Annotated in this window: 221 protein-coding genes, 1 tRNA gene, 3 rRNA genes and 6 pseudogenes (2 of these 231 running past the window's edge); 128 read left to right on the forward strand and 103 right to left on the reverse strand. The window is 68.2% G+C overall.

Annotated elements, in window-relative coordinates:
• Positions 1-966 carry the 5' portion of an alpha/beta hydrolase gene (locus ORV05_RS07185; protein ID WP_268757656.1) on the reverse strand. 276 nt of this gene lie to the left of the window's left edge, so 966 of the gene's 1,242 nt are visible here — the first part of the coding sequence; the start codon lies at positions 964-966; its stop codon lies beyond the left edge, outside the window.
• A gap of 92 nt (positions 967-1,058) precedes the next feature.
• Here ORV05_RS07185 and ORV05_RS07190 point away from each other — a divergent pair, with 92 nt between their 5' ends.
• From ORV05_RS07190 to ORV05_RS07220, 7 genes are all read left to right on the forward strand, one after another.
• A complete protein-coding gene (locus ORV05_RS07190) occupies positions 1,059-2,453 on the forward strand; it encodes a WS/DGAT/MGAT family O-acyltransferase (protein ID WP_268757657.1) in 1,395 nt (464 codons plus the stop codon).
• Positions 2,454-2,508: 55 nt separating this feature from the next.
• Complete coding sequence (locus tag ORV05_RS07195) at positions 2,509-3,564, forward strand: acyl-CoA dehydrogenase family protein (protein ID WP_268757658.1); 1,056 nt, start codon at positions 2,509-2,511, stop codon at positions 3,562-3,564.
• Between the two features lie 2 nt (positions 3,565-3,566).
• Positions 3,567-4,721 (forward strand): acyl-CoA dehydrogenase family protein, encoded by a 1,155-nt coding sequence (locus ORV05_RS07200; protein ID WP_268757659.1) that lies wholly within the window; start codon positions 3,567-3,569, stop codon positions 4,719-4,721.
• Positions 4,718-5,650 (forward strand): bifunctional MaoC family dehydratase N-terminal/OB-fold nucleic acid binding domain-containing protein, encoded by a 933-nt coding sequence (locus ORV05_RS07205; protein ID WP_268757660.1) that lies wholly within the window; start codon positions 4,718-4,720, stop codon positions 5,648-5,650. Before ORV05_RS07200 ends, ORV05_RS07205 begins: the two co-directional genes overlap by 4 nt.
• A complete protein-coding gene (locus ORV05_RS07210) occupies positions 5,647-6,036 on the forward strand; it encodes a MaoC family dehydratase (RefSeq protein ID WP_268757661.1) in 390 nt (129 codons plus the stop codon). The genes ORV05_RS07205 and ORV05_RS07210 overlap by 4 nt, the downstream gene beginning before the upstream one ends.
• Positions 6,033-7,205, forward strand: a complete 1,173-nt coding sequence (locus tag ORV05_RS07215) for a lipid-transfer protein (RefSeq protein ID WP_268757662.1) — start codon at positions 6,033-6,035, stop codon at positions 7,203-7,205. The genes ORV05_RS07210 and ORV05_RS07215 overlap by 4 nt, the downstream gene beginning before the upstream one ends.
• Before the next feature lie 167 nt (positions 7,206-7,372).
• Positions 7,373-7,936, forward strand: coding sequence for a DUF5134 domain-containing protein (locus ORV05_RS07220; protein ID WP_268757663.1), 564 nt, complete (start codon positions 7,373-7,375; stop codon positions 7,934-7,936).
• 34 nt (positions 7,937-7,970) lie between these two features.
• Here the strand turns inward: ORV05_RS07220 and ORV05_RS07225 are convergent, their stop codons facing one another.
• From ORV05_RS07225 to kstD, 5 genes are read right to left on the reverse strand one after another with little or no spacing between them, the layout of a single operon-like run.
• Positions 7,971-8,834 (reverse strand): MaoC/PaaZ C-terminal domain-containing protein, encoded by an 864-nt coding sequence (locus ORV05_RS07225; protein ID WP_268757664.1) that lies wholly within the window; start codon positions 8,832-8,834, stop codon positions 7,971-7,973.
• A 10-nt stretch (positions 8,835-8,844) separates the two neighbouring features.
• A complete protein-coding gene (locus ORV05_RS07230; protein ID WP_268757665.1) occupies positions 8,845-9,855 on the reverse strand; it encodes a ferredoxin--NADP reductase in 1,011 nt (336 codons plus the stop codon).
• On the reverse strand, positions 9,848-10,126 hold the full coding sequence (locus ORV05_RS07235) for a hypothetical protein (RefSeq protein ID WP_144587026.1): 279 nt from the start codon (positions 10,124-10,126) through the stop codon (positions 9,848-9,850). The genes ORV05_RS07230 and ORV05_RS07235 overlap by 8 nt, the downstream gene beginning before the upstream one ends.
• Positions 10,123-11,247: a Rieske 2Fe-2S domain-containing protein gene (locus tag ORV05_RS07240; protein WP_268757666.1), complete on the reverse strand. Its 1,125-nt coding sequence runs from the start codon at positions 11,245-11,247 to the stop codon at positions 10,123-10,125. The genes ORV05_RS07235 and ORV05_RS07240 overlap by 4 nt, the downstream gene beginning before the upstream one ends.
• Positions 11,244-12,941 (reverse strand): 3-oxosteroid 1-dehydrogenase, encoded by a 1,698-nt coding sequence (kstD, locus tag ORV05_RS07245; RefSeq protein ID WP_268757667.1) that lies wholly within the window; start codon positions 12,939-12,941, stop codon positions 11,244-11,246. The genes ORV05_RS07240 and kstD overlap by 4 nt, the downstream gene beginning before the upstream one ends.
• A gap of 314 nt (positions 12,942-13,255) precedes the next feature.
• Between kstD and hsaA the strand changes: the two genes are divergently transcribed.
• Genes hsaA through hsaB form a run of 4 tightly spaced genes read left to right on the forward strand, consistent with a single transcriptional unit; the run spans position 13,256 to position 16,722 of the window.
• Positions 13,256-14,431 carry a 3-hydroxy-9,10-secoandrosta-1,3,5(10)-triene-9,17-dione monooxygenase oxygenase subunit gene (hsaA, locus tag ORV05_RS07250; RefSeq protein ID WP_268757668.1) on the forward strand — a complete coding sequence of 392 codons (1,176 nt, stop codon included), beginning with the start codon at positions 13,256-13,258 and terminating at the stop codon, positions 14,429-14,431.
• Position 14,432: 1 nt separating this feature from the next.
• Entirely contained in the window at positions 14,433-15,281 is an 849-nt protein-coding gene (gene hsaD / locus ORV05_RS07255; protein ID WP_268757669.1) for a 4,5:9,10-diseco-3-hydroxy-5,9,17-trioxoandrosta-1(10),2-diene-4-oate hydrolase, read from the forward strand.
• Positions 15,281-16,180, forward strand: coding sequence for an iron-dependent extradiol dioxygenase HsaC (gene hsaC / locus ORV05_RS07260; RefSeq protein WP_268757670.1), 900 nt, complete (start codon positions 15,281-15,283; stop codon positions 16,178-16,180). The genes hsaD and hsaC overlap by 1 nt, the downstream gene beginning before the upstream one ends.
• 8 nt (positions 16,181-16,188) lie before the next feature.
• The gene (gene hsaB / locus ORV05_RS07265) at positions 16,189-16,722 is read left to right on the forward strand and encodes a 3-hydroxy-9,10-secoandrosta-1,3,5(10)-triene-9,17-dione monooxygenase reductase subunit (RefSeq protein ID WP_268757671.1); all 534 of its coding nucleotides are present in this window, start codon (positions 16,189-16,191) and stop codon (positions 16,720-16,722) included.
• A gap of 60 nt (positions 16,723-16,782) precedes the next feature.
• On the opposite strand, the gene ORV05_RS07270 is transcribed toward hsaB, so the two are convergent.
• Positions 16,783-16,917 carry a hypothetical protein gene (locus tag ORV05_RS07270; RefSeq protein ID WP_268757672.1) on the reverse strand — a complete coding sequence of 45 codons (135 nt, stop codon included), beginning with the start codon at positions 16,915-16,917 and terminating at the stop codon, positions 16,783-16,785.
• Between the two features lie 204 nt (positions 16,918-17,121).
• On the opposite strand from ORV05_RS07270, the gene ORV05_RS07275 reads away from it, so the two are divergent.
• Positions 17,122-17,532, forward strand: a complete 411-nt coding sequence (locus ORV05_RS07275) for a hypothetical protein (protein WP_268757673.1) — start codon at positions 17,122-17,124, stop codon at positions 17,530-17,532.
• Between the two features lie 87 nt (positions 17,533-17,619).
• Positions 17,620-18,117, forward strand: a complete 498-nt coding sequence (locus ORV05_RS07280) for a hypothetical protein (RefSeq protein ID WP_268757674.1) — start codon at positions 17,620-17,622, stop codon at positions 18,115-18,117.
• 664 nt (positions 18,118-18,781) lie between these two features.
• Here ORV05_RS07280 and ORV05_RS07285 read toward each other — a convergent pair.
• The 5 genes from ORV05_RS07285 to ORV05_RS07305 are packed head-to-tail and all read right to left on the reverse strand — an operon-like array spanning position 18,782 to position 24,206.
• A complete protein-coding gene (locus ORV05_RS07285; protein WP_268757675.1) occupies positions 18,782-19,801 on the reverse strand; it encodes an acyl-CoA dehydrogenase family protein in 1,020 nt (339 codons plus the stop codon).
• Positions 19,798-20,748, reverse strand: coding sequence for an acyl-CoA dehydrogenase family protein (locus ORV05_RS07290; RefSeq protein ID WP_268757676.1), 951 nt, complete (start codon positions 20,746-20,748; stop codon positions 19,798-19,800). Before ORV05_RS07290 ends, ORV05_RS07285 begins: the two co-directional genes overlap by 4 nt.
• A complete protein-coding gene (locus ORV05_RS07295; protein WP_268757677.1) occupies positions 20,745-21,878 on the reverse strand; it encodes an acyl-CoA dehydrogenase family protein in 1,134 nt (377 codons plus the stop codon). Before ORV05_RS07295 ends, ORV05_RS07290 begins: the two co-directional genes overlap by 4 nt.
• Position 21,879: 1 nt before the next feature.
• Positions 21,880-22,722, reverse strand: a complete 843-nt coding sequence (locus ORV05_RS07300; RefSeq protein WP_268757678.1) for an enoyl-CoA hydratase — start codon at positions 22,720-22,722, stop codon at positions 21,880-21,882.
• On the reverse strand, positions 22,722-24,206 hold the full coding sequence (locus tag ORV05_RS07305; RefSeq protein WP_268757679.1) for a FadD3 family acyl-CoA ligase: 1,485 nt from the start codon (positions 24,204-24,206) through the stop codon (positions 22,722-22,724). The genes ORV05_RS07300 and ORV05_RS07305 overlap by 1 nt, the downstream gene beginning before the upstream one ends.
• A gap of 89 nt (positions 24,207-24,295) precedes the next feature.
• Between ORV05_RS07305 and ORV05_RS07310 the strand changes: the two genes are divergently transcribed.
• From ORV05_RS07310 to ORV05_RS07320, 3 genes are read left to right on the forward strand one after another with little or no spacing between them, the layout of a single operon-like run.
• The gene (locus ORV05_RS07310) at positions 24,296-25,435 is read left to right on the forward strand and encodes an acyl-CoA dehydrogenase family protein (protein ID WP_268757680.1); all 1,140 of its coding nucleotides are present in this window, start codon (positions 24,296-24,298) and stop codon (positions 25,433-25,435) included.
• Complete coding sequence (locus tag ORV05_RS07315; RefSeq protein ID WP_268757681.1) at positions 25,432-26,208, forward strand: SDR family oxidoreductase; 777 nt, start codon at positions 25,432-25,434, stop codon at positions 26,206-26,208. Before ORV05_RS07310 ends, ORV05_RS07315 begins: the two co-directional genes overlap by 4 nt.
• Positions 26,201-26,821, forward strand: a complete 621-nt coding sequence (locus tag ORV05_RS07320; RefSeq protein WP_268757682.1) for a TetR/AcrR family transcriptional regulator — start codon at positions 26,201-26,203, stop codon at positions 26,819-26,821. Before ORV05_RS07315 ends, ORV05_RS07320 begins: the two co-directional genes overlap by 8 nt.
• A 78-nt stretch (positions 26,822-26,899) precedes the next feature.
• Here ORV05_RS07320 and ORV05_RS07325 read toward each other — a convergent pair whose 3' ends face one another.
• Positions 26,900-27,934 carry an Lrp/AsnC family transcriptional regulator gene (locus ORV05_RS07325; protein ID WP_268757683.1) on the reverse strand — a complete coding sequence of 345 codons (1,035 nt, stop codon included), beginning with the start codon at positions 27,932-27,934 and terminating at the stop codon, positions 26,900-26,902.
• A gap of 121 nt (positions 27,935-28,055) precedes the next feature.
• On the opposite strand from ORV05_RS07325, the gene ORV05_RS07330 reads away from it, so the two are divergent.
• From ORV05_RS07330 to ORV05_RS07340, 3 genes are read left to right on the forward strand one after another with little or no spacing between them, the layout of a single operon-like run.
• Positions 28,056-29,246, forward strand: a complete 1,191-nt coding sequence (locus tag ORV05_RS07330) for a M20 metallopeptidase family protein (protein WP_268757684.1) — start codon at positions 28,056-28,058, stop codon at positions 29,244-29,246.
• A 17-nt stretch (positions 29,247-29,263) separates the two neighbouring features.
• Positions 29,264-29,461 carry a hypothetical protein gene (locus ORV05_RS07335; protein WP_268757685.1) on the forward strand — a complete coding sequence of 66 codons (198 nt, stop codon included), beginning with the start codon at positions 29,264-29,266 and terminating at the stop codon, positions 29,459-29,461.
• On the forward strand, positions 29,458-30,918 hold the full coding sequence (locus ORV05_RS07340; protein ID WP_268757686.1) for a sodium:solute symporter family protein: 1,461 nt from the start codon (positions 29,458-29,460) through the stop codon (positions 30,916-30,918). The genes ORV05_RS07335 and ORV05_RS07340 overlap by 4 nt, the downstream gene beginning before the upstream one ends.
• Before the next feature lie 223 nt (positions 30,919-31,141).
• Here the strand turns inward: ORV05_RS07340 and ORV05_RS07345 are convergent, their stop codons facing one another.
• On the reverse strand, positions 31,142-31,945 hold the full coding sequence (locus ORV05_RS07345) for an alpha/beta fold hydrolase (protein WP_268757687.1): 804 nt from the start codon (positions 31,943-31,945) through the stop codon (positions 31,142-31,144).
• 127 nt (positions 31,946-32,072) lie between these two features.
• Here ORV05_RS07345 and ORV05_RS07350 point away from each other — a divergent pair, with 127 nt between their 5' ends.
• Both ORV05_RS07350 and ORV05_RS07355 read left to right on the forward strand, forming a co-directional pair.
• Entirely contained in the window at positions 32,073-32,828 is a 756-nt protein-coding gene (locus tag ORV05_RS07350) for an SDR family oxidoreductase (RefSeq protein WP_268757688.1), read from the forward strand.
• The gene (locus ORV05_RS07355) at positions 32,825-33,733 is read left to right on the forward strand and encodes an SDR family oxidoreductase (RefSeq protein WP_268757689.1); all 909 of its coding nucleotides are present in this window, start codon (positions 32,825-32,827) and stop codon (positions 33,731-33,733) included. The genes ORV05_RS07350 and ORV05_RS07355 overlap by 4 nt, the downstream gene beginning before the upstream one ends.
• Before the next feature lie 13 nt (positions 33,734-33,746).
• Here the strand turns inward: ORV05_RS07355 and ORV05_RS07360 are convergent, their stop codons facing one another.
• Complete coding sequence (locus ORV05_RS07360; protein ID WP_268757690.1) at positions 33,747-34,595, reverse strand: SDR family oxidoreductase; 849 nt, start codon at positions 34,593-34,595, stop codon at positions 33,747-33,749.
• Between the two features lie 125 nt (positions 34,596-34,720).
• Here ORV05_RS07360 and ORV05_RS07365 point away from each other — a divergent pair, with 125 nt between their 5' ends.
• Positions 34,721-35,134 (forward strand): winged helix-turn-helix transcriptional regulator, encoded by a 414-nt coding sequence (locus tag ORV05_RS07365; RefSeq protein ID WP_268757691.1) that lies wholly within the window; start codon positions 34,721-34,723, stop codon positions 35,132-35,134.
• A 96-nt stretch (positions 35,135-35,230) separates the two neighbouring features.
• Here ORV05_RS07365 and ORV05_RS07370 read toward each other — a convergent pair whose 3' ends face one another.
• On the reverse strand, positions 35,231-36,394 hold the full coding sequence (locus ORV05_RS07370; protein WP_268757692.1) for a steroid 3-ketoacyl-CoA thiolase: 1,164 nt from the start codon (positions 36,392-36,394) through the stop codon (positions 35,231-35,233).
• Positions 36,395-36,653: 259 nt separating this feature from the next.
• Between ORV05_RS07370 and ORV05_RS07375 the strand changes: the two genes are divergently transcribed.
• Entirely contained in the window at positions 36,654-37,880 is a 1,227-nt protein-coding gene (locus tag ORV05_RS07375; RefSeq protein WP_268757693.1) for a cytochrome P450, read from the forward strand.
• A 77-nt stretch (positions 37,881-37,957) separates the two neighbouring features.
• Positions 37,958-38,611, forward strand: a complete 654-nt coding sequence (locus ORV05_RS07380; protein WP_268757694.1) for a maleylpyruvate isomerase N-terminal domain-containing protein — start codon at positions 37,958-37,960, stop codon at positions 38,609-38,611.
• A 98-nt stretch (positions 38,612-38,709) separates the two neighbouring features.
• On the opposite strand, the gene ORV05_RS07385 is transcribed toward ORV05_RS07380, so the two are convergent.
• The 4 genes from ORV05_RS07385 to ORV05_RS07400 all read right to left on the reverse strand — a co-directional run bounded on the left by ORV05_RS07385 (position 38,710) and on the right by ORV05_RS07400 (position 42,708).
• Entirely contained in the window at positions 38,710-39,876 is a 1,167-nt protein-coding gene (locus tag ORV05_RS07385) for a thiolase domain-containing protein (RefSeq protein WP_268757695.1), read from the reverse strand.
• On the reverse strand, positions 39,876-40,910 hold the full coding sequence (locus ORV05_RS07390; RefSeq protein ID WP_268757696.1) for a thiolase domain-containing protein: 1,035 nt from the start codon (positions 40,908-40,910) through the stop codon (positions 39,876-39,878). Before ORV05_RS07390 ends, ORV05_RS07385 begins: the two co-directional genes overlap by 1 nt.
• Before the next feature lie 11 nt (positions 40,911-40,921).
• A complete protein-coding gene (locus ORV05_RS07395) occupies positions 40,922-41,893 on the reverse strand; it encodes a Zn-ribbon domain-containing OB-fold protein (protein ID WP_268757697.1) in 972 nt (323 codons plus the stop codon).
• Between the two features lie 80 nt (positions 41,894-41,973).
• Positions 41,974-42,708, reverse strand: coding sequence for a TioE family transcriptional regulator (locus tag ORV05_RS07400; protein WP_268757698.1), 735 nt, complete (start codon positions 42,706-42,708; stop codon positions 41,974-41,976).
• 81 nt (positions 42,709-42,789) lie between these two features.
• Between ORV05_RS07400 and ORV05_RS07405 the strand changes: the two genes are divergently transcribed.
• Complete coding sequence (locus ORV05_RS07405; protein WP_268757699.1) at positions 42,790-43,944, forward strand: erythromycin esterase family protein; 1,155 nt, start codon at positions 42,790-42,792, stop codon at positions 43,942-43,944.
• 388 nt (positions 43,945-44,332) lie between these two features.
• Positions 44,333-45,379: an HNH endonuclease gene (locus tag ORV05_RS07410; protein ID WP_268757700.1), complete on the forward strand. Its 1,047-nt coding sequence runs from the start codon at positions 44,333-44,335 to the stop codon at positions 45,377-45,379.
• A gap of 95 nt (positions 45,380-45,474) precedes the next feature.
• On the opposite strand, the gene ORV05_RS07415 is transcribed toward ORV05_RS07410, so the two are convergent.
• Complete coding sequence (locus ORV05_RS07415) at positions 45,475-46,263, reverse strand: crotonase/enoyl-CoA hydratase family protein (protein WP_268757701.1); 789 nt, start codon at positions 46,261-46,263, stop codon at positions 45,475-45,477.
• A gap of 64 nt (positions 46,264-46,327) precedes the next feature.
• Here ORV05_RS07415 and ORV05_RS07420 point away from each other — a divergent pair, with 64 nt between their 5' ends.
• Positions 46,328-47,929 (forward strand): acyl-CoA synthetase, encoded by a 1,602-nt coding sequence (locus ORV05_RS07420; protein WP_268757702.1) that lies wholly within the window; start codon positions 46,328-46,330, stop codon positions 47,927-47,929.
• A 12-nt stretch (positions 47,930-47,941) separates the two neighbouring features.
• Complete coding sequence (locus ORV05_RS07425) at positions 47,942-49,048, forward strand: NAD(P)H-dependent flavin oxidoreductase (protein ID WP_268757703.1); 1,107 nt, start codon at positions 47,942-47,944, stop codon at positions 49,046-49,048.
• 46 nt (positions 49,049-49,094) lie between these two features.
• On the opposite strand, the gene ORV05_RS07430 is transcribed toward ORV05_RS07425, so the two are convergent.
• The gene (locus tag ORV05_RS07430) at positions 49,095-50,258 is read right to left on the reverse strand and encodes an APC family permease (protein WP_268759728.1); all 1,164 of its coding nucleotides are present in this window, start codon (positions 50,256-50,258) and stop codon (positions 49,095-49,097) included.
• Between the two features lie 191 nt (positions 50,259-50,449).
• Between ORV05_RS07430 and ORV05_RS07435 the strand changes: the two genes are divergently transcribed.
• A complete protein-coding gene (locus tag ORV05_RS07435; RefSeq protein WP_268757704.1) occupies positions 50,450-50,914 on the forward strand; it encodes a hypothetical protein in 465 nt (154 codons plus the stop codon).
• 53 nt (positions 50,915-50,967) lie between these two features.
• Here ORV05_RS07435 and ORV05_RS07440 read toward each other — a convergent pair whose 3' ends face one another.
• The 4 genes from ORV05_RS07440 to ORV05_RS07455 all read right to left on the reverse strand — a co-directional run bounded on the left by ORV05_RS07440 (position 50,968) and on the right by ORV05_RS07455 (position 56,182).
• On the reverse strand, positions 50,968-52,629 hold the full coding sequence (locus tag ORV05_RS07440) for a fumarate hydratase (RefSeq protein ID WP_144588999.1): 1,662 nt from the start codon (positions 52,627-52,629) through the stop codon (positions 50,968-50,970).
• A 352-nt stretch (positions 52,630-52,981) separates the two neighbouring features.
• On the reverse strand, positions 52,982-54,025 hold the full coding sequence (locus tag ORV05_RS07445) for a sigma-70 family RNA polymerase sigma factor (protein WP_268757705.1): 1,044 nt from the start codon (positions 54,023-54,025) through the stop codon (positions 52,982-52,984).
• Positions 54,026-54,278: 253 nt separating this feature from the next.
• A complete protein-coding gene (gene dtd / locus ORV05_RS07450; protein ID WP_268757706.1) occupies positions 54,279-54,704 on the reverse strand; it encodes a D-aminoacyl-tRNA deacylase in 426 nt (141 codons plus the stop codon).
• On the reverse strand, positions 54,701-56,182 hold the full coding sequence (locus ORV05_RS07455) for a class I SAM-dependent methyltransferase (RefSeq protein WP_268757707.1): 1,482 nt from the start codon (positions 56,180-56,182) through the stop codon (positions 54,701-54,703). Before ORV05_RS07455 ends, dtd begins: the two co-directional genes overlap by 4 nt.
• 38 nt (positions 56,183-56,220) lie before the next feature.
• Here ORV05_RS07455 and ORV05_RS07460 point away from each other — a divergent pair, with 38 nt between their 5' ends.
• From ORV05_RS07460 to ORV05_RS07475, 4 genes are read left to right on the forward strand one after another with little or no spacing between them, the layout of a single operon-like run.
• Entirely contained in the window at positions 56,221-57,477 is a 1,257-nt protein-coding gene (locus tag ORV05_RS07460; RefSeq protein WP_268757708.1) for an amidohydrolase, read from the forward strand.
• Between the two features lie 14 nt (positions 57,478-57,491).
• Positions 57,492-58,034, forward strand: coding sequence for a DinB family protein (locus tag ORV05_RS07465; RefSeq protein ID WP_268757709.1), 543 nt, complete (start codon positions 57,492-57,494; stop codon positions 58,032-58,034).
• A gap of 41 nt (positions 58,035-58,075) precedes the next feature.
• The gene (locus ORV05_RS07470) at positions 58,076-59,185 is read left to right on the forward strand and encodes a M20 family metallopeptidase (protein WP_268757710.1); all 1,110 of its coding nucleotides are present in this window, start codon (positions 58,076-58,078) and stop codon (positions 59,183-59,185) included.
• A 52-nt stretch (positions 59,186-59,237) separates the two neighbouring features.
• Complete coding sequence (locus tag ORV05_RS07475) at positions 59,238-59,573, forward strand: DUF3099 domain-containing protein (protein WP_268759729.1); 336 nt, start codon at positions 59,238-59,240, stop codon at positions 59,571-59,573.
• Here the strand turns inward: ORV05_RS07475 and ORV05_RS07480 are convergent.
• From ORV05_RS07480 to ORV05_RS07490, 3 genes are read right to left on the reverse strand one after another with little or no spacing between them, the layout of a single operon-like run.
• Entirely contained in the window at positions 59,560-60,441 is an 882-nt protein-coding gene (locus ORV05_RS07480; RefSeq protein WP_268757711.1) for a carbohydrate kinase family protein, read from the reverse strand. The genes ORV05_RS07475 and ORV05_RS07480 overlap by 14 nt on opposite strands.
• Positions 60,438-61,349 (reverse strand): pseudouridine-5'-phosphate glycosidase, encoded by a 912-nt coding sequence (locus tag ORV05_RS07485; protein WP_268757712.1) that lies wholly within the window; start codon positions 61,347-61,349, stop codon positions 60,438-60,440. The genes ORV05_RS07480 and ORV05_RS07485 overlap by 4 nt, the downstream gene beginning before the upstream one ends.
• 40 nt (positions 61,350-61,389) lie before the next feature.
• Positions 61,390-61,773 carry a tautomerase family protein gene (locus ORV05_RS07490; RefSeq protein ID WP_268757713.1) on the reverse strand — a complete coding sequence of 128 codons (384 nt, stop codon included), beginning with the start codon at positions 61,771-61,773 and terminating at the stop codon, positions 61,390-61,392.
• Between the two features lie 74 nt (positions 61,774-61,847).
• Between ORV05_RS07490 and ORV05_RS07495 the strand changes: the two genes are divergently transcribed.
• Positions 61,848-62,099: a DUF3039 domain-containing protein gene (locus tag ORV05_RS07495; RefSeq protein WP_268757714.1), complete on the forward strand. Its 252-nt coding sequence runs from the start codon at positions 61,848-61,850 to the stop codon at positions 62,097-62,099.
• A gap of 96 nt (positions 62,100-62,195) precedes the next feature.
• Here ORV05_RS07495 and ORV05_RS07500 read toward each other — a convergent pair whose 3' ends face one another.
• Positions 62,196-63,245, reverse strand: coding sequence for a YihY/virulence factor BrkB family protein (locus tag ORV05_RS07500; RefSeq protein WP_268757715.1), 1,050 nt, complete (start codon positions 63,243-63,245; stop codon positions 62,196-62,198).
• A 206-nt stretch (positions 63,246-63,451) separates the two neighbouring features.
• On the opposite strand from ORV05_RS07500, the gene ORV05_RS07505 reads away from it, so the two are divergent.
• Positions 63,452-65,233 (forward strand): DEAD/DEAH box helicase, encoded by a 1,782-nt coding sequence (locus ORV05_RS07505; protein WP_407652710.1) that lies wholly within the window; start codon positions 63,452-63,454, stop codon positions 65,231-65,233.
• Positions 65,234-65,310: 77 nt separating this feature from the next.
• On the opposite strand, the gene ORV05_RS07510 is transcribed toward ORV05_RS07505, so the two are convergent.
• Positions 65,311-65,490, reverse strand: coding sequence for a DUF7455 domain-containing protein (locus tag ORV05_RS07510; RefSeq protein WP_268757716.1), 180 nt, complete (start codon positions 65,488-65,490; stop codon positions 65,311-65,313).
• Positions 65,491-65,921: 431 nt separating this feature from the next.
• Between ORV05_RS07510 and ORV05_RS07515 the strand changes: the two genes are divergently transcribed.
• A complete protein-coding gene (locus ORV05_RS07515) occupies positions 65,922-67,268 on the forward strand; it encodes a type I glutamate--ammonia ligase (RefSeq protein ID WP_268757717.1) in 1,347 nt (448 codons plus the stop codon).
• Complete coding sequence (locus ORV05_RS07520) at positions 67,268-68,047, forward strand: DUF6885 family protein (RefSeq protein WP_268757718.1); 780 nt, start codon at positions 67,268-67,270, stop codon at positions 68,045-68,047. Before ORV05_RS07515 ends, ORV05_RS07520 begins: the two co-directional genes overlap by 1 nt.
• Here the strand turns inward: ORV05_RS07520 and ORV05_RS07525 are convergent.
• From ORV05_RS07525 to ppgK, 3 genes are all read right to left on the reverse strand, one after another.
• Positions 68,010-69,482, reverse strand: a complete 1,473-nt coding sequence (locus tag ORV05_RS07525) for an amino acid permease (RefSeq protein WP_268757719.1) — start codon at positions 69,480-69,482, stop codon at positions 68,010-68,012. The genes ORV05_RS07520 and ORV05_RS07525 overlap by 38 nt on opposite strands.
• 135 nt (positions 69,483-69,617) lie before the next feature.
• Positions 69,618-70,991: an RNA polymerase sigma factor gene (locus ORV05_RS07530; RefSeq protein WP_268757720.1), complete on the reverse strand. Its 1,374-nt coding sequence runs from the start codon at positions 70,989-70,991 to the stop codon at positions 69,618-69,620.
• Positions 70,992-71,183: 192 nt separating this feature from the next.
• Entirely contained in the window at positions 71,184-71,945 is a 762-nt protein-coding gene (gene ppgK / locus ORV05_RS07535) for a polyphosphate--glucose phosphotransferase (protein WP_268757721.1), read from the reverse strand.
• 54 nt (positions 71,946-71,999) lie between these two features.
• On the opposite strand from ppgK, the gene ORV05_RS07540 reads away from it, so the two are divergent.
• The gene (locus tag ORV05_RS07540) at positions 72,000-72,827 is read left to right on the forward strand and encodes an inositol monophosphatase family protein (protein ID WP_268757722.1); all 828 of its coding nucleotides are present in this window, start codon (positions 72,000-72,002) and stop codon (positions 72,825-72,827) included.
• A 54-nt stretch (positions 72,828-72,881) separates the two neighbouring features.
• Here the strand turns inward: ORV05_RS07540 and cei are convergent, their stop codons facing one another.
• The gene (gene cei, locus ORV05_RS07545; RefSeq protein ID WP_268757723.1) at positions 72,882-73,559 is read right to left on the reverse strand and encodes an envelope integrity protein Cei; all 678 of its coding nucleotides are present in this window, start codon (positions 73,557-73,559) and stop codon (positions 72,882-72,884) included.
• A 401-nt stretch (positions 73,560-73,960) separates the two neighbouring features.
• Here cei and ORV05_RS07550 point away from each other — a divergent pair, with 401 nt between their 5' ends.
• Positions 73,961-74,269 (forward strand): DUF4193 domain-containing protein, encoded by a 309-nt coding sequence (locus ORV05_RS07550; protein ID WP_268757724.1) that lies wholly within the window; start codon positions 73,961-73,963, stop codon positions 74,267-74,269.
• Between the two features lie 70 nt (positions 74,270-74,339).
• Here ORV05_RS07550 and ORV05_RS07555 read toward each other — a convergent pair whose 3' ends face one another.
• Entirely contained in the window at positions 74,340-74,837 is a 498-nt protein-coding gene (locus tag ORV05_RS07555) for a DUF3093 domain-containing protein (protein ID WP_407652711.1), read from the reverse strand.
• A 24-nt stretch (positions 74,838-74,861) separates the two neighbouring features.
• Here ORV05_RS07555 and dut point away from each other — a divergent pair, with 24 nt between their 5' ends.
• Genes dut through ORV05_RS07570 form a run of 3 tightly spaced genes read left to right on the forward strand, consistent with a single transcriptional unit; the run spans position 74,862 to position 76,675 of the window.
• A complete protein-coding gene (gene dut / locus ORV05_RS07560) occupies positions 74,862-75,344 on the forward strand; it encodes a dUTP diphosphatase (RefSeq protein ID WP_268757725.1) in 483 nt (160 codons plus the stop codon).
• Entirely contained in the window at positions 75,344-75,997 is a 654-nt protein-coding gene (locus tag ORV05_RS07565; RefSeq protein ID WP_268757726.1) for a DUF3710 domain-containing protein, read from the forward strand. Before dut ends, ORV05_RS07565 begins: the two co-directional genes overlap by 1 nt.
• 45 nt (positions 75,998-76,042) lie before the next feature.
• Entirely contained in the window at positions 76,043-76,675 is a 633-nt protein-coding gene (locus tag ORV05_RS07570) for a LysE family translocator (protein WP_268757727.1), read from the forward strand.
• Here ORV05_RS07570 and ORV05_RS07575 read toward each other — a convergent pair.
• Positions 76,662-77,384, reverse strand: coding sequence for an alpha/beta fold hydrolase (locus tag ORV05_RS07575; protein ID WP_268757728.1), 723 nt, complete (start codon positions 77,382-77,384; stop codon positions 76,662-76,664). The two genes, ORV05_RS07570 and ORV05_RS07575, sit on opposite strands and share 14 nt — an antisense overlap.
• A gap of 115 nt (positions 77,385-77,499) precedes the next feature.
• On the opposite strand from ORV05_RS07575, the gene ORV05_RS07580 reads away from it, so the two are divergent.
• Both ORV05_RS07580 and ORV05_RS07585 read left to right on the forward strand, forming a co-directional pair.
• Positions 77,500-77,877 (forward strand): OB-fold nucleic acid binding domain-containing protein, encoded by a 378-nt coding sequence (locus tag ORV05_RS07580; protein ID WP_144590890.1) that lies wholly within the window; start codon positions 77,500-77,502, stop codon positions 77,875-77,877.
• Between the two features lie 14 nt (positions 77,878-77,891).
• Positions 77,892-78,608 (forward strand): DUF3159 domain-containing protein, encoded by a 717-nt coding sequence (locus ORV05_RS07585; RefSeq protein ID WP_268757729.1) that lies wholly within the window; start codon positions 77,892-77,894, stop codon positions 78,606-78,608.
• A gap of 67 nt (positions 78,609-78,675) precedes the next feature.
• Here ORV05_RS07585 and ORV05_RS07590 read toward each other — a convergent pair whose 3' ends face one another.
• Positions 78,676-79,335 carry a potassium channel family protein gene (locus ORV05_RS07590; RefSeq protein ID WP_268757730.1) on the reverse strand — a complete coding sequence of 220 codons (660 nt, stop codon included), beginning with the start codon at positions 79,333-79,335 and terminating at the stop codon, positions 78,676-78,678.
• Positions 79,336-79,384: 49 nt separating this feature from the next.
• Positions 79,385-80,044 carry a potassium channel family protein gene (locus ORV05_RS07595; RefSeq protein WP_268757731.1) on the reverse strand — a complete coding sequence of 220 codons (660 nt, stop codon included), beginning with the start codon at positions 80,042-80,044 and terminating at the stop codon, positions 79,385-79,387.
• A gap of 127 nt (positions 80,045-80,171) precedes the next feature.
• Between ORV05_RS07595 and ORV05_RS07600 the strand changes: the two genes are divergently transcribed.
• The 7 genes from ORV05_RS07600 (at position 80,172) to ORV05_RS07630 (ending at position 89,392) form a co-directional block, all read left to right on the forward strand.
• Entirely contained in the window at positions 80,172-82,187 is a 2,016-nt protein-coding gene (locus ORV05_RS07600) for an APC family permease (RefSeq protein WP_268757732.1), read from the forward strand.
• Positions 82,184-83,392: a class I SAM-dependent RNA methyltransferase gene (locus ORV05_RS07605; protein WP_268757733.1), complete on the forward strand. Its 1,209-nt coding sequence runs from the start codon at positions 82,184-82,186 to the stop codon at positions 83,390-83,392. The genes ORV05_RS07600 and ORV05_RS07605 overlap by 4 nt, the downstream gene beginning before the upstream one ends.
• Complete coding sequence (locus ORV05_RS07610) at positions 83,392-84,096, forward strand: GNAT family N-acetyltransferase (protein ID WP_268757734.1); 705 nt, start codon at positions 83,392-83,394, stop codon at positions 84,094-84,096. The genes ORV05_RS07605 and ORV05_RS07610 overlap by 1 nt, the downstream gene beginning before the upstream one ends.
• A gap of 133 nt (positions 84,097-84,229) precedes the next feature.
• Positions 84,230-85,411 (forward strand): DUF2786 domain-containing protein, encoded by a 1,182-nt coding sequence (locus ORV05_RS07615; RefSeq protein ID WP_268757735.1) that lies wholly within the window; start codon positions 84,230-84,232, stop codon positions 85,409-85,411.
• Positions 85,412-85,614: 203 nt separating this feature from the next.
• Positions 85,615-87,519: a 1-deoxy-D-xylulose-5-phosphate synthase gene (dxs, locus tag ORV05_RS07620; RefSeq protein ID WP_268757736.1), complete on the forward strand. Its 1,905-nt coding sequence runs from the start codon at positions 85,615-85,617 to the stop codon at positions 87,517-87,519.
• Between the two features lie 62 nt (positions 87,520-87,581).
• The gene (locus ORV05_RS07625) at positions 87,582-88,259 is read left to right on the forward strand and encodes a response regulator transcription factor (RefSeq protein ID WP_186382847.1); all 678 of its coding nucleotides are present in this window, start codon (positions 87,582-87,584) and stop codon (positions 88,257-88,259) included.
• Positions 88,256-89,392, forward strand: a complete 1,137-nt coding sequence (locus tag ORV05_RS07630) for a sensor histidine kinase (protein ID WP_268757737.1) — start codon at positions 88,256-88,258, stop codon at positions 89,390-89,392. Before ORV05_RS07625 ends, ORV05_RS07630 begins: the two co-directional genes overlap by 4 nt.
• 163 nt (positions 89,393-89,555) lie before the next feature.
• On the opposite strand, the gene ORV05_RS07635 is transcribed toward ORV05_RS07630, so the two are convergent.
• From ORV05_RS07635 to ORV05_RS07660, 6 genes are all read right to left on the reverse strand, one after another.
• Positions 89,556-91,664, reverse strand: coding sequence for a 3-hydroxyacyl-CoA dehydrogenase NAD-binding domain-containing protein (locus tag ORV05_RS07635; protein WP_268757738.1), 2,109 nt, complete (start codon positions 91,662-91,664; stop codon positions 89,556-89,558).
• Positions 91,661-92,854 (reverse strand): thiolase family protein, encoded by a 1,194-nt coding sequence (locus ORV05_RS07640; protein ID WP_268759732.1) that lies wholly within the window; start codon positions 92,852-92,854, stop codon positions 91,661-91,663. The genes ORV05_RS07635 and ORV05_RS07640 overlap by 4 nt, the downstream gene beginning before the upstream one ends.
• 296 nt (positions 92,855-93,150) lie before the next feature.
• Positions 93,151-94,404, reverse strand: coding sequence for a ribonuclease D (locus tag ORV05_RS07645; RefSeq protein ID WP_268757739.1), 1,254 nt, complete (start codon positions 94,402-94,404; stop codon positions 93,151-93,153).
• A 68-nt stretch (positions 94,405-94,472) separates the two neighbouring features.
• A complete protein-coding gene (locus tag ORV05_RS07650; RefSeq protein WP_144590010.1) occupies positions 94,473-95,189 on the reverse strand; it encodes a response regulator in 717 nt (238 codons plus the stop codon).
• Positions 95,190-95,492: 303 nt separating this feature from the next.
• Positions 95,493-95,684: a hypothetical protein gene (locus tag ORV05_RS07655; protein ID WP_268757740.1), complete on the reverse strand. Its 192-nt coding sequence runs from the start codon at positions 95,682-95,684 to the stop codon at positions 95,493-95,495.
• Between the two features lie 212 nt (positions 95,685-95,896).
• On the reverse strand, positions 95,897-96,460 hold the full coding sequence (locus tag ORV05_RS07660; RefSeq protein ID WP_268757741.1) for a DUF3000 domain-containing protein: 564 nt from the start codon (positions 96,458-96,460) through the stop codon (positions 95,897-95,899).
• Between the two features lie 87 nt (positions 96,461-96,547).
• Here ORV05_RS07660 and hemE point away from each other — a divergent pair, with 87 nt between their 5' ends.
• From hemE to ORV05_RS07680, 4 genes are read left to right on the forward strand one after another with little or no spacing between them, the layout of a single operon-like run.
• Positions 96,548-97,639: a uroporphyrinogen decarboxylase gene (gene hemE / locus ORV05_RS07665; protein WP_268757742.1), complete on the forward strand. Its 1,092-nt coding sequence runs from the start codon at positions 96,548-96,550 to the stop codon at positions 97,637-97,639.
• The gene (gene hemG, locus ORV05_RS07670; protein ID WP_268757743.1) at positions 97,636-99,069 is read left to right on the forward strand and encodes a protoporphyrinogen oxidase; all 1,434 of its coding nucleotides are present in this window, start codon (positions 97,636-97,638) and stop codon (positions 99,067-99,069) included. Before hemE ends, hemG begins: the two co-directional genes overlap by 4 nt.
• Positions 99,070-99,088: 19 nt before the next feature.
• Positions 99,089-99,781 (forward strand): hydrogen peroxide-dependent heme synthase, encoded by a 693-nt coding sequence (hemQ, locus tag ORV05_RS07675; RefSeq protein ID WP_268757744.1) that lies wholly within the window; start codon positions 99,089-99,091, stop codon positions 99,779-99,781.
• Between the two features lie 4 nt (positions 99,782-99,785).
• The gene (locus ORV05_RS07680; RefSeq protein ID WP_268757745.1) at positions 99,786-101,159 is read left to right on the forward strand and encodes a CoA transferase; all 1,374 of its coding nucleotides are present in this window, start codon (positions 99,786-99,788) and stop codon (positions 101,157-101,159) included.
• Here ORV05_RS07680 and msrB read toward each other — a convergent pair.
• The 4 genes from msrB to ORV05_RS07700 all read right to left on the reverse strand — a co-directional run bounded on the left by msrB (position 101,137) and on the right by ORV05_RS07700 (position 104,207).
• Entirely contained in the window at positions 101,137-101,559 is a 423-nt protein-coding gene (msrB, locus tag ORV05_RS07685) for a peptide-methionine (R)-S-oxide reductase MsrB (protein WP_268757746.1), read from the reverse strand. The two genes, ORV05_RS07680 and msrB, sit on opposite strands and share 23 nt — an antisense overlap.
• Before the next feature lie 22 nt (positions 101,560-101,581).
• Positions 101,582-101,890, reverse strand: coding sequence for a hypothetical protein (locus ORV05_RS07690; RefSeq protein WP_407652714.1), 309 nt, complete (start codon positions 101,888-101,890; stop codon positions 101,582-101,584).
• Complete coding sequence (locus ORV05_RS07695) at positions 101,890-103,413, reverse strand: serine/threonine-protein kinase (protein WP_268757748.1); 1,524 nt, start codon at positions 103,411-103,413, stop codon at positions 101,890-101,892. The genes ORV05_RS07690 and ORV05_RS07695 overlap by 1 nt, the downstream gene beginning before the upstream one ends.
• 68 nt (positions 103,414-103,481) lie before the next feature.
• The gene (locus tag ORV05_RS07700; RefSeq protein ID WP_268757749.1) at positions 103,482-104,207 is read right to left on the reverse strand and encodes a TVP38/TMEM64 family protein; all 726 of its coding nucleotides are present in this window, start codon (positions 104,205-104,207) and stop codon (positions 103,482-103,484) included.
• Positions 104,208-104,320: 113 nt separating this feature from the next.
• Here ORV05_RS07700 and ligD point away from each other — a divergent pair, with 113 nt between their 5' ends.
• Positions 104,321-105,349: a non-homologous end-joining DNA ligase gene (gene ligD, locus ORV05_RS07705; RefSeq protein ID WP_268757750.1), complete on the forward strand. Its 1,029-nt coding sequence runs from the start codon at positions 104,321-104,323 to the stop codon at positions 105,347-105,349.
• On the opposite strand, the gene ORV05_RS07710 is transcribed toward ligD, so the two are convergent.
• A complete protein-coding gene (locus ORV05_RS07710; protein WP_268757751.1) occupies positions 105,337-106,242 on the reverse strand; it encodes an LLM class flavin-dependent oxidoreductase in 906 nt (301 codons plus the stop codon). The genes ligD and ORV05_RS07710 overlap by 13 nt on opposite strands.
• Before the next feature lie 165 nt (positions 106,243-106,407).
• Between ORV05_RS07710 and ORV05_RS07715 the strand changes: the two genes are divergently transcribed.
• Entirely contained in the window at positions 106,408-106,884 is a 477-nt protein-coding gene (locus tag ORV05_RS07715) for a DUF6194 family protein (RefSeq protein ID WP_268757752.1), read from the forward strand.
• Here ORV05_RS07715 and ORV05_RS07720 read toward each other — a convergent pair.
• Positions 106,860-108,056: a glycosyltransferase 87 family protein gene (locus ORV05_RS07720; RefSeq protein WP_268757753.1), complete on the reverse strand. Its 1,197-nt coding sequence runs from the start codon at positions 108,054-108,056 to the stop codon at positions 106,860-106,862. The two genes, ORV05_RS07715 and ORV05_RS07720, sit on opposite strands and share 25 nt — an antisense overlap.
• A 213-nt stretch (positions 108,057-108,269) precedes the next feature.
• Positions 108,270-109,817, reverse strand: coding sequence for an alpha/beta hydrolase (locus tag ORV05_RS07725; protein ID WP_268757754.1), 1,548 nt, complete (start codon positions 109,815-109,817; stop codon positions 108,270-108,272).
• 133 nt (positions 109,818-109,950) lie between these two features.
• Between ORV05_RS07725 and ORV05_RS07730 the strand changes: the two genes are divergently transcribed.
• Entirely contained in the window at positions 109,951-110,520 is a 570-nt protein-coding gene (locus ORV05_RS07730; protein WP_268757755.1) for a GNAT family N-acetyltransferase, read from the forward strand.
• 76 nt (positions 110,521-110,596) lie between these two features.
• Here the strand turns inward: ORV05_RS07730 and ORV05_RS07735 are convergent, their stop codons facing one another.
• Complete coding sequence (locus tag ORV05_RS07735; protein ID WP_268757756.1) at positions 110,597-111,187, reverse strand: TetR/AcrR family transcriptional regulator; 591 nt, start codon at positions 111,185-111,187, stop codon at positions 110,597-110,599.
• Between the two features lie 426 nt (positions 111,188-111,613).
• Between ORV05_RS07735 and ORV05_RS07740 the strand changes: the two genes are divergently transcribed.
• Both ORV05_RS07740 and ORV05_RS07745 read left to right on the forward strand, forming a co-directional pair.
• Positions 111,614-112,099, forward strand: coding sequence for a nitroreductase/quinone reductase family protein (locus tag ORV05_RS07740; RefSeq protein ID WP_268757757.1), 486 nt, complete (start codon positions 111,614-111,616; stop codon positions 112,097-112,099).
• Positions 112,100-112,119: 20 nt separating this feature from the next.
• The gene (locus ORV05_RS07745; protein WP_268757758.1) at positions 112,120-112,977 is read left to right on the forward strand and encodes a PhzF family phenazine biosynthesis protein; all 858 of its coding nucleotides are present in this window, start codon (positions 112,120-112,122) and stop codon (positions 112,975-112,977) included.
• A gap of 17 nt (positions 112,978-112,994) precedes the next feature.
• Here ORV05_RS07745 and ORV05_RS07750 read toward each other — a convergent pair whose 3' ends face one another.
• A complete protein-coding gene (locus tag ORV05_RS07750) occupies positions 112,995-113,741 on the reverse strand; it encodes a pyrimidine reductase family protein (RefSeq protein WP_268757759.1) in 747 nt (248 codons plus the stop codon).
• 110 nt (positions 113,742-113,851) lie between these two features.
• Between ORV05_RS07750 and zapE the strand changes: the two genes are divergently transcribed.
• Entirely contained in the window at positions 113,852-114,892 is a 1,041-nt protein-coding gene (zapE, locus tag ORV05_RS07755) for a cell division protein ZapE (protein ID WP_268757760.1), read from the forward strand.
• Here zapE and ORV05_RS07760 read toward each other — a convergent pair.
• Both ORV05_RS07760 and rocD read right to left on the reverse strand, forming a co-directional pair.
• A complete protein-coding gene (locus ORV05_RS07760; RefSeq protein ID WP_268757761.1) occupies positions 114,786-115,436 on the reverse strand; it encodes a phosphatase PAP2 family protein in 651 nt (216 codons plus the stop codon). The genes zapE and ORV05_RS07760 overlap by 107 nt on opposite strands.
• 25 nt (positions 115,437-115,461) lie before the next feature.
• Positions 115,462-116,679, reverse strand: a complete 1,218-nt coding sequence (gene rocD / locus ORV05_RS07765) for an ornithine--oxo-acid transaminase (protein WP_268757762.1) — start codon at positions 116,677-116,679, stop codon at positions 115,462-115,464.
• 151 nt (positions 116,680-116,830) lie between these two features.
• Here rocD and ORV05_RS07770 point away from each other — a divergent pair, with 151 nt between their 5' ends.
• Together ORV05_RS07770 and ORV05_RS07775 are read left to right on the forward strand one after the other, a co-directional pair.
• Positions 116,831-118,909 carry a S9 family peptidase gene (locus tag ORV05_RS07770; RefSeq protein WP_268757764.1) on the forward strand — a complete coding sequence of 693 codons (2,079 nt, stop codon included), beginning with the start codon at positions 116,831-116,833 and terminating at the stop codon, positions 118,907-118,909.
• Complete coding sequence (locus ORV05_RS07775; protein ID WP_268757765.1) at positions 118,906-119,856, forward strand: LLM class F420-dependent oxidoreductase; 951 nt, start codon at positions 118,906-118,908, stop codon at positions 119,854-119,856. The genes ORV05_RS07770 and ORV05_RS07775 overlap by 4 nt, the downstream gene beginning before the upstream one ends.
• A 4-nt stretch (positions 119,857-119,860) precedes the next feature.
• Here ORV05_RS07775 and ORV05_RS07780 read toward each other — a convergent pair whose 3' ends face one another.
• Positions 119,861-121,093: a glycosyltransferase family 87 protein gene (locus tag ORV05_RS07780; protein WP_268757766.1), complete on the reverse strand. Its 1,233-nt coding sequence runs from the start codon at positions 121,091-121,093 to the stop codon at positions 119,861-119,863.
• A 164-nt stretch (positions 121,094-121,257) separates the two neighbouring features.
• Here ORV05_RS07780 and ORV05_RS07785 point away from each other — a divergent pair.
• Together ORV05_RS07785 and ORV05_RS07790 are read left to right on the forward strand one after the other, a co-directional pair.
• Positions 121,258-121,331, forward strand: a tRNA-Pro gene (locus ORV05_RS07785).
• 780 nt (positions 121,332-122,111) lie between these two features.
• Positions 122,112-122,423, forward strand: coding sequence for a hypothetical protein (locus ORV05_RS07790; RefSeq protein ID WP_268757767.1), 312 nt, complete (start codon positions 122,112-122,114; stop codon positions 122,421-122,423).
• Here ORV05_RS07790 and ORV05_RS07795 read toward each other — a convergent pair.
• Together ORV05_RS07795 and ORV05_RS07800 are read right to left on the reverse strand one after the other, a co-directional pair.
• Entirely contained in the window at positions 122,406-124,544 is a 2,139-nt protein-coding gene (locus ORV05_RS07795) for an AIPR family protein (protein ID WP_268757768.1), read from the reverse strand. The two genes, ORV05_RS07790 and ORV05_RS07795, sit on opposite strands and share 18 nt — an antisense overlap.
• A 110-nt stretch (positions 124,545-124,654) precedes the next feature.
• Positions 124,655-125,878 (reverse strand): hypothetical protein, encoded by a 1,224-nt coding sequence (locus ORV05_RS07800; RefSeq protein WP_268757769.1) that lies wholly within the window; start codon positions 125,876-125,878, stop codon positions 124,655-124,657.
• 468 nt (positions 125,879-126,346) lie between these two features.
• Here ORV05_RS07800 and ORV05_RS36575 point away from each other — a divergent pair.
• Positions 126,347-126,590, forward strand: a pseudogene (locus ORV05_RS36575) (IS256 family transposase); the annotation flags it as partial.
• Between the two features lie 303 nt (positions 126,591-126,893).
• Positions 126,894-127,724, forward strand: a complete 831-nt coding sequence (locus tag ORV05_RS07805) for a transposase family protein (protein WP_268757770.1) — start codon at positions 126,894-126,896, stop codon at positions 127,722-127,724.
• Positions 127,725-127,789: 65 nt separating this feature from the next.
• On the opposite strand, the gene ORV05_RS07810 is transcribed toward ORV05_RS07805, so the two are convergent.
• Positions 127,790-128,224 (reverse strand): IS66 family transposase, encoded by a 435-nt coding sequence (locus ORV05_RS07810; RefSeq protein ID WP_268757771.1) that lies wholly within the window; start codon positions 128,222-128,224, stop codon positions 127,790-127,792.
• 74 nt (positions 128,225-128,298) lie between these two features.
• Between ORV05_RS07810 and ORV05_RS07815 the strand changes: the two genes are divergently transcribed.
• The 3 genes from ORV05_RS07815 to ORV05_RS07825 all read left to right on the forward strand — a co-directional run bounded on the left by ORV05_RS07815 (position 128,299) and on the right by ORV05_RS07825 (position 130,075).
• On the forward strand, positions 128,299-129,240 hold the full coding sequence (locus tag ORV05_RS07815; RefSeq protein ID WP_268757772.1) for a hypothetical protein: 942 nt from the start codon (positions 128,299-128,301) through the stop codon (positions 129,238-129,240).
• Positions 129,241-129,345: 105 nt separating this feature from the next.
• Entirely contained in the window at positions 129,346-129,570 is a 225-nt protein-coding gene (locus tag ORV05_RS07820) for a CdiA C-terminal domain-containing protein (protein WP_268759733.1), read from the forward strand.
• A 22-nt stretch (positions 129,571-129,592) separates the two neighbouring features.
• The gene (locus ORV05_RS07825) at positions 129,593-130,075 is read left to right on the forward strand and encodes a SitI3 family protein (RefSeq protein WP_268757773.1); all 483 of its coding nucleotides are present in this window, start codon (positions 129,593-129,595) and stop codon (positions 130,073-130,075) included.
• A 69-nt stretch (positions 130,076-130,144) separates the two neighbouring features.
• On the opposite strand, the gene ORV05_RS07830 is transcribed toward ORV05_RS07825, so the two are convergent.
• The 4 genes from ORV05_RS07830 to shbA form a co-directional block, all read right to left on the reverse strand.
• Positions 130,145-131,419 (reverse strand): pentapeptide repeat-containing protein, encoded by a 1,275-nt coding sequence (locus ORV05_RS07830; RefSeq protein ID WP_268757774.1) that lies wholly within the window; start codon positions 131,417-131,419, stop codon positions 130,145-130,147.
• Between the two features lie 238 nt (positions 131,420-131,657).
• Positions 131,658-132,602 (reverse strand): ankyrin repeat domain-containing protein, encoded by a 945-nt coding sequence (locus ORV05_RS07835; RefSeq protein WP_268757775.1) that lies wholly within the window; start codon positions 132,600-132,602, stop codon positions 131,658-131,660.
• Positions 132,603-132,688: 86 nt separating this feature from the next.
• Positions 132,689-133,927, reverse strand: coding sequence for a DNA sulfur modification protein DndB (locus tag ORV05_RS07840; protein WP_268757776.1), 1,239 nt, complete (start codon positions 133,925-133,927; stop codon positions 132,689-132,691).
• A 12-nt stretch (positions 133,928-133,939) separates the two neighbouring features.
• Complete coding sequence (shbA, locus tag ORV05_RS07845; protein WP_268757777.1) at positions 133,940-134,521, reverse strand: RNA polymerase sigma factor ShbA; 582 nt, start codon at positions 134,519-134,521, stop codon at positions 133,940-133,942.
• A gap of 131 nt (positions 134,522-134,652) precedes the next feature.
• Here shbA and ORV05_RS07850 point away from each other — a divergent pair, with 131 nt between their 5' ends.
• The 8 genes from ORV05_RS07850 (at position 134,653) to ORV05_RS07885 (ending at position 149,515) form a co-directional block, all read left to right on the forward strand.
• Entirely contained in the window at positions 134,653-136,551 is a 1,899-nt protein-coding gene (locus tag ORV05_RS07850; RefSeq protein ID WP_268757778.1) for an N-6 DNA methylase, read from the forward strand.
• Positions 136,552-136,656: 105 nt separating this feature from the next.
• The gene (locus ORV05_RS07855) at positions 136,657-138,591 is read left to right on the forward strand and encodes a type I restriction-modification system subunit M (protein ID WP_268757779.1); all 1,935 of its coding nucleotides are present in this window, start codon (positions 136,657-136,659) and stop codon (positions 138,589-138,591) included.
• Complete coding sequence (locus ORV05_RS07860) at positions 138,588-139,787, forward strand: restriction endonuclease subunit S (RefSeq protein ID WP_268757781.1); 1,200 nt, start codon at positions 138,588-138,590, stop codon at positions 139,785-139,787. Before ORV05_RS07855 ends, ORV05_RS07860 begins: the two co-directional genes overlap by 4 nt.
• 22 nt (positions 139,788-139,809) lie before the next feature.
• A complete protein-coding gene (locus ORV05_RS07865) occupies positions 139,810-140,673 on the forward strand; it encodes a hypothetical protein (protein ID WP_268757782.1) in 864 nt (287 codons plus the stop codon).
• Between the two features lie 77 nt (positions 140,674-140,750).
• Positions 140,751-143,243, forward strand: a complete 2,493-nt coding sequence (locus ORV05_RS07870) for a GmrSD restriction endonuclease domain-containing protein (protein WP_268757783.1) — start codon at positions 140,751-140,753, stop codon at positions 143,241-143,243.
• A gap of 46 nt (positions 143,244-143,289) precedes the next feature.
• On the forward strand, positions 143,290-144,888 hold the full coding sequence (locus ORV05_RS07875; RefSeq protein ID WP_268757784.1) for a hypothetical protein: 1,599 nt from the start codon (positions 143,290-143,292) through the stop codon (positions 144,886-144,888).
• 85 nt (positions 144,889-144,973) lie between these two features.
• Complete coding sequence (locus ORV05_RS07880) at positions 144,974-148,024, forward strand: type I restriction endonuclease subunit R (protein ID WP_268757785.1); 3,051 nt, start codon at positions 144,974-144,976, stop codon at positions 148,022-148,024.
• 3 nt (positions 148,025-148,027) lie between these two features.
• A complete protein-coding gene (locus ORV05_RS07885; RefSeq protein WP_268757786.1) occupies positions 148,028-149,515 on the forward strand; it encodes a serine/threonine-protein kinase in 1,488 nt (495 codons plus the stop codon).
• Positions 149,516-149,729: 214 nt separating this feature from the next.
• Here the strand turns inward: ORV05_RS07885 and ORV05_RS07890 are convergent, their stop codons facing one another.
• A complete protein-coding gene (locus tag ORV05_RS07890; protein WP_268757787.1) occupies positions 149,730-151,211 on the reverse strand; it encodes a hypothetical protein in 1,482 nt (493 codons plus the stop codon).
• 74 nt (positions 151,212-151,285) lie between these two features.
• Here ORV05_RS07890 and ORV05_RS07895 point away from each other — a divergent pair, with 74 nt between their 5' ends.
• The 5 genes from ORV05_RS07895 (at position 151,286) to ORV05_RS07910 (ending at position 154,437) form a co-directional block, all read left to right on the forward strand.
• Entirely contained in the window at positions 151,286-151,609 is a 324-nt protein-coding gene (locus ORV05_RS07895) for a transposase (protein WP_268757317.1), read from the forward strand.
• Positions 151,610-151,692: 83 nt separating this feature from the next.
• Complete coding sequence (locus ORV05_RS07900; RefSeq protein ID WP_268756100.1) at positions 151,693-152,523, forward strand: IS3 family transposase; 831 nt, start codon at positions 151,693-151,695, stop codon at positions 152,521-152,523.
• Between the two features lie 232 nt (positions 152,524-152,755).
• Positions 152,756-153,100 (forward strand): hypothetical protein, encoded by a 345-nt coding sequence (locus tag ORV05_RS07905; protein ID WP_268757788.1) that lies wholly within the window; start codon positions 152,756-152,758, stop codon positions 153,098-153,100.
• Positions 153,046-153,573, forward strand: a complete 528-nt coding sequence (locus ORV05_RS36440; RefSeq protein WP_407652715.1) for an SUKH-3 domain-containing protein — start codon at positions 153,046-153,048, stop codon at positions 153,571-153,573. Before ORV05_RS07905 ends, ORV05_RS36440 begins: the two co-directional genes overlap by 55 nt.
• A 67-nt stretch (positions 153,574-153,640) precedes the next feature.
• A protein-coding gene (locus ORV05_RS07910; RefSeq protein ID WP_268759734.1) for an IS5 family transposase occupies positions 153,641-154,437 on the forward strand; the annotation gives its coding sequence in 2 pieces (ribosomal slippage) (positions 153,641-153,977 and positions 153,977-154,437; 798 coding nt in all).
• A gap of 108 nt (positions 154,438-154,545) precedes the next feature.
• Here the strand turns inward: ORV05_RS07910 and ORV05_RS07915 are convergent.
• The 4 genes and pseudogenes from ORV05_RS07915 to ORV05_RS07930 all read right to left on the reverse strand — a co-directional run.
• Positions 154,546-155,220, reverse strand: a complete 675-nt coding sequence (locus ORV05_RS07915) for a hypothetical protein (protein ID WP_268757789.1) — start codon at positions 155,218-155,220, stop codon at positions 154,546-154,548.
• 100 nt (positions 155,221-155,320) lie between these two features.
• Positions 155,321-155,434: a thymidylate synthase gene (locus ORV05_RS07920; RefSeq protein WP_407652717.1), complete on the reverse strand. Its 114-nt coding sequence runs from the start codon at positions 155,432-155,434 to the stop codon at positions 155,321-155,323.
• A 42-nt stretch (positions 155,435-155,476) separates the two neighbouring features.
• Entirely contained in the window at positions 155,477-156,736 is a 1,260-nt protein-coding gene (locus tag ORV05_RS07925) for an IS701 family transposase (protein WP_268757790.1), read from the reverse strand.
• Between the two features lie 230 nt (positions 156,737-156,966).
• Positions 156,967-157,175 (reverse strand): annotated as a pseudogene (locus ORV05_RS07930) (IS5/IS1182 family transposase); the annotation flags it as partial.
• A gap of 282 nt (positions 157,176-157,457) precedes the next feature.
• On the opposite strand from ORV05_RS07930, the pseudogene ORV05_RS07935 reads away from it, so the two are divergent.
• The 6 genes and pseudogenes from ORV05_RS07935 to ORV05_RS07960 all read left to right on the forward strand — a co-directional run.
• Positions 157,458-157,598: pseudogene (locus tag ORV05_RS07935) on the forward strand (IS5/IS1182 family transposase); the annotation flags it as partial.
• A gap of 27 nt (positions 157,599-157,625) precedes the next feature.
• Positions 157,626-159,167, forward strand: coding sequence for an ALF repeat-containing protein (locus ORV05_RS07940; RefSeq protein ID WP_268757791.1), 1,542 nt, complete (start codon positions 157,626-157,628; stop codon positions 159,165-159,167).
• Positions 159,167-159,964 carry a polymorphic toxin-type HINT domain-containing protein gene (locus ORV05_RS07945; protein WP_268757792.1) on the forward strand — a complete coding sequence of 266 codons (798 nt, stop codon included), beginning with the start codon at positions 159,167-159,169 and terminating at the stop codon, positions 159,962-159,964. The genes ORV05_RS07940 and ORV05_RS07945 overlap by 1 nt, the downstream gene beginning before the upstream one ends.
• Positions 159,965-159,995: 31 nt before the next feature.
• Positions 159,996-160,601, forward strand: coding sequence for a hypothetical protein (locus ORV05_RS07950; protein ID WP_268757793.1), 606 nt, complete (start codon positions 159,996-159,998; stop codon positions 160,599-160,601).
• Between the two features lie 66 nt (positions 160,602-160,667).
• Positions 160,668-160,850 (forward strand): hypothetical protein, encoded by a 183-nt coding sequence (locus ORV05_RS07955; RefSeq protein WP_268757794.1) that lies wholly within the window; start codon positions 160,668-160,670, stop codon positions 160,848-160,850.
• 145 nt (positions 160,851-160,995) lie between these two features.
• Positions 160,996-161,801 (forward strand): IS5 family transposase gene (locus ORV05_RS07960; protein WP_268759735.1). Its coding sequence is split into 2 segments (ribosomal slippage): positions 160,996-161,326 and positions 161,326-161,801, totalling 807 coding nucleotides; the frame shifts between segments, so codons are not numbered across the junction.
• Positions 161,802-162,154: 353 nt separating this feature from the next.
• On the opposite strand, the gene ORV05_RS07965 is transcribed toward ORV05_RS07960, so the two are convergent.
• From ORV05_RS07965 to ORV05_RS36455, 4 genes are all read right to left on the reverse strand, one after another.
• Complete coding sequence (locus ORV05_RS07965; protein ID WP_268757795.1) at positions 162,155-162,673, reverse strand: GtrA family protein; 519 nt, start codon at positions 162,671-162,673, stop codon at positions 162,155-162,157.
• A 32-nt stretch (positions 162,674-162,705) separates the two neighbouring features.
• Positions 162,706-162,945, reverse strand: coding sequence for a PqqD family peptide modification chaperone (locus tag ORV05_RS36445; protein ID WP_407652718.1), 240 nt, complete (start codon positions 162,943-162,945; stop codon positions 162,706-162,708).
• A 15-nt stretch (positions 162,946-162,960) separates the two neighbouring features.
• Complete coding sequence (locus ORV05_RS36450; RefSeq protein ID WP_407652720.1) at positions 162,961-163,176, reverse strand: lasso peptide biosynthesis B2 protein; 216 nt, start codon at positions 163,174-163,176, stop codon at positions 162,961-162,963.
• A 239-nt stretch (positions 163,177-163,415) separates the two neighbouring features.
• Positions 163,416-163,799 carry an asparagine synthase-related protein gene (locus tag ORV05_RS36455; protein WP_407652721.1) on the reverse strand — a complete coding sequence of 128 codons (384 nt, stop codon included), beginning with the start codon at positions 163,797-163,799 and terminating at the stop codon, positions 163,416-163,418.
• Between ORV05_RS36455 and ORV05_RS07970 the strand changes: the two genes are divergently transcribed.
• Positions 163,766-164,089 carry a hypothetical protein gene (locus ORV05_RS07970; protein WP_268757796.1) on the forward strand — a complete coding sequence of 108 codons (324 nt, stop codon included), beginning with the start codon at positions 163,766-163,768 and terminating at the stop codon, positions 164,087-164,089. The genes ORV05_RS36455 and ORV05_RS07970 overlap by 34 nt on opposite strands.
• A gap of 251 nt (positions 164,090-164,340) precedes the next feature.
• Here the strand turns inward: ORV05_RS07970 and ORV05_RS07975 are convergent, their stop codons facing one another.
• Positions 164,341-165,219: a tyrosine-type recombinase/integrase gene (locus ORV05_RS07975; protein ID WP_268757797.1), complete on the reverse strand. Its 879-nt coding sequence runs from the start codon at positions 165,217-165,219 to the stop codon at positions 164,341-164,343.
• A 147-nt stretch (positions 165,220-165,366) separates the two neighbouring features.
• On the opposite strand from ORV05_RS07975, the gene ORV05_RS07980 reads away from it, so the two are divergent.
• Entirely contained in the window at positions 165,367-166,290 is a 924-nt protein-coding gene (locus tag ORV05_RS07980; protein WP_268757798.1) for a hypothetical protein, read from the forward strand.
• A 24-nt stretch (positions 166,291-166,314) separates the two neighbouring features.
• Here ORV05_RS07980 and ORV05_RS07985 read toward each other — a convergent pair whose 3' ends face one another.
• The 6 genes from ORV05_RS07985 to ORV05_RS08010 all read right to left on the reverse strand — a co-directional run bounded on the left by ORV05_RS07985 (position 166,315) and on the right by ORV05_RS08010 (position 168,931).
• On the reverse strand, positions 166,315-166,692 hold the full coding sequence (locus tag ORV05_RS07985; RefSeq protein ID WP_268757799.1) for a hypothetical protein: 378 nt from the start codon (positions 166,690-166,692) through the stop codon (positions 166,315-166,317).
• Positions 166,689-167,291, reverse strand: a complete 603-nt coding sequence (locus tag ORV05_RS07990) for a hypothetical protein (protein ID WP_268757800.1) — start codon at positions 167,289-167,291, stop codon at positions 166,689-166,691. The genes ORV05_RS07985 and ORV05_RS07990 overlap by 4 nt, the downstream gene beginning before the upstream one ends.
• A 1-nt stretch (position 167,292) precedes the next feature.
• Positions 167,293-167,862: a putative T7SS-secreted protein gene (locus ORV05_RS07995; protein ID WP_268757801.1), complete on the reverse strand. Its 570-nt coding sequence runs from the start codon at positions 167,860-167,862 to the stop codon at positions 167,293-167,295.
• Complete coding sequence (locus ORV05_RS08000) at positions 167,855-168,199, reverse strand: hypothetical protein (protein ID WP_268757802.1); 345 nt, start codon at positions 168,197-168,199, stop codon at positions 167,855-167,857. Before ORV05_RS08000 ends, ORV05_RS07995 begins: the two co-directional genes overlap by 8 nt.
• Entirely contained in the window at positions 168,196-168,516 is a 321-nt protein-coding gene (locus ORV05_RS08005) for a recombinase family protein (RefSeq protein ID WP_268757803.1), read from the reverse strand. The genes ORV05_RS08000 and ORV05_RS08005 overlap by 4 nt, the downstream gene beginning before the upstream one ends.
• A gap of 79 nt (positions 168,517-168,595) precedes the next feature.
• A complete protein-coding gene (locus tag ORV05_RS08010) occupies positions 168,596-168,931 on the reverse strand; it encodes an ArsR/SmtB family transcription factor (RefSeq protein WP_268757804.1) in 336 nt (111 codons plus the stop codon).
• A gap of 119 nt (positions 168,932-169,050) precedes the next feature.
• On the opposite strand from ORV05_RS08010, the gene ORV05_RS08015 reads away from it, so the two are divergent.
• Positions 169,051-170,193 (forward strand): FAD-dependent monooxygenase, encoded by a 1,143-nt coding sequence (locus ORV05_RS08015; protein ID WP_268757805.1) that lies wholly within the window; start codon positions 169,051-169,053, stop codon positions 170,191-170,193.
• 133 nt (positions 170,194-170,326) lie between these two features.
• Positions 170,327-170,551, forward strand: coding sequence for a hypothetical protein (locus ORV05_RS08020; protein WP_268757806.1), 225 nt, complete (start codon positions 170,327-170,329; stop codon positions 170,549-170,551).
• 60 nt (positions 170,552-170,611) lie between these two features.
• Here the strand turns inward: ORV05_RS08020 and ORV05_RS08025 are convergent, their stop codons facing one another.
• The 3 genes from ORV05_RS08025 to ORV05_RS08035 are packed head-to-tail and all read right to left on the reverse strand — an operon-like array spanning position 170,612 to position 172,547.
• The gene (locus ORV05_RS08025; RefSeq protein WP_268757807.1) at positions 170,612-171,973 is read right to left on the reverse strand and encodes a transposase; all 1,362 of its coding nucleotides are present in this window, start codon (positions 171,971-171,973) and stop codon (positions 170,612-170,614) included.
• Positions 171,974-172,002: 29 nt separating this feature from the next.
• A complete protein-coding gene (locus ORV05_RS08030; protein ID WP_268757808.1) occupies positions 172,003-172,206 on the reverse strand; it encodes a hypothetical protein in 204 nt (67 codons plus the stop codon).
• Entirely contained in the window at positions 172,203-172,547 is a 345-nt protein-coding gene (locus ORV05_RS08035) for an Ig-like domain-containing protein (RefSeq protein WP_268757809.1), read from the reverse strand. The genes ORV05_RS08030 and ORV05_RS08035 overlap by 4 nt, the downstream gene beginning before the upstream one ends.
• A 144-nt stretch (positions 172,548-172,691) precedes the next feature.
• On the opposite strand from ORV05_RS08035, the pseudogene ORV05_RS08040 reads away from it, so the two are divergent.
• A pseudogene (locus ORV05_RS08040) lies at positions 172,692-173,246 on the forward strand (transposase); the annotation flags it as partial.
• A gap of 28 nt (positions 173,247-173,274) precedes the next feature.
• Here the strand turns inward: ORV05_RS08040 and ORV05_RS08045 are convergent.
• Together ORV05_RS08045 and ORV05_RS08050 are read right to left on the reverse strand one after the other, a co-directional pair.
• Positions 173,275-173,835 carry a TetR/AcrR family transcriptional regulator gene (locus ORV05_RS08045; RefSeq protein ID WP_268757810.1) on the reverse strand — a complete coding sequence of 187 codons (561 nt, stop codon included), beginning with the start codon at positions 173,833-173,835 and terminating at the stop codon, positions 173,275-173,277.
• A 57-nt stretch (positions 173,836-173,892) separates the two neighbouring features.
• A complete protein-coding gene (locus ORV05_RS08050) occupies positions 173,893-175,311 on the reverse strand; it encodes an aldehyde dehydrogenase family protein (protein ID WP_268757811.1) in 1,419 nt (472 codons plus the stop codon).
• 302 nt (positions 175,312-175,613) lie between these two features.
• Here ORV05_RS08050 and ORV05_RS08055 point away from each other — a divergent pair, with 302 nt between their 5' ends.
• The 9 genes and pseudogenes from ORV05_RS08055 to ORV05_RS36460 all read left to right on the forward strand — a co-directional run.
• Complete coding sequence (locus tag ORV05_RS08055; RefSeq protein ID WP_268757812.1) at positions 175,614-176,015, forward strand: SCP2 sterol-binding domain-containing protein; 402 nt, start codon at positions 175,614-175,616, stop codon at positions 176,013-176,015.
• A gap of 10 nt (positions 176,016-176,025) precedes the next feature.
• Positions 176,026-177,288, forward strand: coding sequence for a cytochrome P450 (locus ORV05_RS08060; protein WP_268757813.1), 1,263 nt, complete (start codon positions 176,026-176,028; stop codon positions 177,286-177,288).
• 21 nt (positions 177,289-177,309) lie between these two features.
• The gene (locus ORV05_RS08065; protein WP_268757814.1) at positions 177,310-178,101 is read left to right on the forward strand and encodes a coniferyl-alcohol dehydrogenase; all 792 of its coding nucleotides are present in this window, start codon (positions 177,310-177,312) and stop codon (positions 178,099-178,101) included.
• A 26-nt stretch (positions 178,102-178,127) separates the two neighbouring features.
• The gene (locus tag ORV05_RS08070; protein ID WP_268759736.1) at positions 178,128-179,693 is read left to right on the forward strand and encodes an acyl-CoA synthetase; all 1,566 of its coding nucleotides are present in this window, start codon (positions 178,128-178,130) and stop codon (positions 179,691-179,693) included.
• Positions 179,690-179,881, forward strand: a complete 192-nt coding sequence (locus ORV05_RS08075) for a ferredoxin (protein ID WP_268757815.1) — start codon at positions 179,690-179,692, stop codon at positions 179,879-179,881. The genes ORV05_RS08070 and ORV05_RS08075 overlap by 4 nt, the downstream gene beginning before the upstream one ends.
• On the forward strand, positions 179,878-181,071 hold the full coding sequence (locus ORV05_RS08080) for an NAD(P)/FAD-dependent oxidoreductase (protein ID WP_268757816.1): 1,194 nt from the start codon (positions 179,878-179,880) through the stop codon (positions 181,069-181,071). Before ORV05_RS08075 ends, ORV05_RS08080 begins: the two co-directional genes overlap by 4 nt.
• Before the next feature lie 66 nt (positions 181,072-181,137).
• Positions 181,138-182,109: an NAD(P)H-dependent flavin oxidoreductase gene (locus ORV05_RS08085; RefSeq protein ID WP_268757817.1), complete on the forward strand. Its 972-nt coding sequence runs from the start codon at positions 181,138-181,140 to the stop codon at positions 182,107-182,109.
• A gap of 135 nt (positions 182,110-182,244) precedes the next feature.
• Complete coding sequence (locus tag ORV05_RS08090) at positions 182,245-182,397, forward strand: hypothetical protein (RefSeq protein WP_268757818.1); 153 nt, start codon at positions 182,245-182,247, stop codon at positions 182,395-182,397.
• A gap of 239 nt (positions 182,398-182,636) precedes the next feature.
• Positions 182,637-183,215, forward strand: a pseudogene (locus tag ORV05_RS36460) (GntR family transcriptional regulator); the annotation flags it as partial.
• Positions 183,216-183,317: 102 nt separating this feature from the next.
• Here ORV05_RS36460 and ORV05_RS08100 read toward each other — a convergent pair.
• The gene (locus ORV05_RS08100) at positions 183,318-184,391 is read right to left on the reverse strand and encodes an amidohydrolase family protein (protein WP_268757820.1); all 1,074 of its coding nucleotides are present in this window, start codon (positions 184,389-184,391) and stop codon (positions 183,318-183,320) included.
• Positions 184,392-184,468: 77 nt separating this feature from the next.
• Here ORV05_RS08100 and ORV05_RS08105 point away from each other — a divergent pair, with 77 nt between their 5' ends.
• Positions 184,469-184,918: a MarR family winged helix-turn-helix transcriptional regulator gene (locus ORV05_RS08105; protein ID WP_268757821.1), complete on the forward strand. Its 450-nt coding sequence runs from the start codon at positions 184,469-184,471 to the stop codon at positions 184,916-184,918.
• A gap of 383 nt (positions 184,919-185,301) precedes the next feature.
• The gene (locus tag ORV05_RS08110; RefSeq protein ID WP_268757822.1) at positions 185,302-185,997 is read left to right on the forward strand and encodes an alpha/beta hydrolase; all 696 of its coding nucleotides are present in this window, start codon (positions 185,302-185,304) and stop codon (positions 185,995-185,997) included.
• A 151-nt stretch (positions 185,998-186,148) separates the two neighbouring features.
• Here ORV05_RS08110 and ORV05_RS08115 read toward each other — a convergent pair whose 3' ends face one another.
• Together ORV05_RS08115 and ORV05_RS08120 are read right to left on the reverse strand one after the other, a co-directional pair.
• Entirely contained in the window at positions 186,149-186,397 is a 249-nt protein-coding gene (locus tag ORV05_RS08115; RefSeq protein ID WP_268757823.1) for a hypothetical protein, read from the reverse strand.
• Between the two features lie 152 nt (positions 186,398-186,549).
• Positions 186,550-186,975, reverse strand: coding sequence for a winged helix-turn-helix transcriptional regulator (locus tag ORV05_RS08120; protein WP_268757824.1), 426 nt, complete (start codon positions 186,973-186,975; stop codon positions 186,550-186,552).
• Positions 186,976-187,049: 74 nt separating this feature from the next.
• Here ORV05_RS08120 and ORV05_RS08125 point away from each other — a divergent pair, with 74 nt between their 5' ends.
• Complete coding sequence (locus ORV05_RS08125; protein ID WP_268757825.1) at positions 187,050-187,922, forward strand: alpha/beta fold hydrolase; 873 nt, start codon at positions 187,050-187,052, stop codon at positions 187,920-187,922.
• A gap of 28 nt (positions 187,923-187,950) precedes the next feature.
• Positions 187,951-188,844, forward strand: a complete 894-nt coding sequence (locus ORV05_RS08130) for an alpha/beta hydrolase (RefSeq protein ID WP_268757826.1) — start codon at positions 187,951-187,953, stop codon at positions 188,842-188,844.
• A gap of 366 nt (positions 188,845-189,210) precedes the next feature.
• On the opposite strand, the pseudogene ORV05_RS08140 reads toward ORV05_RS08130, so the two are convergent.
• A pseudogene (locus ORV05_RS08140) lies at positions 189,211-189,636 on the reverse strand (transposase); the annotation flags it as partial.
• Positions 189,637-189,969: 333 nt separating this feature from the next.
• Here ORV05_RS08140 and ORV05_RS36465 point away from each other — a divergent pair.
• The 3 genes from ORV05_RS36465 (at position 189,970) to ORV05_RS36470 (ending at position 191,184) form a co-directional block, all read left to right on the forward strand.
• On the forward strand, positions 189,970-190,068 hold the full coding sequence (locus ORV05_RS36465) for a hypothetical protein (protein WP_407652722.1): 99 nt from the start codon (positions 189,970-189,972) through the stop codon (positions 190,066-190,068).
• Positions 190,069-190,077: 9 nt separating this feature from the next.
• Positions 190,078-190,485 carry an Imm10 family immunity protein gene (locus ORV05_RS08145; RefSeq protein ID WP_268757827.1) on the forward strand — a complete coding sequence of 136 codons (408 nt, stop codon included), beginning with the start codon at positions 190,078-190,080 and terminating at the stop codon, positions 190,483-190,485.
• A gap of 228 nt (positions 190,486-190,713) precedes the next feature.
• Positions 190,714-191,184, forward strand: a complete 471-nt coding sequence (locus ORV05_RS36470) for a DUF1963 domain-containing protein (RefSeq protein WP_407652723.1) — start codon at positions 190,714-190,716, stop codon at positions 191,182-191,184.
• Between the two features lie 1,528 nt (positions 191,185-192,712).
• On the opposite strand, the gene ORV05_RS08155 is transcribed toward ORV05_RS36470, so the two are convergent.
• Complete coding sequence (locus ORV05_RS08155) at positions 192,713-193,039, reverse strand: ArsR/SmtB family transcription factor (protein ID WP_268757828.1); 327 nt, start codon at positions 193,037-193,039, stop codon at positions 192,713-192,715.
• 244 nt (positions 193,040-193,283) lie between these two features.
• Between ORV05_RS08155 and ORV05_RS08160 the strand changes: the two genes are divergently transcribed.
• Entirely contained in the window at positions 193,284-194,123 is an 840-nt protein-coding gene (locus ORV05_RS08160) for a Rossmann-fold NAD(P)-binding domain-containing protein (RefSeq protein WP_268757829.1), read from the forward strand.
• A gap of 91 nt (positions 194,124-194,214) precedes the next feature.
• On the forward strand, positions 194,215-194,595 hold the full coding sequence (locus ORV05_RS08165; protein WP_268757830.1) for a nuclear transport factor 2 family protein: 381 nt from the start codon (positions 194,215-194,217) through the stop codon (positions 194,593-194,595).
• Positions 194,596-194,811: 216 nt separating this feature from the next.
• Here the strand turns inward: ORV05_RS08165 and ORV05_RS08170 are convergent, their stop codons facing one another.
• Entirely contained in the window at positions 194,812-195,669 is an 858-nt protein-coding gene (locus ORV05_RS08170; protein WP_268757831.1) for a LysR family transcriptional regulator, read from the reverse strand.
• A 99-nt stretch (positions 195,670-195,768) separates the two neighbouring features.
• Here ORV05_RS08170 and ORV05_RS08175 point away from each other — a divergent pair, with 99 nt between their 5' ends.
• Positions 195,769-196,599, forward strand: coding sequence for a TIGR03620 family F420-dependent LLM class oxidoreductase (locus ORV05_RS08175; RefSeq protein WP_268757832.1), 831 nt, complete (start codon positions 195,769-195,771; stop codon positions 196,597-196,599).
• Between the two features lie 113 nt (positions 196,600-196,712).
• Positions 196,713-197,015 (forward strand): SDR family NAD(P)-dependent oxidoreductase, encoded by a 303-nt coding sequence (locus ORV05_RS08180; RefSeq protein WP_268757833.1) that lies wholly within the window; start codon positions 196,713-196,715, stop codon positions 197,013-197,015.
• Between the two features lie 190 nt (positions 197,016-197,205).
• Here the strand turns inward: ORV05_RS08180 and ORV05_RS08185 are convergent, their stop codons facing one another.
• The 3 genes from ORV05_RS08185 to ORV05_RS08195 all read right to left on the reverse strand — a co-directional run bounded on the left by ORV05_RS08185 (position 197,206) and on the right by ORV05_RS08195 (position 200,728).
• A complete protein-coding gene (locus ORV05_RS08185; RefSeq protein WP_268757834.1) occupies positions 197,206-198,198 on the reverse strand; it encodes an LLM class flavin-dependent oxidoreductase in 993 nt (330 codons plus the stop codon).
• A gap of 46 nt (positions 198,199-198,244) precedes the next feature.
• Entirely contained in the window at positions 198,245-199,810 is a 1,566-nt protein-coding gene (locus ORV05_RS08190) for an AMP-binding protein (protein ID WP_268757835.1), read from the reverse strand.
• A 141-nt stretch (positions 199,811-199,951) separates the two neighbouring features.
• Positions 199,952-200,728, reverse strand: a complete 777-nt coding sequence (locus ORV05_RS08195; RefSeq protein ID WP_268757836.1) for a glucose 1-dehydrogenase — start codon at positions 200,726-200,728, stop codon at positions 199,952-199,954.
• 166 nt (positions 200,729-200,894) lie between these two features.
• Here ORV05_RS08195 and ORV05_RS08200 point away from each other — a divergent pair, with 166 nt between their 5' ends.
• Complete coding sequence (locus ORV05_RS08200) at positions 200,895-201,287, forward strand: response regulator (RefSeq protein ID WP_268757837.1); 393 nt, start codon at positions 200,895-200,897, stop codon at positions 201,285-201,287.
• On the opposite strand, the gene ORV05_RS08205 is transcribed toward ORV05_RS08200, so the two are convergent.
• Positions 201,253-204,213 carry an ATP-binding protein gene (locus tag ORV05_RS08205; protein ID WP_268757838.1) on the reverse strand — a complete coding sequence of 987 codons (2,961 nt, stop codon included), beginning with the start codon at positions 204,211-204,213 and terminating at the stop codon, positions 201,253-201,255. The two genes, ORV05_RS08200 and ORV05_RS08205, sit on opposite strands and share 35 nt — an antisense overlap.
• A gap of 108 nt (positions 204,214-204,321) precedes the next feature.
• Here ORV05_RS08205 and ORV05_RS08210 point away from each other — a divergent pair, with 108 nt between their 5' ends.
• The 10 genes from ORV05_RS08210 to rrf all read left to right on the forward strand — a co-directional run bounded on the left by ORV05_RS08210 (position 204,322) and on the right by rrf (position 216,465).
• Entirely contained in the window at positions 204,322-204,951 is a 630-nt protein-coding gene (locus ORV05_RS08210; RefSeq protein WP_268757839.1) for a response regulator transcription factor, read from the forward strand.
• A gap of 249 nt (positions 204,952-205,200) precedes the next feature.
• On the forward strand, positions 205,201-205,380 hold the full coding sequence (locus tag ORV05_RS08215) for a hypothetical protein (RefSeq protein WP_268757840.1): 180 nt from the start codon (positions 205,201-205,203) through the stop codon (positions 205,378-205,380).
• A 277-nt stretch (positions 205,381-205,657) separates the two neighbouring features.
• On the forward strand, positions 205,658-206,098 hold the full coding sequence (locus ORV05_RS08220; RefSeq protein WP_268757841.1) for a hypothetical protein: 441 nt from the start codon (positions 205,658-205,660) through the stop codon (positions 206,096-206,098).
• 320 nt (positions 206,099-206,418) lie between these two features.
• Complete coding sequence (locus ORV05_RS08225) at positions 206,419-206,670, forward strand: hypothetical protein (RefSeq protein WP_268757842.1); 252 nt, start codon at positions 206,419-206,421, stop codon at positions 206,668-206,670.
• Between the two features lie 108 nt (positions 206,671-206,778).
• Positions 206,779-207,831 (forward strand): medium chain dehydrogenase/reductase family protein, encoded by a 1,053-nt coding sequence (locus ORV05_RS08230; protein WP_268757843.1) that lies wholly within the window; start codon positions 206,779-206,781, stop codon positions 207,829-207,831.
• Positions 207,832-207,865: 34 nt separating this feature from the next.
• On the forward strand, positions 207,866-209,734 hold the full coding sequence (locus ORV05_RS08235; protein WP_268757844.1) for a glycoside hydrolase family 15 protein: 1,869 nt from the start codon (positions 207,866-207,868) through the stop codon (positions 209,732-209,734).
• Between the two features lie 140 nt (positions 209,735-209,874).
• The gene (locus tag ORV05_RS08240; protein WP_268757845.1) at positions 209,875-210,294 is read left to right on the forward strand and encodes a hypothetical protein; all 420 of its coding nucleotides are present in this window, start codon (positions 209,875-209,877) and stop codon (positions 210,292-210,294) included.
• Positions 210,295-211,309: 1,015 nt separating this feature from the next.
• Positions 211,310-212,828, forward strand: a 16S ribosomal RNA gene (locus tag ORV05_RS08245).
• A 326-nt stretch (positions 212,829-213,154) separates the two neighbouring features.
• Positions 213,155-216,265 (forward strand): 23S ribosomal RNA (locus ORV05_RS08250).
• An 83-nt stretch (positions 216,266-216,348) separates the two neighbouring features.
• A 5S ribosomal RNA gene (gene rrf / locus ORV05_RS08255) occupies positions 216,349-216,465 on the forward strand.
• Together the 16S, 23S and 5S rRNA genes form the textbook arrangement of a ribosomal RNA operon.
• A gap of 132 nt (positions 216,466-216,597) precedes the next feature.
• Here rrf and ORV05_RS08260 read toward each other — a convergent pair.
• Positions 216,598-217,008: a nuclear transport factor 2 family protein gene (locus ORV05_RS08260; RefSeq protein ID WP_268757846.1), complete on the reverse strand. Its 411-nt coding sequence runs from the start codon at positions 217,006-217,008 to the stop codon at positions 216,598-216,600.
• A 104-nt stretch (positions 217,009-217,112) separates the two neighbouring features.
• Here ORV05_RS08260 and ORV05_RS08265 point away from each other — a divergent pair, with 104 nt between their 5' ends.
• The gene (locus tag ORV05_RS08265) at positions 217,113-217,664 is read left to right on the forward strand and encodes a TetR/AcrR family transcriptional regulator (RefSeq protein WP_268757847.1); all 552 of its coding nucleotides are present in this window, start codon (positions 217,113-217,115) and stop codon (positions 217,662-217,664) included.
• Between the two features lie 105 nt (positions 217,665-217,769).
• On the opposite strand, the gene ORV05_RS36475 is transcribed toward ORV05_RS08265, so the two are convergent.
• From ORV05_RS36475 to ORV05_RS08295, 7 genes are all read right to left on the reverse strand, one after another.
• A complete protein-coding gene (locus ORV05_RS36475; protein ID WP_407652728.1) occupies positions 217,770-217,925 on the reverse strand; it encodes an FAD-dependent monooxygenase in 156 nt (51 codons plus the stop codon).
• A complete protein-coding gene (locus ORV05_RS08270; protein WP_268757848.1) occupies positions 217,856-218,560 on the reverse strand; it encodes a TetR/AcrR family transcriptional regulator in 705 nt (234 codons plus the stop codon). The genes ORV05_RS36475 and ORV05_RS08270 overlap by 70 nt, the downstream gene beginning before the upstream one ends.
• 26 nt (positions 218,561-218,586) lie before the next feature.
• The gene (locus ORV05_RS08275; RefSeq protein ID WP_268757849.1) at positions 218,587-219,582 is read right to left on the reverse strand and encodes a VOC family protein; all 996 of its coding nucleotides are present in this window, start codon (positions 219,580-219,582) and stop codon (positions 218,587-218,589) included.
• Positions 219,579-220,421: an alpha/beta fold hydrolase gene (locus tag ORV05_RS08280; RefSeq protein WP_268757850.1), complete on the reverse strand. Its 843-nt coding sequence runs from the start codon at positions 220,419-220,421 to the stop codon at positions 219,579-219,581. The genes ORV05_RS08275 and ORV05_RS08280 overlap by 4 nt, the downstream gene beginning before the upstream one ends.
• Positions 220,418-221,995 carry a bifunctional 3-(3-hydroxy-phenyl)propionate/3-hydroxycinnamic acid hydroxylase gene (locus ORV05_RS08285; protein WP_268757851.1) on the reverse strand — a complete coding sequence of 526 codons (1,578 nt, stop codon included), beginning with the start codon at positions 221,993-221,995 and terminating at the stop codon, positions 220,418-220,420. Before ORV05_RS08285 ends, ORV05_RS08280 begins: the two co-directional genes overlap by 4 nt.
• 169 nt (positions 221,996-222,164) lie before the next feature.
• Positions 222,165-223,031 (reverse strand): class I SAM-dependent methyltransferase, encoded by an 867-nt coding sequence (locus ORV05_RS08290; protein ID WP_268757852.1) that lies wholly within the window; start codon positions 223,029-223,031, stop codon positions 222,165-222,167.
• A 97-nt stretch (positions 223,032-223,128) separates the two neighbouring features.
• Positions 223,129-223,719, reverse strand: a complete 591-nt coding sequence (locus ORV05_RS08295) for a helix-turn-helix domain-containing protein (protein ID WP_268757853.1) — start codon at positions 223,717-223,719, stop codon at positions 223,129-223,131.
• Positions 223,720-223,818: 99 nt separating this feature from the next.
• On the opposite strand from ORV05_RS08295, the gene ORV05_RS08300 reads away from it, so the two are divergent.
• Together ORV05_RS08300 and ORV05_RS08305 are read left to right on the forward strand one after the other, a co-directional pair.
• Positions 223,819-224,820, forward strand: a complete 1,002-nt coding sequence (locus tag ORV05_RS08300) for an NAD(P)/FAD-dependent oxidoreductase (RefSeq protein WP_268757854.1) — start codon at positions 223,819-223,821, stop codon at positions 224,818-224,820.
• A gap of 78 nt (positions 224,821-224,898) precedes the next feature.
• Positions 224,899-226,467, forward strand: partial view of an MFS transporter gene (locus ORV05_RS08305; RefSeq protein ID WP_268757855.1) — the 5' portion only. It continues 21 nt past the right edge of the window; 1,569 of the gene's 1,590 nt are visible here — the first part of the coding sequence; it begins with the start codon at positions 224,899-224,901; its stop codon lies off the right edge, out of view.

Raw genomic sequence — 226,467 nt, forward strand, 5'->3', positions numbered from 1 at the left:
CTCGTCGAGGAACTCCACCGGATCCTTCCCGACGACATAGCGGGCGAGCAGCCCCTTGAGCCGGTACTCGCTGGCAGACGAGCCGCTGGTGGCGGCGAAGTCGTACACGCCGTAGTGCGGCACGCAGGCTTGGATGGTGGTGTCGGCCTCGGTGAACCCGGGCTGGAGGGTGGCGTCGTTGGGGGTGAGCGCGAGGAGGGCCGCGAGGTGGCCGCCCGCCGAACCGCCGGTCGCGGCGAGGAACGACGGGTCGCCGCCGTAGCGGCCGATGTTCTCGCGGATCCAGGCGACCGCCCGCTTGACCGCGACGATGTGCGCGGGCCAGCGCGCGGCAGGCGAGAGCGGGTAGTTGATCGCGACGCACACCCAGCCCCGCTGGGCCATGTGCAGCATCAACGGGATGCCCTGGTGGTTCTTGTTGTCCACCATCCACGCGCCGCCGTGGATCTGCAGCAGCACCGGCCTGCCCTCGACGGGTTCCTTCGGCCGGTAGACGTCCAGCAGGTACCGCCTGCCGCCAGGGGCGTAGGCGATGTCGCGGTCGCGCCGGACCTCGGGGTGGGCCATCCGGAACGGCAGCAGCAACTGGCCCCACGGGGTGGCGAGGTCCTTCGGGCTGGGCGGTCGCCGCAGGCCTTCGACGTAGCGCGGCCCGAGCGCTTCGGCCAGCGCCTGCTCGACCTCGCCCCGGGCACGCTGGGCGTCCACGATCAGCTTGGTCAGCCCCGCCGCCGACGCCGCCGACAGCCCGAGCGCGATCCGGTCCGTCCGGGAGCGGGCGCCGTCGCGGGCGAGGTGCGCGGCGGTGTCCGCCGCGGTCACCGCCAGCAGATGCGGTGCGAGTTCCCCGGTGAGCCAGCCGGCGAAGAAGGCCGGGATGGCGGCCCGGTTGCCGGGAAGTGGCCGCAGCGCGTTCGCGGTCAGGGCCAGCTGGATCGCCCGTCGGGTGAGAAAGCGCGGTCGCATGTCCCGAGCATAGTGACACCGGCGGGCACACCGCCCGGCCGGAAGAATCGCGCACCCGGGCCGCCCACCCTCGCCTGGCCTACCCTGGAAGGGTGCAACCGCTGAGTGGCCTGGACGCGAGTTTTCTGTACCTGGAAACACCTTCACAGGTGCTGCACGTCTGCGCGCTGCTCACATTGGACGGCTCCACAATGCCGGGCGGTTACCGGTTCGACGAGTTCAAGGCCAAGCTCTCCGAGCGGGTGGCCGCGATTCCGCAGTTCCGGCGGAAACTGCACGATTCACCCTTCAACCTGCTGCATCCGGTGTGGGTGGAAGACACCGGGTTCGACCTGGACCGGCATCTGCACCGGGTGGCGGTGCCGAGTCCGGGCGACCGGGAGGCGCTGGCGGAGCTGTGCGCGTATTTCGCCGGGCAGCCGCTGGACCGTTCCCGTCCGCTGTGGGAGTTCTACGTCATCGAGGGGGTGGAGGGCGACGGGGTCGCCGTGCTGCTGAAGTTGCACCACGCCTCGGTCGACGGGGTGAGTGGCGCGATGCTGATCGCCTACCTGTGCGGGCTGGACCCGCATTCGCTGGTGCCCCTGCCGGAGGCGCAGGAGAATCCGGCGCCGCCGAGTCATTTCGATCTGCTCCGCTCCAGCCTGGCGGGGCTGGCGCGACGGCCGGTCGAGATGGCTAGGCTGCTGCCCGATCTGCTGGGCATGGCGCCGCGCTGGGTGGGCCGCGCGCTCACCCGCACCGGCATGCCGGCGCCGTTCACCGCGCCGCGGACCTCGTTCAACCGCACGATCACCGGCCTGCGGAAGGTCGCCTACACCAGTCTCGATCTCCAGGATGTGAAGAAGGTCAGGCGCGCCTTCAAGGTCACGGTGAACGACGTGGTGCTCGCGCTGTGTGCGGGGGCGTTGCGGCGTTACCTCGACGGGCGCGGTGAGCTGCCGAGGGAGCCGCTGGTCGCGACGGTGCCGGTGTCGGTCCAGGGCAGGACGGCGCGCGACGGCGGGGCGAACCAGGTGTCGGCGTTCTTCGCGGCGCTGCCGACCCAGCTCGCCGATCCCGCGGCCCGGATCTATGCGATCGCGGAAAGCAACCGGGTGGCCAAGGAGCACCACTTCAGCATCAAACCGGACATGCTGCAGGACTGGGCGCAGTTCGCCCCGGCCCGGCTGTCCGGCCTGGCGATGCGGGCCTATTCGGCCCTGCGCCTGGCGGAGAAGCATCCGGTGGTGCACAACCTGATCATCTCCAACGTGCCGGGCCCGCGGGAGCCGATGTACCTGCTGGGTGCCCGCGTGACGGGGCTGTACCCGCTGGGGCCGGTCTTCCACGGCGCGGGGCTGAACGTCACCGTGATGTCGAACGCGGGCCGGGTCGACGTCGGCCTGCTCGCCGCACGAGAACTCGTTCCAGAACTGTGGTCGCTGGCGGATGCGGTCCAGGACGAGATGGAAGAGCTTCTTCGGACAGCGCCCGGTCTTGCCTAGGAGCGCTCACTCGACTAAGACTAGAACAGGTTTCAGTCTTAGCTGAGGAGCCGGTGTGGACTTCACCCTCGACGACACCCAGCGGGAGATCGCCGGCCTGGCCGCCGATGTCCTTCGCCGGGAGGTCGACCTCGCGCGCCCCGCGGGCCCGCTCGGGTACGACGAACAGGTGTGGCGGGCGCTGGGAAAGGCCGGGCTGCTCTCGCTCGCGCTGCCGCCCGAACTGGGCGGCGCCGGGCTGGGCATCGCCGAGGTGGCCGTCCTGCTGACCGAGCTGGGCCGTGCCGCCGCGCCGGTCCCGGCACTGACGCTCACGCTGGGCGTGCTGCCGCTGGAGCTGCTCGGCACCCCGGACCAGCGGGCCGCGCTCCTGCCCGAAGTGGCCACCGGGGACGCATTGGTCACCGCGGCCCTGCACGAGCCGTCGTCGCCGCTGGTCACGGAGCCTGCCACGCGGGCGGTGGCCGAGGACGGGGCGTGGACGCTGACCGGCACGAAGATCGGAGTGCCCTTCGCCGCCGCCGCGACCCGCATCCTGGTTCCCGCCGCCATGCCCGGCGGCACGGGCGTGTTCCTGGTCGATCCGGCCGCGCCGGGCGTGACGGTGGCCGGCGGCTCAGTGCGGCTCGAGCGCGTCAGCGTCGAGGAGGCGGGCTTGCTGCGGGATCGCGAACCCGGCGAGGCGATCGCGACCCTGCGGCGGCTGGCGGTGGCCGGTGCGGTCGCGCTCGGTGACGGCGTGCTGGCCGGAGCGCTCACGCTCACCAAGGAGCACGTCGGGCGACGGGAACAGTTCGGACGGCCCCTGGCCGCCTTCCAGGCCGTGGCGCAGCAGATCGCCGACGTCTACATCGCTTCGCGGACCGTGCACCTCGCGGCGCAGTCCGCGGTGTGGCGGCTGGCGTCCGGGCTCGATCCGCAACCGGACCTCGAGGTGGCCGGGTACTGGCTGGCCGAGGAGGGGCCGAAGGCGCTCGCCGTCTGCCACCACCTGCACGGCGGGCTCGGCGTGGACATCACCTACCCGCTGCACCGGTACTACGCGCTGGGCAAAGAGCTGAGCCAGTTCCTGGGCGGCGCGCAGGACCGGCTGGGCGAGTTGGTGAGGTGAGGATGCACATCGAACTGACGGCGGAGCAGCGCGCGCTGCGGACCGAACTGCGGGCGTACTTCGCCGGGCTGATCAGTCCCGAAGAGCGCAAGGCGCTGCTGCGGGAACGCCACGGGGAGACCTACCGGCGGATCGTGCGCCGGATGGGCAGCGACGGCTGGCTCGGCGTGGGCTGGCCGAAGGAGTACGGCGGGCGCGGGTTCGGCGAGATCGAGCAGCACATCTTCGTCGACGAGGCGGCACGGGCCGACGTGCAGCTCCCGTCGGTCACCCTCCAGACGGTGGGGCCGACGCTGCAGGCCTTCGGCACCGAGGAACAGAAGGCGTTCTTCCTGCCGAAGATCCTCGCCGGTGAGGTGCACTTCGCGATCGGCTACAGCGAGCCCGACGCGGGTACCGACCTGGCCGCGCTGCGCACGTCGGCGGTCCGCGACGGCGACACCTACGTGGTGAACGGGCAGAAGATGTTCACCACGGGCGGGCACGACGCGGACTACATCTGGCTCGCGGTGCGGACCGATCCGGCGGCGCCGAGGCACAAGGGCATCTCGATCCTCATCGCCGACACCCGCGACCCCGGCTACTCGTGGACCCCGATCATCACCTGCGACGGCGCCCACCACGTCAACGCCACCTACTACTCCGATGTGCGGGTGCCGTCGAACATGCTGGTGGGCAAGGAGAACGAGGGCTGGAAGCTGATCACCACCCAGCTCAACCACGAACGGGTCATGCTGGGCCCGGCCGGGCGCATCGGCGGGCTGTACGACCGGGTGCGGGACTGGGCCGCCGCGCGCGGACTGCTGGAGTGCCCGGACGTGCGCGGCGCACTGGCCGAGACGCTGGCCACCATGCGCGTCAACGAACTGCTCAACTGGCAGGTCGCCGCCGCGCCACCGGGTTCCCCGGTGGACATCGCGGACGCTTCGGCGACCAAGGTGCTGGGGTCCGAGCGCATGCAGCGGGTGGCGCGCCTGCTGGAGGAGGTCCTGGCCCGGCACGGGGACCTGACCGATCCACCGACCGCGGAGCTGGCCGAATGGCTGGACGTGCTGGCCCGCCGCAACCTGGTGCTGACCTTCGGAGGTGGGGTGAACGAGATCCAGCGGGAGCTGATCGCGATGTTCGGGCTCGGACTGCCGAGGGTGCCGCGATGACGATCGAAGAGGAAGCGGCCCGCATCGCCGCGCAGGGGGAGTCCCGGCCGCGCCTGGCCCGGGATCCCGTGAACCAGGCCATGGTCAACAACTGGGTGGAGGCGCTGGGGGACGCCAATCCCGTGTACACCGACCCCGCCTTCGCCGCCGCGTCCGTGCACGGCGAACTGGTCGCGCCCCCGGCGATGGCGCAGGTGTGGACGATGAACGGCCTGCACGGGCACCGGGCCGAGGACGATCCGCTCGGCGCGATGATGGCCGTCCTGGACGAAGCCGGCTACACCTCGGTGGTGGCCACGAACTCCGAGCAGACCTACCACCGGTATCTGCGCCACGGGGAACACGTTTCCACGTCCACGAAACTGGAGGGTGTCGTCGGTCCGAAAAGGACTGCCCTGGGCGAAGGCTGGTTCGTCACCACGAAGACCACCTGGTACGTGGGTGACGAACCCGTCGCGGAGATGCTGTTCCGGGTGCTCAAGTTCGCACCGGAAAAGACACCGAAGGCGGCACGGAAGACGACGCAGGCCACCGAACCGGCCACCCCGGTGCTGCGCCCGGTGATCAGCCGGGACACGGAGTTCTTCTGGGAAGGCACCAGGGCGGGCGAGCTGCGGATCCAGCGGTGGGGCGACACCCTGCGCCATCCGCCCGGGCCCATGCCGCCCGACGGCGACCTCGGCCTCAAGCCCGATTACGTGGTGGCGACTGGCCGCGGCACTGTCTACAGCTTCGTGGTGCACCACAAGCCCGAGGTGCCCGGAAAGAAGCTGCCGTTCGCCATCGCCCTCGTCGAACTCGAAGAGGGGGTGCGGATGCTCGGCGAGGTGATCGGCACCACAGACGTCCACATCGGACAGAAGGTGGAGGCGGTCTTCGTGCGGGTGGACGACGAGCTGACCCTGCCCGCCTGGAAGGTGGTCGAATGATCGGCACGCAACTTCCGCCGCTGACCGTCGAGGTCACCCCGACCTTCGTGATCAGCACCGCGCTGGCCACCCGGGACTTCCAGGACGTGCACCACGACCGGGACGCCGCCATCGCCCGCGGTTCGAAGGACATCTTCGTCAACATCCTCACCGACACCGGCCTGGTCCAGCGGTTCGTCACCGACTGGGCGGGCCCGGAGGCACTCGTGCGGTCCATCAAGATCAGGCTCGGGGTGCCGTGCTACGCCTACGACACACTGGTACTTACCGGTGAGGTGACCGAGCAGCACGGGAACGAGGTCACCGTGGCCGTCACCGGCACCGGAGCGCTCGGGGAACACGTGAAGGGGACCGTGTCGGTTCTTCTCGGGCAGGGGGCGAAATGAGCGGGCTTTCCGGCAAGGCGGCGATCGCCGGCATCGGCGCCACCGAGTTCTCCAAGGACTCCGGCCGCAGCGAACTCCGGCTGGCCGCCGAGGCGGTCCGCCACGCCCTGGCCGACGCCGGGCTGACACCCTCCGATGTGGACGGTCTCGTCTCGTTCACCATGGACGGCAACAGCGAGATCGCGGTGGCCAGGGAACTCGGCATCGAGGAACTGACCTTCTTCAGCCGGATCCACTACGGGGGAGGCGCGGCCGCGGCCACCGTGCAGCAGGCCGCGATGGCGGTGGCCACCGGGGTGGCCGACGTGGTGGTCGCCTACCGGGCGTTCAACGAACGCTCCGGACACCGGTTCGGGCAGGTGTCGGCCGCCGCGGCGCAGCAGGTGAACTCCTCGGGCGTGGACAACAGCTTCCACTACCCCATGGGGCTGGGCACCCCGGCGGCGACGGTGGCCATGGTGGCGCGCCGCTACCTGCACGACTACGGCGCGACCAGCGAGGACTTCGGCCGGATCGCGGTGGTGGACCGCAAGCACGCGGCGACCAACCCGAAGGCCTGGTTCTACGGCAAGCCGATCACTCTCGAGGAGCATCAGGCCTCGCGGTGGATCGCCGAACCCCTGCACCTGCTGGACTGCTGCCAGGAGACCGACGGCGGGGTGGCCCTGGTGATCACCAGCGCGGAGCGGGCGGCCGACCTGCCGCACCCGCCCGCGTTGATCACCGCGGCGGCGCAGGGCAGCGGCCCCGATCAGTACATCATGACCAGCTACTACCGGGACGAGCTCGCCGCGCTGCCGGAGATGGGGGTCGTGGGGCGGCAGCTGTGGTCCCAGTCGGGACTGGGGCCCGCCGACGTGGACGTGGCGGTGCTCTACGACCACTTCACCCCTTACGTGCTGATGCAGCTCGAGGAGCTCGGCTTCTGCGGGCGCGGCGAGGCCAAGGACTTCATCGCCGACGGCAGGCTCGAACTCGACGGCGAGCTGCCGCTCAACCCGCACGGCGGCCAGCTCGGCGAGGCGTACGTGCACGGGATGAACGGCATCGCCGAGGCCGTGCGGCAGGTGCGGGGAAACGCGGTGAACCAGGTCGCCGGGGCGGGCACCGTCCTGGTGACCGCGGGCACCGGTGTCCCCACCAGCGGCCTCGTCCTCACCCGCGCCTGACACCCTGCCACTTCGCGCGGCTGTTAGCCGTGAAGGGTCCCTTCACAGTCGTATCGACCGTGAAGGGAACCTTCACGGCAACCCGTGTCGCTCCGTGTCGGAGACATCACCGGCTATCACCGGTTTGACCTCTAGCCCGGTGCGGGGGCGGCCGGTGACCCTGAGGCATGCAGATTCCGGCCCCGCTCGCGTGGAGCCTGACCGTGCTCTTCGCCCTGTTCGCCCTGCCGAGCCTGTACCGCCTGGTGCGCTCGGACGCCGCCCGTTCCGATCCCGACATCCGGCAGATGGATCTCGCCGAACTCCTCATGGTGGCGGCGATGGTGGCCATGGTCTCGCCGCTGGGCGGGCCGATCCCCGCGGCGGGCTGGCAGGCCGTGCTCGTGCTGATGGCGGGCTGGTTCTTCGTCGCCGTGCTGCGCGGCCGCCGCTGCTGCGCGGTGCACCACCTGGTGTCGGCCGCGGCGATGCTCTACATGATCACCGCCATGCCCGGGCACGAGGCCGCGCACGGGCCGTGGCTGGTGATGTCGGAGATGCCGGGGCGGCTTTCCTGGCCGGTGCTCGCCGTGCTGGCGGTCGCCTACTTCGCCTTCGACGCCGGGCGCTCCGGGGTCACCGCCCTGCGGATGGTGCGGGGAGCGCCCGTCCGCGAGGCCCTGATCGCGCGGCCGGTCTACCGCGCCGCGATGGGCGCGGGCATGACCTACCTGCTGGTCGCCGCCGTCTGACCGGAGGACGGCCGAGGGCTCGCGGCCCCGGTGCTCAGCCTGCGATGGTGAGCACGGTGTCCGAAAGCACCGGGGCCTCGTCGCGGTCGAGGGCGGTCGTGGTGATGAGCAGCCGGTCGCCGTCGCGCCAGACCCGGGTGCGCAGCGTCTCTCCGGGCAGCACGACACCGGCGAACCGGGCCGAGAACCCCTTCACGCGCGTGGTGTCGGCGTCGAGGAAGGCGTCCGTGACCGCCTTCGCGACCACACCGTAGGTGCACAGCCCGTGCAGGATGGGCACGTCGTACCCGGCGCTCCGGGCGAACCCGGGGTCGGCGTGCAGCGGGTTGCGGTCGCCGCACAGCCGGTACAGCAGGGCCTGCTGCGGCAGTGTCGGCGTGTCGAGCACCGCCTCCGGCTCGCGGTCGGGCAGGACGACCTTCTCCGATTCCCCGCGATGCCCGCCGAATCCGCCTTCGCCCCGGGCGAAGATGCTCGACCTTGCTGTCCACAGCGGACCGCCGTCCGGCTCGGTCACGGTGGTCTCGTTGACGATGACCGCGGCCTTGCCCTTGTCCTGCAGATCGACGATGCGCGTGCGCGCGACCGCGTTGCCCTCCACCGGGATCGGCCGGTGCACCGTGACGGCCTGCGTGCCGTGTACCACCTTGGCGAGGTCGATCTCCACGCCGGGGAAGGAGACCGCGGGGGGCTCGAAGGTGCGCAGATCGGCCGCCACGGTCGCGAACGTCGGCAGAACCTGGAGGTCGCGCTCGTAGGCGTAGCGCAGTTCCTTCTCGTCCGTGGGCTTCGCGCCCGCGCCGAGCGCAAGGTGGTACAGCAGGACGTCGGAGGACGTCCAGCCGAAGGTCACCTCGTCGAGTTCGGCGCCGAGGGCACGCTCGGGATCGATGGGCACGGGTCGACTCCTACTCGTAGGTCACGGAGACTTCGTCGGTCAGCGGGAGCGACTGGCAGGCCAGCACGATGCCCTCCGCGATGTCCTCGGAATCCAGGATCTCGTTGTTCAGCATCTTGACCTCGCCCGAGACGATGCGGCAGGCACAGGCGCTGCACTGCCCCTCCCGGCACGAGTACGGCGCGTCCAAACCCTTGTCCAGCAGGAAATCGAGCAGCTTCTGCCGTCGCGGCCAGGTGAAGGAGTGTCGCTCGCCGTCCAGTTCGACGTGCAGGTCGCTCGTCTCGTCCGTGCCGGTCTCCGGTGCCGGGCCGGTGTCGAACGGGTTCCCGCCGAGGGAAACGAACTTCTCCCGGTGGACCCGGCTTCGCGGCACGTCGAGTTCCTTCAGCGCCTGGCGGGCGGCGTCCATGAACGGCGCGGGCCCGCACAGGAAGGCTTCGAAGGCGGCGAAGGGTTTCGCCAGCGCCTTCAGCCGCGCGGCGTCCGGAAGCCCCTGCACGGTCTCCAGCCAGTGGATCAGCACCAGCCGTTCCGGGAATTCGGCGGCCAGTCCGGCCAGCTCCCGGGCGAAGATCACCGAGCGCTCGTTGCGGTTCGCGTAGATCAGCACGACCTGGCCCGTGCCGCGGTGCAGCGCCGTCTTGAGGATCGACATGACCGGCGTGATCCCGCTGCCCGCGGCGAACAGGAGCAGATCCTCGTCGAACGAGGCGGGGGTGAACACCCCCGCCGGGGGCAGGACTTCGAGGGTCGAACCGGCCACGACGTTGTCGCAGACCCAGTTCGACCCGTAGCCGCCTTCGGTCCGCTTGACGGTGACCTTCAGCCGGGAACCCTCGTGCGGTGCACTCGACAGCGAATAGCAGCGCGCGGCGGACCCGACCCGGAGGGTGAGGAACTGCCCCGGCCGGTACCGGAACGCCTCGACCTGCTCCGGGCCGAGTTCGAACACCACGGAGCGCGCGTCCGCGGTCTCCGCGATCACCTCGGCCACGGTCAGGGTGTGCGCCTCAGCCATCCAGCACTCCGAACGCCCCTCCTCGCACCGACTCCGCGATGCTTTCCTTCAACCGCTCACACGTGTCCAGCAGCGCGGTGTTCCCGCCGGCGGCGACCCGCTCGGCGAACACCGGGCAACTGCTCGCCGCGTCCGTCGTCCACTGGATGCTGGTGTGCTTCCAGCTGTTCTTCTTCACCAGCACCCGGGTGCCGCAGGTCGCGCAGGTGTGCGGCCGCATCCCCCCGGAGAGGAACTCGGCACGCTCGCCGGTCGGCGCCCCCACGGTCATACCCCCGCCTGCTGCCGCGCGAGGTTCTCCGCGACCTCCTTGGCCCAGGCTTCGTTGGCCTTCGTGGTGTCCACTTCGAACTCGAAGCGGCGCGTCATGTCCTCGGTGACGTCCGCGGCGTCCACATAGAACTGTTCGTACCACCGGCGGAGCTGGTAGACGGGCCCGTCCTCCTCGCACAGCAGCGGGTTGTCGATCCGGGTCTTGTTCTTCCAGATCTCGACGTCCTGCAGGAAGCCGACGCCGAAGCTTTTGGCGATCTTCCCGGCGATCTTGTCGGCCTGCTCGTCGGAGACGCCGGGGAGCTTCGACACGCTGACTCCCCACTGCAGCACGAACGAGGTCGGGGTGACCGGGTAGTGGCAGTTGACGAGCACGTTGTCGAACTCGAAGCCCTTGTAGTTGTTGTGCAGGTAGTTGATCATGTAGGAGGGGCCGTAGTAGGAGGCCTCCGAGCGCAGCACGTTGTCCTCGCCGGCGTAGTTGCCCGCCGATCCGACATCCGGGCGGCCCTTGGTGTTGAGGTACTGCGTCGCCACATGGCCTTCGAAGACGTTCTTGAAGTACGTCGGGTAGGCGTAGTGGATGTAGAAGAAGTGCGCCATGTCGACGACGTTGTCCACGATCTCCCGGCAGTTGGCGCCCTCGATGAGGATCGAGTCCCAGGTCCAGTTGCTCCACCCGCCGCTCATCACGCCCTCGATGCGGGGAATCGCCACCTCCGGCGGCGGCGGATTGCCCTCCGGGTCGTGCCAGACGAACAGCTGCTTGTTCTCCTCCATCGTGAGCCACGAGCGGGTGCGGGCCCGCAGCGGGACGCGCTTGGCGTAGGGAATCGAGACGCACTTGCCGCTGCCGCTCCAGCGCCAGTCGTGGAACGGGCAGGCCACCTCGTTGCCCTTGACGGTGCCCTGGCTGAGATCGCCGCCCATGTGCCTGCAGTAGGCGTCGAGCACGTTGAGCCTGCCGTCCTGGCTCTGGAACACCACGAGTTTCGTGCCGAAGGCGTTGATGGCGTGCGGCTTGCCGTCCTTGAACGAGTCGGCCAGGCCGAGGCAGTGCCAGCCGCGCGCGAACCGCTGCGGGGGAGCGCCCGCGTCGATGGTGCGAACCTCTGTCATCGTTGACCTCCCTGGGGATGCCCCTCATTGTCCTTGCCCGCGGCCAGGTGTTCGGCGGCGAGGTAGCCGAAGACCATGGCGGGGCCGATCGTCGCGCCGGGACCGGCGTAGGTGTGGCCCATCACGGCGGCGCTGGTGTTCCCGGCCGCGTACAGTCCTTCGATCACCGAGCCGTCCTCCCGCAGCACCCGGGCGTGGGCGTCGGTGCGCAGCCCGCCCTTGGTGCCCAGGTCACCCGGCACGATCTTGATCGCGTAGTACGGCGCGGTCTCGAGTGCGCCCAGGCTCGGATTGGGCTTGTTGCGCGGGTCGCCGTAGTAGTGGTCGTAGGCGCTCTTTCCGCGCTCGAAGTCCTCGTCGGCACCGGCGCGGGCAAAGCCGTTGAACCGCTCCACCGTCTCGGTGAGCGCGTCCGCGGGGACGCCCATCCGTTCGGCGAGACCGGCCACCGTGCCCGATTTGACCGCGATACCCGCCTTGAACCAGCGGCCCGGCATCTTCTGGCGCGGCCCGATCCCGGTGAACATGTAGCGGTTGCGGTAGCGCTGGTCGAACACCAGCCAGGTCGGGATGTGCCTGCCCGGGCCCTCGCCCGGTCCGTACATCGCGTGCACCGCCTCCACGTACGGCGCGGATTCGTTGACGAACCGCTTACCGCGCATGTCGACCATCAGGCTGCCGGGACGCGACCGCTCGGCGAGGGCGAACCAGGGGCCGCCGGGGAGCGGGAGCGAGGGGCCCCACCAGGCGTCGTCCATGAGTGCCACCGCCGCGCCGAGCTTGAGTCCGGCGTTGATCCCGTCGCCGGTGTTGGCCTTCGCGCCCACGGTCCATTCGGTGCCGATCGGCTGGCGCTGGTACTTCGCGCGCATCTCCTCGTTGTGTTCGAAGCCGCCGGACGCGAGGATCACGCCGCGCCGGGCCCGCAGCTGCGTGGTTTCGCCGTCGCGCTCGACGACGACGCCGGTCACCCGGTCCTGTTCGGTGACCAGGTCGAGCACGGGGGTGTTCAGCCAGACGCCGACGCCGGCGTCGGCCAGGCCGACCCGGAGTCCGGCGGCCAGCGCCTGGCCCATGGACAGCAGGTGGCGGCCTCGCAGCCGGCCCGCCAGCCAGCGGGCGCCGAGGCTGAGCAGGGTGAGCGTGCCCTTCGGGTGCCGGGCGATGAGGCTCAGCCAGCGGTAGTCGGCCTGTGTGAGCGGCACCCCGAGCGGGGGAGCGCTGTAGGGCGGCTCCAGGTTGGCGAGTTCTTCGCCCAGCAGGCCGGCGTTGAAGGCCTTCGGTTCGACCGAGCGGCCGCCGGCGCGGCCACCGGGTGCCTCCGGGTGGTAGTCGGAGTAGTCGCGCACCCATTGGAACCGCAGCGGCGTGTGCCGGTGGACGAAGGAGACCACCTCCGGGCCGCGATCGAGGAAGGTGTTGCGGAGCTCGGCGGGGACGACGTCGCCGACGATCGCCTCCAGATAGCGGCGCGCCTCCTCCGGTGGGTCGACGATGCCCGCGGCCTTCAGCGCCTCGTTGCCCGGGATCCAGACGCCGCCCCCGGAACGCGCGGTGGAGCCGCCGAACTTCCCGGCCTTCTCCAGGACGAGGACGGCCAGACCCTGGTGGGCGGCGTGGAGTGCGGCCGTCATCCCGGCGGCACCGCTGCCCGCCACGATGACGTCGTACTCGCCTACCGGTCCTGCACTCATGCCACCTCCGGGTGAAACGTGTTACAGAAAGTTCGGCTTCTGGTCGTAGCCTTGGTGGTAACCATAGACGAGAACATGTTCCAGTTCTAGGGTTGGCCAAGCGGACAGGGCCGCGGTCGTCTCCGTTCGTGGCCTCCGCGACAGGGAATCTGTTCTAGGCCCTGGTCTGGCGTCCTGTCGCCGGCCGAAGACGTGTTCTCCGGTCCGGCGCCGTTGATTGGGTGGTGAAGCGCACACGTGGTGATGACAAAAACGAGAACGTGTTCTACTCTTGGTGCAGAGAGTGCAGGTCTGAGTAGGACGGGGCATCGCCGATGAGTGAGCAGGACGCGCGTGGGGTGATCGCCGGAGTCTCCGAGCTGTTGCCCGTCCTCCGGGAACGGGCGCAGGAAACCGAAGACGCCCGGCGGATTCCGGACGAGTCGATCAAGTCTTTGCAGGAGACGGGCTTCTTCAAGCTGCTGCAGCCGAAGATCTACGGCGGCTACGAGGCCGATCCCGTCACCTTCTACACCGCGGTCAAGATGATCGCCGGTGCGTGCGGATCCACCGGATGGGTCGCCTCGATCCTGGGGGTCCACCCCTGGCATCTGGGGCTGTTCGAGGCCCAGGCGCAGGAAGACGTGTGGGGTGAGAACGTGGACACCCGCATCTCGTCCTCCTACGCCCCGATGGGCAAGGCGACCGTGGTCGACGGCGGGTACCGGCTCTCCGGCCGGTGGAGCTTCTCCTCCGGATGCGACCACGCCACCTGGGTGATGCTGGGCGCTCCCGCCTTCGCCGACGGCAAGCCGGTGGACTTCTGCACCTACCTGGTGCCCATAGCGGACTACACCATCGTCGACGTCTGGGACACCGTGGGCCTGCGAGGGACCGGCAGCAACGACATCGTGGTCGAGGACGTGTTCGTGCCCGGGCACCGGGCGCTGAGCTTCATGGCCACCTCCAAGTGCAAGACACCGGGCCAGGAGGTCAACCCGGGGCCGCTGTACAAGCTTCCCTACGGGTCCGTGCATCCCTCCACCATCACCGCACCCATCATCGGGATGGCACAGGGCGCCTACGACGCCCATATCGAGCACCAGCGGACGCGGGTGCGTGCCGCCTACGCGGGGGAGCAGGCCAAGGAGGACCCGTTCGCCAAGGTCCGCGTCGCCGAGGCGGCGAGTGAGATCGACGCCGCGTGGCTGCAGCTCACCCGCAACATCGACGAGCTCTACCAGTTGGCCTGCCGCGGTGAGAAGTTGCCGTTTTCGACGCGGCTTCGGGTGCGGCGGGACCAGGTGCGCGGCACCGAGCGGGCGATCGCGGCGATCGACCGGCTCTTCGAAAACTCCGGCGGTCGCGCGCTGAAGATGGGCACCCCGATCCAGCGGTTCTGGCGGGACGCCCACGCGGGCCGGGTGCACGCGGCGAACGACCCCGAGCGTGCTTACACGATGTTCGGTACCGGCGAATTCGGTTTGCCGGTGGAAAACGCGATGGTGTGAGATGACCGAAGGCAAGTACGTCGAGGTACGCGAGGGACTGCGGCTGCACTACCACGAGGCCGGTGCCGAGCACGAGGAAACACTGATCCTGCTGCACGGCGGCGGGCCGGGCGCCTCCGCCTGGAGCAACTTCGCCCGCAACATCCCGGTGTTCGCGAAGTCCTACCGTGTGATCGCGGTCGACCAGCCGGGCTTCGGCCGTTCCGACAAGCCGACCGAGCATCCGCAGTACTTCACCCACAGCTCGCAGGCCGTGATCGGGCTGATGGACGAACTCGGCATCGAGAAGGCCCACCTGGTGGGCAACTCGCTCGGCGGCGGGACGGCGGTCCGCCTCGCGCTCGACCACCCGCGACGGGCCGGCCGCCTGGTCCTGATGGGCCCGGGAGGGTTGAGTGTCAACGTGTTCGCGCCCGACCCCACCGAGGGGGTGAAGAACCTCGGTCGCTTCGCCGCTCCGCCGGGCCCCAGCAAGGAAAAGCTCGAAGCCTTCCTGCGGGTGATGGTGCACGACCAGTCCCTGATCACCGAGGAACTGGTGGCGGAACGGTTCGAGGCGGCGAGTACCCCCGAGTCGCTGGCGGCGATGCGGGCGATGGGCGCGTCCTTCATGCGCCCCGACAGCTACGAGCAGGGCATGCTGTGGCGCGATGCGCACCGCCTGCGGCAGCGGGTGCTGCTCGTCTGGGGCCGTGAGGACCGGGTGAACCCGCTTGACGGCGCGCTGCTGGCGTTGAAGATGATCCCGCGTGCCCAGCTGCACGTCTTCGGCGGTTGCGGGCACTGGGCGCAACTGGAGAAGTTCGACGAGTTCAACCGGTTGACCCTGGACTTCCTGGGAGGCTCGTGATGGGAATCCGATCGCTCGGCTATCTCCGCATCGAGGCCACGGACATGGCGAAGTGGCGCGAGTACGGTCTCAAGGTCCTCGGCATGGTGGAGGGCAAGGGCACCGATCCGGAAGCGCTCTACCTGCGCATGGACGACTTTCCGGCCCGCCTGGTGATTTCACCGGGCGAATCGGACCGGCTGGTGGTGGCCGGCTGGGAGGTCGCCAACGCCGCCGAACTGGCCGAGGTGCGGTCGAGCCTCGACGCGCACGAGGTGCCCTACAAGGAGGGCACGCCGGAGCAGCTCGCGGACCGGCGGGTCTGCGAGCTGATCACCTTCGAAGACCCCTCCGGCAACACCCTCGAGGTCTTCCACGGTGCGGCCCTGGAGCACCGCCGGGTGGTGAGCCCGTACGGGCACCGGTTCGTCACCGGGGAGCAGGGGCTCGGCCATGTGGTGCTGTCCACCCATGATGACGAAGCCGCCTTGCGCTTCTACCGGGACGTACTCGGCTTCCGGCTTCGCGACTCGATGCGGCTGCCCCCGCAGATGGTCGGGCGGCCCGCCGACGGCGCCCCGGCCTGGCTGCGGTTCTTCGGCTGCAACCCACGCCACCACAGCCTGGCCTTCCTGCCCATGCCGACGCCGAGCGGGATCGTCCACCTGATGGTCGAGGTGGAGAACACCGACGACGTGGGCCTGTGCCTGGACCGGGCGAAGCGCCGGAACGTGCCGATGTCGGCCACTCTGGGCCGGCACGTCAACGATCTGATGTTGTCGTTCTACATGAAGACTCCCGGCGGGTTCGATGTCGAATTCGGCTGTGAGGGACGTCAGGTCGACGACGAGGTCTGGATCGCGCGCGAGAGCACGGCGGTCAGCCTCTGGGGCCACGACTTCAGTGTGGGCGCACGGTGACTACCGGGGTGACCGAGATCGATCCGGCCCGGTTCCGTGCGGTTTTGGGTCATTTCTGCACGGGCGTGACCGTGGTGACGGCGCACGACGGGGTGGAACCGGTCGGCTTCGCCTGCCAGTCCTTCGCGGCCCTGTCCCTCGACCCCCCGCTGATCCTGTTCTGCCCCGGCAAGAACTCCCGGACCTGGCCGGTGGTCGAGCGCACCGGCCGGTTCGCGGTGAACGTGCTCGGCGAGCAGCAGCGCGAGGTGAGTGCGATCTTCGGTTCGCGTGGTGCGGACAAGTTCGGCGCGGTCGAGTGGGCCCCGGCCCCATCGGGTGCCCCTGTCCTGGCGGGCGCTCTCACCTGGATGGACTGCACGCTCGACGCGGTGCACGAGGCCGGTGACCACTATGTCGTGGTGGGCCGGGTGACCACGCTCGGCGAGCCGACGGGCGGACGGCCGTTGTTGTTCTACCGCGGTCACTACACCGGAACCGAACCCTTGCGACCCGAGTTCGGCGACCTGCTCACCTGGCCCGGTCCCGACGACTGGCTCTGAATCGCCGTCGTCCGGTGCCCGGCCCCGGCCCGGTCCGCGGCGATCGGGCCGGGACCGGGGCTACCGGGTCTGCCCGGACGGCAGGTCGCCCACCTCCGGGGTCTCGCCGGGGAAGTAGCTGCCGATGATCTCCCGCCGGCTGCGGCGGCCGAGTTCCTCCAGACGGCGGCGCCCGCCTTCGGTCCGGCCGAGCACCCGGTACCGCCAGGTGTCGAGCGGCAGCAGGTAGGCCAGTGCCCACGGCGGCCACCGGCAGGCCCAGTTCGCGCATCGCGGCGGGACCGTGAAAGGCGGTCAGCATGCTGAGCATGCGCTCCTGTTCCCACCGGGCGCGCAGCCCGGACAACGCGGCGGGCACGCCGGGGTAGCGCCGGTCGGACGGCGATTCTGGACAACGTCGTGGACCGGTACTGGGAGCAGGTCGCCGATCGCGTGGTGGCCTCGCTCGGCGACCGGCTCGGCGAGATCGGCCCGGCGCGCATCCGTGACGTGGTGGACGCGCTCGTCGCGGCACTGGAAGCCGACCGCGCACTGCTGCGGGTCATCCACGAGGAACTGCCCCCTCGCAGGCTGCGGCACCAGCGCCGGGCGCTGGAGCAGCGAGTACGGGAGCTGGCGACCGCGGCGATGGCCGTCCAGGTTCCCGAGCACGAGCGGCCGGGCGTGGCGGTCAAGGCGTGGGTGGTCGTGTTGGCGATCGAGAATCTCACCATGCGCTGGGTGCTCGACGAGCCGGACCTCGAGCGCGACCGGCTGCTCGACGAGGTCACCGCGATGATCGCCGGTTACCTCCCGGTCTCGGCCGTCTGAAACCGTGGTACCACTGTCCGGTTCTGATCAAATTGGGGGTTTTACACTGGCGGGGCGTCGGGGCGGGAACAAGCGGAGGTGGTCAGGATGGGCAGGGTGGCCTTTTCCTTCGCCGTGCCGCCCGAGCAGCGCGGGCTGGTCGAGGCGCTGCTGGCACGGCTGTCCGAACTGGCCGGCCGGCTCACCGACCGGCTCGTCGCCGAGGACCTCCACTACCGCCGGGTGGCGCTCGACCGCCGCGCCGAGCTGTGCAAGGTGTGCGAGGTCAACCTGGACCGTGCCCTGCGGGCCGTGCTGGACGGCGAGGAGCTCGCGGTCGACGCCGCGCAGGAGACCGGGCGGGTGCAGGCCCGCCTGGGCATCCCGCTCGCCTCGGTGCTGCGGTCGTTCCGGATCGCGGGGGCGTTCGTCTTCGAGGCCCTGCTGGAACAGGCGGGTTCGGCCTGGATGGAGACGGTTCCGCTCCCGGCAACCCGCCGTCCCCCCGGCGGTGCCGTGCGGGTCGCCCGGGTTCCGTTACGGCGCACCCGGGCGCAGGCGAGAGGCAAGGGTCTGCCCGGCGAACGGCCGAGACGTCGATCGTGACGAGCGTGAACCCGCGTACTGACTGCCCGTGGCGAGATTCGAAGATTCCACTGTGCTCATGGCGGAGAAAGCTAGCGGCCGCGATCCGGAACCGTAAATACGTAATTCGGTAGATGTCGCGCGAACCCGTGTTCGATTACCGTGGTTCGCGGCAGGTGGGAGACAACACCCGGCACGCACTCGCCATGACGGCCGTCGATGTCGTACCGAGCGGAAGGAGTGCGGAATGGGCGAACAACCACGTCCGGGTCGTCCTTGGACAGGCCACCCCATCAGGCGAGCGGCGCGCTCGCCGGGGGCTGTCCGGGGACGGTGGCCAACGGTGCACGGGGCGGTCGGCGGACAGCCGATCCTGCCCTTGAAGAGCTGCGATGCGGTCGGATCCGCCGCCGTCGCGTCCTGAAGACGAGCACGCGTGGCCCGGCGCGTTCTCGGGAAACCTGCTCCATCGGGTCCGGCAGGACAACGTGTCTCGTCTGCGCGCGCGAGGCCGTTTCTTCGGACTGGCCGAGTGCGGGGCGGCCTGCGTGCCGGCCGCTCCGCACCCGGGCCGCGCCCGATGTCCGATCTGCTGGCCCTGGCCGGAATCGGAGCAGGACTGATGCGGGGCCCGGCGGGTGCTGCGGCGAGCCGAGCGCCGAGGCACCTGCCCGGAACCCCCGAGCTAATCAAGAGTGGGGACGACCCTGGGAAGGTGGTGATGCGGCTGCCCGAAGAGCTGGCCGGCGCCATGCGCGCGTTTGAAGAATCGATGGGCCTCGTGCTCCCAGGTGATCGCGATCCCGCCGTGGAGTTGGATCATCTCCGCGGCGACCCGGGAGAACACCTCGGAGCAGTAGGTCTTGGCGACCGCAGCCAGATGCGCGACGTCCGCGTCCGGCTCGGTCACCGCATAGGCGGCGGACCGTGCCGTCTCCACCAGGACGTACAGGTCCGCCATCCGGTGCTTGAGCGCCTGGAAACCGCCGATGGGACGGCCGAACTGCTCCCGCTGCCGCGAGTAGGCGACCGTGATGTCCAGTGCCCGTGCGGCCGCCCCCACCTGCTCGGCGGCTAGGACGGCACAGGCCGTGTCCCGGAGGCGGTGCAGCGCCGGACGGAAATCACCGGTGCCGACCCGGGTGGCCTCGGCGCCGGTGACTTCGATCTCGGCCAGGCGGCGGGACTCGTCCATCGTGGGCGTGTGGACGCGCCGCGCCTGGGCGGGATCGACTTCGAACAGGCCCAGCTCGCCGTCGGTCTCGGCGACCACCAGCAGCACCTCGGCGAGGTCTCCCTCGAGGACGTAATGCGCGTGACCGTCCACAAGGGAGCCTCGGGCGGAGAAGGCGGCGCGGACGGGATCCCAGCTGCCGTCTTCGGTCGTCCACCCCAGTGCTGCGAGGGTCCCTTCGGCGAGCCTGGGCAGCAGCCGTTTCGCCGCCTCCTCGTCCGCCGTTTCGAGGATCGCGTGCGTAGCCAGCACAGCGGAGCCGAGGAACGGGGCCGGGCTCAGCACCCGGCCCAGTTCCTCGGCGACGATCTGAACCTCGCGCAGGCCCGCGCCCAGGCCGCCGTGGCGTTCCGGCACGGCCAGCGCGGCCACGCCCACCTGCGCGCAGAGCACCGGCCAGGGATCCGGGTGCCGGTCCAGGACATTCCGGACGGTGTCCCGGAGGGCGAGTTGCTCGTCGGTGAAGGTCATACCAGGGCTCCCAGAACGCGCGACCGATGGAAAGCCTGGGTGCCCCAGGCGCCGACCAGCGCCCGCACCTTGGTCAGCCAGAGGCCGAGGGCGTGTTCGGAGGTGTAGCCGATCGCGCCGTGGACCTGCAGGCCCGTGCGCGCCGCAAGGTAGGCGGCGTCGGCGGCCGCCACCTTGGCGGCGGACACGTCGCGGGACCGGGTGGCGGTGCGCTCGGCGACCGCCGCGCCATACAGCAGTGGGCGGGCCAGTTCCAGCTTCGTCGCCACGTCCGCGAGCAGGTGCTTGATCGCCTGGTACTGCCCGATCGCCCGGCCGTACTGGTGTCGCTGTCCGGCATAGGCGACGCTCGTGTCGAGCAGCCACTGCCCGGCACCGAGCAGTTGGGCCGCGGTGGCGAGCACGCCCAGGTCGAAGGCGCGGGCCGGATCGTGCGCGACCCCGATCTGGTCGCCGGGCTTCACCTCGAACAGACGGCGTGCGACATCCACACCGGGCAGGCGGCGGCCGCGGGAGAACACGGCCACCTCGTCGTCCCGGACGAACACGCGGAGATGCGCCATATCGGCATCGAGGGCGTAGGGCACTTCGGGGGGTGCGGCCACCGAGGCGATCGTCTCACCCGCGGCGGTTCCGGCCAGGACCTCGTCCTCGAGCAGGGCGGGGAGGACCGCCGCCGTGTCCACCCACGGACCGGGCACACCGTGGTAGCCGAGACGCTCGAACGCGACCACGAGGTCGACGGCGGTCGCGCCCAGCCCGTCGAACCGTTCGGGAACGGTCAGCGCGGTCACGCCGAGCTCGGCCAGATCGCGCCACACCTTCAGCCCCGGTTCGTGCTCCCCGGCGGCCCAGGTGCGGATCACCGAGGGAGTGTCCACACCGGACAGTAGCTGGTCCATGCTGGCGGCGAAGTCGTGTTGTTCCTGGGACAGGGCGAATCTCATCGGTCCCCCCTCGGCAGGCCGAGCAGTCGCTCCGCGACCGTGTTGCGCTGGATCTGGTCCGTGCCGCCGTAGATGGGACCGGCGAGGGAGAACAGCCACCCGTCCAGCCAGTCCTCGCGTACCTCGGCCTCCGGGCCGAGCAGGTCCAGTGCCGTCTCGTGCAGTGCGACGTCCAGATGCGACCAGAACAGCTTGTTCACACTGGACTCCGGTCCGAGCTCGCCGCCTTCGGCGAGCCTGGTGACGGTGCCGAAGGTGTAGAGCTGATAGGCGCGGGCGCCGATCCAGGCGTCGGCCACGCGCTCACCCAGAGCGGCGGGGCCGCCCTGGCTGCCCCACAGGGCCACCAGGCGGTCGGCGGCGGCAAGGAAGCGGCCGGGGCTCCGCAGCGACAGTCCACGCTCGTTGTTCGCCGTGGTCATCGCGACACGCCAGCCCTCCCCGGGTTCGCCGATGACATCGGCGTCGGGGACGAACACCTCGTCGAGGAAGATTTCGGCGAAACCGGGTTCACCGTCCAACTGCCGGATCGGGCGCACCTGCACACCCGGCGCGCGCAGGTCGACCATGAAGTAGGTCAGCCCCTTGTGCCGCTTGCTTTCCGGATCGCTGCGGAACAACCCGAACGCACGGTCGGCGAAGGCGGCGCGGGAACTCCAGGTCTTCTGCCCCGACAGCAGCCAGCCGCCCTCGGCGCGCACCGCCGTGCTCCGCAGCGCGGCGATGTCGCTGCCCGCTTCCGGTTCCGACCAGGCCTGGGCCCAGATTTCCTCGCCTCGGGCCATCTTGGGCAGCACGCGGTGCCGCTGCTCGTCGGTTCCGTGGGAAAACAGGGTGGGCGCGAGCATGAAGATGCCGTTCTGGCTCACCCGGCCGGGCGCCCCGGCCCGGTAGTACTCCTCTTCGAAGACGACCCATTCCAGCAGGCTCGCGTCACGCCCGCCGAACTCGGCAGGCCACGAGACCACCGACCAGCGTGCCTCGGCGAGTTCGGCCTCCCAGGCACGGTGCTGTTCGAAGCCCTCGGCCGTGTCGAAGGACGCCAGCGGTTCCTTGGGGACGTTGGCGGCGAGCCATGCGCGGGCCTCGTCCCGGAAGGCGAGCGTCCGCTCGTCGAGATCGAGATCCATCTCAGGAGGTCCTGTTCGCGTCGCGCATCGACCGGGCATCCTGACCGGCGAGTGAGTCGCCCCCGACTTCGGCGTTGTGGGCGTGGGCGAGGTGGTGCAGGCCGAACACCGAGTCCATGCCCGTGCGCAGTCCCATCAGATCCTCCGCCTGGTTGACCGCCTTCTTGGTCAGCGCGAGGCCGAAGGCGGGCATCTCGGCGATCTTCTCGGCCAGGGCGAAGGTCTCCGCTTCCAGATCGGCGCGGGGCACCACCCGGTTGAGCATTCCCCACTCCTTGGCCTGCTGGGCGCTGAACCGCTGACCGGTGAACAACACTTCCTTCGCGGCCCGGGGCCCGAGCACCCACGGGTGGGCGAAGTACTCCACCCCCGGAATCCCCATGCGGACCACGGGATCGGCGAAGAAGGCGTCGTCCGAGGCGACGATGAGATCGCAGACCCAGGCCAGCATCAGCGCACCCGCGATACAGGCACCCTGCACACTGGCGATGGTCGGTTTCGGGATTTCCCGCCACCGGCGGCACATGCCGAGGTAGACCTCGGACTCGCGCGCGAAACGCTGGTCCGCACCCTCCTTGCCGACGTGGTCCCACCAGAGGACGGCCTTGCGCTCGAACGAAACGTCGACGTCGCGGCCGGGGGTGCCGATGTCGTGCCCGGCGGAAAAGTGCTTGCCTTCCCCGGCCAGCACGATCACCTTCACCGCGGGATCGTCCACGGCCCGGGTGAACGCGGCGTCGAGGGCGTAGGTCATCGCCGAGTTCTGCGCATTGCGGTACTCGGGCCGGTTCATCGTCACCACGGCGACCGGACCGCGCCGCTCGTAACGGACGACTTCGCTCATCAGGTCTCCCTCAACACTCGTTTGAGCACCTTCCCGGCGGCGTTGCGGGGCAGTTGCTCCCGGAACTCCACGTGCCTTGGCACCTTGTAGTTCGCCAGGTTTCGCTTGCAGTACGCGATGATGTCCTCTGTGGACAAAGCGGATCCTGCCTGTCGCACCACGAAGACCTTGCCCACCTCGCCGAGCCGGGGGTCGGGCACTCCGACGACGGCCGACTCGGCCACGCCGGGCAGTCGGGCGAGTGACTGCTCGACCTCGGCGGGGTAGACGTTGAAACCCCCGCAGATGTACATGTCCTTGATGCGGTCGGTGATGGTGAGGTAGCCGCGTTCGTCGAGGCGCCCCACGTCGCCGGTGTGCAGCCAGCCTTCGCTGTCCACCGCCTCGGCGGTGGCTTCCGGGTCGTCGAGATAGCCGAGCATCACGTTCGGTCCGCGCAGCAGGATCTCGCCGTTGTCCGGATCGACGCGCACTTCCATCGCGGCGGCGGCGCGCCCCGCCGTGCGGGCGACGGTTTCGTCGTCGTCTTCTTGGCGGCACATCGTGGCCACCACCGCTTCCGAAAGCCCATAGGCGGTGAGCACGGTGTCGAAGCTGAGTTCGGACTGCATGCGCTCGACCAGCGCCACGGGAACGGTGGCGGCCCCGGTCACCGCGAGCCGCAGGCTCGACAGGTCGTGATCCGGGCGCGCCGGGGAATCCAGCAGCATCTGGTAGATCGTCGGCGCGCCGGGCAGCACGGTGATGTGCTCCTCCGTGATCAGGCGCAGGGTCTGCTCCACGTCGAAGGTGAGCTGGGGAACGAGAGTGGCGCCTCGCAGCAGCGCGGCGAGGATTCCCGCCTTGTAACCGAAACTGTGGAAGAACGGGTTGATGACCAGATAGCGGTCGGAGGACTCCAGACGCCCGCACTCCGCCCACGAGGCGGCGACTCCGAGGGCCTGCCGGTGCGCGCTCATGGCGCCCTTGCTGCGTCCCGTGGTGCCCGAGGTGAACAGGATGTCGCTGACGTCGTCCGGCCGCACCGCGGCCGCCCGCGCGTCCACCGAGGCCGTGTCGCCGCCCCAGTCGACGCTTCCTGCCACGGGCACGGTCAGCACGGTTCCCGGCAGTTTGGTCCCGGCTTCCTTCAACTGGGCGAGCCGGTCGGTACCGAGGAAGTTTTCCACGATCACCAGTGCCCGCGTATCCGTGCGCTCGATGAGTTCGCGCATTTCCGGTCCGGTGAACCGGGTGCTTATCGGCACCAGGGTCGCGCCCGCGTGCAGTGCGCCGAGCGCGGCCACGATCCAGTGGTGACTGTTGGGGGCGCAGATCGCGATGCGGTCGCCCGGCTGGATTCCTTCGGACAGGAACAGGCCCGCGCAGCGGCGGATCCGTTCGTACAACTGTGCATAGGTCAGCCGCACCGGACCGTCGACGACGGCTTCGTGGTCGCCGAACCGTTCCGCCGCCCGGACGACCGCGGCCGGGATGGTTTCCATGACGAACTCCCTAGCAAGTGCTTGGTAGGGTACCCTACGCAGGTGTCGCGGATTTGAACAGACCCGCGGCCGCCGAAGGAGGAGAGGCCGTGTCCGATTTCCGGGAACGCGTGCGAACCTGGCTCGAGGAGAACCTCAGTGGCGAGTTCGCCGGCCTGCGCGGGCTCGGCGGGCCCGGCCGGGAGCACGAAGCCTTCGAGGAGCGCGTCGCCTGGGAACGGCACCTGGCCGCGGCGGGCTGGAACTGCCTGGGCTGGCCGGTGGAGCACGGTGGTGCCGGTGCCACCCTGGAAGAGCAGGTCGTCTTCCACGAGGAGTACGCGCGTTCCGGGGCGCCGGCGAAGGTCAGCCACCTCGGGCAGGAACTGCTCGGGCCGACCCTGATCGCGTTCGGCTCACCGGAGCAGCAGCGCCGGTTCCTGCCGAAGATCGTGGCGGTCGAGGAACTGTGGTGCCAGGGCTATTCCGAGCCCGGTGCCGGTTCCGACCTGGCGGCGGTGTCCACCAGCGCCCGGCTCGACGGCGACGAGTGGGTGATCACCGGGCAGAAGATCTGGACCTCGCTGGCCCACGTCGCCGACTGGTGCTTCGTACTGGCCCGCACCGAACCGGGCTCGCGGCGGCATCACGGCCTGTCGTACCTGCTGGTTCCGCTGCGCCAGCCCGGTGTCGAGGTGCGTCCGATCCAGCAGTTGACCGGAACCAGCGAATTCAACGAAGTGTTCTTCGACGGCGCGCGGACCGCGAAGGATCTGGTGGTGGGCGAACCGGGTGAGGGCTGGCGGGTCGCCATGGGCACGCTCGCCTTCGAACGCGGGGTGGCCACGCTGGGCCAGCAGGTGGGTTTCCGGCGCGAGCTCACCGAGCTGACCCGGCTCGCCGAGGTGAACGGGGCGGCGAAGGAACCGGTGATCGCCGAACGGCTGGCCCGGGCGTGGATGGGGCTGTCGGTGATGCGCTCCCACGCGCTGCGCACGCTCGGCTCATCGGCCCCCGGGGTGGCGGAGGTGTCCAAACTGGTCTGGGCGAACTGGCATCGTGAGCTGGGTGAGCTGGCGATGGCCGTCCGGGGGCCTCGTTCGATGCTCGGCGCGGGCGCCGATCTCGACTCCTGGCAGCGCCTCTACCTGTTCAGCAGGGCCGACACGATCTACGGCGGCTCCAATGAGATCCAGCGCAACATCATCGCCGAGCGTGTGCTCGGGCTACCTCGGGAGGCTCGACCTTGATCCCCATTCCCCAGTACCCCAAGGGCGCAGACCTGTTGCGGGACAAGGTGGTCGTGGTGACCGCCGCGGCCGGCACGGGGATCGGTTCGGCGGTCGCCCGGCGCAGCCTGGAGGAGGGCGCCCGGGTGGTGCTCAGCGACTGGCACGAACGCCGCCTCGGGGAAAAGGCCGAGGAGCTGACCGGGCTCGGCGAGGTGCACTCGATTCCCTGCGACGTCACCAAGGAGGAGCAGATCGGTGCGCTGATCGACGGTGCCAGGCAGCGGTTCGGCCGGATCGATGTGCTGATCAACAATGCCGGTCTGGGCGGCAGCAGGTCCATAGTGGACATGACCGACGAGGAATGGTCCCGGGTACTGGACGTCACGCTCAACGGCACGTTCCGCGCCACTCGGGCGGCGGTGCGCGCGTTCCTCGCGCAGGGCGGCGGCGGCGCCATCGTGAACAACGCTTCCGTGATCGGCTGGCGCGCCCAGGCCGAGCAGGCGCATTACGCGGCGGCGAAGGCCGGCGTGATGGCGCTGACCCGCTGCGCCGCGGTGGACGTGGCCCCGCACGGCATCCGGGTCAACGCGGTGGCGCCGAGCCTGGCGATGCACCCGTTCCTGGCCAAGGTCACCACCGAGGAACTGCTCGAAGAGCTCACCGCGCGGGAGGTGTCGGGCCGGGCCGCCGAGCCCTGGGAGGTGGCGAACGTGATGGTGTTCCTCGCCAGCGACTACGCCTCCTACCTCACCGGCGAGGTCGTCTCCGTGAGCAGCCAGCATGCTTAACCAGCAGGGCTCGGGACGGCGGGCGGAGCTGCTGGGCATGGCGGCGAAGCTGTTCGCCGAGCGCGGGTACGTGTCCACGACGGTGCGCGATATCGCCGATGCGGCGGGAATCCTCTCCGGGAGTCTGTACCACCACTTCGACTCGAAGGAGTCGATGGCGGACGAGATCCTGAGCGGCTTCCTGGACCGGCTGTTCGGCACCTACGCGGAGATCGTCGCCGCGGGACTCGGGCCGCGCAAGACCCTCGAAGCCATCGTGATCGCCTCGTTCGAGGCGATCGAGTCCCATCCGTCCGAAGTGGCCATCTACCAGAACGAGACCAAGCAGCTGCTCAGGCTGCCCCGGTTCGCCTACCTGGAGCAGCGCAACACCGAGTTTCGGACACTGTGGACGGACCTGCTCGCCGAGGGCGTGCGGGAGGGTGTGTTCCGTGCCGATCTCGACGTCGAGTTGGTGTACCGCTTCGTCCGCGACACGGTGTGGATGGCGGTGCACTGGTACAACCCGAAGGGCTCGCTGTCCGCGGAAGAGGTTGCGCGGCAGTACCTGTCCATCGTGCTCGACGGCATCGCGACCGGACGCAGGCCGGTGAAGCGCAGGACCGGTGCCTGAGGCGTTGCCGGGGGTTCCGCCACGACGAGGGGCCGGGGCGGGACGACGGGCTGGGGCGGATGGCCGTGAGGGGATGCTTCACGGCCTCTCCGGAGACGGGGCCGCCTTCGTGCCGGTCGCGGCCCAGAAGTCCAGCGGTACCTGGCTCCGGGCGCGGCCGGTCTCGTCCAGGACGCGGCCCATGAGCTTGACGCTGCGCAGCGTCACCGCTCGGTCGACGATGTCCAGCCAGGGCAGTCTGGTCACGAGCGAGCTTTCCAGGGGCACGGCATCGGCGGGCACACGCAGCCAGGCGACCACCAGGAGGTTCGCCGCACCGCTGATCGCCGCGCACATCCGCACCTCGGGCAGGCTCGCCAGCGAGCGGGCGGTGGATTCCAGCCGGTCCGGTGGAACACGGACCCAGAGCATCATGGTGACCGGGGCGGGCGACATCGAACGCGCGATTTCGCAGCGGAGCCGGATCGATCCGCTGCCCAGCGCGATCTCGACGCGGCGACGGGCGGTGCTCGCGCTGACGCCGAGACGGGTACCGATGGCCGAATAGGAGGCCCGGCCGTCTTCGCCCAGCGCGAGCATGAGTTGCCGGTCGAGCTCGTCGAACCGGGGAGCGCCGATCGCCTGCTTGGCCCGGGTGGCCAGTGCGTCGCGCTGCTCCGGTGAGATCGCCCGCACCTGCCACCGGCTGCCTTCGCTGAACAGTTTCGCGGAGACCAGCGTGCGGGTGCTCGCCACGCCGGGCAGGCGCGACAGCCGGTGTGCGATGTACTCGGTGACGGAGGCGAGATCGGCGGCCACGACGTGGACGAGAAGATCGCACGGTCCCGCGACGTACTCGATGGTCGGCACGTGCGGATCGCCGGCCAGCGCGGCGGCCACGGCGAGTGGTTCGCCCGGGGCGCAGTCGATCTGCACGAAGGCCAGTGCCAGCCGCCCGGCCAGTGCCCCGGCGGGGTAGGCGGACATCCACGCCCGGCCGTCTCCGGTCAGTTGCTGCCATCGTCGTGCGGCGGTGACCGCGCCGATGCCGATCGTCCGGCCGATGAGCGACCACGGCGCGCGGGGGTCGACCTGGAGGGCGTTCACCAAAGTGAGGTCGGTTTCGCTCAGCACGGTGGATTCCTTGTTCAGGGAGCCCGATGGTGACGGATTCTTCCGATGACCCGGCCGACGGTGCCCGGTTGTCGCAATATCGATCATCAAAGTACAGATGGGTTCGCCTGGGAGGGAAGCGATGAACCTGCTCGAGGACGCGGCGGCGCTCAGTGACGATCTGGTGGCCCTGCGACGGGACCTGCACCGGATTCCGGAGGTGGGCCTGGCCCTGCCGAAGACTCAGGAGAAGGTGCTGGCGGCGCTGGACGGCCTGCCGTTGGAGATCTCCACCGGGGCCGGGTTGTCCTCGGTGACGGCGGTCCTGCGGGGCGGAGCCGGTGATGGCGAGGTCGTGCTGCTGCGCGGGGACATGGACGCCCTCCCGGTCGCCGAGAAGACCGGGGTGGACTACACCTCCCGCCACGACGGCACGATGCACGCCTGCGGCCACGACCTGCACACCGCGGGCCTGGTCGGTGCGGCGCGGTTGCTTTCGGCGCACCGGGACCGGCTGGCCGGGGACGTGGTGTTCATGTTCCAGCCGGGCGAGGAGGGATTCGACGGTGCCGGCCACATGATCGCCGAAGGGGTCCTGGAGGCGGCCGGGCGGCCCGCCGACGCCGCCTTCGGGCTGCACGTGACGTCCTCGGCGATTCCCCGCGGCCTGTTCACCTCCCGTCCCGGGCCGCTGATGGCGGCCTCGGACGGCCTTTTCGTCCGGGTGGTGGGTGAAGGCGGGCACGGCTCGCGGCCGTCGCAGGCGTTGGACCCGGTCCCGGTGGCCTGCGAAATGGTGACCGCGCTGCAGACGATGGTGACGCGGCGGTTCGACGTGTTCGATCCGGTGGTGCTCACGGTCGGGACCTTCCACGCCGGGACGAAACGCAACATCATCCCCGACGACGTGACGTTCGAGGCCACGGTCCGCAGCTTCTCCCGCGAGGCCCGGCAGCGGATCGCGGAGCTGTCCGTGAAGCTGTGCGAGGAGATCGCCGCCTCGCACGGCCTGCGCGCCGAGGTCCGTTACGAGGAGGAGTATCCGGTCACCGCCAATCACGAGTCCGGGCACGAGTTCGTCGCCGAGACCGTCCGCGAGGTCTTCGGTGAGGAACGCTTCGCGTTCCTGCCCAATCCCATGACCGGCTCGGAGGACTTCTCGCGCGTGCTGGAACGCGTGCCCGGCGCGTTCGCCTTCCTCGGGGCCACCGTCGGCGACAACCCGGAGGAGGCGCCCTACAACCACTCTCCCCGTGCGGCATTCGACGACAGCGTCGTCGCCGACGGTGCGGCACTGCTCGCGGAACTCGCGGCGCGGCGGCTCAGGCCCTGACTGAAAAGGAGACAGACTTGCGCGCGTACTACCTGGTCCCCCTGATCCCCGCGCTGGCGTTGGCGATCATGCCGTTTCTCCCGTTCGTGAACAGTGCCGGGCTGTGGTTCGGCCTGCCGAAGATGATGGTCTGGGGCGCGGTGTGGTGTGTGCTGTGCACCCCCGCCCTCCTCATCACCGAGCGCATGATGGCGCGGCGCGGGGAGGATCGATGACGACCATACTGATCTTCACCTTCGCCGGGATCGTGCTCATCGGCGTGCTCGGTTTCCTCGGCCGCCGCACCCCGGCGGCGGATCTGGCCGAATGGGCGGTCGGCGGCCGCCGCTTCGGCGCGATCACCATGTGGTTCCTGCAGGCGGGGGAGGTCTTCACCACCTTCACCTTCCTCGGCATGGCGGGGCTGGCCTTCAGTGGCGGGGTCGCGGCGATGTATTCGCTGCCGTACGTGCCGATCGGCTACATGGTGCTGTTCTTCCTCGCCAAGCGCTTGTGGTCGCTCGGCAAGGAGCGCGGGTACCTCACCCAGGGCGATTTCCTGGCCGACCGCTTCGGCAGCCGCGCCCTGGGCACGCTTTCGGCCGTGCTGGGCGTGCTGTTCGTGCTGCCCTATCTGCAACTTCAGATCACCGGCCTCGGTCTGATCGTCAAGCTGGTGACCGGGGACGCGGCCTCCTCCACGCTGTCGATGGTGGTCGGCTGCCTGCTGGTGGTGGGGTTCGTGCTGTGGGCGGGACTGCGCGGGGTCGCGGCGACCTCGTACTTCAAGGACGTGATCATGCTGATCGTCCTGGTGGTGCTGCTGATCGCGGTGCCGACGCATTTCGCGGGCGGGATCTCGGGGGTCTTCCACCGGATCGACCAGCTGCACCCGCAGGTGCTGACGGTGCACGCCGGGGCGAACGACCACGTGTGGTTCATCACGAGCATGCTGGTCAGCGCGATCGGGGTCGGCCTGATGTGCCTGCCGCACTCGTGGCCCGCGGTGATGTCGGCGCGGGATCCGAAGGTGCTGCGCCGCAACTACACCTGGATGCCGCTGTACGAGCTGTGCCTGCTGCTGCCGATGATCATCGGTTTCGCCGCGATCCTCGTGCTGCCCAAGGGCAGCAACTCCAACGGGGTGCTGCTGAGCCTGAGCAAGGACGTGCTGCCGGGCTGGGCCACCGGGCTGGTGGTGGTGGCCGCGATCGCCACCGCGATGGTGCCCGCCGCGGGCATTCTCATCGGCATTTCCTCGTTGGTGGCTCGCAACATCGTCCGGGTCAGGGGCGCCAGGACCCAGTTCTGGGTCAACCACGGCACGGTGGTGGTGGCGTGCGCGCTGGCCCTGCTGCTCGGGATCTTCCGGCCCGACCTGCTGGCGAACCTGCTGCTGCTCACCTACAGTGGTTCGGTCCAATTGGCCCCGGCGAACGTCCTGGGCTTCACCCGGCGCGTCGCGGTGGGCAAGGTCCCGGTGCTGGCCGGGCTGATCGTCGGTGAACTGGTGGTGGTCTGGCTCACCTTCGTCAGTCCGGGGCTGGTCGGGCATGTGAACGTGGGGCTGGTGGGTCTCGCGGCGAACCTGGTCGTACTGCTGGGCGCGGCCGCGGCCGAACGGGTGGCCGGGCGCGGCGGGCAGCCGGCGGAGCAGGCGGTCGTGGCTCCCATGCGGTCCACAGTGGAGTAAGGGGGTCCCCGGGCGCGCCGAGCTGGGGGAGGAGGGCGCGACCCGGGGCCGTTGTCCCCGGCGCCCGAGGGGGAGGAGTGCGCCGGGGCCGCGACCGGCGGGTGAACCCCCGGCCGCTTTTCACAGGGTACCTCCCGGCGATGAGGATTGGTGGCGTTTCGCCAATTACGTCCGGGATTCCGTCTTGTACGGCGTTCGGCCGGGCGCCGGAAGTCCCCGTCGCCTAGAGCACCAGGTCCGTGAGCAGGTCGGTCAGCGCGTCACCGAAGTCGGTGGCGTGCCGCTGCGGGGCGAGATGCGCGCCCGGCGTCTCGACGAAGGGCAGGCCCAGTTCGAGGGCGAGCAGACGGGCCGGGCGGTAGTGGTAGTAGCCGCGGCTTGCCTCTCCGGCGGCGAGCACGATCGGCAGCCGTGCGCGGCGCAGCGTGGCCACGTCCGGCAGGTACCCGTAGAACCCGGCCAGTTCGCGGGTGAAAAGCGCTTTCCATTCCGCCTCGTGGGGGATCCGGATCGTCTTCAGATCGGGCAGCCCGGCTCCCGCGATCGAGCCGAGGAATTCCTTGAACGCGGTCATCACATCGCCGGAGGCGGCATGAGCGACCTGTTCGGCGGCGAAGTCCAGCCAGTCCTCGGCATCGGGCAGCACGCGGACGGCGGGTGGTTCGTGCGCGACCAGGCCGGTGACGGCGCCGGGATGGCGCGTCGCCAGTGCCAGCCCGATCTGCGCCCCGGCACTGCTGCCGAAGACGAGCGCCTTGCCGTAGCCGAAGTGTTCGATCACGGCGCGGGCGTCGTCGGCGTGCCGCTCGACGGTGAGGGGCCCGTCGCTCCGGTCGGCGCTGCGGAAGTGGCCGCGGCGGGCGTAGGTCAGCACCGTGTAGGTCTCGCCGAGCCGCGCCGCCAGTGCCCGGTAGGTGTCGATGGCGCCGATTCCCCCGGCGATCATCAGCAGCGGGGGACCGTCCCCGAGGCGCCGGACGTGCAGGTCGGCGTCCTCGACGGGACAGGTGCCGTCCTCGGAGGTCATGGCGGCAGTCAAGCACAGGCCGCGGCCGCCCGGACACCGCGCCCGTCCCTTCCCCGCTTCCCGACCTAGCGATTGCTTGGTAGGTTGGCGGGGAACCGGAAACGCGGCAGGGACGGGAGGTTCGCCGGTGACGTTGGACCTGCGACTGGCGGATGCGGTCGTGCTGATCACCGGCGGTATGCGCGGGGTCGGCGCCGGGATCACGCATGCCTTCCTCGCCGCCGGGGCAAAGGTGGTGACCTGCGGCCGGACCGAACCGGAGAACTCGTTGCCCGGCGCCGAGTTCCTCCGCTGCGACGTGCGCGAGCCCGAGCAGGTGGCGCACCTGGTGGCCGAGGTGGCCGCCCGGCACGGCAGGCTCGACGTCCTGGTCAACAACGCGGGCGGGGCCCCGTACGCGGAGGCCGCGAAGGCCTCGGCGCGCTTCCACAGCAAGATCGTCGAGTTGAACCTGCTCGCGCCGCTGATCGTCGCCTGCGAGGCGAACGCCGTGATGCAGGGCCAGGAATCCGGCGGCGCGATCGTCAACATCAGCAGTGTGAGCGCCACCCGGCCGTCGCCGGGGACCGCCTCCTACGGCGCGGCGAAGGCGGGGGTGGACAACCTCACCGCGAGCCTCGCGGTGGAGTGGGCCCCGAAGGTCCGGGTGAACGCACTGGACGTGGGCATGGTGCGGACCGAGCAGTCCCACCTGCACTATCCGGATCTGGCGGCGGTCGGCCGCACGGTTCCGCTCGGGCGGCTGGCCGAACCCCGCGAGATCGGGGCGTGCGCGGTGTTTCTGGCTTCCCCGCTGGCTTCCTACGTCAGCGGGGCGACGTTGAAGGTCCACGGCGGGGGCGAGGTACCGGCCTTTCTCGCCGCGTCGAAGGAGGAGAAGTGAGCGGAATCGCCGACGGCCGTGTCGTGATCGTCACCGGCGCGGGGCGGGGGATCGGCCGCGCGCACGCGCTCGCGTTCGCCCGCGAGGGTGCGCGCGTGGTGGTCAACGACATCGGTGCCGCACTGGATGGCAGCGGCAACTCGTCGGGACCGGCGCAGCAGGTCGTCGACGAGATCGAGGCGCTGGGCGGGACCGCGGTCGCCAGCACCGACGACATCGCGGACTGGGCGGGGGCGCGCACTCTCGTCCGGACCGCCATCGAGCGGTTCGGACGGCTGGACGTGCTGGTGAACAACGCGGGGTTCCTGCGGGACCGGATGCTGGTCAACCTCGGTGAGGACGAGTGGGACGCGGTGATCCGCGTGCACCTCAAGGGGCATTTCGCCCCGATGCGGCACGCGGCCGAGTACTGGCGTGCCGAGGCCAAGGCCGGCCGCACGCCGGATGCCCGTGTGATCAACACGAGCTCCGGCGCGGGTCTGCTGGGCAGCGTCGGGCAGGGCAACTACTCGGCCGCCAAGGCCGGGATCGCCGGCCTCACGCTCGTGGCGGCGGCCGAGTTCGAGCGCTACGGGGTCACCGTGAACGCGATCGCGCCCGCCGCCCGCACCCGGATGACCGAACAGGCCTTCGCCGAGGACATGGCCGCGCCCGAGTCCGGTTTCGATGCCATGGCTCCGGAAAACGTCTCACCCCTGGTGGTCTGGCTCGGCAGCGCCGAATCCGCGGAGGTCACCGGCCGGGTGTTCGAAGTGGACGGTGGGCGGGTTTCGCTGGCCCAGGGCTGGCGGCACGGTCCAGTGATCGACAAGGGGGCCCGGTGGGAACCGGCCGAGCTCGGGCCGGTGGTGACGAAGCTGATCGCCGAGTCCCCCGAACCCGAGCCCGTCTACGGCTCGCAGTGACGAGCGGGCCGATTCAGAGGGAGCGCACCGTCTCTCCGACGAACACGGCGAGCGGAGTGGCGGGCCGCCCGGTCAGGGTGCGCAGGTCCGCGCTGGTCTCGCCCAGCAGGCCCTGCTTGATGTCGGCGTCGAGCGCGACGACGAACCCGGCGGTGCCCTCGGGCAGTCCGGCCCCGGTCAGCGCGGTTCGGTGCTGTTCCGGGTCCAGATCCGTGTAGGTCACGGGCTTTCCGGCGGCCTTGGCGATTTCCGCGGCGAGCTCTTCGTAGGTCCACGCGGTGTCACCGGTGAGTTCGTAGACCTTGTTCTCGTGCCCCTCCCCGGTGAGCACGGCGGCCGCGGCGGCCGCGTAGTCGGCCCGGGTCGCACTGGCGACGCGCCCGTCTCCCGCGCTGCCGGCGAAGGAGCCGTTCCGCACCGCCTGCTCGATCGTCGCGACGTAGTTCTCGTGGTACCAGTTGTTGCGCAGGACGGTGAAGGGCAGCCCGGACGCGCGGATCAGGGCCTCGGTCGCCTTGTGCTCCGGGTTGACGGTGAGCGGGCTGCTGTCGGCCTTCGGTGCGCTGGTGTAGACCAGATGTGCGACCCCGGCCTTCTGCGCGGCTTCGAGAACGGCCTGGTGCTGCGGTACCCGCTTGCCGACCTCACTGCCCGAGATCAACAGGACCTTGTCCGCTCCCTCCAGCGCGGAGGCGAGCGTTTCCGGCTGGTCGTAGTCGGCCTTGCGCACCGCGACGCCCAGGTCGGCCGCCTTCTCGGGGGAGCGGACCGCGGCGACGACCTGTTCGGCGGGCAGCCGGTCCAGCAAGGCCTTCACGACGTGGCGGCCGAGCTGTCCGGTGGCCCCGGTGATGACGATCATGGTGGTACTTCCTCTCGACGGGGTTCCTGCCGCACAGTTTGTACTAACTATCAGTAAGTGCAAACTAGAGGTAAGTATGGTCACATCCGATCGTTCCCGGAATGCGGGACCGGTACCTTGGCAGCATGAGCAGCCGTGTGACCGAGAGCGCCGACCGCGCGCACGACCGGCTGGTCGCGGACGTCTTCGCCCGGGCCTGCGAGTCGCGCGGGATCCTGGAGCACATCACCGGCCGCTGGGGCACGCTCGCGCTCGCCGCGCTCGCCGAAGCGCCGCTGCGCTTCAACGCACTGCGCCGGCGCGTGGACGGCGTGAGCGAAAAGATGCTGGCGCAGACGCTGCAGGCGCTGGAACGCGACGGGTTCGTGCACCGCGAGGCGCAGCAGGCGATCCCGCCGCGCGTCGAATACAGCCTGACGCCCATGGGGCGGGCGGCGGCCGAGAAGCTGCTCGACCTGATCGCCTTCGTCGAGGCCCGAGTGCCCGACGTCGACGCCGCCCGCACTCGCTACGACGAGGCCAAGGCAGCTCAGCGGTAGCCGCAGCACTCCGGCCCCGGACAGCAGTGAAGGCGACCCGCACCGGCCCGTGGTGGTCGCCTTCACTGTCCAGGGGCGCTCGGGCCCCGGTCCCGATCAGATCCGTTCGATGATGGTGGCGGTGGACAGCGCCCCACCGCAGCACATCGCGATCAGCGCGCTGTTCCCGTCGCGCCGTTCGAGTTCGTGGAGGGCGGTGGTGATCAGCCGGGTGCCGGTGTTGCCGACCGGGTGGCCGAGCGCGATCGCCCCGCCGTTGACATTGACCTTTTCCGGGTCGGGCCGGTGCACCTGCTGCCAGGACAGCACCACCGAAGCGAACGCCTCGTTGACCTCGAACAGGTCCAGGTCGCCGATCTGCATCCCGGCGCGCCGGAGCACCCGCTCGGTGGACTGGACCGGACCGTCGAGGTGGTAGTACGGCTCTGCGCCGACGAGGGCCTGCGCGCGGATCCGGGCCCGGGGCCTGAGTCCGAGTGCGCGGGCGCGGGTTTCGTCCATGATCAGAACGGCGGAGGCGCCGTCGGAGATCTGGGACGAGGTGCCGGCCGTGTGCACGCCGCCTTCGAGGACGGGCTTGAGCCTGGCCAGCCCTTCCATCGTGGTCTCTCGCAGCCCCTGGTCCCGGTTGACCAGGCGGGTTTCTCCGGTGGGTGCGCCGTTCTCGTCGAGCACCGGTGCCTTGACCGGGACGACCTCGCGGTCGAAGCGGCCCTGAGCCCAGGCGGTCGCGGCCTTGGTCTGGGAGGCGACGCCGAAGCGGTCCACGTCCTCGCGGGTCAGGCTCCGCCGCACGGCGATGCGCTCCGCGGCGCCGTACTGGTTGGGCATGTCGACCGACCACGAATCCGGTTTGGGCTGCCCGGCGTCGGTGCCCCGGTTCGCGCCGAGCGGGATCCGGCTCATCGCCTCCACGCCGCACGAGATGCCGATGTCGATCGCCCCGGCCGCGATCAGGCCTGCCACCAGGTGGGTGGCCTGCTGCGCCGAGCCGCACTGGGCGTCGATCGTGGTCGCGCCGGTCGCCTCCGGGAGACCGGCGTGCAGCCAGGCCGTGCGGGTCACGTTCCCGGCCTGCTCGCCTGCCTGGGTGACGCAGCCGCCGATCACCTGTTCCACCAGTGCCGGATCGAGCCCGGCGCGTTCGAGCAGGGCGGACTGGGCGGCGCCGAGCAGCTCGGCGGCGTGCAGGCCGGACAGCCAGCCGCGCCGCTTGCCGATCGGGGTCCGCACGGCCTCGACGATGACGGGGTCGCCCACCGTGGTCTCCTTTGTCCGTTGTGCTGTCCACTGCCGCTGTCTGCGCTCAAAAGTAGAACAAGTTTCAATAATGGGCAAGTGTGATGCAGGTCAACCGGCATTTGGCTACCGCTGGTGATGCTCGGTTCCACCTGGAGTTTCAAGATCCTAATCGAAAAAGTAAACGGGTATCACTCAAGGTCTTTCCCTAGTTAACACCGTATGCTTCAATCGGGGTTAGAACGTGTTCCACGAAGTTGTGGCACCCACGGAGGTAGGCGTGGCAACACCGATGATCCCCGCCGGTTTCGACTTCACAGACCCCGATCTGTACGCGAAACGGCTCCCCCTCGAAGAGTTCGCCGAGCTGCGGCGCACCGCGCCCGTGTGGTGGAACGCGCAGCCGCACAACCGCGCGGGCTTCGGCGACGACGGCTTCTGGGTGGTGACGCGGCTGGAGGACGTCAAGGCGGTTTCCCGGGACAGCACGCTGTTCTCCTCCCAGGAGAAGCTCGCGATCATCCGGTTCGACGAGACGATGACGCCGGAGGCCATGGACGCCAACCGGCTGGTGCTGCTCAACATGGACGCGCCGCAGCACACCAAGCTGCGCCGCATCGTTTCGAAGGGCTTCACCCCGCGCGCCATCGCCAAGCTCGAGGACACGCTGCGCGAGCGCGCCGCGCGCATCGTGCACGACGCGCGGAAGAAGGGCTCGGGCGACTTCGTCGAGGACGTCGCGTGCGAACTCCCGCTGCAGGCCATCGCCGAGCTGATCGGCATCCCGCAGGAGGACCGCGGCAAGATCTTCGAGTGGTCCAACCAGATGATCGGCTACGACGACCCCGAGTACGAAGTCGACCCGCTGGCGGCCTCCGCCCAGCTCGTGGGCTACGCGTGGAACATGGCCGAGGAGCGCCGCAAGTGCCCGATGGACGACATCGTCACCAAGCTCATCAACGCCGACCTCGACGGTGAGTCCCTGAACTCCGAGGAGTTCGGATTCTTCGTCATCCTGCTGTCCGTGGCGGGCAACGAGACCACACGCAATGCCATCACCCACGGCATGAAGGCCTTCCTCGACCACCCGGACCAGTGGGAGCTGTACAAGGAGCAGCGGCCCAAGACCGCGGCCGACGAGATCGTCCGCTGGGCCACCCCGGTGGTGGCGTTCCAGCGCACCGCGACGGCCGACACCGAACTCGGCGGCAGGCAGATCCGCAAGGGCGACCGGGTGGGCATGTTCTACAGCTCCGCCAACTTCGACCCGGAGTGGTTCGAGGAGCCCGAGAAGTTCAACGTCCTGCGGGACCCGAACCCGCACGTCGGCTTCGGCGGCACCGGTTCGCACTACTGCATCGGAGCGAACCTCGCCCGCCTGGAAATCGACCTGATCTTCAACGCGATCGCCGACGAGATGCCCGGCATCCGCGAGGTGTCCCCGCCGGACCGGTTGCGGTCCGGCTGGCTCAACGGGATCAAGCACTACCAGGTCGCCTACGAATAAGAGCGCCATCTTCCGCGAAAGCGCCCTCTCCCCAAAGGGAGGGCGCTTTCGCGTGGTAATGGCTAGGGTGGCGGGGCATGACACTGTTTACCCGCTCATGGGAGGCGTTGCGGTCGGTCGTGGACATGCTGGACGGCGGGCAGTGGGTCCAGCCGTCCGGTTGTGTCGGCTGGCGGGTCCAGGACCTGGTGTTCCACCTGATCATCGACGCCCAGGACGTGCTCATCACGCTGGCGAGCACCACCGACGCGGAGGCGACGGTGGACGCGGTGGGGTACTGGGACCTGGGGGAGCCGACGACCGGGGATGAGCCGGAATCGGTGTTCGTCCGCCGGTCGGCCCTCGCCTACCGCGACTACGGCGGGCTGCGGCACCACTTCACCGATCTCGCGGTGGCGGCGGCGCGGGCGGCGGCCGCGGCGGATCTTCAGCGGCGCGTGGAGACCCGTGACCGGGTGCTGACGGTGGCCGACTACCTCGACTCCTACGTCGTCGAGTGGACGCTGCACCATCTCGACCTGGTGGCGCACCTGCCGGACCTGCCCGGACCGCCTGCCGAAGCGCTCGCGGAGACCCGCCGGGTACTGGAAACGCTGGGCCGGGCCCCGATCCCGGACACACTGGACGATCGCGACGCCGCTCTCGTCGTCACGGGCCGCCGGGCCCCGGCCACCGCGGAAACCGCCGCACTCGGCGCACTGGCCGACCGCCTCCCCCTCGTCCTGGCCTGAGCCGAGAACCACGCAGCCGTGAAGGGTCCCTTCACAGCCGTTTCGACGGTGAAGGGACCCTTCACGGCCCCGGCCGGGCACCCCGGGGTACGGTCGCGTCAGCGGGTGGGTTTGGCGGCGCCCACGACCCACATCGAGAAGTACTGCGAGCCGCCGCCGTAGGCGTGGCCGAGCGCGATGCGCGCCCCGTCGACCTGGTAGTCGCCCGCCCGGCCCATCACCTGCTTGGCCGCCTCCGAGAACCGCAGCATGCCCGAGGCACCGATGGGGTTCGACGAGAGCACGCCGCCGGACGGGTTCACCGGCAGCCTGCCGCCGATCGCGGTCTCGCCGGCCTCGGTGAGCTTCCAGCCCTCGCCCTCGGGCATGAACCCGAGGTTTTCCAGCCACATCGGCTCGAACCACGAGAACGGCACGTAGATCTCCGCGCAGTCCACTTGCGACAGCGGGTCGGTGATCCCGGCCTCCTTCCACAGCGCGGCCGCCGCGTCGCGGCCCGCCTGCGGGTTGACCTGGTCCCGCCCGGCGAAGGTGGTCGGCTCGGTGCGCATCGCGGTGGCGTGGATCCAGGCGGCCCCTCCGGCCACCGCGTCGCCCGCGGCCTCGTCGCCGATCACCATCGCGCACGCCCCGTCGGAGGACGGGCAGGTCTCGTCGTAGCGGATCGGGTCCCACAGCATCTGCGAAGCCTGCACCGATTCCAGCGTGATGCCGGCCTGGCGCAGGTGGGCGTACGGGTTGAGCGCGCCGTTGCGCCGGTCCTTGACCGCGACCATCGCGCCGACGTGCTCGGGTGCGCCCGAGCGGCGGATGTAGGAGCGCACGTGCGGCGCGAAGTAGCCGCCCGCACCGGCCCCGACCGGCATGGAGAACGGCGGCATGATCGACAGCGCCCACATCGCGTTCGACTCGGACTGCTTTTCGTAGGCCACGGTCAGCACGCGCCGGTGCACCCCGGACTGCACGAGGCTCGCCGCGACCAGCGCCGTCGATCCCCCGACGGAACCGGCGGTGTGGACGCGCAGCATCGGCTTCCCGGTGGCGCCGATCGCGTCGGCGAGGAACAGTTCGGGCATCATGACGCCCTCGAACAGGTCCGGGGCCTTGCCCAGCACGACCGCGTCGATGTCGGCCCACTCCACCGCGGCATCGGCCATCGCCCGGTCGATCGCTTCGCGGACCATACCCGGCATCGACACGTCGGTGCGCTTGGCCCGGTGGTGGGTCTGCCCGGTCCCGAGCACGGCGGCGAGTTGCTTGGCCATCAGTCGAGTCCTTCCATGACCGCGACGAGGTTCTGTTGCAGGGCGGGACCGCTGGTGGCGTGGGCCAGCACCCGGTTCGCGCTGCCGGTGAAGATCTGCTTCGCCGCCTCGCCGATGCGGGCGAGCCCGGCCGCGAACATCGGGTTGCCCGCCAGTGGGCCGCCCGAGGGGTTGACGCGCACCCGTTCGTCCAGACCGAGTGCGGCGCGCAGGATGAGTTCCTGGTGGGAGAACGGGGCGTGCAGTTCGGCGACCTCCACGCCTTCAACGACTCCGCCGACCCCGGCGCCCATGGCCTTGGCGGCCGCCTCGGCGGACGGGGCCCGGGTGAGGTCCCGCGCGCCGAGCACCGGGGTGTCCACGCGATGCTCGATCCCCCGGATCACGGCGGGCCGTTCGGCGAATTCCTTCGCGCGTTCCGCGGACGAGAGGATGATCACGGCGGCGCCGTCGGTGACGGGGGCGATGTCGTGGGCACGCAGCGGGTCGGCGACGTAGGGAGTGTCGAGCAGTCCCGCCGGATCCAGGCCCCGGCTGCGCGCGGCGACCTCGGCGAGGTCCTTTTCGCTCCACAGCCCGCCTTCCAGGCCCAACCGCGCCTGCAGGGCGGCGATGCTGATCGAATCCGGCCACAGCGGCGCGACGGTGTACGGGTCGAGCTGCATCGCGAGCACGCGGCGAAGCTGCCCAGCGGAGGACTTGCCGAAGCCGTACACCAGCGCGGTGTCCACCTCGCCGGTGCGGATCTTCAGCCACGCCTCGTACAGCGCCCACGCGGCGTCCATCTCCACATGGGACTCGTGGATCGGGGGAAAGGCGCCGATCGCGTCCACCGCGGAGATGAACGAAAACGCCCGGCCCGCCAGGTAGTCCGACGAACCCGAGCACCAGAACCCGATGTCCTTTTTGGAAAGCCCGGTCTGCCCGAACACCTCGGCGAAGATGGGCACGAGCATCTCCACCCCGTTGGTGGTGCCCGAAGTGCGGCGGACGTTCGGCGCCTGCGCGAACCCGACCACGGCGACGTCTTGCATGAATGCACCCCTCACAGGTGGTGGGCGAACGACTCGTACGGCGCGTCGGGCTCGCCGGTCGGTTCGAAATGGCTGATGTTCTCGAGGCTGGTCCACCACTGCTCGCGGGGCTTCCAGGCCGCGCGGACCCGCATGCCCATCCGGACCTCGGAGGCCTCGCAGCCCAGCACGAGGTGGAGGAACGGGATGTCGGCACCGTCGAGCAGGATGTAGGCGGCGACGTAGGGCGGCTTGATGCGCTGGCCGAGGAACGGGACGTTGACGATGCAGAACGTGGTGACGATCCCGGTGTCGGGCAGTTCGACCTCTTCGGCGGTGGGCACCCCGTCGGTCGGGCAGGCGCCGCGCGGCGGGATGTAGACCTTCTCGCAGGCGGGGCAGCGTTGGCCGATCAGCTTGCCCTCGGCCAGTCCCTGCAGGTACCGGCTTTCCTCCGGCGAGGCGGAATGCTGGTAGTGCAGGTGCACCGGGGTGATCATGATGCTGACCGGGGCACCCTCCTCCCGGGGAGCGGCGGGCGGGGGTTCGGGGGCCTCGCCGTCGGGCGCGCCGAGCGGGACGAAGTAGGCGATGTCGCGGATGTGCCCGACCGGGTTGTCGGCCCACCGGACGCGGACCCGGTCTCCGGTGCGGATACCGCCGGGGCTGCCGGCGTCGACCGCGTGCAGCATCGGGGTGTCGGCGCCGTCGAGTTTGATCAGCGCCCAGGCGAAGGGGCGGGACAGGGGCTGGCCTTCGAGCGGTTCGGCCATCCAGGACCACGAAACGACGGTGCCTTCGTCGCTCACCGGGACGAAGTCGGTGAGCGGGGCCGCGGTGACGGGGTCGTACTCGACCGGCGGCACGTGGACGCGGCCGTCGGAACCGCGGACACCCTCGATCCGCCGCTCGCGCAGGCCGTTCACGAACCGCCCGAACACCGGCCCGAGTGAGCGTGTGTAGTCGAAGCCGACCTCGAGTGGGGCAGACAGCGGTGTAGTCACAGCAGAAGTGAAACACGTTCTCGAAATCGCGGCAAGATGCCCAGGGTGATACTTGTCCGCATGTGAAACGAGTTCTAGATTTACCGGGAGGTCTGCCGGGTCGCACCACCGTCGCGCAGGCTCAGGTAACGGTCGAGCTCGGTGGCCGAGCGGAGCATGGCCAGCCCCCGTGCGGTGAGTTTCCGCCGCCAGTCGGCCAGCGCGTGGGACAGGGCTTCGGTGCCGCCCGCCGTCCGGATCTGCCGGACCACGACCGCTATCCGGTCCAGCGGGTAGCCCCCGCGCCGGAGGAGGTGGGCGAGCTCGGCATCGCGGATGTCGGCGGCGCGGAAGACGCGGAAACCGGTGGCCGGGTCGCGTGCCGGGACGAGGATCCCGGTCTCTTCCCAGTTGCGCAGGGTGGCCGGGGTGACGCCGAGCCGGCGTGCGAGCTCGCCGATGGTCCGGACATCGGCCACCGGGCGGTCCGGTCCGGCCTCCGGTGCCGCGGTCAGATGATCCACCGCCTCCCGTACCGCGTCGAGAGTTTCCCGGTCGCGGAGCAACTGGCTGTGGCCGCGATCGATGACCGCAAGGACGTCGTCGAACTCGTCACGGTGGACCGCGCTCATGATCCGCCCGGCGGCCGAGTGGCCGTACGCCAGGACGAGCGCGAGGTACGCGTCCAGCGCCGCCGCATGCACTTCCGTGTAGATCCGGTATCCGCTGGCCGTGCGTTCCGCGGGCGGGATGAACCCGTCGCGCTCGTAGTTGCGGACCGCCTGGGTCGAGATGCCGTGCCCGCGCGCGAGGTCGGCTGGTCGCAGGGTTATCACCGCTTTGAGACTTTACTCCCTTGAGCGGTGGTGAACGCAGGCGAAGTCTCAACCGTTTTCTCAACGATACGATTGAGGCTCATGAGTCAGGACATTCGACACTTCGTAACGGCGTCAGGCGGGCTGCTGGCGCTGGGTGAGCCGACGCATTGGGAGCCCGCCTTCGGGCGGGTCCGAAACGAACTTTTCGCTCAGCTGGCCGGCCGCGGCTTCCGGTCGATCGCGCTGGAGACCGATCGCGTGGCCGCGCTCGCCGTGGACGACTTCGTCCGGGAGGGGGTGGGCACGCTCGACACCGTGATGCGCGAGGGCTTCTCGCACGACTTCGGAGACCTGGACGCCAACCGGCAACTGGTCGCCTGGATGCGTGAATACAACGAAAACCGGGCGCCGGGAGACCGAGTGGCCTTCCACGGCTTCGACGCTCCGATGGAGACGATGAGTGCTCCGAGCCCGCGGCGCTACCTCGAACACGCCCGCGACTACCTGGAGCTCGACCTCGATCTCGCGAGCCTTCTCGGGGAGGACGAGCGGTGGAGTTGCCAGGAGGCGGTCATCGACCCGGCCCAGTCGCCCGGCGCCACGGCCGAGGCCGAGCGGCTGCGGTCGATCGCCGACGACATGCTCCTCATGCTCTACGTGCGTGCACCGGGACTGATCGCGGCGACTTCACGTGCCCGCTGGTTCAGGGCCAGGACACACCTCACCGCCGGTCTCGGCCTGCTGCGCTACCACAAGCAGGCGGCGCAGCATCTCGAACAGAACGCCCGGATATCCCGCCTGTCCGCCACCAGGGACGCGCTCATGGCCCAGAACCTCCTCGACATCCGAAGCGCCGAAAGCGGGCGCGGTGCGACTCTGGTCTCCGCGCACAACCGTCACCTGCAAAGGAACCTGAGCACCATCCGGGTGCCGGGGCTGGACCTCGAATGGGTCTCCGCCGGTGCCATCACGGCGGCTCTGTCCCGCGAGCGGTACACCTTCGTCGCCGGCAGTCTGGGGCGCAGCGAGGTACTCGGGGTCCCGGAGCCCGAGCCGGATACCTATGAGGGCTTGCTCCAGCGCCGGATCGCCACGTGGGGATTCGCCGCGCCCACCACCGGCGCGTCCGCTCGCCCGCGAACCGACGTCACTCACCAGCCGAGGTACCTCCCGCTCGACCAGGAAACCCTCGACGCGGCCGACGCGGTACTGCACATCAGCGTCGGCGCCCTGGCCGTGGAAGCCGGCCGCTGATTCCATTTACGCGCCTGAGTTCCACATTTCGCGGGTGAGTTCCCGTCCGGCGTCTTGAGGGCGATGAACGCCCTCAAGACGCCCCTCACCTGACGCAGGTCCACCGGTTCCCCACGGCCGCCGGGCGAGTCCCACGCTCGTGCGCGTGTGTCCCACGCTGGTGCGCTTGTGTCCCACGCACAGGCGGGCGAATTGCACGCTCAGGCGGGAATGGGCGCCGTGAGGGGATCCCTCACGGCACCCGCGGCCCCGTGGCGAGTTCAAGAGCCACCGCAATCTCCCGCAGAAGATCAACAACCGACTATTGTCATCTCGGGTCAGTTTTCTGTTCGAAATTATGCCTGATCGTGTGACTCTGTTGGCGTTGTGTCGTCGATAGCATCGTTGTGTGACCGAAAACTGGGGATTTACCGGGCCCAAGCCAGAACTGTACGACAGCATCGCCGACCTAGACCGGGATGACGTGTTGTCGCTGATCGCGGCGGCCGAGGCATGTTCGAATGCCTGTCAGGCGGTGAAGCTGGCTGCTATTTCGGCGTTGGGTGATGCGGATTCGGTGGCCAAAGAGGTCGCTCTCGAATTGCATTACGGGGCGCGCCAGGCGGAGGGCCAGGTGTCACTGGCGCGGGATCTGGCGCAGCGGTTACCCGGAACGTTCGAGGCGATGCGGCGGGGTGAGGTGGATCCGTATCGGGCGTCGAAGGTGGCCGACCAGACCTCGGTCCTCGCCGACGACCAGGCCCGGGAGGTTGATGCCCAGGTTGCCGGGAAGATCACCACGCGGGATGCGACGTCGGTGCGGAGGCTGGTGAACAGGACGGTCGCCCGGGTCGATCCCGACGGGCATGCGCGGCGGTGTGAGGAGCGTAAGCGGTCCCGCAAGGTTCAGCTGTGCCACGAGGACGATGGGATGGCCACCCTGTACGCCTATCTCCCCGCGGAGATCGCCGCGACGATCTACACCCGGGTGGATCGGGTGGCCAGACGACTACGCAGCAGGAGCGAGGAGCGCACCCTGGACGAACTGGCCGGACACGGACCCATCCCCGCGGAATTGGCGCGCGAGATCGCTCAGAATGCCACGATCCGGCGAGTCATCACCGACCCGATGACCGGCACCCCCATCGAAGTCGGACGCCACCATTACCGGCCACCCGCCGCCACCAAAGAACTGGTCCAGGTACGAGACCGAGAATGCCGGGTGCCCGGGTGTCACCGACCGGTTCAGGCCTGCGACCTCGACCACGTCCAACCCTGGGCCCACGGCGGCGACACCCACCACGCCAACCTCTGCGGCCTGTGCCGGAGAGACCATCGCCTCAAGGACGAACCCGGCTGGCAGCACCGCATGACCGACACCGGGGTCCTGGAGATCACCACACCGGCCGGTCGCACCTACCGCAGCGAACCCGAACCCCTCACCACCGCCGCCTGAGTCCACTCGCCCGAGATCGAACCCGGCACGATCCATGGCTATGGTTCGTGCCCGCAGTCGGCGCGGTTGTGGGTACCCCGGCCCACCTCTTTCCGTCAGCGGCCCTGGAAGTTCGGCGGCCGCTTTTCCGTGAAGGCGCGGGGACCTTCCTTGGCGTCGTCGGACTGGAAGACCTTGAGTCCGTACTGGGCTTCGAGCTTGAACGCCTCTTCCTCGTGCATGCCCTCCGTGTCGCGGATGGTGCGCAGGATCGCCTGCACCGCCAGCGGTCCGTTCGCGGCGATCCGTTCGGCCACCTCCAGTGCGTGGTCCAGCGCGGTGCCGTCGGGGACGACGCGGCCGATGAGGCCGATCTCCTTCGCCTCGGCCGCGGTGATGTGCCTGCCGGTCAGCAGGATCTCGGCGGCGACGGTGTAGGGGATCTGGCGCGGCAGGCGGACCGCGGAGCCGCCCATCGGGAACAGGCCCCAGCGCGCCTCGGAAACCCCGAACTTCGCGCTCTCACCGGCGATGCGGATGTCGGTGCCCTGCAGGATCTCGGTCCCGCCCGCGATCGCGGGCCCCTCGACCGCTGCGATCAATGGTTTGGTCAGCCGCCTGCCCTTGAGCAGTCCCTCGATCCTGCCCGGATCGAAGGTGCCGCGTTCGTAGGAGTCGGCGGGGGAGTTGGCCGACATCGACTTGAGGTCGGCCCCGGCGCAGAACGCGCCGCCGGCCCCGGTGAGCACGCAGCTCCGGATTTCCGGATCGGAGTCGACCCGGTTCCAGGCCTCGACCATGATCGCCATCATCTCGCCGCTGATCGCGTTCCTGACCTTCGGCCGGTTCATCGTCACCACGAGCGTGTGCCCGCGTTGTTCCACCAGAGCGTGCGGCTCGGTCATGCATACCTCCGTCGGGCCCGATGAGACCATTGCCCAGAACAGTAACATGTTCTACTTTGGCTGGGTGGCATACAACATCGCGGATCTGCTGGAGCACGCCGTCGACGCCGTGCCGGATCGCACTGCGGTCGTCTGCGGCGGTCGAAGCGTCACCTACGCACAACTGGAAGAACGCGCCAACCGCCTCGCCCACCACCTTGCCGCGCAGGGTATCGGCCAGGGTGATCACATCGGCGTGTACTCGCGAAACTCCATCGAGATGGTCGAGACGATGTTCGCGGCGTTCAAGCTGCGTGCCATCGCGATCAACGTGAACTACCGGTACGTCCACGGTGAGCTGAAGTACTTGTTCACCAATGCCGACCTGGTCGCGCTGGTGCACGAACGGCAGTACTCGGACAAGGTCGCCGCGGTGCTGCCGGAGGTGCCAAAACTGAAACACGTTGTAGTTGTCGAAGACGGGAGCGGGCTGCCCTACGAAGGGGTCGCCTACGCCGACGCGATCGCGGAGGGCTCGCCGAACCGCGACTTCGGCGAGCGCAGCGGCGACGACATCTACATGCTCTACACCGGGGGCACCACCGGCTTCCCCAAGGGCGTGATCTGGCGCCACGAAGACGTGTTCCGCGCGCTCGGCGGCGGGATCGACTTCGTCACCGGCGAGTACGTGCCCGACGAGTGGACCCTGGCCGAGCAGGGCAAGCAGGGCGGACTGGTCCGCCTGCCGGTCGCCCCGCTGATCCACGGTGCCGCGCAGTGGGCCGCCTTCGGCGGCCTGTTCGCCGGCGGCACCGTCGTGTTCGTGCCGCAGTTCGACCCGGACGACGTCTGGCGCCACATCGTCGACCACAAGGTCCAGGTCCTCACGGTCGTCGGCGACGCCATGGCCCGCCCGCTGATCGAGGCCTACCACCGCGGCGGCTACGACGCCTCGTCGCTGGTCGCGGTCTCCAGCCACGCCGCGCTGTTTTCCCAGTCGGTCAAACAGCAGTATCTCGAGGCCTTCCCCAACGTGCTGCTCACCGACGCCATCGGCTCCACCGAAAGCGGCTTCACCGGCATCGGCATGGTGGCCAAGGACGCCGACCATTCGCAGGGCCCGCGGGTCAACTTCAGCAAGCACTCCATCCTGCTGGACGAGGACGACAACCTCGTCGAGCGCAAGCCGGGCGCGATCGGCCGGATCGCGCGGCGCGGCCACGTGCCGCTGGGCTACTACAAGGACCCGGAGAAGAGCCGGACCATCTTCGCCGAGATCGACGGGGTCCGGTACGTCATCCCCGGCGACTGGGCGCGCTACGAGGAGGACGGCACCGTCACCCTGCTCGGCCGCGGCTCCCAGTGCGTCAACACCGGTGGCGAGAAGGTCTTCCCGGAAGAGGTCGAGGGCGCGCTCAAATCGCATCCGGACGTGTTCGACGCACTCGTCATCGGCGTGCCGGACGAGCGGCTGGGGCAGCGGGTCGCCGCGGTCATCCAGACCCGTCCCGGCCAGACGCCCGACTTCGCCGGGATCGAAGCGCACGTGCGGAAGGAGATCGCGGGGTACAAGGTGCCGCGCTCGATCTGGGTGGTCGACAAGATCGGCCGTTCGCCCAGCGGCAAGGCCGACTACCCGTGGGCGCAGAAATACGCGGCGGAGCACACCCCCGCCGTCCAGGTCTAGGAAGGAACCCTCATGCGTACCGCGCTGTGCGACACGCTCGGCATCCAGTACCCGATCTTCGGCTTCACGCCGTCACAGCATGTCGCGGCGGCGATCAGCAGGGCCGGTGGGCTCGGCGTGCTCGGCTGCGTCCGGTTCAACGATCCGGAAGAGCTCGACGAGGTGCTCGACTGGATGGACGCCAACACGGACGGCAAACCGTACGGGGTCGACATCGTGATGCCGGCGAAGATCCCCACCGAGGGCACCCAGGTCGACCTCGCCAAGCTGATCCCCGACGAGCACCGGGCGTTCGTGGAGCGCACCCTGCGCGAGCTGGGGGTGCCGGAGCTGCCGGAGGACACCGAGGAACGCGCGGGTGTGCTGGGCTGGCTGCACTCGGTGGCCCGCTCGCACGTGGAGGTCGCGCTCAAACACCCGATCAAGCTGATCGCCAACGCGCTCGGCTCCCCGCCGAAGGACGTGATCGACCAGGCGCATGCGCACGGGGTGCCGGTGGCGGCGCTCGCGGGCAAGGCCGAGCACGCCGTGCGGCACGTCGACAACGGGGTCGACTTCGTGGTGGCGCAGGGGTACGAGGCCGGTGGTCACACCGGTGAGATCGGTTCCATGGTGCTGCTGCCGGAGATCGTCGACGCGGTCGGCGACCGCGCACCGGTGCTCGCCGCGGGCGGGATCGGCTCCGGGCGCCAGGCGGCGGCGGCCCTCGCGCTCGGTGCTTCCGGGGTGTGGATGGGTTCGTACTGGCTGGCCACCGAGGAGTACCTCAACACCATGCCCGCCTCGGCCGCGATGCAGACCGCGCTGGTCCGCGCGAGCTCGTCGGACACCGTGCGGACGCGGATCTACACCGGGAAACCGGCCCGGCTGCTCAAGACGAAGTGGACCGAGGCGTGGGCGAAGCCGGACGCACCGCAGCCGCTGCCGATGCCCCTGCAGAACCTGCTGGTCACCCCGGCGCACAACCGGCTGCACGAGACGAACGACCCGGACCTGGTGTCCATGCCCGCCGGGCAGATCATCGGGCGCATCAAGGGGATCCGTCCCGTCGCCGAGATCATGGCCGAGCTGGTCGAGGGCTACGAGCAGACGCTGGCGAGGCTCGACAAGACGCGCTGATCCCGCGGTGCGAAGCGGCCCTGCCGGTGAGGTGGGCGGGGCCGCTTCACCGGGTCCGCGGGGAGAAGCGGATGGGCCAGGTGGCCGCACCGACGGCGAGGACCACGATCCCGGAGATCACCGAGACGGCGGGCAGGCTGAAGGCGAGCACGACACAGCCGGCCAGGCCCACCGCGGGCACGATCCGCCACCGGCGCAGTGTCCAGGCGCTGGCGTTGGCGATCGCGTAGTAGGCCAGCACGGCGAACGAGGAGAACCCGATCGCGCCGCGCAGATCGGTGAAGGCGACCAGGATCGCGACCACCACACCGACGGTGACCTCCGCGCGATGCGGCACCCCGAACCGCGGGTGCACGGCGGCGAGCGCGGCCGGAAGGTGGCCGTCCCTGGCCATCGCGAAGGTCGTGCGGGACACGCCCAGCACGAGCGCCAGCAGCGAACCCAGTGCGGCCAGTGCCGCACCGGCCCGCACCACCGGGGCGAGCCACGACGGGACCGCCTGCGCCAGTGGGTCCGCGGCGGTGGCCAGGTCGGCCGGTCCGAGTTCGAGCAGCAGGGCGATCGCGACCGCCGCGTACACCACGAGCGTCAACCCGAGCGCGATCGGGATGGCACGCGGGATCGTCCGGGCGGGGTCGCGCACCTCCTCGCCCAGCGTGGCGATGCGCGCGTACCCGGCGAAGGCGAAGAACAGCAGCCCGGCCGCCTCCAGGATGCCACCGGCCCCCGAACCGGGGAACCCGGAAAGCGCTTGCGTGCCCGGGTGGCCGACGACCGCGATGGCCACCACCGAGGCGGTGAGCACCAGCAGCGTCACCGAGACGATGATCCGGGTGACCAGGGCCGACCGCTGCACACCCCGGTAGTTCAGGGCGGTCAGGGCGAGCACCGCACCGGCCGCGACGGCCGATTGCCAGGGCCGCGAGAGCCCCGGGGCGGCGTAGGCGGCCACGGTGAGCGCCATCGCCGCGCAGCTCGCGGTCTTCCCGACGACGAATCCCCAGCCCGCCAGGTAGCCCCAGAACGGGCCGAGCCGTTCCCGCCCGTACACGTAGGTTCCGCCGGAGGCGGGGTAGCGTGCGGCGAGCCAGGCGGAGGACATCGCGTTGCAGTAGGCGACGACGGCGGCCACGGCGAGCCCGAGGAGCAGGCCCGGCCCGGCGGCGCGGGCCGCGGGCGCGAAGGCCGCGAACACCCCGGCGCCGATCATCGAACCCAGGCCGATGACCACCGCGTCACCGGTGCCCAGGCGCCGCTTCAGCTGATCGGACAAGTGCTGGCTCCTCACTCGGGGCACCCTGGCGGACCCATTCAACCCCAGCGTCCCCCGCGCGCCCGCGCGAGTCCCGATGCAACCGTCCGGGGTGCCCGTACCGTCTTGGCGGCATGAGGTGGAAAGGAATGCTTGCCGGAACAGGAATCGTCCTGCTCGCCGCGACCGCCTGCGGGCAACGCCCGGCCGCGCATGTGGGGGCACCGCCGCCGACGAAGGCGCCGGTGTCAAGCTCGCCGACCGTGGCGATGCCCACCCGGCCCGGTTCCCCGCAGAACCCGCCCCCGGGCAGCACGGCCGTGCCCGGCGACCGGGTGGACGTCACGAACCTGCCCGCCGACTTCCCGCACGAGGTCTACGTCAGCGCCGACGGCAGGCTGCTCTACGTGCGGGGACAGGAGGGCGGCTGCAACCACGCCTCGGCGGAGGTCCGGTCCGAGACCGCGCAGCAGGTGACGGTGGACGTCGTGGAGGCGAAGTCGACCGTGCAGAACCAGATGTGCACGATGGAGATCCGCTACCCGCTGCTGTCGGTCGCGCTGGCCGCCCCGCTCGGTCAGCGGCACGTGGTGCTGCTCGCCCAGAAGCGCTGAACGCACGGGAGCCGCCCGGACGAGGTCTGGGCGGCTCCCGGTGGCGGGTCGACTCAGCTGCGGAAGCTGATCTGCAGGACGGGCTCGGAGGTCTCGGCGAAGAAGTCGTTGCCCTTGTCGTCGATCACGATGAACGCGGGGAAGTCTTCGACCTCGATCTTCCACACCGCTTCCATGCCGAGCTCGGGGTACTCGAGCACCTCGACCTTCTTGATGCAGTCCTGGGCGAGCCGGGCCGCGGGACCGCCGATCGAGCCGAGGTAGAACCCGCCGTGCTGGCGGCAGGACTCGGTGACCTGCTTCGACCGGTTGCCCTTGGCCAGCATCACCATCGAGCCGCCCGCCGCCTGGAACTGCGCGACGTAGGAGTCCATGCGGCCCGCGGTGGTGGGGCCGAACGAGCCGGAGGCATAGCCCTCGGGGGTTTTGGCCGGACCGGCGTAGTACACCGGGTGGTCCCGCAGGTACTGCGGCATCTCCTCACCGGCTTCGAGTCGCTCGGCGATCTTGGCGTGGGCGATGTCGCGCGCCACCACGAGCGGACCGGTCAGCGAGAGCCGGGTCTTCACCGGCAGCGCCGACAACTGCGCGCGGATCTCGTCCATCGGCCGGTTCAGGTCGACGCTGACGACCTCGTCGGACAGGTCGTCCTCGGTCACGTCGGGCAGGAAGCGGGCGGGGTCGCGCTCGAGCTGTTCGATGAACACGCCGTCGGCGGTGATCTTCGCCTTCGCCTGCCGGTCGGCGGAGCAGGACACCGCGATGCCGACCGGGCACGAGGCACCGTGCCGGGGGAGCCGGATCACGCGCACGTCGTGGCAGAAGTACTTGCCGCCGAACTGCGCGCCGATGCCGAACTGCCGCGTCATCTCCAGCACCTGCTGCTCAAGGTCGGTGTCGCGGAACGCGTGGCCCAGCGGGGAACCCTCGGTGGGCAGGTCGTCCAGGTAGCGGGCCGAGGCCAGCTTCGCGACCTTGAGGTTGAACTCCGCGGACATGCCGCCGACCACGATCGCGAGGTGGTAGGGCGGGCAGGCCGCGGTGCCGAGGCTGCGCAGCTTCTCGTCCAGGAACCGGGCCAGGCGCTTGGGGTTCAGCACCGCCTTCGTCTCCTGGTAGAGGAAGGTCTTGTTCGCGCTGCCGCCGCCCTTGGCCATGAACAGGAACTCGTAGCTCGGGTCGCCGTGGCCGGGCTTGTGGTACAGCTCGATCTGCGCGGGCAGGTTCGTCCCGGTGTTGCGCTCCTCCCAGAAGGTCAGCGGGGCCATCTGGGAGTAGCGGAGGTTGAGCTCCTGGTAGGCGTCGAAGATGCCGCGTGCGAGCGCTTCCTCGTCGTCGCCACCGGTCAGCACGCCTTCGCTGCGCTTGCCGATCACGATCGCCGTGCCGGTGTCCTGGCACATCGGCAGCACACCGCCGGCGGAGATCGCCGCGTTGCGGAGCAGGTCCATGGCGACGAACCGGTCGTTGCCGCTGGCCTCCGGGTCGTCGACGATCGCGCGCAGCTGCGCCAGGTGCGAGGAGCGCAGCAGGTGCTGGATGTCGGTGATGGCGGTGCGGGCGAGCCGGGTCAGTGCGGCGGGCTCGATCTCCAGGAACTTGCGCCCCCCGGCGTCCACCACCCGCACGCCCTCCTCGGTGACGAGGCGGTATTCGGTGTGGGTGTCGGGGGCCAGCGGCAGCACATCGGTGTACTGGAACGAGGTGGTGGTCACGCACTGCTCCTTGACGCGGTTCGGGGCCTTCGACGTTACCGCGCGCTCGGCCTCGCCCACGCTGAGGTGTGGGGAAGAACTACCCGGAAAAGTCGGAAGGCCGGGCCCACCCCGACGGACCCGACCTTCCGGGGTAAGCGATCCGGTGCGCCGCGCACCGGTCGCCAAGCCGGCACCCTTGAAGACGCCGTTGTCCCGGGTGCGTTGCTTCGACTGTTTCGTGATCTACGTCATATGTCAACGCCGCTGTTCGGGTTACTCCGGTTGCGCGGAAGGTGACCGCCCCCGGACGCAGTGAAGGGAGTCCCGGTCCGCGATATGCGGAATGGAACTCCCTTCGGCGGAAGGTGGTTCAGCTGGCGTAGGCGCGGAGCCGTTCGGCGCGCTCGCCCTGGCGCAGCTTGGACATGACCTCGCGCTCGATCTGGCGGACGCGCTCCCGGGAGAGCCCGAAGTGCTTGCCGATCTGGTCGAGCGTGCGCGGCTGCCCGTCGTCGAGGCCGTAGCGCAGCCGGATGACCGACTGCTCGCGCTCGTCCAGGGTGGCCAGCACGCGGCGCAGGTCGTCCTGCAGCAGGCCGGAGATCACCGCGCTTTCGGCGTCGGTGGCCTCGGAGTCCTCGATGAAGTCGCCCAGGGGTGCGTCCTCCTCCGCGCCGACGGGCATGTCGAGGCTCACCGGGTCACGGGCGTGGTCGAGCAGGTCGGCGACCTTGTCCACCGGGATTCCCGACTCCGAGGCCAGTTCCTCGTGCGTGGCTTCCCGGCCCAGCTGCTGGTGCAGGTCACGCTTGATCCGCGCCAGCTTGTTGACCTGCTCCACCAGGTGCACCGGGAGCCGGATGGTACGGCCCTGGTCGGCCATGCCGCGCGTGATGGCCTGGCGGATCCACCACGTCGCGTAGGTCGAGAACTTGAACCCCTTGGAGTAGTCGAACTTCTCCACCGCGCGGATCAGACCCAGGTTCCCCTCCTGGATCAGGTCCAGCAGCGGCATCCCGCGACCGGTGTAACGCTTGGCCAGCGACACCACGAGGCGCAGGTTGGCCTCGAGGAGGTGGTTCTTGGCCTGGTGTCCGTCGCGGATCAGGGCCCTGAGCTCGCTGCGGCGCTGCGCGCTGAGGTTCTCGGCGGTCTCGAGCATGTGCTGTGCGAACACCCCGGCCTCGATCCGCTTGGCGAGCTCGACCTCGTCGGCCGCCGACAGCAGCGCGGTCTTGCCGATCCCGTTGAGGTACACGCGAACCAGGTCGGCGGCGGGGCCCTGGGCGTCCAGGTCGGCGTCGAGGTTCGGTTGTTCGGGTACCCTGGTGGCAAAGGCCGGCTCAGCGGCGGGCTCGGGGATGTTTCGTTCGCGGGCGCGACGAGGCGTCCGCTCGAGAGTCTGTACTGACATTTCTGCCTCCCCGGTCACGGGCTGACACCTGGGTGTCACACCGGTTGTGCTTCGGCGCCGAGCCTGTGGAACCCGGTGCGCGAATCTGGCTTGGTGGGCCGGACATTGTGGTCAACGCCGCGGGCTGTTAAAACGTTCCCGCTTGCCCGAAGAAGAGACGGCGTCACGGGCCGTCCGGTTGCTCGACCAAGCCTGAACTTTTCCTGAGAGACCGGGGAAGGCTCGGCGGTGGGGCTGTGGTCTAGACCTCTGGCTAGACCTCCACCAGCACCGTGAAGGGGCCGTCGTTGACGCTGTGCACGGCCATTTTCGCGCCGAAAACGCCGGTGGCGACCCGTGCCCCGCGGCCGCGCAGATCGGCGACCACCGCATCGAACATCTCGGTGGCGAGCGGCGGCGGGGCGGCCGCGCTCCAGGATGGACGGCGCCCCTTGCGGGTGTCGCCGTACAACGTGAATTGGCTCACCACGAGCAGTGGTGCCCCCGCGGTGGCACAGGATTCCTCCCCTTCGAGGATCCGGAGTTCGTGCAGTTTCCTGGCCATCACGGGCGCTTTGTCCGGTGTGTCCTCGCGGTGCACCCCGAGCAGGACGAGCAGACCCGGTTCGCCGATCGCCCCGACGACGTCCCCGTCCACCGTCACGCTCGCCTCCGTGACGCGCGCGGCGACGGCTCTCATACCGGCTCGACCATCCCGTGGCGGACCAGTTCCCGGATCATCGGCAGCGCGGCGGCGGCGAGTTCCTCCGCCGAACCGCCGTGCGCGACGGCGAGCAGTTCGAGCAGATCCGACAGCGGAAGCACACCCCGGCAGCCGGCGAGCAGCGCGGCGGCCGCCTCGTCGATCTCGTGCTGCCAGCCCGGGCCGTCGGTGCGGTGCAGGCGGCGGATCGTGGTCTGCCAGCCTTCGTCGCCCGGAGCGTCGACCCGCTCCAGCAGTACCGTGTCGGGCACGCGGAACCGGGTTTCGAGCAGCTCGGTGCCGTGTTCGCGTAGCCATGTCACGCGGTCCAGCCAGGCACCGGCCTCGGGGCCCAGCGGATCGTCGTAGGCCTGCCTGAGGTCTTCACACACGATGGTCGGCTGCTCACCCCCGGTGCGCCGCAGGGTCACGAATCCGAAGCCGACCCCCTGCACCTTCGTCTCGGCGAACCAGTCGAGCCAGGCCGCCGCCTTGGCGCGCCCTTCCGGCGAGCGCGGGTCGATCCCGGCATCCCGCAGCCAGGTGCCGACGTAGAGACCGGGATCGGCGACGTCACGCTGGACGAACCAGGCGTCGGTATTCGCGGGCAGCCAGCGGCTCACCCGGTCGGCCCAGTCCTCGCCCTCGACGTGCAGCCAGGAGGCCAGCAGCTGCCCGACCCCGCCCTCGTTGAGGAAGGCGGGCAGCTGGCGGACCACCAGCGCGGAGGCGTCGTCCCCGCCCAGACCGGAATCGCGGTACGTGTAGTCGACGCGGGCGGGCCCGACCACGAACGGCGGGTTGCACACGATCTGGTCGAAGCGGCGCCGGGCGACGGGGGCGAACCATTCCCCGCGCAGCAGTTCCACATCGAGTTCGTTGAGCAGGAAGGTGGCCTGGGCCAGTGCCAGCGCCCGGGGCGAGACATCGGTCGCGGTGACGCGCCGGGCGTGCCGCGTGGCGTGGAGGGCCTGGACGCCGTTGCCGGTGCCGAGGTCGAGCAGCGTGTCGACCGGGCGGCGGAGGGTGGCGCGGAGGAGGCTCAGCGAGGCATGCCCCACGCCGAGCACGTGCTCCGGCGGGACCTGGTGCCCCAGTGCGTCGGCGTCGAGGTCGGACACCACCCACCAGTCGCCTTCTTCGTCCCCGTGCGGCCGCACGTCCAGGCCCGCGCGCAGCGCGTCACCCTCGCCACGGAGCAGGCCGGTGCCGAGCGCGTCCTCCAGCGGGAGCGGCGCCAGCGCGGCACGCACCGCCGCTTCGGACTCGGCCCCGCCGAGCAGGAACAGGCGGATCAGCGTGCCGAGTTCGCCGGCGTCGGCGCTGGCGCGGAAGGCGAGTTCGGGTTCTCCCCGGCCCAGGGCGGTGTGGGCCATCGGGCCCAGTGCGGCCATCACGCCGCCGGTGTCGTATCCGGTGCGGCGGAACGCTTCGCGGAGCCGGGCACAGAACTCAGGGGAAAACTCGGGGTTCACGGGGCGTAATCCTTCCACGCCTGTGCTGAGATGGCGGGATGAGTGTCGACGGTGTGCTCGCTGGGGTTCAGGAGATGCTGCCCGGGCTGGAAAAGCTTTATGTGGACCTGCACCGGCATCCGGAGCTGTCCTTCGCCGAGCACCGGACGGCCGCCGAGCTGGCGGGTCGCCTGGAGACGGCCGGTTACGAGGTGCATACGGGCCTCGGCGGCACCGGGGTGCTCGGCGTGCTGCGCAACGGTCCGGGCCCGGCGGTGATGGTGCGGGCCGACATCGATGCCCTCCCGGTGGAGGAGAAGACCGGCCTGGACTACGCGAGCCGCGCCCGCGGGCGCGACGGCGACGGCAAGGACGTGCCGGTGATGCACGCGTGCGGCCACGACATGCACGCGACCTGGCTGGCCGGGGCGGCGGAGCTGCTGGCGCGGGGGCGCGCGCACTGGCGCGGCACCCTCCAGGTGGTCTTCCAGCCGGGGGAGGAGCACGGCTCGGGCGCGGCGGCCATGGTGCGTGACGGCGTGTTCGACATCGCGGGACGCCCGTCGGTGGTGCTCGGCCAGCACGTGGTGCCCGGACCGGCGGGCTGGGTGCTGACCCGGCCGGGCGTGCTGATGGCCGCGACCGACGCGCTGCGGATCGTGCTGCACGGCCGGGGCGGGCACGGCTCGAGGCCGGAGACCACGGTCGATCCCGCGGTGCTCGCCGCGTCGGTGGTCCTGCGGCTGCAGACCATCGTTTCGCGGGAGATCGCCGCGACCGAGTCCGCCGTGGTCACCGTCGGCTCGCTGCACGTGGGCACCACCCACAACGTGATCGCCGACCACGCGGTGCTCGAGGTCAACGTGCGCACCTTCGACGATCAGGTGCGCCGGAAGGTGCTGGCGGCCATCGAACGGATCGTGCAGGGCGAGGCGGTCGTGGCGGGTTCGCCGCTGCCGCCGGAGATCACCAGGCTGGCGAGCTTTCCGGTCACCGAGAACGACGGCGGCACCACGGCGGAGCTGACCGAGGCGTTCCGCGCGCATTTCGGCCCCGACCGGGTGTTCGAGGCCCCCCTCGTGACCGGCAGCGAGGATTTCGGCGAGTTCGCCCGTGTCGCCGGGGTGCCCTCGGTGTTCTGGCTGGTGGGCGGGCTGGAGGCGGGACCGGTGCTGGCCGCGATGGCGGAGGGCCGGTTCGAACGCGACGTCCCGTCGAACCATTCGCCCCTGTTCGCGCCCGTACCACACCCGACGCTGCGGACCGGCGTGGAGACGCTCGTGGTCGGCGCGCTCAGGTTTTTGTCGGTGCCCTGAGGCAGGGTGCGGCCATGACCGCGATCCCGGAAGAGAACCACTCGCCGCGCTGGACCGGTGGAGAACGTCCCGACCCGCCGCTGACCGGGGACGAACGTGAGATCCTCACCGCCTACCTGGACTGGCACCGGCGCACCTTCGAACTGAAATGCCTGGGGGTGCCGCCCCACCGGCTGTCGGAGAAGGCCATCCCGCCGTCGGGCCTGAGCCTGCACGGACTCCTGCGCCACCTGGCTGGCGTCGAGCGCTGGTGGTTCCGCATGCAGTTCGCGGGCGAGCAGGTGCCCCACCTCTACTACTCGGACGAAGATCCGGACCAGGATTTCGACGATCTCGACGGCGATGTCGAGGAGGCCTTCGCGGTGTGGCGGGCCGAATGCGCCCGTTCCCGCGAGATCGTGGCCGCCGCTTCGCTGGACGACACCGGCACCTCGTTCGCGACCGGACGGCCGGTTTCGCTGCGCCGGATCGTGGTGAACACGCTCGCCGAGTACGCGCGGCACAACGGCCACGCCGATCTGCTGCGCGAGCGCATCGACGGCGCCACGGGGATGTGACCGGGAGACTGGAGGCAGTACCGCGGAACTCTGGAGGGACCATGACCGATGTGATCGCGCTGACCCGTGGCCTGCTCGCACTGGACACGGTGGGCCAGGCGGAGAGCACTGCCTGGAAACTGCTCGCTCCTCCGCTGGAGGAAGCCGGTTTCGTGGTGGCCGTCGCCGAGCACGAACCCGGCCGGGGCACCCTCGTCGCCGACTGGCGCCCCGAGCTCGAGGTGCCGCCGCTGTGCCTGTCCGGTCACGTGGACACCGTGCCGCTGGGGGCCGAGCCGTGGCGGCACGACCCGTCCGGCGAGATCGACGGTGACCGGCTCTACGGGCGGGGCAGCAGCGATATGAAGGGCGGGGTCGCGGCGATCGTCACCGCGGCGGTCGCGCTCGCCGCCGGGACGCCGAAGCGGGCCGGACTGCGCCTGGTGCTCACCGCCGCTGAAGAGACCGGTTCCCACGGCGCCCGGTACGCGGCGGCGTCGCTGCTGGACGAGCCGAGCGGCCCGCTGGTGATCGCGGAACCCACCGGGAACGCGGTCTTCCACGGGCACAAGGGGGCACTGTGGCTCCAGGCACTCGCCACCGGTGTGACCGCACACGGCTCGATGCCTTCCTTGGGGGACAACGCGATCTACAAACTGGCCCGTGCGGTGTCGCGTTTCGAGGAGTACCGGTTCGGTATCGCACCGCATCCGGTGATGGGGGAGCCGACCCTCAACGTCGGCACCTTCAGCGGTGGCCTCAACACCAATTCGGTGCCGGACCGGGCGGTGGCGACGATCGACGTGCGCACCGTGCCGGGGCAGGACCACGCCGAGCTCACCGCCGCGCTGGCCGCCGTCGCCGGTGCCGGGGTGCGGCTGGAGCCGCTGGTGGATCTCCCTCCCGTGTGGACCGATCCGGAGGACGAGTGGGCGCGCTCGGCCGCCCGGATCGCCGGCGAGGTGACCGGGCACCCCCGCGAGTCCCGCGCGGCGCCCTATTTCACCGACGCTTCGGTGCTCACCCCGGCACTCGGTTCGGTGCCGACGCTGATCTGCGGGCCGGGGGAGCCGGAGCAGGCCCACGTCACCGACGAATGGTGCTCGTTGGACCGGCTACGGGAATCCGTGGAGATCTTCGAACGTCTCGGCGCGCACTGGTGCGGTCTTTGACGTGCCCCGGACTGTCGCCGGGGCACGCCGAGTGGCAGCATGGACGGCGGAGGTGGTCGTAGTGAGCAGGTCCCCCCGGTCGTCCGGGAAAGAGGCCGAGCCGGTTCTCATCACCGAGGCCGCCCCCTCCTTCGAGGACGAGCACGCCGCCCGCAAGCGCAAGTACGCGCTGATGATGGGCCTGCGTTTCCCGTGCCTGGTGCTCGCCGGTGTCTTCTACCACACCTGGTGGCTGGCACTGCTGTTCGTGGTGCTGTCGGTGCCGTTGCCGTGGGTCGCGGTGCTGATCGCCAACGACCGCCCGCCCCGCAAGGCGGAAAAGGTCAACCACTTCCAGCGTGAGGTCAAGGCGATCGAGCACCGCGAACACCGCGTCATCGACGGCTGAGCCGCTCCGGCTGCGCCCCCGGCACGCTGACCGCCCTCGCACCGAGCCGCACCCCGGCCCGCAGTGCCTCGAGGGGGGATTCCCCGCGCAACCAGGCCGAAAGCAGGCCCGCGTCGAAGGCGTCGCCCGCGCCCGTCGAATCGACGCAGGTCACCGCTTCGGACGGCACGCTCGTGACGCCCTCGCCGTCCACCCAGGCGGCTCCGTCCAGACCCGCCGTCACGGCCACCGCACCGACCGTGTCCAGCAGCCGCCCGGCGCCCGCCGGTTCGGCCGAACCGGTCAGCGCCAGCAACTCGTCGGTGTTGGGTAGCAGGAGGTCGACGCCCCGCACGTCCTCGAGGAAGGCGGCGGGGTCGGTGAGCAGCGCGGCGGCCTGGGGGTCGACCGAGGTGGTCAGGCCCGCCGCGCGGGCGGCGGAGAGAGCGGCGAGCCCGCCCGCCCGCGAGGACGGGTCGAGCAGCACGTAGCCGGACAGGTGCAGGTGCCGCGCCCCGGCAAGGAGAGCGGGGTCGAGGTCACCGGGCGCGAACCGTGCGTTGGCTCCCCGGGCGGCGAGCATGCTGCGCTGCCCCTCGCCATCGACGAGCACCACGACACAGCAGGTGGCGGCCTCGGCATCGACGGTGAAGGCACACCGCACGCCCGCCGCTTCCAGATCCTGCCGCACCCAGTGGCCGCCGGCGTCGTCTCCGATGCGCGTGACGAGGGTGGTGTCCACGCCGGCTTCGGTCAGCCAGCGGGCGGTGTTGGCGCCCGCGCCGCCGCCGGTGAGGCGGACCTCGGCCCGCGAGTCGCCGCCGTGCACCACCTCGTCGTGGCGAGCGACCACGTCGAGCCCGGCGTCGCCGACCACGATCACCCTCATGCCGAGGCCGCCAGAGCCACCGCGATCTCGGCGGCCAGCCGGGCGTTGGACAGCACCAGCGCCTCGTTGGCGTCCAGGCTCGCGCCGCCGCTGGCGGTGTGGAAGTGCTCCAGCAGCACCGGCGTCACGTCCTGCCCGTGCACGCCGCCGGCACGCAGCTTTTCGAGCCCCTCGGCCAGCAGCCGATCGTGCAGCTCCCTGTCCATTTCGGACTCCGCGGGGATCGGGTTGGCCAGCAGCACGCCGGAATCCGCATACCGGCGGTGGGCCGCGACCACGGCGGCCGCCTGGGCCGGATCGTCCACTCGCCACGGCACGGAGTGCCCGGAACCGCGCCGGTAGAAGGCCGGGAACTCGTCGGTCCGATAACCCAGTACCGGCACCGAGTTCGTCTCCAGGACCTCCAGGGTCGCGGCGATGTCGAGCACCGACTTGACACCCGAACACACCACGAGGGTGGGAATCCGGGCCAGCACGCCCAGATCGGCGGAGACGTCCCAGGACTCGCTCGCCCCGAGGTGCACCCCGCCGAGTCCGCCGGTGGCGAACACCCCGATTCCCGCCGCGTGTGCCAGCGCCGAGGTGCTCGCCACCGTGGTGGCGCCGGAGCGGCCAAGGCCGATCGCCGGGCCGAGATCGCGCAGCGACAGCTTGTCCAGGTCCGCACCGGGGGCGCACACGCGCTCCAGCTGGGCGGGGGACAGCCCGACGACGGCCTCGCCGTCGAGCACCGCGATGGTGGCGGGCACCGCGCCCGCGGCGCGGACGGTCTCCTCCAGGCGGCGTGCCACGTCGAGGTTGCGGCCGGGCGGCAGCCCGTGGGAGAGGATGGTGCTTTCGAGCGCGACGACGGGCCTGCCGCTGTTGACGGCGTCGGCGACCTCGCCGGAAGGGGAAACTGGGGTCACAAACGATCATTGTCCCCCAGTCCGGCCCCCTCCGGCGTCCTCAGGGCAGGTACTGGGCCTTCCCCTCACCGAAGGACCAGTCGACCGGCTGGTTCTCGGTGAGCGCGATGAAGACGTCGGCCGGGTCGATGCCGGCACGGTCGCGGGCGAGTTCGGTGATGCGGCGGTAGAGCGCGGTCTTCTGCTGGTAGAGCCGTCCGGCACGCAGGGTGATGGCCACCACGACGAACCCGTCACCGCGCGTGATGCCGAGGTAACCGCGGTCGTACCGCACCTGGCCGGGCTCGTGCCGGGTGATGACCTGGAAGAAGTCGTCCCCGGGCACGTCGATGGTCTCGGTCATCGCCTGGTGCACGGCGTCGCCGAGGGCGGTGAGGGTGTCCTGGTCGTAGCTGTCCGGAGCGTCGATGCGAACGAGAGGCATGCGCACACTGTACATACCAGTAGGTACAACGACCAAGCCTTCGTGTCCGGAGGGTGCTGCGGCATCATGGAGACATGAGCACCATGACGCTGCCCGAGGTCGACACCCGGCCGGAGACCACGGACCAGACCGACAGCGACGAACCGAAGATGTTCCACTACGTGCGCAAGAACAAGATCGCCGAAAGTGCGGTCATGGGCACGCACGTGGTGGCGCTGTGCGGCGAGGTCTTCCCGGTGACGCGCTCGCCCAAGCCCGGCTCGCCGGTCTGCCCGGCCTGCAAGGAGATCTACGAGAGCCTGCAGCCCGGCCCCGGCGCGGAATAGTCCCGGCACTTGCCGGTGGTGCCGTGAGGGGCCCCTCACCGTCGAAACGACCGTGAGGAGTCCCCTCACAGCACCGCGTAACCGGAGGCGACCCGGCTAGGGGGAGTCGTCTGCCGGGGTCTCGTCCTCGCCCTTGCCGCGTGGCCGCCGCAGCGGCGTCGTGGTGCGCTCCCACAGGCTCCGGCCCGCCCCGGCGGCCTCCTCGCGCATCCGCTCCTTCAGCCGTTCCATCTCCAGCCGGCGCCACTTCCGCCGCTGCCGCCGCGTCATCTTCGCCGGCCACAACTCCTGGATCGCGGAGTTGAAGTAGGCGCCGCCCACCACGGCCAGCCCGATGAAGAAGGTGAACAGCAGGAACGCGATCGGGGTGGCCAGCGCGCCATAGGTGTAGCCCGTGCTGGTGATCCAGGTCAGGTAGATGCGCAGGCCCACGCTGGCGAGCAGGAAGATCACCATGGCCAGTGCGGCGCCGGGCAGGCCGCGGTGCCACGGCAGGCGCCGCGGCAGTGCCAGCTTGTACAGCGTGGCCAGCGCCAGCATCAGCAGAAGCGCCACCACCGGGTAGTAGCCGATGCCGATCCAGGTGGACAGCGTCGGACGCCAGGACTGGGGGAAGAAGTCGATCAGCAGGTCCGGGCCGATCGCGATCACCGGCAGGCCGATCACCAGCAGGATCAGGCTGGCCAGGTAGAGCAGCAGCGCGAAGATCCGCTGCCACACCTCGTTGCGCACGCCGTACTGGTCGTGGGCCACGGTGATCGCGTCCACGAACGACGACATCGCCGACGAGCCGGCCCACAGTGAGATCAGGAAGCCGACGGAGACGATCTCGCCCTTCCCGATGTGCAGGATGTCGTCGACGGTCGGTTCGATGATCTGCTTCACCACGTTGCCGGTGAACACCTGACGGCAGAAGCCGATGATCTTGTCGTGGACATCGGCCACGAACCCGGGCCCGAACCAGTCGCCCATGAAACCGAGGCTGCCCAGCAGGCCCAGCAGCAGCGGGGGCAGGGACAGCGTCTGCCAGAACGCCGCTTCCGCCGCCTCCGAGAAGATGTTGCCGTCCCACGCCTTGTCGAGCGTCCGGGCGATCAGGCGCCGTGCCCCCTTGCGGGGCGGCTCGGGCTCGGTCTGGTTGCTCATCGCGAGTTCCAGAATGGTCGATTTTCGCGGATTTGGCCCGTTACACCTGTGGCGTGTTCCACTTGCCCGTGGCGTTGGCGGCCCCGCCGCGAGCCGCCCGGTACTCTTCTCGCTGCACCCTCACCCGCGTCCGGCGTCGCGGCCGGACCACACCGTGGGGGTTTTCGCATGTGGCGTTCCTGTCGGCGAGAGGAGGGGGACCATCCTTGTCGGACACGGCCCAGCGTAGTGGGAATGGACACCGCGTCCGTGAAGTCGGCGAAATCACCGCACCGGAGCCGCAGCACGACGCGACCGCGCGCCCGCTGCGCGCCTGGCAGCGGCGCGCGCTGACGAAGTACCTGACCACCAGGCCTCAGGACTTCCTCGCGGTGGCGACGCCGGGCGCCGGGAAGACCGTGTTCGGCCTGCGCATCGCGGCCGAACTGCTCTCCGACCGCACCATCGAGTCGATCACCATCGTCACGCCCACCGAACACCTCAAGCACCAGTGGGCCGCCTCGGCCGCCACGCAGGGCATCGCGATCGACTCGAACTACCGCAACGGCCAGGGGGCCACCTCCTCGGACTACCAGGGCGTGGCGCTGACCTACGCGCAGGTCGCGGCCCATCCCACGTTGCACAGGGTCCGGACCGAGACCCGCAAGACGCTGGTGATCCTGGACGAGATCCACCACGGCGGGGACGCCAAGTCCTGGGGCGACGCGGTGCGGGAGGCGTTCACCCCGGCGGTCCGCAGGCTCGCGCTGACCGGGACCCCGTTCCGCAGCGACGATTCGCCCATCCCGTTCATCACCTACGAGCCCGACGGTGACGGCGCCCTGCGCAGCAAGCCGGACCACTCCTACGGCTACGCCGACGCGCTCGCCGACGGGGTCGTGCGGCCGGTGGTCTTCCTCGCCTACTCGGGTGAGGCCTCCTGGCGCACCAGCGCGGGTGAGGAGTTCACCGCCCGCCTGGGGGAACCGCTCACGGCCGAGCAGACCGCCCGCGCGTGGCGTACCGCGCTGGACCCGGGCGGCGAGTGGATGCCCGCGGTCCTGCAGGCCGCGGACACCCGGTTGCAGCAGTTGCGCGGCAGCGGCATGCCCGATGCCGGGGGCCTGGTGATCGCCACCGACCAGGAGTCGGCGCGGGCCTACGCGAAGCTGCTGCAGGGGATCACCGGGGAGAACCCGGTGGTCGTGCTCTCCGACGACCCGAAGGCCACCCAGCGCATCGGCGAGTTCGCCGAGTCCGGAGACCGCTGGCTGGTCGCGGTGCGGATGGTGTCGGAGGGGGTGGACGTTCCGCGCCTTGCCGTGGGCGTCTACGCCACCAGTGCCTCCACCCCGCTGTTCTTCGCGCAGGCCATCGGCCGGTTCGTGCGGGCCCGGCGCAAGGGTGAGACCGCGAGCGTGTTCCTGCCCAGCGTGCCGGTGCTGCTGGAGCTGGCCAGCGAGCTGGAGGCCCAGCGCGATCACGTGCTCGGCAAGCCGCACCGGGAAAAGGACGGCTGGGACGACGAACTGCTGGCGCAGGCCAACCGCACCGAGGATGAGCCGGGCGAGGAGGAGAAGTCGTTCACCTCGCTGGGCGCCTCGGCCGAGCTGGACCAGGTGATCTTCGACGGCAACTCGTTCGGGACCGCGGTGTTCTCCGGCAGCGAGGAGGAACAGGAGTACCTGGGCCTGCCGGGGCTGCTCGAACCCGACCAGGTGCGGGCGCTGCTGCGCAAGCGGCAGGAAGAGCAGCTGGCCGACGCGAAGCGCCGCAAACCGGCCAAGGAGGAGCCGGCGCAGGCGCCCCGGCGGCCGCAGTCGGTGTCCGAACGCATCGCCTCCCTGCGCAAGGAGCTCAACGCCCTGGTCGGGGTGTACCACCACCGGACGAAGAAGCCCCACGGCGCGATCCACAGCGAACTGCGGCGGGTCTGCGGTGGCCCGCCGACCGCGATGGCCTCGGTGGAGCAGTTGGAGGAGCGGATCGTCACCCTGCGTTCCTGGTAGCCGACCTGGAACCGGCCGGGAACACGGAAAGGGCGGGCGCCCCGTGAGCGCCCGCCCTCTCGCTGGTCTTGGAGTCCCTAGCGCTGGATCTCCGCCGCCATCTCCTTGAGCTTCGGCTCGTACTCGCGGGCGTGGTGGCCGCAGAAGAGCAACTCACCGCCGTTGGCGAGAATCGCTCGTACCTGAGCTGCGGCGCCGCAGCGGTCGCAACGGTCGGCAGCGGTCAGTTCGGGGCGGGTGAGCGTGGGTGATGTCATGGGGGTCTCCCTCCGTCCCGGCATCGGTGCCCCGATGCCTATCCAGCGCGATCACTTCGGCACTGATGCCGGGGCGGGTGCCACCGGCTCCGGGGTGGTCGTTGCTTCCACTCTTGCAGACGCTGAGCAGGTCGCAAGTGTTCCCGTCATGGTGGGACCTCCGTCACGCCGAATTACCCCGGATGTCGTAGAGCCTTTCCCGCCATCCGGACAGTGAAACCTTCACGAAACGTCCAGACCATGCGTTTTTCCTGGTCAGATGCGGGTTTTGGGGAAGCGTCCCGCGGCTCAAACCACCGGAACGGGCCTTTGCCGACGGCGGTCGCGCCGCCCCCTGTTCGTTCTGAGCGTAATCGCCCGATTGCCGAAAACGGCTGAGATCGGCTCCGGAGGGGATTTCAACCCCTGTGACTCGTGAGACACTTCACACCATGACCAAGGCAGCGTCGGCGGCCGCGAAGGATCTGGCTGTGGCCGGGATCACCGGCGTCCAGCTCGCCTGGGCGGACAACAACGGCATCCCGCGCTCCCGCGTCGTGCCGATCGCGGGACTGGCCGACGCCGCCGCGCGAGGGGTCGGCGCCACAGCGCTGTTCGCCGTCTTCGACACCCACGACGAGATCACCTTCGCCCACCCGGATCTCGGCACCCCCTCCGGTGACATCCGGGTGGTACCTGTGCTCGAACGACTGAGGCGGCTGTCACGACAGCCCTCGCTCGCCTGGGCACCCGGGCGCCAGATCACCGCGGACGGGCGGCCGTGGCCGTATTGCCAGCGCACAGTGCTGCAGCGACAGGTCGAGACCGCCAAGGCGCGGGGTTTCACGCTGAAGGCCGGATACGAGCTGGAGTTCGCGGTCGCGCCGGCGGGCAGCCCGGACATCGTTTCCGCGCCCGGGCACCCCGGCCCCGCCTACAGCCCGCACGGCCTGCTCGAACTCGACGAGTTCGTCGCGGCTCTCCTGCACGACTTCGACGCCAACGGGCTGCCGCTGAACCAGCTGCACGCCGAGTACGGCCCGGCCCAGCTCGAACTGTCGCTGCGGGCCACCGATCCGCTCTCGGCCGCCGACGACCAGCTGCTGGCCCGGCAGACCATCCACGCCGCGGCCAGGGCACACGGGCTGAAGGTCAGTTTCGCGCCGGTCATCAGCGAGGGTGCGGTGGGGAACGGCTGGCACCTGCACACCTCTCTGTGGCGCGGCGACCGGAACCTCCTCGCCGGGGTGCCGGACTCCGAAGGGGCGGGCTACCTCGCCGGGCTCCTGCGGGATCTGCCCGCACTCACCGCGATCACCGCGCCGAGCGTGCCCTCGACGATGCGGCTGCGGCCCGGTTTCTTCGCCAGCGCCTACGGATTCTGGGGCGTGGAGAACCGCGAGGCACCGCTGCGGTACGTGCCCGCGACCGAGCTGCTGGGTGAGAGCAACGCCAACGTCGAGCTCAAACCCTCGGACGCGTCCGCCAACCCCTACCTGGCGCTGGCGGCGGTGCTCGCCGCGGGCGTCGCCGGGATGGTCGACGGGCTGCGGCTGCCCGAACCCATCGCGGCGGACCCGGGCACGTGGACCGAGGAGCAGCGCGCGGCGCGGGGGGTGGTCCGCCTGCCCAGCACACCCGCCGAGCAGGACGCGGCCCTGGTCGCGTCGCCCCGGATTCGCGAGGTGCTGGGTGAGGAGCTGCTCGGCGCTTTCCGGGCGGTGCGCAAGGCCGACCTCGACTGGGCGGCCGAACGCGAACCGGACGAAATCGTCGCGGCACACCTTTGGCGGTACTAGTGCTCCTGCTGCGACGGTCCCGCTGGTTTCCCGGCGCCGAAGCGCTGGTCGCCGAGGCGCGTGCGGAGATGCCCCAGAAGAACGATCTCTGCGGGGCCTTCGCCGCGCTGGTTTCCGTGCGAGCGTACGGAATTCCGGTGCTGGATCAGGACGAGGCCGCGGTGGCGGCCGGGGTGCGGCTGGCGGCCGATCCGGCGGCCGGGCTGCCACCGGGGGAGAAGGGCCGCGACGACTACCGCGTCGCGCTTCCCCGAGCCGGTGAGGCCGCCGAGGCCGGGGCCTCGGCAGGCGGGGTCGCCCGCGCCGTGGAGATCCTCTCCTCGGGCCGGCTGAAGGCGGTCCCGGCCTCGGGGGACTGGAAGGTCCCCGGGCTGCACCGGCTGCTCCAGGGATGCCACCAGCTGCCGTGGGTGGCTTTGGTGGCCAATGTGGACACCGGCGAGTTCGGCGCGCACGACACACCCGAGCGCGCGTTGACGGACTACCTCGAAGGCGGCCTGCCGCCGATGTGGAATTCCCGTTGGCGCACCGGGCATTTCGTGCTGCTGGCCGGCACCCTGCACGGCCCCGGCGGCACTTTGGTGTCCGTTGTGGACACTTATCCCGGACTGGGGGACCGCGGAGTGCACTTCCAGCCGCTGGGCAGGCTCGCCGAGGCGCTGCGCCGGGAACGGCTGTCCACCCCCGGCGGCCTGCTGCTCGTGGTCCGGGAGGCCGACGAACCGGCCGCGGCGGAACTGGTCACCGCGGCCGGCCTGTCCGTCGCGTACTGGCCGTGACCCGCTCGGCCAGACGGGAGTGCCGGCGGCCGTAGGCGAAGTAGATCACCAGGCCGAGGACGAGCCAGACGGCGAACCGGATCCAGGTCAGCACGCTCAGGTTGAGTGTGAGGTAGAAACAGGCCAGCGCGGCCAGGATCGGGACCACCGGGGAGAACGGCACCCTGAACGGCCGGTGCAGGTCGGGGCGCCGCTTCCGCAGCACCGGGACCGCCACCGCCACGATGATCATCGCCGACAGCGCGCCGATGCTGACCATGTCGGACAGTTCGGTGATCGGAACGAACGCGGCCAGCACGGCGATCAGCACCGCCCCGCCGATCGTCATCAGATGCGGGGTGCCCCAGCGTGGATGTGTGCGGCCCAGCGCGTCGGGCAGCAGCCCGTCCCGGCCCATCGCGAACCCGATGCGCCCGATGGTGACCAGTTCGACCAGCATGACCGAGGTCAGGCCGGTGACCGCGCCGAGCGAGATCAGCGCGCCGATCCAGTGCATGCCCACCGACTCGAAGGCCGAGGCCAGCGGCGCCCCGGTGTCGATCCGGGTGTAGGGCACCATGCCGGTCAGCACGAACGAGACCCCGATGTAGAGCAGCGCGCACACGCCCAGCGCGCCCAGGAGGCCGACCCGCAGGTCCTTCTGGGGGTTGCGGGTTTCCTCGCCGAGGTTGGCCAGCGCTTCGAAACCGGTGTAGGCGAAGAAGACGATCGCCGCGGCGCTGAGCACCCCGGCCATTCCGTAGACCGACTGGGCCAGCCCCAGCCCGGCCTGCGCCACCGGCTGGTGCAGCACACCGCCGGCGCCGGGCGCGGGCTGTGCGGGCGGGATGAACGGGGTCAGGTTCGCGCCCCTGACGAAGAAGACGCCGACCACCAGGATCAGCACGCAGACCGCGACCTTCACGATGACCAGCACGTTCGTCGCCCAGGCCGATTCCCGGATGCCGGCCACCGCGACCGCCGTGAGCACCGCGATGATCAGCACCGCGCCCACGTTCACCGTCGCTTCCTCCCCGAACCAGGAGGAGGGCAGGCCCAGCAGGTTCGCCAGATACCCCGACCAGCCGCGTGACACCACCGCCGTGCCGAGGGCGAACTCCAGCAGCAGATCCCAGCCGATGATCCAGGCGAAGGGTTCGCCCAGGGTCGCGAAGGCATAGGTGTAGGCACTGCCCGCGGTCGGCACGCTGGAGGCGAGTTCGGCATAGCACACGGCCGCGAGCCCGGCGACGATCGCGCCGATCACGAACGACAGGGTGACCGCCGGACCGGCGTGCGTCTTCGCCTCCACCCCGGCCAGGGTGAAGATCCCGGTGCCGATGATGACGCCGACGCCGAACCCGATCAGGTCCCGGCCCCGCAGATGGCGTCGCAGTTCCCCGGATTCCTGACGCGCGAGGATGTCGTCGACGTCAAGGGTGCGCCTTTTTCCCATTCACCTCACGGTAGAAGAGCGCCCCGGGGTCCGCACGGTAGCGGGCGGCGAAGCGGTGACGGCGAGGGAGGAGCGAAAAGGCCGCCACGCGGGAGGCATGGCGGCCTTTTCCGTCTCTGGGACGTGCCGGACTGCTCAGTCCAGGTAGTCGCGCAGCACCTGCGAACGCGACGGGTGACGCAGCTTGGACATCGTCTTCGACTCGATCTGGCGGATCCGTTCGCGGGTCACGCCGTAGACCTGGCCGATCTCGTCCAGGGTGCGCGGCTGGCCGTCGGTGAGGCCGAAGCGCAGCCGCACCACCCCCGCCTCCCGTTCGGACAGCGTCTGCAGCACGGACTGCAACTGGTCCTGCAGGAGCGTGAACGAGACGGCGTCGACCGCTACCACGGCTTCGCTGTCCTCGATGAAGTCACCGAGCTGCGAGTCGCCCTCGTCGCCGATGGTCTGGTCGAGCGAGATGGGCTCCCGGGCGTACTGCTGGATCTCCAGCACCTTCTCCGGCGATATGTCCATCTCCTTGGCCAGCTCTTCCGGGGTGGGCTCGCGCCCGAGGTCCTGGAGCAGCTCGCGCTGGATCCGGCCCAGCTTGTTGATCACTTCGACCATGTGCACCGGGATACGGATGGTGCGGGCCTGGTCGGCCATCGCCCTGGTGATGGCCTGCCGGATCCACCACGTGGCATACGTGGAGAACTTGTAGCCCTTGGTGTAGTCGAACTTCTCGACGGCGCGGATCAGACCGAGGTTGCCCTCCTGGATGAGGTCCAGGAACGCCATCCCGCGGCCGGTGTAGCGCTTGGCGAGCGAGACGACCAGCCGGAGGTTCGCCTCCAGCAGGTGGTTCTTGGCACGCTCGCCGTCGCGCACGATCCATTTCAGGTCACGGCGCATCTGGGTGGGGAGCTTCTCGCCCTCCTCCTCGGCGATGCGGACGCGTTCGGCGGCGTAGAGCCCGGCCTCGATGCGCTTGGCGAGCTCCACCTCCTCCTCGGCGTTGAGCAGCGCGACCTTGCCGATCTGCTTCAGGTAGGCCCGGACCGAGTCGGCCGAGGCGGTCAGCTCGGCATCCTTGCGGGCCTGCCGCAGCGCCTCCGACTCCTCTTCGTCCCAGACGAAGTCGGGGTCGTTCGAGGACTTCGCCCGCGAACTGCGTTCGCTGCGCGGGGCCTCCGCCTCTTCTTCGTCGTCGTCTTCGTCGTCGGACTCTTCGCCGGCGCTGGAGTCGTCGACGTCGACCTCGACCTCTTCCAGGTCGGCGAGGTCGGCGTCCAGATCGACGTCTTCCAGGTCCTCGCCGCCGGGACCGTCAGGCTCGCCGTCTTCGGTCTTGGGTGCAGCCTTGCTCCGGGTACGGGGCTTGGCCGGACCCTTCTTTGCGGTCGTCTTGCGGGCGGCCGGCTTCTTGGCGGCGCTCTTTTGCTCGGTGGCGGCGGCCTCAACGCCTGCGTCGGGTTCCGCGCTCGTTGTCTTCGTGCCGCTTCGGGTAGCGGTTTTTGCGGCTGCCACGTACGCCCTTTCGCAGCGGTCGATCACGGCGAGCCGGGTCGGTGGAACCCGGTTGCCTCAGATTCGGGGAACGTCCCGCGGCCTGCGGTTTTGCTTTCCGCGACCGTGGGCCGTGTTCCATTGTAACGACGATACGCCGAAGCGTTGCGGGCGATCATCGATCCCCTGCCGGAACCGGCCGGTACTTCAAGATCAATGATGGAGGCCTTCCGCCGCGGCAGCCGCCACTCCGACGATCCCGGCGTTGTTCTGCAGGGACGCCACCGTGACCGGCGTGCGGATGTCGAGCAGGGGAACCCACTTGTCCGCCTTCTTGCTGACCCCGCCGCCGACGATGAACAGATCCGGCCAGATCAGGTTCTCCAACACGGTCAGGTAACGGTTTACCCGCTTCGCCCAATGTGGGTAGGAAAGCCCCTCGTTGTCCTTCACCGAAGCGGCCGCGCGCTTCTCGGCGTCGTGGCCGTCGACCTCGACGTGGCCGAACTCGGTGTTGGGGACCAGCTTGCCGTCCTGGAACAGCGCGCTGCCGATCCCGGTGCCGAAGGTGAGCAGGGTGGTCACGCCCCGGCCGGCGGCGGGGTCGCCGTAGCGGATCTCGGCCAGGCCGGCGGCATCGGCGTCGTTGAGCATGACGACGTCCTCGACGCGCAGGCCGAGGCGCTTGGCGAACAGCGCGTCCGCGTCGGTGCCGATCCAGCTGGGGTCGATGTTGGCCGCGGTGAGGGCGACGCCCTTCTTGATGACCGAGGGCAGTGTGATGCCCACCGGCCCGTCCCAGCCGAAGTGGGCGACCACCTGGGCCACCACCTCGGCGATCGCCTCAGGGGTGGCGGGCCGGGGCGTGTCGATGCGGAGGCGGTCGCCAATGAGCGCGCCCTTTTCCAGGTCGACAAGGGCGCCCTTGATACCGCTGCCGCCGATGTCGATACCGAAACCGCGGGTCGCCGTCATTGGCGTGATCCCTTCCTTCTCGATTCAGAAGCCTGTCCACGAGACTTTATCCGCATGTGGTCACATGGTGGAGTGGGAGCCTTCGAGACTGAGTTGAAAGACACCGCCGTGGCGGTCGCCGGGGAGGCGGCCGCCCTCGTGCGCCAGGCCCGTACCGCCATGTTGGCAGGTGAAACGGTGTCGTTCGACACCAAGTCCACCGACACGGACGTGGTGACCGCCGTGGACCGCGCCTCCGAGCGGCTGATCCGCGAGCGGCTGGCCGTCCTGCGGCCCGGGGAGGAGATCCTCGGCGAGGAGGAGGGCGGTGCCGCGGGGGAGGGGGTGACGTGGGTGGTCGACCCGATCGACGGCACGGTCAACTTCCTTTACGGCTCACCGGCTTTCGCGGTGTCGGTGGCCGCGCAGATCGACGGGGTCTCGGTCGCCGGGGCGGTCGTGGAGCCGGTCGACGGCCGCTGCTGGAGCGCGGTGCGCGGTCAGGGCGCGTGGCTCGACGGGCACCCGCTGCGCGTCTCGTCGGCGGACCGGCTCGGCCTCACCCTCGTCGCCACGGGTTTCTCCTATGGGGCCGAGCGCCGCGAACGCCAGGCCCGGATGGTCGCGAACCTGCTCGGGCACGTCCGGGACATCCGGCGGCCGGGCGCGGCGTCGCTGGACCTGTGCGCCGTCGCGGCGGGCTGGACGGACGCGTACTTCGAGCACGGGCTGCACCGCTGGGACTGGGCCGCCGGTGCGCTGGTCGCGGCCGAGGCCGGTGCCACGGTCAGCCTGCCCGGGGAGGACCCCGGCCTGGGCACCGACGCGACCTTCGCCGCCGCACCCGGCATCGCGGGCCCGCTGCGCGACGTCCTCGTCGCCTCCGGCGCCCAGGACGTCTAGCTGCCCGCCACGCCCGCGAAGGACTTCGGCCCCGTCACAGCCGTGTCGCGGAGCTCAGCAGGCGACGTTGCGGGCGGCGGCGAGCAGGGCCGGGTCCAGCACCGGCGAGCCCGGGGCGGACTGCTCGTTGCCGTTGGAATGCTGCGTGGACCAGGTCTGCAACTGCTGCAGGATCTGGCGCGCCTGCTGGGTGGGCCGGATGTCGCCGAAGGTGCCGCCGATGGACAGGTCCACCGAGGCGTCGGCCCGGGTGTCCTTGACCAGTTCGACGCACGGCAGCACGAGGCTGAGCGTGCGGGCCGCGGACACGCCGTTGTCGCCGAAGCGGATCTGGCCGCGGCACTTGGCCGCGGTGTCCTTCGGGTAGTACGGGTCGTTCTCCGGCTGTGCGATCTGTGTGAAGCCGAGCTCGCGCAGACCCTCCGTGGTGATCGCGGCCTGGCCGCGCAACTGGCTCGCGTTGAGCACCTTGACCGCGACCTTGTCCGGCGGGACCGGCGCGATGTCGTCGAGCGCGGAGTGGCTCAGTGAGGTGAAGGTCATGCCCTGGGCGGGGGTCGGTCCCGGATCGCAGCGCAGCACCGCGTCGATGTCCGCCCGGCTGGTGATCGCCCGCACCCAGATCACCATCGCGACCAGGCCGAGTACCCCGATGAAGATCACTGCGGGTAGTGGACGACGTCTGCGATAGCCCCGCTTCTTGCGGTTGCCCAGCCCGATCCCCGACGCCACCAGCCCGACATCCTTCCCGACTCCGCCGACCGTCCCCGCTGCCTGGACCGTCGCACCTGATCAGCGTAAGCGTTACAGTGCACCAACGCCGAAACCGCCTCTCGAGTGGGTCTGACTAGGCGGTTCACCTGGGATTTTCCCCCTCGGATCTCCCCCTCGGGGGTGAGGTCGGCGCGCCGTGGTCTAACCCGTTGCAGCTCCGGGTATGAGGTGAGCTACCCTCTGCGGGCTCCAGCCGTAGATCAGGGTCCCCACACCACTCGCCGAAGAGAGACCCGCCTCACTACGGCGCCGGGCACAAACAGGGGCGCTGGAACGTTGTCCAGCGGCACGAAGGGCGCGCGGAGGTGTATCGCGAGCCTGGAGAATCAACATCGAAGCTATCGCAGGGGTGAAGGACAATGGCGACCGACTACGACGCTCCGCGCCGCAGCGAGGCCGACGAGCTGGCCGAAGACTCGTTGGAGGAGCTGAAGGCCAGGCGGAACGAGAACCAGTCCGGGGTTGTGGACGTCGACGAGGACGCGTCCGCGGAGAACTTCGAACTCCCAGGTGCGGATCTGTCGGGACTCTCGGGTGAAGACCTGACCGTCAAGGTGGTGCCGAAGCAGGCGGACGAGTTCACCTGCTCCGTGTGCTTCCTGGTGCATCACCGCAGTCGTCTGGCCGAGGAGAACAACGGCCAGATGATCTGCCGCGACTGTGCGTGAACCAGGCCGAAGTCCGGTACGAGGAACGTCGCGAGGGCGCGCTCACGGGCGACCGTGAGTGCGGCCTGGGCTAGGCCTTCCGCAGCAGGGCGGCCACGGCCTCGGGCTTGCGGGTGCTGAACACCCAGTACGGGGTCGGATCGTCCGGGTCGGTGAGGTGCACCCGCACCACCGGGCCGACCCAGCCGCGGTGGACGACGAAGGCGGCAGGGTCGAGTTCGGGTCCGAGCGCCTTGCGCTTGCGGTCGCGGCCGATGACCTCGGCCTCGCCCGCGAACCGCAGCGGCAGGCGGGCCTTGCCCACGCGCAACTCGGTCTCGGTGACCTCGACCTTGGTCCGGCTCATCGAGATCAGCCAGGCGATCATCAGGGGGAGCAGCACCACATAGGGCAGCCAGGCCCGCACGCCCGGGTATCCCATGTGGACTTCGGCGGCCAGCAGCACCGCCGCGAGCAGCGGCAGCGGCCAGCCCCACCAAGGTACGTAAAGCCGCTCCGCGTGCAGCGTGCGGTCGGCACCGCGGTCCTGGTTCACCGGCGCACCGGCCGTACTTGCGCTCTCACCCACGCCTTCAGGGTAGTCTCGCCGCCCGTGCCCTCCGTGCAGGTCCTGCTTACCCGTCTCGATCCGGATGTTCCCGTGCCCGGTTACGCCCGGCCCGGCGACGCCGGTGCCGATCTCGTGACCACCAGCGACGTGGAACTCGCGCCGGGGGAGCGGGCCGTGGTCGGCACGGGGATCGCGATCGCGTTGCCGGAGGGGTACGCGGGTTTCGTGCATCCGCGGTCCGGGCTGGCGGCGCGGGTGGGCCTGTCGGTGGTCAACACGCCGGGCACGATCGACTCCGGCTATCGCGGGGAGATCCGGATCTGCCTGATCAACCACGATCCCCGTACGCCGATCCGGTTGTCGCGGGGCGACCGGATCGCGCAGCTGATCGTGCAGCGGGTGGAGACCGCCGAGTTCGTGGAGGTGGCCGGCCTCGCGCCATCCGAGCGCGGGGAGGGCGGTTACGGGTCCACGGGCGGTCATGCCACGCTGGACGGTGTGACGGGGGAAGGAGCGAGGAAGTAGTGGGCATTTTCGGACGCAAGCGGCGGTCGGGTGGCCGGCACGCGATGCCGGAGCGGGCCGCGGTCGCCGAGGCGGAGGACGACTACGAGGAGCCGGCACCGGCGGTGACCGAGGGGCCGTTCGACGTCGCCGACGCGCCCGAGGACGGGATCCCGCGCATCGATCTGGGCTCGGTGCGGGTCCCGGTTCCGGATGGTTCGCAGGTGCAGGTCGAGATGGACCCGGCGGCGGGCGGTGTCCGTGCCGTGCACGTGGTGACCCCGCACGGTCAGGTCACGGTGAGCGCCTATGCCGCGCCGAAGTCCGGTGGGCTGTGGGCCGAGGTCGGCGACGAGCTGACCGCACAGCTGCGCGCCGACGGCGCGAAGGTCTCGCCCGGAGAAGGGGAATGGGGTTTCGAGCTGTCGGCCCTCATCGGTGATGTGGCGCTGCGCTTCGTCGGGGTGGACGGTCCCCGCTGGATGCTGCGCGGGGTGATCGCGGGTCCGCAATCGCTGGCCGCGGACGCGCCCGCGACCCTGCGGGAGATCGTGCGGGGCACCGTGGTGGTGCGCGGGGACGCGCCGATGCCGGTGCGCACGCCGTTGCCGATCACGCTGCCCGAGGCGGTCGCGCAGCACATCGCGGAGCAGCAGGCCCAGCAGCAGGCCTGAATTATTCGCTGGGGAGGGGCATGCGGGGATCCCTAGGATCACCGCATGCCGAACTCCACCGAATGGCTGATCTTTCTGGGGACGGCGGCCGTCTTCGCGTTCACCCCGGGCCCGGGGATGCTGTACGTGCTGGCCCGCGGGCTGCGCGGCGGGCGCCGCGAGGGCGTGCTGTCGGCCTTGGGCAATGCCATCGGCTGCTCGGCGCACGTACTCGCCGCGGCACTCGGGCTTTCCGCCCTGCTGGCCGCCTCGACGACGGCCTTCACCGTGGTGAGGTTCGCCGGGGCGGCCTATCTGGTCTATCTCGGCGTGCAGGCGATCCGGCACCGGCACGACGACGGTGAACCGGAGACGGCGGAAGGGAATGCCCGCAAACTCGTGCGTTCCCCGCTCGCCCAGGGCATCCTCACCGAACTGCTGAATCCCAAGACGGCGCTGTACTTCATGGCGCTGCTGCCGCACTTCGTGCATCCCGGTACCACGCCCGCCCCCGTGGCGTTCGGCCTGCTGGGGATGATCGCGCTGGTACTGGCGATGATCGCCGACCTGGTGGTCGGGGTGTTCGCCGGGAACATCGCGCAGCGTTTCCTCGCCGACCGGCGGCGGCGGATCCGGCAGCGGGTGGCCGGTGGCGCGGTGATGATCGGGCTGGGGGCCTTCGTGGCTAGCGCCGACTGAGCCGGCTGACCTGCCACGCTTCCACGGCGGCCCGGCCGAGCGATTCGCGGTCGGCACCGAGCCGGTCGAGAGTGGTTTCGCGGACCGTCGCGCGGGGCAGCGCCCCAGCCCAGGCATGGGCGATCTCGGCGGGGTGCACCGGATCGTCGACACAGGCGGCGATACCGACTGGAATGTCCAGTTCCTTCAAGGCTTCCAGGGTCGGTGCGGCCCGGTTCGCGGCCACCCGCAGGCTCGCCGCCAGCCCCGCGCCGTGCCGTCGCCAGGCCCGGGTGAGTTCTCCGGCCAGCCAGGGCGCGACACCGGCCACGGACAACCGGAGCGCCTTCTCGAGTCCTTCCCGCTCCACCAGGTCGGCGGACGCCTTGGCGGCGAGCGAGGCCGGTGCCGCGTCCGGTTCTCCGGCCCAGGCGGGCAGGGCCAGCAGCAGGCCGTCGCACCGGCCGGGGTTGCGTACCGCCCATTCCGCCGCGAGGTGGGCCCCGAAGGAGATCCCGCCCAGCAGCAGCCGTCCCTGCCGGGCGTTAGCAACCGAATCGATCATGGTGAGAAAGCCCACTGCCAGTTGCGCTCCGGGCGGTGGTTCCGGCGCGTCCAGCTCGATCCCGGACGCGGCGAGCGGACCTGCGAAAACGGAGCGGACGAAGATTTCGTCGGAGCCGGTGCCGGGCAGCATCAGGGCCATCGGCTTCGGCATAGCGGAGGTCACGTTGCGATCTTGCCCCAAAGCCCGTTTCCCTTGCCTGGAACACCTTCAACAAGGTTAGCCTTGACCACGTACGGGCCGTTCAAGTCGGGGGCCCCGGAGTACAGGAGCACCGCCTATGTCCGCCAAAGACGGCGGCTACTTCAGCCGGTTGGTTCGCAAACTGACCAGCGACGTCGAGGAACTCGACGCCGACGATCTGTCCGAAAAATCCGAGGCGGTCGGGGCGCGGCGCGCCTGCGACTGCCGCTCGGGTGAGGAAGTGACCGTGCTCGGACGGTTGCGCAGCGTGCAGCTGTGCCCGACCACCGAAGCGGCGACACTGCAGGCTGAACTGTTCGACGGAACCGAAGGCGTGACGCTAGTCTGGCTCGGGAGGCGCCGGATCCCCGGGATCGAACCCGGGCGGACGATCAAGGTGCGCGGCCGGCTGGCCGAGCGCGATGGTCACAAGGTGCTGTACAACCCGTTCTACGAGCTCCAGACGACCTCATGAGTTGGTAACCACACGTGACTGAACCCGCCGGCACCGACAAGCAGCAGACCGAGGACGAGCAGCCGACCGTGCTGGAACAGCTGGGCGGCGTGTCCGGGCTGATCTACTCGTCGGTGCCGATCGCGGTGTTCGTCCTCGCCAACGCGTTCCTCGGGCTGTTCCCCGCGATCTGGTGCGCGCTGGGCAGCGCGGTGGCGATCACCGTGCTGCGCCTGGTGCGCAAGGAACCGCTGCAGCCCGCCGTTTCCGGTTTCTTCGGTGTCGCGATCGCGGCGTTCATCGCCTACCGCACGGGATCGGCCAAGGGGTTCTTCCTGTTCGGGATCTGGGCGAGCCTGGTCTACGGCGGCGTGTTCGTGCTGTCGGTGCTGGTGCGCCGTCCGCTGGCCGGCGTGGTGTGGAACCTGCTCAACGGCACCGGCAGCGAGTGGCGCAAGGACAAGCGCTCCCGGTTCGGCTACGACCTCGCGACGCTGGCGCTGGCGGCGGTGTTCCTCGCCCGGTTCATCGTGCAGCGCTGGCTGTACAACGCGGACTACACCGGCTGGCTCGCGTTCGCGAAGATCGCGATGGGCTACCCGTTGTACGCGCTGGCGCTGCTGGTCGTGGTGTGGGCCGTGCGCCGGTCCGACCAGCGGATCAAGGAACTCGAACTGGACAGGGCCGCCACCGAGGAAGCCGCCGAGGAGGCGCTGCGCCTCAAGTACGGCGGCCGTCCCAACGAGGCCTGAAACCCGGCCCGACCCCGCTTTGGGGGCCCTGCCTCCGCGCCGTTTCCCCCCGGGCCGTTCCGGTGCTTCAGCCCTCGAGAAGTGCCTTGCGGATGTCCGGTTCGACCTCGGCCGGAGCCACGAACAGCAACTCGTCCCCCGCCTCCAGCGGGTCCTCCGGCTGCGGCACGATGACCCGCTCGCCCCGCAGGATGGTGACCAGCGCCGCATCCCGCGGCAGCGCGATCTCCCGCACCGGGCGGCCCGCCAGCGGGGTTTCGTCCGGCAGGGTGAGTTCGACGAGGTTGGCCTGCCCGTGGCGGAAGGTCATCAGCCGCACCAGGTCACCGACGCTGACGGCCTCTTCCACCATCGCGGCGAGGATCCGGGGCGTGGACACCGCCACGTCCACCCCCCAGGCTTCGGTGAACAGCCACTCGTTGGCGGGATTGTTCACCCTGGCCACCACCCGCCGCACCGCGAACTCGGTCTTGGCCAGCAGCGACACCACGACGTTCACCTTGTCGTCGCCGGTGGCCGCGATCACCACGTCGCACCGCTCGATCCCCGATTCCTCCAGGGTGGAGACCTCGCAGGCGTCACCGAGCACCCAGTCCGCCTGCTCGACGGTCTCCGGTTCGAACTGGTGCGCCTGCCGCTCGATGAGCATCACCTGATGCCCGCCATCGATCAGTTCGGCGGCGATCGACCGGCCCACGGCGCCCGCTCCCGCGATCGCGACCCGCATGAGTCCTCCTAGAAGTCGTGCGGGGCACCCGCACCGAAGTAGGTGTTGGTCAGTCCTCGGGTGCCTTGGCCGCCACGCTGGTGACGTCGCCGAGGGTGCCCGAGCGGGCGGCGACGTAGACCAGGTCGTCGGCCTGCAGCACCGTCTTGCTGTCGGGCAGCACCGGCGTGCCGAACCGCATCACGAACGCGACCCTGGCGCCGGTGGCCTCCTGCAGCTCGCGAACGGAGTGGCCGACCCACGCCTCGTGCAGCGGAAGTTGCAGCACCGCCACGTTGCCCGTCGGGTCCCGCCACGCCGACGACACGCCTTCGGGCAGCAGCGTACGCAGGAAGCGGTCGGTGGTCCACGGCACGGTCGCCACGGTCGGGATGCCGAGCCGTTCGTACACCGCGGCCCGCTTGGGGTCGTAGATGCGGGCGACGACGTGCTCGACACCGAAGTTCTCGCGCGCCAGCCGGGCGGAGATGATGTTCGAGTTGTCGCCGCTGGACACCGCCGCGAACGCCCCGGCCCGCTCGATGCCCGCGTCGATCAGGACCTGGCGGTCGAAACCGATGCCGAGGATCTGCCTGCCGTGGAAGTCGCTGCCCAGGCGGCGGAACGATTCCTGGTTCTTGTCGATGACCGCGACCTCGTGCCCCAGGCGCTCCAGCGCCGCGGCCAGGGACGCGCCGACCCGGCCGCATCCCATGATCACCACGTGCACGCGCTTGCCTCCTCTTAGCCTGCGATCCGTACGCCGGCGGCCACCGCGGGCCTTCACCCACACGGCGGCTACCCGCGTTTCGCCAGCGGAGAACCTACCCTGTCCCGGGGAACGTTAGGCTGCTGCCGTGCCGAAGTTTGCGTCCGTGGCCAAAAGGCTGCTGCTTGGCCGTCCGTTCCGCAGCGACCGGCTGTCCCACACCCTGCTGCCCAAGCGCATTGCGCTGCCGATTTTCGCCTCCGACGCGCTGTCCAGCGTGGCCTACGCGCCCGAGGAAATCTTCCTCACGCTGAGCGTGGCGGGCCTGTCGGCCTATGCCCTCGCGCCGTGGATCGGCATCGCCGTCGCGCTGGTGATGCTGGTCGTGGTGGCCTCCTACCGGCAGAACGTGCACGCCTATCCCAGCGGGGGAGGTGACTACGAGGTCGCGACCACCAACCTGGGGGGCAAGTTCGGGCTGACCGTGGCCAGTGCCCTGCTGGTGGACTACGTGCTCACGGTGGCGGTGTCGACCTCGTCGGGGGTGGCCAACATCGGGTCCGCGATCCCGTTCGTCGCCGAGCACAAGGTGCTGTGCGCGGTGCTGATCGTGGCCGTCCTCACCGCGCTCAACCTGAGAGGGGTGCGGGAATCGGGAAAGGCCTTCGCGATTCCGACATACGGCTTCATCGCCGGCATTCTGGTCATGGTGGTCTGGGGGCTGATCGAGGCGGTGGCCGGCACGCCGATGCGGGCCGAAAGCGCCGGGTTCGAACTGCACGAAGAGAGTTCGCTGGCCGGTTTCGCCTACGGATTCCTGATCCTGCGTGCCTTCTCTTCCGGTGCCGCCGCGCTGACCGGGGTCGAGGCCATCAGCAACGGCGTGCCCGCCTTCCGTAAGCCGAAGTCGCGCAACGCGGCGACCACCCTGTTGATGATGGGCCTGCTCGCGGTGACCATGCTGATCGGCATCATCGCGCTGGCGCGGATCACCGGCGTCAAGTTCGCCGAAGACCCGGCACGGCAGTTGTTCGGCGCGCCCGCGGGCTACCAGCAGAAGACGATCGTCACGCAGATCGCGCAGGCGGTGTTCGCCGGGTTCCCGCCCGCCTTCTACTACATCTCCTTCGCCACCGGGATCATCCTGCTGCTGGCCGCCAACACGGCGTTCAACGGCTTCCCGGTGCTGGGCTCGATCCTCGCGCAGGACCGGTACCTGCCCCGCCAGTTGCACACCCGGGGCGACCGGCTGGCCTTCTCCAACGGGATCCTGTTCCTGGCGGCCTTCGCGCTGGTGCTGATCTTCGCGTTCAACGCCGAGGTCACCAAGCTGATCCAGCTCTACATCGTCGGCGTGTTCGTGTCCTTCACGGTCAGCCAGGCCGGCATGATCCGGCACTGGAACCGGCTGCTGGCCCGCGAGACCGATCCTCAGGCACGACGGCGGATGCGCCGTTCGCAGACGGTCAACGCGATCGGCCTGACCATGACCGGCCTCGTGCTGGTGATCGTGCTGGTCACCAAGTTCCTGCTGGGCGCGTGGATCGCGATCGCCGCCATGGTGGCGATCTTCCTGCTGATGACGGCGATCCGGCGGCACTACGACCGGGTGGCCACGGAACTGGCCGAGACCGACGGGTACCAGCCCGACGTGCTGCCTTCGCGCAACCACGCGATCGTGCTGGTGTCCAAGCTGCACCTGCCGACGCTGCGGGCGCTCGCCTACGCGAAGGCGGTGCGGCCCGACGTGATCGAGGCGGTCACGGTCAACGTCGACGACGAGGAAACCCGTGGCCTCACCAAGGAGTGGGACGAGCACGGCTTCAAGGTGCCGCTGAAGGTGCTGGAGTCGCCGTACCGGGAGATCACCAGGCCGGTCGTGGACTACGTGAAGCGGGTGCGTGGCGACAATCCGCGTAACGTGGTCACCGTGTTCATCCCCGAGTACGTGGTGGGGCGCTGGTGGGAGCAGTTGCTGCACAACCAGAGCGCGCTGCGGCTCAAGGGCCGCCTGCTGTTCCAGCCGGGCGTGATGGTGACGAGCGTGCCGTGGCAGCTGGCGTCGTCGGTCAAGGCGGTCAACCGGGCCCGGTTGCGTCCGGCAGCCGGCGACGTGCGGCGCGGTCTCTACCGAGCGCCCGCGGGGCGTAAGGACGGCTCGTGACGGGCGAGAGCTGGCTGGGCCGGACCTTCGAGGTCGAGGTGGGTCCGGTGGCCCACGGCGGGCACTGCGTGTCCCGGTTCGAGGGACGGGTGGTGTTCGTCCGCCACGCGTTGCCGGGCGAGCTCGTGCTGGCCGAGGTCACCGAGGACAAGGGCGGGTCGTTCTGCCGGGCGGACGCGGTCCGCGTGCTGCGGCCGGTGCCGCAGCGGGTCGAGCCGCCGTGCCCGCTGGCCGCGCCGGGGGGCTGCGGCGGATGCGACTGGCAGCACGCGGCCCCGGAGTTCCAGCGCGAGCTGAAGGCCCGGGTGGTCGAGGAGCAGCTGCGCCGGCTGGCGGGCATCGAGCGTGCGGTCGAGGTGGAGGCGCTGCCCGGCGGGCCGCTGGGCTGGCGCAGCCGGGTCCGGCTGGTGGCGGGCCGTGACGGCCGTGCCGGGTTGCGGGCGCACCGCAGCCACCGGGTGGTGCCGCTCGAGGACTGCCCGATTTCGGTGCCGGGCGCGCTGGAACCGGTGCTGTCCCGGCGGTGGCGGCCGGGGAGCGAACTCGAGGTCACCCGGGATGCCGAGGGGCATACCCACGTCCGTGAGCTGAGCATGGTGCGGGGCAAGCGGCGCGCCCGGCAGATCAGCGGCGGTGTCGCGGTGCAGCATGCCGCCGGCCGGGACTGGAAGCTCGACGCGCACGGCTTCTGGCAGGTGCATCCGGCCGCCGCCGACACGCTCGCCGCCGTGGCCGGTGAGTGGGCGCGTGCGCCACACGGCGGGCTGGCGTGGGACCTCTACGCCGGGGTCGGGTTGTTCGCCTCCGTGCTGGCCGCTCAGGTCGGTCTCCAGGGGGAGGTCGTCGCGGTCGAGTCGGGCCGCCGTGCCGTCACCGACGGCGAAGCGGCGCTCGCGGACCTGCCGCAGGTGCGCTGGCTGCCGGGCCAGGTGGAGCGGGTGCTGCCCGGGCTCGAGGGCCGCCCGTCGGTGGTGGTGCTGGATCCGCCGCGGGCCGGGGCCGGGCGCGCCGTGGTCGAGGCCGTGGCCGGGCGCGGCCCCGAGCGGGTGGTGTACGTGGCCTGCGATCCGGCGGCGCTGGCCCGGGATCTGGCGACCTTCGGCGCTCATGGCTACCGGCTGACCGCGCTGCGGGCGTTCGACGCGTTCCCGATGACCCACCATGTGGAGTGCGTGGCCCTCCTCGAGCCCGCCGGAAACGGTTGATGGCGGACCGCGACGCCCTGGTGCTCGACGACCCGGTGGGTTGGTCACTCCGTGGCCACCACGCGCGGTTCGCCCGCTGCTCGGGCCGGGCTGCCGGTTACGTGCCGGGAGTCGCCACCTTCTCCGCGGTGCCCGCCGACCCGGACGCGGCGGAATGGGCGGACCTGGCCCGGCTGCTCGGCCCGGGTGAGCTCGCCGACCTGTTCACCTGCCCGGCCACTCCGCCCCCGGACTGGGAGCCGGTCTTCGCCGTCGAGGGCCGCCAGATGATCTGGCCCGGCAGCGGCCGGCCCGATCACCCTCGGTCCGGGAACGGCACCGAGGTGGTCGTACTGGGCGGGGACAGCGTGCCCGAGATGCTCGACCTCGTCGCGCGGACCCGGCCGGGGCCGTTCTGGCCGCGCACCCACGAACTGGGCACCTATCTCGGCATCCGCGAGCGAGGCGCGCTGGTGGCGATGGCGGGGGAACGGCTGCGACCCGCGGGCTGGACCGAGATCAGCGCCGTGTGCACCGCTCCCGAGACACGGGGGCGAGGCCACGCCGCCCGCCTGGTCGGTGCGCTCATCGCGCGTGTCCTGGCCCGCGGTGAACGTCCCTTCCTGCACGTCGCCGAGGCGAACACCGGAGCCATCGCCCTCTACGAGCGGCTCGGCTTCAAGGCGCGCAAGGACGTCACCTTCCGGGGGTTCCGCACTCCGTGACCGGACGAAGCGGGCGAAAGTGTCGGTGCCCCGGGGCAGGATGCCCGGTATGAGCCTGGAGAGCTTCGACCGCGCGGCCGCGGCGGTCACCGGAACACGGCTGTCCGCCTTCGGCGGCGGGCGGTAGCGGCCCATGTGGGAACTGAGGGAGATCACGGCTGCCCTGAAGTCCGGCGGTTTCGGGGATCCAGCGCGGGCGAGGGTGGCCGACGTGCTGGCCGGTCCCGGTTCCGCCGGGGAGCCGCGCCGGGTGGACCTCGCGGCCGACGTGGCGCTGGCCGAAGCCGTGGCCGACCCGCTCGGCCGGGGCTGGCGGCCCTGCGACCTGCACCGGATGGCACTGCGCCGGGAGGACGCGCGGGTGGCCGGGCTGGTGGCGGACGCGATCGCGGCCGAGCTGGCTTCACGGCCGTCGGCGGCCGTACCGCCATCGTGGCGGGACCAGCTCGACCGGCTCGGCTCCTCCGTCTGGTGGCGGCCGGAGGAGCCGCGAGTGAGCCAGTGGGCGGCCCGGGAGGGGGTCGGCAGGCGGGACACCCTGGTGCAGGTGATGCGGGCGCTGGGGTCGGTCGCGCTGTTGCCCGCGCTGCCCGATCCGCCCGCGCCCGCGCGGCCGGGGACGGGAGTGAACGAGAAGATGCTGGCCCGTGTTCGCGCCCTGCTGGCCAAGGCGGAGTCGACATCGTTCCCGGAGGAGGCCGAGGCGCTTTCGGCCAAGGCGCAGGAACTGATGAGCCGCTACTCCTTCGAGCGGGCCCTGGTCGATTCCGGCCCGGGGCGGACGGGCTCGGCGCGGCGGTTGTGGCTGGAGGATCCGTACCTGACGGCGAAGTCGGCCCTGGTCATGGCGGTGGCGTCGGCGAACCGGTGCCGTTCGGTGGTCTACCCGGGGCTGGGTTTCGTCGTGGTGGTGGGGCACGAGACCGACCTGGACATCGTCGAGTTGCTGGCGACCTCGCTGCTGGTGCAGGCGACGGAGGCGATGCTGGCGGCAGGCAGGCACACGCACCGGGACGGGCGCTCGCGCACCCGCTCGTTCCGGCATTCGTTCCTGCTGGCCTACGCCGAACGCATCCGGGAGCGCCTGACCGAGACCGACCGGCGGTGCCTGGAGCAGGTGGCCGACGAGCGCCTGCTGCCGGTGCTCGCCCGGCGCGAGGAGGAGGTCGACGAGCTGTTCCGCGAGCTGTTCCCCGAGGTTCGCACGCGCCGGTATGCCGCGGGCAGCGACGCCGGCGGATGGCAGGCCGGGCGTGCGGCCGCCGAGCGGGCCAGGCTGACCGTCGAACGGCGCGCGGTGGGGCCGCGGCCGTGACCCTCCGTTGTGGACGGTCCGCGGAACAGGGCGTGCGGGTCCGTGCCCCTGCCGGGCGCACCTGCCGCCGCCCACTGGCGCTACGGTGGGTGAACGAGCGGACCGTTTTCGCTCCAGTGACGCACACCGCGCGGAGCGGCGAGCCCGTTTCGCTTCTCCGTAGACTGAGCGGACGGTCCCGGATCGACAGGGTGAGGTGGAAAGTGACTTTGCTGGAGTCCGTGCACGGGCCGGCCGATCTCAAGCGCATGAGGCTGAGCCAGCTCGAGCAGCTGGCGGGGGAGATCCGCGACTTTCTCATCGACAAGGTCCGGCGCGCCGGCGGGCACCTCGGGCCGAACCTGGGTGTGGTCGAGCTGACCATCGCGCTGCACCGCGTGTTCGACTCGCCGCGGGACGCGATCGTCTTCGACGTCGGTCACCAGAGCTACGTGCACAAGATCGTCACCGGTCGCCGTGAGGGCTTCGACCTCCTGCGGCAGACCGGCGGGGTCGCGGGCTACCCGATCCGGGCCGAGAGCGAGCACGACTTCGTCGAGAACAGCCACGCCTCCACCGCGCTGTCCTATGTGGACGGCCTGTCCAAGGCGTTCGAGCTGGCCGGGGGCGGCAGGCACACCGTGGCCGTGGTCGGCGACGGTGCGCTCACCGGCGGCATGTGCTGGGAGGCGCTCAACAACATCGCGGCCGAACCGGGCCGTCCCGTGGTGATCGTGGTCAACGACAACGGCCGGTCCTACTCGCCGACCATCGGCGGTTTCGCCGAGCACCTGGCGTCGCTGCGACTGCAGCCCGGGTACGAGCGCGTGCTCGACGGCGGCCGCGAGCTGCTGCTGCACACCCCCGTGGTGGGCAAGCCGATCTACGCCGCGCTGCACGCGGCGAAGGCGGGCATCAAGGACGCGCTCAGCCCGCAGATGATGTTCTCCGACCTCGGCCTGAAGTACCTCGGCCCGGTCGACGGGCACGACCTGGTCGCGCTGGAACGGGCCCTGCAGTCGGCGAAGGCCTTCGGCGGTCCGGTCGTGGTGCACGCGGTCACCGAGAAGGGCCACGGCTATCCGCCCGCGGTCAACCACGAAGCCGACCAGATGCACCAGACCGATCCCATCGATCCGGACACCGGGCTGCCCAGGCCCAAGGGCCGCAGCTGGACCGACGTCTTCGGCGACGAGCTGGCCGAGATCGGTGCCGAGCGGCCCGACGTGGTCGCGATCACCGCCGCCATGCTGCGTTCCACGGGCCTCGGCAAGTTCGCCGACCGTTTCCCGGACCGCTGGTTCGACGTGGGCATCGCCGAGCAGCACGCGGTGACGTCGGCCGCCGGACTGGCCATGGGCGGGCTGCACCCGGTCGTCGCGGTCTACTCCACCTTCCTCAACCGGGCCTTCGACCAGGTGCTGATGGACGTGGCGCTGCACCGGCAGCCGGTCACGCTGGTGCTCGACCGAGCGGGCATCACCGGTCCGGACGGGCCCAGCCACCACGGCATGTGGGATCTGTCGCTGCTGGGCATGGTGCCCGGGATGCGCGTGGCGGCCCCGCGGGACGCGGCCACCCTGCGGGAGGAACTGCGCGAGGCGCTGGCGGTGTCCGACGGCCCGACGGCGCTGCGCTACTCGAAGGGCAGCGTGGTCGAGTCGGTGCCCGCCGTCGAGCGGATCGGTGTGGTCGACGTGCTGGCCAAGCCCGCGGAGGAGGCCGAGCAGGACGTGCTGCTCGTCGTGGTCGGCGCGTTCGCCGGGCTCGGGCTCGCGGCCGCGGAACGCCTGGCCGACCAGGGCATCGGGGTCACCGTGGTGGACCCGCGCTGGGTGGTGCCGGTTCCGGCCGAGTTGGTCGCGCTGGCGCGCCGGCACAGTCTGGTGGTGACCGTGGAGGACAGCGGCCGTCACGGTGGCTTCGGCTCCGCCTTGAGTGCACTGCTGCGCGACGCCGAGTGCGATGTGCCGCTGCGGGATCTGGCGGTGCCGCAGCAGTTCCACGAGCACGGTTCCCGCGAGGAGGTGCTGGGACGTGTCGGGCTGACCGCCCAGGACGTGGCGCGCAAGGTCACCGAATGGACGGCGAACCTGCTGCGGGAGCGTCAGCCGGAGGCGGCCGAATAGGGGACATGCCCCGGCGCGTGGCGTACAGGTGCTTCTCAGGAAACTGTGGCACGGTGGTTGACGTGCGGATTCTGGTAGTCGAGGACGAAGAACCCCTCGCGGAAGCGATCGCCCGTGGCCTGCGCCGGGAGGGCATGGCCGTCGATATCGCGCTCAACGGGGACGAGGGGCACGAGAAGGCCAGCATCACCCGGTACGACGTGGTGCTGCTGGACCGAGACCTGCCCGGTATGTCCGGCGACGACCTGTGCAAGCAGATCGTGGCCTCCGGCGAGCTCACCAGGGTCCTGATGCTCACCGCCAGTGGCACCGTGTCCGACCGCGTCGAGGGGCTTTCCCTGGGCGCCGACGATTACCTGGCCAAGCCCTTCGCCTTCCCCGAACTGGTCGCGCGGGTGCGGGCGCTCGGCCGCCGGGCCACCCCGGCCGCGCCGCCGCTGCTGACCGCGGGTGACGTCGAGCTCGACCCGGCACGCCGGACGGTGCGGCGGGCCGGTGGCCCGATCGAGCTGACCCGCAAGGAGTTCGGCGTGCTCGAGGTGCTGCTCGCCGCGAAGGGCGCGGTGGTGAGCAGCGAGGAGTTGCTGGAGCGGGTGTGGGACGAGAACGCGGACCCGTTCACCACGACGGTCCGGGTGACGGTGATGACCCTGCGCAAGAAGCTCGGCGAGCCTGGAATCATTGAGACCGTGGTGGGATCGGGATACCGGGTACCGAACGCCGGTCCTGTGGACGGGTGAGGCGGGCCGCCGGACTGCTGCCGGCGAACAGCCTGCGCGCGCGGATCACGCTGCTGTCGACGGGCCTGGCCGCCGGGGTGAGCCTCGTGCTGCTCTGGCTGGCCTGGATGCTGGTCGGGGACGCGGTCGCGGCCTTCCCGCAGCTGCCGCCGGGGACGACGGTCCGTGCCGACGGGGTGGACGTGGACGCCGCGGCGCTGGCGGCGCACCTGCGGGAGCACGCGCGGGACAAGGTGCTGCTGGCGGGGTCGATCGCGTTCTGCTGCGTCGTGCTGGCCACCGCGATCCTGGCGTGGACGTTCACCTCGCGCGTGCTGCGGCCGCTGCGGGAGATCACCGGCACCGCCCGGCGGTTGTCGGTGGAGTCGCTGGGCGAGCGCATCGGCGAGGTGAAGTCCAGGGGCGAGCTGGCCGAGCTCGCGCACACCTTCGACGCGATGCTCGACCGGTTGCAGGCGGCGTTCGAGGCGCAGCGCCATTTCGTCGCCAATGCCAGTCATGAGCTGCGGACCCCGCTGTCGGTGATCCGCACCGAGCTGGATGTGACACTGTCGGACCCCGATGCCGATGTGGCGGAGCTGCGCCGGATGGCCGCCGTGGTGCGCGATGCGACCGAGCGGGCGGGCAATCTCGTCGGTTCGCTGCTGCTGCTCGCCCGCACCGACGGTGCCGGGCTGATGGTGAACGAGCCGACGGATCTGGCGGTGCTGGTGTCCAGTGCGTGGCGGGCCGCACGGGGCGAGGCCGAGCAGCGGGGGATCCGGACGAAGTTCGACACCGCGCCGACGCCGGTGCGGGGGGATCCGGCGCTGCTGGAGCGCATCGCGGGCAACTTGCTGGAGAACGCGGTCCGGCACAACGTGGACTCGGGCTGGATCGAGGTGGTGACGCAGCCGGGCGAAGGCTGGTCGATGCTGCGCGTGCGCTCGTCCGGCGGGCTGATCGATCCGGCGACCGTGGCCGAGCTGTTCGAACCGTTCCGCCGGGCCGGAGTGGCCCGGACGGCCCGGTCCGGGGCCGGGCTCGGCCTGTCCATCGTGCGGGCCGCGGTGGAGGCCCACGGCGGCAGGGTCACCGCGGAACCCGTGGTCGGCGGCGGCCTCTCCGTCACCGTCGTCCTCCCCGCCGCCTGACCGCCCGAGTCCCACCTTCACGCGCTTGTGTCCCACCTTCAGGCGCCCGAGTCCCACGCTCGCGGCGCTGAGGGTGGGACACAAGCGCACGAGCGTGAGACACAGCGAGACGGGAAGGGGCCCCTCACCGGGTGTGGTGAGGGGCCCCGTCGGCTGAGCCGGGTTACGCCGGGACGGAGGCGACACCCGGGGCCAGGAACGCCTTGCCGTTGACCCTGGCCGACACGCCCTCACGGTCGAGGTAGGGCGTGATGCCGCCGAGCCAGAACGGCCAGCCGGCACCGAGGAGCATGCACAGGTCGATGTCCTGCGCCTCGGCGACCACGCCCTCGTCGAGCATGATCCTGATCTCCTGGGCGATCGCGGCGAGCGCCCGCTCGCGCACCTCTTCCTCGGTGGACGGCCGGTCACCCAGCTGCCACAGCGCGGCGACCTCGGGGTCGACCACCTGGTTGCCCGCCGAGTCCCACTGCCAGACGGCGCGCTTGCCCGCCTCGACGAACTTCTTGAGGTTCCCGCTCACCTTGAAGCGGTCCGGGAAGGCCCCGTGCAGGGTCTCGCCGACGTGCAGCGCGATGGCCGGGCCGACCAGCTGCATGAGCACCAGCGGCGACATCGGCAGGCCGAGCGGCTCCAGCGCGCGGTCGGCCACCTCGAACGGCGTGCCCTCGTCGACCGCGTTGAGCACCTCGCCGAGGAAGCGCAGCAGCAGCCGGTTCACCACGAACGCGGGCGCGTCCTTGACCAGCACGCAGGACTTCTTCAGCTGCTTGCCGAGCGCGAACGCGGTCGCCAGCGCGGCGTCGTCGGTCTGCTCGCCGCGCACGATCTCCAGCAGCGGCAGCACGGCCACCGGGTTGAAGAAGTGGAAGCCGACCACGCGTTCCGGGTGCTGCAGCTTCGACGCCATCTCCGACACCGACAGCGACGAGGTGTTCGTGGCGAGGATGGCTTCGGGCGAGACGTACTGCTCGAGGTCGCCGAAGACCTGCTGCTTGACGCCCATCTCCTCGAACACGGCCTCGATCACGAAGTCGGCGTCGGCGAAGGCGGCCTTGTCGAGCGAACCGGTGACCAGCGCCTTGAGCCGGTTCGCCGCGTCGGGCGAGAGCCTGCCCTTGCTCAGCAGCTTGTCGATCTCGGCGTGCACATAGGACACACCCTTGTCGATGCGCTCCTGGTCCACGTCGGTGAGGACCACCGGAACCTTGAGCCGCCGCACGAACAGCAGCGCCAGCTGGCTGGCCATCAGCCCGGCGCCGACGACGCCGACCTTGGTGACCTTGCGGGCCAGCGACCTGTCCGGCGCGCCCGCGGGGCGCTTGGCGCGCTTGTTCACCAGGTTGAACGAGTACAGGCCCGCGCGCAGCGTGTCGCTCATCAGCAGTTCCGCGAGCGCCTCGGTCTCGGCCGCGTAGCCGGTGGTGAGGTCGGCGGTGCGCGCCAGCTCCAGCAGTTCGACGGCCTTGGTCGCGCCCGGGGACGCGCCGTGCGTCTTGCCATCCACAATGGACCGGGCGCGGGCGATGGCGGCGTCCCACGCCTCGCCGCGGTCGATCTCGCGGCGGGCCGGGGTGAGCTCGCCGCGGACGACCTTGGCCAGCCACAGCAGCGACTGCTCGAGGAAGTCCGCCGACCCGAAGACCGCGTCGACGATGCCGAGCTCGGCCGTCTTGGCCACGTTCAGCATCTTGTTCTGGTTCAACGCGTTTTCCACGATCACCGTGACCGCGGCGTCCGGGCCGATCAGGTTCGGCAGCAGCTGCGTGCCGCCCCAGCCCGGGAACAGACCGAGGAAGACCTCGGGGAACGCGATGGCCGCGGTGTTCTCCGAAAGCGTGCGGTAGTGGCAGGACAGCGCGAGTTCGAGCCCGCCGCCCATGACCGCGCCGTTGACGAAGGCGAAGGTCGGGATCTCCGAGTCGGTCAGACGGCGGAACACCGCGTGCCCGGTCTCGGCGATCTCACGTGCCAGCGCCGGGTCGGAGACCGCCTCGACCCCGGAGAGATCGGCGCCCACGGCGAAGATGAACGGCTTGCCGGTCACCGCGATCGCGGCGGGCCCGGCGGCGAACGCCTCGTCCAGCGCGGAGCCGAGGCTGACCAGCCCCTGCGGGCCGAAGGTGGAGGGCCGGGTGTGGTCGTGCCCGTTGTCGAGCGTGATCAGCGCGACGGGCTTGTCGAGCCCGGGAACGTTCACCAGCCGGGTGACCGCCCTGGTCACCACCTCGTTCGGGAACGCGGCCTTGGCCTGTTCAGCTGTGAAGGTCACTTCTTGCTCCCGTCGTAGGCAGGGTTCTCCCAGATCACGGTGCCGCCCATGCCGAGTCCGATGCACATGGTGGTGAGGCCGTAGCGGACGTCGGGCCGCTCGGCGAACTGGCGCGACAGCTGGGTCATCAGCCGCACACCGGACGAGGCGAGCGGGTGACCGCAGGCGATGGCGCCGCCCCACGGGTTGACCCGCGGGTCCGCGGCGTCGATGCCGAAGTGGTCGAGGAAGGCCAGCACCTGGACCGCGAAGGCCTCGTTGATCTCGAACAGGCCGATGTCCGAAATGGACAGACCGGTGCGGGCGAGCAGCTTCTCGGTCGCGGGCACCGGGCCCACGCCCATGATCTCGGGGTCGACACCGGCGAAGGAGTAGCCGACCAGCCGCATGCCGACGGGCAGGCCCAGCTCGCGAGCGGTGTCCTCGTCGGCGAGGATCGCGCCGGTCGCGCCGTCGTTGAGGCCGGCCGCGTTGCCCGCGGTGACCCGGCCGTGCGGGCGGAACGGGGTCTTGAGCTTGGCCAGCTGCTCGACCGTGGTGCCCGGCCGCGGCGGCTCGTCCTCGGTGGCCAGGCCCCAGCCCAGCTCGGCGTTGCGGATGGCGACCGGCACCAGTTCGGGGCCGATCTTGCCGGTCTTGACGGCCTCGGCGTAGCGCTCCTGGCTCTGCGCCGCGTAGGCGTCCGCGCGCTCCTTGGTGATCGCCGGGAACCGGTCGTGCAGGTTCTCCGCGGTCTGACCCATGACCAGGGCGGTCGGGTCGACCAGCTTGTCGGCGACGATGCGCGGGTTCGGGTCGACGCCCTCGCCCATCGGGTGCCTGCCCATGTGCTCGACACCGCCGGCGATGGCGATGTCGTAGGCGCCGATGCCGATGCCACCGGCGACCGAGGTCACCGCGGTCATCGCGCCGGCGCACATGCGGTCGATCGCGAAACCGGGCACGGACCGGGGGAGGCCGGCCAGCAGCGCGGCGGTCCGGCCGATGGTCAGGCCCTGGTCGCCGATCTGCGTGGTGGCGGCGATGGCGACCTCGTCGATGCGCTCGGGCGGCAGCTCAGGGTGCCTGCGCAGCAGTTCCCTGATCACCTTGACCACGAGATCGTCGGCGCGGGTGCCGGCGTAGATGCCCTTGTCGCCTGCCTTGCCGAACGGGGTCCGGACCCCGTCGACGAAGGCCACGGTGCGCACCGCCCGCGCGGTCGGCGCTAGGGGTGTTGCGGCCACGGTTGCTCCACTCTGTTGTCGCGCGGGCGGCCCCGCGCTCCGCACGGTGCGAGATCCGGCCGGAAGGGTGGCCGGTGACGGCCACGGGCGGCCGGGCGACGTCGCACCGACGTGAACGATGTACGAGCGCACCATAGCCCTTGTTACCCGCGGGTAACCAGGGGTGTGGCCTTGTCGAGTGGGTTACGCCACCTTTCCGGGCGTCCGGGCACTCGAAGGGGTCGCACTCCGACGGAAAGTGCGACGCCCGGGCGGAAAGGTCAGGAGCTGGAAGCGGTGGTGCGCAGTGCCTTGGCGAGTTCGGCGGCGGTGAGTTCCACCTGCCACGGACGCGCGCCCCCGGCACGCAGAACCTCGGCGACGCTCTCCGTACCGCGGTCCTCCGGGGGGCGCCAGCAGGTGCGCCGCAGCAGATCGGGCAGCAGCAGGTTCTCCACCGGCAGCCGGTGGTGCTCGGCGATGGCGTTCAGCGCGGACCTCGCCGCCGCCAGCCGGGCCGCGGCGTCGGGATCCTTGTCCGCCCAGCGGTTCGGCGGGGGCGGCCCGTCGTTCGGCTGTGAGGGGTTCGGCAGCTCTTCGCGCGGCAGGGCGCGCGCGGCCTGGAGATGGCGGAACCAGTTCGCGGTGTAGCGCCGCTGGACACGCCCGCCGAAGACGGGCAGCGCCTGCAGTTCGGCGATGGTGCGGGGTTCGGCCAGGACGGCGTTGACGATCGCGCTGTCCGGCAGGACGCGGCTCGGTGCCCGGTCCCGTTTGCGCGCGAGTTCGTCACGGGCCTCCCACAGGGCACGGACGGCGGCCAGGCCGCGCGCGGTGCGGACCTTGTGGATCCCCGAGGTCCGTCGCCACGGCTCGGCGCGCGGCGCGGGCGGACCCGCGTTGCGGACCGCCTCGAACTCCTGGCGGGCCCAGTCGAGCTTGCCCTGGACGGCGAGTTCCGCCTCGAGCTTCTCCCGCAGCGGAACCAGCAGTTCCACGTCGAGCGCGGCGTAGTTCAGCCAGTCCACCGGCAGGGGCCGTTTCGACCAGTCGGCCGCGCTGTGCCCCTTTTCGAGCTGGTACCCGAGCAGGAGTTCGACGAGCGTGCCGAGGGCGACGCGCTCGTAACCGGCCAGCCTGCCCGCCAGTTCGGTGTCGAACAGGCTGCCCGGGGCGAGTTCGAGCTCGGCCAGGCACGGCAGGTCCTGTGAGGCGGCGTGCAGCACCCACTCCTGGCCGTTGACGGCCTGCCGCAGCGGGTCGAGTTCCCCGGCCAGTGCGATCGGATCGATCAGCACCGTGCCCGCACCCTCCCGGCGCAGCTGGACCAGGTACGCCTTGGGCCAGTAGCGGTATCCCGACGCCCGTTCGGTGTCGACCGCGATCGCCCCCGTCCCCGCCGCGAGCCGTTCACAGGCGCGCTCGAGTTCGAGGGGGTCGGCCACCACCGGTGGCGTACCGTCGGCCGGTTCCTTCAGCAGGATGGGGCCGACCGGCTGCTCCGCGGCGTCAAGGCCGTGATCTGCGGTTTCCACGGAGACAAACCCTACGGGACGGGCGGACCGATGTGGGTACGCCCGTCCCACCGGGTTCTCTGTGTCGGTCAGCGGATGACGCCCGCGCGCATCGCCAGCGCCACCATCTGCGCCCGGTCGCCGGTGCCGAGCTTGCGCCCGATCCGGGACAGGTGCGACTTGACGGTGAGCGCGGAGAGGCTGAGCTCCTCGCCGATTTCCTTGTTGGACTGGCCGTCCGCCACGAGCTGGAGCACCTCCACCTCGCGCGCGGACAGTTCCCGCGGCGTGTTGTCCGTGCCCGGCACTCGCGTGCCGGTCGCCAGCACCGGTGCCACGCTCGGGTCGGCGTACACGCCGCCCTCGAGCACTCTGCGCACGCCGTCCGTCACCACCATGGGCGAGGCCGACTTGAGCAGATATGCCTGGGCACCGGCCTGGAAGGCCGAGCGCACGGCGTACGGGTCGTCCGACGCGGCCAGCACGACGATCCGGGGCCAGCCCTGGCTACGGAGTTCCGTGACCAGTTCGATGCCCGAACCGTCCGGCAGACCGAGGTCGAGGATCGCCAGGTCACAGGGACCCGTCGCGGTCGCTCGTGCTCTCGCCTCGGCTACCGATGCAGCCTCGTGAACGGTGCCCGCTCCCATCTGAGCGAGCCGTGCGGCAATAGCCTCCCTCAGTAACGGGTGGTCATCGACCACCAGCACGGAAAACAGCTCTTCCCGCGGGTGCGGAACCATGCTCGCCGGCAACGCGCCGGCTGGCGTGGATCTGACGGCCTGAGATAAGCCGACGGCAGCCACGTCACTACCTCCCTGGAGTCGGTCGTGCCCCCCGACCGGCACCGGGACTTTCGGCCAATCAGCCGCGCCAGCTCTAGACCGAAAGTGGTGTCGTCGAAGGAGCACTCTAGCCGCCCGGGAGGACTTGCGGGGCGATCCGAGCGGTATCTATCCCGATCGGGTACCGACAAAGTGCTCTCCATGTAGCACATTCGGGCTAATACACGCCCGGTGGCTAACGGACCGCGGAGTGCGCACGATAGAAAGACTTTCACGTCTGACGGATGCGCGTGCATCCGCCTCGTGCATCTGCGCGTTCGCCAACTAGTGGGCGACCACCGAGCGGGGGAGTCGGTTCAGCGGATCGTGGGAAGCCTGGGCCCGGCGGGTGGCCCGGATGCCGGAACCGGGTGCCCGGCGTGCGCGGAGGCCGGGCCCGGCCGGGGCCGGCCGGGCGAATTCGGCGGGAGTGCTTGACACGGCGGCGTGGCGGCGCGAGGCGGTTCTGCCGGTCATTCCCGCTCCTTCCGAGCTGACGGCGCCTCGGCGAGGCGGCACCGGCGATCCCTCGCCCCCCGAGGCATGGGGCGGCATGGGACAACATGGAGTGGTCCAGAGCGGCGCGATCAGGATTATTCCAGATTCCGGATTATCTCCGGTAGGCGGGCTGCCCCTGACGTCGCCGGAAAGGCAGGGGAGAGGAGTGCTTCCCCGCTTCCTGCGGCGGCCTACGAGGTCTGCCGCTGCTCGAACAGGGTGACGCCGACCGGCGGCAGCCCGGCCACACTGGACATGAGCTGCAGGAACGCCTCGCCGTGCGGTTCGAGATGCTGGTCGGCCGGCGTCCACGAGGCGCGCAGTTCCAGATCGTCGGACCGGGGCGGGCCGGAGATGTCCCCGAACCGGGCCGAGGAGGTTTCGGTCACAGTGCCGCCCAGTGCCTTGAACTGGGCACCGGAGCACTCCAGCGCGTCGGTGAGCCAGGACCAGCCCACGGCGGGCAGGAACGGATCCGCGGCCAGTTCGGTGTCGAGTTCGGCGCGCACGTAGATCACCAGGCGCAGCACGCCCTGCCACGCCTGCTGGCCCTCCGGGTCGTGCAGCAGCACGAGCCTGCCGGTGGCCAGCACGTCGGCGGGGCCGGTGGCCTCGCACCCCAGTGCGTAGGACCAGGGAGCCAGCCGCTGTGGCGCGCGGATGGTCTCCAGGGTCACTTCCGGCCTCGGCCGGACGGCTTGCAGCGCCGCGACAGCTTCACGGAAGAACTCGGGCGCATGCGTCATCGCGGTCACAGCGCCGACTGTAGGACGGAAAGGCGACCGGGGAACGTAGACGCGCCGAGGAAAGGGGGCCGCGGGCCGCGTGGCACGATGGGGCCGATGCCTACTACCGCCTCCTCCAGCCGGATTCCCAGCCGGACTCCGGCCCGGCGGGACCTCGCGCAGGCCCCGCTCCTGGTCGCCGCCCGCGGCGGCCGCCCGTCCCGGCTTCCCGTCTGGTTCATGCGCCAGGCCGGCCGTTCGCTGCCGGAGTACCGCGCGCTGCGCGAGGGCGTGCCCATGCTCAAGTCCTGTTTCGACCCGGAGATGCTGGCCGAGATCACGCTGCAGCCGGTGCGGCGCCACGGGGTGGACGCGGCGATCCTGTACAGCGACATCGTGGTGCCGCTGTACGCGGCGGGAGTGGACATCGACATCGTGCCGGGCACCGGACCGGTGGTGGCTTCGCCGGTGCGCACCGCGCAGGACGTGGCGGCCCTGCCGCCGCTGCACCCGGAGCAGGTTTCGGCGGTGGCGGACGGTGTGCGCCTGCTGGTGGACAGGCTGGGCGAGACGCCGCTGATCGGCTTCGCGGGGGCGCCGTTCACGCTCGCCTCCTACCTCATCGAGGGCGGGCCCAGCCGCACCTTCGAGCACACCAAGGCGCTCATGCATTCCGAGCCGGACCTGTGGCACGCGCTGGCGGGCAAGCTCGCGGATCTCGCACTGGCCTTCCTGCGCGCGCAGCTGGACGCCGGGGTGGACGCGGTCCAGCTGTTCGATTCCTGGGCGGGCGCGCTGTCGCTGCGCGAGTACCGCGAATATGTGCTGCCGCACTCGGCGAAGGTGTTCTCCGGGATCGAGGACTACGACGTCCCGAGGATCCACTTCGGCGTGGGCACCGGCGAACTGCTGACGGCAATGCGGGACGCGGGCGCCGACGTGGTCGGCGTGGACTGGCGGATCCCGCTGGACGAGGCCGTGCGACGGCTGACCGCGGCGGGCGAACCGGCTCCGGCGGTTCAAGGCAACCTCGATCCCGCGCTGCTGGGCGCGCCCTGGCCGGTGATCGAGGCGGAGGTCCGCCGGATCGCGGCCGAGGGCCGCGTCGCCGCCGGGCACATCTTCAACCTGGGGCACGGGGTGCCCCCGGGAACCGACCCCGCGGTACTGACCAGGGTCGTCGAACTGGTGCACGAACTGGAGCCATGATGCACATTGCCGTCGTCGGAGGGGGCATCTCCGGGATCACCGCCGCGTACCGGTTGCGCGGCAGGTTCGGCGATGGCGGTGATGGCGGTAATGACACCGCCATCACCGTGTTCGAATCGGCAGGCACTCTCGGCGGCAAGCTGCGCACCGTGGAACTGGCAGGCCACTCCTACGACGTGGGTGCCGAGGCCTTCCTCGCCCGCCGCCCCGAGGTGGCCGCACTGGCTTCGGAAGCCGGGCTCGGCGGGCAGCTGACCCATCCCACCGGGGCCCAGTCGACCGTCCGGGCGGGCGGACGGCTCGTCCGGCTGCCCTCGGGCACCGTGATGGGCGTGCCGGGGTCGGCGGAGGCGGTCGCGGGAGTGCTGTCGGAGGAGGGGCTGCGCCGCGTCGCGGCCGAGCCCGGGCTGCCGCCGGTGTCGCTCGGCGGCGGGGACGTGAACCTCGGCGCGCTGCTGCGGGACCGCTTCGGTGACGAACTGGTGGACCGGCTGGTGGACCCGCTGCTGGGCGGGGTCTACGCCGGGGGAGCCGACGGGCTCGGTCTGCGGGCGACGGTGCCCGCACTGGCCTCCGCACTGGATGCCGGGGCGGGCTCGCTGACCGCCGCGGCCGCATCGCTGCTGCCCACCCCGTCGCGGTCGGCGCCGCAGAACCGTGAGCCGGTGTTCGCCACGCTCACCGGTGGTCTCGGCACGCTGGTCGACCGGCTGGTGGAGCTGGCCAAGCCCGATGTCCGCCTGAACACCGCGGTGCGCGCGCTGCACCGGCTGCCGGAGGGCCGCTGGCGTCTGGAGCTGGCGAACGGCGAGATCACGGAAGCGGACGCCGTCGTACTGGCCGTGCCCGCGCCGGCGGCGAGCGCGCTGCTCGCCGAGGCCGCCCCCGAGGCGGCCGCGGTGCTCGGCGAGGTCCGGGTCGCCTCGATGGCGGTGGTGGCCCTCGCCCTGCCCGGCGACACGGAACTTCCGGACGCCTCGGGCATCCTGATCGGCGCCGGGGAGCGGTACCGCGACGGCACCCCGGTGGCGGCGAAGGCCTTCACCTTCTCCAGCCGGAAATGGGGGCATCTCGGCGACGACGTGCGGCTGGTGCGCGGCTCGGTGGGCCGGTTCGGCGAACCGGGGGCACTCGCGGTGAGCGACGAGGAACTGGTGCGGCGCGTCCGCGCCGACCTCGCGGAACTGGCCGGGATCACCGCGGAACCACTCGACACCCACGTCGTGCGGTGGGACGGCGGCTTGCCGCAGTACGGAGTCGGGCACACGGAACTGATGGCACGCGTCGAGCGCGCCGTGGCCGGGGTGCCGGGCCTGGCGGTGGCCGGGGCGGTGCTGCACGGGGTCGGGATTCCGGCCTGTGTCGCCACCGCCGAACGTGCCGTGGACGACCTCGCGACCCGCATCACCTCCGGGCCGTCGCGCGCTTGAGTAGTGCCAAGATGGAGGCATGGCGCGCCTGAACTATTCCGAGCTCAACAACACCATCCGCTACACCGCCTGGTCCGTGTTCCGGGTCGAGCCCGGCAGGCTCCCCGACGACCGCGGCGCCGCCGCGCAGGAGACCACCGAGTACCTGGAGGCGCTGGAGGGCAAGGGTGTGGTCGTGCGCGGCGTGTACGACGTGTCCGGTCTGCGGGCGGACGCCGACTACATGATCTGGTGGCACGCCGAGGAGCCGGAGCAGGTCCAGGCGGCCTACACCGGGTTCCGCCGCACCGCGCTGGGCCGGGTGTCCACCCCGGTGTGGAGCCAGTTCGCGCTGCACCGGCCCGCGGAGTTCAACAAGAGCCACATCCCGGCTTTCCTCGCCGAAGAAGAGCCCCGCAAGTACGTCTGCGTGTACCCGTTCGTGCGCTCCTACGAGTGGTACCTGCTGGCTGACGACGAGCGCCGCAAGCTGCTCGCCGAGCACGGCCGCATGGCGCGGGACTACCCCGACGTGCGGGCCAACACGGTGGCCTCGTTCGCGCTGGGCGACTACGAGTGGATGCTCGCCTTCGAAGCGGACGAGCTGCACCGGATCGTGGACCTCATGCGGCACCTGCGCGGCAGTGAGACCCGGCGCCACGTGCGCGAGGAGACCCCGTTCTACACCGGCACGAGGGTGCAGCCCGCCGAGCTGATCGCGGCGCTCCCGTAACAGGGTGTTCGAGACCGAGCTGGGTGCCCTGTGGCACTCGCTGACCGGCGAGCGCCCCGCCCCCGGGGCGGTGGGGATCACCGGCGGGGAGGACGTACTGCCCGGGCCGTTCCGGGTCGCGGCGGCCGCCTCCCTGAGCATCGCGGCGGCGACGCTGGCAGCCGCGGAACTGGCTCGCCTGAAAGGGAGCGAACTGGGTCCGGTGTCGGTGGACACCGGGCACGCGGCGGCCGCGTTCCGCAGTGAGCGGTACCTGCGCGTGGACGGAGAGCTGCCCCCGGATGCCTGGCAGGGCCTGTCCGGGGACTACCGGACCGCCGAGGGCTGGGTAAAGCTGCACTGCAACTACCCGCACCACGGTGAGGCGGTCCGGCGGGCGCTGAACGTGCCGGACAGCAGGGAGGCCGTCGGGGAAGCGGTCGCGCGCCGCACCGCGTGGGACGTCCAGGAGGCGGTGATCGCCGAGGGAGGGGCCGCCGCGGCGATGCGCAGCCGCGCCCAGTGGCTGGCGCACCCGCAGGGGCAGGCGCTGGCCGCCGCGCCGCTGGCGGAGTTCACCGCGATCGGGCCCGCCCCGGTACGACCGCCACGTCCGTCCACTTCGGACAGGCCGCTCGGGGGTGTCCGGGTGCTGGAACTGACCCACGTGATCGCCGGGCCGGTCGCGGGGCGCGTGCTGTCCGCGCACGGCGCGGACGTGCTGCACATCGGCGCCGCCCACCTGCCCACCCTGCCGATGCTGGCGATGGACACCGGTTTCGGCAAGCGGTCGGCGCATCTCGACCTGCGCACGGCCGCGGGGCGCGACCGGTTGTGGGAACTGGTCGCCGAGGCGGACGTGTTCGTGCAGTCCTACCGGCCGGGCGCGCTCGCCGGACTGGGTTTCACCGCGGAGAAACTGGCGCAGGCCAGCCCGGGCATCGTGCTCGTCGAACTCGACGCCTACGGCTGGGAGGGTCCCTGGGCGCGCCGCCGGGGTTTCGACAGCCTGGTGCAGATGGCCAGCGGGATCGCGGCGGAAACGGCGATCGACAAGCCGGAGCCACTGCCCGCGCAGGCGCTCGACCACGCCACCGGCTGGCTGGCGGCCGCGGCGGCGATGACCGGGCTGCGGCGCCGTGCGCTGGAGGGGGCGAGCCTGCGAGCCCGGCTCTCCCTGGCCCGCACCGGGCGGTGGCTGGACGAACTCGGCCGCACCGAGGGCGGCGCGGCCGAGCCGGACGTGACGGGCCTGCTGGAGAAGACCGAGAGCGGGTTCGGCACGCTCACGCACGTGCGCGTGCCGGGCATCCTGCCGGGCGCCATGCCCTACTGGACGCACGGCTCCCCGCTGCCGGGGGCGGACGCCCCGGTGTTCAGCTCTTCGGCACCAGCCTGAGCGCGATCGAGTTGATGCAGTACCGCTCGTCGGTCGGCGTGGGGTAGCCCTCGCCGCGGAAGACGTGGCCGAGGTGGCTGTGGCAGGACGCGCACAGCACCTCGACGCGTGCCATCCCCATCGAGTGGTCTTCGCGCAGGATCACGGCGTCGGAATCGGCCGGGTCGAAGAACGACGGCCAGCCGCAGTGGCTTTCGAACTTGGTGTCACTGCGGAACAGTTCGGCGCCGCAGGCGCGGCACTCGTAGACGCCCTCGGCCTTGGTGTCGGTGTACTCGCCGGTGAACGGGCGTTCCGTGGCCGCCTGGCGGAGCACCGCGTACTCCTCGGGGCCGAGCTGCTCCCGCCATTCCTGCTCGGTCTTGACCACTCGGGGCGTCGAACCCGTGACAGGTTTCATGCCGCCAGGTTACCCGGCCCCGTCACTGTGCCAGCCAGTGCAGAGCGCGGAGGACGATGTCCCAGCCCGCCACCACGACGCCGAACACGATCAGCACCACCACGATCGCCGCGACCCACCAGCGCAACCCGCCCGCGCGGGTGCTGGACTCGGCGAAATCGGCTACGCGGTGCAGCGAGGCCTCGACGGTGAACCCGGGCTCGGCCCGGTGCATCCGGTCCAGATGCGCGGCGAACGCCTGTACCTCGGGATCGTGCGGATCCAGCCCGATCAGGTCCTCGTCGAGCCGGGGGTCGCGCTCGTTTCCGGCCATACCCCCACGGTAGGCCATCAACCGATGCGGGTGTCGGCGTCGATGCGCATGCCCTCGGACGTGTTCACCACGCGCCAGCCGCCGACCCGGCCGACACCGGGGATGTTGGTGTACATGTCCACCGAGCCGTCGCTGTTGCCCCCCTTGTCGGCGGTGATGGAGCCCCAAGAGCTCAGCTTGTGGGCCGACCAGTACGCCTGGAAGTGGGCTTCGCTGCCGTACACCGCCTGCGCGGCGGGCGTGAGCAGGTTCCACGCGGCGTCGCCGGGCAGGTTGGAGAGGAACTGGTCGACGAAGTTGCCCGCCCGGCTGTAGTCGATGGAGCCGCCGGCGTTGGGCGTCTGGCCCAGAGCGGCCGAGGCGGCACTGCTGGGCGCGCTGGACTGCGGGGCGGTGGTCTGCTTGGTGGGGGTGGCGGTGTTCGGGTGCGCGCCGCCGCCAGTGGGGGAACCGCTCAGGTTGGACACGATCACCACGATCACGACGATGACCGCGACGGCCGCCACGGCCGAACCTGCCAGGATCTTCTTGCGCTTGGCATCGGCGGCCGGGGCCTGATTTGCCGGGCGCGGTGGCGGGATGAAGGCCGCCGTGGGGTTCCGCGGGGAGCGCTGCGGCGGCAAGGCAGGGGAGACGCCACCGCCACCGCCACCGTTGCCGACGCGCTGCCACGGCGGGCGTTCGGCCGGGGCGGGCGGGGGCGGCACCTCCACGGGGACGGCGGCGGGCTGGCGCCCGGCGCCGTACACCGGCGGGGAAACCAGGGTTCCCGCGTTGGCCTCCGGTTCCCCGGCGGCCAACGCGGCGAGTCTTTCCTTCGCCTGTGCCATCGTGGGGCGCTCGTCGGGCTCCCCCCGCAGCAGGCTCATCAGCAGCGCGGTCGCCTTGCCGGACTGGCGCGGCGGGATCACCTGGCCGTTGGCGGCCGTGTAGAGCAGCGCGAGCTGGTTGGAGCTGTTGCCGTAAGGCGGCTGGCCCTCCAGCGCGTGGTAGAGCGTCGCGCCGAGCGAGAAAACGTCCGAGGCGGGTGCGGGATCGGACCCCCGGGCCAGCTCCGGCGCGAGGTAGGCCGGGGTGCCGCCGATCAGCCCGGTCTGGGTCAGGGTCAGGTCACCGGCGGCACGCGAGATGCCGAAATCGGTGATCTTGGCGGTGCCGTGCTCGTCGATGAGGATGTTGGCGGGCTTGATGTCGCGGTGCACGATGCCGGCACGGTGCGCGGCGACCAGCGCCGAGGCGACCTGCTCACCGATCTTGACCACCTGGCCCAGCGGCAGCGTGCCGTGCTCGGCGATGACCGCGGACAGGCTCTTCGACGGCAGGTACTCCATCACGAGGCAGGGATCGCCGTCGTGCTCGGCGACGTCGAACACGACGATCGCGTTGGGGTGCTGGAGCCGCGCGGCGTTCTTCGCCTCGCGCATCGCCCGTTGGCGCATGCTGTTGCGCTCGGCCTCGGACATGCCTGGCTGGGCGAGGATCTGCTTCACCGCCACCGCACGTTCGAGGCGCTCGTCCACGGCACGCCAGACGACGCCCATCGCGCCGCTGCCGATGTGCTCGACGAGGCGATAGTGCCCTGCGATCAGCTGACCGGTGTCGATGGCGGCTACTCCTCGGAAACTACCTGCGTTTCTTGGCTTGACCGAGCGCGAATACCCTCCTCGCGCACCGGAACGAGTGTAGCGGTCGCGATCGTGGCGCCGTCGTAAGCTGCCCCCCGCACGACCTTGATCATTCCGAGCGTTCCCACCAGCGCGAACGCGAGGTAGCACGCGAGCAGGCCCGGAGGGGTGCCTCCGGTGAGCGCGTCGCCGAGTACCACGACGGCGACCGTGCCGGGCAGGCTGCCGAGCACCGTGCCCACCAGATAGGGCCGCCAGCGCACGTCGAGGATTCCGCAGCAGTACCCCAGCGGCGCGAAGGGAACCACCGGGATCAGGCGCAGCGAGGTGATGGCGAGGACGCCCCCGTCGGCCAGGCGGTTGTTGACCGTGCGGACCGAGCGGCGCTGCAGGTGGCGGCTCACCAGGTCGCGGCCGAGCAGCCGGGCGAGGCCGAACCCGAGCGCGCCGGAGATCGCGGTCGCGGTGATGGCGACGGCGATGCCGGCGGCGTCGCCGAGCAGCAGTCCGGCGGCGAGGTTGAACACCGTGCGCGGGATCGGCGCCACGGTGAGCACCGAATAGGCACCCAGCAGCAGCAGGGCGGTGAGCGGCCCGCCGCCCGCCCACGTCCGCAGCTGGGCCGGGCTGGGGATCGGCAGCGTGAACGCCGCCGCCACGAACGCGGCGAGCAGCGCGAGCGCGACGATCAGCTTGGTGCGTCGGGCCATGGACTCAACGGTATTGCACCGCCGGGCCGGGAAGGCCCGCGGGACAAGGAGAAGACGGCCGGCCCGGCTCGTCCTGTCCGGCCCGGCACCCGGAAGACGGTTACGGTGAACGGGTGCCCAAGCATGGCGAACCGGTCGAATACCGGGTAGGCGAGCGGACCGTCCGGCTGACCAGCCCGGACAAGATCTCCTTTCCGGAGCGCGGCATCACCAAACGGCAGGTGGCCGAGTACTACCTCGCCGTCGCCGAGCCGCTGCTGCGGGCGATCGGGGACCGCCCGACCACGCTGAAGCGCTTTCCCGACGGGGTGGCCGGGGAGTTCTTCTACGCGAAGCGCGTGCCCAAGGGCGCGCCGTCGTGGGTGGAGCCGGTGCGGATCACCTTCCCGTCGGGCCGGACGGCGGAGGAGGTGTGCCCGAGCGAGCCCGCGGTGATCGCGTGGGCGGCGAACCTGAACACCCTCGACTTCCACCCGTGGCCGGTGCGGCGCCCGGACGTGGACCATCCCGACGAGCTGCGCATCGACGTCGACCCGGCGGAAGGCACCGGTCCGGCCGGGTTCGACGACGCGGTGCGGGTCGCGCTGACCGTGCGCGAGGTGCTCGCCGACGCGGGACTGACCGGCTATCCGAAGACCTCCGGTGGCCGCGGTGTGCACGTGCTGGTCCGGATCCGGCCGGAGTGGGACTTCATCGCCGTGCGGCACGCGGTGATCGCGCTCGCGCGCGAGACCGAGCGGCGCCTGCCGAAGCTCGCGACCACGGCGTGGTGGAAGGAGGAGCGCGGCGGACGGGTCTTCCTGGATTACAACCAGGCCGCGCGCGATCGCACGGTCGCCTCCAGCTGGTCCGTGCGCGGCACGCCCCGGGCGACGGTGTCCACGCCGGTCACCTGGGAGCAGCTGACCGAGGTCCGGCCCGAGGACTTCGACGTGTTCACCGTGCCCGCCTGGCTGGCCGAGCACGGCGATCCGCACGCCGCTCTCGACGAGCACGCTTACGGCATCGAGACGGCCCTCGAGTGGTACGCCCGCGACGAGCGCGACCACGGTCTCGGTGAACTGCCCTATCCGCCGGACTACCCCAAGATGCCCGGCGAGCCCAAACGGGTCCAGCCCAGCAAGGCGCGTCAGGACACCTGAGGCATCACCTCGGCGGCCAGCCGCTCCATTTGCGTCCGCTGATCGGTCACCGGGGTGAACAGGATCAGCTCGGCGCCGGCTTCGGCCACCTCGCGTACGCCCCGCACGCACTCCTCGGGGGTTCCGGCGACCGCGACCCCCTCAAGCCCGCGTTTGCCGTAGATCTGCTCGAGCCCGTCGGCCACGGCGGCCCTGGCGCGCTCGCCGTCGTCGTCAAGGTGGACGTAAACCCGTTTGGCGATGGGGAAATCGGTGCGGTTCTCCTCCGCCAGGATTTCCCGGAGCAACCGCACCTGCTCCGCGAAGCGGGCGGTGGTGGCGGATCCGGCACCGAAGAAGCCGTCGCCGAAGCGGGCGGCGCGGCGGAGCGCGTTCGGGTGGCCGCCGCCGAACCACACCGGTGGACCGGGCTTCTGGAACGGCTTGGGTTCCATCGCAGCGTTTTCCAGCTGCCAGAACCGTCCGGCGAAGGTGACCTCCGGCTGCGTCCACAGTTCCCGCATGAGCCGCAGACCCTCGTTGAACCGGGACACCAGTCCTTCCCCGTCGATACCGAAGGCGGAGAACATGCGGCCCTGCCCCCCGGTGCCGATCCCCACCTCGAGCCTGCCGCGGCTGAGCTGGTCCAGCGAACTCAGGCTTTTCGCCAGGCGAACCGGGGTGTGCAGCGGCGTCACGAACACCGCGCAGCCGAGCCGCAGCCGATCGGTGCAGGCCGCGGCGTAGGTCATCGTCGCGAGCGGATCGAGGTGCGGCATCGTCCCCAGGACCTGCTCCTGCGTCCAGCCGCTTTCGAAACCGAGTTCCTCGGCGCGGCGGACGTAGGACCGGAAGCCAGCGGGATCGAACTCCCCGTCGGACACGAACTGCGGAAGTGAGATCGCGAAGCGCATAGCGCAACCCTACGGCGATCCGCCGGACGGCGAATCCGTCGCGTCGCGCGGGAGTGAGCGCCGTGAAAAGGCCCCGGATTTGAGGGTTTTCTGGCGAGAGTCGGGACAGCTGGGGACAATTCCGGCAAAAAGTCTCAAAAAGCACTTCAACGATACGGTTGAGGCATGAACGAACAGCAGATCATCCGGTTCGTCGGTGCGCTCCCCGAAGCCGTGGTCGAAGTCGCGAGCGAGTCCACCGGAGCACCCCGGGTCGCCTGGGGAGACACGTTCTTCTTCTACAACCCGGCAGGGGTGATGCCGCAAGGCGAACTGCCGTTCGCCACGGTCGTCACGAAGGACTATCCGGACTACGACACGGCCTCCCGGTTGGACCGTCCCGGGGTCTTCCGGCTCAACATCTCCGTCGGGCGCACGCTGTTCCAGGAACTGACCGGCTACCCGCCCGCCGCGCACGCCGATCACCAGACTGGATTCGACTACACCGCGTTCGACCGGATCCTGCCGCATCCCGTCTACGCCACCCAGGGCTGGGTTTGCGTGCTCAATCCCGGCGAGGCGACGGCGAAACAGGTGGAATCGCTGCTCACCGAGGCACACGCGCGTGCCGCGCGGCGTTACCGGGCCGCTTCGCGGTCCTGAGCCGGCTTCTTCAGCCGTAGCGCCACGACGGCGAGGGCCACGATGGTCAGCCACAGGTAGGCGTTGCGGTTGACCTCCTGGTGGTCCCACGGGATGGTGAGGATGCTGCTCTCGTCGGAGCCGAGCAGGAGCAGCACCCCGCCGGAGGCCACCGCGAAGGTGAGCGCCAGCCCCACCCACGCCGACACGGCCCAGCGACGCAGGGAGGCGTCGAGCAGGCAGATCAGCAGGGCGGCCAGCCACACCCAGTGGTGCACCCAGCTGTACGGGGACACGGCGGTGGTGGTCAGGCCGCACAGCGTGACCGCGAGCAGTTCGTGCCCGCCGGAGGACAGCCGCCGGGCCAGCAGCAGACAGGCCAGCGCGATCGCGCCGGCCACCACCAGCCACAACAGTTGCTGGCCGCCGGTGACGCCGATGGTGCGGGCGAACATGCCGCGCAGCGACTCGTTCGACGGGTCCTGCGGCACGCCTACGCGGGCGGGGTCGGCGAAGGCGCCGGACCAGAAGGTCTTCGAATCGTGCGGGAGCACCAGGAAACCGATCAGCAGGGTGACCGCGAGCGAAATGACCGACGTCAGCGCGGCCCGGTACCGCTTGCTGAACAGCAGGTACAGCACGAAGAACGCGGGGGTGAGCTTGATGCCGGCGGCGATGCCGATCAGCGCGCCCTTGCCGCGGAAGGAGTCCGGCAGGGCCAGATCCACCAGCACCAGCGTCATCAGCAGGATGTTGACCTGCCCGAAGGCCATGGTCTGCCGGATCGGTTCGCACCACAGCAGCAGTGCGGCCACCGGGAGGCTGAACACGGCGAGCCGGAGGTCGCGCCGGTAGCCGAGCAGCGCCAGCGCGGCCCAGGCGGCCACGGCCAGGATCAGGAAGTTGCCGATCCCGCCCACGTAGACGATGAGGGGGACGTTCAGCTTGGCCAGGGGAACGAACAGCAGCGCCGCGAACGGCGTGTAGACGAACTCCCACACCCCGCGGGTGTGACCCAGCAGGGGCGTGTCGTAGACCGAAACGCCGTCGAGGACCCGGTTGCCCGCGATCTGGTACACCCCGAGGTCCTTGAGGTGCATCAGGGTCTCGGGGTCGGCGAGTACCGCGGCGAGGTATCCGCCGGCGGCCACCGCACCGAGCACGAGGATCGTCCAGAAGACGGGGGCGGGCAAAGGGCGTCTCTCCGGAGCCGAGGGCTTCGGCGCGTTGGCCGGGGCCTCGACAGCGGATGAGGACACGGTGACCCCCTGGGAGTGTCGGCGGTGTTCGGTGGGCAAGAGTAACGCGGCCTCGGCCGCGTGGCCCAACCAGTGCTGATCTGCGGCCGGGCCGACGCTGCCATGAGGGGTCCCCTCACGGGAACGCCAGGGGCAGGCGCCCGGGCCCTAAGCCGGGCAGAGGGTGCCGTCGCTGGGGATCTTGCCGTCGACGAGGAAGGCCCGGACTGCTTCGCCGACGCACGGCGAGGCCAGTGCGCCGTGCCCGGTGCCCTGCCAGGCCACGCGGACCGCGCTGGACATCTGCTGGGCGGCCCGGATCGTCCCCGGTTCGGGGGTCACCGGATCGGTTCCCGTGCTCGTCACCAGGACGGGCGGCAACCCCGGAACGCCGAGCGAGGGCAGCGCGCCGGTGCGGCCGGGCCAGGGCAGGCACCACACCAGCCGCTGCGTGGCCAGTCCGCCGAACAGCGGCGAGCGCTGCCGGAGCCGCCCGGTCAGCGTGGTGATCTGGTCGGCGGGCATGCGGGTCGCGGTGTCGTTGCATTCGGTGGCCATGGCGCCGTCGAACCGCGACGGGGCCACCTGCGAGCCGTTGAGCATCGCGCCGAGGAACGCGGCCAGCCGGGCCGGGTCACCGCCCTGCGCGGCGTGGATCGCGTCGCCCAGTTCGGGCCAGCGGGCCCGCTGCGCCAGCCCGGCGATGATCGCGTTCAGCGCGGCGCCGGGGCCGAAGCTCGCCCCACCGGGCAGCACCGCCGGCGCGGACCGCAGCTGCTGCAGCAGCGCGGTCACCGCGGCCGTGGCGTCCTGGCCCAGTGCGCACCCCCGGGCGGCGCAGTCGGCGCCGAAGGCGTCGAGCGTGGCCTGCTGGGCGGCGACGAGGTCACCGAGCACGGTGGCCGGATCGCTGGAGGGGTCGCGGAGCCCGTCGAGCACCACGCGGCCGATCCGGGTGGGGAACCGGTTCGCGTAGGCGATCACGACGTCGGAGGCCTCGCCCCGGGCGATGACGTTGAGTTGCGGGACGCCGAGCTGGTCGCGGATCTCCTCCAGATCGCCCGCGGTGCGCCCGCTGTCGAGTGCCTGCTGGCCGCTGCCGAGCTCGATCGCGCACTGCTGGCCCGCCTTGCGCGCCGCGTCGAGCAGGCCGTCGACGTCGGGGCTGGAGGGGTCGTGGCCGAGCAGCTGGCCGCGGATGTCGGACGGGACGCAGCTGATCGGGTCGGAGTCTCCGGTACCGCGCCGGTCCACGCCGATCAGCGAGAACCGCTGCAGCAGCGGTGCGGGCAGCGAGGCCGCCAGGTGGGCGGCGAAGAGCCCGCCGGACTCCCCCTCGACGTCGTTGAGCACGATCAGCGGGACCGGGCCGTCGCCCACCTTGGTCAGCGCGATCCGGGTCCGGACCCGGCCGGGCAGGTCAGGGGCGTCGAGCACGGAGGCCGCCTCCGCACAGGTGAACCGCAGTGAGGGGGACACGGCCGGGGGGTCGAGTCGCGCGCGGATCTGCCGATCGCAGTCGGACCAGGCGATCGACGGGGACCGCGGCTCGGCCAGCGGGGGCAGCGGCACGGGTCGGGGGCTCGCCGAAGTGGCGGACGGCGACTGCTGGTCGTTCTCGATCACGGCCGGGCGCTGGGACGGCCCCGCCGTGCACCCGGCGAGCAGGCTGGGCACCAGCACGGCGAGCAGCAGCAGGTGTTGCCGGCGGAGCAAGACGAGTCCCCTCACTTCGATACGCGTTGCCCTGGAGACCTTCGCATGCCGCCGGTGAGCACGGGGTAAGCGGGTCGCGGCCTGTTCCGGCCATCGGGCCGGTGACGGGCGCTTGCGGGCGCACAGTCGATCCATGGCTCTTTCCACCCCTGTCATTCCCGCCGGACGGCTGGCCGCGCACCGGCAGCCGCGACTGACCGTGGACGAACTGATCCTGCGCCCCTGGCGCCCCGGTGACTCGCCCCGGCTGGTGGAGGCGTACCGGGACGAAATGATCCGCCGCTGGCACAGCCGGTCGATGAGCGAAGCCGGCGCGGCGGCCTGGATCGCCGAGCGGTCGCGGAGGTGGACGGCGGAGACCGGAGCGGACTGGGCCGTCGTCAAGGACGACGACGTCCCGATCGGGCGGATCGCTCTTCACCGGCTGGAGCTGGCCAGGGGAGCGGGCAAGGCGGCCGCCTGGGTGGTGCCGGAGGCCCGTGGCGGGCGGATCGCACCGCGTGCACTGGACGCGATCACCCGGTGGTTCTTCACCGAGATCGGCCTGCACCGCATCGAACTGACCCACTCGACCGTCAACACCCCGCCCTGCCAGGTGGCCGCGCGGGCCGGTTACGCCTATGAGGGCACCAAACGGCGGGAGGCGCTGCATGCCGACGGCTGGCACGACATGCACCTGCACGCCCGCCTCGATGACGATTAGGGCCAGCCTGAATCAAAGTGGTTACCGCCTTGGCTCTCACCGGCTTCACACACTGGGGCGCGAACGGCGTGGGCCGTCAGCCGTCCTCCCCGGCTCCGCCGTGCAGGATTCCGGACAGGGCGCGCAGGCACGTCTCGCGCAGTTCGTCCCGTGAGAATGCCCGATGCTGCAACCATTCCACGCACAGGACGCGGACGAACGACAGCCACGCCAGCAGGGCGGCGGAGACCAGCTCCCGCCGGTCGCCGGGTACCTCCGCGGCCTCCACCATCAGGCCGCGCAGGGCGCCGAGCTCGGCGGAGATGATGCCCTGGATCACCGGGTCGCCCGCCAGTTCGCGATTGGCGGCGAGCGTCGTGCGCGCGTTGTCGGCGAAGAAGTCGATGTGCGCATCGAGTCCGGCGCGCACCCACTCCGTCAGGGAGCCGTGGCGGCCGGTTTCCGTGGCGGCCAGAAGGCGATCGGCGGCACGCTGGTAGATCGCCGCGAACAGGTCCCGTTTGGTGGGGAAGTAGCGGTAGACCAGCGCGCGGGACACCCCCGCCTCGGCGCCGACCTGTTCCATCAGCACCTCCTCGTAGGGATGCGTGGCGAACAGGCGCGCGCCGATGTCGATCAGCTGGTTGCGTCGCTCGTCCGGGTGGAGGCGCCGCCGCGGGGTGGTCACCACGCCAGCTTAGTTGACACGCGTCTACTATGCGGCCTAGCGTCATTAGTAGACGCACGTATAACAAAGGAGGTAGGCCGATGAACGCACGTCGCGTCCCCGTGACCCCGCAACCGGCGGCCATGACCGAGGCCGACTACGCCTCCGCCTTCGGCATCGCTCGTCCCTCCGGGGACGTGCGCACGGCGGAACGGTGGGCCCGCGCGCTCTGGGAGGACGCCTCGCTTCCCGCGCGGTGGTTCCTGCTCGCCGGGTGGAGAGGGGTGCTCGGCCTGCGCCTCTCGCCCCGCCCCTCGCCCCGGCGCGTCCTGGGCTGGGCGATCACCCGCTCGACTCCGGAACTCGTCGTGCTCGACGCGTCTTCTCCGCTCATGGCCGCGGAACCTCATCCGCGTCGACGGGGACGATCTGGTCTGGACCACACAGGTGCGCTTCCTGCGGCCGCCCGCGCGCCAGGTCTGGGCGCCCGCGGCACTCGTGCACGAGTGGCTGGTCCCCCGCGCGCTGGCACGGGCCACGCGGGATCCGGTGGCCCGCAAGCACCGCCGCGTCACCGCGTTCCAGCGCCGCGTCCTCAACCCGCTCACGCGCGCGCTGCCGTTCCAGACCCTGCTGGAAACCACGGGCCGCACCTCCGGGCTGCCTCGCCGCACCCCGATCGGCGGCCGCCGGACCGGCGACGAGTTCTGGTTCGTCTCCGAGCACGGGGACCGGTCGCAGTACGTGCGCAACATCCGGGCACAGCCCCGCGTCCGGGTCCGCATAGCGGGCCGGTGGCACACCGGCACCGCCGAACTGCTGCGGCAGGACGATTCCCGGGCGCGCCTGGACAAGCTGCCGAAGATGAACAGCGCCGCCGTCCGTGCGGTGGGCACGGACCTGCTGACCGTCCGCGTGGATCTCGACCGCTGAGCGCGTGGCATGCTGCGGGCGTGAACACGACAGCGGAAGTTCTGCGTTACGCGGCGTTCGACGTCGCCGGTGAAGGCGGCAACCCGGCCGGGGTCGTACTCGAAGCCCGCGGGCTCGCCGAGGCGAAGATGCTCGCCATCGCCGCGGAGGTCGGCTACTCCGAAACCGCGTTCCTGGTCCGGGAAGGCGACAGCCGCCGGTTCGATGTCCGCTACTTCAGCCCGCTGGCGGAAGTGCCGTTCTGCGGGCACGCCACGATCGCCTCGGCGGTCGCCTTCGCCCTCCGCGAAGGCGTGGGCGACCTGCTGTTCCGCACCCCGGCGGGGGAGGTGCCGGTCGCCACCGGGCTGGTGGACGGCCGGGTGAACGCCACGCTCACCAGCGTCCGGCCCACCGTGCGGGAAGCCGGCGAGCAGGACGTGGCCGCCGCGATCGAGGCGCTGCGCTGGCAGGCCGGGGACCTCGATCCGGCGATGCCGCCCCGCGTCGCCAATGCCGGTGCGAGCCATCTGGTGCTCGCCGTGGCCGGGCGTGACCGGCTGGCGGAGCTGGACTACGACTTCGACGCGCTCGGCACCGTGATGGCGCGGTGCGGCTGGACCACGCTCCAGCTCGTCTGGCGGGACGGGGCGACCGGGGAGTTCCACGCCCGCGACCCGTTCCCGCCCGGCGGTATCTACGAGGATCCGGCCACCGGCGCGGCGGCCGCCGCCTTCGGTGCCTACCTGCGGGAACTCGCCCTGGTCGAGACGCCCGCCCGGATCGTCATCCACCAGGGTGCGGACATGGGCCGCCCGTGCCGCCTGGTGGTCGACATCCCCGCGGAAGCAGGAACGGGCATTTCGGTCAGCGGAACCGCGACCGAGATCGCGGCGTAGCCGCTTCCCGTCGGTCCTCAATCCCGCTTGCGGTAGCGGAGGAGGGTGAACCCGTCCTCGTACAGGACGGAAGCCAGGTCGAGGCGCTGGATCCCGCCGGCCGTCCGGCCCATCGCGATGCGGCCGGCACCGGCGCCCGCCAGCACCGGCGCCACGGTGAGGCAGAGCTGGTCGACCAGGTTCTCCGCGATCAGCTCACCGAACAGGTGCGGGCCGCCCTCGCAGTCGATCCTGTGCAGCCCGCGCCGGGACAGTTCGCCCAGCGCGGCGGTGAGGTCGATCATCTTCTCGCCCGCGACGAGGATGTCCGCGCCCGCCTCGGCGAGTGCCGCGCGGCGCTCTTCGGGCGCGCTCTCCGTGGTGATCACGATCGGCGGGACGGTCGTGTCGGTGAACAGCGGCGAGGCCGGATCCAGGCGTGCGCTGCCGCTGACCACGGCGATCGGCGGGATGGGGGACAGGCCGAGGCGGCGGCGCCGCTCCTGGCGCTCGGCGGTGGACCGGGCGCCCCGGTAACCCTCCTCGCGCACCGTCCCGCCACCCACCAGGATCACGTCCGCCAGATCACGCCCCATCAGGAACACCCGTTTGTCGGCGGGATGCGACAGGCCCTCGGACACCCCGTCGGCGGTCACCGCGCCGTCCGCCGAGGACACGAAGTTCACCTGCACCCACGGCCGGTCCAGCCCCGACGGGTAGTCGTAGAGCCGCTCCAGATCGGCGTCGGTCACGTCGTCGCGTTGCAGGGGCCAGAACATCCGCATGATCCGATCCCAGCACGCCGGGAAAGCGGGGTCGAGCCGGGCCGGTGATCTCAATCGCAACCGGTGCCGAGGCGGCGGAGCGGCCGGGGCACCCGGCTAGGCTCGAACGCATGCCCTCCGCCGCCCACCTGACCGACCGTCGCCCCGAAATCGGGGCCGACGAGCTGATCGCCTCGATGGTGCCGCCGCCGCGGTTCGACGCGGTCCGGTTCGCCACGTACGTGCCGAACCCGGACGAGCCGAGCCAGGCACAGGCGGTGACCTCGTGTGCCTCCTTCGCCGAGGGCATCCCGGCGGGCACGGCGAAGAAGTCCCGGTTGCGTGCCCTTTTTGGCGGCGGTTCCGGCGACTCCCGCGCGCACGGCCTGTACCTGGACGGCGGGTTCGGCGTGGGCAAGACCCACCTGCTGGCTTCCGCGTGGCACGCGGCCCCCTCGCCCAAGGCGTACGGCACCTTCGTCGAGCTGACCCACCTGGTCGGCGCGCTCGGCTTCAACGAGGCGGTGCGGCGGCTGTCGGAGCACCGGCTGCTGGCCATCGACGAGTTCGAACTCGACGACCCGGGCGACACCATGCTCGTGACCCGGCTGCTGCGCGAACTGACCGACGCCGGCGTGTACGTGGCCGCCACCTCCAACACCCTGCCGGACAAGCTGGGGGAGGGCCGCTTCGCCGCCGAGGACTTCCTGCGGGAGATCCAGTCGCTGTCCCAGCGGTTCTCCGTGGTGCGCGTCGACGGCCCGGACTACCGGCACCGCGGCCTGCCCGAGCCGCCGCCCCCGGTCACCGGCGACGTGCTCGAAGCCTCCGCCGAAGAGCACGAGGGCGCCACGATCGACGACTTCGACGCCCTGTGCGACCACCTGGCCCGTCTGCACCCGTCCCGTTACGGGCGCCTGGTGGACGGCGTCTCCCGGGTGCACCTCAAAGGCGTGCACTCCGCCCCCGACCAGAACGTCGCGCTGCGCCTGGTCGCCTTCGCCGACCGGCTCTACGACCGGGCCATCCCGGTGCTCGCCTCGGGGCAGCCGCTGTCGGAGCTGTTCACCGAGGAGATGTTGCAGGGGGGCTACCGGAAGAAGTACCTCCGGGCGGTGAGCCGTCTGACCGCTCTGGCGCGCGACGCGGCACCGGCAGGAACGACACGCTGAGCGACACGCCGAGCACCGCCGCGACCGCGAACAGCGCCCCGCCCGCCACGTCGATCGGGTAGTGGTAGCCCAGGCCCACCAACCCGACCCCGGCGACGGCGGTGACGAGCACCGCGAGCGCGCCCGCGACCAGCCTGCCCGTGCCGGGGCGGGCCAGCAGCACGAGCACGGTGAGCACGGCGACCAGGCTCACCGTGTGACCGCTCGGATAGGCCAGATAGTCCTTGAGGTGCCGGTCGAAAACCGGTTTGAGCACCCAGGAATTCAGCGCCACCGGGATCGCCGTGCCCGCGACGCACAGCAGCGCCCCTCGCCAGTGCCGTCCCAGGGCGCACAAGAGCGTCATGAGGGCGATCAGGGGCAGCAGGACGTACGGCTCGGTCGGCTGCACGAACAGTTCGAGCAGGCCGTGCTGACGCGCCAGCCCACCGGTCACCGCGTCCGCGAGCGAACGGTCCGGGCCGGTGACGGCGTTCCCGTCACCCACCCACAGCCCGAGTCCCAGCGTTCCGAGCGCGGCACCGGCCGCCACCTTCCCCCGCACGGGCGCCGAGCCTACCCCGTGCGGGTCAGCGCCCGACCACCTCGGCGATCGCGTCGATGCCCCGGTCCAGGTCCTCGCGGCTGATCGTCAGCGGCGGTGCCACCCGGAGCGTGTTGCCGTGGGTTTCCTTGCACAGCACGCCCTTTGCGGCCAGCGCCTCGGAAGCCTGCCGCCCGGACAAGCCCCCCGGCGTGATGTCGAGGCCCGCCCACAGGCCCCGCCCGCGGACCTCGGCGAGCCCGTGCCCGACCAGTTCGCCGAGGCGCGCCCGCAGATGCGCGCCCAGTTCCGTCGACCGCCGCTGGAACTCGCCGGTCTCCAGGAGGCGGATCACCGCCCGGCCGACCGCGCAGGCCAGCGGATTCCCGCCGAAGGTGGAGCCGTGCTCCCCCGGTTTGAGGACTTCGAGCACGTCCCGGCGCCCCGCCACCACCGACAGCGGCACGATCCCGCCGCCGAGCGCTTTGCCCAGGGTGTACAGGTCCGCGCGCACCCGCTCGTGGTCCAGGGCGAGCAGGGTGCCGGTGCGCGCCAGGCCGGACTGGATCTCGTCGGCGATCAGCAGGACTCCCGCCTCGTCACACAGCCGCCGCGCCCGCGCCAGGTATCCGTCGGGCGGCACGATCACGCCCGCCTCACCCTGGATCGGTTCGAGGAGGACCGCGGCGGTCCGCTCGGTGATCGCCTCCCGCAGCGCTTCGGCGTCGCCGTACTTGACCACCGAGAAACCCGGGGTGAACGGGCCGAAATGCGCGCGGGCGGTCTCGTCGGTGGAGAAGGAGACGATCGTGGTGGTGCGGCCGTGGAAGTTCGAACCGGCCACGACGATCTCGGCCCGGCCGTCCGGGATGCCCTTGACCTCGTAGGCCCACTTCCGGGCGACCTTGATCGCGGACTCGACGGCCTCGGCGCCGGAGTTCATCGGCAGCACCATCTCGGTGCCGGTCAGCGCCGCGAGTTCGGCGCAGAACGGGCCCAATTGGTCGTGGTGGAAGGCCCGCGACGTCAGGGTCACCCGGCCGAGTTGCTCGACCGCGGCCGCGACCAGGGCGGGATGCCGGTGACCGAAGTTCAGCGCCGAATAGGCGGACAGGAAATCGAGGTAGCGACGGCCCTGCACGTCGGTGACCCAGGCGCCTTCGCCCTCGGTGATGACCACGCCAAGCGGGTGGTAGTTGTGCGTGCTCCACCGCTCGTCCAGGGCGATGAACTCGGCGGCGTTCCGGTCCTCGATCGTCGTCATAGCACCAGGCTAAGGGGCTGATCACGTCCAGTTCAGCCCGGAAACCGTTGCGTATACAGAGGGTTCGTTGCGTAGTTTGCCTCGGAATCGGCGAAACGTTGTGTGGGTGCCGGACTCGCCAACGGGCTGGGCGGTCTGCAAGAGTGCGAGCGTGACCGACGAGCTTTCCTTCCTTCGCAAACAGGCCCGCACGCAGCGCTTCACCCTCGGCACTCCCCGGGAGTTCCGTGCCTCGCCCGACGGCAGGCGGCTGCTGTTCCTCCGCTCGGAATCCGGCGTGGACCGGCGCAACAGCCTGTGGGAGCTGGACCTGGAAACGGGCGCGGAGACGAAGGTGGTCGACGCCGCCGAACTCCTGCCCGGCGAGGAACACCTGCCCGCGGAGGAGCGGGCCCGGCGCGAACGCAGCCGTGAAAGCGCGGGCGGCGTGGTCGGCTACGCCACCGACACCAAGGTCCGCATCGCCGCGTTTTCCTTGTCCGGCAAGCTCTACACCGTCGATCTGGGCACCCGTGAGGTCACCGAACGGGTCGGCGGCGCGGTCGTCGACCCGCGTCCCGACCCGGCCGGGGCGCGCGTCGCCTACGTCCGGGACCGCAGGCTGCGTGTGATCGAACTGGCCACCGGCGAAGACCGTGTCGTGGCGGCGGAGGACGACGAGGACGTCGCCTGGGGCCTGGCCGAGTTCATCGCGGCCGAGGAGATGAACCGGGCCCGCGGCTACTGGTGGTCGCCCGACGGCCGCACGCTGCTCGCCGAGCGCAGTGACCGCGCCCGTGTACCGCGCTGGACCATCGCCGACCCGTCGGATCCGAAGGCCCCCGCCAACGTCGTCGCCTACCCCGCCGCTGGGGAGAACAACGTCGAGGTCTCGCTGGCGTTCTTCGGACTCGACGGCAGCCGGGTGGACGTACAGCGGGGCGACTGGGAATACCTGACCGCCGTGCACTGGTCGGCGGGCGGGCCGCCCCTGCTCGCGGTACAGCCGCGCGACCAGCGCCGCCTGGAGATCCACGCGGTCGACCCGGCCACCGGCACGACCAAGCTCCTGCACACCGAGGCCGACCCGCTCTGGGTGGAGATCGTGCCCGGCGCCCCCGCGTGGACCCGCGACGGCCGCCTCGTCCACGTCAGCGCCGCCGACGGCACCTACCGGCTGGTGATCGACGGCAAGCCGGTCACCCCGTCCGGGCTGCAGGTGCGGTCGGTGCTCGACGTGGGCGAGGAGGTGCTGTTCAGCGCCTCCGAGGACGACCCGACGCAGATCCACGTCTACCGCACCGAGGGCGGCGAAATCATCCGGCTGTCCGGTTCGGACGGTGTGCACGTCGGTGCCGGAACCGCCGAACTGGCGGTGCTCTCGTCATGGAGCCTCGAACACAGCGGCCCCAGGGTTTCCGTGGTGCGCGACGGGGAACGAGTGGCCGAAGTGGACTCCTACCCCGAGGACCCGGGGATCGAACCGCGGCCACTCTGGCTGACCGTGGGCGAACGGGGTCTACGCGCCGCGCTGCTGCTGCCCACGGGCCACCGGCCGGGCGTCAAACTGCCCGTCCTGCTCGACCCGTACGGCGGGCCGCACGCGCAGCGGGTGCTGCACAGCCGCAACGCCTTCCTGACCTCGCAGTGGCTCGCCGACCAGGGATTCGCGGTGCTGGTTGCCGACGGCCGCGGCACCCCGGGGCGCGGTGCGGCCTGGGAGAAGGAAATCGCGGGCAAGCTCGCCGAGGTCACGCTCCAGGACCAGGTGGACGCGCTGCACGCGGTCGCCGCCGAACACCCGGAACTGGATCTCGGCCGCGTCGCCATCCGTGGCTGGTCCTACGGCGGCTACCTGTCGGCGCTGGCCGTGCTGCGCCGCCCCGACGTCTTCCACGCCGCCGTCGCGGGCGCACCGGTCACCGACTGGTCGCTGTACGACACCCACTACACCGAGCGGTACCTGGGCAAGCCGCAGGACGAGCCGGAAAGCTACGAGCGGAACTCGCTGATCGCCGGCGCCGGAGAGCTGCGGCGGTCGTTGATGATCGTGCACGGCCTCGCCGACGACAACGTGTTCGTCGCGCACTCGCTGCGCCTGTCGGCGGCGCTGCTGGCGGCCGGGCGGCCGCACGCGTTCCTGCCGCTGGTCGGCGCGACCCACATGTCGCCGCAGGCCGAGGAAGTCGCCGAGAACCTGATGCTCGGGCAGGTCGAATGGATCAAGAAGGAACTGGAGGCCCTCCGTTGAAGCGCTGGGGCATCACCATCCCGCTGACCGGGGTGCCGCTGACGGCGCACCGCGAGCTGATCGAGCGACTGCCCGATCTGGGCTACACGGACGCCTGGTCGGCCGAAACCGCGGGCACCGACGCGTTCTCCCCGTTGCTGCTGGCCTCGCAGTGGGCGCCCCAGCTGCGGCTCGGCACCGCGATCGTGCCCGTCTACACGCGCGGCCCCGGGCTGCTCGCGATGAGCGCGGCCACCCTGGCCGAGGTGGCGCCGGACCGGTTCGTGCTCGGGATCGGCACCTCGTCACCGGTCATCGTGAACCAGTGGAACGCCGCCGAGTTCACCGAACCCTACGGCCGCACCAGGGACACCCTGCGGTTCCTGCGGTCGGCGCTGGCGGGGGAGAAGGTGACCGAGCGGTATCCGACCTTCGCGGTCGACAGGTTCAAACTCGAACGGGTGCCCCCGAAACCCCCGAAGATCATGCTGGCGGCGCTGCGACCGGGGATGCTCAAGCTGGCCGCCCGGGAGGCCGACGGCGCGATCACCAACTGGCTGGCGCCCACGGACGTGCCGAAGGTGCGGGCCGAGGTCGGGCCAGGGGTCGAACTGGTGGCGCGGATCTTCGTGTGTCCCACCGAGGATGCCGACGCGGCGCGGGCGCTGGGGCGGATGCTGATCAGCAGCTACCTGACCGTGCCGGTGTACGCGGCGTTCCACGAGTGGCTGGGCCGCGGGGAACTGCTCGCGCCGATGCACGAGCGGTGGGCCGCCGGGGACCGCAAGGGCGCGAACGCGGCGATCCCGGACGAGGTCGTGGACGACCTGATCGTGCACGGCAGCCTCGACGCCTGCCGGGAACGGGTGCGGGCCTACACCGAAAACGGGCTCGACACCCCGGTGATCGCCCTGCTGCCCACCGGCGGGGACCCGGCCGCCCAGGTCGAGGGGCTGGCGCCGCGCTGACGCCTCAGCGGGCCACGGCCACCGGTTCCGGTGTCACCGGCAGCGCGGGATCCCAGCGGGGCCCGCGCTGCCGGGGCAGCGCGAACGCGAGCAGCAGCGCCAGCCCGATCAGGGGATAGGTCGCCGCGGAAAGCTGCTGCGGCCAGGTCCAGTGCATGTGCACGACCGGGAAGTCGGTGTCGGGCAGGCCGTGGAACGGCGCGAGCTTGAACAGCACCGCCGTCAGGATCGCCCAGGCCGCCCAAGGCACGGCCTGCCACGACCGCGCGTAAGCGTGGCGCGCGACCTGAGCCAGCATCAGCACCAGGGTCGGCACCACCCACACGTAGTAGTGCGACCAGGAGGTCGGGGAAACCAGCAGCGCGATCCCGGCGTTGGCCAGCAGCGCGAGCACCGGCCCCGTCCACCGCATCGCGCGCACCACCAACACCACCAGCACCGCCACGACCAGCAGCCACAGGCCCTTTTCGGCGACGCCGGACAGACCCATGCGGACGAGTGACGCCTCGATCGTCTGGTTGGTCTTGAACGCGGTGCCGCTCACCCCGCCGCCGGAGAGGCCGCCGAGGAACCAGTAGCGGACCGAGGCGGGAAAATCGGCCACGAACCCGATCAGCGCCGCCCCCGCGAACGTCCCGCCCGCCCACGCCGCGGACCGGTAGTCGCGGCGGACCAGGAAGTACAGGATGAACGCCGCCGGCGTCAGCTTGAGCGCCGCCGCCAGCCCGATCCCCACCCCGCGAGGCCACAGCGTCCTGCCCGCCAGGCAGTCCACCGCCACCAGCCCCATCACGATCAGGCTGACCTGGCCGAACTGGTACGTCTGGCTGACCGGCTCCAGGAACACCGTCAGCGGCAGCGCCACCGACGTCACGAGTACCCCGCCCCAGCGGCCCAGCGGCGGCCACACCACCCGCGACACCAGGTAGATCGTCACGGCCAGGCACAGCGTGCTGACCACGTACAACGTGACGACCGCCGCATCCCACGGCAGAATCGCCAGCGGGCTCAGCAACAGCACCGCGAACGGCGGATACACGAACGGCAGCCGCGCGCCGTTGGCCACCGGCGGCAGCGTCCCGTACATGTCGCGCCCGTCCCACCAGGCCTGAACGCCGTAGCGGTAGACCTCGAAGTCGATCTGCGGCCGGGTCGGCATCGCGGTGAACATCCCCCGGAACGCGAAGAACAACCACACGGCGCACAGCACGGGAACGACCCAGAGGTGTTTACGCATCGAGGCCTACCCTAGCGATCGCCCCCGGCCCCTCCCGGCCCGGTGTGCCCATGATCCGGTTCTTCCGGTGTTTCAGCAGGTCGGGGCTGGTGGGGTGCCCTGGTTGAGAGGGCCTGGGAGGGGCGTTATAAGCTAATCGCCGTCACCTGGAACGAGGTGATGGCCGGGACGTGGCGCAGCTTGGTAGCGCACTTGACTGGGGGTCAAGGGGTCGCAGGTTCAAATCCTGTCGTCCCGACGGTCTGAAGAGCCCGCTGGCTCTGGGCGAAAGCCCAGGTCAGCGGGCTTTTTTGCGTTCGGTAGTGGATCTTGCGGGTCTGTCCATTGTGGTCTGGCTGGGTGTCAACAAGGGGGTGAAGGAGAAAATCAGGAGACGATCATGGATCGGCGTTGACCCAAGGCCGTTCGGGGTCGCCTTAGTGATCCCTCCTTCATGAAATGTGACCAATGCCACTGAACTGACGTCAACGGTCGTGGAGGTGTTCACGGCTGTAGTCGGTTGACGACTGTTCGCCGCAATTGGGCGTCGGCGATGGTGGTTAGGGGTCGATGGGTCGGGCTGGGGCATGGTTGCTGGCTGCCGCGAGCGGTTGGCCGCCAGATCATTCGGTCGCTGTCCTTGGAGTCGGCCAGCGTGGTGGGTGCCGGCAAACCGGGGCTACCCGCTTGGCGGCAGTGGCGAACGCGATCTGATGCCCGCCTTGGAGGTCACGGATGGCCAGCCCGCCAATTCGACTTTACGAGCTGGGAAACGGGCGCGGATACGGCCCTCACTGCTATGAGTCTCGCGGGCGGTCACCTCTCCCGTTGTAGACATGCCTGCAGGAGCTCCTCGTGCACCACGGCCGGCGCGAGCAGGCTCAGCCGGCAGTCGACTGGCTCCCGCAACGTCGGGTCTTCAGCGCCGGGCCAAGAACGTGATTCCGGCGGGGCGCGTGTCGTGGTCTTTTAGTGGCGAAGATCAGCCGTCAGCACCAACCTGTGGCATTGACCTTGTGTCGTTGCGACAATGCTTGGCATGAACCAGGACCTTCCGACGGTCACCGTGCGGTTGTGGCGTGCTGGCGCGGTCGTACTGTTCGACTGGTTGATGAGCACCGACCTGGATTCCGTGCCCGTCACTCATTCCGCGCAGAAGCAGGCCTTGGCCGACCTGCTGTCCCGCTTGGAGTACGACCCCGCGCCGGATCTCCTCGGCGTGACCTCGAGGAGATCACCGCAGCGCAACACGAGGTCGTCAAGGACATGGGCTGGTAGCCGCCGCTACGTCCTCATCAAGCCACCCGGGTTTTTTGCCCAGGGTTGCCCGCGCTTACGCGATCCGGTCTGACTCCGTCTCTTCTTCGGCTTCCTGTAGGCGCAGGGCAAGGGTCCACAAACTTTCGCCGCCGTCGACCAGCCACCGGGTAGTGCCCTGGTTCGCGACGGGTTGCTCTTTCCAATCGGCGAGTTGCCACATCTCACGAATGAGACCGGACGGGGAGTACTGCTGCTGGTCGGCTTCCCAGAGGATCGGCTTCGTACGACTGTTGACCCAGGTCGCCCGGCTGCGTCGCAGGTCCTCGGCGAGCCATTCGGCGAGCGCCGCCTGCTCAGTGCTGACGGCGCTGTAGTAGACCAGTGGTGTCCCCTCAGTGATCGCGTTCGCGTCAACGAGGTATGGGACGGTGTTGGGGCGGCGAGGCTTGCGCTCAGGCTTAGCCCGTATGTACTCGGCTGGCAGTGTAGGAGCGTCCTCGCCCGTTGCCGCGGAGCTCAAAACGAGGGTGCTCAGATGTCTTGTCTGCTCCGGGTTTGCGAGGATCGTGCGTATCTGCGTGTCCGCGCCATACTCGGCGTCCGCATGATGGATGAGCCACGGCACGAGTGCGGCGACTGTGTCCGCAACACGTGGCAGAATTTCGTCCTCAAACGGGTAGCTGCGCTCGTCGATCTGAGATATGCCTAGGTGCTTCAAGACCAAGTGAGCGATCAGATACTCACTGTGCTGTGCCACGGCCGCGGCCCTGCCCTCTCGCTGCGATCGCGTGGAGTGCAGGGCTTCACGCACGGCACGCACCGCAGTGACCGCTCTCCAGATCTGCAGGGCTGGGGGGCGTGGATCGAATAGCACATCGTAGGCACCGCGTTCGCCGCGTTCCCAAAGCGGATCTAGTGAGCGGGCTAAGCGTGCGGAGTAGTCGGCGGTCGGGTGAAGGCAGGCGAGCGCGGCAGCGGCCTCCACGATGGAGCAGCCGGACTCGGGCGAGGGGTCGGGGGCGCCGCGCTTGATTGTGTACTGCTTATCCAGGTCTGCGGCGAAATCCTCGCGGATCTCGCTTTGAACTGGGTCGAGCGCAATGAAGTCACGGGCCTCCACGCTGTTCTGCAGATTGGTTGCCTTCGTGACGTCCTCGGTAAATCCGGTGACCCCGTTCGTCGCGATGACCCGAACCCCGACCTTCGCCTGCGCGGCGATCTCCGGATGGATGCGCATCGCCTCTGCGATTGCGGTGACGGTCTGGGCACCGTTGACAATGCTTGCGTTCACTGCTGTCAACTGCATCGGCAAATTGTGCGCGAACTGCATCGAGCCGGGCCGGGCTTCGATGCTGTCACACAGCACTGTGATGCCGTTATTGCGGTACCAGAAGTTGCCCGGCTCAGTGATCAGCGATCGCACAATCCCGCTGTTCGTCCGCGTCGCCCCGAGCGGGTCGCGAATGTTCGCGCGGAACAGGCCTGCGCCATACGTCGCCGACCACGCGGCGACATCCTCTACCCGAACCGAGCCCTGAAAGGAGGTGTGCAGCCCGTCATGCTGATGCCAAGGCCCCAGCGTGACGTCCAGAGTTATGGGCTCGGGTTCACGGTCTTGACGGACCTGCCGACTGAAGTCCTGGGCATGTAAGAAGCAGTACTTGACCCGGGGCCCATGCTGGTTGAACCGCGCCATCGCGTCGTCGAGCACCCGTATCACGTTAGGGCCGGGAGTTGCCGTACCCATCAGCGCGATCACAAGGGTGACCTGCGCGTTGCCTTCGACCATCAAGGCGGACGCAGCCTCCCCGAGAGCCTCACCACGCGCGTTGAACTCGCTGAACCGTTCACGATCGAGATAGTCCAGGCCGCTGACCAGCTCTCTTGCGGCCTCCCGATCGATCTTGGCAGCACCGGTATCGCTCCACTTCGCCTGCACCAGGTAGACGTGCGGTGGCTGCTTGCACAGCGCGATCCCGTCGATGCCCTGATCGGCTATGCCATCTATGACGAAACCTCCGGCCGTAACCGGATCCACCCCAGCGACGATCCGCACGGCCAGCGCAGTCAGCGCCCGCGAAAGCAGCCGCTGCTCTGCGCCCACCACACCATATTGCTGCAGGTCGCCTGCGTAAACATGGCTGGTGTAGCTGCGCTCCAGCGCTGCTCGTACTTGGCGCGCGTGACGCCGTGCGTCCCCCTCAGTAGTCATCCGCCCCGTTCCCTATCTACTGATCAGTTGGTTGTGAGCCTAGCGGTCCTGGCTCACGGCGTGCAGCAAGAATGTCAGCCTCAAACTCACTGTGGTCGGCCGGACGGTTGTCAGAAGAGCGAGTAGTCCGAGGGTGGCCGTCGCATGGCCGCATCCCAATGGCCCTGCACTGCGATTACGGCAGCGTGATTTGTTTCGAGCACACGTTCGATAACTTCCCTGGCCTGGCTATAGCCAGCGTCTCGAGCCCCGAGCCATCCGCCGCCCAGCAGTGCTGCAAACGTGCTGTTGCTCAGGTGTCGTTGAGGGCGGAACTGGAGGTGTCGCCATTGTTCCCAATTTCGGAGATCGGTTGCGAGATGGATGGTTCCGCCGAGCAACCGTTCCTTTGTTGTCTCGAAATCCTTGGTCTTTGCGAACTTGATGAACCCCGGCTTTGGTGCGAGGCGCGGATCGGCGGGGTTTCCCTCGCTCGAGTACAGTGCGTCGATTTCATCGACATACTCCGGGAATGTTCGGTCCGAGCTGTAATGAAGCAACGCGAGGGCGCGGAACTTCGGATGAAAGTAGACGAGAGTCACGCCAGCGGGCCGCTGACCACCTGCGGGCCTGGCGTTGACCAAAGTGACTCCGAGTCCCGATCCATTGTTCTCCCGGGCCAACCGCATCCAGCCGAAATCCACTCCGTTCCGCTGCGACCACAGGACCTTGTGGTCCGGGCATGACCAAAACGTTTCTGGCTCGCGAGCCTCCTTGAGGCCTGTGATCAACGGCGGGTCCGGGGAACCAGCCGACCAGGTCGACAGCTTGGACAACTGGGCGTGCAGATTGGCTGCTTTCAAGGAGAGTGCGACTGCGTCCTGCTCACAGGCTAGGAGAAACCCTGCCTCGCCCCTGACCCTCTTCGGCTCCATCTGACTGAGCAGACATTCCACCTCGCGCGCAGCGTGCTCGCCAGACTTCGCGATCACACCCAATAGCTCGTCGCTCTTAAGTGGAGTCAGTGTTGCGCGACGTCGCAGCCCACTAATTAGCTCGAGGTGCACCTCCGTATCCGACGGTATTAGCACGCCGGGCCTCACCGTTCGACAGAGGTCGAACTCCAAATTCCTGTTGGACGCCCCAGAGAGGTCGCCCGGCAAGACTCGTCCGAGCGCGACGACCGTGACCAAATCATTGGTTCTTTCAACGAAGACAGCCACGGACTGCTTGCCCCGCTTCAAGGTGCGGTACGGGTACGCGTCCAGAGCGATGAGGCCGTTTACCTGGAAGGCTGGCTGCTGCAGAGCCTGCTGAACGTGACCGGCTACCTCGAAAATGACGACCGTCGACAAAGTCTTCCCCCATCCCGCAGTGCACCCATACTAACGCACCTGCTCTTTGTCGATGTACGACATCAACTGATCAGACCTCGGCGGTGTTAGGCGTCCGACGCTCAGAACCGAACCACACGGACATCGACGGGGGCCATGGAGCAATGCTTGAGACCTGTGGATGGCTGGGGGCACGTACTTTCCCACTGGCCCGGTTGGAGGTTCCAAGCATGGCCGACGCGCGCATGTCCGCCGGGAAGATACGACCTCATGCTCAGGTTGTCCCTGACCCTGCTGCTGGCGATGACGGCAGTCCTGACCGGGCGTCGGTTTCGTCTTGATCGATGAGATCGTGCGTGAGGGCGCGCATCTGATGCTGGCCGAGGCGTTGCAGGCTGAGGCGGACGCCTACCTCGGCCGGTTTGTCGGCGAGCGTGACGAGCGCGGTTTGCAACGGGCGCCGCCAGGCGCGGGAGGTTGCACCTCAGGGGTGGGGGCGAGGTCAACGCGCCGCAGGTTAACGACCAACATACCGACCCTGCTATTTGCGAGCGGGTGCGGTCCTCCTCGGCGATCGTGTCGCCGTAGGCGCACAAGACCCCGTAGATCACCGAGGTGTTGTCGCTGCTACATCTGCACGGACTCTCCATTGGGATTTCGTTCCGGCGCTGCGTCAGTTCCTCGGCTCGACGCGAAGGGCCTGTCACCAGCGGTGATCACGAAAATGACCGAGCAGTGAATCGACCGTCAGGCCGGGTGTGTGTGGTACGGCCCGCCGTGGAAGGTTGCACCGAGAAGAACTTTCCTTCCGGACCGAAGTGCAGTCTTGATGATCCCGCGGGCTGGGGCGATTGAGGCATGGTCAGCCCGGCAAGCAACTCGATGCCTTCCTGAGTGAGGTGATCTCACCAACGATTGGTGTCTGGGTTCGGACGACACGGGCAAAGCAATCGATATAGGACAGTGCCCCTGATGGGCGTGGAGTCCCTGGTAGATGAGTTCTCGCCACAAGATCCATCTACACCAAGGACTCCACGTGATTGCCTATCATGCCACACTTGACGTGTCCCGCGACCTGGCCCAATACCTGAGTCGGCTGCTGCGCGCGGAACGCCGCCGACGCGGCACCCGCACCGGCGCCAGGGCGTTGACCTGCTTCGGTCAGGCGGTGCTGGGCCTGCGCTGGTTTCGCCAGAACGCCGAGGTGACCGCGCTGGCCCGTGATGCTGGTATCTCCCGCGCCACGGGCTACCGCTACCTGGACGAGGTTATCGACGTGCTCGCCGCGCAAGCCCCGGACCTGCATGAAGCCCTGAACCGGGCGAAAGCCGAGGGCTTGACCTATGTCATCCTCGACGGAAAGATCTTCTCCGCCGACCGGTGTAGCGAAAAGACCACCAGCGTGAGAGGCAAACAGATTGACCTGTGGTTTTCCGGGAAGGCCCACGAACCGGGCGGCAACATCCAGGCCCTGTCGGCACCGGGCGGCCTGCCGTTGTGGGTCTCGGATGTCGAGCCCGGATCGGTGCACGACCTGACGGCAGCCCGCGAGCACGTGCTGGGCGCGTTGTACTGGGCCGCCTCTCGGCTGGACCTGCCCACCCTGGCCGACGGTGGCTACGGCGGCGCGGGAATCGGCGTGCACACCCCGATCAAACAACCCGCCGATGGTCACGTTCTCGACGTGCACAACCGCACCTACAACGCCTTACTACGCGGGCTGCGGTGCCTGGGCGAACGAGGATTCGCCATACTCACCGGCCGTTGGCGCAGCCTGCGGCACATCACCACCAGCCCGCGCAAGATCGGCGACATCGTGAAAGCCGCACTCACCCTGACCCATTTTGAACATCGAATGATCAAATGAAAGTCGTTGAGATCACGTCAGTGATTCGATGCACCCGCTCGGAACCGTCGACGTAACTGGTCAGGTTATGTGGTGACTGGTAGCCATGGACGTCCTTGGACGAGTTCGGTCAGGACGCGGAGGAATTCTTTGCCGTATTTGGCCGCGGTGGCGAGGTAGGAGTGGATGGCGGCGAAGTTGTGGGCGCCGGTGAGGGTGCGGAGGCAGCCGGAGACTTTCTCGCGCAGGCGGACCATGCGGATTTCTCGTTCGGCGGCGTTGTTGTCGAACGAGACTCGGAAGTCGGTGGCAAACCGCAGGTAGTCGGCTTGCCGGTTGAGTATTCGTTTGGTGAGGGCACGATGCCGGGAGGCCAGCGGATCATCCTGGTGGCGGAGGGTGTTGACTGCGACCTGGGTGGCGGAGCGGATCCTGCCGGCGTGCAGGGCCAACTCTGCCGGATCGAGCGCGGTTTCGCCTGCGGCGACGGCATGCTCGGTGAGGGTTTTCAACTCCAGCAAGGCAGTTCGGATCTGCTCGGTCCGCTGGTGCCTGCGACGGTGCGCGCCAGTTCCAGAACGGTTGGGCCACCGCGATGGACGCCGTCGTCAACGACGGGTTCCGCACCGCCTTCGACCTGGTCGGCGCCATCGGTCGCGGCATCGACCTCTCCGCCCTCAACCACTGGTCCGCTGACCACGACAGCATTCCCGGCCACCCCGCAGGCGACTCACCCTGGACTCCCGTCACGCCAGAGCCGTGGCCCGCCAACAGCGACTTCGCCGTTCTTACCGGGCCCTCCCCGTGGTGGATGCCCGCTTTCCTGGAAAGCTACATTCCCACCGCCGACAACCTTCGCCTCGACGACGCCGCCAACGCCTGCCACACGGCAGCTGGAGCCATCCGTGAACTCACCACCGGCCTGCACAACGATCTCGAAGGCCTGCTCGGCAACAACACCTCCGCCGACCTCGACGAACTCGAATTGTTCTGGCAACAGGTCGCCGGCCCCCAGGCCATCCTCAACGGCCTGCCCCAAGCCCTGGACAGCATCGCCGACAGCCTCGTCGACTTCCGCATCTGGAACGAACACACCCAGGAAGCCATCAAAGACGCCATCAAATCCGCCATCGAGGCTCTCGGCGCCATCGGTGCCCTCTTCGTGCTTGGCAGTATTCTCACCGATGGCACACTCGACGCCATCCTCATCGCCGTCGTCAAAGCACTCCAAACCTTCGGCGTCGACGCCGAAGGCGCCCTGAGCGCTCCCATCGCTGAGGCAGCCGCTGCCGCTATCCCCGCACTCGCCGCCGCGGGCGGCGCCCTCGCCATCGCCCAAGGAATCCAGCCCGCCATCCAAGCCGCGATGAGCAACACCCCCAACCCGGAAATCGAAGGCATCAACGCTACCCAAATCAGCAACGAACTCGGAGCCGAAACACAACCCGTCCGCGATCCAGACCCCAACGCCCAACTCGGTGGCCATCCCACCAAAATCGGAGCCGACGAGAGCGCCGCCAAGAAGCTTGCGCTCTAACGCGAGAACGAATCTGCCACCACCCTCGCCCGAGCGGGATACGACGTCGAACAAAACCCCACCATCCCGGGGGACAAGAACCCCGACTACCGAGTCAACGGCAAGATCTTCGACTGCTACGCGCCCACAACCAGCAACGTGCGCAACATCGCCAGTCGGATGGAAGAGAAAGTTGTCGATGGGCAAACGGATCGTATCGTGCTCAATCTCAGCGACAGCTCAGCGGACGCGGCCGCGATACGTACTCAACTGCATGACTGGCCGATCGAAGGACTCAAGGAGGTCATCGCCATCGATCGACAAGGTACGATACTCCACATCTACCCGTAGCGAGCACCGAGGACTATTTCACATGGCCATTGCCTACAACCTCGAAATGGCGACAAGCTTCACGAAAGAACAAGTCGCCCACGAGGTGCTCGACTCTGGCCAGATCATCGGCATCTTCGACACGTCGGTGCAGGTCGAGCAACTACTCGAAAAGGGAGTTCTCGCGTCTCTGGGAACATGGATTCGGGTATACGAGCCCAGAATTCGGCCGTGGAACCCGGTGGCAGCCGATTTTGGCTTCACGCCAACAGTGTCAATCGTATTCCGCCTCAACAAAGAGGACAGGATGTCAGAGCAGGAAAACGATATGATACGGCTGGTTTCTCGACTACTGGACCGCGTTCCGGGGGATCTGCTGCTGCACTGGGACTACGAGCACATCTGGCTGCTTCGCCGCAGTGATGACCTGAGCGTGAGCGAAGACCCCGGCCTCTGGCCCCCGCAACGATTGACCCTCCTCATCCAGCCATACCGTCGCGCCAGCCACAGCTTCTCCGAGGAGTGACCGGGGCCCCGAGGAATCCAGCTCGGAAATGCAACGTGCTCAACGAGTCGAGTGAACAGGATTCGGAGGCTACTCCTCGAAATAGTCCAAGTCGCGTGGATTCAGCTCAGGTGGTTCGTATGGCATCCCGTCCAGAGTTGCTCCGTCAAACCTGATGTCTCCGGTGAATGCTGCTTTTTCGAAAGTTGCATATCCATTGAAGGCGGCGCCGTGGAACCATGCGTCTCCGCTGAAAATGGTGCCACTGAAATGTGTGTCCTGGCCGAACTGTGCCGATGGTAGCCAGGCATCATTCACGAAACTGGCCTGACTGAAGTTGGTGCTGCTGGAAAAATTTGCACCCGTGAATACTGCCACCCCGGTGAATGATGATTGATCGAAACGCGCTTTACCGAGAAAAATCGAATCACGAAATGTTACGGCGCCGATGAAAGTGCTCTTCTCGAACCTTGCGTCCTCCTCGAACGTGACGCTGTTGAACCGAACGTCTCCCGCGAAGTTTGCGTTGTTGAACCAGGCCTGACCTTTGAATGTCGCGCCTTGGAATCTGGCTTCACTTGTGAAGTCGACTCCGAGAAACATGGTCTCACCAGTGAAGGTCGATTTTGAGAAGTTCGATCGCCTTATTTCGCATTCTCGTAGGCTGAAGTCGATCAATGTGGCACTGTTGAGGTTCAGATCGATATCACGCCAAAAGCGTTCAGGGTCGCCGGTTGGGGTAAGGTGATCTGTGAGAATGTTCTGTGCTGTTAGTCGAACTTCGAGTTCCTCTAGTTCGTGTTTGTACTCGTCGCGGCTATCGTGATCGGCAGGGGATGGCGGGCTTGGCAATGCGTACGGCATTCGGAGATATGCACTTATGACGTTGACTATGGTCTGCCGTTGCCTTGGATTGTCCTGGGCAAGCCGATCCAGTGCGTAGAGGCCCGCCAGTCGGACCGGCGCCTTCTCGGATCCTAGTTGTTCGACGGATTTCAGGTAAAGTTCCGTAATTCGCCGTTCGGCGGCATCGTGTCGTATGTCTTCATTCGCTTGCTCCCGTAGGAGCAGGTCGAATCGCTTTGTCGCCAGATCATGCTCGGCTGTTTGCTGACGGCGTGCTGTAAGCAGCAGCGCCACCGCTCCGCCTGCCCCGAGGACGATGGTACCGACGGTACGGATACCCTCGAGGCGGGCTTGGTTGGCCGGGCTTCCGTTGCCGTACATGCGAAGGAGGAGCCATGCCATCAATACGGCGAAGACGATAAGGATTGCCGCTGAGATGGCAATGGTCTTGTTTGACAGTACTTTTTGATTTCGGCCTGTCGTGGGCTGTTCGGGTGGAACCGGCGGGGTGGCGGCCATCTTGGTAGGATGCAGCGTGCTGGCTGGTTTCGGGCCAGCTTTTCGATCAGATCCCGCGACGAGAGTACGGGCAAGATCACGCAGTGTGCAGACTGTCCCGCCATTCGAATTAATGAACCGACCGGCAGGCGGGTGTGCAGTGTGCCCCGGTTACGGAAGGTTGCACCGAGAAAAACTTTGATTCAGGACCGAAGTGCGGCCTTGATGCTCCCGTGGGCTGGGGTGTTTGAGGCCGCGGTCAGCCCGCCGCAAGCAACTCGATGCCTTCCTGGGTGATTCGATGCACCCGCTCGGAACCGCCGACAACCCTGCACCAGCTTTCGGAGATGAGAGTCTGGTTGTGCCATCGCAGCCGGAATCCGCCGTACATTCCGGGAACGGGGAACCAAAGGCCTCTGTTGGGTGCTTCGAACAGCGGATCGAGTTGCGGTAATGTGAGTGGTTCGGTCCGTTCCAACCCTCGTGTCCTGACGGTGATCAACGCCCAGAGGAAGGTCTGGATATCGGTGAGAACCCCCGCGGGCGGAAATTGGCTCCGGTCGACGGTGAGCAGATGTGCGAGATGGTTGTGTCCATGCTTGAGGGCTACGTCGAGAGGAGTGGCGCCGTTGGCGGCCTTGAGAGTCCGCCAGGCGCCCAGGTCGAGTAATTCCTGGACGATCTCTTCGCCCGCGCCATGCCAGGCGGCCTGGTGCAGTGGGGCGTAGCCGCTTTGTGAGCCGAGCCGGGAGGCGTTGACCCACTCTTTGTCGGTGCGCAGGATGTCCAGCACCGTGTCCCAGTCCCCCGTGTGCGCGGCATGCGCGAGACGATCGCGCTGTTCGACGGCTTCCGGATAGTAGTCGCCGCGGCCTCCGCCGGCCCAGACGACATATTCGATCGCTTCGTCGTCGCGGTCCCCTGCGTCGTGATCTTCCTGTCCGGAGTCGTCGTCTCGGCGTCCGGTGGTCTCGTCGGCGGAGCTCTCGGTGGCAGCGGACACGAGGTTCATCTTGTGGAGTTCGATTTCAAGCGCATGTTCCCGGCACCACTCGTGCCACGCATCCACGCCCTGCCGCTTCAAAATCTCGATGGCTTCAGGCGAATATGCCGGGTGCCCCGCTGTGCCGTAGATCTTGGCGCCGTTGGGCAACTCGTGGATGGGTAGGCCAAGGTTCGGATCGAAATCACTGTTGTCGGACAAGCGACTGCCTTCCTGAAGCTTCGACTCGCGACTGACCAGTCGCAGGTACCTGCCGTGCTGTTACAGGGTTCCTCGCAGCCTGGGTTTCAGCCCCGGTCGGTCCTGGGGGCGTTGGGGTACCAAGCGGTGAGGATCGTGACGAGGTGCTGGAGGTTCTGGGTGCGCATGACGGGGGCGGAGGCGCGGGGTTCGAAGTCGGTGCTGGCTTCGGTGTGGCGCCAGAGGCTGTCTTCCGTGATGGGTGCGGTCATGTGCGGAGCGAGGGTGTGGAAGTAAGCGGTGATGTCGTCGTCGGAGATCTCCTTGTTCTGCAGGGCGTGGTAGGTGCCTGCGAGCACGCGGAGCATGCCGACGGAGCCGAGCAGGGACCGGCTGCGCAGGTCGGTGGGGGCGAGGGTGCCTTCGGCGACGTCGGCGAGGTCGGTGAAGGCTTCGGTGATGCTGTCGAGGAAACCGTGGACGACTTCGATGACGGCTTCGTCGGAGAGTTCGGCCTCACGGCGGGCGCTGATGCGTCCGCCGACGCCGACCGCGACGGCCTTGGTGAGGTCGGCGACGTGTTTGGCGCCGATGAGGTTGGTGTTGTTGCGGGTCATGCGGTCCTGTTCAAGGTCGACACGACCCTTGAGCAGGGCGTGGTCGATCACGCGGTCGAGGGTGCGGTTGGCGATCTTGGAGCCGTCGAAGCGGGCGCGCAGGGCGGTGGAGATACCCTTGGCGTTGTCGGCGACGTCGACGAACATCTGCCGGGCGCGCACGGAGTCGGGTTCGACGTAGATGTCCAGTCCGATCGCTTCGTTGCCCAGCCGGGCGAGGCGGCCGCGCAGGTCGTGCAGCTTCGCTTCCAGTTTGGCCTGTCGATCGCCGGAGCGGGTGCGGGACAGGTCGCGTTCGGTTTTGGCGGTTTCGTCGGACAGTCGCCGGGTTTCGAGGTGGCTGCCGAGGATGCGGTGCTGCCCGTCGATGGTGCTCAGCGCGCCGAAAGCACCGGTCGACCAGGGGATTTCGAGGTAACCGATCTGCCCGTCGGCGCCGTCGAGGGGCTGGAAGGTGCAGCCGCCGTTGTCGCGGGCGAGCAGCGCGGGCGCGACCCAGGGTTCGTGCTGGGAGATGTAGTCGCCGAACGAGCGCGCGTGGCGCGGGTCGACCTTGCGGTTGTCGGGGTCGGGCTGGGACGGGTCGGGCAGCGGGAGGATCTTGTCCAGGTCGAGCAGCGGCACGCGCGTGCTGTAGACGGTGCGTCCGCCCTGCACACTGCGCATGGCGAGGTAGGTGTCGGAGCGGCGCCCGGCGGTGACTCGGGTGGTGTCGACGGTGAGGGACATGGTGTTCCTTTCCTAAGGGGTGGACCGGTTCTTGAGCAGGCGGCGGAGTTTCTCCAGCGCGCGGTACTGGGCGACGCGGACCGCGCCGGGCGTGGACGACATCAGGGCGGCGGTTTCCTCGGAGGACATCTCGTTGATCACGCGGTGGACGAGGATGTCTCGTTGTGCCTCGGTCAGCGTGCCGAGCAGTTGCTGTACCTGGTGCCGCAGTTCGACCTCCAGCGCGGCGTGCTCGGGACCGGTGTCGTACTCGGCGTGGTCGGGTACGTCCGCGACCGGGGTGACCGGTTCCCGCTGGCGTTTGCGGTAGAAGTCGGCGACCTTGTGGGCGGCGATGCCGAAGACGAAGGCCGGGAACCCGTGTTCGCTCCGGCGATAGGACGGCAGCGCCTTGAAGACGGCGAGCAGCACTTCCTGTGCGACGTCGTCCGCTGAGGCGTAGGTGCTGTGGTGCCAGCCGATGCGGCCTCGGCAGTAGCGGATCACCCTGGGCTGGATGGCGGCCAGCAACCGGGCCACGGCGTTCCGATCGCCGTCACCTGCGATACGAGCAAGCGACTCGAGATCGACGCAGGGTTCCGCGCAGAGAGTCATGAGCAAGCCTTCGACTGGAAGAAACAACCCGACTGGGTGTTGACGATGCTTAGTTAAGCATCGTTGATGTTCACAGTCAACAAGCAAACTTGACTGTGTTAGGCTAACGCCTGTTCAATCTGGAGGTGGGCATGTCAGATGGAACGCTGGTGACGGCGGCGGAGATCGCGCGCCTGGCCCACGTCGGCCGAGCGGCGGTGAGCAACTGGCGCAGGCGTCATCCGGACTTCCCGGAGCCAGTGGTCGGCGCGGGGGGAGCTCCGGCCTTCCGGCTCGACGAGGTGGAGCGTTGGCTGCGCAAGCAGGGGAAACTCACCCAGACAGCTCCGGTGGAGGCGGTGTGGCGCGCCTTGGAAACCGACGCGGACGTGCTGAAACTGGTCGCCGACATCGCAGCTTACGTGCGCGACGGTGCTCATGAGGAGCTACCCCGGAACCTGCGGAAGGTGGTCGACGATCTCGCCGACGAGGTGCCACCGGAGGAGCTGATCGAGTCACTGTGCGCCCGCGCGTTCGAACGGCAACAGCGCCAGCACCTGGTGACCCCGCCGGAACTGGCCCGCTTGATGGTCAAGTTGGCCGCCCCGGTCACCGGCACCCTCTTCGATCCCGCCTGCGGCTCGGGCACCATCCTGCGCGCCGCCGCCGAAGCCGGTGCGAAGCACCTGGCCGGTCAGGAAATCGACCCAACTCTGACCCGGCTCGCACAGGCGCGCCTGCACCTACGAAACCCCGTGGACATCGCCACCGGCGACGCGCTGCGCGCCGACGCCTTCGACGCTCTGCGCGCCGACACGGTCGTCTGCGATCCGCCCTTCGGCTACCGCGATTGGGGCCATGAGGAACTCGGCTTCGATCCGCGCTGGGAATACGGTTTCCCAGTGAAGGGCGACCCCGAACTCGCCTGGGTCCAGCACTGCCTCGCGCACACCAAACCGGGCGGCACGGTGGTGATAGCGCTTCCCGCAGGAGTGGCTTCCCGCCGTTCGGGCCGGGCCATCCGCCAGGCACTGCTCCGGCGCGGGGCGCTCCGAGCGGTGATCGCCCTGCCTTCCGGCGTGCTGATGTCCACCGGCATCCCCATCCACCTGTGGATCCTGCGCAACCCGGACACCGTCGGCGCCGACCCCGTGTTTCTCCTCGACACCAGCCACCAACAACCACCCCGTCGCGGCCAAGTGGACTGGGACGCGCTCGAACACGACATCCTCGACGGCTGGCGTGAGTTCCACACAACCGGCACCACCAGCGAAGTCCCTGGCCGACGGCGGGTGATCGAACCGATCGAACTGCTTGACGAGGACGTCGACCTCACCCCCGCCCGCCACCTGCCGCAGCCGGTCGTCGAACTCGATCTCGCCGCCATCGAGCGGACCTGTGAGCAACTGGAGCGCACCCTCGGTGAGCTGGGCGGACTAATCCCGAAGGTACGCGAGACCGGGCGCCAGGCACGCGCTTTCACCACCATTGGGGACCTGGCCCGGGCGGGGGCGCTGGTGCTGAAACACCAGATTGGGCCGTTGGAAACGGCCGAAGACGCGAGCGGCCCCCAGGTGCTGCGGGGACGGGACGTGATCACCGGCGACGAACCCGGTGAGCGCTACGCCGGTCACGACCAGGACGAACTGGTGAAGCTGCGGCCCGGCGACGTGGTGGTGCCGGTGGTAGCCGCCGGCGACGGCGCGCTCAAAGCACGAGTAATCGACGAGAATGACCTGGTACTGGGGCCGAACCTGCAACTGATCCGGGTGGACGAGAGCACACTGGACCCCCACTTCCTCGCCGGGCAGATCCGCGGCGCCGGTCAGGCCCGGGCGGTCGGCGCGACGGCCTCAGGGGTACGCAGGGTCGATGCCCGGCGGGTGGAGATCCCCGTGCTCGACCTGGAGGGCCAACGACGGCTCGGCAGGGCCTTCCAGCAGCTTGAGTCGTTCAGCTTGGGCCTGCGCCACGCCGCTGATCTCGGTGCTCGCCTGGCCGGGCAACTCATCGACGGCCTCGCCGACGGGGCCGTCGAACCAGGCGAGTAGAAACGATTCCTACCTCGGCAACGACGACACCACCGTTACGTAGTCCTCAAAGGGGGAAAGTTTGTGAGCAGCACGCATACTCGGTTGGCAAGTTTCATCTGGTCCGTGGCCGATCTGCTGCGCGGTGACTACAAGCAGTCGGAGTACGGCAAGGTGATCCTGCCGTTCACCGTGCTGCGCAGGCTCGACTGCGTCCTGGCACCGACGAAGGACAAGGTGCTGGAACGCAAGGCCAAACTGGCCGAACAGGGCGTGCAGAACGTGGATCGCCTGCTCAAGAAGGCCGCGGAGGTGGACTTCTACAACACCTCGAAACTGGACTTCCAGGCCGCGGTGCGGGACCAGGACAACGTCGCCAACAACCTGAAGTCCTACATCGGCGGGTTCTCCGACAACGCGCGGGAGATCTTCGACGCCTACGAGTTCCCGGTCCAGTTGGCCAAGCTCGACGGCGCTGGGCTGACCTACCAGGTGGCGTCGAAGTTCGCCGAGATCGACCTGAGCCCGGAGAAGGTGGACAACCATGACATGGGCTACGCGTTCGAGGAGCTGATCCGGCGGTTCTCGGAAATCTCGAACGAGACCGCCGGTGAACATTTCACGCCGCGTGAGGTTATCCGGTTGATGGTAAACCTACTGCTGGCGCCGGATGAAGAGGACCTGACCACGCCGGGCGTGGTGAAGACCGTGCTGGACCCGGCATGCGGGACGGGCGGGATGCTCACAGCGGCCGAGGAGTTCATCCTGGAGCACAACCCGCAGGCCAAGGTGGTGCCGCACGGCCAGGAACTGAACGCCGAATCCTACGCCATCTGCAAGTCCGACATGCTGATCAAGGGCGAGAACGCCGCGAACATCAAGCTCGGCAACTCGTTCAGCCACGACAAGCACTACGGCAAGACCTTCGACTATCTGCTCGCGAACCCGCCGTTCGGGGTGGAGTGGAAGAAGGTCAAGGACGACGTCGAGACCGAGGCGAAGATCGGCTTTGCTGGCCGGTTCGGCGCCGGACTGCCTCGCATCAACGACGGTTCGCTGCTGTTCCTGCAGCACATGATCCATCACATGAAGAAGCCGGAGCAGGGCGGCTCACGGCTGGCGATCGTCTTCAACGGCTCACCGCTGTTCACCGGCGCGGCCGAGTCGGGCGAGTCGAAGATCCGGCAGTGGATCCTGGAGAACGACTGGCTGGAGGCCATCGTCGCGCTGCCGGACCAGCTCTTCTACAACACCGGCATCTCCACGTACTTCTGGATTCTCACCAACCGGAAGGACGAGGCGCACCGGGGCAAGGTGATCCTGCTCGACGCGCGGGAACACTGGCAGAAGATGCGCAAGTCGCTGGGCGACAAGCGGAAGCAGATCCCGGACGAGGCGATCGCCAAGCTCACCGAGTTGTACGGCGAGGCGCTGACGGCCGCCGAAGACCCCGAGCACCCGATGCACGAGAAGGTGAAGGTCTTCTCCCCGCGGGACTTCGGGTACCGACGGATCACGGTGGAGCGGCCGTTGAAGCTGCGGTTCGAGGTGACCGAGGAAGCGCTGGCGGAACTGGAGTTCGCCAAGCCGCTGGCGAAGTACGAGGGCAAGGACAAGCTGATCGAGGCGCTGCGCGGGCTGGTCGGAAAACCTGCCGCGTTCCGCAAGGTGGACTTCGCGAAGACGCTGAAAGAAACGCTGGTTCCCCTGGGGAAGCTGCCGTTGGCGGTGGACAAGGCAGTCTGGGCGGCGGTATCGGTAAGCGACCCGGAAGGCGAGTTGCAGACCGACCGCAAGGGCGACCCGCTGCCCGACCCCGACCTGCGCGACAACGAGAACGTCCCCCTCGACGAGGACATCAACGAGTACATGGCGCGCGAGGTCCTGCCGCATGTCCCGGACGCCTGGGTGGACCACGACAAGATCAAGGTGGGGTACGAGATCCCGTTCACGCGGCACTTCTACAAGTATGTGCCGCCGAGACCGCTTGAGGAGATCGACGCGGAGTTGAGGGAGCTTGAGGCGGAGATCCAGCGTCTGCTGAGCGAGGTGACGGAGTGAGCAAGAACCTGGTTCCGCTCTGGTCGGTCGCTTCAGAGGTTCGGAAAGTCGTGGAGCCCGCTTCTCTTGGGAAGGAGGTCTTCCACTACAGCATTCCATCTCTAGACGAAATTGGCGACGGAAGGATGGAGTCGAGTTACGACATTAAGTCGGCGAAGTTGCATCTCAAAGGTGACGAAATCCTCGTCAGCAAGTTGAATCCACGGAAAAGTCGTGTGTTTTTGGCGCAAAAACGAGACGTTCCTTCGGTGGCATCAACAGAATTTGTCGCACTCCGCCCATTTAAAATCGAACCGAAATTCCTTTTCTATCTTCTTAGTTCTGAAATGGTGAGGCAAACGCTTGATTCGCGAGTTCAGTCGGTAACTCGAAGTCATCAACGCGCCAGCCCTGCAGATGTCACCAGACTTCAGGTCTATGTCCCGTTGATCGAGGAGCAGCGGCGCATTGCCGACTTCCTTGACGTTGAGATTTCGAAAATAGATCAGCTCATAGAGCTGAGATGCTCTCAGCTTGTGGTCTTGCGGGAGAGGTATGAAGCTCGCATTGATCAGTTGTTTTCGTCGACGGTGAACATGAGGGTGACCCGCCTAAAGCGGCTGCTCCGTGCTCGTCCCAGGTATGGAGTCCTTGTTCCCCAATTTACGGACGATGGAGTTCCCTTCATACGAGTCAATGATCTTTCTGATCTTGAAGCTCGATCTAAAGAACTTCTGTGTATACCTAAGGCGCTATCTGCTCAGTATCGAACGACAATTGTTCGGGAAGGAGATCTCCTTGTTAGTGTTGTTGGAACGCTAGGACGTGCCGCAATTGCCTCCCCTTCTGTTGTTGGGGCAAATGTAAACCGGGCGATTGCGATAGTAAGGACAAAACCGGGGGTGGAAGTGGAACTGCTTCGTCAGTGGATGTTAAGCAAGAGTTTTACAAAGCAGGCACTTGAAGCAACTGCCTCCGATAGTGCGCAACGGACACTCGGAATGGAGGATTTGTCGAATTTTGTCCTCGCGTGGCCGATCGATACCTCGACGCAACGTAGTATGGTCCTTGACGCGAGGCGCATCGAGGGTGATTCGCGAACAATGAGGGAACCTGTGTCGCGGCAACTCGCTCTCCTTGCCGAGCGGCGCCAAGCGCTGATCACCGCCGCCGTGACCGGTCAGCTTGACGTGACCACCGCCCGCTCCGGACTGTAACTATGGCGACTGGGGGCATCGATTGAGCACGACGGAACCCGTGGCGGACAGTCAGTCGACGCAGGACCCGGCCGCCGCCAAATGCAGGGTCGGGGCGGCGGCCAGGGCCGTACTGGACGACATCTTGTCGTTCGCGCAGCGGGCCGTCGCCTTGCTGTCCACATCGGACGCCCTGCGCGAAAGCGGGCTTCAGCAGGCCACCATCCTCACCAAGCAGCGAGCGCGGGCGGCACTGAAAGACCGGCCAGTCATCGAACTTCGCGACCTGGTCGGCAAGGGAGCCCGCCTGGGTGCCGGGTACCGGAGCGTCTCAGCGGTCGTCCTCGCCAATCCCCAGCAACTCGAGGCAGTGCCGGGAATCGGACTGCAGACGGCCCATCAGGTGTCGGCGGCCGCTCGCTGTCTTTCACAAGAAGTCCGTCAGGAGACCCGGGTCCGCCTCGATCCGGACCGTCAGTATCTCGGCCAGACTCAGCTCCTTGCCACGCCGCCGCCCCGCCACGCCGACAGCGCCCACTCCAGGCTGCAGGATCCGCTCTACCTGTTCATCACCCGCACCACGCAACTGGTGGAAGAGTCGGAGCCGACTACCAGTCGCGTCGCCATGTTCTTTTACGGCCGGGCGGAGAAGATGGCCACTCACCGCGCTCGCCAAACTCGAAGCAATTCTGGCCGAATCCTGGACAGCCGCCCTGCGGCAGACCGTCGAACTGCAGAAAAAGGCCGTCGATCCCGGCTCCTACACCCCCGCCCGGCTGTGGCAGGAGTACGCCGACGATGCCGCGAGCGTAGCGAACACCATCCGGTCACCCTCGACGACGAGGCCATCCCGCTCAAGGAACGCATCATCCTCGCCGAGCGGCACCGCCTCGGCGTCCAGTCCTGAAACGAAGGGGAAATAACGTGGTCGCGGCACGCGAGACGACGTTGCAGGAGCTCTTGGAGGGTTCCAAGCAGTATCAGGTGCCCCTGTATCAGCGGACATACTCCTGGAAGGACGGCCAGCTTGAGCGGCTGTGGGACGACCTTGTCCAACTGGCGAAGGACCGCGTTGATGATCCGGAACTGACCCACTTCATGGGCTCCGTGGTGCTCGCGCCCAGTCCGGCCAACGGACCGACCGGGGTGCAGGAATTCCTGGTGATCGACGGCCAGCAGCGCCTGACCACCCTGTCCATTCTGCTGTGCGCCATTCGCGACCACCGTGCCAAGCACGAGAGTCTCGAGCACCGGGAGCGGATCGACCAGCAGTACCTGACCAACAGGTGGAAGCCGGAAAAGCAGCGCCTCAAGCTGGTGCCGACGCAGGCCGACCGTGCTGCCTACCTGGCCTGCCTCGACGCCACCCCGCAGGCTGGCGGCAGTGACCGCATCGGCGCCGCTTACCGATTCTTCTCGGCCCAACTCGCCGCTACCGATGATCCAGGCGACCCGGCCGACATCGAGCGGATCGAGGACGCGGTGATCTCCGGGTTCGCGCTGGTGTCCGTGACCGCGCAGCGCGGAGACAACGCACACCGGATCTTCGAGTCGTTGAACAACACCGGCCTCAAGCTCACTCAGGCTGACCTGCTGCGCAACTACCTGTTCATGCGCCTGCCCACGCGCGGCGATGCGGTCTACGAATCGCTGTGGCTGCCCCTGCAGGAAAATCTCACCAGTGACCAGCTCGAACTTCTTTTCTGGCTGGATCTGGTCCAGCGTGACCCGAGGATCAAGCAGACCGACACCTACGTTCGTCAGCAGCGCCGTCTGGACAAGATGCACACCGAGGAGGAGATCGAGCAGGAGGTCACCCGGTTCGGCCGGCTCGGTGCGTTCCTTCGGACCATCCTCGATCCGGCACGGGAAACCGACCCGGCGGTGCGGCACCGCCTCGAACGGCTCGGCGCGTGGGGCACCACCACCGTCTACCCGGTGCTGCTGAACCTGCTCGACCGGCGCGAGCAGGGTACCGCGAGCTCCGCCGAGATCGCCACCGCGATGCTCTACCTGGAAAGTTACTTCGTCCGGCGGCTGCTCATCGGCCGCGCCACCGCCAGCATCAACCGCGTCATGCTGTCCGCGGTGACGGAAATGGACCCAAGCGTTTCGGTCGACCAGGCCATCCGCGACTACTTGTCGAGCGGCCGGAAGTACTACGCCAGTGACCGGGACATCCGGTCCGCGGTCCAGTCTGTGCCCTACTACCTCAACGGACGACCGAACCAGCGGGCGCTCGTGCTGCAGTGGCTGGAGGAGACCTACAGCAGCAAGGAGCCGGTCGAACTGTCCTCCCTCACCATCGAACACGTGCTGCCCCAGACGCCCACCGCCGAATGGAGGCATACACTGGCGGAGGACCTGGAGCCGGGCGAGGATTTCCAGCAGGTGCACGAGGCGATCGTGCACACCCTGGGCAATCTCACGCTGACCGGCTACAACGCCAAGCTCAGCAACAGTGCCTTCAAAGTGAAACGGGCCCAGTTCGCCGCCAGCGGCCTGCTGATGAACCAGGAGATCGCCCAGGAGGAGCGGTGGGGGCGGCCGCAGATTCTGCACCGCGCCGACACCCTCGCCGACCGGGTGATCTCCGAATGGCCTGGACCGACATCTCGGGACAGCGGCGCGTCGGGCGCGTCGGCGCCCGCGTGGGATGTGCTGACCAAAGCCCTCGCCGAACTGCCCGCCGGGTCCTGGACCACCTACGGCGACCTGGCCGCCCTGATGGGCAGCCACCCCGTCGCAGTCGGCCAACGGCTCGCCACCGTCGGACCCATCCCGAACGCCCACCGCGTCCTCCAGTCCGACGGCAAGGTATCGCCGAACTTCGCCTGGCTGGACCCGGAACGCACGGACAAGCCGAGAGACCTGCTCGAAGCGGAAGGCGTGACTTTCGACCAGCACGGCCGGGCCAACCCGGAGCAGCGCCGGACCACCGACGACCTCGCCCTGCTGATCGGCGCGGAGGTACCGGAACTGGTGCCCTACCCGGCCCCCGGTCAGGCGCCGGACCTGCGGGACCGGTTCCGCAAGCAGTTGATCGACTGGCAGGGCCGCGAGGTCGCCCGGGCCGTGATCAAGGTGCTCGACGCGTGGGTCGGGATCGGCGGACACCTGTACTACGGGACCGCGAACGAGACCTCCTGCTTCCTCATGTCGCGCGACAAGTCCGGGCCAAACGGCGACATTTGGCCTGCCGCCGTCTACCCGGGTGGGCGGTTCGAGGTGGTCTTCCAGCACCTCGGCACCCGGCCGCGTTTCAACGACCCCGCCCTCCGCGACGAGTTCCGGCAACGGCTGAACAAGATCGACGCTATCGACTTCCCCGAGTCGAAGCTCGACAAGCGCCCGAGCTTCGACATCGAACTGCTCGCGGACGCCGCGAAGCGGGAACAGCTCGTCGAGGTGCTTGCGTGGTTCCACAGGCTCGCCTGTAACGACACCCTGCCCGGCAGCGACGCTCCGGCAGACTGACAGCGGCACCGGCGGCGGGATTGTCGAAGCGACCAAGGATGGTGGGATGAGCACTCTGTATCGGGCGATCTGGTCGGATTCCGCCGAAACAAATCGCCGAGGGGCCGTGCTGCTGGCGCGGGACCGCGTTTCGGCCTGGGTGCACGAAAGCGATGAAGCTCCGAAACTGCCGGACGGGGAAGCCGTCGTGGGTCAGCGGGAGATCACTGTCCGGACCCTCGACCACGAGACGCATTACGGGTTCGAGTTCGTGGCGGTGGACGCGAAGGGCCACGGCGGTCCGAACGAGGCGACGTGGAAGACCGAAATCCGCGTCTTAGCCACAGACGATGCCATCCACACCTGGGTCGAAAACGGCATGGAGACCAAGAGCTTCAGCTACCGCCCGTCGGTAGGACGGCCACGAGTAGTCGACGATCTCCTCGCGCTGCCTGGAAATCATCGCCTCGGCACCCCGGTGCTCACCGGGGTGCAGCCGCTGCACGGCAACGAGGCCGAGGTGCTCGTGGAACTGCTCCGCAACCCCGCCAGGCAGTTGCCTTTCATCGTCGTGTCCGAGGGAGGGCGCGCCGAGGGGCAATGGCAGCGTTGGGCGGCGAAGATCGCGACGCGGGTCCACGGAGTCGCGAACGTGATCACCCTGGACAGTTCGGCGGTCACAACCTTCCGCGAGCAGCTTGGCGACCTGGCGGTGTGGGGTGGCGGAATCCGCACCTACGTTCCCGCACCCCTCGACTCGCCGCAGGACGGCTGGCACCACCGCTATGTGCAGGGCAAACAACTGCTCGAAGCCGAGCAGCGGATGATCGACCGCATCGTCTACGGCGTCACCCAACTCTCGACCCGGCGGCACATCCCGCAGGTGTTCCGGGTTTTCGAGCGGCCGGACCGGACGATCGCCGCCTCCGAGTTGTCCCGCATCGAGGAGGACTGGGCGGAGCGGCTCGAACTCGAATACGCCGAACGGAACCAGGTCGAACAGGACCTCGCCCACGCACTCGGGCACACGGATCGCCTCCAGCGCGAAGTGGAACGTCTTGAGGCGAAACTGAGTTGGCTCCAGCGGCAACTGACCGACCAAGGCAACGGCGGGCTTTTCTGGTCAGCGCCTGATGCACAGTCCCGACCTGAGCTGCCGGAGAAAGTTGCCGACGTCTCGGAAGCGGTCCTCGCCGCGCAAGCGTATCTATCCGAGGATATCGAAATACCGGAGTCCGCTGCTCGCGAACTCGACGAGATCGACACCGCGCCGAAGGCGTCGGCATGGGGAAACACGACTTGGCGTGGCCTGCGAGCGCTTGCTGCGTACGCCAAAGCCCGACGAACGGGCTTTAACGGCGATTTCTGGATCTGGTGTCAAAGTGGCGAGCCGCTGGCCTGGCCCGCGACCTCCAAGGCGTTGGCCATGAAGGAATCCGAGAGCGTCATGAACAGCGAGAAGCTACGGAAATGGCGCCGTTTACCGGTAAGCGCTGACCTGGACCCGAGCGGCGAAATCGAAATGGAATCCCACCTGAAGGTCAGCGAAGGTGGTGGCCCGCTCGCGCCGCGGGTGTACTTCTACGACGACACCGGTGGCAAAACGGGCAAAGTGCACGTCGGGCTCGTCGGCCCGCACTACCTCGTCCCGAACACGAAGGCATGAGGCTCGCCCGTAACAACACCCTGCTCGGCAGCGACGGTTCGGCGGACTGACAGTGACAGCAGTGACAGCGAAGGAGCGAAGGGCGATGGCCGTCCACACCGAGCAGGCGTTCGAGGACGCCATCGAAGCGTCCCTGATCGCGGCCGGCTGGCACCGCGGGCAGCGGGACGGGTACGACCGCGAGCTGGGGATCGACACCGACCAGTTGTTCACGTTCATCGGAGCCACCCAGAGCGATGTCTGGGAGCAGCTACGCGCCTACTACGGCGACGACAGCGCCGAGGCCCAGCGGAGCTTCGCTCGCCATGTCGCCAAGGAGATCGACAAGCGCGGAGCGGTCGACGTGCTGCGGCACGGAGTGCGTGACCGCGGGCACCTGATCCGACTCGCCTACTTCCGTCCCGCCCACACCCTCGCCGACGACGCCCTAGTCCGCTACGAGCAGAACCGCCTGTCGGTCACCCGCCAGCTCGCCTACTCCGACACCGAGCGCGGCAAGGAACTCGACCTCGCCCTGTTCATCAACGGCATCCCGGTCGCCACGGCCGAGTTGAAGAACCCGCTCACCGGCCAGTCCGTGGAACACGCGAAGGAGCAGTACCGGCGCGACCGCGACCCGCGGGAACTCCTGTTTGCCAAGCGGGCGCTGGTGCACTTCGCGGTCGACCCCGACCTGGTCTTCCTCACCACCCGCCTGGCGGGGGACAAGACTCGGTTCCTGCCGTTCAACACCGGCTCCGAAGGACCCGGCGAAGACGGCGGAGCGGGCAACCCGCCTGCCCAGCCCGGTCGCTACCGCACCTCCTACCTGTGGGAAGAGGTCTGGCAGCCGGAGGCGTGGCTGGACATCATCCGTCGCTTCGTGCACCTGGAGGAAGGGCAGCCGCAGCGCGGCGGCCGGCGTCCCGGTCCCCACGACCGGAGCCTGATCTTCCCCCGCTACCACCAGTGGCACGCGGTCCGCAGCCTGGTCAGCCATGCCGCCGACCACGGCTCCGGGCACAACTACCTCGTTCAGCACTCCGCCGGGTCCGGCAAGTCCAACACGATCGCCTGGCTCGCCCACCGGCTGTCCAATCTGCACTCCGCCGAGAACGAGCAGGTCTTCGACAAGGTCATCGTGATCACCGACCGGTCCGTGCTCGACCGGCAGTTGCAGGACACCATCTACCAGTTCGAACACCGGGCCGGGGTGGTCACCAGGATCAGCGACAAGGGCGAAGGTTCCAAGTCTGAGCAGGTCAGCGCCGCGCTGGCGGGCGAAACCACCAAGATCCTCATCGTCACCCTGCAGACCTTCCCGTATGTGCTGGAGAAGGTCGACGGCCTGAGGGGGAAACGGTTCGCGATCATCGTCGACGAGGCGCACTCGTCACAGTCCGGAGAATCCGCCGCGGCGCTCAAGCGCGTGCTGACCAAGCTTGGCAGTGACGACATCGACGAGGACAGCGACCCGCTCACCGCCGCCGCCCTCGCACGCGGCCGTCACGGAACCCTGTCCTACTTCGCCTTCACTGCAACGCCGAAGCCGAAAACCCTGGAACTGTTCGGTGAGCGCGTCGGCGAAACGATGCGCCCCTTCCACATCTACTCCATGTGGCAGGCCATCGAAGAAGGTTTCATCCTCGATGTGCTGCGCAACTACGTCACGTACAAGACCTACTGGCGTCTCACGGGCGGCGACGACGGCCGTGAAGTGGACGAGCGCAAGGCCAGCGCCGCGCTGGCCCGGTTCGCGGAGCTGAGCCCCACCAGCCTCCAGCAGCGAGCCGAAATCATCGTGGAGCACTTCATCAAGCACACCCGCGACCGGCTCGGCGGACGGGCCAAGGCGATGGTGGTGACCCGCTCCCGGGAACACGCGGTCAAGCTGTACCGCAAATTGCGATCCTATGTGGACATGCGTGGCTACCGGGACTGCGGGGTGCTCGTCGCGTTCTCCGGTGAGCTCAAGGTGGACAACCTCGACGCCGACACGGTTACCGAGTCCGCGCTGAACGGGATCAGTGAGGCGGCGTTGCCGAAGGCCTTCGCCTACACCCGGGCGGATGACGAAAACGCGGCGGCCAACCCGAAACCCGAGTACCGCATCCTCGTCGTGGCGGAGAAGTACCAGACCGGGTTCGACCAGCCGCTGCTGACCACGATGTATGTCGACAAGCCGCTCAAGAGCGTCGCCGCGGTGCAGACCCTGTCGCGGCTCAACCGCACGCATCCGAGAAAGGGACAGGACGACCTGTTCGTGCTCGACTTCGCCAACGACGCCGAGGACATCCAGAAGGCGTTCAAACCCTTCTTCGAAGCGACGATCACCGCACCGACCGACCCGAACCTCATCTACGACGCCCAGCGCGCGGTGATGGACCACCAGCTCCTCGTCGAGTCGGAGATGGAGGCGTTCGCCGCCGAATACGAACGGGCCCAGCAGTTCGCCGGTGACCAGGCGAAATGGGACCGCGCACACGCCGAGCTCTACCGGCTCACCGACCCCGCACGCGACCGGTTCGCGCAGCTCCTCGAAGAAGACACCGAGCGGGCCGAGGAGTTCCGGTCGGCGCTGCGCGACTACGTGCGCAAGTACGGCTTCCTCGCCCAGGTCGTCGGGTTCACCGACCGTTCCCTCGAGAGGCTCTACGTCTACGGGAAGATCCTCATCCCGCGGCTCAACCGGCGGCAGGACCCCGGCATCGACCTCGGCCAGGTCGACCTCACCCACCTTCGGATCGGGAAGACCGGTGAGCACGATCTGGCCCTGACGGCCGAAGGCGAGCAGATGCTGCCCGGCTTCACTGGTGACGGCACGGGCGGGCAGCGCGAGCGTCCGCGCACCTCACTGGCCGAGTTGATTGCCGAACTCAACGAGCGGTTCGGCAGTAACCTCGGCGAAGGCGACATCGTGCAAGGCTCGGCCGAAGCGGCGATGGCCGAGCCTCAGGTGCGGGCCGCCGCCTTCGCCAACGACGAGGAGAACTTCGGGCACGTCTTCGACGAGGTGTTCGAAGACAAGCTCTACGAGCGCATCGAGAACGACACCAAGGCGGTGCAGAAGTTCGCCGACGATCCCGAGTTCAATTCGGCGCTCAAGAGCATCGCTCGCCGCTACGCCTACGAGTCGCTCCGCCGGGACGTGGCCTGATCCATGGGAGCGCGACGGACGCTGGCCGAGCGGTATGAGCTGACCTCGCCGATCGGCCGTGGCGGGATGGGCGAGGTCTGGTCGGGCTTCGACAAAAGGCTCGACCGGCCCGTCGCCGTGAAACTGCTGCGGTCCGACGCGCTTCCGCCCCGTTCGGATCGCGGCAACATGGTGAAGCGCTTTCTGCGCGAGGCCCGGCTTACCGCACGGGTCGAGCACCCCGGCGTGCCCGCCGTGTTCGACGCCGGAACCGACGGCGACGAACTGTATCTGGTGATGCAACTCGTCCCCGGCATCGACCTGATCGACTTCCTCGCACAGCACCAGCCGATGCCGATGGGCTGGGCGATGGCCGCGGCGGCGCAGATCGCTTCGATCCTCGCCGCGGCGCACGCCGTTTCCCTGGTGCACCGGGACCTCAAACCGAGCAACGTCATGATCAAGCCCGAGGGTAGCGTCACCGTGCTCGACTTCGGCGTCGCCACCCTGCTCGAAGCGGACCTGACCCGCCTCACCGCGACCGGCGAGGCCATCGGCAGCCCTGCCTACATGTCACCGGAACAGGTGCGCGGTGGTGTGCCCAGCCCGCGAAGCGATCTGTACGCACTCGGCTGCATCCTGCACGAACTCCTCGCCGGTGCCCGGCCCTTCACTGCCGAAGGCACCTATCCGGCCATGCGACAGCACGTCGAGGAACCGCCGCCGCCGCTACGGTCTCTACGGCCGGACATACCGACGGAAATCGAAGCGCTCGTGCTCCAACTCCTCGCCAAGGAGCCGGAGAACCGGCCGGCAGATGCGCAGGAAGTCTACGAACGGCTGTTGCCTTTCCTCCCGCGGCCGGAACCTGCCGATTCTGCTGATGAGACGACACCGGGGCCCGATCCCACACGGCCCTACCGGTACCCGCTCGCGCCGCGTCGACGTGCGGTTACGCCACGAACTCAGCAAGCCGGTGTCCCCGCAGCCAACCTGGCCGACATCGCCAGTGCTCGCGACGAAGCAGCCGACCTGGCAGAGGCGGGCCGGTTCACGCAGGCTGCGGAACTGCTGGAGAACCTGCTGGGACAGGCCGGTGAGCATCGTGGTGCGAGGCTTCAACTGGCGAACACGTTGCTGCTCGGCGGCGACTATGCCCGGGCTCTTCCGCACTATGAACGGCTGGTCGCAGAGATAGGTCCGGAGCGCGCCGACGATGACCCCGACGTCCTGCACTGGCGCACGCAGATCGCCATCTGCCATGCCGCGCTTGGTCAAGCACCGGAGGCGCTGGCGCATCTGGAACCGGTGTTGGCCATCCGGATGCGCCAGTCCGACGCCGCCGAGGACGAGGTGGTTGAACTGCGTATCCAGGCGGCAACGTTGCGTGCGTCGGCAGGCGACGTGCGCGGCGCGGCAGCGGATGTACGGGCGATCATCACCGACCTTGACCCGAGAGACCCGCGAGTTCCCGCGTTGCGTGCAGTGCTGGCGCGCTTCGCGCAGAGATGATCTCGGTGGACGACCGCGGCTAGGCGGGCTCCTTATCCGCTCCTCCAGCCGGGCGATGCCAGTGCGGCCTCTCAACTGGTTGCGCTGGATGGGCACGCACGCCGGTGCGGGCCAAGAAGCAACAGGGTTGTCATGCGGTATACAACTGCGTGTGGGCGACAGCATCAAGCATTTTCGGGTAATGAGGCCCAGGGGCATACTTCTGACCTAGCGGTCATGTCCCTATGACGGGTGGTGCGATCTTGTTGCCCTGCTCGTCGGTCTCGATGTTGAGACCGTAGGTCTCGTTCGGGTTGCCGTCCACGACGTAGCCGGGGCGTTTGCGTTCCTTGTCCTCCTCGGACTTCTTGCCGCCAGCGGCGCCGGGCATGCCGTTGACCCCGGTCTTTCCAGCTTTTCCCGCGGCGCCCGCGCGTGTCGCCTCCGCTGCGGCTTTCGCGCTTGGTTCGGCCGCCCCGGACCGTTTACCGGACCCGGGGTTTTCCTCCGCGGCACCATTGGGGGTTCGACCGGTTGCCCGTCCGGACGAGTTGCCTGAGCCACCACTGCCTCGGCTCGAACCGCCGCGCTCACTGTCGTTACCTGAACCGGCATCCCGGCCCGGTGGAATCAGCCCGACCCCGACACTCGGCCCTGGGCCGGACGTGGGAGTGTGGGACCGGAGCCACCCCCCGTCGGTCCCGGGACCGGGGACGGAACCCCAGCTCGGGCTGGAGCCGGTCGTCGTAGCGCCGCCCTGCACCGGAGCGGTCGGGGCAGAACCAGCACCGCCTGCGATGTTTGGAGTGGGGCCAGCACCGGCTGCCGGTGACGACACGCCTGCGCTTGCCGCGGTGGTCCGCCCGACGTCCGGAACCGTCACTGACTCGACACTGCCTCCGACGACTGGGCCGGGTGTTGTCCCGGTCGGTGCCGTCGCCGTCGCAGCCCGTGGTGGAGGAGGGGGTGCTGTGTACATGGGTTGGGTCGATGCGGTGCTGTAGAGCGTCTGGTCGCGTGCTGTCAGTACCGCCGCGGCCTGTTGCTGGGCTTGGAACTGGAGCGTCGCTTGATTCTGGGCGTCCTTCAGGGTCGCGATCCCGTCCATGAAGTTGCCATTGTGGAACTGCTGCCGCGCGAGGTCCATTGATTGAGCGACGGATCGTCCCGCGGGTTCGGGCATGCTGTTCTGCGCGTTCGCAACCGCCGCGGAGGTCTGCGAGTACCGGTTGGCGGTCAGGAAGGCGGCGTCGCCCGCCGTGTCAGACCACCTCGCGAGACCACCGAGATACTGAAAAGCAGCTTCGGCGCCGGCGCCTTGCCAGCCCGCTTGTTCCTTGGTTACGGCCTGCTGCAGTGTAGTGGACATGTGCTTGAAGGCGTTGCCCAGTTTGTTGATGACCAGGCCTTTTTCGTCCACGTCTTGAGCGCTCACGCCATCGTGCACCATCGAGATCATCTGCTCATGCGGCATGGACCTGTAGAACACATCCGATGGGTCCATACCTGGCCGGTAGCCGGTGCCCTCAGCGGCCAGTTTCGCCTCGTACATCTGGCGGGACTTGATCGAATACTTGCCCGCCACCGTGGTCGGGTCCTGCCAGTCGGGGTCCAGCCACGGGTTCTTCTTGGCGTTGGCGCCGGAGACCCCCGCATAGACCTCGGCCTCGTACAGGCGCGGTGTGTACCCATCCGATCCGTTGTCCGGCTGCGTCATCGGCGACTGAGGTTCACCCCGGGTAGTGGACACCGAGTTAGCAGGACCAGTGGTCCTGTTGAAAGGATGTCCTCATGCCTCCTCACAAGCGCCGTTCGTACACGGCCGAGTACAAGGTCGAGGCTGCTCACCGTGTGATCGATTCCGGCCGTACGATCTCCGAGGTCGCTCGCGAGCTGGGAATCGACGCGGGCATGTTGAGTGTCTGGGTCAAAGACGAACGACGCCGGATCACCGCGGCCGAGGTCCACGGGGACAAACCCCTGGAGGCCGCCGAGCGGGCCGAGTTGCTGCGCCTGCGCGGGCAGGTGGCCGAGCTGGAGAAGGACAACGCGTTCCTGGTAAAAGCCTCGGCGTACTTTGCCGCGATGCAGAAGAACCGGCCCGGTTCGCTCTGATGGCCAAGTACGCCGGCCCCGACGAGTTCGCCGCCGCCGCCACCACCGCTTCGCCGCCGAACGCCCGGTTCTCGGTCCGCCGCATGGCGCGACTGCTGGGCGTGTCGACGTCGGGCTACTACGCCCACGTCAAGCGTGTTGCGGCAACGGTGCTTACACCGCGGCAGCAACGCCGAGCCGACCTGGAGGTGAAGATCACCCAGGCGCACACAGAGTCGCGTGGAACCTACGGGTCGCCGCGGATCACTGCCGAACTGCGTGACCAAGGCGAGGTGGTCACCGCGAAGACCGTCGCCAAGATCATGGCCTCGATCGGGCTCGAGGGCATCAGCCCGCGCACGTTCAAGGTGAAGACGACGGTGGTCGATCCGACCGCGTCGTTCCCGCCGGATCTGGTCGACCGGCACTTCGACCGGGACCGGCCCGACGCGGTCTGGCTCACCGACATCACGTATCTGACGTGTGGTGAGGGCGAGATGTTCCTGTGCGCGATCCGGGACGGACATTCCCGGAAAGTGTTGGGCTACAGCGTGTCCGAACACATCGGTGCCGCGATGGTCACCGATGCCATCGATGCCGCAGTGGCCGCCCGTGGCGCCAGATGTCGTGGCACCATCCTGCATTCCGACCGCGGCGGGGAATACACGGCGCACCTGACAGCCGCAGCGTGTTTCCGGCACGGGCTGCGCCGGTCGATGGGCGCGACCGGGATCTGCTGGGACAACAGCCCGGCGGAATCGTTCTGGTCGACGTTCAAACACGAGCACTACTACCGGCACACGTACGCCACGAAGACAGAACTCGTTGCCGCGATTGACAAATGGATCAGTTTCTACAACAGTACACGGCGGCACTCCGCGATCGGGATGATCAGCCCCGACAACTTCGAGCAATCACTCCGAACGGCTGCCTGAACCCTTGTAAGCCCCTGTCCACCACTCGGGGTGAACCTCAACCGGCACCGCCACCGTCACCCAGGTCACGCCTTACCACACCACCGAAACCACCTACGACCTCACCATCACCGACCTCCACACGTACTATGTCCTCGCAGGCAGCACACCAGTCCTGGTCCACAACTGTGGGACCGGGGATATGGGTGCCGTTGCCCGTGCGGCTGCAAAGGCCGCGCCTGAGGATGCGACGATGACCTCGGTCGCTCGGATCAAGGGCATGGACATGATGGAGGTTGGTTATTCTGGCCACTCATCGAAGCCTGCTTACCTGGAACCTGAGATTCAAGAAGCCGCTCAGGACGGCGGACAAATGTTCGAAGGCGATGCGGCAAACTGCGCGGAGATGCGCGCGTGCAATGCACTATTTGCCAATCATGCCGCGGAGTTTGAGCATCAAATTGGACGTCCGTTGGAACTCGGCGACATCGAATTTCTTACAGTTAGGAGCGACACTGGCGGAGCTCAAGCTGCCTGCATCTCGTGTCAGAGCGCGCTCGTGAGACGTGGTGCCACGGACCTTTCGGTCGGAGGTTGAAATTGAAGATCACGGTTAGTGGCAGAGGTCGTCTCCTGCTCGAGAGAGCTGGATGGATCCCAGGCCGTCAGATTGATGTCTCTCAGGTCGTCGCAAACTTGCAGGAAGTCGGATTTGAGGTATCAGATGCGGCGCATGCGTTCCTAGAGATGTTTTGGAAACTCCGTATTGAGCACCCGCCAAGTGTTGTCCTGGATGATGCTGAGATATTCTGCTGGACTGAGTTTGATCCGATGCTGGTTTGCACCGAACGAAGCGCTAGAATCGCCCGCCGTTGTGCTGGCGTGGCGGGAGAATCGCTTTGTCCGCTAGGGATCGATGGGTTTCATTTGACCATCTATTTGTCCCCTGCCGGAAGATACCTTGCAGGAATGGATTCGGTGGTCTACAGGTACGCTGAAGGTGTTGACGAGTTCTTTGCGAAGTTGGCTGATGGGCGCAGGCCGCAACCTATAGGGGAATGGCTTTTATAGAGTAAGAGCGTGTCTCACTTGGATCTTGGTTGAGGAACTGGCAAGATCACAACCTGTAGTGGACGAGTTGTCGCGGCGGCTGGTGCCCGACGAGTTGTGGGCGCTGGTCGAACCGCTGATCCCGCCGGGAAAGACACGCCCTCAGGGTGGTGGGATGTCGCGAGTGGACGATCGAGCGGTGTTCACCGCGATCGTGTTCGTGCTGACCAGCGGGTGTGCCTGGCGGCATCTACCGCCCAGCTTCGGGGTCACTGTGCCGACGGCGCATCGCCGGTTCTCCGAGTGGACGGCTGCTGGACTGTGGCGCGATGTGCACCGGGCGGTGCTGGACGAACTGGGCAGCCAAGGCATGATCGACTGGTCCCGCGCGGTCCTCGACGGAGCCTCCGTCAGGGCCAAAAAAGGGGCGGGCTGACCGGACCGAGCCCGGTCGACCGGGGCAAACCCGGCTCCAAGATCCATGCCCTGTCCGACCGCGCCGGTTTGCCCCTGACCGTCGCCATCTCCGCGGCCAACACCCACGACAGCCACGCACTCAAACCCCTCGTCAACGCCATCCCCGCAATCCGCTCCCACCGCGGACCACGCTGCCGCAAACCGGCCAAGCTGCACGCCGACAAGGCCTACGACATCCCCGCCCTGCGCGCCTGGCTCCGCCAGCGAAGGATCGCCCCGCGCATCGCCCGCAAGGGCATCGAATCCGCCGAGAAACTCGGCAAACACCGCTGGGTCATCGAACGCACGATCGCCTGGCTGACCGGCTACCGACGCCTGACTATCCGCTACGAACGCAAACCCACCCACTACCTCGCCTTCCTCACCCTCGGCGCCACCATCACCTGCTACAAAAAACTCACCAAATGAGACACGCTCTTAGTCCGCGCACCAGCTCGATCGCCCTTCCTCGAGCTTTGGCTCGTGTGCAGTTGCCTGCTCGAGGATTTCGGAGTTCCTTGATCAAGTAGGTGCCTGTCAGGTGGTGGCCCCGAGTTGTTGGCGACGATGTGCACCCGTGGGTGTGAAGACGAACTCGTCGATGAACCGGTCACCGGGGTGGCGTGCGGCCAGCAGCAGCGGCTCGGGGTGATCGGGTGGCCAGGTGCTGGCGGCCCCCGGCTCGGTCCCGTTCCAGAAGTGAAGGAAGATCAGCGGCTGGTCGGGATGCGTTGTGCCGTAGCCGAGTGTCTTGGGATAGAGCGGGTTGTTACTCCCGATCACTATCGACGGTGGTCCGAATTCGGCGAGCGTGCCGCTCAACGTCTGGTTGCGTGAGCACCACGCGTCGACGGTGCGGCGGATGTGGTCGTGTTCGGCGCGTTGCAGTGATCGGTCCAAGAGCAGCCAGGCGTTGCGGTGGGCGATCTCGGCGAAGACGGATGCCATGACGTCCTCTGCCTTGGCTCCGAGGGCGTGGTGGACCGCGCCGGTTACCCCGGTGGAGACCGAAGCGCCCCGGTCCCGGAGCGCAGCTAGTTCCTGATGCCAGTCCTGCTCACGATTGTCGACAAATGTCAGGGCGTCGAGATAGAGACGCAGCGTCTGTTCTCCACCGAACGCGCCTGGTCGGCGGATCGCGGAGTTTAACTGGCCCAACAGGTAGTGATGGACTTCCGTGACCGTTCGCCGTAGCTTGGGGTCGCTCGTCATGGCCTGCCTCCCGGGGTCGGACTGACGATGTTCAGACATACGTGACGGAGCGGAGGTGCACCTTCTTCGTGGTGATCAGAGGGAAGCCGTCGGACAGCCGTTAGCGCAACTGGTGACCGAAGATCGACCGCGTGCTCGTACCGGTGCGGTCCTCCTCGCAGGCGCCCGTGTCCAGCACGTGGCGGAGCAGGTCTTCGTACTGCATGTCCAGCATGCCTGCGAGCGTAGCTAGTACTCCAGTCGTAGATCGTGATGGTCATGGTTCTCGGGTGGATTGTCGCTGGTAGTGGGCTTGGCGGGCTCGGTTTTGGTGGTGTCTGCGCCAGTGTGAGAAGCGGATCCGATGCGCGGTGTTGGTGGTCGGGGTGATGGCGATGGTGGCGAAGAGGTGCTGGACTTCGTTGCAGGTTAAGGGAATCCAGCCAGGCGATGCTGTTTCTCGGGCACGTTCGGTCGCGGCGACGATGGTGAGGAAGGCGTGGGCGAGCATGGCCAGGATGGTCCAGCGATGCCAGGAGGTCCAGCGACGGACTTGGTGCTGATCCAGGCCGGCCAGACCTTTGCCGGTTTGGAAAGATTCCTCGACACGCCAGCGGGTTCCGGCCACGCGCACCAGAACGGGCAGCGCCACCAGGTCGGGTGCGTAGTAGCGGTAGAACGCCAGTTCTTTCGTGCGCCGGTTGCGCCGGATCAGCAGCCAGCGATGCCCGGCCACGTCAGCGCCGGGATCGATATCGGCCAGGGCCCAGTCGTAGAAGCGATGTCCTTTCGCCCCAGCTCCAGCCGACAGGCGTTGCCACACATGGCGGGGCAGCCGCGCGGCCACCTCGTCCGCGCGCAGCGGCCCGACCCCGGTGGTGACGCGGCGATCACATCCGATGGCAAGCACATAGCCGACACCGCGCCCCTCCAACTCCGCCCGAAGCCGGGGATCGGCGCCATAGACCTCGTCACCGGTCACCCACGGCGCCGGGACTCCGGCGTCGAGAGCACGGCTGATCATGGTACTGGCCAGTGCGGGTTTGGTCGCGAACCCGACCTCGGCAGGGACCCCGGCCGCGGCACAGCGATCCCGGTCGCCGGTCCAGGATTTCGGCAGATACAGGGCCCGGTCGATCAACGCGTGCCCCGCCGTTGTCGCATAGGTCAAGTACACGGCGACCTGGGAGTTCTCGATGCGTCCGGCGGTTCCGGTGTATTGGCGTTGCACCCCGACGGTGCGGGTGCCTTTCTTCAAGTCTCCGGTCTCGTCCACGATCAGGACCGCGTCCCGGTCGCCGAGGTGCTCGCAGACGTAGTCCCGCAGGTCATCACGCACCGCCTCGGCATCCCATACCGCCCGGGCCAGCAGGTGCTGCAGCCCGTCCGGTGTCGCGTCCCCGACATACTCGGCAATGGTCCAGCAGTTCTTCCGCGGCAGTCCAGACACCAGGCCCAGCAACAACTTCTCCGCCCGGCGACGGGGCTCGACCCGGCTGAAACGACCCGCGATCCGCCCCGTCAGCTCATCGAACATCGCCCGCCACCGGGCAGGGTTTATGCTGGGGCCCGCGGCCGCCACACGATCTTGGAAAGTCCACACAACCGACCATGATCAACCGGCGGCCGCACCCACCTCCAGCGCCCCCACCAGCCCCGATCACGAAGTCCGGCTGGAGTACTAGCACATTCGGTCTTGTTGCGGCCCTTGTAGGGGGTGATCACGTGCTGGCCGGTGTGGTCGTAGCCGTGGTAGCCCTTCCTCGGCCAGCACGTCATGGTCGAGACCACTAACCCTGCGCCCACCTCGGCGAACGGCTCTCCCTTGCGCAGGTACACCAGCGCCAGCAGCGCTTGCTGGCCCGGTCGAGCTTTCGTCAGGGCGAGCCGATCGCCTGGCGGTGCGTGCGGAGCGGGCCCGACACGAAGGTCAGGGTCTTACGTGACAATGGCGGCGCGGCACGGTAGAAGGGCATCCGAAGCCCTCGCGAAGATCTTGATCTTGGTCGATTACTGTCCTACCAAGGGCTTCCCCACGCTCCCGGCACCGACACGCCGACGATCAACCAGCCCTCGACTTACAATCCCTTACCCGCCAACATATTCAGACCAGTATGAAAACGGTTCACTGAGGCTCTGGTACAATCAGAAGCGTCTTCACTCGGCGGTAGACTATCGACCTCCTCGCGAGGTTCACGCGGAGTATATGAAGCATGAATTAGGCGGTCATTCTCCCGTCCGAGAAGCGCGGGGCACCTCTCAGCCCCTACAAGGGCCGCGACAAGCCCGAGTCCTGCAAAGATGCCAACAGTGCCCACGTGCGGCTACGCGGCCCCGGCGAACGCATTAACGCACAACTCAAGACCTGGCGCATCCTACCCAAACTCCGCTCCTGCCCCGCCGCACCAGACGAGGCTGTCAGGTTCGTGACGAGCGGGCTCACGGCCGCGGCCGGTCAGGACAACCGCGTGGTCCTGTCGACCCTTGCCGAATCGGAGACGGCGGGTTTCCGGACGGCGGCCGCCGCCGCTGCGGCGGGATCCGACACCGATGTCCTGAACTTCCTTCGTTCCCGCGACTACCCAGGACGTCAGGACGACGATTCCCTGCGGGTGAACCAGATCATGTCGGCGGCGACGGCCGCCGGCCGGACGGTCGTCGCGCAGGAGGCGCAGCGGGCCCTAGACGCCAATTCCGAGCAGGCGCTGCGGACGTTTGTCGACACCGGTCAGTACGTTGCCTTGGCCACCGATGAAGACGTCAAGGTCAACCAGGTCCTGTCGGCGGCCCGCGCGGCGAGTGCTCGCGAGGTGATGGCGTCGGCGCAGGCTGCTCTCGACGGCCCGCCCACTCTTCGGCACGAGTTCCTCAGCGTCGGGCAGCACACGGCGGCCCGCCGGGACCAGAACACCGCCGCGCACAACGCCGCGGTCGACGGTCTTGTCGCCCAGGCCGTCGCCGCGGCCTCGTCGGCCACCCACGACGCCGACGAGGCGCAGGCCGCCGCGGCCCGGGCTCGCAACGCGGCGGACGACGCCAACCGCTACGCCGGTGAGGCCGCGACCGCGGCACAGCAGGCGGGTGAGTACGCCGACCAGGCCAGGGCTGCGGCGGACCGGGCCGCGGCTTCGGCACAGCAGGCGCGGACTTCGGCCAACACGGCGGCCGCGGCGGCGAAGTCAGCGCTGTCTTCCGCCGACGCGGCGGACCGGTCGGCGGCGCGCGCGCAGCGCTCGGCGAACGAGGCCGCGAACTACGCGTTCCAGGCGGCGAACTCGTCGAGCCAGGCTTACGACGCCGCGCTACAGGCCGGCCTGAGCGCACAGGAAGCGGCCGAACTGGCGAAGGGCGCCTGGCAGGACGTCGCCACCAAGGCGCAGAACGAAAAGCAGAACGCGATCAACCAGCGGACTTGGGACTGCACCTACCGGGCTGCCTGGGTGGAGCAGTCGTTCAGCACGGAGGACTGCATCACGCTGTTCAGCGGTACCCCGGCGGAACAGCAGCGCATCTATCAGCACCTGCAGGACCTGTGCCGCCAGGTCAACGAGCCGGGCAGCACCGACCTCGCCAACTGCCTCGACCCTCGGAACCTGCTCAGCCCGGATTACCTGCCCGGGCCGCCGCCGACCGGCACCTCGACCTTGTCCCAGACTCTCTCCGGAGTCGTCTTGGCGGGCCTGCTTTCACTGATGTGCCCCGAATGCGAGCTGGGCTCGCTGCTCAAGAACGCCGAGTCGGAGCTGGGGCTGGTCAGTGCGAACGAAATCTCCGAGGCCATGGCCCGCGCGCTGGCCAAGGGCGAAGGCTTGCTTGACGTAGCGGGTGCGGAAGCGGGATCCAGCTCGGGAACCTGCGCAACATCGAGTTCCAGACCGACATGGAGCTCGCGAGGCTCCAGCGCGACGCCGAAGCCGCGGTGCGGCCACCGTGCGCCAACAGTTTCGCGGCAGGCACCCAGGTTCTGATGGCCGATGGGAGCCGCAGACCCATTGAACTGGTCGGAGTGGGCGACCGCGTCGCCAACGCCGAGCCGGACAGCACCGTCGTCCAGCAGCACCCGGTGACCGCGGTACACGTGTCGGATGACGACAAGGACTTCGACGAACTCACCGTCGGCACGTCGTCGATCACCACGACCGCGCACCACCTGATCTGGAACGCCGGTCACCACACGTGGACGACCGCGGCCGGGCTCGCCGCCGGTGACCGGCTCCAGGCCCTCGGCGACACCCGGGTCGCGGTGACGGCGAGCCGCCAGTACGCCGGTAACGGGCGAACCTACAACCTGACCGTCGACCGGGTTCACACCTTCTACGTCTTCGCCGGCGACACGCCCGTGCTCGTCCACAACGAGATTTGCGGGGCCAAGACAGGCGCGATCCCGATGACGAGGAAGCCGATCTTCGGCGACTACCCGGACATCGGCCAGACTTCGCTCTACGTCATTGTCGATCCGGTCACGGGCAAGATCCTCAAATTCGGCATCAGCAACAATCCCGCCGGCCGCTACACGATGGACGATTGCACCAACTGGGCGCGGAACTATGGCGGCAGTTACCAGATGAACATCATCCGGAACTTCGACCACCGCGACGACGCCCTGACGATCGAGCGTTATCTGTCGGAACGCATCGGAGGACCCGAGGACCGCGAGGACTGGGCCGGGAGCGTGCCGAACACTCTGCCATGGGACCAGGTTCTCAACGACGCGATCACCGCATGGCAAGAGGGGAAGATCGGCCCCACTGGGCCGATCGGTTAGTATCCCGGCAACCGATTGGAAGGCGCTCGGAATGAACCCGGAAGACTTGCGGGGAGCGGCGCTCGGCGCGCTGCACGGTCTCTATCTGCCGACCGCGACGGACGACCTCGCCATGATCATGGCGCTGGGCGCGAGCCTGGTCGTGGCACCGGAGGCACTGGCCGAGCTGGCGTCGGCCGACCACGCGGACTTCTTGGCCGGTGTCGAGCGGCCCAGCTGGATCTGCCCCGCCCTCGAGTACGAGGGTGGTAGGCCCAACGACGAATTCCTGACTCGCTCCGATTGGCCGATGCGCGCCAGGGTCGTCCGTGAGGTGCTGTCGGAGTCGCAGGAACTCCTTCTCCTGAAGAGGTTCTGCGACCTGGCGATCTCCCTCGCCGAGCGCCGGGAGACACGGCCGAGCGCGTCGCTGGACCGGCTTCACGAGCGGATCGACGACCTGTCCATCCACCTGCCCTCGGACCGGCTCGCGGAGAAGAAGGCGGAGCGTGAGCCTCCCGACGACCTGAGCGTCCACCGCGAACTCGCCGAAGATCGTCACGGTGAGCTGGTCCGCGAAGAGCGGATTGCCCAGGCACAGGTCATTGCCGCGCTCGACCGGCTCACACCTCCCGAGAGGTACTTCGGGGTGCAGTGACGGGTGTTTGATCGTTCCTGAGGTGTAACTACTCAGGTCTTGAAGGGGTCTGTGTAGCGCTGGCGGGTGATCTGGGATGATCTTGGGGTGTCGGGTTCCGAGGGTGTGTCGCTGGAGCGTTTGCTGGCGCGCCTGGAGGAACTGGAGTCTCGTGTCGCCAAGTTGGAGCGCGAGAATGCGGGGCTGCGGGCGGAGAACGCGGAGCTGAAGCGGCGTCTGTCTCAGAACTCCCGGAATTCGTCGAAGTGAGGGGCTCCGAAGATCCCGGACAGGGACCCAATAGGGTTATCCTGTTAAGGAATCGAGGGGAACGAGTCAGTGGCGCGACCGAGTAAGAGCGTGTCTTACGTGGTGTTCGGTCGGTCTTCTGGGATGATCTTGGTCCGTGGATCGGTTGTCGTTGCGGTTGGTGCCGGATGAGTTGTGGGCGCTGGTCGAGCCCTTGATTCCGGAGTTCACGCCGCGCCCGCAGGGTGGTGGGACCGCGCCGTTGCCGCCTCGCCAGGTGTTCACGGCGATTGTGTATGTGCTGACCAGTGGTTGTGCCTGGCGGGATCTACCGCCGTCGTTCGGGGTGCCGTTCCAGACCGCGCACCGTCGCTTCAGTCAGTGGACCGAGGCGGGGCTATGGCGCGGACTGCACCACGCCGTGCTCGACGAACTTGGCAGCCAGGGCTCGATCGATTGGTCTCGCGCGATCCTCGACGGAGCAAGCGTGCGGGCCAAAAGGGGGGATCGCTGACCGGCCCGAACCCGGTCGATCGCGGGAAACCCGGATCGAAGATCCACGTGTTGCCCGAACGGGGCGGGCTGCCGATCTCCCTCGCCGTTTCCGCGGCCAACACCCATGACTCCCAGGCGCTCAAGCCCCTGGTCAACGCCATCCCAGCGATCCGCTCCCGGCGCGGCCCGCGCCGCCACAAGCCCGGCAAACTGCACGCCGACAAGGCCTACGATCAGCCAGACCTGCGGCGCTGGGTCCGATCCCGCGGCATCGGAGTCCGCATCGCCCGCAAGGGCATCGAATCCAGCGACAAACTCGGCAAACACCGCTGGGTGATCGAAAGAACCATCGCGTGGCTAACGGGGTACCGACGCCTCACCATTCGCTACGAACGCAAGGCCACGCACTTCCTCGCCTTCCTGACCCTCGGCGCCACCCTCACCTGCTTCAAGAAACTCCACAAACATGCCACATAAGACAAGCTGAACCGCCCCAGGTTCGGTAGAGACTCGTGACTGGGGTCAGGCGACCAGACTGGTCAGGTCACCGATCTCGTACAAGGTTTCGGACTCGGTCGGTGATACCGCTTCCAAAATGAACTCATGAGCAGCCAACCCTGGCAGTAAGGGGCTAGGGTTAGAATCCGCGCTGTCGACCGTTACTAATCCTGCTAGTGACTCGGGGCGTCCCTATGGTTGTTGTCAACCTGGAAGGTGGCTGGTTCCAGTCAGGCGGTGGGTGAGGTGCTGCATTCTTCTGGGTTGGCGAGGTGCGCTGACCAAAATACCTCATTACTTAACGGTGATCGATCGCAGCGTGAGACCTGTTCCTACTTCTTGAGTAGCTCTGATCGCCGCCGTCGCTCGATCTCTTGAGGGAATACCCACTTCTTGAGCGCCCACCAACGAAATACCATTGCGATCAAAGTGCCTATAATAATGCTGCTTATGAAGTCTGAAAGCTCCTGTGTTAAGACGCTGACAACAGGCACCTGCAGGCCGAGCAGATAGCGAGAAATGTACAGGGGAACCGCGTTCAAACCGACTGCCACTGCGCTGACAGTGAAGAACAATGCCGCTTCGTGACGGCGTTCTCGGCCGCCTCTTAATCGAAATGACCATTCGCGATTTAGTACATACGATACGATGGTTGCAATCACGGTAGCGATCACCAGTGCCGTCACGGGCTTCCCGTGCAGGACGGTAAGTTTGAGGCCGTAGTTAATTAACACTGTGACAACAAAACAAACACCTCCCACGATTAAGAACTTCAGTAGCGAGCGATGTTGAATCAGCACGCTACGCATCGGCCCTGGTAGGACACTCGGCAGCTTGTGTACAAGGGTCATTGGCGCAGTGTAAACCACTTCACGATACGTAACTAACCGGGGGGAGACCCTTGCTTGTTCGCTAGATGTCCGTTTCCCTGCGAACAACTAGGCCGGCCTCGTCGAGTCGTGTTCTGCGCGCATATTTTCTCGATCGAATGCGCATTCAATAAGTCGCGTAAGATTGTTGAAGCGCTCTTGTTCATCTCCCAATAGCGACCGGTGTCTCCATCTAGTAATACCGTTCTTCCATCGATGGTGGCCATCGATATACCTGGTTTTAAAGTGATCATCAGAGCCTCGCTATATCAACTGCTGGGATGTACGACGATCAACCGCGTCCATCGTGCCATGTCATCGTCCTCGCCAATTGCTGTGCCGTCTACCTCTACCCATGCGTGGGCGCGAAACGGGTCGAGTTGCACGCCGACGAGCCAACTTGGCAAAGCCCCACGTACCCGACAAAGCGCGGCTGTAGCGATTGAGTGCGGAAGGCATCCGTCGCCGTCACAGATAACGCTCACTAAGAACTAGCTGCCTAGCGCGCGCTGCTTCCTCTACGGTCGGTTTTCGTGCTCCGCGGGACAGCAGTTTGAATACCTTTTCAATCTGCCGGGGAGGCTGTTTGGACAAAATTTTGGCGAAGCAAACAACCAGAGTCGTGAGCGGATGGCGGATGACCTCTGACGGTTTGCGGCGTGCAAGTGCCGTGGCTTTCGCTCTAGGCAATTTATCTATTCCCCCTAAGGTGATTTCTTCTATGCTATGAATAGATACTCTTCAGCCATGCCTCACAATTCAGCGTCATGACGAGGGCAGGGAGCCACTGGCCCGGCGGTTGAGGCAAAAGGCAAGCTTTACGGAAGTCTTCTGTATTGACGAGACCCAGTTTTCCGAGAATCAGGTCCTCGCACATTTCTGCAATGTCTTGCCGTTGTGCTTCCCAGCCACGGTGGACGTCTTCCGGCATATCGTTCTTCGTTGATCGACCTATCAGCTCGTTTGGAGCCAAGGTGGTGAAAGATTCCGTATTGAGCGCTTTAAACTGCCAGGGGCTGGACCTCTCTTCTGGTCGCACTGTCAAGCATAGGTCTATTACAGCGTCATCGAGATATGGCATTGCAACGTCGATACCGCCGCTCGACATCAGTTGGCGAACCAGCGCGGATCTTGTCCGAGCTGTTGTTTGGTCCGGAGGATTGGGTCACCGAGGCGGCCGCTTTCGCCATGGTCGCTTCCGCCTGGGCGGATCCGTCGTTGCGGCGGGATGTGGGCGCGACGGTCGCGGTGCGCTGGTTCCAGGCCGAAAAAGCTGCCCGTACCCGTGCCGTGACGATTCTCGGTTCCCTGACCGACCTGGTTCTGGCCTGCCCATGGCTCGACGATCAGGTCAGCGACCCCGCCCGGGAGTGGCGCGCCCGACTGCGATCCGGATGACGGTCAGGCCCTGACTCCTTTACTCGGTTGGTTACACTGGAAGCTGACCTGGAAGAACAAGCCGTAGCATGCCGCTCAGTGATTCAGCGACTGGGGGTCAAGGGGTCGCAGGTTCAAATCCTGTCGTCCCGACGGTCGATGGACTGAGAAAGTTCAGGTCAGGGCCCTGTTCTTACTTCGGTGAGACGGGGCCCTGACTGCTGTCCGGGGCTTGTCGTCTCACATTTTCTCACGAACGCTTGTACTGCTTGTCAGCCGAGAAGCGTGTCCAGCTGGTCGGCGGCCTCTTTGAGGTGCTCGGTGTTGGGATGGATGTACACACGCTTGGTGAAGCTCAGGTCCGCGTGGCCTGCCCAGGCGCTCACGATCACGTCGGGCACCCCCGAGGTCGCCAGGTAGGTCAGGCAGGAGTGCCGGGCGTCGTAGGGACGCACCTTGCGGACCTTCGCGGCAGCCATGAGCTTGTAGCTCTCCCGGCGTAGCTTGTCGGTCTTCCACGGGGCGCCCTGCTCGTCGACCAGCACGTACCCCGAGTCGAGATACACCGATCCGGCTGCGAGCTTCTCCTGTGCCTGGCGGGCCTTGAGCGACTTCAGCGCGGCCACGACCGGGCTGGGCAGGGGCAGGGTGCGCTTGCCCTTCTCTGACTTCGGCCCCTTCTCCTCGACCTCGCCCTCCACGAGGGTTCTGGTGTTCTCGACCCGGATGGTCTTGGCGAGCAGGTCGACGTCAGCGGACCACCGCAGCCCGCAGACCTCGGCCGGCCTCATTCCCAGCAAGGACAGCAGCATCGGCGCTTGGAGGCGGTATTCGCGTGTCGCGGCGACGAAGGTCTTCACTTCGTCCGCGCTCCAGGGGACCCGCTTCGCCTTCGCTTCGGCAGCCTTCCTCCGTGCTTCCCTCGGGATCTGCGTGTATTGGGCGACGTTGCGGGCGACCAGTTTGCGCCGGACCGCGACGGTGAGGGCGGAGCGAAGGCGACCGAGAGTCAACTGGACCGATCGCGCGCTGAGGCCGGTGCCGACCTTGCCGCCGCGCTTGCGACCGGAAGTAAGCATCCAGCTGACCAGGCTGTCGACGTCTTCCTCATCGAGCTGCTGCAGGCGCCGGTCACCGAGGCGGTCCCGCACGGGCAGGAGGGCGTCGGCGTAGTTGGCAGCAGTGGCCTTCTCGACGTCGATGGTGGCTGACTTGAGCCACGTGTCCAGCCAGTCCGAGACGGTGAGCTTGTCCGGGGCGAACCCCGCGCCAGCAGCGTCGACGAGTTTCTTGAGCTGTTGGCGCAGGAGCCGGTTCAGGTCGAGCCGCGCTGGGGCGCGGAAGGCATGTTCACTGGCTATCGTGTGGCGCTGCCCGGCGACATCGGTACCAAATCACCCGATAGGCGGGTCTGGTTTCGGGTCAGCCAACTCGCCCGAGACCTCTCCGCGCCGAAATTGCTTGAGCGCTGGGCCAGCGCGCCCGCACCACCGTCCTCGTTGCCGCGCGACGAACGTGACCGGTTCGCCACGACCAGCCGCGCCGAACGCACCATCGCGGTCGAGGAAGCCACCCTGGCCGCGAAACGTGCCAGCGGGGCGTTAGCTGCGCTCAATACCCGACAGCAGCTCAGTGCTGTGTCGGAAGCAGTTTCGGAGGACGCGGACGCCATCGCGCACGCGATCCACGACTTGCTGCTCTCGGCGGCACGGGGGATCGACGGGCACGAGTTGCGCTTTGATCGGCGTGAGGCGCCGGTCTGGACCGCCGCGATGGAGTACGAGCGTGCCGCAGCTACTCCCTGGCGGGTCCAGCCCGCTCGATGGGGCCCCATCGCCGCCGAGCTGCGCACCGCGGCGCGACGCCTGGCGCGGGTGGGCGTGCTGTCGCGACGCGGCCGCGAAGGGGATGGGATCGCTGTCCTACTGGTGGCTCTGGTGGCCCTGATCGCCGAGATCGCAGCATGGCGTGAGTCGACCCAGCGACGACGGCAGGCCGATTCGGCCCGCCGGGCAGCCAAAGTACTGGAAAGCTGTGCAGGCACCAACGGGCGTCGTTATCCTGCGGCCGGTTCCCTGCGCGTCACTCCGCCAGAGGCTGTAACGGATTCTCAACGACAGCAAGGCCAACGGCCCACCTTGTCGGGGAAAAAGTATTCCACGTTTCGACCACTCCAGCCGCGTTCACGTCCCGGCGGGCTTGGACGACGAGGAACGAACTGACCTGTCGGTCGTCGGATTGAGGGCTTACTTCAGGGCGAGGTGTGGCGCGTGGGTTGTGTAGATGTGTACCTGGCCCCAGTCCCCGGCTATTTCGTAGTGGTCGTTGTTGTAAACCATGCTGTCGATGTTTCCCAGATCGGTTTCTCCGCTGGCATCGGTGTAGGCGCGGTTGATGCGTTCGATCCACCGAATTTCCGTGACTCCGTCGATAACTAAATCGGCGTCGACATAGCAGTATTGCTCACCTGGCTTGGCGGGGTGATAGTGAGGGTGCTGTCGGGTCAGGACCGCCTCGATCGAGAAGGACACCGAGTCGGCTTTCTCGGTGATGTCGAGAACGAAGCTGTCTTCGAGGTAGACCTGGGCGAGGTCGGCGAAATCGCTGTAGTTCTGCACGGTCACCAGTCCCATTCTATCGGGGTGTGGTTTCCGGCGCTCTTTCTGGTCACGGGGTTCCCGTCCGGGTCGATTCGTTGTCCGTATTCGTTTCTCAGCTCGACGTGAGGGTCGCCGCTACCCGGTGCTCGGGGGCTGCCTTGCTTGACCGTCATCCGGACCACGCCGTTGTCGTCAACGTATTTGGCTGGCCCGTTGGGTGTCTGGGTTCTGGTCCAGCCCTGCTCCTGTGCGTACCGTTCCAGGTCCGACGCCTTCGGCGGGCCGTTTTTGAACATGTCGGACAGGCCGCGAGCGGGTGTGGGCTGCGAGGCGGGCGCCGGACTGGCCGAGCCCTCGTTCGTCTTGATCACTTCAACCCGGTCGTCCCCGCCGGCGTGTGCGGCCAGGTCGCCCATGGCCGCGGTCATCATGCCGACCCCGGTCACGGCTCCCGCCGCGGAGACGCCCATCGCCGGTACGCCGATGACCGCACCTTCCCCGGTCGCGGTCAGCACGGCACCACCAGCCACGCCTGTCGCACTGGCAACTGTGAGCCCAAGCCCCAAGATGGCGCTGCCCACGTCTCCGGGGTGATGCAGCAGCGCATTGCCGAACGACGCCACGTCATTGACGATGTGCGCCCCTACGTTCCCGAGGAAGTTGCCGACGTCGTCGAGCCAGCTCGACTCCTGGGATGCCCGCGGCGGTGTCGCCCGCGTCCTTCAGCTGGGCGCGGGCGCGATTGAGCATCTCGCGGGCGGCCTGTCGGGTGGCTTCTCCCGGGTCGGTGAACGGCGGCGCAGGCTGGTTCTGCGCGGTCGCCTGCGCGGCAGCAAGGTCGTGCTGGGCCTTGGCCTGCTGGGTTGCGGCTTGGCCTTGGCTCCACAGCTGAATGGCCTCGACCGCCTGGGACTGTGCCCAGCGGAGTGTGGCGGCGTAGTCCTCCAGGGCGCTGGCGCCAAATTCGAGGGCGTCGGCCGCGGCGAACCATTTGCGCGGTTCGTAGCTGAATTTGTCGTGAAACTCCCGCGCGGCCGGCCCTTGCCAAGCGCCCGTGTCGATCGCGAGCAGGCCCTCCCCGGCCCAGTTCGCACGGTCGGCGCGGGCGAACAGGACGCGTGCGTTCTCCTTGATCGCTTCAGGCTTGCCTGGCACCAACGCCTGTGGGTCCTGAGTATCGCCGAGCTCAGCCACCCTCGACCGCCTTGACACCCGGGTCCTCTGGCAAGGATCGCGCCGCGGCTTCGTCGACCGCGCGGTACGCCGCTGCGACCCGCGAGAGCGCGTCCCCGATCGTGCCTGCATCCTCGGTCAGTACGTCGAGGCCATCGCTCCAGCTGACGCAGTAGTCCATCAGTGCGTCGTGCAGCTGGGCATGCCCATACAGCCCCGCATCGCCGCACAAGCCACGGAGCTCGAAATTGTCCTGATCCTGAACGCTGTCGTGAATACCTCTAGCCGCTTCGTCGACCTTGTCGACGTCGACGTGGAAGCCTGGTCCATCCATCACCAAGATCGCCCCCTCGATCACGCACAGTGTCTGATCTTGGCGCTTTGAAGTACGGCCAAGCCGGGGCGATCCACAGTGGCGCCGGTCGTCTTGTCCATATACAGCCGCTCGTCGGGGATACCGGCCTCGCCCAGCGTCGCGAGTTGGCGTACCAAACTCTGCTTGGTGGTGGACACACGGGCGTAGCCGAGTTCGAGCCCACTGGCGAGGCGGCGATCATTGACTCCCTTGATCCAAACGTACCGGAAGTCGTCGCCGTACCCGACTTTCGGTACGCAACTTGTCGAACAAACTTCCGGAACGATAGGCGGATCGATCGTCCGAGGTCGCGCGATCACGGAACCCTCGCCGGTGGCCCTGTTCCACTTCCAACGAAGCGGAACAGGGCCCACCTGCCCGCAGCGATCTCCGGTGTGCTCAGTGAGGAGCGATACCGCCTTGGGGCTCTGCTTTCAGGAGTGCGAGCAGCCCGGGAAACCTCTTCTCGATCTCCGCGCGTCGTAGTCGGATGCCCTTGCGGTTGCCGTAGTCGATCTCGTCGATGAGGCCCGCCTCGCGAAGGACCCGGAAGTGGTGGGTCTGGGTCTGCTTCGAGATCGGGAGAGCGAACGAGTTGCAGCCCCGTTCGCTGTCGCTGTGGTCGGCGGCCAACTCCGTCATCACCGAACGACGGTGCTCGTCGGCGAGGGCGCGAAACACCACGCCCAGATCCAGCGCATCGGCCTCCGGCCCGACCTGGTTCGTTCCGGCCACGGGCACCCCCTTCAGGTACGACTTGCATCGTACCTCAGTGGCGTGTTCTACTCGAGTACGAAATCAATCGTACCTAGACGGCCGGGAATGTGGTCGTCGACGCTCCGAGAGGTCTTGTCATGAAGAAGCCCGAGGTGCTGATAGTCGGTGCCGGAATCGCCGGGCCCGCGTTCGCGTACTGGCTCGCCCGGAATGGATACCGGCCGACGGTCGTCGAGCATGCCCGGCAGCTGCGCTCCGGTGGTAGCGCGATCGTCGTGAAGGGGCCCGCGATCCCGGTCGCCGAGCGTATGGGCATCCTTCCGCAGCTCCGCGGGCTCGCCACGCGCAATCGGTCGCTGACCCTGCTCGACCCGGCCGGCAAACGAGTACTGCGACTTCCCTCCTCCTCGGACGAGGCGCCGACGGTCGAGGTGACCCGGGCCGACCTGTCCGAGGTGCTCCACCGGTCGGCGCGGGGCGATGCTGAGTTCGTGTTCGACGACACGGTCACCGCTCTCGACCAGGACGGAGGCGGGGTCGATGTCACTTTTCGGCGGTCCGCGCCGCGGCGCTTCGACTTGGTGGTCGGTACCGACGGGATGCACTCCACAGTACGGCGCCTGGTGTTCGGGCCCGAGCGGCAGTTCGTGAGCGATCTGGGTCTGTATGGCGCGACCGTCCCGTTGGAACCCGACGCCATCGACGACCCGAGCGAGCTGACGATGCTGACCGTGCCGAACCGGATGCTGGTCGTCCACCCCTCGCGGACCACCCCGCTCGCGATCTTCACTTTCCGGGCCGCACGGCCGGCGCCCCACGACCGCAAGAACATCGCACTTCACAAGCAGACGGTGGCCGATGCCTACGCCGACGTGCGGTGGCGGGCGCCGGAACTTGTGGCGGCGTACCTCGACCACCCGGCTCCGTTCTTCGACCCCCTGACCACCGTCCGGATGCCCTCGTGGTCCCGCGGACGGGTCGTACTGCTCGGGGACGCGGCGGGAGCGACAGCCTTGCTGGGCGACGGGTCCAGCATGGCGATGGCGGGCGCGTACGCCCTCGCGGACGAGCTCGCCGCCCATCCAGGTGATCACGCCCGCGCCTTCGCTGCCTACGAGTCGCGGCTCCGCCGTGAAGTGCGACCGCGGCAGCGACGCGTCGGTCTGGTCTCCCGGCTCATGGTGCCCCGCACCCGGCCGGGCCTCGTGGTGCGCAATACGGTGGCCCGCGCGGTCGGTCGCACGAGCCGGATCGCCGCTCGCGAAGCCGCGAACCGGTAGACCGGGTCCGCACAGACCGGTCACCGGTCGGCGCGCAGCTCCGCGATAGCTCTCAGCCGGGTCGACGCCGCCATGTCCGACGAACCCGGCTCGGCCGGCAGCGCTTCGCGCTCATCGTCGGCGAGGGGCCTTGTTGCGTGCGGTGGGTGAGATCATCGGCGTGAGCGTGCACGGCGACCGCGTCGCCCTGGACGGCGGTGCCCTGCGCCGCGACCAGGGCTACAGCCTCCACGTCACCGCCCTGCCCGACGTGCACCAGGCGCTGCTCACCGCCGCTGCAGCGCTGGGCACCGACCAGGCGTCCCCGGCCCTGTACCGGGCCTCTGACTCGGAAGCGGTGTTGTCCATGCCGGGATGATCGGCCAGTCCACCAACACGATTGAGTGCCGCGGCGTTCCCACTGCCCTACTGGGACTGATCAGGCGCGCGGGGCGAACAACACCCGTGGCTCCAAGTCCAGCCGCGTGGTCGGCGTGTGGTCCGGCGGGGCGAGGTCGAGCACGAGATCGCCCATGCGGCGGATGGTGCGCTGAATGTAGGGCGTGATGGTGGCCAGATCATCACGAGCGACCGGATAGCCCTCGGCCGCGAGCTGGTTGGCCACGTCGGTGATGTCCAGCGCGGTTGAATAGATCGCGCAGTTGGCCAGCAGCTCATTGAATTTCACGACGCGTTCTTGGTGGTCGGGGTCGTTGTGACCGATGAGCTTGCCGCCGATCATCAGCCACTCGGCATAGCCGTGGAATGCCTCGGCCTTGTTCGTGATGGCGGTGATCTGCTCCCGTAAACCCGGTTCCGATAAGAACCTCAGCAGCGTCACCGTGCGGATCACCCTGCCCAGCTCACGAAACGCCCGGTACAGGCGGTTCTTGTGCGAGTGGTTGCCCAGCCGCTGCAGGGTCACCGAGGAGACCCGGCCTTCCCGGATGGAGATGCTGGTGCGAAGCAAGTCGGTCCAGTGCTTCTCGATCAGCTGCCAGTCGATGGTGTTGTCGCCGAACAGCGAGTCGATGTGCTGGTAGCGGGTGGCGGCATCGGGGCGGTAGAAGTTCAGGTCGTGCCAGTTGCGGATGCGCGGCAGCAGCTCGAACCCCAGCAACGCGGCGAGGCCGAAGACCGGCAGAGACTGACCTTGCGTGTCGCCATGGATCGTGTCGGGCTGCACCTCGGAGTCGTTGCGCAGCAACCCGTCGATGATGTTGACGGCCTCCCACGCCCCGCACGGTACGAAGTGGGAGAACAGGGCGATGTAGGAATCGGAGACGAACCGCATCGCCAGCCCGCCGTAACCGCCGTAGCGGATGTGGGACTCGGCCAGCAGATTGTTCTCCCAGGTGTCCACCTGCGACCCGTCCACCGCGACGATCTGCCCGTCGCCCCACACCCCGGCCACGTCCAGCCCGGTGAACGCGTTGATCACATCCGCCGAGCACTTGTGGACCTTGTCGGCGGTGGAGTGCTTGTTGCCTGCGGTGTAGAGCTCGTGCGCGGAGACCTGGCCGCGCATGTGCCGGGCGACTTCGGCGGCGCCAAGGTTCGCGCCGTAGGCGTAGGCGGTGAGCACGTAGCGGCCGAGCGCGTCACCGCGGATCTTCGGATCCGAGCCCGAGGCCCGGCCGAGGTGGCGATGCCAACTGGTCAGGTACGCCGCGCGGGTGAGGGTGTCCAGCAGGCTGCGCTCGGGGAGCCGCTGGTGGATCGCCTGTTCCAGCGCCAGCGCGCTGGGGCGCCGGTCGGCGCCCTTGCGCCGTTTGAGCACCGGGCGGCCTTCCTCCAGCACCAGGTCACTGTTGGCCGGGTAGCCCGCATCTACTTGCGCCGCGGTGGTGGCGAGCTGGCGGCGATGTCACCGGAGCGCAGCTCGGCCGCCAGGTACGAGAACACCTTGCGCCAGGCCACGGTGGCGAACGCGTCGACGTTGATGGTGACAGTGACCTGCTGTCCGAGGGCCAGCACCGTGGGTTTGGTGACGAACAGGGGACCGGTGATGGTGCCGGTCACGGTCACCGTCACCGGATCAGACTTCGAGGCGGGGACAACCCGCCACCGCTGTAGCGCGCCACAATCGTGTGGGTTCCGGCGGCCAGGCCGTTCACGGTCAGGGATGCGGTCGCCGGGCTGCCGCCGGTCAGGGGGGCGCTGCCCAAGGTGGTGGCGCCCTCGGTGAACGTGACCGTGCCCGAAGGTGTTCCGGCGGTGCAGGTCACCGTCGCGGTCAGGATCACGGGCTGCCCAAACCCGACGCTCGACGCTGAGGGACTCAGGGTGGTGTGCGAGGTCTGGGCGGTGATCTCCTGAGTCAGTGTTCCCTGGGAGGGCAGGAAGAAGCCCGGCGCGGGGCGGTAGTCGGCCATAACGCTGTGACTGCCCGGGGTGGAGTAGGTGACCGTGCACGCCGCCGGGCCGTGTCATGACAACTGTGTAAGCCGCGGATGGGCCAGGATCGGGTCGCGTGGCGACTCAGAAAGGTTCATCTGACTGAGGACACATCTGCTTCGATGGGGGACGGGGAAGCGGGCGAGTTGCTCGCGGGGGCTTTGGCGCCGGGGGCCTTGGATGCGCTGGTGAAAGAGGCGCATGCCAGTGGTGGATCTCTGGGGGTGCAGGAATTGCTCAACCAGATGACGAAAGCGATGTTGGAAAGGGCTTTGGAGACCGAGATGACGCATCATCTCGGGTATGAGAAGGGGGATCCGGCCGGCGCGGGCACGGGGAATTCGCGGAATGGTCGGTCGCGGAAGACGGTGTCGACGATGCACGGGCCGGTGGAGGTGGAGGTTCCGCGGGATCGGAATGGGTTGTTCGAGCCGGCGATCGTGCCGAAACGGTCCCGCCGGTTGGGGAATATCGACGAGGCGATTCTGTCGCTGTATTCGCGGGGCATGACGACGCGGGATATCGAGGCTCATCTGTACGAGGTGTATGGGGTGCAGGTGTCGCGGGAATTGGTGTCGAATGTGACCGAGGTGGTGGTCGACGAGATCGCCCTGTGGCAGTCTCGTCCGTTGGATGAGGTGTATCCGATCCTGTATGTGGACGGGATCCGCATCAAGGAAGATCTACTCATTGTGTTAGGAGTTTTCAGTGTTCGCCGATGGCTTCGGAATGTGTGACGATCACGGCTTCGTATTCGTCCAGCAGGCGGTGGAATTCCTTCGGGTCGACGGGTGTGCGCCATTGCTGGATGCCGACGAGGAGGGTGATGCCCATGACGGCGAGAATCTCGGCGCGGTCCTTGTCCGGTACGACGGCGAGGACGAGGTTGCGCAGAGCTTCGTAGCGCTCCCCGTCGACGCGTTTCTGGATTTCCGCGACGGTCGCGTTGCTGTTGCCCCAGGCGCGGATGGCGGCTTCGGTCTCGTGGGGCACCGTCGTGGCGAGTTCCTTCATGGTCGCGATCCGGTCGAACGGGTCGTCGTGGACGTTGGTCATCTTGACGATGCGCGCGGTCTGCTCGGCCTCCCAGTACTCGAGCAGTTCGACGACGAAGCCGTCCCAGTTGCCGAAGTAGTTGTAAAAGGAGCCGCTGGTCACGCCGATCGACTTGCAGAGCCTGCCGATCTTCAGGTCGCCGAAGCCGCCACTGGCCAGCAGTCGCATGGCAGCTTCGAAGTACTCCTCGCGGGTGACCACTAGTCGCATTGCCGTCCTTTGGTCGGTGTCGGTGCGTCCAGTGTAGAGCCCGCGAGGAGTACTCGATCAGAACACTCTGCGTAGTAATCGCTGCTTGGCGGGCGAGTAGGGCGGGTACACCAGCGATGGGTCGGGGCGTGCCGGCTTGCGGAGCACGGCCTTGCGGTGGCTGAAGGTCTGGAAGCCCCATTCGCCGTGGTAGGCGCCCATGCCGCTGGTGCCGACGCCGCCGAAGGGCAGTTTGTTCACCAGCACCTGGAACATCAGGTGGTTGATGACGGTTCCGCCGTTACTGACCTCGGCCAGCACCCGGCGTTGCGCGGTCTTCGACTTCGTGAACAGGTACACCGCCAGCGGCTTGGGGCGTGCCCGTACGAAGTCGATCGCGGTGTCGAGCGAATCCACGGTGACGACGGGCAGGACGGGCCCGAAGATCTCCTCGGTCATGACGGCGGAGTCGAGATCGGGGTCCAGGATGATCGTCGGGTGTGCGCGCAGCGCGTCCACGTCGACGGTGCCGCCGATGGCGGTCCTGCCTCCGGTGTCGGTGACCAGGCGGGCGAGCCGTTCGGCCTGCCGGCGGTGGACCAGGGGCAGGCCCTGGCGGTCGTCGGTCCGGAAGGCGTCCAGGGCGCGCCGGATGTGATCCACCAGTTCGTCGCGGGCGGCCCGCTCGACGAGGACATAATCCGGGGCTACGCAGGTCTGGCCGGAGTTCATCAGCTTGGTCCAGGCGATGCGCCTTCCGGCGACTTCGAGGTCGGCGTCCCGGGCGACGATGACCGGGCTCTTGCCCCCCAGTTCGAGGGTGACCGGCGTGAGGTGCCGTGCGGCCCCCGTCATGACAGCCTTCCCGATTTCGGGTCCCCCGGTGAAGAACGCGTGGTCGAGACCCTGGTCGAGTAGTTCCTGGGTCTCGTTGGCGGCTCCTTCGACTACGGCGACCGCGTCGGAATCGAGGTAGCGGGGGAGCAGGTCGGCCAGCAGCGCGGACACGGTTGGGGTGTGCTCGGAGGGTTTGACGATCACACAGTTGCCGGCGGCGAGGGCCGCGACGACGGGTGCGAGAGTGAGGAATACGGGGTAGTTCCACGGCCCGATCACCAGTACGGTGCCCAGCGGCTCGTACTGGTACCAGGCGCGGCCTGGGCGCGCGCTCAGCGGAAGGCCGACTCGCCGGTCGCGCATCCAGGCACGCAGTTTCTTGCGGGCGAATCGGGACTCGGCGGCCACGGGAGCGAGGTCGGCCATCCACGCGTCGACCGCGTTGCGGCCCAGGTCTTCTTCGAGGGCGGCCGCCAGGTCCTGCTCCTGTTCGGCGAGGAGGCGTTCCAGTGCCAGCAGTTGCCGGACGCGCCACTGCCGCGGTCGTGTACGCCCGGTGTGGAACGTGGCCCGCAGCCGGGCGACGACATCGGGAATCGTCTCCACGGGCCGGGAAGGGCAGGACGGGCGGACCGCAACTTCGCTGTCGGGTGCGCTCATGGTGCTCCTTAAAGAACCAGGTCGGATCGAAGCTAACGTAACACATGTTACGACTACTTCGTCAAACATAGAGTGATCTGTGTTATCGCTGAGTGATGCCGATGAGAGTTCGTTGACGTCTGCGGCTTCGATCCGGACCCGCCGGTGACCCCGATGGGGTGGCTCGACCTCGAGCGGGCGAGTGCTCGAAGGGGCAAACGTAGATCAAGTTACGTCAACTGGAGACTTTTGGCTTGAGGTCGAAACGTAAAGTAGGTTATGTTACCGACGAACGACGAGGTTCGCGCGAAAGGATGGGAACAATGGGGTTCAGCAGTGCTGACGAGGTGCGCAGGTACCTCGGGGGTGTCTTCGAGACGGCGTTCGCCGATCCCGAGATCGGCCCGAAGCTTCGTGACACAGGTCTGGTGCTGCGTTTCGCGTATTCGGCGCCGGACACCTCGATCGTCATCGACTGCGGCCAGGGCGCGGTACTGGACGCCGATGCGGACCCCGAGACGAATGCCACGATGTCGATGTCGGCCGAGACGGGCAACGCGTACTGGCAGGGCAAGGTGAACCTGCCGCTGGCGATGGCGAAGGGCAAGATCAGGGTCGAGGGCAACGTCGCGAGCCTGCTCAAGCTGGCACCGCTGAGCAAGCGGTTCTTCCCGGTCTATGTCGAAACCCTGCGCGCCGACGGCCGCGACGACCTGGTCGTCTGAGGAGGCGGGAATGAGCACGAGCACCGAACGGATGGCGCGGCGCGATTACGACCCCGCCAGTGTCTCGCACATGTCCTTCTGGGCGGCCACGGCGGAAGAGCGCGAGGTCGTGTTCAAGGAGTTGCGTCATCGCGCGCCGGTCAGCTGGCAGCCTCCGGTCGCGGGTTCCCTTGCCCCGCCGGAGAACGACGGTTACTGGGCGGTGACCACGAACCAGTTGATCGCCGAGGTGAGCACGAACCCCGAGACCTTCTGTTCGGGTCTCGGTGTGCAGTTCGAGGAGATCCCGGAAGATCATCTGGAGGCGGCGTCCTCGTTTCTGGCGATGGACGGTGAGCGGCACCTGTCGATGCGCCGCCTGGTCAGCTCGGCCTTCACCCCGAAGGCGGTCGCCAGGCTCGAGACGATGATCCGTGACCGGGCCGTCGGCCTGGTCGACGAGTTGCTGGAGACCCGCTCCGGGGACTTCGTGCGGCAGTTTTCCCAACGCATGCCGATGAACACCATCTACGACATGGTCGGCCTGCCGCCGGAGATGCGCGACGAGGCGGCGCACCTGGCCGACATGCTGGTCGGCTGGAACGATCCGGACATCGCTCAGGGGCGCGAACCCGGCCAGCTGGTCAGCGACGCGCTCGTCGGGCTGCTGACCATGGGCCTGGAGTTCACCGCCCAGACACGGCGTGCCCCGCGCGAGGACATCTGGTCCAACCTCGTCGAGGCCGAGGTCGGGGGGCAGCGCCTCACCGATGACGAGATCGCCTCGTTCTTCGTCCTGGTGTCCGTGGCGGGCAACGACACCACACGCAACTCGATCAGCCTGGGAGCGCACACCTTCGCCCGGCATCCGGACCAGCGCGACCTGCTGCTGGCCGACTTCGACGGGCGCATCGGCGCGGCGATCGAGGAAGTGGTGCGCTGGGCGACTCCCGTGATGACGTTCCGCCGGACGGCCACCAAGGACACCGAACTCGGTGGCCGCGAGATCCGCAAGGGTGACTGGGTGGCGATGTTCTACGCCTCCGGCAACCGCGACGAGACCGTCTTCGAGGACCCGGAACGCTTCGACATCACCCGCACCCCGAACGGGCACGTCGGTTTCGGTGGGGGCGGGCCGCACTACTGCCTCGGGCACTTCCTGGCCAAGATGCAGCTCAGGCACGTCTTCGGCCAGTTGCTCCACCGCGTACCGGATATCGAGTTCGACACGCCCGAATTCCTCGTCGGCAACTTCGTGCACGCCGTGCGGCGCCTGCCGTACTCCCTGAGCTGACACAGAACACAAAGGACGATCATGAGTTCCCTTGCCGGAAAGCACTTCCTGGTGACCGGGGCGGCCTCGGGGATCGGCGCCGCCACCGCCCGCAGGCTGCTCGACGCCGGCGCCGAGGTCACCAGCCTCGACCGCCACGACCCGAGCGTGCCGGTCCACCGGCACATCCCGGTGGACCTGTCCGACCCCGCCGGCATCGACGACGCGGTGGCCCGGCTGGCCGGGCCCTACGATGGCCTGCTCAACGTGGCCGGGGTGCCCGGCACCGCGCCCGCCGACGTCGTCCTCGCCGTGAACGTGCTGGGCCTTCGCCACCTGACGGAGTCCGTACTCGGCTTCCTCGCCCCCGGCGCGAGCATCGTCGTGGTGTCCTCTACCGCGGGATACAACTGGCCGGAGCGACTCGACGCGATCAAGGAACTGCTGGCGACCGACACCTTCGCCGACGGTGCCGCGTGGTTCGCCGCGCACCCCCAGAAGGGCAACGCCTACAACTTCTCCAAGGAGGTCGCCACCGTCTACGCGATGACCATGGGCGTGGCCGTGAAGGAAATGGGCTTCCGCATCAACGCGGTCCTCCCCGGCCCGGTCGAGACCCCGATCCTGGCCGACTTCGAGGAATCCATGGGCAAGGAAAACCTGGACGGGGTCAAGGAGCTGCTCGGGCGGCACGCCGATCCCGAGGACATCGCCGACCCGATCGTCTTCCTCGCCTCGCCGGAGTCCCGCTGGATCAACGGGCACGCGCTCGTGGTCGACGGCGGGATCAGCGGCGTGGTACTGACCGGGCTGGTACCGGCACCGGAGATCTGACCAGCGAAAGGAACGTGAAGCGCAACATGTATCCCGGTGCCTACGTGACCCGGTTCCCGGACAAACCGGCCGTCGTCGTGGCCGGAACGGGGCAGATGCTGACCTATCGCGAACTGGATGAGCGGTCGGCGCGCCTGGCCCGCCACCTCCACGACCTCGGCCTGCGCCGCGGTGACCACCTCGCGCTGCTGACCGGCAACGATCCCCAGGCCTTCGAGGTGTACTGGGCGGCACTGCGGTCCGGCCTCTACCTCACCGCGGTCAACCGCCACCTCGCGCCCGGCGAAATCAGCTACATCGTCAACGACTGCGGAGCCCGCGCCCTCGTGGTGTCGGCACGCCTCGCCGAGGCCGCCGAGAAGATCATCCCCGACACCCCGGACGTCGAGATCAGGCTCTCCTACGGTGGACCCGTCGACGGGCACGAGTCCTATGAGGACGGTTTACGAAACACCTCACCCGAGCCGCTCCCCTCGCAGCCGCGAGGGATCGACATGCTGTACTCCTCGGGCACGACCGGGCGTCCGAAAGGGATCAAGCCTCCGTTGCCGGACCGGCAGGTCGGCGACCCCGGTGACATCTACACCGCCGTCTTCGGGCGGCTGTACGGATTCGGGCCGGACACGGTGTATCTGTCACCGGCGCCGATCTACCACGCCGCGCCGCTGCGCTTCGGGGGAGTCGTGCAGGCGCTCGGCGGCACGGTCGTGCTGATGGAGCGATTCGAACCCGAGGCCGCACTCGCCACGATCGAGCACTACCGGGTCACGCACAGCCAATGGGTGCCCACCATGTTCGTCCGGCTGCTCAAGCTCGACGAGCAGGTGCGACGCCGGTACGACCTGTCAAGCCTGCGGGTCGTGATCCACGCGGCGGCACCGTGCCCGGCCGAGGTGAAGCGCGCGACGATCGACTGGTGGGGGCCGATCGTGCACGAGTACTACTCGTCCACCGAGGGCAACGGGCTCACCCTGATCGACACCGAGCAGTGGCTGCGCAAACCCGGTTCGGTGGGCCGTGCGCTCGTCGGCACCATCAGGATCTGCGCCGAGGACGGTACGGAACTGCCCACGGGCGAGGTCGGCACCGTCTACTTCGAACGCGACGAGGCGCCCTTCGCCTACCACAACGATCCGGAGCGGACCGCGCAGGCGCGGCACCCACTGCGGCCGAACTGGACCACCACCGGCGATCTCGGATACCTCGACGAGGACGACTTCCTCTTCCTCACCGACCGCAAGGCTTTCATGATCATCTCAGGTGGGGTGAACATCTATCCGCAGGAAATCGAGGACACGCTGGCGCTGCACCCGAAGGTGCTGGACGCGGCCGTCATCGGCGTGCCCGACGAGGAAATGGGGGAGTCGGTCAAGGCCGTAGTGCAGCCCACGGCGGAAGCCGCCGCGGGCCCGGCTCTCGCCGAGGAACTGCGGACCTACCTCCGCGATCGGATCGCGCACTACAAGGTGCCGCGCAGCTTCGACTTCGTCGACGAGCTGCCGCGCACGCCCACGGGGAAGCTGGTCAAGGGAGCGCTTCGGGATCGCTACGCGCGCCCCGTCGTGGCCCGGCAAGAGGAGAAAGCACAGTGAAAATCCATCTCGACCGGACCAAGTGCACCGGTCTCGGTATCTGCGAGTCCTTCGCCCCCGAGGTGTTCGAGGTCGACGACAGTGGCCAGCTCACACTGACCACGGACACGGTGCCCGAGGGGCTGGGCGGCGCGGTCGAGCAGGCCGTGGCCGGGTGCCCCACGGAGGCGCTGAGGTTGCTGCCGTGACGCGCGGACTCGTCGTCGTGGGCGCATCGCTCGCCGGGCTGCGGGCGGTGGAGGGGGCACGCCGGGCCGGTTTCGACGGCCCGATCACCCTGATCGGCGGCGAGCCCCATCCGCCCTACGATCGGCCGCCGCTGTCGAAGTCCTTTCTGGACGGTGAGGTGGACGTTCCGTACTACCGGACCGGGGAGTTCCTCACCGGCGAGCTGGGTGTGCGACTCCTGCTGGGTACCCCGGCCTCCGGGCTCGACACCGACGCGCGGTCGGTGATCGTCGGCGGGGCGGAGATCCCCTATGACGGGCTGGTGATCGCCACCGGAGCCACCGCACGGCGGCTGCCCGGCGCCGGTGAACTGTCCGGAGTGCACACTCTCCGCACACTCGACGATGCCCGCGCCGTTCGCGAGGCGCTGGAAGCAGGCCCGCGCACAGTGGTGATCGGAGCCGGATTCATCGGCTCCGAAGTGGCCTCCGCCGCGAGGAAGCGCGGGCTTGACGTCACCATAGTCGAGGCGGCCCCCACTCCACTGACCCGCGCCCTGGGGGCACTCGGAGGGGTCTGTTCGAACCTGCACCGAGTCCACGGGACGGACCTGCGCTGCGGTGCCGCCGTCGAGGCGCTCGAAGGCAATGGCCGGGTCGATCGGGTGCGCCTGGCCGACGGCACGGTGCTGGACGCCGATCTCGTGGTCGTCGGAATCGGTGCCGAACCCGAGACCGGCTGGCTGGACGGGTCCGGCCTGGTGGTGGACAACGGTGTGGTGTGCGACGAGAGCCTGGCCGCGTCGGTCCCAGGGGTCTACGCGGCCGGGGACGTGGCCCGGTGGTTCAACCCGCTGTTCGGCCGGCACATGCGGTTGGAGCACTGGAGCAGCGCGGCGGAGCAGGGAGCCGCGGCGGGCGCCGCCGCGGCGCTACCAGGTGCGGCCAAACCGTACGAGACCGTGCCGTACTTCTGGTCGGACTGGTACGACACGCGCCTGCAGTTCGTCGGGGTACCGGAGGCCGACGAGGTCGAGATCGCGCTGGGCGATGTCGAGTCGAACCGGTTCGTGGCGCTCTACCGCGCCGGTGACCGGCTCGCCGGTGCGCTCACCGTCAACCGGCCGCGCGAGACCATGAAGTTCCGCGCGTTGATCGCGCGCCGAACCGGCTGGCGGGAGGCGCTCGCCTTCACCGCCACACGGCGATAGCCCCGCCTGTTTGTCGATCGATCAGTATTCCGACCGCAACTAATGTGGACGAGAGGAACGTGAGCAATGGTGCGCACGCGGTTCTGTGACGTGTTCGGGGTCGAGCACCCGATCGTGCAAGGCGGGATGCAGTGGGTCGGCCGCGCCGAACTTGTCTCCGCCGTCGCCAACGCAGGTGGGCTCGGCTTCATCACCGCGCTGACCCAGCCGACACCGGACGATCTCGCCAAGGAGATCGCACGGTGCCGGCAGATGACGGACAAGCCGTTCGGGGTCAACCTCACCATCCTGCCCTCGATCAACCCGCCGCCCTACGCCGAATATCGGGACGTCATCGTCGATTCCGGTGTCCCGGTGGTGGAGACCGCCGGGTTCAACCCGGCCGAGCACCTTCCGGCGTTCCGCGCGGGCGGGGTGAAGGTGCTGCACAAGTGCACCAGCGTGCGCCACGCGGTCAAGGCGCAGGAACTGGGGGTGGACGGCATCTCGATCGACGGGTTCGAATGCGCCGGTCACCCGGGTGAGGACGACATTCCCGGACTGGTACTCATCCCCGCTGCCGCGGAGGAGATCACCATCCCGATGATCGCCTCCGGTGGGTTCGGTGACGCGCGCGGCCTGGTGGCGGCACTGGCTCTGGGCGCGGACGGGATCAACATGGGCACCCGCTTCCTGGCCACCCGGGAAGCGCCGGTGCACGACGCGGTCAAGCGGCGCCTTGTCGAGGCCACCGAAAGAGACACCGACCTGATCTTCCGGCCGTTGCGCAACACCGCCCGCGTGGCGCGCAACACGGTCAGTGCCGAGGTGGTGTCCATTCTGGACGATGGCGGCCGGTTCGAGGACGTCCGTGAGCTCGTCGCCGGTGCGCGCGGCCGCAAGGTCTTCGAGACCGGGGACCTCGACCTGGGCATCTGGACCGCTGGGCTGGTGCAGGGCATCATCCACGACGTCCCGACGGTGGCGGAGCTGATCGACCGGATCGTGCGCGAGGCACGCGAACTCATCTCCGGTCGCCTTGCCGCGGTGCTCGGCTGAACGGGACTGGAGTGGACATCGCAGGAGCGGTCGCAGACACCCGCAGGCGGCCGGTCCAGTGCGAGGTGACAGCACAACAGCGGTTCTACTCAAGTCCGCCCTGGCGCACTGAGCAAGACCCGGCTGATCCTGGAGGTGTTCGGCCCGGAACGGCCGGAGCTGACCTTCGCCGAGATCCGGCGCGCCACGGACCTGCCCGCCAGGGGAGGCCCCGTACCGGAATGGGCGCCGAAGTTCGAGAAGCGATTCGAGCTGACGATCGTCGAGCTTTACGGCAGCCACGAGTAACCGGCTCGTGCGGCCGAGCCACCCCGGACTTCTCCACCCGCTCGCGTCGCCGCGAGCCCGGCGCAGCACGATCGCGAACATCCCCCCTCGCCCCTTCCGTATCCACCTTTTGAAACGGAGTCACACATAACTGGCCCGGGCGTCTTCTCCGGCACCCCGGCCCTCTCCCTCGCCGGTACCCCACGCGTAGTAGTTGATTTCCTGAAAGCGATCTCGTGCGGTCTGTAACAGGCAGGGTTGTGAAGGCGACGATCACGGAGGGCAGCCGTGGGACAGGGAGGATAAATAGCCAGCCAGTCCAGCCTGCTGCAGAAAGTGCGCTGGGAGGGTTGCTTGGCCTCTCGGCGGATTCAAGTCCGTTCGGAGAGATCGCCGGCCAGCTCGGGGTTAGCTTCATCCCGGTCCGTGAGGCCCTCCGGCAACTCGAAGCGCAGGGACTGGTCGTGACGCACCCCGGAAGAAGCGCGACCGTCGCTCCGCTGGACGCCGAGGACCTTCGTAGCATCTATCGGCTCCGGCGCCGGTTGGAGCTGGAGATCGCCAGTCGGTCCTGCGCGCTGCTGCGCAGGACCGACTTCCAGCGCCTCAAGACCTATGTCGCGATGTTCGGCGACGAGGACCTCGGAGTCGACGAGATCTACGAAGCTCACCACACGTTCCACCTCGAACTGCTCCAGCCGGCCGCCACCACCTGGGACCTGCGGACGCTGGAGAGTCTGTGGCACGCGGCCGAACGCTATATCAGGCTGGCGTTCGCCGGACTGGACAACCGGCCCGAGGAGCAGCGGCGCCGTAAACGAGCCCACGCCGTCCTCCTCAAGGCTTTCCGCGACGGCGATCCCGACGCCGTCGCCGCGGCCGTGCTCCGCCACCTGGACGAAAACGAGCGGATAGCGCGGGTGGCGCTCGACCACACACGGTCACCTGACCTGCGTACCGCCGATCCAGACGTGCCGGATCCGGGTCGTTGCCTGGATGTCGGCGGTGGGGTCGCCGTCGACGAGCAGAAGGTCCGCTCGTCGCCCAGCGTCCACGACGCCGCGGTCGGGCAGGCCGAAAACCTCGACGGGCGTGCTGGTGGCCGCGCGGAGCGCTTCCACGGGTGACAGGCCGGCGTCGACCAGGAGTTGGAGTTCTTCGTGCAGTGTCTCTCCATACGGCCTCGACAACGGTCCGAACGGGTTGGCATTCGCGTCGGTGCCGGCCAGAATCGTCACGCCGACCTCATGGAGACGCCGGACCGATTCGCGTGCGTTTTCATAGTCCATCGGCAGTGCACTCCGGCCCTCGAAGGCCCTGCACATTCCCCGCATCATGCCGAGTGTCGGTGAGGCGACCGGGACCATTCGTGCCAGGTCCGCGCTGAGGACGGCATTCATCGGGGTATGGGTCACGATGTCCGTGCCCGCCTCCACGGCCACCCGATAAGTCGCGCCGGTGGTCGCATGTGCGATGACCTTCAAACCGTGCTGGTGAGCCGATCGGACAAGGGCCGTGACCGTTTCCGGAGCAAGCGCATTGCTGTCGGGTAGTTCGGGGTCCTCGACGAGGATTTTGAGGTAGTCCACGCCGTCACGGACCCGGCTCGCGATGAATCCCTCCACGGCGTCAATACCGGACACGGCGATGTCGTCCGGAAAGCCCATCGTCTTGATCGGTCCGGAGTCCGGAGCGAGAGCCGGATAGCCCGCGCTGAACAGATCAGTGAGCCCGTCGAGATGACGCAGTGCCAAGGTTTCGCCGGGATGCGCCGCGGCCATGTCGAACGCGGTGGTGACTCCCCATCGGGCGCACTCCTCGAGCGCGGCGCGCGTTTCCACGTGCACGTGGGTGTCGATCAGTCCCGGCAACAAGGTGCCGCCGCGACCGTCGACCGTACGCGCGCCCGGCGGAGGGCACGCCGTGATCCGGCCGCCGTCGAAGTGGACCGACCGGGGCGCCGTCAGGCCGGTTCCGTCGAAGACTCGGACGTTCTCAATCGTGATGGCTTCCATCGCGGCTCGCTCCCTGGTGGCAAACTAGACCAGTAAGTAGACTACTTAGAACAGTAACTTGTCTAGTTGGAGACCCGATGTCGACCCCTCTCTCGCTCTTGCTGGCCATGGCCTTCCGGCTGCTCATCGATCGGTTGCACGAGCGCCTCGCCGCCGAGGGAGAACCGGTACGACCCGTGCACGGCTTCACGATCAGTCATCTGATGAACACCGGCGGGGCAACGGCGGTGGAACTGGCCGCCTATCTCGGCATCACCAAGCAAGGTGCCGCCCATATCGTCGGAGAACTGGAGCAGTCGGGACACGTCGAGCGCATCGACCACCCCACGGACAGGCGCAGTCGCCTGGTCGTCGTAACCGAGAAGGGGAGGTCGCTGGTGACCCGTGCGGCTCAGATCTGGGCCGAAGAGGAGGCGAACTGGGCCAACCTCGTAGGCGCCGACCGGCTCGAAGACGTGCGCGACGCGCTGCAGACCTTCGTGACCGCAGGCGGCGACGAAGCCTTCCGCCTACGGCCAGTCTGGTAACCGGTTTGGTTTCCGGATTCCAGGTCCTCAGCGTCGATCGAAGCGGGCGTGAAGTCCACGGACTCGGGCAGCCCTCCGCGCCGCGCTGAGCGGGCGGCCGAACGTGTCGAGTTGACGTTGCCGTGCATGCCCGAGGACGGCTCGCAGAACGGCATCGCGGGTACCGAAGTGGTAGATCAGCATGCGGGCGGAGGTGCCGGTAACCGTGGCCAGCGGGCCGAGCCGGCCGGGGAGGCCGTGGGCCAGGGCGTAATCGGTGCAGGGTCGAGCAGTCGTAGTCGGATGTCCGGCTGCGGCCGTCTACACAGTGTGCGATCTGTTCACGTAACAGTGATTATGTCTAGCGTCGCACAGAAGAAATCACGGTAGCGGTGGAGGTGGCGATGAAGGTCGTGTTCGTGCATGGGGCCTGCGTACGGGACGGGTCGTGGTGGTGGCACCGCACCGTCGCGCTGCTGGAGGAGCGAGGGGTGGCGAGCGTGGCGCCGGCGCTGCCGAGCTGCGGCGAGACAGGGCGGTCCGCGGGCGCCGACGGGCCGGGGCTACCGGAGGACGTCGCAGCGGTGCGGCAAGTGCTGCGGGAGGACGACGAGCCGACCGTGCTCGTCGCCCACAGCTACGGCGGCATTGTCACCGCGGAAGCGGCCGCAGGATTCGGGTCGGTGCGCCACGTGCTGCTGGTCTCCAGCTACCTGCCCGAGGTCGGGCAAAGCCTATCGGAGTTCGGGGACGGTGGCCCTGCCCCGTTTCTCGATGTCGACCCCGATGCCGGGACCTTCGGGGTCCGACCCGAACTGCTCGTGAGCACGTTCCTGCAGGACTGCGACCCCGACGTTCAGGCGCAGGCGTCGCAGCACCTCGCCCGGCAGAGCCTGCAGGTGACCCACCAGCCGGTCGGGGCGGCCGCGTGGCAGCAGGTGCCCTCAACTTATCTCGTCTGCACCAAGGACCGGGGCACGCCGCCACGGTTACAGCGCGAGTTCGCCCGCCGGGCCGGCAGCGTCGTTGAGCTCGACACCGGCCACCACCCATTCCTGTCCCAGCCCGCCGCAGTCCGAGACCTGGTGCTGAGCCTCTGACGGCGGACACGTAAGAGCCGGCCGGCACCAACCACCCGACTCACCGACGGCCTGGTCCATGGATGCGGCACACGGCTTTAGTACCGATATCTTGTGTTATAGGTAGCAATCCGCGGGCCTGGGTGGGGCTCCGGGGCTTTCCGATGTCTTATCACTCGTGGAGTGCATCCCTGTCAGGGTGATCGAGGCTCGTCTGCCCATGCCCCTGGCTGTCGTCACGTAGGAACTTCAAGGCCGTCACTGGGGCTCGCAGAATGTGGCTGTTCCTCTCCATTACGGCGGCCTCCATCTCGCTGATGGTCCAGATGACGACATCGCCTTCGGTCTTGATCAGGATGATCGATCCCAGGCGGACGACGGCGTTGGTCTGCTCCTTCACGACCGTGAGCAGGGCGGCCACTGCCTCGGCCTTCGCCTTGTCGATGTCCGCCTGGCGCTTGCCTAAGGGCTGTCTCGTAACCCCGCTGGAGGGCGGGGTGGACGGGTGTGATAGTTGATCTTGACGCTCTCACCACGCGGTCACGCGGCCGCGACGGGTGAGGGCTCGATCGATTACGGCATTTCCCCGCGATGGTCACCTCCTGAATGGTCCGCCACAGCACGGCTGTGCTCCTGGATGTCGGCCATGTTGGCCTCCGCCCATTCGCGCAGAGCCCGCAGTGGGACCGCCAGGGATTCGCCCCGTTCGGTGAGCTTGTAGTAGACGCGAGGAGGTGATGTCGCCTCGACGCGGCGATCGAGCAGACCGTCTTGTTCCAGGGAGCGGAGTGTCTGCGCGAGCATCTTCTGCGACACACCGGTCATACCGCGCTTGAGTTCGGTGAACCTGAGCTCACCGGTTGCCTTGGACAACAGCAGCACGAGCATCGTCGTCCACTTCGAGCCCACCCGGTCGAGGAGAAGACGGGTCGGGCAGGCCGGGTCGAACAGGTCTCCCCGGCGTGCCCTGGTTACCTCGGGGTGATCTGGTTTCGGCAAAGTGCCTCCTTGTCGGGATCACGGCGGGTTAATACGGTTACCTGGTATCTAACAGTAACCCAAAAGGAACGGTGATGCGCTCCACTCGCCTGGTCCCGCACATCAAGGGAGCAGATGTCCACCGCCTGACGGTCAGCGGGCGCGACCTCGTGGTCGAGACCGCCGGACATGGTCCCGCAGTGCTCCTGTTGCACGGGTTCCCGCACACCCGCGCCGTGTGGCGCGATGTCGCCCCCGTCTTGACACGTAACGGTTTCAGTGTGATCGTTCCCGACCTTCCCGGACTCGGCGACAGCGATCCGGCCGCGGCGGGTTGCGGCGCACCGGCTCTGGCCGGCGTCATGGCCGGACTTCTCGACGCCCTCCACGTCCATCGAGCTCACGTGGTCGGCATCGACCTCGGTGTCACAACGGCCTTCGCACTGGCCGCCGTCCGGGCCGAACGCGTCATCAGCCTGGTGCTGAGCGAGGGCCTGGTGGGCGAACTTCCCGGCGCTGAGGACTTTCTCCGGCACGGGCCGCCCTGGTGGTTCGGATTCCACCAGGCGCCGGGCAAACTCGCCGAAGCCGTCCTCGTGGGGAACGAGGAACGCTACCTCCGCCATTTCCTCACCGGGGGAAGCCGCCGGGGTCTCGATGACGACCTGACACAGGTCATCGTTGCCGCGTACCGCGGCGAAGACTCGCTCGGCAACGCGTTCGACCACTACCGCGCGATGCCGTCCACGGCGAGGTGGATCAGCGAATGGGCCGCGGGCAACAGGCTCTCGGCACCCGTCCTCGCTGTCGGAGGCGGCGCGGTCGGCGAAGCCACGGCCCGCCAGCTCTCCGGCGTCTCGGACCACCTCACCACACACCTCCTGCCGCAATCAGGCCACATCGTGCCGGTTGACGAACCTGAGGTCTTCGCCGACCTCATCACCGCGCACGCGGGCAACCACCACTGAGCCGAAGTGAAGGAAGAACAACACCGTCATGACGCGTGAGCAACGAGAAGAGATCCGGCGGCTTCGGCAGAAATCACCGCTCGATCTGGGTGGAGATGTCGCGCTACAGCGACCTCTGTTCGAGGAGTTGTTGTCCGCGCATCCGGTTCCCCCGGACATCGTTGTCGACGAACTCGACCTCGACCGCGTACCCGCGCTGTCCGTCACAGTGGCGGACACGCCCTGCGAGGGGACGACACTCTATTTCCATGGAGGCGCCTTCACCTTCGGGTCCGCGCGCAGCTCACTCGGGATCGTCGCCGACCTCGCCCGGCGATCACGAACCCGGGTGGTCACCGTCGACTACCGGCTGGCGCCCGAACATCCTGCCCCCGCGGCGGTCGACGACGCGCGGCACGCCTACGAGACCTTGCTGACAACGGGGCAGGACCGCGGAAAGATCGTCGTGGCAGGTGAATCCGCGGGCGGCGGTGTCGCCCTGGGACTACTGGCTTCGCTGCCGGCCACGAGCACGCCCGCGGCCGGCGTTCTGCTGTCGCCGTGGGTCGATCTCACACTCAGCGGCGGCTCGATGACAACACGAGCCGCCGATGATTACATCGTCAGCCGCGAAGCCCTCGCCCGTCGTGTCAGGGACTACGTCGGCGACCCCGCCGCCGCGCACCGGCACAGCCCGTTGTTCGAGCGACTTGACGGCCTGCCCCCGATGCTCATCCAGGTAGGAACGCACGAGGTGCTCCTCGATGACGCCACCCGGCTCGCGATGCGACTGGCCGACGCCGACGTCTCGGTCATCCTGGACCTCACCGCTGAGGTCACGCACGTTTTCCAAGCATTCGCCCCGATTCTCGACGAAGCCGCCGCGGCGATGAACCGGGCGGCGGCCTTCATCCGAACCGCGGTGTCGCCCGGCCAGACATAGCGATGCGGCCGGGAAGCGTCACGGGATTTCTTAGCCGGCGTGCGCGCAGCGGCTTTCCTTGGCGGATGCCGCCGCGCGCCTCGTCCTGAGAGCTCGTCCTTGATCCCGGTGTTGAGCCTGGCCAACATGCAGCCGCTGCCACACCCCGGCCTTCCTTCCGCGTAGGTGGTCCCGGTACGGGTCGACCATGCAGGCCCGGTACTTGGGGACTCGCTGGATGCGCTCCGGTGTCGCCGCGCGGGCGTACCGCTTGACTGTGTTCAGCGTCAGGCCGAGACGGCGTGAGCAGTCCAGCAGCCCGACTCCGGCCTTGAGCAGAGCATGGATCTGTTGCCACCGGTGGAGGGTGGCCTCAGCATGCGTTCCCGCCGAGATCTCCCCGGCAGTCAACCCTTTCGCATACAGCGACAGCGCAACCTCGTCCACACTGCCCAGGCGCCGCTGCCGCTTCTTCACGATCTCCGGCTCGAAAGCGCCCTCCCGGTCCGCCGGCACCGCGATCTCGATACCACCGACCGCATCCGAGATCACCGTCTTCACCCGATACCCGTTCCGCACATTCCCCGACTCACGACCTGCCCCGGCGCGGTTCTTCTCATGCCCGAGATGAGCGGCCTTTTCCTCGTTCAACGCTGTTTCCAACACGTTCTTGGTGAACAGCTTCAGCAGCCCGTCCGGGCCGGTCAGGTCCAGCCCTTTCTCCCGGGCCAACGCCACCATCTCCACGGCGGCGGCCTGTTCCGGCGACAACGACCGCCCCGACTTGTTGATCTTCTTCCGGTCTGTGCTCATAGCATCAGAGACCATCACTCACAGTGCCCATCCCGCCGGACCTACATCCGGCGCGTCAGGCTGGAGACACCGTTACCGAGACAGTCCCTTGCGCGTGGAGCAAATCCTGGCACCTACTATGCGGGTCGTGGGATGCCAGCAGAGAAGGCGCAGGGGCCGTGGAAGGGTGGCATGGCGACTCACACGGAGGCGCGTGCAACTCGCGTCGCCGGATCTCCTTGGCCGTACTGGAAGGCTGGCGGCGATCCACTACTGGGTCGGGCTCCGGCCATTGAAGGTGATACCTACTACGTTGAAGGGCAGTTGCCCCCGTGTAGCTGGTGCCAAGTTGCGATGGAGGAGGCGGCCGCCAACACTCGAACGAACTGGGTCTATAGCTGGCTTGATGACAGTGGAGTTCGACAATTCTGGTGGCGTGGACCAAATGGGTAGGAGAGTTAAGTGATCTCGATCGTTGCCCGAGCGGCCGGTGTCGAGGAGGAGCCTCCTCTGCTCCTGGTGGGGATTGCGGAGTCGGAGGACGGAGGAGGACGAGCCTTCCACTTCCAGTGCGACCTTCGGAGAAACGAGTACGAGGAAAACAGTAACTGGCCTGAGGGTGAGAGCTACTGTGTGTCGAACGAGGGTGGTTTCACTCGATTTGGTTGCGTGAGCGAGATTGAGTTGAAAGGTAATGTAATTAGGGTTGTCTTCACGGAGGGAGCTGTCCGCGACCTTCGCCTGGCGGACTCTGAGTACGAGTTTCAGTTCGTGAGCGAGGAAGTCGATATGGGTGAGATTGTGCGCGAGCTTCGTAGGATTCTGACTTGTGGGCGACCGGAATACCACCCTCGCTTCTTGGGGATGTAGTCCGAGATTTCTCGGAAGTTCTCAGCTGCTCTGTTCGGGATTTTTGTTGCCATCGCCTTGGGGTGCTGGCGTCAGTGATATTCCCGATACGCGCAAAGTGGCGGCCCCAACGGTCTTATCGCCGGTGGGGCCGTCACTTTGCGGGCTGGGAGGTTCTGGCGGCAGTAGTTGACGGCAACGTCAGCGGATCGATGCTGCAAGATGGCGGATTGGGATGGTGATCGGGGAGTGGCCGAGGGGGAGTGGCTGGTGGTCGCCTGGCAGGATGCGGGAGTGCTCGATCACGTAGATCAGCTCGGTGAGATTGCGCGGCTACGGCCGCCGCAAGCGGTTGCCGAAACCTGGACCGCGTTGCTGCGTCCAGCGGTACGTCTCGTCTCCGCGGGCGGTGGGGTGGCCGTGGGCCACTTGGGCGGTAACCCGTCGTTGCCGGTAGGGATGCCGTGGCCGGTAGGGATGCCGTGGCCGGTATGGCCGGAGGGGCTGCTCACGCATGTGGCGACTCTGGACTGCGGGAGCTTGCCGCGGGAGGCGATCGATATTCCGTTTCCCGCTGCCGGTCGCCTGTTGTTCTTCGCGAAGAAGGCCGCCGATTTTCCCAGGAACTCGTTCTCCTGCTCCAGTTCCCGGACGCGCCGCTCCAACTCTTTCAGCCGCGCACGGTCCGAAACCGGCAATTCCTCCTCGTCGGCGGGGTGACCGTCGCTCGGCCGCCTCCCGGAATTCCGGCGAGTACCGCGAACGTCTCTATGTCACAACGACCAACGTTGAGGCACTAGAATGTGCCCTGTGTGATTAGAGGAAGCAGCAAGTCCAGGCGTTGCCGAGCCCGATCGGCAAGGGCGCCGGGTATTGAGTACTGGAAACATGCCATGGCGATTAGTTCTAGGGGACGGCGGCTGATGGACTTGTGGAGTTTGATAGGAGGGCTGTCTCTCGCCAGGATGCGGCCCATCCTTGAGGTTGCCGGGGCCGCAGGCCTGGCAGAGATCGATGACATAGTTGCAGGGTGTAGTGCTCCAGGGTTTCCTGGAAATGCGGAGAAGGTCACTTCGCTGAGGAGTTGGCGAAGTGAGATTGGCCACCTCGAGAACTCGTCCGCGCCGACCTATTTTCAATCGACAGCTGCTGGTGTAGCGATTCTGGTGGCGTCGCAAGGGTTGCCCGCAAGCGATCGAGAGTGGAAGATCAGGTCAAGTGTGGGGAACTTTTGGGATTCCTGCGATGACCTGTTAAATTCCGGCGGTGGATACTCAAGGGTAGAGTTTCAGGGAATTAAGACGACTCTGCGAGGAGTTGAGGAAATCTGGCGAGATGGGGATATTCGCCTCCTTTCCGATCAGGGAGTCGATGTTGTGGAAGTCTACGCTGAACGCCTCTCTAGGATCCGCTCAAATTACGGGAAACGACGGCAGATTGCGCGAGTTGTGGCGGAGTGTGCTGGGTGGAGTATTTCGAGCAGTTCTCTGTAATCTCATAAAGGGCTACCGAAATCTCGCGGGCAGGTGTGGTTCGACGACCGTGCAAGCGACGGCGGCCTGACGCCCGGCCCGGACTTTCGTGAATGGTACCTGAGATGGCTGTACGACGAGGGGTAGACCAAGCCCTCGGCAGGCTTGGCGCAAACGGATACAGTGGGAGAAGGAGAAATCAGGAGAGTTGGACTTTCTGGTGATACCGCGAAGTACAGCGAACCGAGTAAAGGACCCGATTTACGCTGGGGTTTCTCTGTTTCCGTAGTCCAAAGAATTGCGGAAGCGACCCTGGGGGTCAAGGGGTCGCAGGTTCAAATCCTGTCGTCCCGAAGGTCTGAAGAGCCCGCTGGCTCTGGGCGAAAGCCCAGGTCGGCGGGCTTTTTTGCGTTCGGTTGTGGATCTCGATCGGCTGTCCATTGTGGTCTGACGAGAGGTCAACAAGGGGGTGAAGGAGAAAATCAGGAGACGATCACGGATCGGCGTTGACCCAAGGGCATATGGGTCGCGTTAATGGCCTTTCCTTTGTGAAATATGACGAACGCCACTGAACTGACCTCAACGGTGTGGAACGGGTCGATCGTGACCGGCACCAAGTTCGGCCGTGTCGCCTGCGACACGGCCGAGGCCCAGACAAACCTCGCCGATCTGTCCAAACCGGCTGTCCTGTTCGTTCCTCTAGACCCTGGCGAGGTGGCCGAGTCCGAGGGCAACCTCGGCCACCTCCGCACCCGCGAGGGCGTGACGTTCGCTGGTCAGGAGCTTCCTCCTAAGGCGAGGACGGCGTCGAGCAGCCCGGGGAAGCGTTTTTCCACCTCGTCCCGACGGACCGCCATGATGCGACGTCGTCCTTCTGCGACTGTCCTGACCAGCCCGGCCTCTCTCAAGACACGGCAGTGGTGCGAGATTGTCGCATTGCTCAGACCCAGATCGACCTTCTCCACCACGACCGCACAGTCAACCGGTTCCAGGTGCCGGTAGAGCTCGGTCATCATCGCCCGTCTGCCCGGTTCGGCGAGTGCGCTCAGGATCATGGTGAGATCCAGCGACTCGATCGAAGGTCCGGGAAGCGTTCGTGACACGGAGACCTCCACTCCTTCGTTTGACGCTCATCTAACTATAGCGTACGGTCCTCCCTATCGATGCTTAGCTAACCATCGAACTATGGGCGTGGTGGTGCTCCCCGTTCGATACCCGCCAGCGCGTTGACGACGTCCCACCCCCAGGCCCAGGGTCCGTGAAGACACCGAAGGAGACATTGTGCCTACTGCTGCGGCCGACACCCGGTACCACCGGCCTGCGGATGATCCGGGACCTGGTGTTCTCGTGACCGGCGGGACCGGCAAGGTCGGCCGAGAACTGGTTACGCTTCTGCGCGGTCGCGGCGTGCCGGTGCGGGTGGCCAGCCGCGCGCCGGCCGCCGAAGACCCGGACGCGGTGCCCTTCGACTGGTTCGATCGCGACACCCAGGCCGCCGCGCTGGACGGGCAGGGCCGGATCTTCCTTGTCACCCCGCCGAACGCCGCCGACCCGGCGGGCCCTGTGATTCCCTTCCTGGACGAAGCTTACCGTCGTGGCGTGCGCACAGTCGTGTTGCTGAGCTCCGCTGTTCCTCTGCAGTCCCGCGCACCAGAACTGGCTGCTCGCGTCCGCGACCAGCCCGGCGGAATCGTGCTGCGTCCGTCCGGGTTCATGCAGAATTTCCTCAGCCCGCATCCAGTGGGGCGGCAAATCCTGCGAGACGGCGAAATTCGCACCGCCAGTGGTGAGGGCCGCGTGGGGTGGATCGATGTACGCGACGTCGCGGCCTGCGCCGCCGCGTTGCTGGTGACTGATCGGACCGAGACCGAGGTGGATCAACGCGACTACCTGCTCACCGGCCCCCAGGCCCTGAGTTACACCGAAGCGGCGGCGGTCATTTCCGCGACCGCCGGAAAGCTGGTCCGGGTGGTCCACACCGACGAGGATGCGCTGGCCGCGGACCTGCAAACCGTCGGGTTCTCCCCAGAATTCGCCGCGATCTACGCCAGGGCCGATGCCGGTGCCCGATCGGGCCGCGACGACGTGGTCAGCACCGTGGTGCCCGACCTGACGGGCCGGCCGGCCCGCACGTTCGAACAGTTCGTCCGGGACCACGCGGCCCGATGGTCCACGGCAACCGCGTGAGCGCACACCCGGCTCGGTCCGGTCACCGCCCTACTCCACGCCCCGTCCATCCCGACGTAGTGAACCACGATCACCCGGTGAGGAACGCACAATGAACACAACCGCACACGACCTCGGCAGCCGCGCCTACGCCGCCTTGCTGGCTGGAAACTGGCCGACCCTGCGCACGTTGCTGCATGACGACGCAACCTGGACCCTGCCTGGCGACCACGCCCTGTCCGGCACCACGGTCGGTGCTGATGCCGTCATCGCCCAGATGCGGAAAGTGGCCGACTACGGCGTCCAATTCCGGCTGGAACGCCTGCTGACAAGCCGAGACAACCTGGCACTGCTACAGCACAACACCGGCCACCGTGGCGATGTCGTCCTCGGCGAACACCTCGCCACGGTCTGCCGGCTACGCGATGGACGCATCGCCGAGATCGAAACGTTCGCCGATGACGTACCGGGAATGAACGCCTTCTTCGTCTGATGCCTCAGCAACGTGACGCCCTGGCATGAACATCCTGACCTTGACCGGCGCCGGCCGGGCCGGTCGCGTCGCGGGAACCGCGAACACCGTCCGGCAGCGGCGCCAGGACTGCAGACAGCCGAACCGGACGGTGCAGGCCATCGTGACCGTCTCCACACCGGGGCGGCTGACCGGTCGCTGTGGTTGGCGAACCTGTCTGGTGTGGACGGTGCCGGGTCAGCCGGTGGCGTCGTCGCGAAAGGCCGCGACCGCGCATTCCGCCGCGTTGCCCGCGTTTTCCGCGCCGACGACGATGCAACCGGTGATCGTGATCGCCGGCTCCAGCGGGATCGCCCGGACCCGCGACGAGCGGATCTCGGCGACCTGGTCGGCGGGCAGCACCGTCCAGCTCCGCGGCTCCGAGCCGACTTCGACGATCGTGTCCTGCAGCGTGCCGGTCGGCCGGCCCGCTCTCCGGTGCAGCCCGGCATCGCGCAGTGCCGCGACCACGGTGTCATGCTCGTGGGCGGGAACGCGTAGCGTGTCGCCGGCCAGGTCGGCGAGGCCGACGGCGCTCCGCTGCGCGGCTGGGTGGTGCTTCGACACCACCGCGAACAGGCGTTCGGTCCAGGTCGGCAGCACCGTGAGCCCCGGCACGGACCGCGCGCCGCGAGTCAGCGCCAGGTCGAGCTCGCCCTGCCGGAGCGCGTTGAGCCGGACCTCGACCGGCAGATCGACCAGCACGACGTCGAACTCGGGCGCCCGCGCGCGGAGGGCGTCGATCCCGCGTTCCAGCCGGGCGGTCATGCCGGCGGCGGTGCCGATGCGCACGGTTGTCATGACCTGCTGCGCCGCGAGCTGCACTTGGTTGGCCGCCGCGAGCGTGGTGCGCGCCGCGTCGAGCACCCGCCGCCCGGCCGCGGTGAGCCGGACCCGCCGCGGTGACCGGTCGAGGAGCCGGACGCCGAGTTCCCGCTCCAGTCGGGCGATCTGCTGGCTGACCGCGGGCTGCGCGATGTGCAGCCGCTCGGCGGCCCGGCCGAAGTGCAGTTCGTCGGCGACGGTGACGAAATAGCGCAGTGCCCGCAGCTCCATGGTGCCCACCCGGTCCGGCTTCGACGATAAGCAAAGCTTATCGCAGCGCGTACCGGTTGCTGCTGGCGCGCGTCACTCCCTGGTGCTGAAGTCGTGATCATGACGATCGAACTCGGACCACTCGGTGCCTACCTGACCGCGGCGGACGCGACCGCGGCGGACGCCGTCGCACTGGAAGACACCGGCTACAGCGCGATCTGGCTGGCCGCGTCGCCAGCCGCTGACCTCCTCGCGGCAGAGCGGCTGCTCGACGCCACCGACCGGATCGTGGTCGGCACCAGTGTGCTCAACGTGTGGCAGGAAAACGCCGAAGAGGTCGCGGACTCCTACCACCGAATCGAGGCGAAGTACACCGATCGGCTCCTCATTGGCATCGGTGCCGGCCATCGGGAGATCAACGCCGGATACACCTCGCCCGTGCCGAAGGTCGCGAGCTACCTGGACGTCCTGGCCGCGGCCGGTGTTCCCGCCGACCGCGTGCTGCTGGCTGCGCTCGGCCCGAAGATGCTCCGGCTGGCGGCCGAACGCGCGGCGGGCACGCTCACCCTCCAGGTGACGCCCGAGCACACCCGGCGCGCCCGGAAGGCTCTCGGGCCAGACAAGCTGGTGGTGCCCGGCCACGGCGTGGTGCTGGACACCGACGCCGAACGGGCCCGGGAGGCCGCCCGCGCGGGCGTGCGGCCGATCCTCGGCATCGCCAACTACGCCACCAACCTCCGGCGGATCGGCTACACCGATCAGGACCTCACCGAGCCGTTCAGCGACCGGTTGATCGACGAGCTCGTGCTGCACGGCGACGAGGGGGCTGTCGCGGCCGGCGTCCACGCGGAGCTGACGGCGGGCGCGGATCACGTCGGCCTGCACGCGATGGGCGAGGACCCGATCGGTGCCCTGCGCGCGGTCGCGCACGTCGTCCACGACAAGCAGTGACCGATGTCCCTCCGGCGAGCTACGCCGCATGTTCGCGAAACGGGGACCCGCGGCCTCGGCTCCGACCGCTAGCCTTTCGCGTCGTTCCCTCCGCGGCGAAAAGGAAAGTGATCATGCCGCGGACTTCCGCCGACATCCCCGACCAGCGAGATCGCATCGCCGTGATCACCGGCGCCAATTCGGGGGTCGGCTTCGAGACTGCGCGGATGCTCGCCGAAAAGGGAGCGCACGTGGTGCCGGCGTGCCGGCATCCCGAAAGGGCCGCGGCCGCGTGTGACGGGATCCGCCTGGCCGTACCGGATGCCGAGCTCCGCAGCGTCCGGCTGGACCTCGCGGACGCCGCTTCCGTCGCGACGCGGCGGCGGTGTTCGGTCGCGAATTCGACCATGATGTGCGGCTTCCGCAGCGCCACATAAGGCCGATACCGGCCGTATCGCTCCTGACGATACGGCCGGAATCCCGATGAAATTCGTGGAAACGACGAGATCGCCCGAAGAGGTCTCGCTGGTGAAACGCAACGTGGGCGTCGGCATGGGAACAACGGTCTGATAGGGGTGCACCGCCAGCTCGGCTCCGCACCGGCACTCGGGAACGCCGCTGAAATGGCTACTGGGCGTCGACCTTCGGCAGGATCTCTTCCTTCAATCGTTTGAGGTCGTCGAGCGTCTTGGCGACCGGGACGTCCTGGAACGGCGGCCACAGCAGCGGCATCGTGAGCCCGGCCTCCTGGTACCGCTTGAGCCGGTCGGTGAGCTGTGCGGCGGTTCCCACCAGCAGGTTGGTGAGTTTGCCGTTCGGTGACTGATCCGTTTCTTCGTCCGTGATGACGAACCAGAGCATGCTGCAGATGTCGAGTTCGTCGACCCGCCGCGAGCTGCCCATCTCTTCGAGTTCCTGCTGGATGGCGCCGCGCCACCGGCTGAGCTCGTCTGGCGTGTCCTGGATTCCGATCCAGCCCGACAGACCATATTTCGCGATGCGCAGAGCTGAACGCTTCGGATCCTTGAGTCCGCTGAAGTAGATCGGCGGATGCGGATCCTGCACGGGTTTCGCACCGAACCCGCAACTGTCGAAGTCGGCGAATTCTCCGTGGTATTCGAAGAGCTCGTTGGTCCAGATGCCCTGCATGATCTCGATCGTCTCGCGCACATGCTTGTGCCGCTTCGGGTAGATGTGCGAGGCGCTCGCGGCGGCGAACTCCTCGGGCATCCAGCCGGCCCCTACGCCGACGTTGAGCCTGCCGTTCGAGAGGTGGTCTATGGTCGCGAGCTCCGCGGCGAGGACTCCGGGCGCACGGAACGGGGTGTCGATGATGCTCATGCCGATCCGGACGTTGGTCGTCTTCGCGGCCAGCCAGGGAATCAGGGGCATCCCCTGGAGGAACTCGCCTCGCGCGGAGACCGGCAGGCCTTTGGGAAAACCGTCCATCATGCCGAACGAGTACTGGAGTTCCTCGCGGTCGGAAGCTTCCGGGACGACGATCCGGTCGAGCGTCCACACCGAGTCGAAGTCGAGCTGCTCGGCGGTTTTGGTGAGGTCTTCGAGCTCCCGGACGGTCACTTTGTCCCGAAAGTTCGGCAGGTAGAGAGCGAGCTTCATGACTGACGTCCTCCTTGGCACCTGGAATGGTTTGTCGATGACTGCATCAGCGTGGAGAATCAATAGTCCGGAGGACCTTCTTGTCGAGCTTGCCGACTGCGGTCAGCGGCAGGGTTTCGACAAGCCTCACCTTCTTCGGGACCTTGTAGCGGGATAACTGCTCTCGGCAGTGGGCCGTAACGACATCCGGATCGATGGTGCGGTTGGGGGAGGCGACGATGAACGCGACGACTGCTTCTCCCCACACCGGGTCCGGTATTCCGACGACGGCGACTTGGCCCACGCCGTCGACCTGGGCGATGACGTTCTCGACCTCGCTGGAATAGACGTTCATCCCGCCGGTGATGATCATGTCGTTCTTGCGGTCGACGAGGTAGAGATAGCCCTCGTCGTCGACCCAGCCGAGATCGCCTGTGTGCAGCCAGCCGTCCCGGACGGTCTGCGCCGTCTTCTCCCGCAGGCCGTGGTACCTGATCATCGTGTACGGCGTGCGGGCAATGACTTCGCCGACGGTTCCGGTAGGGCATTCGTTGCCTTCGTCGTCGACGATGCGAACCCGCGCGAGGGCGACCGGGCGGCCGCAACTGGTCAGGCGTTGCGGCTTCGTGGGGTCGTGGTCTTCGCGAGTCAGCCGGGTGATGAAATTCGGCGCTTCGGATTGACCGTAGAGCTGCATGAAAACCGGACCGAAAGTCGCCAGGCCCTGGGTGAGCCGCTCCGGGGTGATCGGTGCCGCGCCATACAGAATCGTCCGCAGTGCCGAAAAATCGAGGTCGCGCTCGCGAGAGATCGTCGCGACATGGTCGAGTAGCCGGTAGATCATCGTCGGCACGGCGAACAGGAATGTCACGCGGTCGCGCTCGATACGCTCCACGACCATCCCGGGAGAGAAGCCCGGCTCGACGAACGAGTGCGCGCCCTTCACCATCCCGGCCTGCAGGTGGAACCCCGCCGAATGAGGAAGCGGCGAGGTGAGCAGAAGCCGTTCGTCGTCGCCGAACCCGATTTCGACGACGTGGCCGAGCACGTTGACCGCGAGTCCCTGCTGGGTGTGCACGACACCCTTGGGTTCACCAGTGGTTCCCCCGGTGTAGATGATCAAACCGACGTCGGACGGCGCGACCGCGACCTCGGGTGGGGTCGCCGCACCGTGCCCGATGGCTGCTTCCCACGACACCGTGCCCGGCGGGCACGGTGTCGGTGCCGGACCGACGATCACGAGCGTGCGCAGCGGAATCTCGGGATCGGCCAGCGCGGCACGGGCGTTGGGCAGCTGCGAGGGAGTCGCGATCGCGACCACGGCTCCGCTGTCGCGCAGGATGTACTGCGACTCGCGGCGGCCGAGCATGTCATTGAGCGGCACCTTCGCGCCGCCACACCGCAGCACCGCCTGGTCGGCGACGACGTACTCGACTCCGTTGCCCATCATGAGCGCGACCGGCGTGCCTGGAGAGATCCCGTTGTCGTGAAGGAATCGAGCCAATCCGTTGGCCTGTTCGACGACCTCGCGGTAGGAGAGCGTGATGCCCTCCGAGGTGACGGCAGGCTGGCTGGCGAAACGGTCGAGCGCGGGCACGAACAGGTCGCGCAGTGTCAATGAACCGGAGGTCATCGGACTCCCTCTGCGGAGATCGTCAGGGCGCCGTCCTGGTGCTCGGCGCAGGGACAGCGGGTTTGATGCGGTGGCCGTCGGCGGGAACACCGACGTCGCGGGCCGAGATGCCGTCCGGCATGCCCGGCCCGCGACGCGAGGTCAGGCCGCCGTGATCCCACCGTCGATGACCAGCTCGGAGCCGGTCACCCAGGACGCCTCGTCAGAGGCGAGGTAGAGCACGCCGTAGGCGATGTCCATCGGCTGGCCGGGCCGGCCGATCGGGTGTGCCTGGGCGAGCGCTTGGTAGAACGCGTCGCGGTCACCGGTGTTGTCACCGAGGTGCTGGACCATCGGCGTCCAGGTGTAGCTGGGGTGCACCGAGTTGACGCGGATGCCGTAACCCGACTTGGCGACGTGCAGCGCCGCGGACTTCGTGAAGAGCCGCACTGCGCCTTTCGAGGCGTTGTATGCGGCCAGGTTGTCGATCCCGACGAGACCGGCGATCGAGGAGATGTTGACGATCGATCCGCCTTTCGGGTCCTGCGCCTTCATCACCCGGATGGCCTCTCGCGTCCCCAGAAAGACCGCCTCGTTGTTGATACCGTTCACCCGACGCCAGCCCTCGAGGGTCGTGTCCTCGACGGTTGCGTCAAGGACGATACCGGCGTTGTTCACCACGATGTCGAGACGTCCGTGCTCTGCCACGATCCGATCGGTGATCGCGGCCCACACCGCCTCGTCGGTGACGTCCTGGTGCAAGTAGGCGGCTTTGCCGCCGTTGGCCAGGATGTCCTTGGCGACTGCCTCGCCCTCGGCATCCAGGACATCGGTGAGGATGACCGTCGCACCTTCTTGAGCCATGACTCGACCCGTCGCCTCACCCAGGCCACGTGCGCCGCCGGTGATCAGGGCGACTTTGCCCTCGACTCGTCCCACTGGGTCCTCCGCTAACCACTGCCGGATATGATGGGGATCACGCTAGGGACGCGTCTGGCGCCGCAGAAGGGCTCATCGCATCACCTGCGACTGGTGCATTCGCACCATCTCCGCACTCACCGCGCCATTTAGGGTGGTGGTGCGCGGAAGGAGGAGGTGGCCAGAGGTGGACGTGGTCGCCGTCGACGACGACGCTGCAGGTTTGGAATTGCTGAGGCTGGTCATGGAGTCGGCAGGCCACCGGGTACGGACGAGCGTGGACGTCACTGGGGGCCTGCGGCTGCTAGCTGAGGGGACACCCCCTGCGGTCGTGGTCACCGACCTCCTCATGGGCGCCCAGCGAGACGGTGGGTACCGCCTGATCAGCAAGATCCGGGCGGATCCGGCGCACGACCGTGTCGCGGTCGTGGCGCTGACCGGCGTGACCAGCGTCGAGGATCTGGAACGAGCGCGGGCGGCCGGCGCCGACGCGTGTCTGCCCAAACCCTTCGATATCACCGAGTTCCTGGCGATCCTGGTCGAGGTCAGCGCGGCGCGCTCGACGTCAGCCGACGGCTGATCGCCCCGAGGATCTCGTTGACCACCCACGGTTTGCCGAAGACTTCGACGTCAGCCAAAGCCGGCGGCGCGGTGCGGGGGCCGGCCGTCACGACGAGGGTTGGTGGGAGATATCCGTTCGTATGCGCGGCAAGTTCCTGCACGAACTCCCAACCGTTGCCGTCGGGCAGGCCGATGTCGATCAGCAGCAGGTCGGCCGGGCTCTTCGCGAGCAGCGACCGCGCTTCCGCGCATGTGGCCGCCAGGTCGAGCGTTACCGTCGGCCACCGAGACAGGGCCGACGAGAGCAGCAGCCGGCTCGCTGGATCGTCCTCAAGGTAGAGGACGCGCCCCCGAGGTTCGTGATCCGAGACCGCATCTCGGGTTTGTGCTGGGTTGGCGTGCTTCGGCGCACATGCGGCCAGTTCCACCCGGAAGGTGCTGCCGACGCCGAGTTCGCTTGCAACCGTGAGGTGCCCGCCCATCGCCGCGGTCAGCCGCTGCGAAAGGGCCAGGCCAAGTCCCGATCCCTCAGCGCCTGTCTCGCTCGCGCGGTGGAAGGGCAGGAAAAGCTGTTCGAGCTGCTCTGGATCAATGCCGGGCCCGGTGTCTGTCACCACGATCGCGCCGCGCTCGAGTCCGATCGTCACCCGTCCGCCCGCGGGGGTGAATTTGATGCCGTTGCCGATCAGGTTCAGCAGAACCTGGCGCAGCCGTTGGGGATCCGCCTCGACCCATTCCTCCGGTACGTCGTCGGGACCGCTCAGCTTGACAGATCGTTCGTCGGCCAGCCCGGCGACGATCTCCAATGCCTCGCGCACGGCGTGCGATAGTGCGACGGGTTCTGGCGTAAGCCGCAGCTGACCGCTCTCCGCGCCGGTCAGGTCTATCAGGTCGTTGATCAGCCTCAGGAGATGCCGCCCAGCGCTCAGGATGTGGCCCACGCCATCTCGCTCCTGCTGCTTGGTCAACCTGTTCGCGTCGAGGAGCTGCGCGAACCCGATGACGGCGTTGAGTGGTGTCCGCAGCTCGTGGCTGACCAAGGCGAGCAGCTCGCTCTTCGCGTGGTTGGCGGCCTCGGCAATCGCGCGGTCCTGGTATGCCTGGGCCACCCGTCGGCGCTCGGTCAGGTCGAACAATTCCACGCAGAAGTGTCGCGGATCGCCGTCGCGGCCGCGGATGAGCGATCCGCTCAGCGCTGCCCACAGCGGCTCCTCCTGCCCGGCAACCCAAACCCGCACTTCCGCGGAGGGCAGCCGGTCGCCGAGCACACCGGGCCCTGACTGCCGATCCGACATGGCCGACATCGCCGCCGCGACCGCCCGCGCGTCGCCGGGATCCACCACGTCGGCCAGCCGCAGACCGGTGACTGCCCGGCCGGCCATGGCCGAGAACGCCGCATTCGCCTGCTGAATGTGACCGTCCAGGTTGACCAGCGCGATCCCCAGTCCGGTCGTTTCGAAGGTACTGCGGAATCGTGCCTCACTCTCGAGCAGGTGTTCGTGCAGCTCGGCGGTACCGATCGCGATCGCGGCCACGTGGGTCAGGCGCTGGACGAGTTCCGTCGCCGCTGCGTCGGGCACCCAGCTGACCGCGTGATACACCGCGAACGTACCGAGGACGATCCCCCGATCGACGTCGAGAATCGGTGTCGACCAGCAGGACCTGAGCCCATGAGGTAACGCGATGGCACGGTAGTCGATCCACCGCTCGTCGGTACCGATGTCGGCCGCGATGACTTCACTGCGAGTGAAAGCGGCCGTGCCACACGAGCCGGCGAAGGGGCCGACGCGCACTCCGTCGATCGCCGAGCGGTACGGTGCCGGAAGACGCTCACCTGCACCGTGATGCAATGTGCCGGCCGACTGGTCGAGCAGCAGGATCGAGCAGGTGCTCCCCGGCAGGTGCTGTTCCATCGCCGTGATCAGTGCCTGAAGGCTTTGTTCGAGCGGATCGCGACGTGCGATGCCTTCGAGAATTCGGGCGACCGCCCAGTCACCGTCCGAAGACGGCGAGGCGATCGGGGCCCGCTGCCCCCGGGAGTGTGGCGTAGCGTCAGGTAGCTGCAGCCGCACCACGGCCCCCGGCGCGCACGCGCGGGACTCGACCGTCAGGGTGCCACCATGATCAGCGGCGAACTCCGCGGCCTCGGTCAGTCCGAGTCCATCGCCAGGAGTTGCCCAGCCCGTGGTGAACGGCCGCAGCGCTCTGCCCTCGTCCCAATCGCCCGGCAGTCCCTGACCGTTGTCGGTCACCGTGAGCTCCACCGTGTTCCGAGCGAGCGAGCCACGGCGTATCCGTACTTCGATGGATGTCGACCCGGCCCGTCGCGCGTTGTCCAGCACACTCGTGATCGCCCGCGCGAACCGGACCCGGTCCACCAGCACTCGGATGGACCGGCAACCGACGGCATCGACCGTGGGCACCACCTCGCCTGGGCGCGAATTCCGGCACAACGAGCGGACTGCCGTGACCATGTCCAACTGCACCAATGGTGAACGACCGGATCGGGCCGCTCGCCCGGCACGCCATGCGAGTTCGGCACCCTGTTCCGCCAGTGTCTGCAGTTGCAAAGACTTCGTGGGCACTTCGGCAGCGAGAAGCTGGGCAGCCATCGAGACCGCGGAAGCGTTGCCTGCGATCTCATGGGCCGCCCGTCGCGTCTCACCGCGCTGGACGGCCGCCCTGGCGGCCATCACTCTGGCAGCCGCGCACGCGGCCGCCAGATCGTCCGGTGCGGGCCTTTCCCCGTCGGCGCAAGCCAGGACGACATCGGCTCCGGCCAGTTGCGCCGCGATAATTTCGCCTGGTGAACTCGACCGGACCAGCGCAACAATGGGAAGATCCGGCGACGACTGCCGCAACGACGGGACCTCGCCGACGCGGACCACTCGGACTTCCTCCGGGGCGAACCCGGTGGCGACGTCGGACCGGAGGATCTCGTGCATGACATGTCACCTCGTCGTAACCTGCGCAGCGAGCCGGCGGCGCGGCGGATACCCCCGGCCGTAGCTCAGGCAACCTTAACATCGCGAGCGGCGCCGACCGTGCTGCTCGTGGACGACCATCCGGTTTTCGCTGAGCTGCTCGGGGAAGCCTTGACAGCTAGCGGGATGGACGTCATTGGGTGCTGCGGGACTCTCGCCGAGGCGCTCGACTCCGTCGCCGCCACCTCGCCCGACGTCGTTGTCCTCGACCACCACCTGCCGGCTGGGAGCGGGGCCGGCGGGATTGCGGCCGTCCGGCGACGCGCGCCGCGGACCCGTGTGCTGATGCTGACCGCCGCCGACCAACGCAGCGTGCTGCAAGAGGCAATGGACGCCGGCTGTGACGGTTTCGTCACGAAGCGACAGAACGTGGCCGCTGTCATCGCGGCGGTCGGGGCGGTCTTAAGGGGCGAGACACCGATCTCGCCCGACGTGGCCGGCGGTCTGATCGGTCGGCGGACCCCGTCGGTCGGGAGCGATCTGACCCACCGCGAGGTCGAGGTTCTCGACCTGATCAGTGCCGGCCTGTCCAACCAGAGCATTGCCAACGAGTTGCACCTCAGTGTCAACACGGTACGCAACCATGTGCAACGCGTGCTCACCAAACTCGACGCCCACTCAAAGCTCGAAGCGGTAGCGATCGCTTCCCGCAACAATCTGCTGAATCCCGGCGGCAGATGCAGCGGCAGACCGGACTGACCGCCGTGGCCGGAGGTGTCGAGTCCTGATGGCACGCAGGTATGGGCCCGTCGGTGCTGACCCGCTACACCGCCGCGGACGGCGCTTGGACGGCTACCGAGTTCGACCGGTTCGGCAAGCCCGCGAAGGTCACTGATTCTCTCGGCAGCACCCAGACCTTCACCTACGACCGCTCGGCCGAACCACGCGGCCTACTGACGTCGATGACGGACAGCGTCGCCGGGACCATCACCGCCAGTTACGGTCCTGATGGCCAGATTACCGAGCAGGGTCTGCCGGGGCGGGGTGAAGGTGACCAACACGCTCGACGCCGCCGGTACACCGGTTTCCCGCACCTACAGCCGTACCTCCGACGGGGCACTGGTCGCCGCGTCGTCGATGATCGAGACATTGGTGTCCATCCCGCCGGACCTTCATCCGGAGCGTTAGAGGTCCTAACAGAAATCTTGGTGGTAGTGTTGATCTCGCCGAAAGGAAATTGCTCAGGTTGAGAAGGAGTTTCAGGACCCTGCATTCCGCGCCAAGGCTTTGGTGCAGGCGCAGGAGGGGCATGAATACTTCGAGCAGAGTCATTCCTGCCATTCCGCGGAATCTCGTAAACACTCTCAGTGGAGGGAGTTCGTAAACTTTGTGTGGTTCGCCGCCGGGGAGGTCGTTTCTCTGGCGGCGAACTGCTACTGTTAGCCGTATCTGAGAGGGATTGCTGATGGGCGACGTGGAAAAGGTCTTTGAATTTGCCGGCACGGGCCGCCTGGGGTCGCTCACTGTGGGTGCGTCAGTGTGTGAGGTTCTGGGGATAATGGGCACACCGGACGGCGTCACTGGGGAGCTTCCTGCGATCTGTGCCTATGGTGATCTGCAGTTGGGATTTTCTGGGGATGGGATTCTTTGGCATCTCGCCGTGGAGCCGTCTGGTTTGGCGATGGTGTTGCCATCGCCGATCGGATCGGGTGATGAAGCGACTACACCGAGCATGTCGGAATTCATGAGCCACCTCCGTCGGAAAGTCGAGAGGGTGGTGCGGTGCGAACCATTTGTTGCTGGTGAGTACTGGTGGCTAATCTCCGGGTCTGGAGTTCTCCTAAGTTTTGACGATCAGGGATTTCTGGTGGCGGCTCATCGTTCTGATCCATCTCTCGTTGATTGATATCTCAAAGTCTCCAGTCCTGGATCCTTGCAAGATTTGTCTTGTGACTCCAGGAATGGAAGGAAGGATCTCCTCGGCAGCCCGGGAAACATCCACATGTTCGTGATCGGGATCCTCCGGCACGCCGGTATCATCGGTACCTACAACCTCACCACCGATCAGATCCACACGCATTATGTCCTAACAGGCATCTCGCCGATACTGGTCCACAACTGCGGCGAAGATTGGACTACATTGACGTGATCTCACCAAGATCGTGTTGGGTGGTCGGCGTTGTGCAAGCCGGTGTGGTGGTTTGGCTGATCCTGTAATGAGGGGGCGTGGAGTCCCTGGTAGAAGACGTCTCGCCAAAGAAGATCTTCACCGAAGGATTCCACGTGATTGCCTATCGAGCCATGCTCGACGTGCCGCGGGAACTGGCCCTGTATGTGAGTCGGCTGCTGCGGGCCGAGCGGCGTCGGCGTGGTACCCGCAGGGGGGTCGCGGGTGTTGACCTGCTTCCGGCAAGCGGTGCTGGCCCTGCGCTGGTTCCGCCAGAACCCTGTGATGGTCCGGCGGGATGGGCACTGTGAGTGATGGGCTCTGACGCCGTCAGGGTCCAATGGCCCTCGTGCCGGCGACCGACGCGGTGGAGTATGCGCCTTGACAGAACGCCGTGGGCGTCGCAAAGGAGGCTTGCGATGAAGCGGGTGGTTGTTGACCATTTCGGGGGGCCCGAGGTGCTGAAGGTGGTTGAGGAGAAGGTTCCTCGACCGGCGCCGGGTGAGGTGCTCGTGAAGGTTCTGGCAGCGGGGGTGTCGTTCACCGATTCGCAGTTGCGCGCTGGGACGTACCTCCCTGGCGCCCCGAAGCCGCCGTTCACGCCGGGGTACGAGCTTGTCGGCGTCGTCGAAGAGGTCGGGCCGGGTTGCTCGAGGGCGCGGGTGGGTGACCGTGTCGGCGCGCTGACCGTCTGGGGCGCGGACGCGGAGCGCGTCTGTGTGCCGGAGTCCGGCGCCGTGGACGTTCCCGAGGACCTCGATCCGGGGGAGGTCCTGAGTTTGCTGTTCCCGTACATGACCTCCTACCAAGTGCTCCATCGCACGGCCAAGGTGAAGTCCGGGGAGAGGGTCCTGGTGCACGGCGCGGCGGGCAGGGTCGGCGTTGCGGCTCTCGAGTTGGGAAGGGAGGCTGGGCTCCGCCTCTACGGGACCGCAGCCGCTCGCGACCGAGCCAAGGTCGAGGCGCTCGGCGCGGTGGCGATCGACTATCAGAACGAGGACTTCCTGGCGCGCGTTCGTCAGGAGGCCGGCGGCGTGGACGTTGTCGTCGACAGCCTGGGTGGGCCGATCTCCCGGCGCTCGTTCCGGGCGCTGCGGCCGGGCGGAAGGCTGGTGGTGTTCGGCCGCTACAGCACGATCAAGGAAGGGCACAAGGACTGGCAGGCGGTATTCAAGTGGTACGTCGCGATCGCGACCGTCTGGCTGTGGGACAAGGTGTCGCCTCGCCGGCACGTGTACGCCTACCACGTCCAGAAGTACCGCGACAAGGCGACGAGGCGAGACGGAGCAGTCGGCGGGGAGCCGATGAACGCGGAGCACTTCCGGGAGGACTTCGCGGTGCTGGTCGAGCTGCTTCGTGCCGACAAGATCCACCCGGTGGTGGCCAAGCGCCTGCCGCTCACTGAAGCGCGTCACGCGCACGAGATGCTCGAGAGCTCAGCGGAGAAGGGAAAGATCGTCCTCGTCCCGTAAGCGACGAGGACGCGTATCGGAGGGACGCGTATCGATGGCACGCGACGTGCGTTCTGGTCCCGCGACAGCCGCCGTGTCCGATGGGCCTCCGCAAAGACCGCGGGCGCGCTACCTGCCCATCGCCGAGCACGGCCTGATCGGCGACCTGCACACCGTCGCGCTCGTCGGCACCGACGGGACGATCGACTGGTACTGCTGCCCGCGCTTCGACGCACCGAGCGTCTTCGCCGCAATCCTCGACGCCGAGCGTGGGGGTGTCTTCCGGATCTCGCCCGGCTACGAAGGCTGGAGCTCCAAGCAGCTCTACCTCCCCGACACCAACATCCTCATCACCCGGTTCTTGATGCCCCACGGGGTAGGCGAGGTGCAGGACTTCATGCCCCCGCCAAGCACCGTCGAGTCCGCGCACCGCCACCGGATAATCCGGCGGGTGCTTGCCGTGCGCGGAGAAATGCGATTCGTGGTGGACGTCGCGCCCCGCTTCGACTACGCGCGCGCCCGTCACGAGGTCGCGCTCACCCCGCACGGCGCGCACTTCGGCACGTCCGAGCTGGAACTCAGCCTCTCGACGCGCTGCCCTATCGAGATCGTCGACGGTGACGTACGCGCGTGCGTCACCCTCCGGGCCGGTGAGACCGCCGCCTTCGTGCTCGAACGCATCGAGCCCGGCCAGCTGCCGGTGCCCTACTCCGATGCCGACATTGCGGCCGCGTTCGACTTCACCGCGCAATTCTGGCGGCGCTGGCTGCGCCGCTCACGCTACGGTGGGCGCTGGCGCGAGATGGTGCATCGCTCGGCGCTCACACTCAAGCTGCTCACGTACGCGCCCACCGGCGCGATTGTCGCCGCGCCCACCACCAGTCTGCCCGAGGTGCTCGGCGGCGGACGCAACTGGGACTACCGCTACACATGGATGCGCGACTCCGCCTTCACGCTCTACGCGCTGCTCAGGCTCGGGTTTACCGAGGAGGCCGGCGCGTTCATGAACTGGCTCGAGGGGCGCGTCCGCGACGCGGCCGCCCGCGAGTCCGGACCGCTGCAGATCATGTACAGCATCGACGGGCGCGAGGACCTGCCCGAGGAGGAGCTCTCACACCTCGAGGGCTATATGGGCTCGGCGCCGGTGCGGATCGGCAACGGGGCGGCAACCCAACTGCAGCTCGACATCTACGGCGAGCTGGTGGACTCCCTTTACTTGTGCAACAAGTACGGCCTGCCCATCTACCACGACGGCTGGATCGAGATCACCCGAACCCTCGAATGGCTCATGGGCCACTGGGACCAACCCGACGAGGGGATCTGGGAGACGCGCGGTGGACGGCACGACTACACCTACTCCCGACTGATGAGCTGGGTCGCGGTCGAGCGCGCCATCCGGATCGCCCGCCAACGGGGCCTGCCCGGCGACATCCCCCGCTGGAGTGCGGTCCGCGATCGCATCTACCACCAGATCATGGAGCACGGCTGGCATCCCTCCGCCCGGGCCTTCGTCCAGCACTACGACACCGACGTGCTCGACGCCTCCGTGTTGCTCATGCCCCTGTGCAAGTTCGTCGCACCCACCGACCCGCGCTGGATTTCCACACTCGACGCCATCACCTCCGAATTGGTCTCCGACAGCCTTGTCTACCGATACAACGTCGACGCGTCGCCCGACGGGCTCGCCGGCAGAGAGGCGACCTTCTCGATGTGCTCCTTCTGGTGGGTCGAGGCGCTCGCCCGCGCCGGGCGGCTCGACGAGGCGCGGCTGGCCTTCGAGAAGATGCTCGGCTACGCGAACCACGTCGGGCTGTATTCAGAGGAGATCGGGCCGGCCGGCGAGCAGCTCGGCAACTTCCCCCAAGCCTTCACGCACCTGGCGCTGATCAGTGCCGCCTACAACCTCGACCGTCAACTCGGGTGAGCGCCACCGAATGTCGGACTGCACGAGCGACCTGCAAGAGATTGTGAAAGCGCGTCGGCGACCAGGCGACGATGCAGTGATGCGCCCGGAGCAGAAGAGGATGCTCGTGTCGCTCTCCGCCATGCGCTGCGCCACTCGACGTGCCTGGTCTGGGGAGCGGCGGCCGAGCCCGCACGCCGCGCTCACCCCGTCCACCTGGCCGCCGAGCGCACAGCATCACCGTCGGCGGGCGCAGCTACCCCATCGTCGGAACCGCGATCAGCGCCGCCACCGGGGTGTATCCGTGGGGCGATCCGGCGCAGGCCGGGCCGTCCGATCCCGGGGGCATGGTCTGGCTCACCACCGCCGGCGCTCACGCGGCCGCGGGTGACGCTCCCAGCGTCTCCCTGATCTACCTCAAACTGTCCGACCCCGATGCGACCGAAGGCTTCGGCAAGTCCGCCGCCATACGGGCCATCGATCCCGACGGCCGGCTCGACTACCACTACTGGCAGGACGTCCTCCGGACGGACAAGGCCATCATCGAGTTCACCCGGCCCACTCTGGTCGTCGGCGGGTAGCTGCTCGCCGTCGCCGCGATCGTCACCCTCACCGCGCTCGCCGGCGAACGCGCCGGCCGCGACAACCGGCGTGCCGCACTGCTCAAGGCCGTCGGCGCCGGACCCGTCACGGCCGTCCTGCTGGCGCAGTACCTGCTGCTGACCGTCCTTGCCACCACGCTCGGGCTGGCCGCCGTGACGGCGCATCTGCCGACGTCGCTCCTGCTCGGTCTCCGGCTGCTGGCCCGCCGCCCAGGCCGTGCCGCCCTGGCGTCCGCGGGCACGGCCGCCACCACTGTCATGGTCACCGCGGTGCTCACCTGGCACGCTGGCCGTCGCCGCGCTGACCGTCTTGCCCGCGTGGCTTCACACCCGCGGCCCCGCCGGACATGCCCTCAACGCCGAACCCGCCTGACGACCCTTCGCCACCGACGACACTGTGCCCAGATGTGGAGCATGGCCGGGAAGAGGCACTCGCGTGAGTTGCGTGAGCGTGCGGTTGGGCTGGTGTTCGAGCAGGTGAGCACTAATCGTCGCAGTGGGAGGCGACCTGGTCCGCCCGGCCGGAAACGCGGCCGGGGATTCTGTGCGGCCATTCGAACGGCCATCGCGGCACGTGGATACCGGCTCCCGGTGCGGCGGACGGTTTGGCGGAGAGAGCCGAATCGGCGACCGGTCGCCCGCCGGGGCCCGCTAATGGGGCGTTGATCAGCGGTTTTGCGCTTAAAGGACCCCCTGTTCCAGGGGGGTTTTCGGCCCGTGTAATCTTCTCTTCGTCGCCAGGGAGACCGGGCCGGCGGGCCGAAAGCCCAAAGGAGCGGGGTACCAGGCTGCCGGGTTGGACACCCCCCGGTTGAATCGCAGGATTCGACTCGGGGTAGAGTCTGGCCTGGCAACAAGAGCAGAAGCAACTGCGGTTGCGTGTTGTTTGAGAACTCAACAGTGTGCTAATGAACTAAGCCAGTAGAGCTTTGTATATTTGAACCCTTTGGGTTCCTTTGAGATTGACTGTTTGAGTCGATCGGATTTTCTGACATTGTTGGAGAGTTTGATCCTGGCTCAGGACGAACGCTGGCGGCGTGCTTAACACATGCAAGTCGAACGCTGAAGCCACTTCGGTGGTGGATGAGTGGCGAACGGGTGAGTAACACGTGGGTAATCTGTCCTGCACTCTGGGATAAGCCCTGGAAACGGGGTCTAATACCGGATACGACTTCGCACCGCATGGTGTGGGGTGGAAAGTTCCGGCGGTGCAGGGTGAGCCCGCGGCCTATCAGCTTGTTGGTGGGGTGATGGCCTACCAAGGCGACGACGGGTAGCCGGCCTGAGAGGGTGACCGGCCACACTGGGACTGAGACACGGCCCAGACTCCTACGGGAGGCAGCAGTGGGGAATATTGCACAATGGGCGAAAGCCTGATGCAGCGACGCCGCGTGAGGGATGACGGCCTTCGGGTTGTAAACCTCTTTCGCCAGGGACGAAGCGCAAGTGACGGTACCTGGAGAAGAAGCACCGGCTAACTACGTGCCAGCAGCCGCGGTAATACGTAGGGTGCGAGCGTTGTCCGGAATTATTGGGCGTAAAGAGCTCGTAGGCGGTTTGTTGCGTCGGCCGTGAAAACTGGAGGCTTAACCTTCAGCTTGCGGTCGATACGGGCAGACTTGAGTTCGGTAGGGGAGACTGGAATTCCTGGTGTAGCGGTGAAATGCGCAGATATCAGGAGGAACACCGGTGGCGAAGGCGGGTCTCTGGGCCGATACTGACGCTGAGGAGCGAAAGCGTGGGGAGCGAACAGGATTAGATACCCTGGTAGTCCACGCTGTAAACGTTGGGCGCTAGGTGTGGGCGACATCCACGTTGTCCGTGCCGTAGCTAACGCATTAAGCGCCCCGCCTGGGGAGTACGGCCGCAAGGCTAAAACTCAAAGGAATTGACGGGGGCCCGCACAAGCGGCGGAGCATGTGGATTAATTCGATGCAACGCGAAGAACCTTACCTGGGCTTGACATGCATCAGACAGCCGTAGAGATACGGTTTCCCTTGTGGTTGGTGTACAGGTGGTGCATGGCTGTCGTCAGCTCGTGTCGTGAGATGTTGGGTTAAGTCCCGCAACGAGCGCAACCCTTGTCCTGTGTTGCCAGCGCGTAATGGCGGGGACTCGCGGGAGACTGCCGGGGTCAACTCGGAGGAAGGTGGGGATGACGTCAAGTCATCATGCCCCTTATGTCCAGGGCTTCACACATGCTACAATGGCTGGTACAGAGGGCTGCGATACCGCGAGGTGGAGCGAATCCCTTAAAGCCAGTCTCAGTTCGGATCGCAGTCTGCAACTCGACTGCGTGAAGTCGGAGTCGCTAGTAATCGCAGATCAGCAACGCTGCGGTGAATACGTTCCCGGGCCTTGTACACACCGCCCGTCACGTCATGAAAGTCGGTAACACCCGAAGCCCACGGCCCAACCCGTAAGGGAGGGAGTGGTCGAAGGTGGGACTGGCGATTGGGACGAAGTCGTAACAAGGTAGCCGTACCGGAAGGTGCGGCTGGATCACCTCCTTTCTAAGGAGCACAACACATCCATCCGATCCGCTTTTGGTGGTGAGTGGTGGAGTGGCCAGGCCTAGTGTCCGAATGTGGCACTGTCTGGGCGCTCAAGGAATTGTGGAACTACTGGTTTATGCCGGCGGCAGGGTTTGCTGTCCCGCGTGAGTACTGTTTCTGCCTGTTGGTGGGGGCGTGGAAAGTGTGTGGATGGGGTTCTGTTGTTTGGTGTTTGTTGGTGCACTGTTGGGTCCTGAGGCAACACGCCTGGGCCGGTTTTGCCGGTGGGTGGTTGTTTCTGGTGTGGTGTTTGAGAACTGTAGAGTGGATGCGAGCATCTTTGTGGTCAAGTTGTTATGGGCACATGGTGGATGTCTTGGCATCAGGAGCCGATGAAGGACGTGGGAGGCTGCGATAAGCCTCGGGGAGCTGCCAACCGAGCTGTGATCCGAGGGTGTCCGAATGGGGAAACCCAGCACCTGTTATGAGGTGTTACCTGCTGGTGAATATATAGCCGGTATGGAGGGAACGCGGGGAAGTGAAACATCTCAGTACCCGTAGGAAGAGAAAACAAGTGTGATTCCGTGAGTAGTGGCGAGCGAAAGCGGAGGAGGCTAAACCGTATGCATGTGATACCTGTCAGGGGTTGTGTGTGCGGGGTTGTGGGACCTGTCTTCCCAGATCTGACAGTCTGGGCGTGATGCTGCGCGGCTAGTGGAACAGCCTGGGATGGTTGACCGGAGTGGGTGAGAGTCCCGTACGCGAAAGTCGTGTTGGTGTTGTGTGATGGTGTTCCCGAGTAGCAGCGAGCTCGTGGAATTTGCTGTGAATCTGCCGGGACCACCCGGTAAGCCTAAATACTTCCTGGTGACCGATAGCGGACTAGTACCGTGAGGGAAAGATGAAAAGTACCCCGGGAGGGGAGTGAAAGAGTACCTGAAACCGTGTGCCTACAAGCCGTCAGAGCCTTTGGGTGATGGCGTGCCTTTTGAAGAATGAGCCTGCGAGTTAGTGCTGCGTGGCGAGGTTAACCCGTGTGGGGTAGCCGTAGCGAAAGCGAGTCTGAATAGGGCGTTTGAGTCGCGTGGTCTAGACCCGAAGCGGAGTGATCTACCCATGGCCAGGGTGAAGCGCCGGTAAGACGGTGTGGAGGCCCGAACCCACCAGGGTTGAAAACCTGGGGGATGAGTTGTGGGTAGGGGTGAAAGGCCAATCAAACTCCGTGATAGCTGGTTCTCCCCGAAATGCATTTAGGTGCAGCGTCGTGTGTTTCTCTCTGGGGGTAGAGCTACTGGATGGCCTAGGGGCCTTACCGGGTTACCGAAGTCAACCAAACTCCGAATACCAGAGAGTGAGAGCGCGGCAGTGAGACGGCGGGGGATAAGCTTCGTCGTCGAGAGGGAAACAGCCCAGAACACCGGCTAAGGCCCCGAAGTGTGTGCTCAGTGGGAAAGGATGTGGGATTGCCCAGACAACCAGGAGGTTGGCTTAGAAGCAGCCACCCTTGAAAGAGTGCGTAATAGCTCACTGGTCAAGTGGTCCTGCGCCGACAATGTAGCGGGGCTTAAGCACACCGCCGAAGCCGTGTCATTGACACAATAGATCCGCGCAGCTCTTTGTGGGTTGTGTGTAGTCGTGTTGATGGGTAGGGGAGCGTCCTGCATCCAGTGAAGCCGTGACGTAAGTTAGCGGTGGAGGGTGTGGGAGTGAGAATGCAGGCATGAGTAGCGAATGCAGAGTGAGAACCTCTGCCGCCGGATGACCAAGGGTTCCTGGGTCAAGTTAATCTGCCCAGGGTGAGTCGGGACCTAAGGCGAGGCCGACAGGCGTAGTCGATGGACAACGGGTTGATATTCCCGTACCCGCGTGTGTTCGCCCATAGCGAGGCGCCGGATACTAACCACCCGAGCTGGCTGCTGATCTTCGGATTGGTGGTTGGTGAGCGTGGGGCCTGATGGTGTAGTAGTTAAGCGATGGGGTGACGCAGGAAGGTAGCTCCGCCAGTGAGTGGTTGTACTGGTGTAAGCGTGTAGGCCGGAACGTAGGTAAATCCGTGTTCCATATGGGCTGAGACGTGATGCGTAGCCGTTGAGGTGAAGTAGAGTGATCCTATGCTGCCGAGAAAAGCCTCTAGCGAGAACATGTGTGGCCCGTACCCCAAACCGACACAGGTGGTCAGGTAGAGAATACTAAGGCGATCGGGTGAACTGTGGTTAAGGAACTCGGCAAAATGCCCCCGTAACTTCGGGAGAAGGGGGGCCAAAGCACTTGAAGCCCTTCGCGGGCTAGGGTGAGTTGGCCGCAGAGACCAGCGGAAAGCGACTGTTTACTAAAAACACAGGTCCATGCGAAGTCGTAAGACGATGTATATGGACTGACGCCTGCCCGGTGCTGGAACGTTAAGAGGACCGGTTAGCCTTTCGGGGCGAAGCTGAGAATTTAAGCGCCAGTAAACGGCGGTGGTAACTATAACCATCCTAAGGTAGCGAAATTCCTTGTCGGGTAAGTTCCGACCTGCACGAATGGCGTAACGACTTTCCGGCTGTCTCAACCACAGGCCCGGCGAAATTGCATTACGAGTAAAGATGCTCGTTACGCGCGGCAGGACGGAAAGACCCCGGGACCTTTACTATAGCTTGGTATTGGTTTTCGGTTCGGTTTGTGTAGGATAGGTGGGAGACTGTGAAGCGGGGACGCTAGTTCTCGTGGAGTCGTTGTTGAAATACCACTCTGATCGGATTGGGAATCTGAACCTCGGACCGTGATCCGGTTCAGGGACAGTGCCTGGTGGGTAGTTTAACTGGGGCGGTTGCCTCCTAAAGAGTAACGGAGGCGCCCAAAGGTTCCCTCAGCCTGGTTGGCAATCAGGTGTTGAGTGTAAGTGCACAAGGGAGCTTGACTGTGAGACTGACAGGTCGAGCAGGGACGAAAGTCGGGACTAGTGATCCGGCACCTCCTGGTGGAAGGGGTGTCGCTCAACGGATAAAAGGTACCCCGGGGATAACAGGCTGATCTTGCCCAAGAGTCCATATCGACGGCATGGTTTGGCACCTCGATGTCGGCTCGTCGCATCCTGGGGCCGGAGTAGGTCCCAAGGGTTGGGCTGTTCGCCCATTAAAGCGGCACGCGAGCTGGGTTTAGAACGTCGTGAGACAGTTCGGTCCCTATCCGCCGCGCGCGTAGGAGACTTGAGGAAGGCTGTCCCTAGTACGAGAGGACCGGGACGGACGAACCTCTGGTATGCCAGTTGTCACGCCAGTGGCATGGCTGGTTGGCTACGTTCGGAAGGGATAACCGCTGAAGGCATCTAAGCGGGAAGCCTGTTCCAAGATGAGGTCTCCCACCCCTTTGTGGGTTAAGGCCCCCTAGAGACGATGGGGTTGATAGGCCAGAAATGGACGCACAGTAATGTGTTTTCGAGTTGACTGGTACTAATAGGCCGAGGACTTGTCTACAAAGGTGCTACGCATCCACTCTATGGTTCTGAAACACCACGCGACCCTGTTTATTGGATAGTGGTTGTGTGTGATCATAATGTTTCGGTGGTCATGGCGGTGGGGAAACGCCCGGTTCCATTCCGAACCCGGAAGCTAAGCCCACCAGCGCCGATGGTACTGCACTCGAAGGGGTGTGGGAGAGTAGGACACCGCCGAACACTCTTTATGGCCCTCGGGGCCCTGGTTGAGAACCCTGTGAAGGGGTTTTCCCAGGGCCTCGAGGCTTTTTTCATGCCCGGAACCGGGTGGGCACTTCGACCTCGTGTGGACGGAGGATCGCCGCCGTCCGGTCACATCAGCTGGTGCGTCGCCAATGTCATCGGGTTCATGTAGTCGCGGAAGCACGACACCTGTCCGTCGCGCCGCGTGATGAACCAGACGCAGCTGATCTCAACCGGTGTGCCGTCGGCGGTCCGGTGGTGGCCGTCGCCTTCGATGATGACCTCGTCGCCGACTTCGCGTACTCGGACGTTGTCGAAGGATCCGAAGCGCAGGCGCCCGGTGTCGGCGTCGAAGACCTCACGCAGGCGGGCGGCGATCGCGTCCCGCCCCTCGATCCGGCGTTCAGCCTCCCTGGCCGAGAAGGGGAATTCGTGCACGGCATCGGGGGCGTAGATGCGCGCCCAGCCGTCGACGTCGCCGGCGGCGAGGCAGCCGAACGCCTCGGCCAGCCAGCCGGGAACAACGGACACAGGTGCCATGGCATCCTCCAGTAGAATTTCGGACCGTGAGTCCAGAACACGCTAACAGGTTTTCGGACCAAGGGTCCGAAAGTCGCGTCCGGCGCGGCCGTCCCCCCGTCCCCTTGGCGCGCGTCCTGACCGCCGCCGAGGCGCTCTTCGCCGATACCGACACCCCGGGCTCGGTCACGATGGACGCCATCGCCACCGCGGCCGGCATCGGCAAGGGCACCCTGTTCCGGGCTTTCGGCAGCCGTGACGGCCTGCTCGACGCGCTGTCGGACGCGAAGTTCACGCCGGTGCGCCAGGCCGCGGAGGGACGGCAGCCGCCGCTGGGATCCGACGCGCCGACACGGGAGCGGATCATCGCGTTCCTCGACGCGGTGCTCACCTTCAAGCTGAACAACCGTCATCTCATCCGTGCACGAGAAGTCACCTCCACCGGAGCACTGCGAACCGAGCGTTACCTGTGGATGCAGGACACGCTGCGGACCCTGATCGCCGACGCCATGCCCGCGGCGACCGGCGGCGACGCCGGATACACCGCCCACGCCCTGCTCGCCGCGATCCACATCGACCTTGTCGAGGAATTGCTCGCCAGCGGACGTACACCCGAACAGATCCGCCACTCTCAGGCGGCCTTCGCACGAGCGGTTATCACCGTCACGCCGAGATGACGCACCCGGCCGCCCGGCTCGTCGGCGCCGCTGAGAATGCCCTTGGATGCACCTGCCGTCCGAAGGTCACCACATGCGCCGGGTTCTTCCGCGGCTTCCACCGCCTCATCTCAGCCGGTCAACGGTTGTGATCGGATTGTCGGGCAGGTCGACCACGAGCCAGCGGGTCGAGGGCGACTGCCCGTCGAAGCTCACCTGCCTGTACTTGCGGGTGCGGCTTCTTCCGCCGTCGCGGCCGGCGAGGTAGTCGGCGCGGAACACGGCCTGATCGCCGTGGGCGTAGCGAGTTGTTCGGCGGCGGCCAGGATGCCGCGGGCGTGGAGTTCGAACAGGCGGATGAGGTCGACGCTTTCGCCGCCGATTTCCTTGGCGATGAACAGGCCGTCGGCGGCGGCAATGGCGTAGGTGGTGAGGAGCTGGACGGCGTCCTCGTCGAGGTCGCCGTCCAGCTCCCGGACAATGCCCGCGACGTACCGGTGGGTCGTTTCGCGGGCCTGGAGGAACATGGTGCGGGCGCTGGGTTCCTGGGGGCGGTGTTCGAGGGCGAGCATGAGCCCGAGCCGGAGGAAGTCCGGTGCTTCGAGCAGGGCCTTCGCCACCGAGAAGGCCAGGGTCCTGACGCGCTGCCGGGCCGGGTCGCGGCCGGTGTCCGAGAGCGACACCGCGTCGAGCCAGGTGGTGAAGCTGCGTTCGATGACCGCGGCGATCAGCTCGTCCTTGTCCTTGAAGTGCCAGTAGATGGAGCTGGCGGGCAGTCCGCACTTGGCGCTGACGAGGGCGATGCTGGTGCCGTCGTAGCCGCGTTCACCGGCCACCTCGACGGCGGCGTCGAGAATCCTGCGGCGGGACTCCTCTCCGTTGGCGCGTTTGCGCCGGGTGGCTCGCGGGTCGGTCATGGTTCCACTGTAGTGATTGCTACAGCTCAGTCGTCGGGGATGCCGTCCTCGGCCAGGGCGGGCACGGTGTCCTCCCGTTCTCGCAGGGAGCGGGCAGCCCGCGCGAACTGGGTGAGTTTGTCGAGGATGGTCTGCCCGACGGGTGTGTGGCCCCAGATGCTGATGCCCTGGTGGGTGGTGGGTTTCCAGGTGGTTTCGTCGACGACGATGGGGTTCCAGCCGACTTCGAATTCGAAGCCGGAGGGGGTGCGGGCGTAGTAGGACAGTTCCCTGTCGTTGGTGTGCTGCCCGACGGACAGGGCCATGCCGAACCCGAGTTCTTGCACCCGCTGGTAGGACTGGGTCAGGTCGTCGAGTCCGGCGACCTGGATGTTGAGGTGCTGGACGCGGGTGCGGATGGGGTCCAGGCGCAGTCCGCGGGTGGCGGCGAGCGCGATGGAGTGGTGGCGCTGGTTGACGCGCAGGAAGCGGATCTTGAGTTTCATTCCGCTGATGGTTTCGTCGATGTAGTCGGACAGGCGGGCGTCGAAGACGGTGTTGTAGTAGCCGCGCAGTTGTTCCGGTCTGGTGGTGGTGAGGGCGACGTGGCCCATGCCCGCCTCGCCGGTGACGAACCCGGTGGCGCGCATCGACAGGGGCCGTCCGGAGCGGAGCGGGTTGGTGAAGATCTCCTGGGTGAGGCCTTTCGGGCCCGGGAAGCGCCAGAGCCGTTCGACGCCGCGCAGGGCGGCTTCCTCGGCGCTCGCTTCCCGGAGAGGCACTCCGCGGTCGGCGACGCGGTTGAGGATGTGGTCGAAGGTCTCGTGGTCGTCGATCTGCCAGCCGAGGGTGGTGACGTCTTCGGCGGGGCCCCAGCGCAGCAGGAACCGGCAGTCGTTCTCGTCCAGCCGGAAGCGCATCGTGCCGGAGTCGGGTTCGTCGGCGTGCATTCCGATGGCGTCGCGGCCGAAGCGGTGCCAGTCGGTGAACTTCTGCGTCTCGATGACGAGGTAGCCGAGGTGGACGGCGCCGAAGACGTTCATGCGGTCTCCTCGAAGAAGGTGCGGACGGCGGCGTTGAACAACTCGGCGCGTTCCCACTGGACCCAGTGCCCGGTGTTGGCGACGAGCAGCAGGTCGCAGTTCGGCATGGTGCGGGCCAGGGTGTGGCCGCCGCCGGGGCGGTTGACCTTGTCCTGTGCGCCCCAGATCACCAGCGTGCGGGTGCGTAACCGGGACAGGCGCCGGTCGCGGGTGAAGTCCATGCGCCACAGGGCTTTGAGCGAGGAAGGGCGGCGAAGGGGCGGGTCGGCGACGACCTCGGGGTCGATGCTGGCCTGGTAGCGCGCTTCGATGGTCTCGGCGGGGACGGCGCTGCCGTCGAAGACGAGGTGGTCGCGGATGAACTCCTCGAGCTTGCGCCTGCTCGGCCCGTCGCCGCGGTAGTAGTTCAGCAGTTTCTGCAGGCCGGGTGTGGGCAGGGCCCTGGTGGTGCCGATGCCGCCGGGGCCCATCAGTACCTGCCGGTCGACGCGGCCGGGGTGGTCCAGCGCCAGGCGCAGCGCCGCGGAGGCGCCGTAGGAGTTGCCGATCACGTGGGCCGAGCGCAGGCCGAGTTCGTCGAGCAGCCCGCGCAGGGCGGCGGCGAGGTCGCCGAAGGGGTCGCTGAGGTCGATGCCCTTGGTGGAGCGTCCGTAGCCGGGCAGGTCGGGCACGATGACGCGGTAGTGCTCGGCGAGGGGTTCGATGTTGCGCACGTAGTTGGACACCCCGGAGGCGCCGGGGCCGCCGCCGTGCAGGAGCAGGACGGCCGGGCCGTCGCCGGTTTCGGCGAGGAAGATCTCGCGGTTGCCGACCTGGTAGGTCTTCTCGGTGAGGTTCATGATGCGGCCACCTCCGGGGCGGGTCGGTCCGCGTCGAGCCGGAGGCCGCGCGGGGGAGCGGGTAAGGGCCGGCCGGGGGCGGTCGCGGCGTAGACGACGCTGTCCGGCCGCAGCACCAGGGCCGTCGCACGCTTCTCGGCCAGCCAGCCGCCGAGCAGTCCACTGCTGTCGATGACCGCGCCCGGGCGGGCGGGTGAACCGGCAGGCAGGACCCGCAGGGCCGCCAGCCCCACCCATCCGGGCAGGGCGGGGGCGGGCCCGCGGTGCAGCAGCGTCCACCGGCCGCCGGTGACCTCGTCGAGAAGCAGTTTTTCGCCGTTCTCGTCGAGGATCTCCGGCTGCGGGATCTTCCACCCCGTCGCGGACCGCCCGTCGTCGGCCAAGAATCCCTTGCGGTAGCGGCAGTCCGGGACCCAGAGGCTGTCGTGCATCCGCTGCCTGACGGCGGGGGCGGCCTCGGCCGCGCGGAAGATCACGTCGCGGACCTTGGTCACCGCGGGGCGGCGTTCGGTGATGATGCGCCCGACGAGCACCGCCCGCCGGGTGGTCGCCCGCACGTGCGGCTGCCGCTCGGTCTCGTAGGTGTCCAAAACGGACTCCGGCAGCACGCCCCGCAGGACACCGCTGAGTTTCCAGCAGAGGTTGTGCGCGTCGCGCACCCCGGACGCCATGCCCTGCCCGATCCACGGCGGCATCACGTGGGCCGCGTCGCCCGCCAGGAAGACCCGGCCGATCCGCCAGCGCGAGGCGAACCGGACATGGTGGCTGTAGACCACCGCGCGCAGGATCTCCACCTGCTCGGCCGAGATGCCCTGCCGGTTCAGCAGGCGCCACACCGCGTCCTCGGTGACCAGTTGCTCCTCGTCCTCGCCGGGGAGCACCGGGAACTCCCATCGGTGGTGGTCCAGCGGGGTGGGGCAGTCGACGGCGGGGCGGTCCGGGGCGCAGTGGAAGCGCAGCCGGTCGTGGCCGGGCCACGGCTGGAGCATCTTCGTGTCGACGACCACCCAGTGGTCCTCGTAGGTGCGCCCGTCGAAGCCCACGCCCAACTGGCCGCGGGTGGGGCTGGAGCCGCCGTCGGCGGCGATCACGTAGGAGGCGGTGATCCGCTTGATCTCCTCGGTGCGCAGGTCGACCACCATGAGTTCGACCCGGTCGCCACGCGGGAACACCCGCACGCACTCGTGCTCCAGCCGCAGTTCCACGTTCGGATACCGCTGCACACCCTCACGCAGAACGCGTTCCAGAGCGGGCTGGTAGAGGAACATCTGCGGCGGATGACCATGCCCGCGGGGGGTGAACGAGGCGCTGATGAACGGCCGGCCGTTGCGGTCGACGAAGTCCAGGGGCCGTTCGGCCAGCATGTCCTGCTTGAGCCGCTCGGCCAGCCCGGCATGCTGCCAGATCCGCACGACCTCCTCGTCGGTGGAGATCGCGCGGGCCCGGGCGTAGATGTCGGCGTCCCGTTCGATGACGGCCACCGACAGGCCGTCCGCGCCGAGCAGGTTGGCCGCGGTGACCCCGGTCGGGCCGTAGCCGATCACGGCCACGTCGTAGTGCGGGTACTCGGTCACGACGATGTGCCTCCGAGAGTTCCTGAGCAATTCCTGTAGTGAACACTCCAGTAGTTACTGGAATGGTTGCTACAGTAAGGTGCGTCACCAGCGACGTCAACGCCGGGAAGCAATCCGGATGTCCGAGAAGGTCAGCCGCGTCTCAGGTCGCGGCGAGCGGCCTTCCTCCTCAGGTGCGGCGTGCGGCCCAGACGGAACGCTTGGTGCGGACCGCGAGGTCGTCACGCCGCGGGAGGCTGTGCGGGCTGTCGACGTCGAGCAGCCGGTCGAGCGCGACGAGGTCCTCGGTGTCGAGTTCGGCGGCGACCGCGTCGCGAACGCGTTGCAGCGCAACGAGGGCGTACTGGCCGATCGCCGCGTTGCCGGCGCCCTTGACGTCCACGTCAACGATGAGCTCGCCCTCCACTGCGAATCCGGCGGCGGTGAGCATCGGTCCCCAGTCAGCGCCGCGGTGGGGGAGGTGCTGGGCGTGGAGCCGGTCGCTCACGGCATGGACGCGGTCTTCCAGGCCGGGCCGGTCGGCGGGTGCGGTGCTGGGCAGGAAGCGGGGAAGGCCCGCCATCTCGACCACGACGAACAGGCCGCCGGGCGCGAGCAGGTCGTGCACGGAGCGCAGGGTGTGGTCGGGATCAGCCATGTGGTGCAGGGAGCCCGAGGCCCACACGAGGTCCGGGGTGCCGAGGTCGGGCCAGGTGGCGTCGTCGAGGTTGGCGAGCACCGTGCGAACGTGCCCGTCCACCCCGCGGGCGCACGCCTTCTCGCTGAGCCGCTGCAGGTGGCCGGGCGAGGTGTCCACGGCTGTGCCATGCGCCTCGGGGAATTGGTCGAGTAGGGCGAACGTGCCCGCTCCGGTCCCCGAGGCGAGGTCGACGAACTGACGCGGGCCGCCGTGCAGGGGGAGCCACCTGATGATGTCGCTGGTGTGCTCGGCGAGAACTTCCGCGTCCAGCTCGAGGATCTCCGCCTGCGCGCTGTCCGCGTCGTGGTGGTGGCCGTGATTGTGGTGGCCCTGGTGCTGGGCATGCGCGTGCGTCATGCTGCCACGGTAGAAGTGCTATGCCTTTTCCGCCTATTGTCTTGCGTATTTCGCAAGAAAGCGGGCTCGCGCGATGCTGTGGACACAAGTGGTGCCGTTATGAGCCGAGGTCGTCGGTGTCTTCGGAGTCGGCGTTCTCGCGATGTCCGCGACGGGCGTCCCGGTCGAAGATGAACATGACGTCGCACGGGCGACCTTCCGCGCCGATGGCGTGCGGCATCATGGTCGGGAACTCGGCGGCACGATTGGTTTCGACGCGGAAGCGGCGGTCGCCGAGCAACAGGGTCGCCGTGCCGGACAGTACGACGAGCCACTCCCTGCCCGGATGGGCGCGCATCTTGGCGGGATTGTCCGGCGGCGGCTCGGTCAACCGCCGGCGCATGACGCTCATGGCCGGGTCGCCCTTCATCGGCCAGCTCAGGCCGTTGGCGCCGTGGTTCATCGGACTGATGACGACATCATCCGCCGCGGTCTCGACCAACTGGTCGATGGTGGTGTCCAAGGCGCGGGCCAGTGCGACGAGCTGGTCCAGCGCCAGGCGGCGCTGGCCGTTCTCGATGCGGCTCAGCGAGGACTGTCCAAGGTGGACCCGCTTGGCCAATTCCTCCAGGGACAGGCCCTGTGCGACCCGCAGTGCCCGGATCCGTTTGCGCACGAGGCCGTCCAGCGCGCCTTCTTCTTGCGTCATAGACAAGATGTTATGCCAGTTCTGCAAACTCTGCTTAGCATCGTGGCAGATGGTCCTGGAACGACTCGGGCCACGCACGAGGAGAAAGGGCGCGCCGAGATGTCTGTACAGACTTCCGCGTACGCGAGCGACGCACTGACCGGTGAGACCGTGGACGCGGTGGTGATCGGCGGGGGAGCCGCCGGCCTGAACGGTGCGCTGATGCTCGCCCGCTCTCGCCGCTCCGTCGTCGTGGTCGACAGCGGCAATCCCCGCAACGCACCGGCCGAGGCCATGCACGGCTTCATCGTGCTGGACGGTACGCCGCCCGCCGAGATCCTGGAGCGCGGCCGCGAGCAGGTGCGCCACTACGGCGGCAAGGTCGTCTTCGGTGAGGTGACCGCGGCGGAACCCGCCGAGGCGTCGGACGACGGCGACCTGCGCTTCACCGTCACCCTGTCCGGCAACAGGACCATCACGGCACGCCGGGTCCTGGTGGCCACCGGTCTGCGGGACGTGCTGCCCGACGTGCCGGGGCTCGCCGAGCACTGGGGCCATGGTGTCGTGCACTGCCCGTACTGCCACGGGTGGGAAGTGCGGGACGAGGCCATCGGCGTCCTCGCCACCGGCCCCGCGTCCGTCCACCACGCCCTGCTGTTCCGGCAGCTGAGCGACGACCTCGTCTACTTCACCCGCGACAACGAGCTCGACGAGAACACCCGCGAACGCTTTGCCGCCAGGGGTATCCGCATCGTCGACATCGCGGTGGAAGAGGTACTGGCGGCCGACGACGGCAGCGTCGCCGGCCTGCGCCTGGCCGACGGTTCGGTCATCGCCAGGAGCATTCTCGCGGTCGCCACCCGGATGCAGGCCCGCACCGACGGACTGGACGGGCTGAAGCTGCCGATGGAGGACCTGCCCGGCAACATGGGCCGCCGCTTCGTGTCCGGGCCGGCCGGAACGACCGACGTGCCCGGCGTGTGGGTGGCCGGCAACGCCACCGACCCGGCCGCCCAGGTCGGAGCCTCCGCCGCGGCCGGTGCCCTGGCCGCCGCGCACATCAACTCACTGCTCGTCACGGCCGACACCGACGCGGCGCTGAACCGCGTCACCACCGGCTGACCTTCACTTCCCCCAACCACTTCCGGCGCCGGGCACCGCCCGGCGCCGTGATGTGCCATGCCCTTCTGAGAGGAACCGATGAGCACCAACCAGCCCGCACAGGGGCCTGCCACACCGGACGCGCGTCAGCTGCGGACCATCCTCATCTCCGTGTCCATCTCGTTGATGGCCGTCGTCGCCTCGGTCTCGGGCCTCAACGTCGCGCAGACCCACATGGCCGTCGAATTCGGGGCCTCGCTGGGCACGGTTCTCTGGATCATCAACAGCTACACCCTGACCCTGGCCGCGTTGCTGCTGCCGCTCGGCGCGATCGGTGACCGCCTGGGCCGCAAGCCCATGCTGACCGCCGGGCTCACGTTGTTCGGCATCGCGAACGTGGGGGCGGCACTGTCCCCGACGGCTGAGGTCATGATCGCGGCCCGCGCGATCAGCGGTGCCGGCGCCGCGATCATCATGCCGATCACCCTGGCCGTCATCACCTCCACCTTCCCCGAGGAACGGCGCGGCAAAGCCATCGGCGTGTGGACGGCCGTCGCGGGAGGCGGCGGCATCCTGGGCATGTTCCTTTCCGCGTTCCTGGTCGACATCGCTGACTGGCGCTGGCTGTTCGCGCTCCCGACCGCGCTGATCGTCGCGGCGCTCGTGACGACGGTGAAGTCGGTGCCCAACTCCCGCGAGCGCTCGGCTCGCCCCTTCGACACCGTCGGCGCGCTGCTCTCCACCGTCGCCGTCGTCGGCCTCATCTTCGTGCTGCAGGAGGGACCCGAACGCGGCTTGACCGCCCCCGAGACGTTGCTCAGCCTCGCCGTCGGCATCGTCGCCGGCATCGGCTTCGTGGTCTGGGAGCTGCGCCGCCGCGACGCCTCCCTGCTGGACGTGCGCCTGTTCCGGGAACGCGGCCTGGCGGGCGGCTCGCTCACGTTGCTCGTGGTCTTCGGCGTCCAGGCGGGTATCGGCGTGGTGCTGTTCCCGTTCTTCCAGGCCGTGCTCGGGTGGTCGGGACTGGTGTCGACGGCGGCCCTGATGCCCATGGCGATCTCGATGATGCTGGCCTCCGGCCTCGCGGCCAAGCTGGCCGAGCGCATCGGCTCCCGCGTGACCATGACCACCGGCGTCGCGCTGGCCGGCGTGGGACTGGTGTTCATGGGGCTGTTCGTCTCGGTGGAGGGCGGCTACTTGTCGATCCTGCCGGGGCTGGTCGCCATGGGCCTCGGCATGGGCCTGTCGATGACGCCGTCCACCGAGGCCATCACCGGCTCGCTGCCGCGAGACAAGCAGGGCGTCGCCTCCGCGCTCAACGACATCACCCGGGAGTTCGGCACCGCCCTGGGCGTCGCCCTGCTGGGCGCGCTCCTGTCCGCCGGCTACCGCGGCTCGATCGACGGCAAGCTGTCCGGTGTCCCCCAGGAGGCCGCGGACGTCGCCAGGGAAGGCGTCGCCAACGCCGTCGAGGTTTCGGGCAGCACCGGCTCGCACGCGACGCAGATCGTCCAGGCCGCTCGCGAGTCCTTTGTGGATGGATGGCGGCAGGCCATGTGGGCGGGAGCGGCCGTCATGGTGGTGTTGTCCGTCTACGTCGCCGTGCGAGGCCCGAAGAACCGGGTGCGCTCCGCTGCGGACGACGCCGAGACCGGTCTCGGGTCGAGC

Origin of the sequence: Amycolatopsis cynarae, assembly GCF_026802195.1 — a bacterium.
Lineage (GTDB): Bacteria > Actinomycetota > Actinomycetes > Mycobacteriales > Pseudonocardiaceae > Amycolatopsis_E > Amycolatopsis_E rhizosphaerae.

Bases quoted from the DNA above. Each gene is read 5' to 3' on its own strand.
- ORV05_RS07480 (WP_268757711.1), bottom strand. From the start codon at position 60,441: ATGAGGGTGATCGTGGTCGGCGACGCCGGGCTCGACGTGGTCGCTCGC.
- ORV05_RS08270 (WP_268757848.1), bottom strand. From the start codon at position 218,560: ATGACCGACCCGCGAGCCACCCGGCGCAAACGCGCCAACGGAGAGGAG.
- ORV05_RS07610 (WP_268757734.1), top strand. From the start codon at position 83,392: ATGGCGGACCGCGACGCCCTGGTGCTCGACGACCCGGTGGGTTGGTCA.
- ORV05_RS07240 (WP_268757666.1), bottom strand. From the start codon at position 11,247: ATGACAGAGGTTCGCACCATCGACGCGGGCGCTCCCCCGCAGCGGTTC.
- ORV05_RS36455 (WP_407652721.1), bottom strand. From the start codon at position 163,799: ATGTCGAGCGGCGGTATCGACGTTGCAATGCCATATCTCGATGACGCT.
- ORV05_RS08180 (WP_268757833.1), top strand. From the start codon at position 196,713: ATGCCGCGGACTTCCGCCGACATCCCCGACCAGCGAGATCGCATCGCC.
- ORV05_RS07915 (WP_268757789.1), bottom strand. From the start codon at position 155,220: ATGACGAGCGACCCCAAGCTACGGCGAACGGTCACGGAAGTCCATCAC.
- ORV05_RS08065 (WP_268757814.1), top strand. From the start codon at position 177,310: ATGAGTTCCCTTGCCGGAAAGCACTTCCTGGTGACCGGGGCGGCCTCG.
- ORV05_RS07220 (WP_268757663.1), top strand. From the start codon at position 7,373: ATGCAGATTCCGGCCCCGCTCGCGTGGAGCCTGACCGTGCTCTTCGCC.
- ORV05_RS07360 (WP_268757690.1), bottom strand. From the start codon at position 34,595: ATGATCGTCATCACCGGGGCCACCGGACAGCTCGGCCGCCACGTCGTG.
- ORV05_RS07305 (WP_268757679.1), bottom strand. From the start codon at position 24,206: ATGGAAACCATCCCGGCCGCGGTCGTCCGGGCGGCGGAACGGTTCGGC.
- ORV05_RS07415 (WP_268757701.1), bottom strand. From the start codon at position 46,263: ATGACCGAGCCGCACGCTCTGGTGGAACAACGCGGGCACACGCTCGTG.
- ORV05_RS07695 (WP_268757748.1), bottom strand. From the start codon at position 103,413: ATGGGCGTCGTCTGGCGTGCCGTGGACGAGCGCCTCGAACGTGCGGTG.
- hemQ (WP_268757744.1), top strand. From the start codon at position 99,089: ATGGCGCGCCTGAACTATTCCGAGCTCAACAACACCATCCGCTACACC.
- ORV05_RS07290 (WP_268757676.1), bottom strand. From the start codon at position 20,748: ATGAGATTCGCCCTGTCCCAGGAACAACACGACTTCGCCGCCAGCATG.
- msrB (WP_268757746.1), bottom strand. From the start codon at position 101,559: ATGAAACCTGTCACGGGTTCGACGCCCCGAGTGGTCAAGACCGAGCAG.
- ORV05_RS08055 (WP_268757812.1), top strand. From the start codon at position 175,614: ATGGGGTTCAGCAGTGCTGACGAGGTGCGCAGGTACCTCGGGGGTGTC.
- ORV05_RS07285 (WP_268757675.1), bottom strand. From the start codon at position 19,801: ATGACCTTCACCGACGAGCAACTCGCCCTCCGGGACACCGTCCGGAAT.
- kstD (WP_268757667.1), bottom strand. From the start codon at position 12,941: ATGAGTGCAGGACCGGTAGGCGAGTACGACGTCATCGTGGCGGGCAGC.
- dtd (WP_268757706.1), bottom strand. From the start codon at position 54,704: ATGAGAGCCGTCGCCGCGCGCGTCACGGAGGCGAGCGTGACGGTGGAC.
- ORV05_RS07950 (WP_268757793.1), top strand. From the start codon at position 159,996: ATGAACCCGGAAGACTTGCGGGGAGCGGCGCTCGGCGCGCTGCACGGT.
- ORV05_RS07200 (WP_268757659.1), top strand. From the start codon at position 3,567: ATGCACATCGAACTGACGGCGGAGCAGCGCGCGCTGCGGACCGAACTG.
- ORV05_RS07850 (WP_268757778.1), top strand. From the start codon at position 134,653: ATGTCAGATGGAACGCTGGTGACGGCGGCGGAGATCGCGCGCCTGGCC.
- ORV05_RS07900 (WP_268756100.1), top strand. From the start codon at position 151,693: ATGGCGCGACTGCTGGGCGTGTCGACGTCGGGCTACTACGCCCACGTC.
- ORV05_RS07380 (WP_268757694.1), top strand. From the start codon at position 37,958: ATGACACTGTTTACCCGCTCATGGGAGGCGTTGCGGTCGGTCGTGGAC.
- ORV05_RS07655 (WP_268757740.1), bottom strand. From the start codon at position 95,684: ATGACCGGCAGAACCGCCTCGCGCCGCCACGCCGCCGTGTCAAGCACT.
- ORV05_RS07700 (WP_268757749.1), bottom strand. From the start codon at position 104,207: ATGGCCCGACGCACCAAGCTGATCGTCGCGCTCGCGCTGCTCGCCGCG.
- ORV05_RS07880 (WP_268757785.1), top strand. From the start codon at position 144,974: ATGGCCGTCCACACCGAGCAGGCGTTCGAGGACGCCATCGAAGCGTCC.
- ORV05_RS08205 (WP_268757838.1), bottom strand. From the start codon at position 204,213: ATGCACGAGATCCTCCGGTCCGACGTCGCCACCGGGTTCGCCCCGGAG.
- ORV05_RS07365 (WP_268757691.1), top strand. From the start codon at position 34,721: ATGAGCAGCCGTGTGACCGAGAGCGCCGACCGCGCGCACGACCGGCTG.
- hemG (WP_268757743.1), top strand. From the start codon at position 97,636: ATGATGCACATTGCCGTCGTCGGAGGGGGCATCTCCGGGATCACCGCC.
- ORV05_RS07300 (WP_268757678.1), bottom strand. From the start codon at position 22,722: ATGAGCGAAGTCGTCCGTTACGAGCGGCGCGGTCCGGTCGCCGTGGTG.
- hemE (WP_268757742.1), top strand. From the start codon at position 96,548: ATGCCTACTACCGCCTCCTCCAGCCGGATTCCCAGCCGGACTCCGGCC.
- ORV05_RS07570 (WP_268757727.1), top strand. From the start codon at position 76,043: ATGCCGAACTCCACCGAATGGCTGATCTTTCTGGGGACGGCGGCCGTC.
- ORV05_RS07525 (WP_268757719.1), bottom strand. From the start codon at position 69,482: ATGGGAAAAAGGCGCACCCTTGACGTCGACGACATCCTCGCGCGTCAG.
- ORV05_RS07875 (WP_268757784.1), top strand. From the start codon at position 143,290: ATGAGCACTCTGTATCGGGCGATCTGGTCGGATTCCGCCGAAACAAAT.
- ORV05_RS07515 (WP_268757717.1), top strand. From the start codon at position 65,922: ATGACCAAGGCAGCGTCGGCGGCCGCGAAGGATCTGGCTGTGGCCGGG.
- ORV05_RS08130 (WP_268757826.1), top strand. From the start codon at position 187,951: ATGACGCGTGAGCAACGAGAAGAGATCCGGCGGCTTCGGCAGAAATCA.
- ORV05_RS36445 (WP_407652718.1), bottom strand. From the start codon at position 162,945: ATGATCACTTTAAAACCAGGTATATCGATGGCCACCATCGATGGAAGA.
- ORV05_RS08165 (WP_268757830.1), top strand. From the start codon at position 194,215: ATGAACACAACCGCACACGACCTCGGCAGCCGCGCCTACGCCGCCTTG.
- ORV05_RS07790 (WP_268757767.1), top strand. From the start codon at position 122,112: ATGAACCAGGACCTTCCGACGGTCACCGTGCGGTTGTGGCGTGCTGGC.
- ORV05_RS07510 (WP_268757716.1), bottom strand. From the start codon at position 65,490: ATGACATCACCCACGCTCACCCGCCCCGAACTGACCGCTGCCGACCGT.
- ORV05_RS08190 (WP_268757835.1), bottom strand. From the start codon at position 199,810: ATGACCTCCGGTTCATTGACACTGCGCGACCTGTTCGTGCCCGCGCTC.
- ORV05_RS07945 (WP_268757792.1), top strand. From the start codon at position 159,167: ATGGCCGATGGGAGCCGCAGACCCATTGAACTGGTCGGAGTGGGCGAC.
- ORV05_RS07815 (WP_268757772.1), top strand. From the start codon at position 128,299: ATGGACGCCGTCGTCAACGACGGGTTCCGCACCGCCTTCGACCTGGTC.
- ORV05_RS07925 (WP_268757790.1), bottom strand. From the start codon at position 156,736: ATGTTCGATGAGCTGACGGGGCGGATCGCGGGTCGTTTCAGCCGGGTC.
- ORV05_RS07500 (WP_268757715.1), bottom strand. From the start codon at position 63,245: ATGAGCAACCAGACCGAGCCCGAGCCGCCCCGCAAGGGGGCACGGCGC.
- ORV05_RS07540 (WP_268757722.1), top strand. From the start codon at position 72,000: ATGTGGTCACATGGTGGAGTGGGAGCCTTCGAGACTGAGTTGAAAGAC.
- ORV05_RS07465 (WP_268757709.1), top strand. From the start codon at position 57,492: ATGACCGCGATCCCGGAAGAGAACCACTCGCCGCGCTGGACCGGTGGA.
- ORV05_RS07340 (WP_268757686.1), top strand. From the start codon at position 29,458: ATGACGACCATACTGATCTTCACCTTCGCCGGGATCGTGCTCATCGGC.
- ORV05_RS07295 (WP_268757677.1), bottom strand. From the start codon at position 21,878: ATGGATCTCGATCTCGACGAGCGGACGCTCGCCTTCCGGGACGAGGCC.
- ORV05_RS08045 (WP_268757810.1), bottom strand. From the start codon at position 173,835: ATGCGACTAGTGGTCACCCGCGAGGAGTACTTCGAAGCTGCCATGCGA.
- ORV05_RS07590 (WP_268757730.1), bottom strand. From the start codon at position 79,335: ATGCGGGTCGCGATCGCGGGAGCGGGCGCCGTGGGCCGGTCGATCGCC.
- ORV05_RS07715 (WP_268757752.1), top strand. From the start codon at position 106,408: ATGAACGAACAGCAGATCATCCGGTTCGTCGGTGCGCTCCCCGAAGCC.
- ORV05_RS07615 (WP_268757735.1), top strand. From the start codon at position 84,230: ATGTGGGAACTGAGGGAGATCACGGCTGCCCTGAAGTCCGGCGGTTTC.
- ORV05_RS07795 (WP_268757768.1), bottom strand. From the start codon at position 124,544: ATGACTACTGAGGGGGACGCACGGCGTCACGCGCGCCAAGTACGAGCA.
- ORV05_RS07920 (WP_407652717.1), bottom strand. From the start codon at position 155,434: ATGCTGGACATGCAGTACGAAGACCTGCTCCGCCACGTGCTGGACACG.
- ORV05_RS08110 (WP_268757822.1), top strand. From the start codon at position 185,302: ATGAAGGTCGTGTTCGTGCATGGGGCCTGCGTACGGGACGGGTCGTGG.
- ORV05_RS07710 (WP_268757751.1), bottom strand. From the start codon at position 106,242: ATGCGCTTCGCGATCTCACTTCCGCAGTTCGTGTCCGACGGGGAGTTC.
- ppgK (WP_268757721.1), bottom strand. From the start codon at position 71,945: ATGACGGCGACCCGCGGTTTCGGTATCGACATCGGCGGCAGCGGTATC.
- ORV05_RS07885 (WP_268757786.1), top strand. From the start codon at position 148,028: ATGGGAGCGCGACGGACGCTGGCCGAGCGGTATGAGCTGACCTCGCCG.
- ORV05_RS07345 (WP_268757687.1), bottom strand. From the start codon at position 31,945: ATGACCTCCGAGGACGGCACCTGTCCCGTCGAGGACGCCGACCTGCAC.
- ORV05_RS07430 (WP_268759728.1), bottom strand. From the start codon at position 50,258: ATGATCGGCGCCGGGGTGTTCGCGGCCTTCGCGCCCGCGGCCCGCGCC.
- ORV05_RS07330 (WP_268757684.1), top strand. From the start codon at position 28,056: ATGAACCTGCTCGAGGACGCGGCGGCGCTCAGTGACGATCTGGTGGCC.
- ORV05_RS07405 (WP_268757699.1), top strand. From the start codon at position 42,790: ATGAGTCAGGACATTCGACACTTCGTAACGGCGTCAGGCGGGCTGCTG.
- ORV05_RS08235 (WP_268757844.1), top strand. From the start codon at position 207,866: ATGGCACGCGACGTGCGTTCTGGTCCCGCGACAGCCGCCGTGTCCGAT.
- ORV05_RS07905 (WP_268757788.1), top strand. From the start codon at position 152,756: ATGACCTCGGTCGCTCGGATCAAGGGCATGGACATGATGGAGGTTGGT.
- ORV05_RS07840 (WP_268757776.1), bottom strand. From the start codon at position 133,927: ATGTCCCTCACCGTCGACACCACCCGAGTCACCGCCGGGCGCCGCTCC.
- ORV05_RS07580 (WP_144590890.1), top strand. From the start codon at position 77,500: ATGTCCGCCAAAGACGGCGGCTACTTCAGCCGGTTGGTTCGCAAACTG.
- hsaA (WP_268757668.1), top strand. From the start codon at position 13,256: ATGAGTGAGCAGGACGCGCGTGGGGTGATCGCCGGAGTCTCCGAGCTG.
- ORV05_RS07750 (WP_268757759.1), bottom strand. From the start codon at position 113,741: ATGCGGATGTTCTGGCCCCTGCAACGCGACGACGTGACCGACGCCGAT.
- ORV05_RS08280 (WP_268757850.1), bottom strand. From the start codon at position 220,421: ATGAACCTCACCGAGAAGACCTACCAGGTCGGCAACCGCGAGATCTTC.
- ORV05_RS07320 (WP_268757682.1), top strand. From the start codon at position 26,201: ATGCTTAACCAGCAGGGCTCGGGACGGCGGGCGGAGCTGCTGGGCATG.
- ORV05_RS07730 (WP_268757755.1), top strand. From the start codon at position 109,951: ATGGCTCTTTCCACCCCTGTCATTCCCGCCGGACGGCTGGCCGCGCAC.
- ORV05_RS08185 (WP_268757834.1), bottom strand. From the start codon at position 198,198: ATGAAGCTCGCTCTCTACCTGCCGAACTTTCGGGACAAAGTGACCGTC.
- ORV05_RS07470 (WP_268757710.1), top strand. From the start codon at position 58,076: ATGACCGATGTGATCGCGCTGACCCGTGGCCTGCTCGCACTGGACACG.
- ORV05_RS07965 (WP_268757795.1), bottom strand. From the start codon at position 162,673: ATGACCCTTGTACACAAGCTGCCGAGTGTCCTACCAGGGCCGATGCGT.
- ORV05_RS08260 (WP_268757846.1), bottom strand. From the start codon at position 217,008: ATGGCACCTGTGTCCGTTGTTCCCGGCTGGCTGGCCGAGGCGTTCGGC.
- ORV05_RS07390 (WP_268757696.1), bottom strand. From the start codon at position 40,910: ATGCAAGACGTCGCCGTGGTCGGGTTCGCGCAGGCGCCGAACGTCCGC.
- ORV05_RS07425 (WP_268757703.1), top strand. From the start codon at position 47,942: ATGCGTACCGCGCTGTGCGACACGCTCGGCATCCAGTACCCGATCTTC.
- shbA (WP_268757777.1), bottom strand. From the start codon at position 134,521: ATGACTCTCTGCGCGGAACCCTGCGTCGATCTCGAGTCGCTTGCTCGT.
- ORV05_RS08105 (WP_268757821.1), top strand. From the start codon at position 184,469: ATGTCGACCCCTCTCTCGCTCTTGCTGGCCATGGCCTTCCGGCTGCTC.
- ORV05_RS08290 (WP_268757852.1), bottom strand. From the start codon at position 223,031: ATGACGCACGCGCATGCCCAGCACCAGGGCCACCACAATCACGGCCAC.
- ORV05_RS08295 (WP_268757853.1), bottom strand. From the start codon at position 223,719: ATGACGCAAGAAGAAGGCGCGCTGGACGGCCTCGTGCGCAAACGGATC.
- rocD (WP_268757762.1), bottom strand. From the start codon at position 116,679: ATGACGACGATCGAGGACCGGAACGCCGCCGAGTTCATCGCCCTGGAC.
- hsaC (WP_268757670.1), top strand. From the start codon at position 15,281: ATGGGAATCCGATCGCTCGGCTATCTCCGCATCGAGGCCACGGACATG.
- ORV05_RS07830 (WP_268757774.1), bottom strand. From the start codon at position 131,419: ATGGCCGCCACCCCGCCGGTTCCACCCGAACAGCCCACGACAGGCCGA.
- ORV05_RS08215 (WP_268757840.1), top strand. From the start codon at position 205,201: ATGGCCAGATTACCGAGCAGGGTCTGCCGGGGCGGGGTGAAGGTGACC.
- ORV05_RS08050 (WP_268757811.1), bottom strand. From the start codon at position 175,311: ATGAGCGCACCCGACAGCGAAGTTGCGGTCCGCCCGTCCTGCCCTTCC.
- ORV05_RS07890 (WP_268757787.1), bottom strand. From the start codon at position 151,211: ATGACGCAGCCGGACAACGGATCGGATGGGTACACACCGCGCCTGTAC.
- hsaD (WP_268757669.1), top strand. From the start codon at position 14,433: ATGACCGAAGGCAAGTACGTCGAGGTACGCGAGGGACTGCGGCTGCAC.
- ORV05_RS07235 (WP_144587026.1), bottom strand. From the start codon at position 10,126: ATGACCGTGGGGGCGCCGACCGGCGAGCGTGCCGAGTTCCTCTCCGGG.
- ORV05_RS07385 (WP_268757695.1), bottom strand. From the start codon at position 39,876: ATGGCCAAGCAACTCGCCGCCGTGCTCGGGACCGGGCAGACCCACCAC.
- ORV05_RS07210 (WP_268757661.1), top strand. From the start codon at position 5,647: ATGATCGGCACGCAACTTCCGCCGCTGACCGTCGAGGTCACCCCGACC.
- ORV05_RS08060 (WP_268757813.1), top strand. From the start codon at position 176,026: ATGAGCACGAGCACCGAACGGATGGCGCGGCGCGATTACGACCCCGCC.
- ORV05_RS07495 (WP_268757714.1), top strand. From the start codon at position 61,848: ATGAGCACCATGACGCTGCCCGAGGTCGACACCCGGCCGGAGACCACG.
- ORV05_RS07280 (WP_268757674.1), top strand. From the start codon at position 17,620: ATGGGCAGGGTGGCCTTTTCCTTCGCCGTGCCGCCCGAGCAGCGCGGG.
- ORV05_RS07895 (WP_268757317.1), top strand. From the start codon at position 151,286: ATGCCTCCTCACAAGCGCCGTTCGTACACGGCCGAGTACAAGGTCGAG.
- ORV05_RS07230 (WP_268757665.1), bottom strand. From the start codon at position 9,855: ATGGCTGAGGCGCACACCCTGACCGTGGCCGAGGTGATCGCGGAGACC.
- ORV05_RS08125 (WP_268757825.1), top strand. From the start codon at position 187,050: ATGCGCTCCACTCGCCTGGTCCCGCACATCAAGGGAGCAGATGTCCAC.
- ORV05_RS07445 (WP_268757705.1), bottom strand. From the start codon at position 54,025: ATGTCAGTACAGACTCTCGAGCGGACGCCTCGTCGCGCCCGCGAACGA.
- ORV05_RS07825 (WP_268757773.1), top strand. From the start codon at position 129,593: ATGGCCATTGCCTACAACCTCGAAATGGCGACAAGCTTCACGAAAGAA.
- ORV05_RS07490 (WP_268757713.1), bottom strand. From the start codon at position 61,773: ATGCCTCTCGTTCGCATCGACGCTCCGGACAGCTACGACCAGGACACC.
- ORV05_RS08070 (WP_268759736.1), top strand. From the start codon at position 178,128: ATGTATCCCGGTGCCTACGTGACCCGGTTCCCGGACAAACCGGCCGTC.
- ORV05_RS08085 (WP_268757817.1), top strand. From the start codon at position 181,138: ATGGTGCGCACGCGGTTCTGTGACGTGTTCGGGGTCGAGCACCCGATC.
- ORV05_RS07550 (WP_268757724.1), top strand. From the start codon at position 73,961: ATGGCGACCGACTACGACGCTCCGCGCCGCAGCGAGGCCGACGAGCTG.
- ORV05_RS36465 (WP_407652722.1), top strand. From the start codon at position 189,970: ATGGAGGAGGCGGCCGCCAACACTCGAACGAACTGGGTCTATAGCTGG.
- ORV05_RS08170 (WP_268757831.1), bottom strand. From the start codon at position 195,669: ATGGAGCTGCGGGCACTGCGCTATTTCGTCACCGTCGCCGACGAACTG.
- ORV05_RS07215 (WP_268757662.1), top strand. From the start codon at position 6,033: ATGAGCGGGCTTTCCGGCAAGGCGGCGATCGCCGGCATCGGCGCCACC.
- ORV05_RS08015 (WP_268757805.1), top strand. From the start codon at position 169,051: ATGAAGAAGCCCGAGGTGCTGATAGTCGGTGCCGGAATCGCCGGGCCC.
- ORV05_RS07435 (WP_268757704.1), top strand. From the start codon at position 50,450: ATGCTTGCCGGAACAGGAATCGTCCTGCTCGCCGCGACCGCCTGCGGG.
- ORV05_RS08275 (WP_268757849.1), bottom strand. From the start codon at position 219,582: ATGAACGTCTTCGGCGCCGTCCACCTCGGCTACCTCGTCATCGAGACG.
- ORV05_RS07460 (WP_268757708.1), top strand. From the start codon at position 56,221: ATGAGTGTCGACGGTGTGCTCGCTGGGGTTCAGGAGATGCTGCCCGGG.
- ORV05_RS08300 (WP_268757854.1), top strand. From the start codon at position 223,819: ATGTCTGTACAGACTTCCGCGTACGCGAGCGACGCACTGACCGGTGAG.
- ORV05_RS08175 (WP_268757832.1), top strand. From the start codon at position 195,769: ATGACGATCGAACTCGGACCACTCGGTGCCTACCTGACCGCGGCGGAC.
- ORV05_RS08035 (WP_268757809.1), bottom strand. From the start codon at position 172,547: ATGGCCGACTACCGCCCCGCGCCGGGCTTCTTCCTGCCCTCCCAGGGA.
- ORV05_RS08230 (WP_268757843.1), top strand. From the start codon at position 206,779: ATGAAGCGGGTGGTTGTTGACCATTTCGGGGGGCCCGAGGTGCTGAAG.
- zapE (WP_268757760.1), top strand. From the start codon at position 113,852: ATGCCCTCCGCCGCCCACCTGACCGACCGTCGCCCCGAAATCGGGGCC.
- ORV05_RS07780 (WP_268757766.1), bottom strand. From the start codon at position 121,093: ATGCGTAAACACCTCTGGGTCGTTCCCGTGCTGTGCGCCGTGTGGTTG.
- ORV05_RS08220 (WP_268757841.1), top strand. From the start codon at position 205,658: ATGGGCGACGTGGAAAAGGTCTTTGAATTTGCCGGCACGGGCCGCCTG.
- ORV05_RS08100 (WP_268757820.1), bottom strand. From the start codon at position 184,391: ATGGAAGCCATCACGATTGAGAACGTCCGAGTCTTCGACGGAACCGGC.
- ORV05_RS07205 (WP_268757660.1), top strand. From the start codon at position 4,718: ATGACGATCGAAGAGGAAGCGGCCCGCATCGCCGCGCAGGGGGAGTCC.
- ORV05_RS07690 (WP_407652714.1), bottom strand. From the start codon at position 101,890: ATGGCCTACCGTGGGGGTATGGCCGGAAACGAGCGCGACCCCCGGCTC.
- ORV05_RS07970 (WP_268757796.1), top strand. From the start codon at position 163,766: ATGGCATTGCAACGTCGATACCGCCGCTCGACATCAGTTGGCGAACCA.